This is a genomic window from Ruegeria sp. C11 (assembly GCF_056537725.1).
The window spans coordinates 222,919-450,551 of sequence record NZ_JBQFSB010000001.1 but is presented as its reverse complement, the minus strand read 5'-3'; the positions used below and the strand labels follow the sequence as shown (position 1 = coordinate 450,551).

At 57.1% G+C, this 227,633-nt stretch carries 222 protein-coding genes and 2 tRNA genes (2 of these 224 only partly in view); 130 read left to right on the top strand and 94 right to left on the bottom strand.

Going from position 1 to position 227,633, the window contains the following annotated elements:
* A protein-coding gene (locus ACR0NA_RS02270) for a GatB/YqeY domain-containing protein (RefSeq protein WP_480725756.1) crosses the window boundary here: on the top strand, window positions 1-133 show its 3' portion. 353 nt of this gene lie to the left of the window's left edge; the window shows 133 of its 486 coding nt (coding positions 354-486); the start codon falls outside the window, past its left edge; it ends in the stop codon at window positions 131-133.
* Between the two features lie 26 nt (window positions 134-159).
* Here ACR0NA_RS02270 and ACR0NA_RS02265 read toward each other — a convergent pair whose 3' ends face one another.
* The 3 genes from ACR0NA_RS02265 to ctaD form a co-directional block, all read right to left on the bottom strand.
* Complete coding sequence (locus tag ACR0NA_RS02265) at window positions 160-651, bottom strand: DUF2244 domain-containing protein (protein WP_480725755.1); 492 nt, start codon at window positions 649-651, stop codon at window positions 160-162.
* A gap of 49 nt (window positions 652-700) precedes the next feature.
* The gene (locus ACR0NA_RS02260) at window positions 701-1,300 is read right to left on the bottom strand and encodes a DsbA family protein (protein WP_480725754.1); all 600 of its coding nucleotides are present in this window, start codon (window positions 1,298-1,300) and stop codon (window positions 701-703) included.
* 161 nt (window positions 1,301-1,461) lie between these two features.
* Window positions 1,462-3,120 carry a cytochrome c oxidase subunit I gene (ctaD, locus tag ACR0NA_RS02255; protein ID WP_170651746.1) on the bottom strand — a complete coding sequence of 553 codons (1,659 nt, stop codon included), beginning with the start codon at window positions 3,118-3,120 and terminating at the stop codon, window positions 1,462-1,464.
* A gap of 334 nt (window positions 3,121-3,454) precedes the next feature.
* On the opposite strand from ctaD, the gene ACR0NA_RS02250 reads away from it, so the two are divergent.
* Window positions 3,455-3,874, top strand: coding sequence for an HIT family protein (locus ACR0NA_RS02250; protein ID WP_480725753.1), 420 nt, complete (start codon window positions 3,455-3,457; stop codon window positions 3,872-3,874).
* A 13-nt stretch (window positions 3,875-3,887) separates the two neighbouring features.
* Here ACR0NA_RS02250 and ACR0NA_RS02245 read toward each other — a convergent pair whose 3' ends face one another.
* Window positions 3,888-4,301 carry a MerR family transcriptional regulator gene (locus tag ACR0NA_RS02245; RefSeq protein WP_480725752.1) on the bottom strand — a complete coding sequence of 138 codons (414 nt, stop codon included), beginning with the start codon at window positions 4,299-4,301 and terminating at the stop codon, window positions 3,888-3,890.
* Between the two features lie 77 nt (window positions 4,302-4,378).
* Here ACR0NA_RS02245 and ACR0NA_RS02240 point away from each other — a divergent pair, with 77 nt between their 5' ends.
* On the top strand, window positions 4,379-5,320 hold the full coding sequence (locus ACR0NA_RS02240) for a cation diffusion facilitator family transporter (protein WP_480725751.1): 942 nt from the start codon (window positions 4,379-4,381) through the stop codon (window positions 5,318-5,320).
* Between the two features lie 307 nt (window positions 5,321-5,627).
* Here ACR0NA_RS02240 and lipB read toward each other — a convergent pair whose 3' ends face one another.
* Together lipB and ACR0NA_RS02230 are read right to left on the bottom strand one after the other, a co-directional pair.
* A complete protein-coding gene (lipB, locus tag ACR0NA_RS02235) occupies window positions 5,628-6,284 on the bottom strand; it encodes a lipoyl(octanoyl) transferase LipB (protein WP_480725750.1) in 657 nt (218 codons plus the stop codon).
* A gap of 39 nt (window positions 6,285-6,323) precedes the next feature.
* Window positions 6,324-6,983, bottom strand: coding sequence for a DsbA family oxidoreductase (locus tag ACR0NA_RS02230; RefSeq protein WP_480725749.1), 660 nt, complete (start codon window positions 6,981-6,983; stop codon window positions 6,324-6,326).
* A gap of 141 nt (window positions 6,984-7,124) precedes the next feature.
* Between ACR0NA_RS02230 and ACR0NA_RS02225 the strand changes: the two genes are divergently transcribed.
* From ACR0NA_RS02225 to ACR0NA_RS02205, 5 genes are all read left to right on the top strand, one after another.
* A tRNA-Leu gene (locus ACR0NA_RS02225) sits at window positions 7,125-7,211 on the top strand.
* A gap of 59 nt (window positions 7,212-7,270) precedes the next feature.
* Entirely contained in the window at window positions 7,271-8,539 is a 1,269-nt protein-coding gene (locus ACR0NA_RS02220; RefSeq protein ID WP_480725748.1) for a DUF6538 domain-containing protein, read from the top strand.
* Window positions 8,540-8,583: 44 nt separating this feature from the next.
* Window positions 8,584-8,835 (top strand): hypothetical protein, encoded by a 252-nt coding sequence (locus ACR0NA_RS02215; RefSeq protein WP_480725747.1) that lies wholly within the window; start codon window positions 8,584-8,586, stop codon window positions 8,833-8,835.
* A 480-nt stretch (window positions 8,836-9,315) separates the two neighbouring features.
* Window positions 9,316-10,014: a hypothetical protein gene (locus ACR0NA_RS02210; RefSeq protein WP_480725746.1), complete on the top strand. Its 699-nt coding sequence runs from the start codon at window positions 9,316-9,318 to the stop codon at window positions 10,012-10,014.
* Window positions 10,015-10,296: 282 nt separating this feature from the next.
* Complete coding sequence (locus tag ACR0NA_RS02205; RefSeq protein WP_480725745.1) at window positions 10,297-10,719, top strand: hypothetical protein; 423 nt, start codon at window positions 10,297-10,299, stop codon at window positions 10,717-10,719.
* A gap of 263 nt (window positions 10,720-10,982) precedes the next feature.
* Here the strand turns inward: ACR0NA_RS02205 and ACR0NA_RS02200 are convergent, their stop codons facing one another.
* Window positions 10,983-11,540, bottom strand: a complete 558-nt coding sequence (locus tag ACR0NA_RS02200) for a hypothetical protein (RefSeq protein WP_480725744.1) — start codon at window positions 11,538-11,540, stop codon at window positions 10,983-10,985.
* A 1,166-nt stretch (window positions 11,541-12,706) separates the two neighbouring features.
* On the bottom strand, window positions 12,707-15,886 hold the full coding sequence (locus ACR0NA_RS02195) for a metallophosphoesterase (protein WP_480725743.1): 3,180 nt from the start codon (window positions 15,884-15,886) through the stop codon (window positions 12,707-12,709).
* A gap of 924 nt (window positions 15,887-16,810) precedes the next feature.
* Here ACR0NA_RS02195 and ACR0NA_RS02190 point away from each other — a divergent pair.
* The 5 genes from ACR0NA_RS02190 (at window position 16,811) to ACR0NA_RS02170 (ending at window position 20,404) form a co-directional block, all read left to right on the top strand.
* Window positions 16,811-18,070, top strand: coding sequence for a hypothetical protein (locus ACR0NA_RS02190; protein WP_480725742.1), 1,260 nt, complete (start codon window positions 16,811-16,813; stop codon window positions 18,068-18,070).
* A 137-nt stretch (window positions 18,071-18,207) separates the two neighbouring features.
* A complete protein-coding gene (locus tag ACR0NA_RS02185) occupies window positions 18,208-18,495 on the top strand; it encodes a hypothetical protein (protein ID WP_480725741.1) in 288 nt (95 codons plus the stop codon).
* 178 nt (window positions 18,496-18,673) lie between these two features.
* Window positions 18,674-19,384, top strand: a complete 711-nt coding sequence (locus ACR0NA_RS02180) for a hypothetical protein (protein ID WP_480725740.1) — start codon at window positions 18,674-18,676, stop codon at window positions 19,382-19,384.
* Complete coding sequence (locus tag ACR0NA_RS02175) at window positions 19,381-20,157, top strand: hypothetical protein (RefSeq protein WP_480725739.1); 777 nt, start codon at window positions 19,381-19,383, stop codon at window positions 20,155-20,157. Before ACR0NA_RS02180 ends, ACR0NA_RS02175 begins: the two co-directional genes overlap by 4 nt.
* Window positions 20,150-20,404 (top strand): hypothetical protein, encoded by a 255-nt coding sequence (locus tag ACR0NA_RS02170; RefSeq protein ID WP_480725738.1) that lies wholly within the window; start codon window positions 20,150-20,152, stop codon window positions 20,402-20,404. Before ACR0NA_RS02175 ends, ACR0NA_RS02170 begins: the two co-directional genes overlap by 8 nt.
* Here the strand turns inward: ACR0NA_RS02170 and ACR0NA_RS02165 are convergent.
* Window positions 20,401-20,991 (bottom strand): thermonuclease family protein, encoded by a 591-nt coding sequence (locus ACR0NA_RS02165; RefSeq protein WP_480725737.1) that lies wholly within the window; start codon window positions 20,989-20,991, stop codon window positions 20,401-20,403. The two genes, ACR0NA_RS02170 and ACR0NA_RS02165, sit on opposite strands and share 4 nt — an antisense overlap.
* Here ACR0NA_RS02165 and ACR0NA_RS02160 point away from each other — a divergent pair.
* Window positions 20,978-21,535: a hypothetical protein gene (locus ACR0NA_RS02160; RefSeq protein WP_480725736.1), complete on the top strand. Its 558-nt coding sequence runs from the start codon at window positions 20,978-20,980 to the stop codon at window positions 21,533-21,535. The genes ACR0NA_RS02165 and ACR0NA_RS02160 overlap by 14 nt on opposite strands.
* 263 nt (window positions 21,536-21,798) lie before the next feature.
* Here the strand turns inward: ACR0NA_RS02160 and ACR0NA_RS02155 are convergent, their stop codons facing one another.
* Complete coding sequence (locus ACR0NA_RS02155) at window positions 21,799-22,608, bottom strand: hypothetical protein (RefSeq protein WP_480725735.1); 810 nt, start codon at window positions 22,606-22,608, stop codon at window positions 21,799-21,801.
* Between the two features lie 899 nt (window positions 22,609-23,507).
* Between ACR0NA_RS02155 and dusA the strand changes: the two genes are divergently transcribed.
* The 4 genes from dusA to ACR0NA_RS02135 are packed head-to-tail and all read left to right on the top strand — an operon-like array spanning window position 23,508 to window position 26,895.
* Entirely contained in the window at window positions 23,508-24,497 is a 990-nt protein-coding gene (gene dusA / locus ACR0NA_RS02150) for a tRNA dihydrouridine(20/20a) synthase DusA (protein WP_480725734.1), read from the top strand.
* Between the two features lie 28 nt (window positions 24,498-24,525).
* Window positions 24,526-25,350 carry a sulfite exporter TauE/SafE family protein gene (locus tag ACR0NA_RS02145; protein WP_480725733.1) on the top strand — a complete coding sequence of 275 codons (825 nt, stop codon included), beginning with the start codon at window positions 24,526-24,528 and terminating at the stop codon, window positions 25,348-25,350.
* Window positions 25,344-26,129, top strand: a complete 786-nt coding sequence (locus ACR0NA_RS02140) for a hypothetical protein (RefSeq protein WP_480725732.1) — start codon at window positions 25,344-25,346, stop codon at window positions 26,127-26,129. Before ACR0NA_RS02145 ends, ACR0NA_RS02140 begins: the two co-directional genes overlap by 7 nt.
* Before the next feature lie 37 nt (window positions 26,130-26,166).
* Window positions 26,167-26,895 carry a SpoIIAA family protein gene (locus ACR0NA_RS02135; protein ID WP_480725731.1) on the top strand — a complete coding sequence of 243 codons (729 nt, stop codon included), beginning with the start codon at window positions 26,167-26,169 and terminating at the stop codon, window positions 26,893-26,895.
* Between the two features lie 647 nt (window positions 26,896-27,542).
* Here ACR0NA_RS02135 and ACR0NA_RS02130 read toward each other — a convergent pair.
* From ACR0NA_RS02130 to ccmI, 3 genes are read right to left on the bottom strand one after another with little or no spacing between them, the layout of a single operon-like run.
* On the bottom strand, window positions 27,543-27,776 hold the full coding sequence (locus ACR0NA_RS02130; RefSeq protein WP_480725730.1) for a DUF1289 domain-containing protein: 234 nt from the start codon (window positions 27,774-27,776) through the stop codon (window positions 27,543-27,545).
* Between the two features lie 17 nt (window positions 27,777-27,793).
* The gene (gene ruvX / locus ACR0NA_RS02125; protein WP_480725729.1) at window positions 27,794-28,258 is read right to left on the bottom strand and encodes a Holliday junction resolvase RuvX; all 465 of its coding nucleotides are present in this window, start codon (window positions 28,256-28,258) and stop codon (window positions 27,794-27,796) included.
* Window positions 28,255-29,475, bottom strand: coding sequence for a c-type cytochrome biogenesis protein CcmI (gene ccmI, locus ACR0NA_RS02120; RefSeq protein ID WP_480725728.1), 1,221 nt, complete (start codon window positions 29,473-29,475; stop codon window positions 28,255-28,257). The genes ruvX and ccmI overlap by 4 nt, the downstream gene beginning before the upstream one ends.
* A 176-nt stretch (window positions 29,476-29,651) precedes the next feature.
* Between ccmI and ACR0NA_RS02115 the strand changes: the two genes are divergently transcribed.
* The 5 genes from ACR0NA_RS02115 to ACR0NA_RS02095 all read left to right on the top strand — a co-directional run bounded on the left by ACR0NA_RS02115 (window position 29,652) and on the right by ACR0NA_RS02095 (window position 35,537).
* The gene (locus ACR0NA_RS02115) at window positions 29,652-30,896 is read left to right on the top strand and encodes a sarcosine oxidase subunit beta family protein (RefSeq protein WP_480725727.1); all 1,245 of its coding nucleotides are present in this window, start codon (window positions 29,652-29,654) and stop codon (window positions 30,894-30,896) included.
* A gap of 86 nt (window positions 30,897-30,982) precedes the next feature.
* Window positions 30,983-31,312: a sarcosine oxidase subunit delta gene (locus tag ACR0NA_RS02110; RefSeq protein WP_480725726.1), complete on the top strand. Its 330-nt coding sequence runs from the start codon at window positions 30,983-30,985 to the stop codon at window positions 31,310-31,312.
* 68 nt (window positions 31,313-31,380) lie between these two features.
* Window positions 31,381-34,395: a sarcosine oxidase subunit alpha family protein gene (locus ACR0NA_RS02105; protein WP_480725725.1), complete on the top strand. Its 3,015-nt coding sequence runs from the start codon at window positions 31,381-31,383 to the stop codon at window positions 34,393-34,395.
* A complete protein-coding gene (locus tag ACR0NA_RS02100; RefSeq protein ID WP_480725724.1) occupies window positions 34,388-34,954 on the top strand; it encodes a sarcosine oxidase subunit gamma in 567 nt (188 codons plus the stop codon). Before ACR0NA_RS02105 ends, ACR0NA_RS02100 begins: the two co-directional genes overlap by 8 nt.
* A 136-nt stretch (window positions 34,955-35,090) precedes the next feature.
* The gene (locus ACR0NA_RS02095) at window positions 35,091-35,537 is read left to right on the top strand and encodes a hypothetical protein (RefSeq protein ID WP_480725723.1); all 447 of its coding nucleotides are present in this window, start codon (window positions 35,091-35,093) and stop codon (window positions 35,535-35,537) included.
* 274 nt (window positions 35,538-35,811) lie between these two features.
* Here ACR0NA_RS02095 and ACR0NA_RS02090 read toward each other — a convergent pair whose 3' ends face one another.
* Window positions 35,812-36,570: an FkbM family methyltransferase gene (locus ACR0NA_RS02090; protein ID WP_480725721.1), complete on the bottom strand. Its 759-nt coding sequence runs from the start codon at window positions 36,568-36,570 to the stop codon at window positions 35,812-35,814.
* A gap of 103 nt (window positions 36,571-36,673) precedes the next feature.
* Between ACR0NA_RS02090 and ACR0NA_RS02085 the strand changes: the two genes are divergently transcribed.
* The 4 genes from ACR0NA_RS02085 to ACR0NA_RS02070 all read left to right on the top strand — a co-directional run bounded on the left by ACR0NA_RS02085 (window position 36,674) and on the right by ACR0NA_RS02070 (window position 39,757).
* Window positions 36,674-37,273: a superoxide dismutase gene (locus ACR0NA_RS02085; protein WP_480725716.1), complete on the top strand. Its 600-nt coding sequence runs from the start codon at window positions 36,674-36,676 to the stop codon at window positions 37,271-37,273.
* 4 nt (window positions 37,274-37,277) lie between these two features.
* On the top strand, window positions 37,278-38,156 hold the full coding sequence (locus tag ACR0NA_RS02080; protein ID WP_480725713.1) for a metallophosphoesterase: 879 nt from the start codon (window positions 37,278-37,280) through the stop codon (window positions 38,154-38,156).
* 31 nt (window positions 38,157-38,187) lie between these two features.
* Entirely contained in the window at window positions 38,188-39,084 is an 897-nt protein-coding gene (rarD, locus tag ACR0NA_RS02075) for an EamA family transporter RarD (protein WP_480725710.1), read from the top strand.
* Between the two features lie 214 nt (window positions 39,085-39,298).
* Entirely contained in the window at window positions 39,299-39,757 is a 459-nt protein-coding gene (locus ACR0NA_RS02070; protein WP_480725708.1) for a host attachment family protein, read from the top strand.
* Between the two features lie 43 nt (window positions 39,758-39,800).
* Here the strand turns inward: ACR0NA_RS02070 and ACR0NA_RS02065 are convergent, their stop codons facing one another.
* The gene (locus tag ACR0NA_RS02065; protein WP_480725705.1) at window positions 39,801-40,352 is read right to left on the bottom strand and encodes an LOG family protein; all 552 of its coding nucleotides are present in this window, start codon (window positions 40,350-40,352) and stop codon (window positions 39,801-39,803) included.
* A 122-nt stretch (window positions 40,353-40,474) separates the two neighbouring features.
* Between ACR0NA_RS02065 and ACR0NA_RS02060 the strand changes: the two genes are divergently transcribed.
* The 3 genes from ACR0NA_RS02060 (at window position 40,475) to ACR0NA_RS02050 (ending at window position 44,219) form a co-directional block, all read left to right on the top strand.
* A complete protein-coding gene (locus ACR0NA_RS02060) occupies window positions 40,475-41,830 on the top strand; it encodes a LysM peptidoglycan-binding domain-containing protein (RefSeq protein WP_480725702.1) in 1,356 nt (451 codons plus the stop codon).
* A gap of 57 nt (window positions 41,831-41,887) precedes the next feature.
* A complete protein-coding gene (locus ACR0NA_RS02055; protein ID WP_480725699.1) occupies window positions 41,888-43,711 on the top strand; it encodes an ABCB family ABC transporter ATP-binding protein/permease in 1,824 nt (607 codons plus the stop codon).
* A gap of 100 nt (window positions 43,712-43,811) precedes the next feature.
* A complete protein-coding gene (locus ACR0NA_RS02050; RefSeq protein ID WP_480725697.1) occupies window positions 43,812-44,219 on the top strand; it encodes a DUF2147 domain-containing protein in 408 nt (135 codons plus the stop codon).
* A gap of 61 nt (window positions 44,220-44,280) precedes the next feature.
* Here ACR0NA_RS02050 and ACR0NA_RS02045 read toward each other — a convergent pair whose 3' ends face one another.
* Window positions 44,281-48,063: an efflux RND transporter permease subunit gene (locus ACR0NA_RS02045; protein WP_480725695.1), complete on the bottom strand. Its 3,783-nt coding sequence runs from the start codon at window positions 48,061-48,063 to the stop codon at window positions 44,281-44,283.
* Complete coding sequence (locus tag ACR0NA_RS02040) at window positions 48,060-49,298, bottom strand: efflux RND transporter periplasmic adaptor subunit (RefSeq protein WP_480725693.1); 1,239 nt, start codon at window positions 49,296-49,298, stop codon at window positions 48,060-48,062. Before ACR0NA_RS02040 ends, ACR0NA_RS02045 begins: the two co-directional genes overlap by 4 nt.
* A 224-nt stretch (window positions 49,299-49,522) precedes the next feature.
* Between ACR0NA_RS02040 and ACR0NA_RS02035 the strand changes: the two genes are divergently transcribed.
* The 5 genes from ACR0NA_RS02035 to ACR0NA_RS02015 all read left to right on the top strand — a co-directional run bounded on the left by ACR0NA_RS02035 (window position 49,523) and on the right by ACR0NA_RS02015 (window position 54,910).
* On the top strand, window positions 49,523-50,194 hold the full coding sequence (locus ACR0NA_RS02035; protein ID WP_480725690.1) for a hypothetical protein: 672 nt from the start codon (window positions 49,523-49,525) through the stop codon (window positions 50,192-50,194).
* Window positions 50,195-50,240: 46 nt separating this feature from the next.
* Window positions 50,241-51,563, top strand: a complete 1,323-nt coding sequence (locus ACR0NA_RS02030; RefSeq protein WP_480725688.1) for a PQQ-like beta-propeller repeat protein — start codon at window positions 50,241-50,243, stop codon at window positions 51,561-51,563.
* A 48-nt stretch (window positions 51,564-51,611) separates the two neighbouring features.
* Entirely contained in the window at window positions 51,612-53,060 is a 1,449-nt protein-coding gene (gene der, locus ACR0NA_RS02025) for a ribosome biogenesis GTPase Der (protein ID WP_480725686.1), read from the top strand.
* 163 nt (window positions 53,061-53,223) lie between these two features.
* A complete protein-coding gene (locus ACR0NA_RS02020; RefSeq protein WP_480725684.1) occupies window positions 53,224-54,210 on the top strand; it encodes a fatty acid desaturase in 987 nt (328 codons plus the stop codon).
* A gap of 94 nt (window positions 54,211-54,304) precedes the next feature.
* The gene (locus tag ACR0NA_RS02015; protein ID WP_480725682.1) at window positions 54,305-54,910 is read left to right on the top strand and encodes a helix-hairpin-helix domain-containing protein; all 606 of its coding nucleotides are present in this window, start codon (window positions 54,305-54,307) and stop codon (window positions 54,908-54,910) included.
* A gap of 65 nt (window positions 54,911-54,975) precedes the next feature.
* Here ACR0NA_RS02015 and serS read toward each other — a convergent pair whose 3' ends face one another.
* Both serS and ACR0NA_RS02005 read right to left on the bottom strand, forming a co-directional pair.
* Entirely contained in the window at window positions 54,976-56,268 is a 1,293-nt protein-coding gene (serS, locus tag ACR0NA_RS02010) for a serine--tRNA ligase (RefSeq protein WP_480449935.1), read from the bottom strand.
* A gap of 108 nt (window positions 56,269-56,376) precedes the next feature.
* Window positions 56,377-58,029, bottom strand: a complete 1,653-nt coding sequence (locus ACR0NA_RS02005; protein ID WP_480725680.1) for a mechanosensitive ion channel family protein — start codon at window positions 58,027-58,029, stop codon at window positions 56,377-56,379.
* A gap of 216 nt (window positions 58,030-58,245) precedes the next feature.
* On the opposite strand from ACR0NA_RS02005, the gene yajC reads away from it, so the two are divergent.
* The 10 genes from yajC to ACR0NA_RS01955 all read left to right on the top strand — a co-directional run bounded on the left by yajC (window position 58,246) and on the right by ACR0NA_RS01955 (window position 65,243).
* Window positions 58,246-58,533 (top strand): preprotein translocase subunit YajC, encoded by a 288-nt coding sequence (gene yajC / locus ACR0NA_RS02000; RefSeq protein ID WP_480725678.1) that lies wholly within the window; start codon window positions 58,246-58,248, stop codon window positions 58,531-58,533.
* 33 nt (window positions 58,534-58,566) lie between these two features.
* Window positions 58,567-60,228 carry a protein translocase subunit SecD gene (gene secD, locus ACR0NA_RS01995; protein WP_170651822.1) on the top strand — a complete coding sequence of 554 codons (1,662 nt, stop codon included), beginning with the start codon at window positions 58,567-58,569 and terminating at the stop codon, window positions 60,226-60,228.
* A 1-nt stretch (window position 60,229) separates the two neighbouring features.
* Window positions 60,230-61,198 (top strand): protein translocase subunit SecF, encoded by a 969-nt coding sequence (gene secF / locus ACR0NA_RS01990; RefSeq protein ID WP_480725675.1) that lies wholly within the window; start codon window positions 60,230-60,232, stop codon window positions 61,196-61,198.
* Window positions 61,191-61,943 carry a sulfite exporter TauE/SafE family protein gene (locus ACR0NA_RS01985; protein WP_170651827.1) on the top strand — a complete coding sequence of 251 codons (753 nt, stop codon included), beginning with the start codon at window positions 61,191-61,193 and terminating at the stop codon, window positions 61,941-61,943. The genes secF and ACR0NA_RS01985 overlap by 8 nt, the downstream gene beginning before the upstream one ends.
* A gap of 12 nt (window positions 61,944-61,955) precedes the next feature.
* Window positions 61,956-62,309 (top strand): Mth938-like domain-containing protein, encoded by a 354-nt coding sequence (locus tag ACR0NA_RS01980; RefSeq protein ID WP_480725672.1) that lies wholly within the window; start codon window positions 61,956-61,958, stop codon window positions 62,307-62,309.
* A gap of 138 nt (window positions 62,310-62,447) precedes the next feature.
* Window positions 62,448-63,062 carry a heme ABC exporter ATP-binding protein CcmA gene (gene ccmA, locus ACR0NA_RS01975; RefSeq protein WP_170651831.1) on the top strand — a complete coding sequence of 205 codons (615 nt, stop codon included), beginning with the start codon at window positions 62,448-62,450 and terminating at the stop codon, window positions 63,060-63,062.
* On the top strand, window positions 63,059-63,715 hold the full coding sequence (gene ccmB / locus ACR0NA_RS01970) for a heme exporter protein CcmB (protein WP_480725670.1): 657 nt from the start codon (window positions 63,059-63,061) through the stop codon (window positions 63,713-63,715). Before ccmA ends, ccmB begins: the two co-directional genes overlap by 4 nt.
* Window positions 63,716-63,776: 61 nt before the next feature.
* Window positions 63,777-64,550: a heme ABC transporter permease gene (locus ACR0NA_RS01965; protein ID WP_170651835.1), complete on the top strand. Its 774-nt coding sequence runs from the start codon at window positions 63,777-63,779 to the stop codon at window positions 64,548-64,550.
* Window positions 64,547-64,705 (top strand): heme exporter protein CcmD, encoded by a 159-nt coding sequence (gene ccmD, locus ACR0NA_RS01960; protein ID WP_480449929.1) that lies wholly within the window; start codon window positions 64,547-64,549, stop codon window positions 64,703-64,705. Before ACR0NA_RS01965 ends, ccmD begins: the two co-directional genes overlap by 4 nt.
* Window positions 64,698-65,243, top strand: coding sequence for a DsbE family thiol:disulfide interchange protein (locus tag ACR0NA_RS01955; RefSeq protein WP_480725667.1), 546 nt, complete (start codon window positions 64,698-64,700; stop codon window positions 65,241-65,243). The genes ccmD and ACR0NA_RS01955 overlap by 8 nt, the downstream gene beginning before the upstream one ends.
* A 72-nt stretch (window positions 65,244-65,315) precedes the next feature.
* Here ACR0NA_RS01955 and ACR0NA_RS01950 read toward each other — a convergent pair whose 3' ends face one another.
* The 3 genes from ACR0NA_RS01950 to acnA form a co-directional block, all read right to left on the bottom strand.
* A complete protein-coding gene (locus tag ACR0NA_RS01950) occupies window positions 65,316-66,818 on the bottom strand; it encodes a BCCT family transporter (RefSeq protein ID WP_480725664.1) in 1,503 nt (500 codons plus the stop codon).
* 108 nt (window positions 66,819-66,926) lie between these two features.
* Window positions 66,927-67,628, bottom strand: a complete 702-nt coding sequence (locus ACR0NA_RS01945; RefSeq protein ID WP_480725662.1) for an SDR family NAD(P)-dependent oxidoreductase — start codon at window positions 67,626-67,628, stop codon at window positions 66,927-66,929.
* A 143-nt stretch (window positions 67,629-67,771) separates the two neighbouring features.
* Entirely contained in the window at window positions 67,772-70,462 is a 2,691-nt protein-coding gene (gene acnA, locus ACR0NA_RS01940; RefSeq protein ID WP_480725659.1) for an aconitate hydratase AcnA, read from the bottom strand.
* A gap of 225 nt (window positions 70,463-70,687) precedes the next feature.
* Between acnA and ACR0NA_RS01935 the strand changes: the two genes are divergently transcribed.
* Entirely contained in the window at window positions 70,688-71,389 is a 702-nt protein-coding gene (locus tag ACR0NA_RS01935; RefSeq protein ID WP_480725657.1) for a DUF1223 domain-containing protein, read from the top strand.
* Here ACR0NA_RS01935 and ACR0NA_RS01930 read toward each other — a convergent pair whose 3' ends face one another.
* From ACR0NA_RS01930 to purB, 6 genes are all read right to left on the bottom strand, one after another.
* Window positions 71,390-72,313, bottom strand: coding sequence for a lysophospholipid acyltransferase family protein (locus tag ACR0NA_RS01930; RefSeq protein ID WP_480725654.1), 924 nt, complete (start codon window positions 72,311-72,313; stop codon window positions 71,390-71,392).
* A gap of 9 nt (window positions 72,314-72,322) precedes the next feature.
* Window positions 72,323-73,177, bottom strand: coding sequence for a DMT family transporter (locus ACR0NA_RS01925; protein ID WP_480725652.1), 855 nt, complete (start codon window positions 73,175-73,177; stop codon window positions 72,323-72,325).
* Window positions 73,178-73,316: 139 nt separating this feature from the next.
* Entirely contained in the window at window positions 73,317-74,363 is a 1,047-nt protein-coding gene (locus tag ACR0NA_RS01920) for a flagellar motor switch protein FliG (protein WP_480725989.1), read from the bottom strand.
* Window positions 74,364-74,486: 123 nt separating this feature from the next.
* Window positions 74,487-75,035, bottom strand: coding sequence for a tetratricopeptide repeat protein (locus ACR0NA_RS01915; RefSeq protein ID WP_480725649.1), 549 nt, complete (start codon window positions 75,033-75,035; stop codon window positions 74,487-74,489).
* A 105-nt stretch (window positions 75,036-75,140) separates the two neighbouring features.
* Window positions 75,141-75,296, bottom strand: a complete 156-nt coding sequence (locus tag ACR0NA_RS01910) for a chitin-binding domain-containing protein (RefSeq protein WP_480725648.1) — start codon at window positions 75,294-75,296, stop codon at window positions 75,141-75,143.
* A gap of 120 nt (window positions 75,297-75,416) precedes the next feature.
* Window positions 75,417-76,721, bottom strand: coding sequence for an adenylosuccinate lyase (purB, locus tag ACR0NA_RS01905; RefSeq protein ID WP_480725645.1), 1,305 nt, complete (start codon window positions 76,719-76,721; stop codon window positions 75,417-75,419).
* Window positions 76,722-76,809: 88 nt separating this feature from the next.
* On the opposite strand from purB, the gene ACR0NA_RS01900 reads away from it, so the two are divergent.
* From ACR0NA_RS01900 to ACR0NA_RS01885, 4 genes are all read left to right on the top strand, one after another.
* Window positions 76,810-77,142, top strand: coding sequence for a hypothetical protein (locus ACR0NA_RS01900; protein ID WP_480725642.1), 333 nt, complete (start codon window positions 76,810-76,812; stop codon window positions 77,140-77,142).
* A complete protein-coding gene (locus ACR0NA_RS01895) occupies window positions 77,139-77,567 on the top strand; it encodes a DUF6314 family protein (protein WP_480725640.1) in 429 nt (142 codons plus the stop codon). The genes ACR0NA_RS01900 and ACR0NA_RS01895 overlap by 4 nt, the downstream gene beginning before the upstream one ends.
* A 104-nt stretch (window positions 77,568-77,671) precedes the next feature.
* Window positions 77,672-78,232, top strand: coding sequence for a hypothetical protein (locus ACR0NA_RS01890; protein WP_480725638.1), 561 nt, complete (start codon window positions 77,672-77,674; stop codon window positions 78,230-78,232).
* A gap of 10 nt (window positions 78,233-78,242) precedes the next feature.
* Window positions 78,243-78,584, top strand: coding sequence for a hypothetical protein (locus tag ACR0NA_RS01885; protein ID WP_480725636.1), 342 nt, complete (start codon window positions 78,243-78,245; stop codon window positions 78,582-78,584).
* Window positions 78,585-78,606: 22 nt separating this feature from the next.
* Here the strand turns inward: ACR0NA_RS01885 and ACR0NA_RS01880 are convergent, their stop codons facing one another.
* Entirely contained in the window at window positions 78,607-79,821 is a 1,215-nt protein-coding gene (locus ACR0NA_RS01880; RefSeq protein WP_480725634.1) for a bifunctional alpha/beta hydrolase/OsmC family protein, read from the bottom strand.
* Window positions 79,822-80,023: 202 nt separating this feature from the next.
* Between ACR0NA_RS01880 and ACR0NA_RS01875 the strand changes: the two genes are divergently transcribed.
* Window positions 80,024-80,566 carry a hypothetical protein gene (locus ACR0NA_RS01875; protein ID WP_480725632.1) on the top strand — a complete coding sequence of 181 codons (543 nt, stop codon included), beginning with the start codon at window positions 80,024-80,026 and terminating at the stop codon, window positions 80,564-80,566.
* A 7-nt stretch (window positions 80,567-80,573) separates the two neighbouring features.
* On the top strand, window positions 80,574-81,641 hold the full coding sequence (locus ACR0NA_RS01870) for a FlgO family outer membrane protein (protein WP_480725631.1): 1,068 nt from the start codon (window positions 80,574-80,576) through the stop codon (window positions 81,639-81,641).
* Window positions 81,642-81,658: 17 nt separating this feature from the next.
* Here the strand turns inward: ACR0NA_RS01870 and dddP are convergent, their stop codons facing one another.
* Window positions 81,659-82,999 carry a dimethylsulfonioproprionate lyase DddP gene (dddP, locus tag ACR0NA_RS01865; protein ID WP_480725628.1) on the bottom strand — a complete coding sequence of 447 codons (1,341 nt, stop codon included), beginning with the start codon at window positions 82,997-82,999 and terminating at the stop codon, window positions 81,659-81,661.
* Between the two features lie 123 nt (window positions 83,000-83,122).
* Between dddP and ACR0NA_RS01860 the strand changes: the two genes are divergently transcribed.
* A complete protein-coding gene (locus tag ACR0NA_RS01860; protein WP_480725626.1) occupies window positions 83,123-83,866 on the top strand; it encodes a heme-dependent oxidative N-demethylase family protein in 744 nt (247 codons plus the stop codon).
* Window positions 83,867-83,900: 34 nt separating this feature from the next.
* Here ACR0NA_RS01860 and ACR0NA_RS01855 read toward each other — a convergent pair whose 3' ends face one another.
* The 6 genes from ACR0NA_RS01855 to ACR0NA_RS01830 all read right to left on the bottom strand — a co-directional run bounded on the left by ACR0NA_RS01855 (window position 83,901) and on the right by ACR0NA_RS01830 (window position 89,379).
* The gene (locus ACR0NA_RS01855) at window positions 83,901-84,797 is read right to left on the bottom strand and encodes a hypothetical protein (RefSeq protein ID WP_480725623.1); all 897 of its coding nucleotides are present in this window, start codon (window positions 84,795-84,797) and stop codon (window positions 83,901-83,903) included.
* 197 nt (window positions 84,798-84,994) lie between these two features.
* Window positions 84,995-85,792: a lytic murein transglycosylase gene (locus ACR0NA_RS01850; RefSeq protein ID WP_480725621.1), complete on the bottom strand. Its 798-nt coding sequence runs from the start codon at window positions 85,790-85,792 to the stop codon at window positions 84,995-84,997.
* Window positions 85,793-85,853: 61 nt separating this feature from the next.
* Window positions 85,854-86,690 carry an amino acid ABC transporter substrate-binding protein gene (locus ACR0NA_RS01845; protein ID WP_480725618.1) on the bottom strand — a complete coding sequence of 279 codons (837 nt, stop codon included), beginning with the start codon at window positions 86,688-86,690 and terminating at the stop codon, window positions 85,854-85,856.
* A 128-nt stretch (window positions 86,691-86,818) separates the two neighbouring features.
* Window positions 86,819-87,466 (bottom strand): MSMEG_1061 family FMN-dependent PPOX-type flavoprotein, encoded by a 648-nt coding sequence (locus ACR0NA_RS01840; RefSeq protein ID WP_480725616.1) that lies wholly within the window; start codon window positions 87,464-87,466, stop codon window positions 86,819-86,821.
* Between the two features lie 130 nt (window positions 87,467-87,596).
* Entirely contained in the window at window positions 87,597-89,003 is a 1,407-nt protein-coding gene (gene glnA, locus ACR0NA_RS01835) for a type I glutamate--ammonia ligase (RefSeq protein WP_170585206.1), read from the bottom strand.
* A 37-nt stretch (window positions 89,004-89,040) separates the two neighbouring features.
* Window positions 89,041-89,379: a P-II family nitrogen regulator gene (locus tag ACR0NA_RS01830; RefSeq protein ID WP_170472761.1), complete on the bottom strand. Its 339-nt coding sequence runs from the start codon at window positions 89,377-89,379 to the stop codon at window positions 89,041-89,043.
* Between the two features lie 168 nt (window positions 89,380-89,547).
* Here ACR0NA_RS01830 and ACR0NA_RS01825 point away from each other — a divergent pair, with 168 nt between their 5' ends.
* The 3 genes from ACR0NA_RS01825 (at window position 89,548) to tig (ending at window position 94,230) form a co-directional block, all read left to right on the top strand.
* Window positions 89,548-91,185: an NAD(P)H-hydrate dehydratase gene (locus ACR0NA_RS01825; protein ID WP_480725613.1), complete on the top strand. Its 1,638-nt coding sequence runs from the start codon at window positions 89,548-89,550 to the stop codon at window positions 91,183-91,185.
* A gap of 403 nt (window positions 91,186-91,588) precedes the next feature.
* Window positions 91,589-92,716, top strand: coding sequence for a porin (locus ACR0NA_RS01820; RefSeq protein WP_480725609.1), 1,128 nt, complete (start codon window positions 91,589-91,591; stop codon window positions 92,714-92,716).
* A gap of 182 nt (window positions 92,717-92,898) precedes the next feature.
* The gene (gene tig / locus ACR0NA_RS01815) at window positions 92,899-94,230 is read left to right on the top strand and encodes a trigger factor (protein ID WP_480725988.1); all 1,332 of its coding nucleotides are present in this window, start codon (window positions 92,899-92,901) and stop codon (window positions 94,228-94,230) included.
* Between the two features lie 99 nt (window positions 94,231-94,329).
* On the opposite strand, the gene ACR0NA_RS01810 is transcribed toward tig, so the two are convergent.
* The 6 genes from ACR0NA_RS01810 to rpsF all read right to left on the bottom strand — a co-directional run bounded on the left by ACR0NA_RS01810 (window position 94,330) and on the right by rpsF (window position 98,123).
* On the bottom strand, window positions 94,330-95,199 hold the full coding sequence (locus ACR0NA_RS01810) for an acyl-homoserine-lactone synthase (protein ID WP_170651884.1): 870 nt from the start codon (window positions 95,197-95,199) through the stop codon (window positions 94,330-94,332).
* 98 nt (window positions 95,200-95,297) lie between these two features.
* The gene (locus tag ACR0NA_RS01805; protein ID WP_170651885.1) at window positions 95,298-95,999 is read right to left on the bottom strand and encodes a LuxR family transcriptional regulator; all 702 of its coding nucleotides are present in this window, start codon (window positions 95,997-95,999) and stop codon (window positions 95,298-95,300) included.
* 237 nt (window positions 96,000-96,236) lie between these two features.
* Window positions 96,237-96,725, bottom strand: coding sequence for a transglycosylase SLT domain-containing protein (locus ACR0NA_RS01800; RefSeq protein ID WP_480725606.1), 489 nt, complete (start codon window positions 96,723-96,725; stop codon window positions 96,237-96,239).
* A 161-nt stretch (window positions 96,726-96,886) separates the two neighbouring features.
* Complete coding sequence (rplI, locus tag ACR0NA_RS01795) at window positions 96,887-97,501, bottom strand: 50S ribosomal protein L9 (protein ID WP_170651889.1); 615 nt, start codon at window positions 97,499-97,501, stop codon at window positions 96,887-96,889.
* Between the two features lie 12 nt (window positions 97,502-97,513).
* Window positions 97,514-97,741 (bottom strand): 30S ribosomal protein S18, encoded by a 228-nt coding sequence (rpsR, locus tag ACR0NA_RS01790; RefSeq protein ID WP_005982441.1) that lies wholly within the window; start codon window positions 97,739-97,741, stop codon window positions 97,514-97,516.
* Window positions 97,742-97,769: 28 nt separating this feature from the next.
* Window positions 97,770-98,123 carry a 30S ribosomal protein S6 gene (rpsF, locus tag ACR0NA_RS01785; protein WP_480725601.1) on the bottom strand — a complete coding sequence of 118 codons (354 nt, stop codon included), beginning with the start codon at window positions 98,121-98,123 and terminating at the stop codon, window positions 97,770-97,772.
* Window positions 98,124-98,396: 273 nt separating this feature from the next.
* On the opposite strand from rpsF, the gene ACR0NA_RS01780 reads away from it, so the two are divergent.
* Both ACR0NA_RS01780 and ACR0NA_RS01775 read left to right on the top strand, forming a co-directional pair.
* Window positions 98,397-98,915 carry a hypothetical protein gene (locus ACR0NA_RS01780; RefSeq protein ID WP_170651893.1) on the top strand — a complete coding sequence of 173 codons (519 nt, stop codon included), beginning with the start codon at window positions 98,397-98,399 and terminating at the stop codon, window positions 98,913-98,915.
* A 126-nt stretch (window positions 98,916-99,041) separates the two neighbouring features.
* A complete protein-coding gene (locus ACR0NA_RS01775) occupies window positions 99,042-99,614 on the top strand; it encodes a YceI family protein (RefSeq protein WP_170651895.1) in 573 nt (190 codons plus the stop codon).
* An 88-nt stretch (window positions 99,615-99,702) separates the two neighbouring features.
* Here ACR0NA_RS01775 and ACR0NA_RS01770 read toward each other — a convergent pair whose 3' ends face one another.
* On the bottom strand, window positions 99,703-100,932 hold the full coding sequence (locus tag ACR0NA_RS01770; RefSeq protein WP_480725598.1) for a cytochrome b/b6 domain-containing protein: 1,230 nt from the start codon (window positions 100,930-100,932) through the stop codon (window positions 99,703-99,705).
* Between the two features lie 160 nt (window positions 100,933-101,092).
* Between ACR0NA_RS01770 and fabD the strand changes: the two genes are divergently transcribed.
* The 26 genes from fabD to ACR0NA_RS01640 all read left to right on the top strand — a co-directional run bounded on the left by fabD (window position 101,093) and on the right by ACR0NA_RS01640 (window position 124,977).
* Window positions 101,093-102,031: an ACP S-malonyltransferase gene (fabD, locus tag ACR0NA_RS01765; RefSeq protein WP_480725596.1), complete on the top strand. Its 939-nt coding sequence runs from the start codon at window positions 101,093-101,095 to the stop codon at window positions 102,029-102,031.
* A 44-nt stretch (window positions 102,032-102,075) separates the two neighbouring features.
* Entirely contained in the window at window positions 102,076-102,813 is a 738-nt protein-coding gene (gene fabG, locus ACR0NA_RS01760) for a 3-oxoacyl-[acyl-carrier-protein] reductase (RefSeq protein WP_170651901.1), read from the top strand.
* Between the two features lie 207 nt (window positions 102,814-103,020).
* Complete coding sequence (locus ACR0NA_RS01755) at window positions 103,021-103,254, top strand: acyl carrier protein (protein WP_170651903.1); 234 nt, start codon at window positions 103,021-103,023, stop codon at window positions 103,252-103,254.
* Between the two features lie 136 nt (window positions 103,255-103,390).
* Window positions 103,391-103,930 (top strand): GNAT family N-acetyltransferase, encoded by a 540-nt coding sequence (locus ACR0NA_RS01750; protein WP_170651905.1) that lies wholly within the window; start codon window positions 103,391-103,393, stop codon window positions 103,928-103,930.
* Window positions 103,931-104,053: 123 nt separating this feature from the next.
* The gene (locus tag ACR0NA_RS01745) at window positions 104,054-104,797 is read left to right on the top strand and encodes a 1-(5-phosphoribosyl)-5-[(5-phosphoribosylamino)methylideneamino]imidazole-4-carboxamide isomerase (RefSeq protein ID WP_480725593.1); all 744 of its coding nucleotides are present in this window, start codon (window positions 104,054-104,056) and stop codon (window positions 104,795-104,797) included.
* Between the two features lie 207 nt (window positions 104,798-105,004).
* Complete coding sequence (gene fabF, locus ACR0NA_RS01740) at window positions 105,005-106,270, top strand: beta-ketoacyl-ACP synthase II (protein ID WP_480725591.1); 1,266 nt, start codon at window positions 105,005-105,007, stop codon at window positions 106,268-106,270.
* Entirely contained in the window at window positions 106,271-107,431 is a 1,161-nt protein-coding gene (mltG, locus tag ACR0NA_RS01735; RefSeq protein ID WP_480725589.1) for an endolytic transglycosylase MltG, read from the top strand.
* Window positions 107,432-107,652: 221 nt separating this feature from the next.
* Window positions 107,653-109,506, top strand: coding sequence for an adenylate/guanylate cyclase domain-containing protein (locus ACR0NA_RS01730; RefSeq protein WP_480725587.1), 1,854 nt, complete (start codon window positions 107,653-107,655; stop codon window positions 109,504-109,506).
* A 477-nt stretch (window positions 109,507-109,983) separates the two neighbouring features.
* A complete protein-coding gene (locus tag ACR0NA_RS01725) occupies window positions 109,984-111,354 on the top strand; it encodes a DNA-packaging protein (RefSeq protein WP_480725585.1) in 1,371 nt (456 codons plus the stop codon).
* A 186-nt stretch (window positions 111,355-111,540) separates the two neighbouring features.
* Window positions 111,541-112,167: a C39 family peptidase gene (locus ACR0NA_RS01720; protein WP_480725583.1), complete on the top strand. Its 627-nt coding sequence runs from the start codon at window positions 111,541-111,543 to the stop codon at window positions 112,165-112,167.
* 259 nt (window positions 112,168-112,426) lie between these two features.
* On the top strand, window positions 112,427-113,590 hold the full coding sequence (locus ACR0NA_RS01715; RefSeq protein ID WP_480725581.1) for a phage portal protein: 1,164 nt from the start codon (window positions 112,427-112,429) through the stop codon (window positions 113,588-113,590).
* Window positions 113,583-113,801, top strand: coding sequence for a GTA head formation protein, RCAP_rcc01685 family (locus ACR0NA_RS01710; RefSeq protein WP_170572321.1), 219 nt, complete (start codon window positions 113,583-113,585; stop codon window positions 113,799-113,801). The genes ACR0NA_RS01715 and ACR0NA_RS01710 overlap by 8 nt, the downstream gene beginning before the upstream one ends.
* Window positions 113,798-114,373: an HK97 family phage prohead protease gene (locus tag ACR0NA_RS01705; RefSeq protein WP_480725578.1), complete on the top strand. Its 576-nt coding sequence runs from the start codon at window positions 113,798-113,800 to the stop codon at window positions 114,371-114,373. Before ACR0NA_RS01710 ends, ACR0NA_RS01705 begins: the two co-directional genes overlap by 4 nt.
* A 34-nt stretch (window positions 114,374-114,407) precedes the next feature.
* Entirely contained in the window at window positions 114,408-115,586 is a 1,179-nt protein-coding gene (locus ACR0NA_RS01700) for a phage major capsid protein (protein ID WP_480725576.1), read from the top strand.
* Window positions 115,587-115,758: 172 nt separating this feature from the next.
* A complete protein-coding gene (locus ACR0NA_RS01695) occupies window positions 115,759-116,358 on the top strand; it encodes a head-tail connector protein (protein ID WP_480725574.1) in 600 nt (199 codons plus the stop codon).
* Window positions 116,355-116,693, top strand: a complete 339-nt coding sequence (locus ACR0NA_RS01690) for a phage head closure protein (RefSeq protein WP_480725572.1) — start codon at window positions 116,355-116,357, stop codon at window positions 116,691-116,693. The genes ACR0NA_RS01695 and ACR0NA_RS01690 overlap by 4 nt, the downstream gene beginning before the upstream one ends.
* Window positions 116,690-117,103: a DUF3168 domain-containing protein gene (locus ACR0NA_RS01685; protein ID WP_480725569.1), complete on the top strand. Its 414-nt coding sequence runs from the start codon at window positions 116,690-116,692 to the stop codon at window positions 117,101-117,103. The genes ACR0NA_RS01690 and ACR0NA_RS01685 overlap by 4 nt, the downstream gene beginning before the upstream one ends.
* 20 nt (window positions 117,104-117,123) lie before the next feature.
* A complete protein-coding gene (locus ACR0NA_RS01680; RefSeq protein ID WP_170651927.1) occupies window positions 117,124-117,537 on the top strand; it encodes a phage major tail protein, TP901-1 family in 414 nt (137 codons plus the stop codon).
* A complete protein-coding gene (locus tag ACR0NA_RS01675; protein ID WP_480725567.1) occupies window positions 117,537-117,857 on the top strand; it encodes a gene transfer agent family protein in 321 nt (106 codons plus the stop codon). The genes ACR0NA_RS01680 and ACR0NA_RS01675 overlap by 1 nt, the downstream gene beginning before the upstream one ends.
* Window positions 117,854-118,063 (top strand): rcc01693 family protein, encoded by a 210-nt coding sequence (locus ACR0NA_RS01670; RefSeq protein WP_480725564.1) that lies wholly within the window; start codon window positions 117,854-117,856, stop codon window positions 118,061-118,063. The genes ACR0NA_RS01675 and ACR0NA_RS01670 overlap by 4 nt, the downstream gene beginning before the upstream one ends.
* Window positions 118,050-118,712 carry a phage tail tape measure protein gene (locus tag ACR0NA_RS01665; RefSeq protein WP_480725562.1) on the top strand — a complete coding sequence of 221 codons (663 nt, stop codon included), beginning with the start codon at window positions 118,050-118,052 and terminating at the stop codon, window positions 118,710-118,712. The genes ACR0NA_RS01670 and ACR0NA_RS01665 overlap by 14 nt, the downstream gene beginning before the upstream one ends.
* Window positions 118,713-118,727: 15 nt before the next feature.
* Window positions 118,728-119,360 (top strand): phage distal tail protein, Rcc01695 family, encoded by a 633-nt coding sequence (locus tag ACR0NA_RS01660; protein ID WP_480725561.1) that lies wholly within the window; start codon window positions 118,728-118,730, stop codon window positions 119,358-119,360.
* Window positions 119,360-120,247, top strand: a complete 888-nt coding sequence (locus tag ACR0NA_RS01655) for a DUF2163 domain-containing protein (protein ID WP_480725560.1) — start codon at window positions 119,360-119,362, stop codon at window positions 120,245-120,247. Before ACR0NA_RS01660 ends, ACR0NA_RS01655 begins: the two co-directional genes overlap by 1 nt.
* The gene (locus tag ACR0NA_RS01650; RefSeq protein ID WP_170651939.1) at window positions 120,244-120,690 is read left to right on the top strand and encodes an NlpC/P60 family protein; all 447 of its coding nucleotides are present in this window, start codon (window positions 120,244-120,246) and stop codon (window positions 120,688-120,690) included. The genes ACR0NA_RS01655 and ACR0NA_RS01650 overlap by 4 nt, the downstream gene beginning before the upstream one ends.
* Window positions 120,690-124,673, top strand: coding sequence for a baseplate multidomain protein megatron (locus ACR0NA_RS01645; RefSeq protein WP_480725557.1), 3,984 nt, complete (start codon window positions 120,690-120,692; stop codon window positions 124,671-124,673). Before ACR0NA_RS01650 ends, ACR0NA_RS01645 begins: the two co-directional genes overlap by 1 nt.
* A 7-nt stretch (window positions 124,674-124,680) precedes the next feature.
* Window positions 124,681-124,977 carry a DUF7742 family protein gene (locus ACR0NA_RS01640; protein WP_480725555.1) on the top strand — a complete coding sequence of 99 codons (297 nt, stop codon included), beginning with the start codon at window positions 124,681-124,683 and terminating at the stop codon, window positions 124,975-124,977.
* Here the strand turns inward: ACR0NA_RS01640 and ACR0NA_RS01635 are convergent.
* Entirely contained in the window at window positions 124,958-125,296 is a 339-nt protein-coding gene (locus tag ACR0NA_RS01635) for a TraR/DksA family transcriptional regulator (RefSeq protein WP_480725553.1), read from the bottom strand. The two genes, ACR0NA_RS01640 and ACR0NA_RS01635, sit on opposite strands and share 20 nt — an antisense overlap.
* Window positions 125,297-125,381: 85 nt before the next feature.
* Here ACR0NA_RS01635 and cysE point away from each other — a divergent pair, with 85 nt between their 5' ends.
* Window positions 125,382-126,191 (top strand): serine O-acetyltransferase, encoded by an 810-nt coding sequence (gene cysE / locus ACR0NA_RS01630; protein ID WP_480725551.1) that lies wholly within the window; start codon window positions 125,382-125,384, stop codon window positions 126,189-126,191.
* Between the two features lie 65 nt (window positions 126,192-126,256).
* Here cysE and ACR0NA_RS01625 read toward each other — a convergent pair whose 3' ends face one another.
* The 5 genes from ACR0NA_RS01625 to ACR0NA_RS01605 all read right to left on the bottom strand — a co-directional run bounded on the left by ACR0NA_RS01625 (window position 126,257) and on the right by ACR0NA_RS01605 (window position 131,838).
* Window positions 126,257-127,564 (bottom strand): pyruvate dehydrogenase complex dihydrolipoamide acetyltransferase, encoded by a 1,308-nt coding sequence (locus tag ACR0NA_RS01625; protein WP_480725549.1) that lies wholly within the window; start codon window positions 127,562-127,564, stop codon window positions 126,257-126,259.
* Window positions 127,565-127,578: 14 nt separating this feature from the next.
* Entirely contained in the window at window positions 127,579-128,955 is a 1,377-nt protein-coding gene (locus ACR0NA_RS01620) for a pyruvate dehydrogenase complex E1 component subunit beta (protein ID WP_480725546.1), read from the bottom strand.
* Between the two features lie 15 nt (window positions 128,956-128,970).
* Window positions 128,971-129,960: a pyruvate dehydrogenase (acetyl-transferring) E1 component subunit alpha gene (gene pdhA, locus ACR0NA_RS01615; RefSeq protein ID WP_480725544.1), complete on the bottom strand. Its 990-nt coding sequence runs from the start codon at window positions 129,958-129,960 to the stop codon at window positions 128,971-128,973.
* A 217-nt stretch (window positions 129,961-130,177) separates the two neighbouring features.
* Window positions 130,178-130,477 carry a septum formation initiator family protein gene (locus ACR0NA_RS01610; RefSeq protein ID WP_170651955.1) on the bottom strand — a complete coding sequence of 100 codons (300 nt, stop codon included), beginning with the start codon at window positions 130,475-130,477 and terminating at the stop codon, window positions 130,178-130,180.
* A 170-nt stretch (window positions 130,478-130,647) separates the two neighbouring features.
* Complete coding sequence (locus ACR0NA_RS01605) at window positions 130,648-131,838, bottom strand: phosphoglycerate kinase (protein WP_480725541.1); 1,191 nt, start codon at window positions 131,836-131,838, stop codon at window positions 130,648-130,650.
* A 134-nt stretch (window positions 131,839-131,972) separates the two neighbouring features.
* On the opposite strand from ACR0NA_RS01605, the gene ACR0NA_RS01600 reads away from it, so the two are divergent.
* Together ACR0NA_RS01600 and ACR0NA_RS01595 are read left to right on the top strand one after the other, a co-directional pair.
* A complete protein-coding gene (locus tag ACR0NA_RS01600) occupies window positions 131,973-132,479 on the top strand; it encodes a peptidylprolyl isomerase (RefSeq protein ID WP_480725538.1) in 507 nt (168 codons plus the stop codon).
* The gene (locus ACR0NA_RS01595; protein WP_480725536.1) at window positions 132,472-133,017 is read left to right on the top strand and encodes a peptidylprolyl isomerase; all 546 of its coding nucleotides are present in this window, start codon (window positions 132,472-132,474) and stop codon (window positions 133,015-133,017) included. Before ACR0NA_RS01600 ends, ACR0NA_RS01595 begins: the two co-directional genes overlap by 8 nt.
* A gap of 45 nt (window positions 133,018-133,062) precedes the next feature.
* Here the strand turns inward: ACR0NA_RS01595 and ACR0NA_RS01590 are convergent, their stop codons facing one another.
* Entirely contained in the window at window positions 133,063-133,905 is an 843-nt protein-coding gene (locus tag ACR0NA_RS01590) for an alpha/beta fold hydrolase (protein ID WP_480725534.1), read from the bottom strand.
* 220 nt (window positions 133,906-134,125) lie between these two features.
* Here ACR0NA_RS01590 and ACR0NA_RS01585 point away from each other — a divergent pair, with 220 nt between their 5' ends.
* From ACR0NA_RS01585 to ACR0NA_RS01575, 3 genes are all read left to right on the top strand, one after another.
* Window positions 134,126-135,088, top strand: a complete 963-nt coding sequence (locus tag ACR0NA_RS01585; protein WP_480725532.1) for a DUF3179 domain-containing protein — start codon at window positions 134,126-134,128, stop codon at window positions 135,086-135,088.
* 79 nt (window positions 135,089-135,167) lie between these two features.
* Window positions 135,168-135,509 carry a hypothetical protein gene (locus ACR0NA_RS01580; protein WP_480725530.1) on the top strand — a complete coding sequence of 114 codons (342 nt, stop codon included), beginning with the start codon at window positions 135,168-135,170 and terminating at the stop codon, window positions 135,507-135,509.
* Window positions 135,502-136,731 (top strand): HlyD family secretion protein, encoded by a 1,230-nt coding sequence (locus ACR0NA_RS01575; RefSeq protein WP_480725528.1) that lies wholly within the window; start codon window positions 135,502-135,504, stop codon window positions 136,729-136,731. Before ACR0NA_RS01580 ends, ACR0NA_RS01575 begins: the two co-directional genes overlap by 8 nt.
* Before the next feature lie 81 nt (window positions 136,732-136,812).
* On the opposite strand, the gene aqpZ is transcribed toward ACR0NA_RS01575, so the two are convergent.
* From aqpZ to ACR0NA_RS01550, 5 genes are all read right to left on the bottom strand, one after another.
* A complete protein-coding gene (gene aqpZ, locus ACR0NA_RS01570) occupies window positions 136,813-137,502 on the bottom strand; it encodes an aquaporin Z (RefSeq protein WP_480725526.1) in 690 nt (229 codons plus the stop codon).
* Between the two features lie 170 nt (window positions 137,503-137,672).
* On the bottom strand, window positions 137,673-138,182 hold the full coding sequence (locus tag ACR0NA_RS01565; protein WP_170651974.1) for a polymer-forming cytoskeletal protein: 510 nt from the start codon (window positions 138,180-138,182) through the stop codon (window positions 137,673-137,675).
* Window positions 138,172-139,500, bottom strand: coding sequence for a DUF5930 domain-containing protein (locus ACR0NA_RS01560; RefSeq protein ID WP_480725524.1), 1,329 nt, complete (start codon window positions 139,498-139,500; stop codon window positions 138,172-138,174). Before ACR0NA_RS01560 ends, ACR0NA_RS01565 begins: the two co-directional genes overlap by 11 nt.
* Before the next feature lie 186 nt (window positions 139,501-139,686).
* On the bottom strand, window positions 139,687-140,505 hold the full coding sequence (locus ACR0NA_RS01555; protein WP_480725985.1) for a ferritin-like domain-containing protein: 819 nt from the start codon (window positions 140,503-140,505) through the stop codon (window positions 139,687-139,689).
* 92 nt (window positions 140,506-140,597) lie between these two features.
* Entirely contained in the window at window positions 140,598-141,059 is a 462-nt protein-coding gene (locus ACR0NA_RS01550) for a peroxiredoxin (RefSeq protein ID WP_480725522.1), read from the bottom strand.
* An 81-nt stretch (window positions 141,060-141,140) separates the two neighbouring features.
* On the opposite strand from ACR0NA_RS01550, the gene ACR0NA_RS01545 reads away from it, so the two are divergent.
* The 4 genes from ACR0NA_RS01545 to ACR0NA_RS01530 all read left to right on the top strand — a co-directional run bounded on the left by ACR0NA_RS01545 (window position 141,141) and on the right by ACR0NA_RS01530 (window position 147,672).
* Entirely contained in the window at window positions 141,141-144,515 is a 3,375-nt protein-coding gene (locus ACR0NA_RS01545) for a YhdP family protein (protein ID WP_480725520.1), read from the top strand.
* A gap of 44 nt (window positions 144,516-144,559) precedes the next feature.
* Window positions 144,560-145,606 (top strand): tRNA preQ1(34) S-adenosylmethionine ribosyltransferase-isomerase QueA, encoded by a 1,047-nt coding sequence (queA, locus tag ACR0NA_RS01540; protein WP_480725518.1) that lies wholly within the window; start codon window positions 144,560-144,562, stop codon window positions 145,604-145,606.
* A 107-nt stretch (window positions 145,607-145,713) separates the two neighbouring features.
* Window positions 145,714-146,985, top strand: coding sequence for an MFS transporter (locus ACR0NA_RS01535; protein WP_480725515.1), 1,272 nt, complete (start codon window positions 145,714-145,716; stop codon window positions 146,983-146,985).
* Between the two features lie 108 nt (window positions 146,986-147,093).
* A complete protein-coding gene (locus ACR0NA_RS01530; RefSeq protein WP_480725513.1) occupies window positions 147,094-147,672 on the top strand; it encodes a DUF924 family protein in 579 nt (192 codons plus the stop codon).
* Here the strand turns inward: ACR0NA_RS01530 and ACR0NA_RS01525 are convergent.
* Window positions 147,669-148,103, bottom strand: a complete 435-nt coding sequence (locus ACR0NA_RS01525; RefSeq protein ID WP_480725510.1) for a hypothetical protein — start codon at window positions 148,101-148,103, stop codon at window positions 147,669-147,671. The two genes, ACR0NA_RS01530 and ACR0NA_RS01525, sit on opposite strands and share 4 nt — an antisense overlap.
* A gap of 226 nt (window positions 148,104-148,329) precedes the next feature.
* Between ACR0NA_RS01525 and lpdA the strand changes: the two genes are divergently transcribed.
* Complete coding sequence (gene lpdA, locus ACR0NA_RS01520; RefSeq protein WP_480725508.1) at window positions 148,330-149,724, top strand: dihydrolipoyl dehydrogenase; 1,395 nt, start codon at window positions 148,330-148,332, stop codon at window positions 149,722-149,724.
* A gap of 78 nt (window positions 149,725-149,802) precedes the next feature.
* Here the strand turns inward: lpdA and ACR0NA_RS01515 are convergent, their stop codons facing one another.
* Window positions 149,803-151,188, bottom strand: a complete 1,386-nt coding sequence (locus ACR0NA_RS01515) for a M20/M25/M40 family metallo-hydrolase (protein ID WP_480725506.1) — start codon at window positions 151,186-151,188, stop codon at window positions 149,803-149,805.
* Between the two features lie 345 nt (window positions 151,189-151,533).
* On the opposite strand from ACR0NA_RS01515, the gene hemA reads away from it, so the two are divergent.
* The 6 genes from hemA (at window position 151,534) to ACR0NA_RS01485 (ending at window position 159,581) form a co-directional block, all read left to right on the top strand.
* Window positions 151,534-152,757 (top strand): 5-aminolevulinate synthase, encoded by a 1,224-nt coding sequence (gene hemA / locus ACR0NA_RS01510; protein ID WP_170651994.1) that lies wholly within the window; start codon window positions 151,534-151,536, stop codon window positions 152,755-152,757.
* Between the two features lie 130 nt (window positions 152,758-152,887).
* Entirely contained in the window at window positions 152,888-154,111 is a 1,224-nt protein-coding gene (locus ACR0NA_RS01505) for a helix-turn-helix domain-containing protein (protein WP_480725503.1), read from the top strand.
* 70 nt (window positions 154,112-154,181) lie between these two features.
* Complete coding sequence (gene ispG, locus ACR0NA_RS01500; protein WP_480725501.1) at window positions 154,182-155,303, top strand: flavodoxin-dependent (E)-4-hydroxy-3-methylbut-2-enyl-diphosphate synthase; 1,122 nt, start codon at window positions 154,182-154,184, stop codon at window positions 155,301-155,303.
* Window positions 155,304-155,307: 4 nt separating this feature from the next.
* Complete coding sequence (locus ACR0NA_RS01495; RefSeq protein ID WP_480725498.1) at window positions 155,308-155,778, top strand: GNAT family N-acetyltransferase; 471 nt, start codon at window positions 155,308-155,310, stop codon at window positions 155,776-155,778.
* Between the two features lie 111 nt (window positions 155,779-155,889).
* Window positions 155,890-157,179, top strand: coding sequence for a guanitoxin biosynthesis MBL fold metallo-hydrolase GntH (gntH, locus tag ACR0NA_RS01490; protein ID WP_480725496.1), 1,290 nt, complete (start codon window positions 155,890-155,892; stop codon window positions 157,177-157,179).
* Window positions 157,180-157,547: 368 nt separating this feature from the next.
* On the top strand, window positions 157,548-159,581 hold the full coding sequence (locus ACR0NA_RS01485) for an acyltransferase family protein (RefSeq protein ID WP_480725493.1): 2,034 nt from the start codon (window positions 157,548-157,550) through the stop codon (window positions 159,579-159,581).
* A gap of 90 nt (window positions 159,582-159,671) precedes the next feature.
* Here the strand turns inward: ACR0NA_RS01485 and ACR0NA_RS01480 are convergent, their stop codons facing one another.
* The gene (locus tag ACR0NA_RS01480) at window positions 159,672-160,430 is read right to left on the bottom strand and encodes a DsbA family protein (RefSeq protein ID WP_480725491.1); all 759 of its coding nucleotides are present in this window, start codon (window positions 160,428-160,430) and stop codon (window positions 159,672-159,674) included.
* A complete protein-coding gene (locus tag ACR0NA_RS01475) occupies window positions 160,427-161,806 on the bottom strand; it encodes a M48 family metalloprotease (RefSeq protein ID WP_480725489.1) in 1,380 nt (459 codons plus the stop codon). The genes ACR0NA_RS01480 and ACR0NA_RS01475 overlap by 4 nt, the downstream gene beginning before the upstream one ends.
* Here ACR0NA_RS01475 and ACR0NA_RS01470 point away from each other — a divergent pair.
* The 7 genes from ACR0NA_RS01470 (at window position 161,805) to ACR0NA_RS01440 (ending at window position 171,147) form a co-directional block, all read left to right on the top strand.
* Complete coding sequence (locus ACR0NA_RS01470) at window positions 161,805-162,977, top strand: pyridoxal phosphate-dependent aminotransferase (RefSeq protein WP_480725487.1); 1,173 nt, start codon at window positions 161,805-161,807, stop codon at window positions 162,975-162,977. The genes ACR0NA_RS01475 and ACR0NA_RS01470 overlap by 2 nt on opposite strands.
* 66 nt (window positions 162,978-163,043) lie before the next feature.
* Window positions 163,044-164,264: an N-acetylmuramoyl-L-alanine amidase gene (locus ACR0NA_RS01465; protein WP_480725484.1), complete on the top strand. Its 1,221-nt coding sequence runs from the start codon at window positions 163,044-163,046 to the stop codon at window positions 164,262-164,264.
* Window positions 164,265-164,359: 95 nt separating this feature from the next.
* The gene (locus ACR0NA_RS01460) at window positions 164,360-166,849 is read left to right on the top strand and encodes a penicillin-binding protein 1A (RefSeq protein WP_480725482.1); all 2,490 of its coding nucleotides are present in this window, start codon (window positions 164,360-164,362) and stop codon (window positions 166,847-166,849) included.
* Between the two features lie 157 nt (window positions 166,850-167,006).
* Window positions 167,007-168,134 carry a peptide chain release factor 2 gene (prfB, locus tag ACR0NA_RS01455; RefSeq protein ID WP_480725480.1) on the top strand — a complete coding sequence of 376 codons (1,128 nt, stop codon included), beginning with the start codon at window positions 167,007-167,009 and terminating at the stop codon, window positions 168,132-168,134.
* 24 nt (window positions 168,135-168,158) lie between these two features.
* Complete coding sequence (locus ACR0NA_RS01450) at window positions 168,159-168,842, top strand: M50 family metallopeptidase (protein WP_480725478.1); 684 nt, start codon at window positions 168,159-168,161, stop codon at window positions 168,840-168,842.
* A 110-nt stretch (window positions 168,843-168,952) separates the two neighbouring features.
* Window positions 168,953-170,350, top strand: coding sequence for an amidase (locus ACR0NA_RS01445; protein ID WP_480725476.1), 1,398 nt, complete (start codon window positions 168,953-168,955; stop codon window positions 170,348-170,350).
* Window positions 170,351-170,373: 23 nt separating this feature from the next.
* Window positions 170,374-171,147 carry a DUF2189 domain-containing protein gene (locus tag ACR0NA_RS01440; RefSeq protein ID WP_170652021.1) on the top strand — a complete coding sequence of 258 codons (774 nt, stop codon included), beginning with the start codon at window positions 170,374-170,376 and terminating at the stop codon, window positions 171,145-171,147.
* 44 nt (window positions 171,148-171,191) lie between these two features.
* Here ACR0NA_RS01440 and ACR0NA_RS01435 read toward each other — a convergent pair whose 3' ends face one another.
* From ACR0NA_RS01435 to ACR0NA_RS01420, 4 genes are all read right to left on the bottom strand, one after another.
* Window positions 171,192-171,410 (bottom strand): hypothetical protein, encoded by a 219-nt coding sequence (locus ACR0NA_RS01435; RefSeq protein ID WP_480725472.1) that lies wholly within the window; start codon window positions 171,408-171,410, stop codon window positions 171,192-171,194.
* The gene (locus ACR0NA_RS01430) at window positions 171,407-172,564 is read right to left on the bottom strand and encodes an aromatic ring-hydroxylating oxygenase subunit alpha (protein ID WP_480725469.1); all 1,158 of its coding nucleotides are present in this window, start codon (window positions 172,562-172,564) and stop codon (window positions 171,407-171,409) included. The genes ACR0NA_RS01435 and ACR0NA_RS01430 overlap by 4 nt, the downstream gene beginning before the upstream one ends.
* A 298-nt stretch (window positions 172,565-172,862) precedes the next feature.
* Entirely contained in the window at window positions 172,863-173,423 is a 561-nt protein-coding gene (gene ilvN / locus ACR0NA_RS01425; RefSeq protein ID WP_170652027.1) for an acetolactate synthase small subunit, read from the bottom strand.
* A gap of 68 nt (window positions 173,424-173,491) precedes the next feature.
* Entirely contained in the window at window positions 173,492-175,243 is a 1,752-nt protein-coding gene (locus tag ACR0NA_RS01420; protein WP_480725467.1) for an acetolactate synthase 3 large subunit, read from the bottom strand.
* A gap of 420 nt (window positions 175,244-175,663) precedes the next feature.
* Between ACR0NA_RS01420 and ACR0NA_RS01415 the strand changes: the two genes are divergently transcribed.
* Complete coding sequence (locus ACR0NA_RS01415; protein ID WP_480725464.1) at window positions 175,664-176,509, top strand: HalD/BesD family halogenase; 846 nt, start codon at window positions 175,664-175,666, stop codon at window positions 176,507-176,509.
* 79 nt (window positions 176,510-176,588) lie between these two features.
* Here ACR0NA_RS01415 and ACR0NA_RS01410 read toward each other — a convergent pair whose 3' ends face one another.
* Together ACR0NA_RS01410 and ACR0NA_RS01405 are read right to left on the bottom strand one after the other, a co-directional pair.
* Complete coding sequence (locus tag ACR0NA_RS01410) at window positions 176,589-177,233, bottom strand: response regulator transcription factor (protein WP_170652033.1); 645 nt, start codon at window positions 177,231-177,233, stop codon at window positions 176,589-176,591.
* Window positions 177,233-178,648: a cache domain-containing protein gene (locus ACR0NA_RS01405; protein WP_480725462.1), complete on the bottom strand. Its 1,416-nt coding sequence runs from the start codon at window positions 178,646-178,648 to the stop codon at window positions 177,233-177,235. The genes ACR0NA_RS01410 and ACR0NA_RS01405 overlap by 1 nt, the downstream gene beginning before the upstream one ends.
* 267 nt (window positions 178,649-178,915) lie before the next feature.
* Here ACR0NA_RS01405 and ACR0NA_RS01400 point away from each other — a divergent pair, with 267 nt between their 5' ends.
* The 3 genes from ACR0NA_RS01400 (at window position 178,916) to ACR0NA_RS01390 (ending at window position 183,416) form a co-directional block, all read left to right on the top strand.
* Entirely contained in the window at window positions 178,916-179,998 is a 1,083-nt protein-coding gene (locus ACR0NA_RS01400) for a TRAP transporter substrate-binding protein (protein ID WP_170652037.1), read from the top strand.
* Window positions 179,999-180,117: 119 nt separating this feature from the next.
* Window positions 180,118-181,044 (top strand): TRAP transporter small permease subunit, encoded by a 927-nt coding sequence (locus ACR0NA_RS01395; RefSeq protein ID WP_170652039.1) that lies wholly within the window; start codon window positions 180,118-180,120, stop codon window positions 181,042-181,044.
* Between the two features lie 17 nt (window positions 181,045-181,061).
* Complete coding sequence (locus ACR0NA_RS01390) at window positions 181,062-183,416, top strand: TRAP transporter large permease (RefSeq protein ID WP_480725457.1); 2,355 nt, start codon at window positions 181,062-181,064, stop codon at window positions 183,414-183,416.
* 139 nt (window positions 183,417-183,555) lie between these two features.
* Here ACR0NA_RS01390 and ACR0NA_RS01385 read toward each other — a convergent pair whose 3' ends face one another.
* The 5 genes from ACR0NA_RS01385 to ACR0NA_RS01365 all read right to left on the bottom strand — a co-directional run bounded on the left by ACR0NA_RS01385 (window position 183,556) and on the right by ACR0NA_RS01365 (window position 186,662).
* The gene (locus ACR0NA_RS01385) at window positions 183,556-183,945 is read right to left on the bottom strand and encodes a VOC family protein (protein WP_480725454.1); all 390 of its coding nucleotides are present in this window, start codon (window positions 183,943-183,945) and stop codon (window positions 183,556-183,558) included.
* Window positions 183,946-183,951: 6 nt separating this feature from the next.
* A complete protein-coding gene (locus ACR0NA_RS01380) occupies window positions 183,952-184,776 on the bottom strand; it encodes an arginyltransferase (RefSeq protein ID WP_480725452.1) in 825 nt (274 codons plus the stop codon).
* A 70-nt stretch (window positions 184,777-184,846) separates the two neighbouring features.
* The gene (locus tag ACR0NA_RS01375) at window positions 184,847-185,284 is read right to left on the bottom strand and encodes an RDD family protein (RefSeq protein WP_480449842.1); all 438 of its coding nucleotides are present in this window, start codon (window positions 185,282-185,284) and stop codon (window positions 184,847-184,849) included.
* A 66-nt stretch (window positions 185,285-185,350) separates the two neighbouring features.
* Window positions 185,351-185,776 carry a DUF2852 domain-containing protein gene (locus ACR0NA_RS01370; RefSeq protein WP_170652049.1) on the bottom strand — a complete coding sequence of 142 codons (426 nt, stop codon included), beginning with the start codon at window positions 185,774-185,776 and terminating at the stop codon, window positions 185,351-185,353.
* A 208-nt stretch (window positions 185,777-185,984) separates the two neighbouring features.
* Window positions 185,985-186,662: an SOS response-associated peptidase gene (locus ACR0NA_RS01365; protein WP_480725449.1), complete on the bottom strand. Its 678-nt coding sequence runs from the start codon at window positions 186,660-186,662 to the stop codon at window positions 185,985-185,987.
* Window positions 186,663-187,057: 395 nt separating this feature from the next.
* On the opposite strand from ACR0NA_RS01365, the gene ACR0NA_RS01360 reads away from it, so the two are divergent.
* Genes ACR0NA_RS01360 through ACR0NA_RS01340 form a run of 5 tightly spaced genes read left to right on the top strand, consistent with a single transcriptional unit; the run spans window position 187,058 to window position 192,356 of the window.
* Window positions 187,058-187,447: a DUF4440 domain-containing protein gene (locus ACR0NA_RS01360; protein ID WP_480725447.1), complete on the top strand. Its 390-nt coding sequence runs from the start codon at window positions 187,058-187,060 to the stop codon at window positions 187,445-187,447.
* A 49-nt stretch (window positions 187,448-187,496) separates the two neighbouring features.
* Window positions 187,497-190,292, top strand: coding sequence for a [protein-PII] uridylyltransferase family protein (locus ACR0NA_RS01355; protein ID WP_480725445.1), 2,796 nt, complete (start codon window positions 187,497-187,499; stop codon window positions 190,290-190,292).
* A complete protein-coding gene (locus ACR0NA_RS01350; RefSeq protein WP_480725441.1) occupies window positions 190,276-190,551 on the top strand; it encodes a hypothetical protein in 276 nt (91 codons plus the stop codon). The genes ACR0NA_RS01355 and ACR0NA_RS01350 overlap by 17 nt, the downstream gene beginning before the upstream one ends.
* A gap of 57 nt (window positions 190,552-190,608) precedes the next feature.
* Window positions 190,609-191,817, top strand: a complete 1,209-nt coding sequence (locus ACR0NA_RS01345; protein ID WP_480725439.1) for an RSP_2647 family RNA methyltransferase — start codon at window positions 190,609-190,611, stop codon at window positions 191,815-191,817.
* Window positions 191,814-192,356 (top strand): RSP_2648 family PIN domain-containing protein, encoded by a 543-nt coding sequence (locus ACR0NA_RS01340; RefSeq protein WP_480725438.1) that lies wholly within the window; start codon window positions 191,814-191,816, stop codon window positions 192,354-192,356. Before ACR0NA_RS01345 ends, ACR0NA_RS01340 begins: the two co-directional genes overlap by 4 nt.
* Before the next feature lie 65 nt (window positions 192,357-192,421).
* Here the strand turns inward: ACR0NA_RS01340 and ACR0NA_RS01335 are convergent, their stop codons facing one another.
* Together ACR0NA_RS01335 and ACR0NA_RS01330 are read right to left on the bottom strand one after the other, a co-directional pair.
* On the bottom strand, window positions 192,422-193,108 hold the full coding sequence (locus tag ACR0NA_RS01335) for a M48 family metallopeptidase (protein WP_480725983.1): 687 nt from the start codon (window positions 193,106-193,108) through the stop codon (window positions 192,422-192,424).
* A gap of 41 nt (window positions 193,109-193,149) precedes the next feature.
* Window positions 193,150-193,458, bottom strand: coding sequence for a hypothetical protein (locus ACR0NA_RS01330; RefSeq protein ID WP_480725435.1), 309 nt, complete (start codon window positions 193,456-193,458; stop codon window positions 193,150-193,152).
* 10 nt (window positions 193,459-193,468) lie between these two features.
* Between ACR0NA_RS01330 and ACR0NA_RS01325 the strand changes: the two genes are divergently transcribed.
* Window positions 193,469-195,061, top strand: a complete 1,593-nt coding sequence (locus ACR0NA_RS01325) for a hypothetical protein (protein WP_480725433.1) — start codon at window positions 193,469-193,471, stop codon at window positions 195,059-195,061.
* Window positions 195,062-195,081: 20 nt separating this feature from the next.
* Here ACR0NA_RS01325 and ACR0NA_RS01320 read toward each other — a convergent pair whose 3' ends face one another.
* The 6 genes from ACR0NA_RS01320 to ACR0NA_RS01295 form a co-directional block, all read right to left on the bottom strand.
* Window positions 195,082-197,001, bottom strand: coding sequence for a DUF3604 domain-containing protein (locus ACR0NA_RS01320; RefSeq protein ID WP_480725431.1), 1,920 nt, complete (start codon window positions 196,999-197,001; stop codon window positions 195,082-195,084).
* Window positions 197,002-197,078: 77 nt separating this feature from the next.
* The gene (locus tag ACR0NA_RS01315) at window positions 197,079-198,263 is read right to left on the bottom strand and encodes a vWA domain-containing protein (RefSeq protein WP_480725428.1); all 1,185 of its coding nucleotides are present in this window, start codon (window positions 198,261-198,263) and stop codon (window positions 197,079-197,081) included.
* A 4-nt stretch (window positions 198,264-198,267) separates the two neighbouring features.
* Window positions 198,268-198,435 carry an apolipoprotein acyltransferase gene (locus ACR0NA_RS01310; protein WP_170652067.1) on the bottom strand — a complete coding sequence of 56 codons (168 nt, stop codon included), beginning with the start codon at window positions 198,433-198,435 and terminating at the stop codon, window positions 198,268-198,270.
* A gap of 7 nt (window positions 198,436-198,442) precedes the next feature.
* Entirely contained in the window at window positions 198,443-199,810 is a 1,368-nt protein-coding gene (locus ACR0NA_RS01305; protein ID WP_480725425.1) for a DUF2927 domain-containing protein, read from the bottom strand.
* Window positions 199,807-200,256 (bottom strand): N-acetyltransferase family protein, encoded by a 450-nt coding sequence (locus ACR0NA_RS01300; RefSeq protein WP_480725423.1) that lies wholly within the window; start codon window positions 200,254-200,256, stop codon window positions 199,807-199,809. Before ACR0NA_RS01300 ends, ACR0NA_RS01305 begins: the two co-directional genes overlap by 4 nt.
* Window positions 200,257-200,386: 130 nt before the next feature.
* Entirely contained in the window at window positions 200,387-201,232 is an 846-nt protein-coding gene (locus ACR0NA_RS01295; RefSeq protein ID WP_480449831.1) for an AAA family ATPase, read from the bottom strand.
* Window positions 201,233-201,609: 377 nt separating this feature from the next.
* Between ACR0NA_RS01295 and dksA the strand changes: the two genes are divergently transcribed.
* Together dksA and ACR0NA_RS01285 are read left to right on the top strand one after the other, a co-directional pair.
* The gene (gene dksA / locus ACR0NA_RS01290) at window positions 201,610-202,032 is read left to right on the top strand and encodes an RNA polymerase-binding protein DksA (RefSeq protein ID WP_170652072.1); all 423 of its coding nucleotides are present in this window, start codon (window positions 201,610-201,612) and stop codon (window positions 202,030-202,032) included.
* A 71-nt stretch (window positions 202,033-202,103) separates the two neighbouring features.
* Complete coding sequence (locus ACR0NA_RS01285) at window positions 202,104-203,258, top strand: FAD-dependent monooxygenase (RefSeq protein WP_480725421.1); 1,155 nt, start codon at window positions 202,104-202,106, stop codon at window positions 203,256-203,258.
* On the opposite strand, the gene xth is transcribed toward ACR0NA_RS01285, so the two are convergent.
* Window positions 203,259-204,038, bottom strand: coding sequence for an exodeoxyribonuclease III (gene xth / locus ACR0NA_RS01280; protein ID WP_480725419.1), 780 nt, complete (start codon window positions 204,036-204,038; stop codon window positions 203,259-203,261).
* A gap of 217 nt (window positions 204,039-204,255) precedes the next feature.
* Window positions 204,256-204,579, bottom strand: coding sequence for a HesB/IscA family protein (locus tag ACR0NA_RS01275; RefSeq protein WP_170652078.1), 324 nt, complete (start codon window positions 204,577-204,579; stop codon window positions 204,256-204,258).
* Between the two features lie 76 nt (window positions 204,580-204,655).
* On the opposite strand from ACR0NA_RS01275, the gene ACR0NA_RS01270 reads away from it, so the two are divergent.
* Window positions 204,656-205,813: a deoxyguanosinetriphosphate triphosphohydrolase gene (locus tag ACR0NA_RS01270; RefSeq protein ID WP_480725415.1), complete on the top strand. Its 1,158-nt coding sequence runs from the start codon at window positions 204,656-204,658 to the stop codon at window positions 205,811-205,813.
* Here ACR0NA_RS01270 and ACR0NA_RS01265 read toward each other — a convergent pair whose 3' ends face one another.
* Window positions 205,814-206,365 (bottom strand): putative pterin-binding protein, encoded by a 552-nt coding sequence (locus tag ACR0NA_RS01265; RefSeq protein WP_480725413.1) that lies wholly within the window; start codon window positions 206,363-206,365, stop codon window positions 205,814-205,816.
* 131 nt (window positions 206,366-206,496) lie between these two features.
* Here ACR0NA_RS01265 and argS point away from each other — a divergent pair, with 131 nt between their 5' ends.
* The 6 genes from argS (at window position 206,497) to ACR0NA_RS01235 (ending at window position 212,106) form a co-directional block, all read left to right on the top strand.
* Window positions 206,497-208,242: an arginine--tRNA ligase gene (argS, locus tag ACR0NA_RS01260; protein ID WP_480725981.1), complete on the top strand. Its 1,746-nt coding sequence runs from the start codon at window positions 206,497-206,499 to the stop codon at window positions 208,240-208,242.
* A gap of 85 nt (window positions 208,243-208,327) precedes the next feature.
* Window positions 208,328-209,383, top strand: a complete 1,056-nt coding sequence (locus ACR0NA_RS01255) for an SPOR domain-containing protein (RefSeq protein ID WP_480725411.1) — start codon at window positions 208,328-208,330, stop codon at window positions 209,381-209,383.
* Window positions 209,380-210,387, top strand: coding sequence for a beta-N-acetylhexosaminidase (gene nagZ / locus ACR0NA_RS01250; RefSeq protein ID WP_480725409.1), 1,008 nt, complete (start codon window positions 209,380-209,382; stop codon window positions 210,385-210,387). Before ACR0NA_RS01255 ends, nagZ begins: the two co-directional genes overlap by 4 nt.
* A complete protein-coding gene (locus ACR0NA_RS01245) occupies window positions 210,377-211,171 on the top strand; it encodes a segregation and condensation protein A (RefSeq protein WP_480725406.1) in 795 nt (264 codons plus the stop codon). The genes nagZ and ACR0NA_RS01245 overlap by 11 nt, the downstream gene beginning before the upstream one ends.
* Window positions 211,164-211,823: an SMC-Scp complex subunit ScpB gene (scpB, locus tag ACR0NA_RS01240; RefSeq protein WP_480449822.1), complete on the top strand. Its 660-nt coding sequence runs from the start codon at window positions 211,164-211,166 to the stop codon at window positions 211,821-211,823. The genes ACR0NA_RS01245 and scpB overlap by 8 nt, the downstream gene beginning before the upstream one ends.
* Before the next feature lie 64 nt (window positions 211,824-211,887).
* A complete protein-coding gene (locus ACR0NA_RS01235) occupies window positions 211,888-212,106 on the top strand; it encodes a hypothetical protein (RefSeq protein ID WP_480725404.1) in 219 nt (72 codons plus the stop codon).
* Window positions 212,107-212,115: 9 nt separating this feature from the next.
* On the opposite strand, the gene ACR0NA_RS01230 is transcribed toward ACR0NA_RS01235, so the two are convergent.
* The 8 genes from ACR0NA_RS01230 to ACR0NA_RS01195 form a co-directional block, all read right to left on the bottom strand.
* The gene (locus ACR0NA_RS01230) at window positions 212,116-213,195 is read right to left on the bottom strand and encodes a 2'-deoxycytidine 5'-triphosphate deaminase (RefSeq protein ID WP_480725401.1); all 1,080 of its coding nucleotides are present in this window, start codon (window positions 213,193-213,195) and stop codon (window positions 212,116-212,118) included.
* Between the two features lie 58 nt (window positions 213,196-213,253).
* A tRNA-Pro gene (locus ACR0NA_RS01225) sits at window positions 213,254-213,330 on the bottom strand.
* 61 nt (window positions 213,331-213,391) lie between these two features.
* Window positions 213,392-214,000 (bottom strand): MerR family transcriptional regulator, encoded by a 609-nt coding sequence (locus tag ACR0NA_RS01220; RefSeq protein ID WP_480725399.1) that lies wholly within the window; start codon window positions 213,998-214,000, stop codon window positions 213,392-213,394.
* An 18-nt stretch (window positions 214,001-214,018) separates the two neighbouring features.
* Window positions 214,019-214,321 (bottom strand): integration host factor subunit alpha, encoded by a 303-nt coding sequence (ihfA, locus tag ACR0NA_RS01215; RefSeq protein WP_170564321.1) that lies wholly within the window; start codon window positions 214,319-214,321, stop codon window positions 214,019-214,021.
* A 96-nt stretch (window positions 214,322-214,417) separates the two neighbouring features.
* Entirely contained in the window at window positions 214,418-215,389 is a 972-nt protein-coding gene (locus ACR0NA_RS01210) for a beta-ketoacyl-ACP synthase III (protein WP_480725397.1), read from the bottom strand.
* 20 nt (window positions 215,390-215,409) lie between these two features.
* Window positions 215,410-216,498, bottom strand: a complete 1,089-nt coding sequence (gene plsX, locus ACR0NA_RS01205) for a phosphate acyltransferase PlsX (RefSeq protein ID WP_480725394.1) — start codon at window positions 216,496-216,498, stop codon at window positions 215,410-215,412.
* A gap of 24 nt (window positions 216,499-216,522) precedes the next feature.
* The gene (rpmF, locus tag ACR0NA_RS01200; protein WP_037316137.1) at window positions 216,523-216,729 is read right to left on the bottom strand and encodes a 50S ribosomal protein L32; all 207 of its coding nucleotides are present in this window, start codon (window positions 216,727-216,729) and stop codon (window positions 216,523-216,525) included.
* Window positions 216,730-216,936: 207 nt separating this feature from the next.
* On the bottom strand, window positions 216,937-217,473 hold the full coding sequence (locus ACR0NA_RS01195) for a YceD family protein (protein WP_480725391.1): 537 nt from the start codon (window positions 217,471-217,473) through the stop codon (window positions 216,937-216,939).
* 83 nt (window positions 217,474-217,556) lie between these two features.
* Here ACR0NA_RS01195 and ACR0NA_RS01190 point away from each other — a divergent pair, with 83 nt between their 5' ends.
* From ACR0NA_RS01190 to ACR0NA_RS01180, 3 genes are all read left to right on the top strand, one after another.
* Window positions 217,557-218,027 (top strand): outer membrane protein assembly factor BamE domain-containing protein, encoded by a 471-nt coding sequence (locus ACR0NA_RS01190; RefSeq protein WP_170652102.1) that lies wholly within the window; start codon window positions 217,557-217,559, stop codon window positions 218,025-218,027.
* Between the two features lie 74 nt (window positions 218,028-218,101).
* Complete coding sequence (locus ACR0NA_RS01185) at window positions 218,102-218,863, top strand: GNAT family N-acetyltransferase (protein ID WP_480725388.1); 762 nt, start codon at window positions 218,102-218,104, stop codon at window positions 218,861-218,863.
* 69 nt (window positions 218,864-218,932) lie between these two features.
* Window positions 218,933-220,747: an ABC-F family ATP-binding cassette domain-containing protein gene (locus tag ACR0NA_RS01180; RefSeq protein ID WP_480725386.1), complete on the top strand. Its 1,815-nt coding sequence runs from the start codon at window positions 218,933-218,935 to the stop codon at window positions 220,745-220,747.
* A 149-nt stretch (window positions 220,748-220,896) separates the two neighbouring features.
* Here ACR0NA_RS01180 and ACR0NA_RS01175 read toward each other — a convergent pair whose 3' ends face one another.
* The 5 genes from ACR0NA_RS01175 to ACR0NA_RS01155 form a co-directional block, all read right to left on the bottom strand.
* The gene (locus ACR0NA_RS01175) at window positions 220,897-221,652 is read right to left on the bottom strand and encodes an SDR family NAD(P)-dependent oxidoreductase (RefSeq protein ID WP_480449815.1); all 756 of its coding nucleotides are present in this window, start codon (window positions 221,650-221,652) and stop codon (window positions 220,897-220,899) included.
* 207 nt (window positions 221,653-221,859) lie between these two features.
* On the bottom strand, window positions 221,860-223,401 hold the full coding sequence (locus tag ACR0NA_RS01170; RefSeq protein ID WP_480725383.1) for a DUF1963 domain-containing protein: 1,542 nt from the start codon (window positions 223,399-223,401) through the stop codon (window positions 221,860-221,862).
* Between the two features lie 224 nt (window positions 223,402-223,625).
* Entirely contained in the window at window positions 223,626-225,344 is a 1,719-nt protein-coding gene (locus tag ACR0NA_RS01165) for a hypothetical protein (RefSeq protein WP_480725381.1), read from the bottom strand.
* Between the two features lie 455 nt (window positions 225,345-225,799).
* Window positions 225,800-227,047, bottom strand: coding sequence for a tyrosine--tRNA ligase (tyrS, locus tag ACR0NA_RS01160; protein ID WP_170652112.1), 1,248 nt, complete (start codon window positions 227,045-227,047; stop codon window positions 225,800-225,802).
* A 151-nt stretch (window positions 227,048-227,198) separates the two neighbouring features.
* Window positions 227,199-227,633 carry the 3' end of an MFS transporter gene (locus tag ACR0NA_RS01155; protein ID WP_480725378.1) on the bottom strand. It continues 852 nt past the right edge of the window, so 435 of the gene's 1,287 nt are visible here — the last part of the coding sequence; its start codon lies beyond the right edge, outside the window — the gene reads right to left on this strand; the stop codon is at window positions 227,199-227,201.

Here is a 227,633-nt window from a genome sequence, read left to right as displayed (position 1 = left end):
TGCGGGCTCGATCAGGGACATGGGCAAGGTCATGGGCGAGCTGAAGTCGCGATTCACCGGTCAGATGGATTTCGGCAAGGTCGGACCCATGGTCAAAGACCAGTTGTGTGCCGCGCCGAATGGCGATTGCTGATCAGTAAAGCACATAATTGAGCGAGTTTACTGGGCAGATTCACTGCGCAGCTTGGCGACAAGTTCGCCATAAAGTTCGACGCGTTCGTCCTCGGACAGAAATGAACCGATTTCCACTTCGCGGCCGTCCCCGACCAATGTGACATAATTGGGAACCGGCCCGCCGTGTTTGTGTATCTCGGGGCGTGCCCAATAGCGGTTGCAGTTCCATTCCTGCTTTCGCCCGTGCGGGTTATGACGCACCAGCCGGGCCTGGTTGTGGGATAGCGTCAGGACCTCGAATACGCTGCGCGCCCGATAGTTTGATTTGAACGCCAGCCACAGGCCCAGCACACTCAGCAGCAGAAACGGCAGTAACCCCCACAAGATGACCGATCCCAGAACCGCAAGCAGCGGGATCGAGCCGAATAGAAACACCAGAACTACGGTAACCATGGCACCTTGTGGCGGCAGCGAATTGTGCGGCCACAAGCGCAGTTCCTGCACCGAATCCGAGGTTTGACTCCACCTATAGGGCATAGGCGAAGAATAGCGCGGTGTTTTAAGATGTCGATTGTGGTTTGACCCGTCAGACCACGTGACCGACCTGGGCCCATGATAGCGCGTCGTCAAGCCTGTCGTCGCCCCAGAAAACCTCGCTCTGAACAACAAAGCTGGGGGCGCCGAATACGCCCAGTGAAACAGCGGTATTTGTTTCCTCGTCCAGTGCCGCCATGGTTTCGGGCTCGCGTGCACGGGCAAGCACAGGCGATGGATCCTGCTCGGAGCGGTGAAGGGCTTCGGTCAGCGCCGCTTCGCTGCCGGCTTCGATGCCTTCTTCGAACCAAATGCGGTAAAGAGCCTGCGTAAAACGTTCACCCCAACCATCCTTCATTCCCAAAAGTGCCACCTGATTTGCAAGCGCCAGATCGGAAATCGGGTAGGGGGCCGGAAGGCTTGCATGTACGCCATACTTGGCGGCGCGCCGTTCGATGTCGCGCCACATATATTCCGTTTTTGCCGGTTTGCCGGCAAAGGGGATGTTCTGCTGATCCAGCATAACGGTTCGCACGTTGAACGGGCGCCACCGGACTTTGGCATCATGTTCGGTGCACCAGTCATTCAGACGCATCACCGTCAGGAAGGAATATGTACTGCCAATGGAATACCAAAAATCAATCTCGGGCATCTGAAATCTCCGGATAACCTGTTCGCGGCCCCGTCAAGAATAGCGGATTTTTGGGATTCTGGCGATACTTGGCCACTTTGGGCAGGCGCCAGCACCGCAACGCAATGAAAAAACCCCGCCGGGATACGGCGGGGTTTTCTTTTAGTTTGCTGGTGCCGGGATCAGTGCGCGTGGCCCTTGTCCCAGTCTTCCTGCTTGGGCAGCTGCTCGAAGGTATGTTCGGGCGGCGGCGAAGGCAGGGTCCACTCCAGTGTATCCGCATATTCGTTCCAGTAGTTGTTCTGGGTCACACGTGCGCCACGGAACAGGGCGTAGAACACGATGCCGAAGAACAGCAGGAACGAGGCGAAGGACACGAAGGCACCAATTGACGATACATAGTTCCACTGGGCAAACGCCTCGGGGTAGTCGATGTAGCGGCGCGGCATGCCCTGACGGCCCAGGAAGTGCTGCGGGAAGAAGGTCAGGTTGGCGCCGATGAAGAACAGCCAGAAGTGAACCTTGCCCCAGAACTCGGAATACATGCGTCCGGTCATCTTGCCGAAGTAGAAGTACACACCGGCAAAGATGGCAAAGACGGCGCCAAGCGACATCACATAGTGGAAGTGCGCAACCACGTAGTAGGTGTCGTGATAGGCACGGTCCACGCCAGCCTGCGACAGAACCACACCGGTCACACCGCCAACGGTGAACAGGAACAGGAAACCGAAGGCGAACAGCATGGGCGTCTTGAACTCGATCGAGCCGCCCCACATGGTCGCGATCCACGAGAAAACCTTAACGCCGGTCGGAACCGCGATGACCATCGTGGCCAGCATGAAATACGCCTGCTGACGCAGCGACATGCCAACGGTGTACATGTGGTGCGCCCACACGACAAAGCCCAGAACACCGATCGCGATGATCGCCCAGACCATCGGCAGGTAGCCGAAGATAGGCTTGCGCGAGAAGGTCGCGATCACGTGGCTAATGATGCCGAAACCGGGCAGGATCACGATGTACACTTCCGGGTGGCCAAAGAACCACAGGATGTGCTGATACAGGATCGGGTCACCGCCACCGGCCGGATCAAAGAAGGTGAAACCAAAGTTGCGGTCCATCAACAGCATGGTGATCGCGCCCGCCAGAACCGGCAGCGACAGAAGAATCAGCCACGAGGTGACGAAGATCGACCAGCTGAACAGCGGTACCTTGAACAGGGTCATGCCCGGGGCACGCATGTTCAGGAAGGTGGTGATCATGTTGATCGCGCCGAGGATCGAGGAGGCGCCCGATACGTGTACGGCAAAGATCGCAAGGTCCATGGACATGCCGCCTTCGGTCGTCGACAGCGGCGGGTACAGAACCCAGCCCACGCCCGAACCGAGCTGGTCGTTACCACCGGGGCTCAGCAGCGATGCCACACCCAGCGATGTACCGGCGACGTACAGCCAGAAGGACAGGTTGTTCATCCGCGGGAACGCCATATCCGGCGCGCCGATCTGCAACGGCATGAAATAGTTGCCAAATCCGCCGAAGAGGGCCGGGATGACCACGAAGAACATCATAAGAACACCGTGATAGGTGATCATCACGTTCCACAGGTGTCCGTTTGGTGTACAAGGATCGGCCATGAACCCTTCCAGGCACATGTACTGAACACCGGGGTGCATCAGTTCAAGCCGCATGTAGACGGTCATCAGAACCGAGATCAGACCGGCGATCGCCGAGAAGATCAGGTAAAGAAGCCCGATGTCCTTGTGGTTGGTCGACATGAACCAGCGGGTAAAGAAACCGCGATTGTCTTCATGCTCGTGACCATGAATGGCTGCGTCTGCCATTTAGGTGCCTCCTGTTGCAACTAAACCGCGCAGCCGGACCTCTCCGGCGCGCGGGATTCCTGCTGGTTTTAGAAGGTGAGGGGGTGACCTTCAATGGTCGAGTTTGATCTGGATCAAGAATAATTGTCGCGGGGGGTACACGGCACCACCCGACGCAAGGACGCAGACAGGCGCAATATGGGGGGCGTCTGTCAGTTTTCAAGCGCAGCGTCTGGCACGGTCAGAATTTCAGCGGCTGAGGGATTTTGTACCGGGGCAGCGGCATTTTCTGTGCTTGACCGTCAGCGATGGTGCCCGCAAAAACAAGCGCAAGTACCCAGACCGGAGATCCGTTATGACCGACTACGATTCCGAAAATATCTTTGCGAAAATTCTTCGTGACGAAATCCCATCAACGCGCGTCTACGAAGATGACGATACATTGGCTTTCATGGATATCATGCCCCGGTCGGATGGCCATCTTCTGGTCATTCCAAAGACCCCGTGCCGCAACGTGTTGGATGCATCACCCGAGCAACTGGCATCGGTTATGGCGACCGTCCAAAAGATGGGGCAAGCGGTGATGAAGGCTTTTGACGCGGACGGGGTCACCGTTCAGCAATTCAACGAGGCTGCAGGGGGGCAGGAGGTGTTTCACCTGCACTTCCACGTTTTGCCACGCTATGAGGGCGTTTCAATCCGCCCACCCGGCACAATGGGAGATTTTGACCTGATCGCGGAACATGCGGAAAAAATCCGCGCTGCACTGGACTGAATCAGGCACGCAATCAGTGCGATCCCGAACAGGTATCGTGATCGCCAAACGCGTGAAGGACGGCGCACACGTGATCGTGGCGCCCATCACAGGCGGTCGCGATGCGGGCGAGTTCCGTCTCAAGACGGCGTAGCTGGGTTATGCGGTTGCGCAGATCCGCCAGTTGCCGTTCCGCAATTTCATGAGCGCGATCAAGGTCGTTCCCGCGCGCGCCTTCAAGTGAAAGCAGTGCCTCGATATCCGCCAGCGGCAATCCCAGATCACGGGAATGGCGGATGAATTTCAAACGGTCCAGCGCGACCTGATCATAGCGGCGCTGATTACCTGCCGTGCGTTCGGGGTGGGGCAACAACCCCCTTTCTTCGTAAAACCGGATCGTGGGAACTTTGACCCCGGTTCGTCGCGACAGATCTCCGATTGAAAACAATTTTCCAAAGCCTCTTGAACCTCTAGTGACTAGAGGAATTACATGTAGTGTCGGACCAGAACAAGGGACGCACAACAATGGCTCATGACCATTCACATGCGGGTCACGGACACGCTCATCATCATATTGACCCTCAATCCGGAGATGCGAGGGTTGCCTGGGCTATAGCCGTCAACATGATCCTGACCGTGGCGCAGGTGTTTGGCGGTATTCTGTCCGGCTCGCTCGCGTTGATTGCCGATGCTCTGCACAACTTTTCGGACGCAATCGCGCTGATTATCGCCTTTTTCGCCCGCAAGATCGCGCGACGACCCGCGGATGCCCGTATGAGCTTTGGTTACGGACGGGCCGAGGTTGTGGCAGCCTTGGTCAACTACACGACGCTTGTAGTTCTGTCTGTCTATCTTCTGTATGAAGGCATCATGCGCTTTTGGCAGCCCGAGCCGATTAACGGTTGGGTTGTGGTCTGGATCGCGGCACTTGCCCTGATCGTCGATCTGATCACCGCGGCGCTGACCTACACGATGGCCAAAGACAGCATGAACATCCGGGCTGCGTTCATCCACAATGTTGCTGATGCTCTGGGATCAGTTGCCGTTATTGTGGCGGGCAGTGCTGTGATCCTGTTTGAATGGACCTGGGTTGATCCGGCAGTAACGATCCTGATCTCGCTTTACATTCTTTGGCATGTAAAGGCCGAAATCGGCGACACCGTTCGGGTGCTGATGCTTGGCGCACCACCGGGTCTTGACCCCGAAGAGGTCGCGACCGCCATGGAGAGCGTCGAAGGTGTGGCCCAAGTTCATCACGTGCATCTTTGGAGTATGCAGGAACGACAGGCGGCTCTCACGGCGCATCTCGTAATTGCGCCCGATGCATGGATGAGCGGCGAAGAGATCAAAACGGCAGTAAAGTCCGCTCTGCACGACAGCTTTGAAATTTCGCATGCAACGCTGGAACTGGAATGTGAGGACAGCGCCTGTATCGGCTCGTCCAGGTTTGGGCATCTCGAAGAATAGCAGGTCCGGAAAAGGAATTGCCGTTCCGATATGGGGTCGGAACGGCAGACTCGTAACCAAGCACTTATCGGTCCACACGGATAGTCCGCGATTTCCGGTTTAACGCACCACTCACTCTGAGAATGGTAGATTCATATTACCCTCGACTGCTGCGTTTGTATTGGCCGGATTTGAAGATTCACCGAAAAATAAGGGAAAATTCCCGATACACAGGAAATCTTTCGCCTTGATCAGAAACAGAACCGGAGAATCTAGCCGATTGTCATTCGCCTCGAAGTCTCACAGTGATTCGCGGTGGTCGGAAAGTTCAGACTTGGGTGCTTTCGAAAACTTCATCAAACGTGCGACGCAGCGCGACGTCCACATCCGCCATGGTAACCGGCAGGCCCAAATCCACCAATGATGTCACACCATGTTCAGAGATGCCGCAGGGCACAATTCCCGAAAAGTGATCCAGTTCGGGTTCGACATTGATCGAGATGCCGTGAAAACTAATCCATTTCCGCAGCCGGATTCCGATGGCGGCAATCTTGTCTTCGGCAGGGGCGCCAGAAACGGTCAGCGGTTTGTCATTGCGCTGAACCCAAACACCAACGCGCCCATCCCGAATCTCGCCGCGCACGTTGAATTCAGCAAGAGCCGCGATCACCCAGGATTCGAGCTGTTTCACAAATTTCCGAACGTCGTGACCGCGCTTGCCGACATCCAGCATGACGTACACCACCCGCTGTCCCGGCCCGTGATAGGTGTACTGACCGCCGCGTTTGCTCTCGTAGACCGGAAAGCGATCCGGGTCAGTTAGGTCCTCACGGCGGGCCGACGTGCCCGCGGTGTAAAGTGGCGGATGTTCCAGCAGCCAGATACATTCATCGGCCTGACCCGCAGCAATAGCCGCCGCGCGCTCCTCCATAAAGGATACTGCGGCTGCATAGTCGGTCAGCCCGTCTGTGATCTTCCATTCCATGCCCGGTGCATACCTGTCCGCAACAACAAGCGAAAGAGGCTATGCAGCCTCATTCACGCACTGCTGCAAAGCCTGCATATAGGTGTCTGTACCCTGCGCACCTGTCAGCAGATATTTTCCGCCAAACACCATCGACGGGACGCCCGAAATACCCCGGCTTGTCCAGAAATGTTGCTTTTCGCGGACCGGGGCTGCGTGCGCGCCAGATTCTAGGGCCGCACGTGCGTTCGCCGGATCAAGACCCGCCGTCTTTGCCGCTTCAGCCAGTACCTCCCGGTCCGACACGTCTTTCTGCTGAGTGAAATACGCTTCGAACAGCGCCATCTTCAGCGGATGCTGCCGACCCTGATCTTCGGCCCAGTCGAGCAGTTGGTGCGCCTCGAACGTATTCACGATTCGGCTATCATCGTCGAGATTGAACGTGAAACCCAGATCAGCACCCAAGGCGGTCAGTTGGTTGCGCACCTGCTGACTTTGCTGGGCGGAACTGCCGTATTTCTCGGTTATGTGTTCACGCAGGTTCTGGCCGTCAGGTCCCATATTCGGGTTAAGCTCGAACGGATGCCATCTGAGGCGGGCCAATACCTGCAAGTTCCTGAGCGCCTGATCCAACTGTCGAAATCCCACGATGCACCAGGGGCAAACGACATCCGAGACAATATCGATTTGTACAACGGGTTGAGATTCTGACGACGTCATTGAGTGTTCCTGCCTATGCCTGGGGTACGTGATCCGACCTATCAGATATTGCCATTTCACACGAATTCAAACCACGGCGTTTTTGCCCCTTCACATCCCTTACACGACCGTCTATACGCCCCTCTACCAAGCCTAGGCAGTGCGGTCGTGGCGGAATTGGTAGACGCGCAGCGTTGAGGTCGCTGTGGGGTAACACCCGTGGAAGTTCGAGTCTTCTCGACCGCACCAAGTACTTGATTTTCAACAGGTTTCTTCACCGAATGTAACGGTAATTGGAGCCTTTAGAGATGGATGTACGGGTGCCAAAGGGCCTCTTTAAGAGAGGCAAGGGATACGCAATCAGAGTCGCTGTCCCCAACGAATATCAAGCTATCATCGGTAAAAAAGAGATCGTTCGAGGTCTCGGAACTCAAGATTTGGCTGAGGCTTTAGTCAGGCGAAAAGCAGTCTTGCCGGAAATTCTTGCGTCGATTGGACAGGGTGCGACGCCGGAACCTGTGGTGAAACAGGTGGCGCGACACAATCCACAGGAGGGGACTTCTGTCAGAGATACGGCACATCGGTGGCTGACAGAAGCGGATGGTATCAAGGAATCCACCAAGGCGAGATACCGACAGCACCTTGAGGGCTTCGAGGCGTTCGCAGGGAATATCGACGTCACAGAAATAAACAGGTCGCTTGCTCTCGCGTTCATGGAACATCTCAAGCGCACACCGTCAGAACGAACCGGTGAACCTCTTTCGGCTCGTTCTTTGCAATCCTATCAGTGTTGTCTTGCTTCCTACTGGCGCGTCTTGGATCACTGGGGTTTGGTCGATCCAGATGTTCGCAATCCCTTTTCGTCTCTCCTGCGACGTGTCGCGGGTCAGAAGAAGAAGGTGGACCCTAGGGAGAAAAAGCTGAGACCAGTAACGAGAGGGGAAGCTGAAAGCCTTCTGACCTACATCGCTGGTAACTCAGCCCTCAAATACCAATTCGAAATGTTCGTAACCGTTCGTCTACTCTGGGTCACCGGATGCAGATTGAATGAAATCTGTGGGCGCTACTTGTCGGACCTTGAGGACATGGGGAACCACATCCGTATTAATATCCCTGAGGCTAAGACTGAGGCAGGGAAGCGGATGGTCATGATTGTGGGTGATGATGACTGTGAGTTGCTAAGGGAGGCAATCAAAAGGGCCACTGTGGTCGAACCGTCTTGCCTTGAGAATGTTGGTCGGTTGTTCCCTAGGATCAACTTGGGTGGATACGACAAACAACCTAGCCATTACCTAGGGAAAGCCTTGGAGAAGGCTAGAAAGGCATTGGAGGGGGATCATACGAAGTGGGATATGCACTCATTTAGAAGGACTGCGGTCTCTTCTTTGGTCAACGCTGGCGTTGCCCGAGAGGCTAGGAACCTAGTGGTAGGTCACTCCAACAAAGACGACTTAGGAATTAGCGTCTATGCGAAAAGGGCTGAATTGGTGGGCCTGATCGAAACTACCTTTGAGGCTCTTTATGCTGAACTTGGGGGAAGCCTTGTGTCGCCCTCTGTTCAGCCTGTGGCAAACTGAAAGCAAACCCCAAGAAACCAAACGAGCAAAGAGGATTCGAGACTATGAAAAGCGTCGGAACACTTTCGGTAGCCCAAGCACTGCATGAGCGGGTCATGTTCCACTACTTGATGATGGTGGACAGAAAAAATGCTGAGTTGGCCTCTGAGTTGGAACTCGAAACAGGATGGGGTTTGAGCAATATGTATGACTCAGAAAGTCTTAAGAAGCGCCTTGTAGACGCCATGCATGCCTATGAGGAAGTAACTGGTGAAAGGCACCCTGTGGACGGGAAGTTAGAAACCTTGGCAGGTTAACCCTCAACCATAAATCAAAAGTTTCAAAGGGCTGGCAATTACGCTGGCCCTTATTTGGTTTTGCGATTTTCTATGACGGACTTGAAAGAATGCTTTCCAACTGATTTACGAATGCTTCGCCTCTCGGGGTTAACCGAAGTTCCCGCTTGCGCCGGTCATTGGGATTTTACGTCACTGTTATCAGTCCGTATCCGGAATTTGGCATGTCTGGCGCACCGTCTCCCCAGTAGTTACTATTTCGACTAGCCGCAGCAGGCTTGAGGCCGACCCAATTTTGGATATCAGCAGTTGTGACGCCCTCAGGTCGGTCTTGGTGTCTTTGCACCCTAGAGGATGGTACTGATATCCAGCGTCATATGCTAGGAGGTCGTTGGCGCACTCGATACTGATGGTTTGAGCCCAAAGCCGCCTTTGATTACGCTTCGGTCTATCGCGAGTGCAGCAAGTCGCGAACCGCAGGTTCCGGACGTCCATCGTCAGGTGGCAAAGACAGGTGAGCGGACAAAGCTGTTGTACGCAGTTAGGATAGAGTGCAATCTTGTGATGCTCTATTTGGTTTTATATTCCCGCTATTCGCCTGCTATACCCGAGGTTTCAGTGCGCCTATATCTTGCTTCAATTCTTTTGTGCGTGTGCACCTCGGCAAGCGCCTACACAGACATAGAAACGGCTAGACGCGCCTACGCAGCGATTCCATTTTCCGATATCTATGCCAACAAGGATCAGCGCACCGAAATGGCGATAGCGATTCAGGCTTATTGGCAGGACTTTGACAACCGACTTCCAAGGCTATCGCCGAACGAGCTTGAATGGCTTAAGAGCGAGCTAGATACCACTGACAACGCGAGATTGAACAGAGCGATTCAGACCCGCGAGTTTTCCCTCTGGGAGCTCGCAAATATTTCTGATCAATGCACAAATGCGGTGGCTTGGCTTGTGACCGCAATCAATACTCCGGCTCAAGAGGAAACAGAGATGTTCCACTGGACCAAAGTCGCCAATTGTTACCACCAAAGCAACGGGTCACTGTTCAGACATCTACGCGGGGCGCGGTTGGACACAAATGGTGACGCCAACGACGGCCACACGTTAGACAGTCTGATGCTTTCTCGCATCCTGTTAGTCGTCATCCCATCGTCGATGGCAGACACCATGGGATGGGAGCTAAACAGCGAATAGGTGTAGCGGTTTGAGATGGCAATTTGCAGCCGCTGCGGGCAACCAATCGAATTTAGGTACATTGGTGGGCAATGTATTCCGCTTCACCTACATGGTGGATGTAGCTCTTCAGGAGGCAGCTCAAGTGCGAACACTTTTTCTGGTTACCTGAGTAGTCGAGTAAGTACATGCTTCTCGACAAACTGCCCCGAATGCGGGGATGCCGTTTTCTTCATCCGGCACAATGGTGGAAGCGTTTGGATTGATCCTCCCTTGGGGCCACCTTGGTACAAACACAGCTGTATGGATTCAGGCAATTTCACCGCCGCCCGAAACTCGCTCTCGACCGAGTACAAATTGCCTTCCGCCGCGAGCGCCGAAACCGAGTTGGTGGCCGGGGTTGTCTCCGAGGCTGAAACTTCACTGTTCAATGAGACCACTCTTGTGAATGTCCAAACTGGTGAGAAGGACAATTTCCTCCTTCTGATCAAAAATAGCGCGGGCTTCCTCGTTGGCCGGATGGTGGTATTTGATAAGCGCTGCTCGTCCGTCCGATGGATTGAAAACGAGATGTATACATTCAGAATACTTGCGCCAATCAAGTATCCTAAAAGCTTTGAATTTGATGGAGACGAGATGGTTCAATGCCCGGAGTGCTTCGTCCAAACAAAAGCGAAGAATCTTGCCAAGCATTTCAGAAAGAAGCACGGCTTTATGATTCTTTAGTATCCACGCATCCGCTCCTGAAGTTTGAGCCCTGACCTGCCATTGGCCACACTTTGGTCATTTGCAAGCGCGGCACGTAGCGAACCGCACATTCCGGACGTTCAAAGTCCGGTGTCGGATGGTCGATAAGCGGGACCAAGCACCATTTCGCTGCGGTCGCACCTATGGCTGCCTTTAGGAACGAGAATTGTTAAAAAGGGTCGTTTTCGCTGGTGACAGAAACCTATAAGTATTGGCAAGTTATCCACGTTGCACAAAATTAGTCACTTTGCTTCGTCTTTAGGTGCATTCTTGATTGTCACTTCGATCTTCTGCGGATTGTCTTTGCCGTCTTCTGTACCGGAGACATCCCGCCAACTCTTGAACCCGAACCAAGCTAGAACGGCTGCAATTGCTCCACCGATTGCTAAGACGAAGGCCAGAATTGGGTCCACCTTAGCAATGAAGTCGATAATCCTGTTGAGTGACGAGACGGTGACCAGGATGACGTGTCGTTCCGCGAGTGCTTTCTCTTCACCGATGCTCTCACCTTCTCTCGAAGCGATGACATAAAGAGAGACTTCTAGCTGATGTTTACCGTCTCGCTTGGGTGTCACTTCCCAATCCCAACGAGTTGGGTTCAGCTCAGAAAGTTCTCTTCTTTGGCGGCCGCTTGGTGTGATGTCAAAGGCAGGGCCGACAATCTCTGCCTCCATTATAAGAGATATTGGTATTTCGCCTTCGACCTGAACACCTGGCAATGCCATTAGCTCAGCAGAAAAGTCGGTCTGCCCTGTTGTGTCAATCACGAGAGCAATCGTTTGTGGTTCGGATACCGCCATCTCTTGAGGTGCGTTGAAGGCGTATTCTGCCCTTTCGAGACTGGAGAAAAGCGCCCTATCCAGGCAAGGGCCAGATACACCGAGTGTTATGCAATTGTCTCCAGGTGAAGTGGGATCGCCTGGGCAACCAGGCCCCGGGCAATCTGAGCTACAAAGCCCAGGGTCTAGAATGCACAGATTTGGGCTCGGAATTAGCGGAAGAGGCATTTCCGGGCCACAGTGTTCACCTGGGCCGCAATCGAAGGGCTCACATTCAAGTACAATGGTCCTGTCACTGGAGATGGTTGGGCTACAAACTCCACTGGTTGGTTGGGTGTCTATTGTTGGCGGAGGTGAATAATCCAATCGCATAGTTGGCATCGCGAAAAAGGCCAGCACAGCAATGCAAGCTGAAATCGAGAGTGTCCAAAGAATGACCTTTTTGGGCTTCATATGCGCCCTCAAATAAATCTATGCTGAAAGCAATCTTACATGTTTTTTTTTACCTTATTGGGCTCCCATTTTCAAGAAGAGCGGCTCTTACGTACAGTCGCCTTGGCTCTGCATTGCCAGTTGGCCGGACAAAAGACCTTAGGACATAACGCGGCAACCAAAAACGATCGATTTTGTCACCGTTAGCGTGACGCCCGAAATCACTGAATATTCTTATGCCACAACCCTTGGCGAACTCCATTTAATTTTGGCAAGTTTCGGACGATTTCCTAGAAACCGAAAGTTCGAGCAGAGCGCATCATCAGGCAAAGTGGGCTCGTTGTAGACCTTTTTTGCTGCCTTCACGAACGTCCGATCTCTGCGCGTTGCTGCCATTGGTGATGATCGGTGCCGCAACCGCAGCGAAGGTCCGCTTGGTGGCCCTTTGTGAAGTTGAACGGTTAGGATACAACAAAGTTAACTCTGAGAAATACTTTGATATTTAGGGCGCGAACTGTGGGAACAAAGGCGGAGGCCATCGCAAGCATCGAGCAGGAATATGAGCAAGCCACAGAGACGTGGATGGACAACCATTCGAAAGTCTTTTCGGCACTCAAGGGGGGGCAGGCGTTCTTTGAGAGAATGCAGAGAAACCGTGAGAATGCCAGCTCTATAAGCGCACGCCTTACCGGAATAGAGTAGATTGCTTGGGGGGCTGTACTCAAAACCAACGAGTTCAGCCCCCTAGCCTTGTTCTAATCTATTTTTGCTTTGAGAGAATTCAGTAGCTTGGCTCGTCGCATGTTCGCCTTCTTCTTGCTGCGAATTTCTTGGATTTGCTTCGAAGTCGGTGCGTACAAACGTGCGAAGCTGTCAACAATCTCGTCTTGAAGTTCAGCCTCAACCCCCTTCGAAAACGCGCCAAGGCGATACAATTCGGTGGCCTTTGTCAGCATTACTTCTTGAAAAAAATGATTATCTTTGACTTGTTGCGAGAAACGACCGGGTATTTTCCACCACTGCTTAAACTTTAAGTCCATGTACAGCGAGTTTCGGAAAAAGCTAACCAATCTTGGTTCTTCACCTTCACCCAATGATCCCTGAGTTAACTGCACCTCTAACTTTTCAGTGCCAATCAGCATAAACAGGAGTCTAGCGATTTCCTTTGGCATGTTTATTGAAATTAGTTTTGCTACTCGTTCGTCGGAGTATTCCCTCGGATAGGAAACGGTGTAAGTTAATCCGTTCGCAGTCATTTTTCGGTGCTTTACCAAACTTGGAATCGCCAAAAACGAGCCCATCGTGGTAATGGCCCAACTTCTTAGTACTTTAGCTAGATGCTCTCTTTTATCAGAATCGGTTATTAGTTCGGTATTTTTAACCAATCCTGTATACATCATAAGTGACAACACATATCGCGCCTGGGGGGAACTTGTGTCTGGTCGAAAAACTTCCTGGCGTCCTTCTGCATCTGCGGGTATCTCGGTATCTAAAACCTCATCCCGCTCTGCCGCTGACATGGGCGTTTCTCCAATTTCATCAGCGAGGTCTTCGGAGTACCTTTTGTTGTCCTCAAAGGAATTCGGAATGAATTTGTCTCCATTCTCATCAAGAGTTTCAAGCAGTTTCTCGCCAAACACTTCCTTAAGGCATTTGTCATGTCTTTCTGCCACCATCTCTAGGAGGTCTAAGTCATTCCTTTCCAAGCCAGCGTAGTATTCAATTTCATTCAAATAGCTTAGATATCGTTGCTCATCGAAAACCCACTCTTTGAAACCCCTGTCTGCTTTCATTTGAGCGGCAACAAAGAAATTTAGAAAGGCCCTGAACCTGAATGATACTGAGTTATCAGTTTTCTTTTCCTGGAATATCCGAGATGTAATTGAGTTTTCAATTATTTCGCGAGCGCCGAATCCCAATCCCAATTTTTTAAGATAGATATCGGTTATCCTAAATAGGTCATCATAATCTAGGATGTAGTCGTTTTCTTTACACATATACTCGGCTACGTAGCCAAGGTAGTGAACTTGATTGCGAAAATCAAATTTTCGACGTTCGATGTCAGATAGGGACCTTTTCTTTAGAAGTGTTTCGATAAATCTCTCAATAAGGGCTGGTCGATTAAGTGGGGAAAAAGATTGGTCATTGGAAATGATATCTAGTAGCAGTGTGCTGTTAAGTGGCGTATATGGCACATTTATTGCTTTTAATTCCCGGACCACTCGATTCAGAAGTTCTTCCTCTTCGCCATTTTGGCAATCCCATTTCTGAACAAGTGAGCGAATGTCTTTGCGCCTTAGCGTTCCAAGAGTTACTTGCTCAAATTGTGCCGGTAGTCCTGTGTCTATCTGTACTCCGTCATATTTTCCAGCCACAAGAGTGGAGAGAACATATCTGTTTGATTTAAATGTGGACATGAACGATTTAAGTTTCGTCATGTTTTTGCTGTTCGAAAATATTACATCGTCAACACATATCAAAAACGCGCCATTTTGTAGTAGAGATTCGAGCGTACAGCTTGCAGGAAGGTCTGGAAGCATGTTTCTGATTGCCTTTTCAGCCCGTTTGGTACCCGGGTTAAAGTCGGAGAACTTTAGAAGGACAGGGATAAAGTGCCGATCATTTTTATTGGTTTCTGCGTTCTTGCATTTTTGAATGCAGAGTTGTTGTAGAAGTGTCGTCTTTCCATACTCAGGTCTCGCTTGCAGCAGAACGTTGTCGCTTATTGAACATAAATCATGAAAGGTGATCTCTATCTTCTCAAATGTGTCTAGTTCCTCAGCGTTTCCACTTGCAAACACTTGCCGATGTAGAGGAGGTGGTACAAAGAATTCGGTTGTAGGGCGGTCAAGTAAACCTTTTTCAAATTCGGTTTCAAATTGGGTTTTTACCGTCTTGGAGACCCATTTTATTACGTCTTGTTTTTTGTAATCATCAAACAAGCCGCCGAAGTATCGCTCAGCTTGTTGAGATGAATATAACCACCCCGAAGTGTCGTTTACATTCGTGGCTTCATCGAAACATCTACGTTTGTCGTAGTAAGAGCGCCAACACACTTCAACATGTTTGTTTTCAGGGGATATCCTAATGAATGAATACCCAAGGTAGCGGTCTTCTCTCCAAGTATACAGGGCGCCCGATTGATTTTGAAATGTGGTACCTCGGGCCTCTCGAAAGACGATTGGGCGAGGGTCGTGTACGTGTCCCACTAGTTGCAGGTCAATCTTGCCACCTAGGTAATCCTTAAAGTCGGATTCGCAGAACTCAGTGAGCCAATTCGACGGATGATGCTGAACGCCAACGACAAATCTTCCCTTTGGTACGTATTTGAAAGCTTCAATGAGCGCCGCTTCTGGTAACAGCAATTTACTTAAGTCTTTGACTTTATCTAGACCAGCGAAACCCATCCATGCCGTGTTGAGACACACGAGGCAAACGCCCTTTTCAGGAAGGTCATAGACTTGGACAATCTCGTTGGAGAACAACCGGCCTTCGGCATCAAAGAAGTTCTGGAAGTCAAAGAACTTGCTGCTCTTTCTTTGCGCAAATTCGAAGATACTGCCGCTCAAATACTGTTCATTTAGAATATCGCGTGTAGCGCAAAGTTCCGTCAACTTATTGTGCTGATCTTCAAGTTCTTTCACCGCTGTTCGGTGTAAGTCGTGGTTTCCCGGGACGAGGTACAGCCTAGAGTGATCACAGTTGGTGACATCCAAGAGCCTTTCGATAAACTCGTCATATAGTTTATCGTAGGCGTTTGTGTCGTCTGCGTTGTGTACCAGGTCACCCGAAAACACCACAAGATCAGGTTCTCCGACTCGGTCGGACTGCTTCTGGATGTCCTCTAGTAAAGCGTCTAGAACAATCCCTTGGTTGAATTTTCGTTCGAATTTGTAATGTAAATCCGTGATATGAAGTATGTTAGTCGTGCCCACTTTACGTACCGTTTTCTTGCCTGTTTTTTGTTTGATTTTGACACTTTATACGTGTCGTATGCGGTGTCGAGGGCTGTCGTGAGTTCGTGAGATTTTTCGTCTAAATGTTTTACGCGGCTAGTATTCTACAAAAAATCTGTGAGGGTAATATCGGTAGGTCCGCCCCGGTCTACCCCCCGTGACCCCTAGGGTTCGCTCACAGCCCAACCGACCGTCCACCCAAGGCAAACCGACAGTCCACCTTCGATCTGCTGTGAGGCAGGGTAGGGGAATTAAAGCGTCATATGGTACGACACACACGCTTGATCGTTGATGCTTCGGGTATTGTTGCTCGTACCTTACTACGTTGTTTCAATGGCTTACCTTGACTTGTGCGCATAAGGTGTACGGGTTAGAGCTTCTAAGAGGCGCGGCAACTGTCCAGATCATTATTGCGTTCAAGCCAACGTTTCCTGTGGTTGGATGGCTGCTAGTCTGGATTGGATGGAAGACTCAGAGAGCTGCTGAGAGAGGCCCTGAGTCTTGCTCTGGGATTTGCGTAGGTTGGGTCGAGTTAGTGCTTGTGGGGCTCTGAGGGGCCTTCTGTGGACTCTGGGGGCGTCGTAATAAAGTTGTCATATGGAGATCTCGTTTCATAGCTTTGTTCGTGCTCTTTCATTTTTCATGAACTCTACTACTAGCTTGCGAAACACTCATTGACTTAAGCAGCAGTCATTATGCGCTGTCTTGGTCGCAGAGGTGGACCTCAAGTCCACTCATGTTCCGACACAACGGTATCTCAACCGTCTCTATCTTGTCGCGTTGGCGGCATCGTGTCGGACTGCGGGGTAAAGCCCTGCTTTCCTATCATTATCAATTATATCAATGGATTATTCGAGTTTTGTATTTCCACCGAAACACACTCAAGGGCCGCGTCCTCCTGTCATGTTCTATGACCGCCCGATGGGTACTGGAAAGACCCAAGCCTTGTTGCAAGGGTTCGACCCGAACACGAAATACCTGGTGGTTCATGAATACCTAGAGCAATGCCAAGAGGTGATCGACAACCCGGCGGGGGTTCACTTTGAGCAACCTGTAGCCCACTCAGGTCGAACCAAAGGCGACCATCTACACACCCTTATTCGCCAAGGTATGAACGTGGTGACAACCCATGCACTTTACCCTTCAATCGTTGAACTCAGACAAGATGGTTGGTTGGCTGACTATGTGCTTGTGATTGACGAGACACTTGAGCCCCTCAAAGTTCCTCAAGGACCTAAGAAAGGTACGTGGGAGGCTCTTGTCCGAGATGGCTATGCCATTGTGGATCGAGACACCGGAAAGGTCACACCAACAGCCAAATGGGCTGAACGAAAAGGTGATGTATCCGATACCTTAACTTCCAGTCTACTAGACGCTGCTAAAGCAGGGCTGCTCTATGTCACCCAATCCCGACACATGTTTGTCATTCCGATACCTGTGGAACTGCTGACTGCTGGGAACTCGGTAACCATCATGACCTTTATGTCTGAAGGATCACCACTCGCGGCATACTTGGAGCGTCTTAATGTTCCTTATGTGATCAACCGGGATTTTGCCGAGGAAGCCAAGTTACGACGAGAGATTAGGCGTTGGGTTACGCTAAGAGATATCCCGGCAGTATCCGGTTTGAGCTTTTCGTATACTGGACAGACCAAACCAAAGGCGCGGCTGCGGTACTATCCACGAGTGCAGAATGCACTTAAGAACCTGCGTGGAAGGCTACTAAAGGGCATCGCTTTAGATTTAATTATGATCGGTTGCGCCAAAGAGAACTGGTTCAGTCGAACGGGATCGGCATTCGATGAGACCGCCCCAAGCGGGTTCTCCAAAGCATCTAAGATGTTCGGGGCATGTTGGGTCAATCCGGGCGTGAGGGGCTTGAACAAGTTTCGCAATTGCTCAGTGGTCATATGTCTGTACGATTACTTCGTCCATCCTGCCATCTTGGAATGGTTGGGAAAAGAGAGCGACAGAGCTTTCAAAGAACGCTTCGCGGTATCTGAACTACTCCAATTTCTGTATCGCTCTCGTATTCGCTGTCGATCTTCTATCTCTGACCCATCGGTTACCCTTTTTCTGCCGAGTGGGCGAATGAGAAGGCTGTTCTTGGAGTGGGTCAACGAAGATGCGCAGCCCGAAGAAAAACTCAAGATAACCCGATAGCAACTCTGGGTCACCAATAGTTGAGGCTCGGTTCGGGCCTCAGCATTCCAAATTTATTAATAATTACAACATCTTACAGAGGCCATCCTTAAAGGGGAGAACCGACCTAAGTGCATCAAATAATTAGGAAAACACCAATGGAATACGTTTCAAATTTTTCGTCAATTATCCCTGTATTAGTTGACTACTTTTCACTCGCCAAATCTGGCCCCTATCATCCTCTTCAAGTCCGTAACGATCTGGAACTCTCCAAGCCTTTCTGGCGTGTCGGGATGAAGTCCTTTGTTTACCCAGAGGGCAGCGAAGGGCGTAAAGCCTTGGAGACTGTCGGTGTCCACGTGGTTACCGAAAGTGCCAAAAGGTTGGAAAACGGGAAGCTGTTGATCCACTCTCTGTTCGTCAAGAGAGAAGCTGAGGATGGCTAAGCTACCCTTGTCTACCATCCCGGCGGGTAGGCGAAGCAAGGCGTCAAGAGAGGCGCTGAGGCAGAGAAGAAAAGCATACGAGGCTAATAACGAGGCCAAGCAATGTTCGGTCTCGGGTTGTGACAATCATCGGGTGAAGGTCTCTGGGTACTGTCGGGCTCACTATCAGCGCAACCGGATGTACGGCCACCCTACCAACCGACTGCCAACCCAAGGTGAACTCAGGGCCATCGAAGGTGCAATCAAGGCTTGGCTCGAAGAGGACTACCTCTCCACCGACTTTGCCAAGCGTTCCTTCAAGTCGTCTTGGGGTTCAGCCCAACGCACCATTACCCACAATCCAGCCTTTGCTCTGCCTTTCTTTCGGCTTGAGGGAAACATGGGATACACCCAAAAGGCCAAAGCCTGGGTGATCCTTTCCAACTACGTCCACAGAGAAAACAACTCCCTATCAGATGCGATGGTCAGATACATGGCTTGTCGTCTTTGGTCAGAGTTCCTCTGGCGGATGCCTGACGGTAAACGTGGGGCTGCTAAGGCTCGGAGTTTCTTTGTCGATACATGGGCGGGGAAGTTTGTACTGGCCAACTCAGGGTTCACCAAAACCGAAACCGAAGAGAAAGTCATCCGTTGGGAGCACCCTTGGTACATCTCGGATGATCCAATCAAGAACCTACCGGTTCCTATCAAAGAAAAGGTGGCGAAGAAGGTCACCATCAACCGTTTCAAGGCAGGACCCATAGTCCGCGCCATTGGGAAGGAACTTAGTGCCGCTGTCGATCATGCGATGGGCAGGGCTTGGGTTTCCGACCATCGCCTTCTTATGAAGGCTCACGAGGCCCTTGGCCTCTCACTCGAAATTTCTGAGAAAGAAGATAGTATATTATGACAACTGATAACATCAGCGCCGAGGATATTGCGGCAGTACCTAATAGCAACCTCCGCAACTCAAACGAGTTTATTGCGACTACCCGTGATGTAACCGCTGAGGCCCGTGCTAAGGGTCACTTCAAAGAAGGCTCAACACATATCCCAGATCATGAGTTTAACAACAATCTAGGCGTAGTGATGCGTGACGGGTTTCGTGTCCATTCCGGGGGCGAACTTCGACCCACCGACATTGTGAAAATCAACGGCGTAGAGATGGAGGTGGAGATGGCTCGATCCATCGGCGCTATTAGTGAGGGCCAATTTACTTCGCCTCAAGACGAATTCTCGCAAGACTTGGAGAACTCTCCGGAGCAGGAACCCGTGGACGACCGACCGCTAGAAACCCGAGTTCTCTTGGATCGATTCGAGCTGGCATTCGGTGAAAACGGAGAGGCGGCTTTGAACACTGTTGGTCGGGATATCGTCACCAATGGAGAATTGAGCCAACACGGACTGGCATTCCTCAATGATAAGATGGGTGTCTCCGAGGCGCGTTTCCAAGAGGCATACTCAGAGATGGAGGAAGTTGGCGGTCAGGTAATGCATCAATACCTTGAAACGGGCGATGGGCTAGGGATGGACCGTATCGAGTTTCTTGTCGATCTAGCTGACAACGGCACACGGGACCAACAGGCGATCGTTCGGAATGTTTGGTTTAAGGCCGCAACAGGTCAATTGACCCGAGAACAAGCAGTTGAAGCCTTCGATCAACTTTGGGAACCTTATGCCTGATCTCGTGGACACCGAAAGCATCAAGAACGCCACCCAAGGTGAACTCGAAGAACTCAACGGGCTACTCGTTCGGGAACTGATCGTAAAAATTAAGGAAGGTACCGCCACCGGTACCGACCTTTCAACGGCGGCTAAACTGGTGAAGGAACACAAGGTTCAACCGATTGATCCTAGAGTACCGGCGACTTCCTATCATAGTCAGATACCATCGGAGCAATTGGACTATCCCGTGGACGTGGACACTTAGCCGCTATTGGCCTTTTTGGCCGCTTGCTTAGCCTCGAACTGCTTCAATACGTGTATTCGTCCCTTTTGTCTCGCATCGGCCAGCCATAGCTTTTTTCGAGCATCCGGGTGTTCAAGAGGGCGATACACTCCACCGGAGAACTTCGGCCAATCAATAGCCAACCCGAGTTTGACCATTTCGGCTGAGAGATCACTACCGTCTGGAAGAGTACACTTCGCGACGGTTCGACCATGTGTGTCTTTTTCGGTTGTCTCAGCCCTAATGGTTTGCCCTTTACACAACGACACAAGCGCCCACTTCGCCTTTTTGCCATACGGATGGTCAATCTCTGGGGCGTCGATACCGAACAGACGTATCTGAGTTTTGCGTATCACGATGGTATCGCCATCCACCACTCGGGCGTTCCCTTGTAGGACAGTCTTTTCTGGCTGCGCACTTGCTGCGTCAAATCGCTTTGGTTCCCTTCTGGTATTGGTCTCGAAGGAGATCGGTCGCGAGGGTGGCTCGATTTTCCTCCGTGAGTCTTTGCTGGGGAGCACGAAGAAAAGAACCGCGCCGATCAAGACGATGACAATGACAAATTCCAAAGATGAAAATTCCCACAGGTTGAAAATGAAGTACCAAAATGAAACCATAGATGATCTTGAATGTCACCAGATGAATGAAGGTGAGACACAGGGCCCCTCAGCGGATTCAGGGCCGCCTCAACCCACATCAGAGTCTCCACCTGCGACCAAACCCAAAGACCGTCTCAGCGAGTCTCTCAGGGCCTCTCTAGCCGCTCTACCAAACGAAGCTTTGTCCATCCTCGGCCCTGAACTCTTTGATCAGGCAAATAATGAACTGAACCGGTCACCCCAAACGAGGGCAGACAACAACCGAAGCGGTATGACCGTTAACGCCATTGATGGGTTTATGCGTATCTACTACCGCGACGAAAAGGGTAGGGCGCTGCACATGTACGAGAACATTGTTGGATTGGTTTACCCGAGCAACAAGACGGACGCAGAGAAGCGTCGTTTGAGGCAAGTGTTTGAAGAAGGTTGGGATAGCGGGGAACTTAGGTTCTTGGCGAGGGTGCCTAGGGAGGACTTGGGGTTATATAGGGAAGCCTTGGGTAACCCTGAGTGAATCCGAGTAGTTTGAGTTCGGCTTTGCGGACTTAGGGGACACTCCCATCCGGCTCTTGAGAAACTTGGTGAAATCCCTTGGGTGAGGATAGTTCTTGTGCCATCAATCAAATTGGACCAGTCAGGTTAGGCTGCTCACTCACTCCTTCGCGGCACTTTAACCTACCCTTTATCCAAACTTGAAAGCAAACCACCCAATGAGCGGGTGGTTTACAGAAACTGTCGTATTATCTAGGCTTGGCAACAGTGAGAGATGCAACAAAATCAGTAGTAGTTGGTAACATACTTACCATTTTGCCACTCAATATATCCAATAGAAAGTACTTCTCCGCTACCGCTCGTTTCCCCTATCGAAAGAAAAGTGAGTGGGCAGGCAAACTTCCCATGTTTACCAATAACTTTTCCCTCATAAATCTTCCCCACAAAGACTGGCTCGCAAATTGCTTGAGCGAGAAGTCGACCCGAGGCACTAAGGTCATATATTAGCTCGGCCCGCTCAAGACTATCTAAAAAAATTCTTACGATCTGGTAGCTCGATTGATGTAGTAGTAGGTTGTCAGATTTGGTGGCATTCGAGAAATCTTCATTCCCACAACATATCGAATTACTATTGAAAGCCCCAAAAGTTAACGGTTCTGGGTATTGAACATCAATGTGGCCTTTTTCTCCAGTATCAGTGTACTTATAACTTAGAGCGCCTGGGAGTAAAAAATTGAAGCTGTTTCCAGCGCGATCATAGTCTCCATGTACTTTTATGGTAGCCCACGGCAAACCGAGGTAAATCTTGGACTCCTCGTTAAGATCAACCAACTCCTTAACTTTGCTCAACATCTCATCTTCAACTCTTCGGAGCCTTATTGGGTTGCGATCTTTGATAGGCAAAATTTCCCGAATGCTCTCCAAATTGCCAGTCGATTTCGCGCGAAAAGAAAGGAACAACTCCGGAGGAACCTGAAAGCTATTGAAAATCATGTAAGGTCGGCCATCGGAAGAAGGCTTTAACTGCGCCTCTGCGTTTGCCGATGTTGATGCTGCCATTAACAACGCCACAACTAAGTAAGGCAAAAATCTCATTAAACCGTTTCCAAATTCTAAAAAACTCTTCGTTGACCATATCTAAGACGTTTTCAAGAGTCATTGAAGAATTTAGTACGGCAAGCCCTTGGTAAAACTGGTTCGGACTTTGGCGCTTCCATGGCACCAGGTTGCAAACCGACATTCGTAAAAAAAGGGCAGCTTTCGGTATGTTGGGCTCAGAGCGTTCGTTCGGCGCACCTTGCGGGAATGACCGCTGCGCGCTCACAGCAGGCATTCGAAGATTGATGAAGCGGAGGACCCTACCACAAGTCCTCCCTCAACCTCAAAGTGGCCAAGGGTAACACAATGCCACAGCGCGGTGTGTTGTCTCGTTACCCCCTGCATTCTCGAAGCTCAACTTTGCGTTCCGTATCTGAGTCAACTTGACTCACCCTTACATGTACGGGTTGACTGCCCGGATTCTGTTACAGTAACAGTCGTACTCGCAGTACCTAACTGCGCGAAGAAACCAAGAAGGTCATACGGTAAAAGACACCAAGTATTCAGTGCGTTATACGGAATGTTGGCACGCGGTTTACTTGAGGTCGCTGTGGGGTAACACCCGTGGAAGTTCGAGTCTTCTCGACCGCACCAGAATACAGTGCCCCAATAGCAAGTTCACGCGCGAGATTCCTGAATGGAGCGTTTTCTGGTCGGCGGCTGTTCCTGTGCATGCGCCGTTTGGTAGACGAGCTCTCCCTTTTACATTATGTGAAGCACCGCCCAGAACTAGGATGATTGATTGTTCGCATCTAGCTCGATCGTGGAGCCTGCAAATTGGGTTTGTTGCCCTTGGAAATCGGCGCTAGCCCCGAATAGCCGATGCCAGTTCTAAAAGACGCAGAAGAGAAAGGTGGCTAACAGTGACATGCGCCGACAAAAATGCGGTGATCAGAATGGCCTCCCGCTTGTCCGTCGCTCCTATGATGGACTGGACCGACAGGCACTGCCGTTTTCTGCATCGGCTGCTGAGCTCACAAACCCTGCTTTATACGGAAATGGTCACTGCCCCGGCATTGGTCCGGGGGGGCGCTTTGCATCTTCTCGAGTTCAGCCCGCAAGAACATCCCGTGGCCCTTCAGTTGGGTGGGTCGGACCCAGACGAATTGGCAGCAGCTGCAACATTCGGGGCGAAGGCGGGTTATGACGAGATCAACCTGAATTGCGGCTGCCCCTCTGACAGGGTTCAGTCCGGAACGTTCGGAGCGGTCCTGATGAAGGATCCGTCGCGAGTGGCTGAGTGCGTTGCCGCCATGCGTGAGGCCGTTGACATTGATGTCACGGTCAAATGCCGCATCGGAGTGGATGAGCAGGAGCCAGAGCAGGTATTGCCGGAGTTCCTGGAAAAAATCAGCGCCGCTGGTTGTGATCGCTTTACGATCCATGCGCGTAAGGCGTGGCTGCAGGGGTTAAGCCCGAAGGAAAACCGGGATATTCCGCCTTTGGATTACCCTCTGGTTCATCAGATGAAGGCGGCCTTTCCCGATCTCCATATATCGATCAACGGAGGCATTACTTCTCTGAATGAGGCCCGCGAACATCTGGATGCCGGGTTGGATGGTGTGATGATCGGGCGATCGGCCTATCATCAGCCCTCGGATATACTATGTAACGCTGATCGCGATATCTTTGGCACAGGACAGGCTGCTGATCCGATTGAAGTTGTTCACAAAATGGTGCCCTATATCGAGCAACACCTTGCCAACGGCGGCCGTCTGCATCAGATCACCCGCCATATGCTGGGCTTGTTCGCAGGCCGTCCAGGCGCGCGAGGATGGCGGCGGATGCTGTCTGAAGGCGCGGTCAAGGACGGGGCCGGGGCTGATCTGGTGTTGGCTGCGCTGGATTGTGTGACGCCACTGCCCGAGGTCGAGCAGGCAGGTTGATACGGCAGTTTGCCGGTTTGGGGGGAGAATGCCCGAGACGATGATGCTGGCCCAGATGCTGGGCCTTTTGCTTGTAATCGGCGCGTTGGCCGGGGTTCTGGCCGGATTGCTTGGCGTGGGTGGGGGGATCGTACTGGTTCCCGCGTTTTTCTATGCATTCCAGACGCTTGGATATGGCGGGCCGCAGTTGATGCAGATGTGCCTAGCCACATCGCTGGCGACCATTATCGTGACGTCCATCAGGTCTGTTCTGAGCCATAACAAAAAAGGTGCGGTGGATTGGGATATCCTTCGCGGTTGGGGACCGGGGATTGCTGTTGGCGCGGTTTTTGGTGTTCTGGCGGCCTCGGCGTTGCGGACCGAAGCTTTGCAGGCCCTTTTCGGGCTGCTGGGCATGGTCATCGGTGCCTATCTTGGGCTGGGACGGTCGGAATGGCGGTTGGGTGACCAAATGCCAAAAGACGTGCGGCGCGCCGCATTGTCGCCTTCGGTCGGGTTTCTATCCGTTCTGATGGGGATTGGCGGTGGCAGCTTTGGCGTGCCTTTGATGAGCCTTTACAATACTCCGATCCACCGGGCCGTCGCGACCGCTGCCGGGTTCGGCGTGATCATCGCCGTGCCTTCGGTTATCGGGTTTCTGTTTTTGGATATCGCAGCGGAACATCGGCCCCCGCTGACCATTGGGGCAGTTAATCTGATTGCGTTTGGGATCGTTGTCGCGATGACTCTGATCACGGCCCCCTGGGGTGTAAAACTGGCGCATTCGATGGACCCGAAACCGCTCAAGCGGGTTTTTGCGGTCTTTCTTACACTGGTGGCGCTGAACATGCTGCGCAAGGCGCTGGGATGGTAGAGGCGTTTTTTCGTAAAGGCTGGGCCAAATTCCCCTATGATCCGGTTTTGGCCGAGTGGGTTTCGCACGTTCTGCCTGCGGCTCGAGCCTCGGTAAGCGATCCTGCTCATGCACAGTGGCATGATTGCGAAGGAACGTGGTTCATTGGCGTTGACGCTTTGGAGAACGATGCCAAGGGCAGGGTGGGGCGTTCAAAGCCACTGGCCGGTCAGGCGATGGAATTCATATCCGAACATCTGGGCACGCAACCCCTGCATAAGGGGCAGGTTTCGGTGATCTATCCGGGATACCCGCGTCCGCGAAAGGGCGAGAACGAAGCCGCTGCGCGCTATCGCGCCCGACGGGACGGCGCGCATGTAGACGGATTGAAACCGAACGGCCCGGATCGGCGGCGCCGGGTGGACGAGCCGCATACCTGGATTCTGGGAATACCGCTGACGCAGGCCAGCGCGGATGCCGCGCCTCTGGTGCTTTGGGAGGGCAGCCATAAAATCCTCGGCGCGGCATTTGCCCGTGCTTTTGCCGGCCTCCGGTCTGAGGATTTGCATACGGTCGACATAACCGAGATTTATCAGGCGGCCCGCCGTCAGGTGTTCGAAGCCTGCCCGCGCATCGAATTGCCCGCGCGACCGGGTGAGGCTTATGTCCTGCACCGCCATTGCCTGCACGGGGTTGCGCCTTGGGGTGGCACCGCGTCTGCCGGACCAGATGGACGAATGATTGCCTATTTTCGGCCCGAGTGCCCCGGGGGAGTAGCCGAATGGATCGAATCCCCCTAACGTCCTGTCATTCTTTGACTTTGGAGGTTCTGGGAAGATGATTACCATCACAACCCATTTAGATGGTGCGCTGATCGAGGCCGAGTTATCGGGTGAAATTACCAGCGATGATTATGCCGAGACTTTGGTTCCGGCGGTTGAGTCCGCGTTAGCCGATCACGACTCGATCAGATTGATCGTCATAATGGGGCAGGAATTTCGCGGCTATGACCTGGGTGCGGCTTGGGCTGATACCAAGCTAGGTCTGGGGAACTGGCGCGGGTTTGACAGAATTGCCGTCGTTGCCGACCAAAAGTGGGTCCAAACCGGGGTGCGCCTTGCTGCGCCGATCATGCCATGCCCCGTACAGGTATTTGATCTGGCCGAGGTCGAAACCGCGCGCCGCTGGATACGCGAGTCGCTAGGCGCGATCCACGTTCTGGATCTTGGTGAGCCCTGCGTCCAGATCAAGCTGATGGGCAAGCTTGACCCGGCTGAATACAAGCAGGCCGAACGGGATCTGGACGCGTTGATCCACGGACGAACGGGGTTCAGATTGCTGATCGATCTGACCGAATTCGAAGGCTGGCAGGGCCTGTCCGCCATGGGCGCGCATTTCCGCCTTGCCCGCAATCACGTCGGGCTGCTGGACCGCGCGGCCATCGTGGGGGACAAGACTTGGCAGAAGATGGCTGAGCGGGTTGGTAGCCATGTTCTTGGCACACGCACGCAGTACTTTCCGTCTGAAGACCTTGAAAATGCCAAGGCGTGGCTGGCGGCTGGTTAAGGCGTCCAAAACAGCGTGCATCTACCCGAGTGGGTGAGAGCGCCGACACAGGTCCGCACTGGCCCGACTTTTCTTTTTCGGTATTTCAGATCAGAGCCTGCTGGTTTTCCGGCAGGCTCTGTTAGTTTCGTAAAGACCCGCCTGAAATTTGACGCTACGTCCCCCAATAAAACGACCCCCGTAACTTTGCGCTGCAAGTGACCGAAATTTTTTGAAATTTTTGACTTTCGGTCATTTCGCGGTGAAATTTGTGGCTTTTTCCCCCTTTTTTGAGGGAATGCGCCACATAAATGCGCCGTGTCGCTGCGGATTGCCACTCACGTAACCGGCTGTCCTTGAGCCACCAACCGGGTTCGGACAGAGATCCGCAGCGACAATCGACCGAAGCTGCAGGATAGCTGACATGTTGTATAAATTTATTTTTGAACGTCTTTTTCGCGGTAAATCCGCACAAGAACCAACAAATGGAAACCCGTCGCACGCGGGGCCCTTACGGGAAGATTCGAAAAACGTTCTTCGGCAATCCGAATTGACGAAACTGTTTCAGAGAGAACTGAGCGACAAACAGTCAGAGTATCCCAAAAGGCAACTTAAGACCCGAGATCACTCTGTCTCGCCTGTATCTTCAGAAGATCGTTGATCCGGGCTTAACTGCGGTCCACCCGCGCCGCCCGTCCGCCCCGACGTTTGGCCAGACGCGGTTTGCGCGAAGGCAATTCATCCATGATCCCGGCGCGTTCGCTGCTGTCCATTTTGGACCAACGGCTGATCTCATCGATTGTTCTATAGCATCCGGTGCAGATGCGCTCAGTCGGGTGGACAACGCAGATCTGGATGCAAGGGCTTTCGACCTCGTTCCTCTTCCAAACCATGTTGGTCATCATCGGTCTCCGACCTGTTACAGAAAGCGCAGACGATCCAGCGCTCCCTGCAGAATATAACCTGCGGCCACGTGATCGATAACCTGTCCGCGACGTTTTCGTGTCGTATCCGCCTCAAGCAGCGCCTTTTCAGCGGCAACAGTGCTGAGGCGTTCGTCCCAGAACCCAATCGGCAAATCGGTCAGACGCGACAGATTTCGGGCAAAAGCGCGTGTGGATTGACAGCGGGGTCCTTCGGTTCCGTCCATGTTCTTGGGCAGGCCAAGCAGAATGCCCCCAATCTCGCGATCTGCCGCGATCTCCAGCAGGCGGGCCGAATCCAGCGTAAATTTCTTGCGCCGCACGGTCTCCAGCGGACTGGCGACCCCACGCATCCGGTCCGAGACGGCAACGCCAATGGTCTTTTCCCCAAGGTCCAACCCCATCAGGGCGGTCGTCGGGGGCAGGGCCGCGGCAAATTCCTCGAACACATCACAGATCATTGTGCAACGCCTGCCTGACGGGCCGCCGCGGCAATCATCTGCAGCGCATCGTCATTTCCGGCAAAGACGGTGGTGGCCTCATCACGGATCGCGCTGGCGCGTTCGGTTTCGCCCAAAACGCCCAGTGCGGCAATCAGACGGGCCCACTCTTCCACAGCACCGCCTTCGGTCGCCAGCCGGTCAGACAACTGATCCACCATTCCGCGGATCATTTCCTGCCGCTCTTCCGCGGTCAATTCGCTGGCCGCTGCGATGTCTTCCTGGCTCGGCCCGGACGGGGCTGGTGCGGGCGGTGCGTTGAAGACACCGGCACGATACGCAAGTTCTTCGATTTGCCCACGAATGGCCTCGGCCCATGGAGCGCCGGCGGGAGCGTCGCGCAAAGTGGCCTGCCAAACCTCGAAAGCGGCGTCCGGTCGTCCGGTCTGGGCCAACATCTGACCCCAGTAATATCGTGCGGGACCATGGGCCGGATCACGTTCCAACGCCTGGCTCAAAGCTTCTTCGGCTTCGGGCGAGACATATCCTTCGGCTGCCAGAATCATCATTTCGGCGAGATCGGTATAGTTGTCGGCACTTGCAGTCGTGCCGGACAATTCGATGACACGTTGCTGGGCAGAATAAGCAGCCTTGAAGTTCCCGGCATTTGCCTCGTGCTGTGCCAACAGCATATGGCCCTGCAGATCATCCGGTCGCCCTGCGACGGTCTCCCGCAACTGTTTCAGCAGATTGGCATAGCTTTCGTCCAACTGTACGCCCGGTGTCGATTGCGACAGGTTTTCCGCCTGAGCCTGACGCGGGCGTTCTGCCCGAATCTCTTCGGCCATCTCCAATCTCAGCGAAAGAGGCAGGTCGCCGTATCCGGGCGCACCAAGGCGTTGGTACAATGCGGCGGCACCGCCGACCAAAATCAGCCCCAGAATACAGACCGCGATAAAAGACGTCGTCTTGGCCGGCCCGCCAGAGCCACCTTCACCTCGCATCTGTGCATCGGCCGCCAGAATGCGGCGTGAGATTTCGTTTCGAACGCGTTCGGCGTCGGCCTCACCAATCACGCCACGCGCCAGATCGCGGTCAACGCTGGTCAGTTGTTCACGATAAACGCGCAGGTCGTATGCGGCTGCCGGTTCGCCGCCGCGGCGCCCGCGCAGCATAGTATATCCCAGTACTGCCGCGATCAGCAGCGCCATAAGGATGATCAGGACCCAGAATGTCATGTGCTCTCCGAGAGTGTTGCCCTCACTTAGACCTGTCAGCCCGATGAAAAAAGGGACAAATGGCCGCGAATGGAACACATGTCGCAATAGCGCTATATTGCGGCGTTGTGCGGCAGGGGTATTTTGCCCTCGCATTGCATATCTGCGACCAATCACCGAACCGGATGGATTCGCTCATGAAACACTATTCAGCCTTTGCTGTGGCGCGCGAAGCGCTGCGCTATCACACCGGATGGGAGCGCGCGTGGCGCTCGCCTGAACCAAAAAAGCGTTACGACGTGATTATCGTCGGCGCAGGTGGGCACGGTCTGGCGACCGCGTATTATCTGGGAAAGAACTACGGCATTCAGAATGTCGCCGTAATCGAAAAAGGCTGGTTGGGCGGTGGCAACACCGGCCGGAACACGACTATCATCCGTTCCAACTACCTGCAGGACCCGTCTGCGGCGATCTATGAAAAGGCCCGTGGCCTCTACGAAGATCTGAGCCAGGATCTGAACTACAACATCATGTTCAGTCCCCGTGGCGTGATGATGCTGGCCCAGACCCAGCATGAAATCCGCGGTTATCAGCGTACGGCCCACGCTAATGCGCTGCAGGGGGTCAAGACCGAGTGGATCGGGCCCGAGCGTGTCAAGGAGCTGGTGCCGATCATCAACATCCATGGTCCGCGCTACCCCGTACTGGGGGCGCTTTGGCAGGAACGCGGCGGCACCGCGCGCCACGATGCCGTGGCCTGGGGGTATGCTCGTGCCTGCTCGAACATGGGTATGGACATTATCCAGCAATGCGAAGTTACCGGTGTACGTCAGGAAAACGGTCGTGTGACAGGTGTCGAAACGACCAAAGGCGCAATCGAATGCGATAAGCTGGGTATGGTCGTTGCCGGTCACGCAGGTCAGCTTGCCGAGATGGCGGGTTTCCGTCTTCCGGTCGAGTCGCTGGCGCTGCAGGCGCTGGTATCCGAGCCGATCAAGCCCTGCATGGATGTGGTGGTCATGGCCAACACCGTCCATGGCTACATGTCGCAATCCGACAAGGGTGAGATGGTGATCGGTGGCGGCACCGACGGATTCAATAACTACACCCAGCGCGGATCGTTCCATCACATCGAGGAAACGGTGCGCGCACTTGTCGAAACCTTCCCGATGATCTCGCGCCTCAAGATGCTGCGCCAGTGGGGCGGAATTGTGGACATGACCGGCGACCGCTCGCCCATCCTGTCGAAATCACCTCTGGGTGGCTGCTTTGTCAACTGTGGCTGGGGCACCGGCGGCTTCAAATCGATCCCGGGATCGGGCTGGGGCATGGCGCAACTGATGGCCACTGGCCACTCGCCGTTGACCGAAGCCTTCTCGCTGGACCGGTTCAACGAAGGTCGCTTCATCGACGAAAGCGTTGCCGCCGGGGTGGCACACTAAATTCCGGTCATTCCGGACCTGACAAGTGCCACAGATTAGAATTCAGGTTGGCCGCATCGCCAACCTACCGCCGAAAGGATGAACATATGCTGATCCTCAATTGCCCCTATTGCGGCGTGGACGCAGAAGAATCGGAACTGGCCGCTGGCGGCGAAGCACATCTCAAGCGCTTTGGCCCCGGCTCGTCGGATGAAGAATTCCACGACTACCTGTTCATGCGTGAGAACCCGAAAGGCGTTCATTTCGAACGCTGGCGCCATGCCAATGGCTGCGGCAAGTGGTTCCACGCCGCGCGCTGCACTGCCACCCTTGAGGTTTTTGGCACTTATCCTGCGCAGACTACCGAGCCGCCCAAGGATATCTGCGACACGATCTCAGCCAAACGCCCCGGCTGGAAATGGAGAGAGTTCGCATGAAGCTTCCTCTTGCCAGAAATATCTCCGCCGGAGACTCCCACATCTCCGCTTGCGAAAGGTCCAGATAAATGAGCACCCGTCTCGCAAACCAAGGCCGGCTTATTGACCGGTCGAAACAGGTCACCTTTACCTTTAACGGCACCTCGATGCAGGGCTATGCGGGCGACACGCTTGCCTCGGCTCTGCTGGCCAACGATCAGATGATGATGGGCCGGTCGTTCAAGTATCACCGTCCGCGTGGCGTCGTTGCCAGCGGCGCGGAAGAACCGAACGCACTGGTCGGTCTGGGGCAAGGCAGCCGGTTCGAACCGAACCAGCGCGCCACCACGACCGAGCTGTTCAACGGCTTGACCGCGATTTCGCAGAACCACTGGCCAAACCTGGAATTCGACATCGGCGCCGTTAACACCGCGCTGGCGCGGTTCCTGCCCGCCGGTTTCTACTACAAGACGTTCATCCATCCCAAGCCGTTCTGGAAACACGTCTACGAACCCTTCATCCGCCGGTCAGCCGGTCTGGGCAAGGCGCCAGACAAGGAAACCCGTGACGCGGACACCTACGAGCACTTTTATGCCTTCGCCGATATTCTGGTGATCGGTGGTGGTGTGGCTGGCCTGCAGGCCGCCAAGGCCGCAGCCCTGTCGGGTGCCAAGGTCATGCTGATCGAGCAGACCGCGCATTGGGGCGGTCGCGCTCCGGTTGACGGTGGAACCATTGATGGCGAGCCTGTGGATAAGTTCGTGGAACAAACTGTTTCCGAATTGGAGGCAATGGACAACGTCACGCTGCGCCTGCGTTGCATGGGGGCTGGGGTCTATGATCACGGCTACGTGCTGGGATACGAGCGTCTGACGGATCACAATCCGGGGACCCAAGGGCCCCGTCATCGCCTGTGGCGCGTCCGGGCCAAGCAGGTTGTAACTGCAACCGGTGCAATCGAAAGACCGCTGTCCTTTGCGGGTAATGATGTGCCGGGCGTCATGCTGGCTTCGGCCATGCGGGACTATGTCGTGAACTGGGGCGTAACCCCGGGCGAGCGCGTAATCGTAGCCACCAACAACGACGATGCCTATCGCACCGCGATCACCTTGAAACAAGCCGGTGTGGATGTTTTGCGTATCGTCGATGCACGTGCGACTGCCGGGCAACTGGCCGAAGAGGCTCGTCAGCTTGGCATCCGTGTCGACCCCGGCAAGGCGATTGCCAAGGTCAAGGGTGGCAAGCGCGTCAAGAAAGTTGCCATCTGCAACCAGGAAGGTATCGGCGGCGCTCGTGAAGAGGTTGAGGCCGACGCGGTCGCGATGTCGGGCGGCTGGTCTCCGGTTGTTCACATGTGGTCTCACTGTGGCGGCAAGCTGATCTGGGATGAAGCCAACGCACATTTTCGCCCTGATCCGGACCGTCCGCCGCTGGGCGCAAATGGTGAAGGGTTTGTGGTGGCAGCCGGGTCTGCCAACGGCCCGCAGTCGCTGGGCGGCGTGATGTCGGATGCGCATGCTGCCGGCAAGGCGGCGGCCAAGGCGGCAGGTTTCAAGCCGAAGAACACCAAGGCCCCCGAGGGTGCAAGCACCGATGAGGCGCAGATGGAGGCTGTCTGGCTAATGCCGGCCAATGCCGAAATTCAGCTGCGCATGAAATCCTGGCTGGACTTTCAGAACGACGTCAAAGTCTCGGACGTGCAGCTGGCAGCCCGCGAAGGCTATGAAAGTGTCGAACACACCAAGCGTTACACTACGCTGGGTATGGCGACCGATCAGGGGAAACTCAGCAACATCAACGGTCTGGCGATCCTTGCTGACTCGTTGAATTCCGAGATCCCGCAGGTTGGCACCACCACGTTCCGCCCGCCTTACACCCCGATTTCGATGGGTGCGATTGGTGGCGAGGCGCGTGGGGATGTGTTCCAGCCGATCCGCCGCACTCCGATGCATGACTGGCACGACCGCAACGGCGCGGACTGGGAACCGGTCGGCCAATGGCGCCGGACCTATGCCTATGTCCGCCCCGGTGAAAGTGTGCATGACGCCGTGAATCGCGAGGTCAAGAACACTCGCGAAAACCTCGGCCTGCTGGACGCATCGACGCTGGGCAAACTGATCGTCAAAGGCCCCGATGCCGGTAAGTTCTTGGACATGATGTACACCAACATGATGTCCACGCTGAAGGTCGGCAAATGCCGCTATGGCCTGATGTGTTCGGAAAACGGGTTCCTGATCGACGACGGCGTTGTCGCCCGGATCGACGAGGACACCTGGCTGTGCCACACAACCACCGGCGGAGCGGAACGCATACACGGCCATATGGAAGAGTGGCTGCAGACCGAATGGTGGGACTGGAAAGTCTACGTTGCCAACGTGACCGAGCAATACGCTCAGGTCGCCGTTGTTGGCCCCAATGCCCGCAAGGTTCTTGAAAAGCTGGGCGGCATGGATGTCAGCAAAGAGGCGCTGCCGTTCATGGAATGGCGTGATGGCAAGATCGGCGAGTTCGATTGCCGCGCCTATCGCATCTCGTTCTCGGGTGAGTTGTCCTATGAGATCGCGGTTCCTGCCAGCCAGGGTCAGGCGTTCTGGGACGCTCTGATGGAGGCAGGCAAAGAGTTCGGCGTCATGCCTTATGGCACCGAATGCCTGCACATCCTGAGGGCCGAGAAGGGCTTTATCATGATCGGGGACGAGACCGACGGTACCGTGATCCCGCAAGATCTGGGGCTGCACTGGGCGCTTTCGAAAAAGAAAGAGGATTTCCTGGGTAAACGGGCGCATTCGCGCAGCCATATGGCTGATCCGGAACGCTGGAAACTGGTTGGCCTCGAGACTGTGGATGGATCGGTTATTCCCGACGGTGCTTATGCGGTGGGCGAGGGCGTCAACGCCAATGGTCAGCGTAACATGATCGGGCGCGTGACCTCGACCTACTACTCGGCCAATCTGGGTAAAGGCATCGCCATGGGGCTGGTCAAGCACGGCCCGGATCGCATGGGCGAAGTAATCGAATTCCCGGGCACCGACGGAAAATCCTACAAGGCAAAGATCGTGGACCCGGTATTCTACGACAAGGACGGGGAGAAGCAGAATGTCTGAACCCATCAGCGCACTGAACCACGCCAGCTATGACGGCATCGCAAAGGTCGTGGAAACCGGTTTGCAGGGCATGATCACCCTGCGCGGCGATCTGAGCGACAAAGTTGTCATCAAGGCTGTAACGGAAGCTACGGGGCAGAAGATGCCCGGTCAGCGTCAGGCAAATGTGGATGGCGAAAGCGGCCTGTGCTGGATGTCACCCGACGAATTGCTGGTGCTGGTGCCCTATGCCGAAGTCAGCGACAAGCTCGCCGCGATCAGCAACGCGCTGGGTGGTGTTCACGCATTGGCCGTCAACGTCTCGGACGCGCGCGCGGTATTCCGTATCTCGGGCAGCAATGCGCGTGAGGTCATCGCAAAACTGTCCCCGGTCGATCTGTCGCCCGAAGCCTTCCAGCCCGGTCAGATCCGCCGCTCACGCCTGGCGCAGGTGGCAGGAGCCTTTTGGATGGACGATGCGGAAACCTTCCGCGTGGTTTGCTTCCGGTCGGCGGCTGACTATGCGTTCAAATTGCTCAAGGTTGCGGCCCAACCCGGCAGTGAGGTGGGGGTATACTGACCGCTCAATTTTGAGTTGTGGTTCCAAAAGCTGCAATTTAAGGTGCCCTCAGATATTATCTGGGGGCATTTTTTTGTCTCTTTGGCTTGTTAGAAGTGATGGCTGATTGAGCCGGATCACCTGAAGAAAGGCAATTATGCAGTCGAATTTATTCAAAGGTGCTATCGTATTGGTTGCGCTTGCAATGACAGGCGTTCCTGCAACTGCACAGGATGCTGAGTTCGGTGGAGAGGCCTATATCTGTGAGTTGAAGAGCTTTTCACAGATTGGATGGATACCACCAAAGCTGGCGCTTTTTTTGGATCAGGAAAATTCTACAGGTTACGTATACGACGGGTACGTGAAGCAAACCGTAGGTGAGCCACTCGAGGCGCAAGTGACAAAGCGTGGCAACGGCAAATGGAACTTTAGCTGGGAAATCAAGGACTTTGCCTTCACCGGTGGTCGCCGTGGGTCCAGCGATGTTGAGTACAGTGCAAATTTCGACGTTTCGAAAAAAAAGGTCACGATGTCTGCCGTCCTCAGCGGCATGGATGGCAATGCGCCCCGCGGTCGCGGCACATGCGAGTTGCACAAATCGTGAGCAGTCGAATGGCTGAGACGCATGAGAAACTCACCCACAATCAGAACACCGAAAAAACCTGTGTGTTCGCTCGAGTGGCGGAACCAAAGAGCAGGGTGCTGGCAAATACCGGCGCGTTTATACCCTGCTCAAGAAAGAGAAATTTCAATAATTTAAGTGGCTGATCTGAATCCCAGAACACTGAAAGCATATCTTCAAGCCAACGTTAGTCATGCTACCGCCAAGACATCTAAACCGGGCAAGTGCAAACGCGACGAGAAAACGAAGGCGAGTGTCATCCTTCCAAAAGAAACGTCGGGAATTGCCCCATAGCTCTGCTCGACGTCAGGTTTTCAAGGCCTGAGGCCCCTTTGTCGTCCCGACAATTGTTATAAAACGATAGCTGCTCGGCCAACACCTCAAACTGTTTTTTCTGGTTTCCAGAATCCAGATAGGGACCATGGGTGGACAACAGCAGTGCAGGGCGTTGTTTTTTTAGCCAATCGAGCAATGCGGGCAGCACTGCAAATTCGGCCCCTTCGATATCCATCTTGACCAGCGAGACGCGTGACAGATCGGCCGTCCCGGCGAACTGGTCCCACGAGATGGTTAGCGCATCAGTTCCATTTTCCGCGTCGTTCAAAAGAGAAGTCGTCGAATCCCCGGGTTCTCCGTGCGCGGAAGCCATGCGTGCGACACCAAACCCATCGGACAGCGCCACGCCAAAGGCCGAAACATTTCGGATATCGTTCAACTCCAGATTCCAGGCCAGATGACGATAGGCGACGGGATCAGGTTCAAAGCACCAGACCCGTCGAGCCTTACGCGCGCCGTACAATACCGTCGGGCCGATCCACGAGCCGATATCCAGATAGTCGCTGTCTTTTGACAGATGTTTGTCGAGTACGGCGAATGTTTCCGGCTCCCAACGCCCCTCGGACGCGCGTCGCCAGAACTTTGAATGGTAAGGGTCCAGCCGGAACGGTTCGCCGTTCAAGTTGCCCGCATAGTATCCGCGGGCGCGGTAGAACATCTTGCGCGCCTTTGTCAGCATTCGCCCCTGCCTCCGGGTTTTCTTGTCTCGCCTCTTGACCTATGCGCTTGGCCAAAGCATGTAACCTTGGGAACCGCAACATTCATTTCAACAGGGGGCCAAGATGGCTTTTGAACTTCCTGATCTTCCTTATGCACATGACGCGCTGGCAGCCAAGGGTATGTCCGCGGAAACGCTGGAATATCACCATGATCTGCACCACAAGGCCTATGTCGACAACGGCAACAAGCTGATCGCAGGGACCGAGTGGGACGGCAAATCGCTGGAAGAGATCATCACCGGCACCTACGTCGCCAACGCAGTGGCGCAGAATGGCATCTTCAACAACATCAGCCAGCTGTGGAACCACAACCAGTTCTGGGAGATGATGGGCCCCGGTGACAACGCCATGCCGGGCGAGCTGGAGAAGGCTCTGAACGAAAGCTTTGGTTCGGTTGATGAGTTCAAGTCGCAGTTCAGCGCTGCTGGTGCGGGTCAGTTTGGTTCGGGCTGGGCATGGCTTGTCAAAAACGCCGACGGCTCGCTGGCCGTGACCAAGACCGAAAACGGCGTGAACCCGCTGTGCTTCGGTCAGACCGCGCTGCTGGGCTGCGATGTGTGGGAGCACTCGTACTACATTGATTTCCGCAACAAGCGCCCGGCTTACCTGTCGAACTTCCTCGACAATCTGGTGAACTGGGAAAACGTCGCGTCGCGGATGTGATCGATTGACCCGAAGAGGGTTCATAAAAGGGCTGCTGGCTGCGATGTTCGCAGCCCTTTTTGTGTCGGCTTACGGTTTTTTCCTCGAACCCGCGCTTCGCTTGCGGGTGAAGAAGTGGACACTGCGCCGGGACGACTGGCCAAAAGATCGCCCTATCAGGATTGCGGTGCTGACTGATATCCACGCTGCCGAACCGTTCACCTCGCTGAACCGGTTGCGAAAGGTCGTCGCGCGCACAAATGCTGTGGGGGCGGACCTGATTGTAATTCTGGGTGATCTGAGTTCGGATCATGAACTTACGGGGCGCGCTATCCCGGTGTCGGAAACGACAAAGGCGCTGGCTGAATTGAAGGCGCCGCAGGGAGTTTATGCCGTTCTCGGCAACCACGACTGGTGGATGGACCTTGCAGCGCAAAGGCGTCGTGCAGGACCGGTCGAGACGGGCGTGGAACTAGAAAAAAACGGCATCCGTGTGTTGGAGAATGATACGCTTGAGCTGCCTAATGGCCTTTGGCTGGCCGGGTTGGGTGATCAATTGGCGTTTCGCGGCCCTCGTGGATTTTCGGGCGTGGACGATCTGCCCGGTACACTACAGCAGATTCCAGAAGGCGCGCCGGTGATTTTGCTGGCGCATGAGCCGGATATCTTCCCGCAAGTGCCCTCGAATGTGGCCCTGACGCTTTGTGGCCATACGCATGGCGGGCAGGTTCGGATGTTCGGATACTCTCCGATGGTGCCATCAAAGTATGGCAACAGATACGCCTATGGGGCTGTGGAAGAAGACGGTAAGCATCTGGTGGTGTCGGGTGGCATCGGGTGTTCGATGATTCCTGTTCGGTTTGGGGTCGTGCCGGAAATAACAGTTGTCGAACTGAGTGCCTGACTGCCAATAGGTTCAGGATCGGAGGAATGGCATGACAGACGTGACCAAGGGCGTTCTGGCCATGATTTGCGCCTGTACGATCTGGGGTCTGTCGCCGCTTTTCTACAAGCTGTTGTCCGATGTTCCACCGCTTGAGGTGCTGTCTCATCGGACTTTATGGTCGGTTGTGTTGTTCGGAACCGTTCTGGCCGTTCAGGGGCGGCTATCCGAGCTTGGGACAGCATTTGTCAGCCGCCGTCGCGTCGTGTTGATTGCGATTGCAGGCCTGATGATTTCGGCAAACTGGTTCGTTTTCATAACTTCGATTCAAATCGGCAAGGCCACCGAAGCCTCGCTGGGATATTACCTGTTTCCGATTGTCACCGTACTTATCGGTTTCCTGTGGTTTTCCGAAAAGCTGAGCGTTGCTCAATGGGGGGCCATTATACTGGCCACTCTTGCTGTTGCGGTACTGACGGTGGGATCTGGTGTTCCGCCTTGGATCGCCCTGATTTTGGCGGTCACCTTTGCAATCTACGGTGCATTGAAAAAGAGCCTTCCAATCGGGCCGGTGGTTTCGGTTACCTGTGAAATCCTGATTTTCATGCCGGTTTGGCTGGCTGTTCTGGCCTGGTTCCACGGAACCGGGCTGGGGGTATTCGGAACCGACTGGCAGGTCAGCATCCTGCTGGTTCTGTCCGGGCCGATGACCGCGATGCCCCTGATCCTGTTTAGCTATGCCGCGCGCAGGGTTCGATTGTCTACCGTAGGTGTTCTGCAATACCTCAACCCGACGCTGCAGTTTTTGTGTGCCGTCCTGGCGTTTGGCGAACCATTCACGGTGTGGCACCAGATTGCGTTTTCTCTGATCTGGGTGGCGGTGATCGTGTTTTCGGTTTCAGCGATCCTGCGTGACAGGGCCGGGCGAAACGCTGCCCTTCGGCCGTAATCTTCCGGCAGGCGACAAATTGCCCGTGCGTCAACTTTCGGGCGGTCGGGGGATTGTACTGATCCGCGCAGTACCTAGCTTAAGTGCACGGGAGGAGAGAACCGTCAAATAGTTGAAAACAATAAGCTCTCGCGCGGATTACCTGATCTTGCGCGCCCGTTGAACTGTGTCTGGAAACCGGGGGGCAACCGGAAAAACATGTCAGGAGGTCTTTATGGTCGAACTAAAGCAGGGAACATGGGTTGTCATCGCGGACGGCGAAAAAGCGTTGTTCATGGAGAACATTACAGACGCGGAAGACCCGAATTTGGTTGTGGTTTCAGTTGAAGAGCAAGACACGCAAAGCGCATCTTCCAAGCCTTCGGACCGGGCGGGGCGCCGTCTGGATACAGGGCCCAATCAGAAATCAGCGCTTGGCGAAGCCGCCTGGAAAACGCACGCCAAATCCCTGTTTGTGCAGGATCTGGCCAATCTTCTGAACCGGCGGGGGTTAAAGGGCGCCTACAGGCAACTGGTCCTTGTCGCCAGCCCGCAGGTGCTTGGGCTGCTCAGGCGCAGGCTGCACAGCAAGGTCCTGTCCAAGGTGATTGCTGAAGTGGACAAAACACTGACCAATCACCCCTTGCACAAGGTCGAGCAGGTGCTGACGCAACGCCTGAGTGCAGCGACCTGAAACCGAAGGGCGGTTTGGAAACAGACCGCCCAATGCCTTGGAATCACAACAGTTTTGATCGTAACAGTGTCATCGCCTCAGCAGGCTCATCGACCCACGAGATGAAATCGCCCAAGGATGCATCGGCAAACCCCTGATCAATGACCTGATCCAGCAGGGTGTGCAGTTTATCCCAATATCCGTTTACATTCATAACCAGAATGGGTTTGTCGTGAAGGCCCAGTTGCCGCCATGTCAAGGCCTCGAACAGTTCGTCCAGCGACCCCGGTCCGCCAGGCAAGACAACCACAGCATCCGCGTTCATGATCATGACCTTCTTGCGTTCATGCATGGTTTCGGTGATCACGAAATGCGTCAGGTCGGTCTTGCCGACCTCGCGGCGCACCAGATGCGTTGGAATTACCCCGAAAGTCTCGCCCCCGGCGGTCTGCGCGGCGCGCGCAACTTCTCCCATCAATCCGACATCTCCGGCACCATAGACCAGCCGCCAGCCTTCCTCGGCCAAAAGCTCTCCGAACCGTTTTGCGGCCGCTGAATACTCGGTATTGGCGCCATTTCGTGACCCGCAATACACACAGATGGACTTCCGAGACATAAAGGCGCTTCTCCGGGCTTGTGTCAGACGTTTTGACCCGTGATAGCGGTATTGATAGATTGGCTCAACCGCGCGGAATGTCTGCAAGACAGGCATTTGTGCCGCGGAGTGAAAGGAAAAGAATGGCTGCCAAGTCGGGAAGCGAAAGATCCGGTGCATTCGTGTGGGGGATGGTCGCCGGTGCGGGTGCATTGATCGTTGCAGGGGGGCTTTATTTTTCCGGAATTCTGGGCGGCGAACAGCCGGAAAAGGCAGCGCAGGACGAAACTGCAGCCGTTGCGCCTGCTCCGGAAACGTCCGAAACCGCCGAAGCGATGAAAACGCCTGATGCCCCGAAAGCTGAAATCGAGGCTGCCCAGGATTCAGAGAGTGTTCCTGTACAAGAAGATGCTGCCGAAACATCCGATACGCCAACTGAAACCAGCTCCGCTGAAGTCGAACAGGAAAGCACCCCTGTTGTGCAACCACCGGTTGCTCCAGTTCTGGACCAGATTTTTGTGGAAAAGGAGGGCAGTGCCCTGTTGTCCGGCAGTGCCAGCGCAGGCAGCAAGGTGAATGTTCTGCTGGATGAGGTCGTAATCCACTCATTCACAGTGGATGCAAGCGGGCAGTTTGCCGAGTTTATCGTGCTTCCATTCAGTGATGCGGCCCGCGGGCTGGTTCTGGAAACCGAAAGCGATGGGCAGATCGCGCGCTCGGACGATTATTTGATTGCGGCGCTTCCTGAGCCCGCTGAATGGGCTGAGATTGTTGCGAGTGCCGAGGCTGCGCAGGCAGAGGAAGAGCAAGCGCAAGTGCAAGCCGAACAACCAGCCATTGAGGCCGAGCAAGACGAACCCGTTCAGACTGAAACTGCTCCAGAAACAACCGGTGAAGAGGTGGCGGATGAAGCCACTCCCGAAGATAATAATGATCCCGGTCAGCAGGTTGCGATCCTGCGTTCAGGTGAAGAAGGCGTTGAGTTGGTTCAACGCCCCGCGGCTCAGGACGAGGCACCGAAACAAGTCGCACTGGATACTATCGGGTATTCGGATGAGGGTGATGTTCAGCTTACAGGTCGCGCGCAGGACGGATCGGTTGTCCGGCTTTACCTGAACAACCGACTTATCACGGACCTGACGCCCGATGCCGAAGGTCAGTGGCGCGGCGAAATCGAAGGGATTGATCCGGGTGTTTACACCCTACGGCTGGACGAGGTTGGCGAGGACGGGAACGTGGTCAGCAGGATCGAGACCCCATTCAAACGTGAGCCGGTCGAGGTTCTGCAAGCGGCTGAACCTGCTGATGATCCGGAAGCTGACCCCGAAACTCCGCCCATACGGGCGGTTACCGTGCAACAAGGCGATACGCTTTGGGCCATATCCCGGGAACGCTACGGAGATGGTGTGCTTTACGTAAAAGTTTTCGAGGCGAACCGGGGTGCAATCCGCAATCCGGATCTTATCTACCCGGGGCAGATCTTTACGATCCCGGAATAACAAACACCTCTGGCCGACACAGGCCAGAGCGTTCTCTGACCGCAGTTAAGGTACGTGATGAGAAGACCATCTCAGACGCATTCGGGCGAAATTACAGAATCGGACGAACGCCGTTCGGGCTGGCTCACGATCCGCAAGGTCGCACCATATCTTTGGCCCAAGGATGAACCTTGGGTAAAACGCCGCGTTGTAATGGCCATGTTGATGCTGGTGCTTGCCAAGCTCATCGCCGTCTATACGCCCATACTTTACAAGGGTGCTGTCGACGGCCTTGCGGGCGAGGGTGTGCCGCCGCTGGCGCTGGGCGCTGTGGGACTGACTGTCGCTTATGGTGTTGCGCGCATGATGACCGTGGGCTTCCAGCAATTGCGGGATGCCCTGTTTGCACCCGTTGGACAGCGCGCCTTGCGTGCCCTTGCGCTTGAGACGTTTCAACACATCCACCAACTTTCCATGCGCTATCACGTGACCCGCCGCACCGGCGGGTTGAGCAGGATCATCGAGCGTGGCGTAAAAGGCGTTGAGTTCCTTTTGCGGTTTCTGCTTTTTTCCATCGCTCCGCTTATCCTCGAACTGCTGATGGTGGCCATTATCCTGATGTGGCTTTTCGACGTCTGGTATCTGGTCGTCGTGGCCGTGACCATCGCGCTGTATATCTGGTTTACCTTTGCCGTGACCGAATGGCGCGTGAAGCTCCGGCGTGAAATGAATGATCAGGATACCGAGGCGAACCAGCGCGCGATCGACAGCCTGCTGAATTTTGAAACTGTCAAGTATTTCAATGCGGAAAAGCGTGAAGCTAATCGCTATGACAGCTCAATGAAAGCTTACGCACAGGCGGCTCTTAAAACGGCCTATTCGCTGGCGTTTCTGAATTTCGGACAGTCCTTTCTAATCACCTGCGGCCTGATTGGTGTTATGGTTCTGGCGGCAATTGGTGTTCAGAATGGAGCGTTGACCGTGGGGGATTTTGTCATGGTCAACGCCTACATGATCCAGATCACCGTACCGCTGAATTTTCTTGGCACCGTTTACCGCGAGATCAGGCAATCTCTGGTCGACATGGGGCAGATGTTCTCTCTGCTGGAGCAACCAGCGGAAGTGACTGATAAACCCGCAGCACCCGCACTGCAGGTCAATGGCGGTGAGGTCGCACTGGAAAATGTCCACTTCGGATATGAGGCGGATCGCGAGATCCTTAAAGGTATTTCGCTGACTGTGCCGGCGGGCCAGACCGTCGCCATCGTTGGGGCCACCGGATCGGGTAAGTCGACCATCGGCAGGTTGCTGTTCCGGTTCTACGATGTGACCGGCGGCGCGTTGAAAATAGACGGTCAGGATGTTCGGGACGTTTCCCAAACCAGTCTGCATGCGGCCATTGGTGTGGTGCCTCAGGACACGGTTCTGTTCAATGACACGATCCTGTACAACATCGCATATGGGCGGGAAGGGGCCAGCCGGGAAGAAATCGAAGCTGCCGCTCGTGCAGCCCAGATTCACGATTTCATCGTCTCATTGCCCGAAGGCTACGATACAGCCGTGGGTGAGCGTGGACTGAAGCTGTCGGGGGGTGAAAAGCAGCGTGTGGGTATCGCACGAACGCTGCTCAAAAACCCTCCGATCCTGCTGCTGGACGAGGCGACGTCAGCCCTGGACACCGACACCGAACAGGAAATCAAAGGGGCGCTGGCCCGCGCGGGCGAGGGGCGTACGGTAATCACCATCGCCCACCGTTTGAGTACCATTGCTGAGGCAGACCAGATTGTCGTTCTTGAAAACGGCGAGGTGATCGAACAGGGCAGCCATGATGAACTTTTGTTGCGCGAGGGGCGTTACGCGCAACTCTGGAGCCGTCAGCAATCGGATGCCGAGGCCGCCTGACGCGCTCTTTAGGAGTGATCCTATAGCAATCATTGCCCTGCGGAAGCTACCAGCCATACTGTCCGCACGGAGATTTGAGTCGATCATTTGGAGTTGCATTATGCTTGGCAAAAATAAGTGTCTGGCAGTAGTGGTCGCGCTCGGCGCGGTTGCCGCGGCCGGGCAGGCGGTCGCCGACCCAATTGTCGGGGTCTGGAAAACAGAGCCGGATCGAAAGGACCTGATTTCACACATTCAGATCAGCGCCTGCGGCGACAAGTTCTGCGGTAAGATTCTGTCGGCCTATGACAAGACCGGAAAAGAGGTGCAGACCCCCAACATCGGCAAACAGTTGTTCTGGGACGTCGCCAGCGAGGGCGGCGGGAAATATGGCGGCGGCGATTTCTGGGTGCCGCTGATTGATGTGGACGTTGCCCCTCAGATATCCGTTTCGGGCAACACGCTGAAGATCAAAGGGTGCGAGCATCTGGTTTGCGGACACCAAACCTGGACACGTTTGTCACAATAGAATTTTCGAAATCAGCAATTGAAAAAGGGCGGCGAACCGTTTGGTTCGCCGCCCTTTATTCTTACTCGGCTGCCTTGAGCGGTGGGTGTTCTGGTGGAACGTCCTCGACCAGCGGCGTGGGTGGTTGGCCTTCGTCCCAGACAATCTCGGTTGCCTGCATCTGACGTGCAGCGCGGCCAAGCGCCATGTCGCGCGCGATCTGGCTGGACCGGCCTGCCGTAAGGCGCGCCAGACCTTTGCCCAGCCATACCATGTAGGTCGAGAACCAGACCCGCAACGCCAGGAACGAAGGCGTCACGATCAACGTCAGCACCGTTGCGATACCCAGGCCAAACACGACGGCCGTTGCCAGTTGCTTCCACCACAGCGCGGTGGGGCTGTCGATGGAATAGCCGCCGCCGATAAAGTCCAGTGACAGGCCGAACATCATCGGTGTCAGACCCGCCATGGTGGTTAGGGTGGTCAGCAGAACCGGGCGAATCCGGGCCTCGGCGGTGCGAACGATCGCCTCGATCCGGGGCATGTAGCGGCTGTATTCCTGATAGGTGTCGATCAGAACAATGTTGTTGTTCACGACGATACCAGCCAGCGCCACGATGCCGGTGCCCGTCATGATGATCGAGAACGGCTGTTGCATCACCATCATCCCGATCAGCACACCGGTTGTCGACAGAACGACCGCCAGCAACACCAGAACCGAGTTATAGAACGAGTTGAACTGCGCCAGCAGAATGACGAACATCAACCCCAACGCGGCGAGAAACGCACTGGACAGGAAGGCCTGACTTTCTGCCTGTTCTTCCTGATCACCGGTCCAGACCCAGCTAACAGTATTGGGGAAAGGCTCGGTCTCCAACCATTCGGTGAGAAGGATGATCCTTTCGTTCGGGTTAACAGGGGTGAAGCTGGCGTCGCCGGCATCGATCACAGCCTGCACGGCGGCGATGTCTCCAGCGCCAGTCAACTGGAATACCTCGTACGAGGTGCCATCCGGCTTGTTGACAACCGGCCCGCCGGATTGGGTGCCTTCCGGCACTTCACGCACCAACGCCAAACGGTCAATGGCCCCTTCCGCCCCTTCGGTCGCGATCTGCATCAGGCCGGGCTCAACATCGGCCTTCACGTCATAGTATCGCTCCTGATCCACGCGGTTGATCTGCGCCAGTTTGTCCACCGGCTTACGGGTCACGAAGTTCGACAGGGGCACCAGCCCGTCAGGCGTACGCACCTTGAGTGTATCCAACGTCGAAAGCACGCGGTCCTGTTCAGGCAAGCGGACGCGGATATCAATCTCTTCGTCATTGCTTTCGGGGCGCATTTCGCCCAGCAGGATACCGCGCGTCACCAGTTGCACCATCGCACCGACGGTCGCTACGTCTGCGCCGAAACGTCCGGCCTTGGCGACATCGACATCAATCTGCCAGTCGATGCCGGGCAGGGGCAGGGTGTCTTCGATCTTGATCAGACCCGGAGTTTCTTCGAATTCAGCGCGTGCAATTGCCGTCGCTGAACGCAGGTCTTCCCATCCGTCACCCTTAATACGCAGGTGAATTGGCTTGCCCTGTCCAGGCCCTTGTTCCAGAGGCTGGATTTCGGCGAAGATACCAGGCAGTTTTGCCAATTCCGCATTCAGTTCGTCGATCACATAGTCGCCGTCATATTCGGTGGCAGTGACCTGACGGCTCAGCTTTCCAAAGAACCAGCTTTCGGATTGGGTTGGCCGATCTTCCCACGGAATGATCTCGAACTGAACCTGCCCGACGGTGTCGGCAGGGGATTGCCCGCCACCCGGTCCGCCGGTGTTCAGACCGCCTTCGCCAGCGAAGGAGAATACGTTGACCACCGCGGGGTGTTCAAGAATGATCTCTTCGACCTCACGCACCATCTCGTTCTTTTCCGCCAGCGAGAGGTTCCCACGTGCACGGACATAGGTTGTGGCCTGTTCGGGCTCGGTCGCGACAAAGAACTCGACACCGCGAGAGTTTGCCGGAAAGAGAACGACCGCGACATAGTAGACGACAGAGAACACAACCGCGATCGATACGACCGGCATCACCGGATTGCCGGCGATGAACTGGATGACGTGGCCAAACGCTGTGTGCTCCTTGGCTGTGTGCACTTTTTCTTCCGCACGTTCGATGCGTGCGGCACTTAGTGTGACGGACCCGGCGAATGCGCCGAACAGGAACAGGACGGCGCCGAACAGGGTTCCGCCTGCAGCGCCCTCTGGCATCAGATAGCTGGGGTTCAGCAACTGCATCGCGCCGAGGAAGATCATGTACAGCGCAGGCGGGACCATCGCGGCACGTGCCCACCACGGCGTTCTCATCCGCAACCAGTCCGAAACGTGGCTGAAAATACGGCTGAGGCGCCCGGAGACACCGCCCATGACCGGCAGGTAAATCAGTGCAACCACCAGCGAAGCCGACAGAACAAAGATCAGCGTAACCGGCAGCATTCCCATGAATTCACCCGGCACGCCCGGCCAGAACAGCATCGGCAGAAAGGCACAAAGCGTGGTCGCGGTGGATGACACGATGGGCCAGAACATCCGCTGAGCAGCTTCCACATAGGCGTGCATCGGGCCGACGCCTTCCTTGATGCGCTTGTCGGCGTATTCGACGACAACAATGGCCCCGTCGACCAACATACCCACAGCCAGGATCAGGCCGAACATCACGATGTTCGAGATGCTGATGCCGACGGCTGCAAGGAACGCAAAACACAGCAGGAACGAGGTCGGAATGGCGAAACCAACAAGCAACGCCGCGCGCGAGCCGAGCGAAGCCAGCACAACGATCATAACTAGTGCAATCGCCGTCAGAACCGAGCCTTCCAACTGACTGACCATGGACCCAACGACGCGACTTTGATCGTTCGAGGTGCCGATCTGAACCGCAGCCTTCAGTTCCTCGGGCCATTTCTCCTGCGAGGTTGCCAGCGTCTGTTTGACGGCATTGACAGTGTCGATCAGGTTAAAGCCTTTGCGTTTGACCACCTGCAACGCGACCGTGTTTTCACCGTTGAAGCGGGCCGTGCCCTCGCGGTCTTCGAAGGTATAGTTGATCTCGGCCAGCTCACCCAAAGTCACCACACGGTCGCCATTCACCTTGACCGGCAGACCATAGACGTCCTGAGGCGTTTTGAAGGAGGATGGGATCTTGACCGAGAAAGTCCCTTGTTCGGTCTCAACTTCACCCGCAGCGATCAACTGGTTGTTGTTTTGAACGACGTTGATCAATTCGGCGGCGGTGACGTTATACGCCTCCAGCCGCAGCGGATCGATGATGACCTCAAGCATTTCGTCCCGATTGCCGGCGATGCCAGCCTCAAGGACCGCATCCATGGCCTCAAGGTCGTCCTGCAGGTCTTTGGCAATGCGCGCCATTGTCCGTTCGGGGACCGCACCGGTCAGGTTGACGATGACGATCGGAAACTCTGAGAAGTTTAGCTCGGTCAACGTGTATTGTTCAGCGCCTTCCGGGAACTTGGCCTGCGCGCTGTTCATTGCATCACGAACGTCTGCGGTGATCGCGGTCTTGTCCCAACCGAAATCAAATTCCAGCGCGATACCGGCATAGCCTTCAGCGGCGGTCGCTGTCATTTCCTTGAGCCCGTCCAGATCGGCAAGCTCGGTTTCCATCGGTTTGATCAGAAGATTCTCGCTGTCCTCGGCAGAAATTCCAGGGAACTGAACCGAGACGAACAGAGCCGGAATTTCAATATCCGGCTCCCCTTCTTTCGGCAGATTCACATAGGCAAACCCACCAATGATCAAAGAAATCGCGATGAATGCCAGAACCATTCGGGCGCGCGAGGCAGCCCAATCGACGATGCCTGTCATTTCGAGGCCTCCCGATAGGTCGGCTTGACGGCAACGCCTTTGGTCACGAATTCCTGACCGACGACAATCACGTCCACGGTCTCCGGCAGGCCGCCAATCCAGACGCCATCAGCCGAGTCGCGCAGCAGCCGCACGGGCATGAAATCAACGATGTTTCCTGTCGTGATAGTGCGAACACCCAATTGGCCATCGTTGTTCAGCGTCAGTGCGGATTGCGGCAACAGATGTGCCTTTGCCCCTTCGGCAGCGATCTGGATGGTCGCCGTCTGTCCGTCGCGGATCAGAAGTTCCGGGTTGGGAACGGTGATTTCCACTTCGAACGTGCGGGTTGTTTCATCCGCTGAACGGCTGAGGAACGTCACGCGGCCTTCGACCTGCAGGCCGGTTGCCAGTTGCGCGCCTGCCGGGGCACCGACGATGACGCGGTTGACCTCGGTCTCTGGTACGAACCCGACCAGCTTGATCGGGTCAAGCTGGATGACGGTCGCGCAGAGTGAGCCCGGCTGCATCAGGCTTCCAAGTTCTGCCGTGTCGCTTTCCAGAAGACCCCGGAACGGGGCTTCGATGGTCAGACGATCAATCTCGCGCTCGGATGCGGCAACTGCAGCTGCGGCGGCTTCGATCCCAGCCTGAGTTGCTTCCAGACCGGCTTCTGCGGATTTTACACCAGCCTCGGCGGTGCTCATGGCAGCTTCGCTGGAGATTCGACGGGTTTCCGAGCCAAAGCCGGTTTCCGACAGCTTTCTGGCGGCTTTCAGATTGATATCGGCTTCGGCCACACGCGCGTGGGCTTCTTCCAGACGGGCCTCGGCCTCGGGGATGCGGCTTTCGGCTTCAAGCTTTCGCGCCATGGTTTCTGCAAGGCTGGCGTGGCGTGTGCCCGGATCAAGCTCGCAAAGCAGGTCGCCCGCTTCGACAAACGCACCTTTGCGTTTTGGCTCCGACAGGACCGTCGACGTCGTTTCTGCCAGCACTTCGACCTGACGGTTGGCCTTTGTCTGGCCACGCAGAACAACCGCGCTGTCGATCTCGGCGGCTACCGAACGCACGGCGACCACGCCAATTGCATTCTCGGCCACTTTGGCCGCGACTTCGGATTCGCCGTTGGTTTCACCAGTTTCTTCGGCCTCAGCTTCGCCTTTTCCGGCGAATGCAAACAGGGCATCACGCTCAAAAACCAAAAAATACAATGCAACAATCACCAACAGGGCGTTGATAAAGGAGATCAATCGCATTCCGTGCCTTTCTAAGATTTGCTCGCCGTGTCCACTCGGCGTACACGCTTTCACATGGGGATTGGCGTGTGACTTGTCTACACTGAACTGACTAGTTCAGTTTATTTTTTTCCGCAACCCTATGCAAGTCGCGCGAAAAAGTGCGGAATCGGACCCTTGGCTTGCCGCTAAGGGCGGGGTATGACATGGCGCAATATAGGAAAACACAGCCCCGGAGTGCAGGGATGAGCGACACAGACAGTTTTATTGATGAGGTGACCGAAGAGGTTCGCCGTGATCGTCTGTTCATTCTGTTGCGCCGCTGGGGATGGGTTGGTGCGCTGGCCGTTGTCGCAATTGTCGGGGGCGCGGCCTTCAACGAATACCGCAAGGCGCAAAACGCTGCAGCCGCTCAGAGCCTTGGAGATGCCATTCTTGCGGCACTGGATGAAAACCAATCCGCCGAGCGGGTTGCCAAACTGCAAGGTGTGCCCGCAGACTCTGCGGGGGGCGACGCGATCCTGAACATGCTGATTTCTGCGTCTCAGATGGAATCCGGTTCACAGGCCGAGGCCGTGGACAGCCTCAACAAGATCGCCATTCAGGGGGAGCTTCCGGAAATCTATCGCTCGATGGCGGCGTTCAAGGCGCTGCTTTTGCAAAGTGACAGCCTGCCAGTCGCCGATCGTCGCCAGCAGTTCGAGGCACTGGCAACCCCGGGCGCGCCCCTTCGTTTGCTGGCGGAAGAACAACTGGCGTTGATCGATGTTGCCGAAGGTGATGCTGATGCCGCCCTGGAACGGCTGCAGGCGCTGCGTCAGGATGCCGAGGCCAGTGTAGACTTGCAACAACGTGCCGCTCAGTTGATTGTGGCGCTTGGCGGCAGACCTGATGCTCTTGCAGGGCAACAGGGCTGATCCCGGCCGAAAGAACGACAAACACGACAGGCGAGTTCAGAATATCATGGTAGCAAATATCTTTTCCCGCATGGGATTGCCGGTTGCGGCATTGGCACTAACCGTTCTGACCGCATGTGAAGAATCCGAAGTCATTCTGCCTGGAACCCGTGAGGATATTCGCCCGTCGACCCAAACTGGAACGGTACAGACACAGGGGTCCAAGCCGATCAGCATTCCGTCGCAAAAGGCGAATGCAAGTTGGGAGCAAAGTCCAGGAACGGCGACCTTCCGAACCGCCAACGCTGCGCTTCGCAGCGCACCACAGCGCATCTGGTCGGTATCGATCGGCAGTGGCGATGCGCGTAAACAGCGGATCACGGCAGATCCGGTGGTCGCAGGCGGCCTGATCTATACGCTGGACTCAGCCGCAACCGTTTCCGCTGTGTCGCCACAGGGCGGCATCGTGTGGCAGACCGACCTGATCCCGTCGCGCGACAGCGAGGCTGAAGCAACAGGCGGGGGAATGGCCTATTCGGGCGGTATTCTTTATGTCTCGTCGGGTTTTGGCCGGTTGACCGCGCTGGATGCCAGAACCGGTGCTGTTCGCTGGCAGAAAAAGCTGGCCGCAACCGGCAGTGGATCGCCGCTGGTAAAGGACGGCCTTTTGTATCTCGTGGCGGGTGATGACACCGGTTGGGCGGTCAACACCAAGGATGGCCGGATCGCATGGCAGATCGAGGGGACGCCAAGTGTTGGAAATGTTCTGGGCGCTCCGGCCCCGGTTCTGGCCTCAGATCTGGCAATATTCGCCTTTGGGTCTGGGGATGTGGCCGCCACTTTCCGCAAAGGCGGAATTCGTCGCTGGAACGCGTCGGTCGCAGGTGGGCGGCAGGGCCGCGCCGCTGCACAGATCGTTGATGTGACCGGTGGCCCGATGGTTTCGGGAAACACCGTCTATATCGGCAACCACTCGGGTCGCACCGTCGCCTTTGCCGCCGACTCGGGAGAACGGATCTGGACGGCGGATGAAGGGGCGGTCGATCCCGTCTGGCCCGTTGGTAACAGCGTCTTTCTGATCAGTGACCGCAGCCAGCTGGTTCGTCTGAACTCGGCAGACGGTACGATCGTTTGGGCAAAGGACCTGCCCGGCTTCATCAAGGACAAGCCCCGGAAACGGGGGGCTATCTATGCCAACTATGGCCCCATTATGGCGGGCAGCCGGGTCATCGTTGCAACAAATGATGGATACCTGCGGTTTTATAACCCGACAGATGGCACTCTGATAAATCAGGTCGAAGTCCCTGACGGAGCAACCACAGCGCCGGTTGTAGCCGGTCAAACCCTGTATGTGGTTTCGACCAAGGGCGAACTGCACGCTTTCCGTTGACGGCAAGATGCGCTAAAGGGCGCGTCTGAGTCTTGAAAGTATAGTGACATGTCCCTGACCCTCGCCATCGTGGGGCGCCCGAATGTGGGCAAATCCACACTGTTCAATCGCCTTGTGGGCAAACGTCTGGCTCTGGTCGACGACCAACCCGGCGTAACGCGCGACCTGCGCGAGGGCGAAGCGCGGTTGGGTGATCTGCGATTTACCGTGATTGACACGGCGGGCCTTGAGGATGCAACCGACGACAGCTTGCAGGGACGGATGCGCCGTCTGACCGAGCGCGCCGTTGATATGGCTGACGTGTGCCTGTTCATGATCGATGCTCGCACCGGGTTGACGCCAACGGATGAGATGTTCGCCGATATCCTGCGCAAGCGTTCGAAACACGTGATCCTTGCCGCCAACAAGGCCGAGGGTACTGCAGCCGATGCCGGTGTGCTTGAGGCGTACAACCTTGGCCTCGGTGAACCTATCCGCATGTCCGGTGAACATGGCGAGGGGATGACCGACCTTTATTTCGTGTTGATGCCGATTGCCGATGCGATGGCTGAAAGGGCTGCTGAGGACGCACCCGAAACAGATATCGAACTGGAAGAGGATGACGAAGGTGAAGTGCCGGCCATCACTGCGGCCAAGCCGCTACAGGTGGCAGTGGTCGGACGACCCAATGCAGGTAAATCCACGCTGATCAACAAGATCATGGGAGAGGATCGTTTGCTGACTGGTCCCGAGGCCGGGATTACGCGCGACGCGATCAGCCTGCGGATCGAGTGGGGCGGTACTCCGATGCGCATCTTCGACACTGCCGGTATGCGCAAAAAAGCAAAGGTGCAGGAGAAGCTTGAGAAGCTCTCGGTCTCGGACGGTTTGCGTGCTGTCAAATTCGCCGAAGTTGTGGTGGTCCTGCTGGATGCGGCGATCCCGTTTGAACAGCAGGACCTGCGTATTGCCGATCTGGCTGAACGCGAAGGCCGCGCTGTGGTGGTTGCCGTCAACAAGTGGGATGTCGAGGATAGCAAGCAGGAAAAACTACGCGACCTGAAACAGTCCTTCGAACGCCTGTTGCCGCAATTGCGCGGCGCGCCGCTGATTACGGTTTCGGCCAAAACGGGCAGGGGGCTGGATCGGCTGCATGCGGCGATCCTGCGTGCGCATGACGTCTGGAACCGCCGCGTGCCAACCGCCGCCCTGAACCGCTGGCTGACTGGCATGCTGGAACAGCATCCGCCCCCGGCGCCGCAGGGTAAGCGGATCAAGCTGCGTTACATGACCCAGGCCAAGACGCGTCCACCGGGATTTGTGGTGATGTGTTCACACCCTGACAAGATGCCCGACAGCTATTCCCGCTATCTGGTTAACGGCCTGCGCGAGGATTTTGATATGCCCGGCACGCCGATCCGTCTGACCCTGCGCGGTCAGGGGGACAAGAACCCCTACAAGGGACGGCGCAAGAAAAATGCCGGTGCTCTGGCCAAGCATCTGAAGGGCAGGGCATAACTGCGCCAATTTTCAGCGTTTTTGTGCATGGGGCGTGACACGCCCCGCGCATGGCGTTAGCATTCACGTGCGTGCATTTGTTTTCGCACGCTGCTTGCGTGCGCGTGATACGTAACTAGTTTTGAAACGAATTTGAACCGGGCCATCGTGGGGAACAGGCTGGATGGATCTGAGGGATTACACAAGAAAATACGCGGTACAGGACAACAGGCTTGCCGCACTCAGTTACTTTGGGACTTTCGCGGTATATTTCGCGTCACTTGCGTTTGCGATCGCCTATGTCGATACGTGGTATATCATGATCCCGGCCGGTGTTGTTTTTGCCTTCGCCGCCGTGCGCCTCTACGTCCTGCAACACGACTGCGGCCATCATTCACTGTTCGAGACGCGGCAGCAGAATGAATGGGCTGGGCACGGCCTGTCGCCTTTTACCTTTGCGCCGTTCGAAGTGATGAAGCAGAACCACAATCTTCATCACGCTGGCATTGGCAACCTTGAGCACCGTGAAACCGGTGAAATCCACACCATGACCCTGCGCGAATGGAACGAGGCGGGCTGGAGGACGCGTCTGTTCTATCGCCTGTATCGCAACCCATTCATTCTGGTGCCGGTTGGCGCGATCTTTACCTACTTCATTCGATACCGCTGGCCGAAAAACACCATGCGGTTCGGGATGAAAGGCGTGCTGCTGCACAACCTGTCCATTGTCGTGTTTCTGGGGCTGCTCTGGCTGATCGCCGGAACCACGGGCATTCTGGTCTGGCTGGTGTTTTCGTTGCTGGGCGGAATGCTGGGCGTCTTTCTTGTGTATCTCCAGCACAACTTCGAGGACACCTATTGGGATCGTCGACCTGAACTTGATCCCAAGGTGGCGGCACTGCAGGGCTCGTCAGCGCTTGATTTCGGCTGGTGGTTCGACACGGCGGTTGCTTGCATCACCCTACACGACATTCACCACTTCAATGCGCGGATACCATCCTATCGGTTGCGCGCCTGTCACTATAATCTGCCGCCGGAATACACGCCACGCCGGATCAAATTCCCCGAGGCGGTGGCGGCGCTTAATCTGAAACTGTGGGACGAGGATGCCAAACGTCTGGTGCCTTTCCCGAAGGCCGGTCAGAACGCAAGGCTGGCGCCAAGTGGCTGAAACCACGCAATTGAACGCCGGGCGAGTGCCGCTTGCAAGTTTGTATATGCCGTGTATATACGAATGTGCAGGGGAGTAATGGAAAGGACCTGAAATGACACCAGTTACCAACGTGCGGGGCGTGGGAGAGACACTTGGCAACGCTCTGGCAGCCAACGGCATCAAATCCGCAGAGGACATGGCAAAGGCCTCGGTCGAACAACTGGTGAAAGTTCCCCGTATTGGTGCTGCCCGCGCGGCGCGTCTGATTGCCGCTGCCAAAGAAGCTGTCGCAGCAAAACCTGCAACAGCACCCGCGCGTCGGGCACCTGCGCGCAAAACAACGACCCGCAAGCCTGCTGCGCGCAAACCTGCAACGCGCAGGACCACGGCCAAGACCACCGCTGCGAAAAAGGCCGAAGCTGAGCGCAAGGCAGCAGAAGAACGTGCGGCCGCCGAAGCACGTGCTGCCGCCGAAGCACGTGCTGCTGCCGAACTGGCAGAGGCCAAGGCCAAGAAAAAAGCCAAGGCCAAAGCCAAAGCGGAAAAAGCTGCCCGAAAAAAGCTTGAGATGGAAGCCGCGTTCAAAAAAGCCAAGGAAAAGGTCAAGGAAAAGTCCAAAAAGGACAAGAAATCCAAAAAGTCCAAGAAGGACGCAAAGAAAAAAGACGACAAGAAAAAAGACGACAAAAAAAAGAGCAAGAAAAAAGCGAAGAAGTAATCCTTCTCCGCTTATTCAATCGCAAAAAGCCGGCGCTGCCTCAGGCACGCCGGCACTTTTTTGTGTCAGGCCAGTGTGCCGTCCAGTTGCAGCACCCGCTTGCCGCCCAGATAGGGCACCAGAACTTCGGGCAGGGTAACGGTGCCGTCCGCATTTTGGCCGTTTTCCAAAACCGCGATCAGGCAGCGCCCGACTGCCAGACCCGAACCGTTCAGCGTGTGCACATGTTCCGGCTTGCCGCCGCCTTCGGGGCGGAAACGGGCGTTCATGCGGCGGGCTTGAAACCCTCCGCAAGTCGAAACCGAGCTAATCTCGCGATAGGTGTTCTGGCCAGGCAACCATGCCTCGATGTCATAGGTCCGACGCGCGCCGAAGCCCATGTCACCCGTACACAGGATCACGGTGCGATAGGGGATGCCCAGCTTTTCCAGAATCCCCTCGGCACAGCGCAGCATCCGCTTCTGTTCGTCGTCTGAATTGTCCGGATGGGTGACCGACACCATTTCTACCTTTTCAAACTGGTGCTGGCGCAGCATGCCCCGCGTATCCTTGCCAGCCGACCCGGCCTCGGACCGGAAGCAAAGCGAATGAGATGTGTAGCGGCGCGGCAGGTCGCTTTCGTCCATGAGCGTATCATTGGCGATATTGGTCAGCGAGACTTCGGATGTCGGAATCAGCCACCACCCTTCGCGGGTTTGATAGCTGTCTTCGCCGAATTTTGGCAGTTGCCCAGTGCCCTGCATCATTTCGGACAGAACCAGAACGGGGCCATTCATCTCGGTCAGCCCATTCTCGTTGATGTGTGTGTCCAGCATGAACTGGGCGAGAGCCCGGTGAATGCGTGCCACTCCACCGGACATCAGCACAAAGCGCGACCCGGACAACTTGGCCGCCGTTTCGAAATCCATGCCGCTTTGAACGCTTTCGATCTCAAAATGCTCTTTGGCGGCAAAATCGAATTCAGGCGGAGTGCCCCAGCGGCTGATTTCGACATTGTCGTTCTCATCCGCACCTTCCGGCACATCATCTGCGGGCAGGTTGGCAATGCGGGACAGCTGATCGCTCAGCAATGCGTCCAGATCCTTGGCTTCGGTCTGCATCCGCGCCACTTCGGCCTTCTTTTCGGCCACCAGCGCGCGCAGACGCTCGAATTCGGCTTCGTCGCCACGGCCCTTGGCTGCGCCAACTTCTTTGCTGGCCTTGTTCTGTTCAGCCTGCGCAGTTTCCGCCGCCAGGATCTTTGCCCGGCGGCTTTCATCCAACCTCAGCAGGTCTGACGACACCGGCGCGTCCCCGCGGCGCGCAAGGGCGGCGTCGAAGGCGGCAGGGTTTTCGCGAATGGCGCGGATGTCGTGCATGGGTCAAATCCTTGAACGGTGAATCACTACAGCCGCTTATGCACCATCTGACAGGCAGGGTGTAGCACTGCCTTTGCGGTTGTGAGACGCCAGCGTGATATTTTTCAACTAGGTGCTGGCGTCCTTTGAGGTGTCGTGCGCCAAATGGCCATCCCATTCTTCTTCGGGGATTTTCGGCTCGGGGGGATCGGCCATGTACGAGGGTGTCATAATCTGCACCTTGTTCTCGTTGAAAACGGCCACGATGTTGCGATGTAGGTCGGATTTGATGCGCGGGATGAACGCGCCACGGGTGGTATAGGCGTTGATCTGATAATTGATCGCGTAGTCGGCCAGAGCAGTCCACAGGACAAAAGGTTCGGGTTTGGCCTTCAGACCTTTGGTCCGGCGCGCGGCTTCGATAAGCATCGCATCAACCTTGGCGGGTGGTTCTTCGTAGCCAATGCCGACAGTTGTGTGCAGCAACAGCCCGCTGCCGTCCGTCTTTTTCGAATAGTTCACGACGTCCGAATTCATCAATTGCGCATTGGGAATAGAGATCAATTCATTCTTGATGGATTTCAGATGCGTCTCCATCAGCTTGATCTGAACCACATCGCCGATATGTTCACCGATCTGAATTCGATCTCCGATCGAGGTGGACCGGCGATAGATGACGAAAAGCCCGGCAAGCATGTTGCTGACAACGGAATTCGCACCCAGTGACAGCATCGCGCCCACAAGGATTGTTAGCCCCTGAAAGGCCGCTGAATCCGAGCCGGGAATATACGGAACAGCGAAGACCAGCGCGATCAAAATCACCACGACACGGGCGATGTTAAATGTCGGGTTGACCCAGTGCCGTTCAAAGTCGCCCAGTTCAAAGGTTCCCGCCTCGACCGCGTCGAAAAAGACCCGCAATCCCCGGATCACGTACTGAGTGACCAGCGCGATCAGGGCCAGCATGATCAGGTTCGGGATGTAACTGATGATGCCCCTGAAAATCAGCAGAACCGGTTCGGTCACATAGGTCAGCAGAAGCTGTGCAAAATACCGGGTTTCAGCAAAGGCCAGCAGCACGAAGGACAGGTAGTAGTAGAAGCCTATGAAAAACAGAACCAGCAGAACGAAGTTCAGACCGTATCGGATCAGGGCGGAAATGGCTTCGGCCTGAACCTGTTTGTTGGTCGCGGTTTCAACATCTTTCAGATGGCGTTTGACGAATGCAATCGTGCGGCGGCGTATCCTGCGGTGGAGCCACAGAATAACAAAGATCAGAACCGCGAAACCCAGCGTCCACAACCCCGCTTCGATTGCACCGGATACACGCGCCTGTTCGGTTCTGTTGGCGCGGTAGGAAATGATCGCCTCGCGGATCGCCTGTCCCTGCAGGGTGGAAAGAACGGGAACGTCCATCTGATCCAGTTCGCCATCCGCCTCGGTCACGATCGTGATCAACTCACCATCGGCGAATATCTGGATGCCAAGATCGGTTTCCTCGAAGGTGATTTCGACGTTGGAAGCCTCTGATGACTCTGCGACCTCGATGATCTTGTTCTGGACGCGTTCGACCCGCTCTGATGCGGGCAGAGCGCTGGAGCCGCGGATGTCGAACAATTCTTCGCCGTCGACGATCACCGGCGCGTGAAAGACCTCTTCTTCCGATTCCTCGGTCAGTTCGATAGGTCGTTCGACTTCCTGAGCGGGTACAGCAGTTGCCAAAACAATCAGGCAAACCGCCATGGCCAGCGAGGCCATCAGAAACTGTATTGATTTTGCCATCTTTTCCCCTCTGACCAGACTATATCGGGGCGAGGCGAACTGCATAGGACATATCTGCAACGATCATTTATTGATTCAACACGCAGGCGGGGCGCCACAACCTGCTTTTTGGCTGGCCCGGCCACGCCATTGCTTGCAAACCCCCATTTCAGGGCATAGGTTCCCGCCAAATTTGCGGGGAAGACTTCCCCAAAGCACAGAATAAAGGAATATCCCATGGATGGTGGCGCAATCGCCCAGTTTCTCCCGCTGATCCTGATCTTTGCGATCATGTACTTCCTGTTGATCCGCCCTCAGCAGAAGAAAATGAAAGAGCATCAGGCCATGGTCGAGGCCGTTCGTCGTGGTGATCAGGTCGTGACCCAGGGCGGTCTGATCGGCAAGGTTTCGAAGGTCAAGGAAGGCGACAGCGAGGTCGAGGTCGAGATTGCCGACGGCGTCAAGGTGCGCGTGGTAAAAGCGACAATCGCACAGGTTCTGAACAAGACCGAACCGGCGAAATAACTTCGTTCCGCAATCCCTTGAAAAGGCAGGGTAATGCTGCAAATTGATACCTGGAAGCGGGTTCTGATCTGGCTGGTCTGTGTGGTCGGCCTGCTCATGGCCCTGCCGAATGCGTTCTATACGCGCGTTGAACAGTCAAACGACGCCAAAGCCGCCATCGAACTTGGCGTTGACACACCCGAGATGCAGGCCGTGGCGGCTCAATGGCCGAACTGGATGCCGTCGTCTCTGGTCAATCTTGGCCTCGATCTGCGCGGTGGTGCGCACTTGCTGGCCGAGGTTCAGGTGGGCGACGTCTACGAATCCCGGATGGAGGCGATGTGGCCTGAAATTCGGGACGCTCTGCGTGATGAACGCGCGACCATCGGCACAATTCGCAAGCAGCCTTCAGCCCCGGACGAGATTCGCATTCGGATCAGTCAGCCCGAAGGCATGAGCCGCGCGCTGGAAGTGGTGCGTGGTCTGGCGCGGCCGATTCAGTCGCTCTCCGGCGTTGGTGCGTCGGACATCGACGTAAGTGCCGAGGGCGATACCATCGTTGTCCGGCTGTCCGAAGCGGAAAAGCTGGCGTCAGACGACCGTACCGTGCGGCAGGCGCTTGAAATCATCCGTCGCCGGATTGACGAGGTTGGCACGCGCGAACCAACGATTCAGCGTCAGGGCGCGGATCGTATTCTCATTCAGGTGCCGGGTATCGGTAGTGCGTCGGAACTTAAGGATATCATCGGTACGACGGCGCAGCTGACGTTCAATCCGGTAGCCGGGCGAGGCACGAACGCAGACGCTACTCCGGGCATCGGTGAAAAAATCATTCCTTCGTTGGACGAAGACGGTGTCTATTACACAGTTGAAGCGGCCCCGGTAGTAACCGGTGAAGAATTGGTGGATGCGCAACCTTCATTCGATCAGAACGGCCGTCCGGCCGTCAGTTTCCGCTTCAACACCTCTGGTGCGCGTAAGTTCGGTGACTATACCCGTGACAACATCGGCGCGCCTTTTGCCATCGTTCTGGACGATGAGGTCATCTCGGCCCCCGTTATTCAATCCCACATCCCGGGTGGTTCCGGCATAATCACTGGTCGTTTCACCGTAGAGGAAAGTACCAATCTGGCGGTTCTGCTGCGCGCCGGTGCGCTGCCTGCGGGTCTGGAATTCCTCGAAGAACGGACCATCGGCCCGGAACTGGGGCAGGACAGCATCGACGCAGGCAAAGTGGCGACCATCGTGGCCTTTGTCGCAGTGCTGACTTTCATGGCGCTCAGCTATGGCCTGTTCGGCATCTTTGCCAATGTCGCGCTGATCATCAATGTCGGCCTGATCTTTGGCCTGCTTTCACTGATCGGAGCAACGCTGACTCTGCCGGGCATTGCCGGGATCGTGCTGACGGTCGGTATGGCGGTGGACGCGAATGTACTTGTCTTTGAACGAATTCGCGAAGAACTCAAAACCGCCAAAGGCCCATCGCGGGCTATCGATTTGGGTTATGAAAAAGCGCTGTCGGCCATTCTGGATGCCAACATCACGACCTTCATTACTGCCGTGATCCTGTTTGCAATGGGTAGTGGCCCTGTCCGCGGCTTTGCTATCACTCTGGGACTGGGCATCCTGACATCCGTGTTCACCGCCATCTTCGTGACGCGTTTGATGATTGTGATGTGGTTCGAACGCCGCCGTCCCAAAATGATCGAGGTTTGATATGAGACTGAGACTTGTTCCCAAGGATACCTCGTTCGATTTCTTCAGCCGCTGGAAAGTCTGGCTGGGCATATCGGCCTTGCTGATGGTGGTGGGCTTTGCCTCGTTCCTGATTCAGGGTCTGAATTTCGGTATCGACTTCCGCGGTGGCACCACGATCCGCACACAAAGCGCGCAGGAAATCGATGTGGGCGCCTATCGCGATGCAATAGCACCACTGGAATTGGGCGATGTGACCATCACCGAGATTTTCGACCCGACTTTCGGGCCGGACGAAAACGTGGCGATGATCCGCATTCAGGCCCAGGCGGATGCCGAATCCGTCTCGGCCCAGACCGTTACGGCCGTGGAACAGGCGCTGACAGCGGCAGCACCGGATATTCAGTTCGTGTCGGTTGAATCCGTAGGTCCGAAAGTCTCGGGTGAACTGATCCAGACTGCCGTCATCGCGGTGGCTCTCGCGATTGGTGCGGTTCTGGTCTATATCTGGCTGCGCTTTGAATGGCAGTTTGCGCTGGGCGCGGTGGCCGCGCTGGTACATGACGTGGTCCTGACCATCGGCATCTTTTCGGAACTGCAGATTCGCTTTGATCTGGCGATCATCGCAGCGCTGCTGACCATCGTCGGCTATTCGCTGAACGATACCGTGGTTGTTTTCGACCGGGTGCGAGAGAACCTGCGGAAATACAAGAAGAAGGACCTGAAAGAGGTTCTGAACATCTCGATCAACGAAACCCTAAGCCGGACGGTGATGACCTCGGTCACGACCCTGCTGGCCCTCATCTCGCTTTATGTGTTGGGTGGGGACGTGATCCGGGGTTTCGTCTTTGCGATGATCTGGGGTGTGATTGTGGGGACCTATTCCTCGGTCTTCGTTGCCTCGACCATCCTGCTGTGGCTGGGGGTCAAACGCGACTGGTCCAAGCCGTCCAACACGGCAGGCAACCAGTATGCCAATATCGATGCCTGACGGCCTGATCCTTGCCCTGGCCACGCCCGGGCTAGGCTGGATGCTGTTCACGATCGGAGCCGCGGGCCTTGTCCGCGGCTTCACTGGTTTTGGAACGGCGATGATCTTTGTGCCGGTCGGCACACAATTCCTGCCCGCCGCCGAGGTTGTTTTTCTCATGGCGTCAACGGGTATTATTTCAACGCTGGCCCTCGCTCCACAGGCTTGGCGGGAATGCGACAAAAGCGAAGTCAGTACACTGGCGCTTGCCGCTGCGATCACCGTGCCGCTGGGGCTGTGGATCATGGTGCAGCTCGACGCGCTGGTTGTCCGCTGGATCGCCAGCGCAGTAATCGGGGCTACTCTGCTGGCTGTTGTAACGGGTTGGCGCTGGCATGGACGGCCGGGCTTGCCCGGTCGCCTTGCCATCGGGGGCGGCGCCGGAACTATTGGCGGGATGACTGGCCTGACAGGGCCGGTTGTGATCGTCTTTTACCTCGCCAATGCGCGGGATGTGCGCAAGGTCCGGGCTAATACGATCATCTTCCTTGCCATGCTGGACATCGTGATCGTCGCCAACATTCTCATCGGCGGCCTTGCCAGCCCGGCCATGTTGTGGACTGCAGCACTGCTGACCATTCCGTACCTCGTTACGACGTTGATCGGGAAAGCGTTGTTTGATCCCTCGCTGGAAAAGGTATATCGCATGGCATCATACACTGTCATTCTGCTGGCCGTGATCTCGGGCCTGCCTCTCCTTGACTGAGGAAGAACCACGATGCGCCTCAACGAAGTTACATATTCGGACGCCAAACCAATTGACGGCTACGGACCCGGCTTTTTTCGCATCGGTGGTCAGGTACATCAAGGCGCGGTTATCACCGGTCCGACCGGAACAACGGCATGGGGCGGCTACGCCGATGACAGACAACTGCTGGATCTTGCGGGGCAGGTGGATGTGTTGTTTGTGGGCACCGGCGCTGAGATGGCACACATTCCCGCCACCCTCCGGACAGCTCTCGAGGACGCAGGGCTGGGCGTCGAAATCATGAATTCCCCCGCTGCCTGCCGTACCTATAACGTGCTTCTGGCCGAAGGCCGCCGCGTCGCGCTAGCCCTGATACCTGTTTAGGTCATCCCTTTCATCTGGCCGGAAATACTCCGGGGAGCGCGAGGGGCTGGCCCCTCGCACGCTTCCAAATGCACGACACCAGGGCCATGCGGCAATTCCCGCCTTTTGCCCCTGACGGCAATGGGATAAGCGGGACCCATGACACTGACCGTAACCAACCTGTCGATCACCCGCGGTGGCATTCCGGTGCTTGAAGGGCTGCATTTTACGCTTTTGGCGGGAAAGGCACTGATTCTTAGGGGGCCGAATGGCATAGGTAAAACAACGTTGCTGCGCACGCTGGCCGGTCTGCAACCCCCGCTTTCCGGTCAAATCGAAGGCGCGGAGGACCGCATCGCCTACGCCGCCCATTCGGACGGGCTGAAACCGACGCTGACTGTTACCGAGAACCTCGCGTTCTGGGCCTCGGTCTTCGGTGCGGGCGATATTCAGCCTGCTTTGGATGCCTTTGAACTGAACGATCTTGCGGACAGGCACGCGGGCAACCTCTCGGCCGGGCAAAAGCGGCGTCTGGGGTTGGCGCGGATGCTGGTCACTGGCCGCCCCATCTGGATGCTGGATGAACCCACCGTGTCGCTGGATCGCAACGCGGTTGCCATGTTTGCGAATGCCGTGCGCCGGCATCTGGAGCAGGGCGGTTCAGCCCTGATTGCGACCCACATCGATCTGGGACTGGATGGTGAGGTGTTGGACGTAGGGCCCAACAAGGCCAAACCCAAACCCATCGACGATTTCGACGGAGGTTTCCTGTGATCGCCCTGTTGTTGCGCGACCTGAAACTGTCCTTCCGTGCAGGCGGTGGCTTTGGACTTGGTCTGGCCTTTTTTCTGATCGTGACCGTTCTGGTGCCATTTTCTGTCGGTCCGCAATCGTCGCTTCTTTCCACTATCGCGCCGGGTGTGTTGTGGCTGGGCGCGCTTCTGGCCTGCCTTTTGTCCCTCGACCGCCTGCTGGCGCTGGATTGGGAGGATGGATCGCTTGATCTGCTGGCCACCGCGCCGCTGCCGTTGGAATCGGTTGTGACGATCAAGGCGTTTGCGCACTGGATCACAACCGGTCTGCCTCTGGTTCTGGCTGCGCCGGTGCTGGGCGTTCTGCTAAATCTGCCTACACCGGGTTTCTTTTGGCTTGTCGTTTCACTGGTGGTCGGCACCCCCGCGCTCAGTGTCATTGGCACTTTCGGGGCGGCGCTGACAGTTGGTCTGAAACGCGGCGGTCTGCTGCTGTCGTTGCTGGTGCTACCCCTGTATGTTCCAACGCTGATCTTTGGTGCCGAAGTCGCCCGGCGTGGCGCCACGGGGATGGAGACCGGTACACCGCTGCTGATGCTGGCCGGCATTACCGCCGCGACCATCGCCTTGCTTCCCTTCGCCAGCGCAGCCGTTCTGCGCATCAATCTTCGGTGACGTTTGCCAACGTTGACCGATGTCAATTGAGAACACAGCCGACTCGGACTAGATAAGGCCCATGTCAATCGCAACCAAAGCCAATGCCCTCTGGGAATATGCCAATCCCAAAAAATTCCTCGCCACGACCGAGCGGGTGCTGCCGTTTTTCTGGATCAGCGCCGCTGTCTGTCTGGTGGTCGGACTTGTCTGGGGCTTTTTCTTCACACCGGACGATTACAAACAGGGATCGACCGTAAAGATCATCTATCTGCATGTGCCCGCGGCGCTGATGGCGATCAATTGCTGGCTGATGATGCTGGCCACATCGCTGGTCTGGCTGGTGCGCCGTCATCACGTCAGCGCACTGGCGGCTCGGGCAGCAGCGCCGATAGGGGTGGTCATGACCCTGATAGCACTTGTGACCGGGGCGATCTGGGGTCAGCCGATGTGGGGAACCTGGTGGGAATGGGATCCGCGCCTGACGTCGTTCCTGATCCTGTTCCTGTTCTATCTTGGTTATATGGCCCTGTGGGAAGCGATTGAAGATCCTGATACCGCCGCCGATCTGACATCGGTCCTGTGCCTTGTTGGTTCGGTTTTTGCCATTCTCAGCCGCTATGCAGTGAACTTCTGGAATCAGGGGTTACATCAGGGGGCGTCGGTGATGCGGGCGGGTGCGATTACCGGAACGGATACCGAAGAAAAGGTCAGCAATATCTACTTTTACCCGCTGTTGCTGTGCATCATTGGTTTTGTATTGCTGTTCATTGCACTGGTCTTCTACCGCACCGGAACCGAAATCCGCGCACGGCGGATAAAGGCGCTGTTGGCACGTGAAAGGGTGAACGCATGATCCCCGATCTTGGAAAATATGCCGATACGGTCCTTTCGGCCTATGGGGCGTCAGTCGTGCTGCTTGTCGCACTTGTTGCGTTCAGCATCCTGCGCGGCCGCAAAGTTCGCGCCGAAATGGAAAAGATCGAACAAAGGATGACCCGGCATGGCTAAAGTTTCTCCATTGATGCTTGCTCCGCCATTGCTATTCGGCGCATTCGCCCTTTTGGCGGCGGTCGGCATGTTCCGTGAGGATCCGAACGCCTTGCCATCTGCGCGCGAAGGTCAGCCCGCACCGCCGGTCGCTATGGCTGAATTTCCCGGAAAGCAGCACTTTGACGACGCTACGCTACGCGATGGTCAGGTGAAGCTGGTGAATTTCTGGGCAAGCTGGTGTGCGCCGTGCCGCGCCGAGCACCCCAACCTTGAGGCCCTATCGAAAGAGGGCATTCCGATCTATGGCATCAATTACAAAGACAAGCTTGGCAATGCCGACGCGTTTCTGGTGGAGCTGGGCGATCCCTATCGCGCGATCGGGCGGGACGAGAGTGGGCGTACCGGCCTTGACTGGGGCGTCTACGGTGTCCCCGAGACCTATGTGATCGATGGCGAAGGCACGATCATTCTGCGCTTTGCCGGGCCTGTCACCCAACGCGTCATCGAAAACACGATCCGCCCTGCGCTGGAAAAGGCTGCGGGCAATTCCGGTTAACGGCGCAGCCAGATCCAGACCATTGCGCCGATAAAGGCAAATGTCGTCAGGTTCATCAGGGTATCCGTCAGGTCACCGATCAGCATGGAACGCTCCTTCCTCGCGCAGGCCGCGAAACAGGCAAACCATCAGAAGAACCGAGATGAACACAAAGGGTAGGGCGCCCAGCGAGATCAGGATTTTTACCGAATCCACCGAACCCGACAGGATCATTGCGACGCTCAGCAGCCCCAGCAAAGCCCCCCAGATCAGTCGGACCTTAGGCGGCGGGTTCGGATCACCGGCCGTTGAAAATGTACCCAGAACAAAAGCCGCGCTCACGACGCTGGTAACAATGAACAGAAATGCGGCCAGAACTGTGGCCAGTGTAGTGACAAAGGGCAGGGGCAGTCGCTCCAGCAGGCCAAAAGTGACGCGCTCGATATTGGTTTGAGACATCGCCAGTAACTCACCCGCACCGTTCAAAGCCTCGAAAAGACCAATCCCGCCGAAGGCGCCAAACCACAGAACCGAGAACAACGTGGGCGCAAACAATACGCCGATCACAAACTCGCGGATCGTGCGCCCGCGCGAGATGCGGGCGACGAAGACACCCACAAACGGCCCCCATGCGATCCACCAGACCATATAGGTCAGCGTCCAGTCGCTGAACCACTTGGCAACTGTATCACCGAAAAAAGTGTAGGTCTGGAACCCGCGCGGAATGACGTTTGTTACATAGTCGCCAAAGCCTTGCACGACGGTGTTCAACAGATACTCCGTCGGGCCAAGAACAATGGTATAGGCCACTAGGGCGATGGCAATCAGCATGGCCGCATTCGACAGCCGTGACATACCCTGTCCCAGATCGATCATCAGCGCGGGCAGGTAGGCTGCAACCATTGCCACAAAAACTGCCCCGATCAAAAGGGCGCCGGCCACTTCGACATTCATCATGACGGCTATACCATCGGCCACCTGAAACACGCCCATGGCCATCGATCCGCCCACACCGATTGCAATTGCGATGATCGCCATGAAATCGGACCACCATCCCACAATGTCGGCCCATCGCTCGCCGGGAAACAAGCTTTTGATCGGTGCGCTGACCAGCATCCCGGTGCCCCGGCGAAAGCTGAAATAGGCAATGGTCAGCGCGGTTGAGCCGTAAATCGCCCAGGCATGCAGGCCCCAGTGAAAATTGGTTGCCAGCATTGCCTGTTGGGCTGCGATAAAGTCCGGTGCCATTTCCGAAATGAACCGATAATGCGTCAGCGGTTCAGCCACTGCCCAAAACAGCAGACCCACGCCCATTCCCGCCGAAAACAACATGGCGATCCATGAAGGGGTCGAGAATTCGGGTTCTTCATCATCCCGTCCCAATCGGATGTTTCCGTAAGGGGAGAACGCCAGAACAAGACATCCAATCAACATCCCCGAGGCCGCCAGCATCACAAACCAGCCCCGGCTGTGAAATGTCTGCTGAACGATGCCGCTGGCCCATGCCACCAGCCCTTGGATGTCAATGATGCCCCAAATCCCGACGACGGCAATGACGGCAAGAGAGCAGATCAGCAGTGCGTTCGGCCTGGCCATCCGGATATCCATCCCTGGTTGATATATCGGAAGATTGCAATGTTTTCAGGACCGTTACCAGAGCTAACGACAGGCGCTTACCCCCTGAGCAGGGTCCCACAAATACAACTACAGCCGATACCCGCCCGAAACCGTAAGGACTTCGCCTGTTACAAAAGACGCGGCGTCTGAGATCAGAAACCGGACAGCACCGGCGACATCTTGCGGCGCTCCGATCCGGCCGAGGGCGGTCTCATTGACAAACAGCGCAGTCAGATCGTCCGGGCGCGGCGCTTCGGGGATGTTAATCGCACCTGGTGCGACAGCGTTGACGCGAACGCCGCTCGGGCCAAGTTCTTTCGCCATTCCGCGGGTCCACAGGTTCAGTGCGGCCTTGCTGGCACCATAAGTCACTGCGTCACGCGGAGGCAGGACGGCGTTGACGGACGAGATACTGACAATAGCGGCTCCTGGTTCCAGATGCGGCAGAGCCGCCGCCAGCAATGCGGCCGGAACCAATAGGTGGAGGTCGAGAATCGCGCGGTGATTATCCGCGTCAAAGACATCTTTGGGCGTGGACGCGACCAGACCTGCATTGTTCACAATCACATCAAGCCTGCCAAAGTGGCGAATGACCTGCGAAACGACTTTTTCGGGCTGATCGGGTTGTGTCAAATCCGCTTGCAGTGGCAACAATTCGGTTCCGGTCGCCATATCTGCTGGTTCAGTGGATCGCCATGTAAACGCAACACGGTGATCCTGCGCCAGATCCTCGACAATCGCCCGCCCGATCCCGCGCGCGCCACCTGTTACCAATGCCACTTTGTCCATCCGCTCCTCCTTGGCACAGCAGAGCCGGGAACGCTCAAAAAGGCAACTTCTTCTGTTCAAGACGCCTTGGACCGAGCGAAAAACCCTCACAAAAGAAAAGGGCGCCCACAGGGGACGCCCTTTCGATATTCTAGAACCGTGGCTTAGCTTGCTTTTGCCAGGTTCCGCAGAACGTATTGCAGCACGCCGCCGTTCTCGATGTATTCGATCTCGGGCGCGGTATCGATGCGGCACTTCAGGGTTATGGTCTTTTCGGAACCGTTGCCGAATGTGATGGTGCAAGGCACCTCCTGCAGCGGTTGGATGGTATCCAGGCCGTGGATCGAGACGGTCTCATCCCCTTTCAGCCCCAGCGACTTGCGGTTATCGCCGTCGGTGAACTCGAACGGGATGACGCCCATGCCAACCAGGTTCGAGCGGTGGATACGCTCAAAGCTTTCGGCGATCACGGCCTTGACCCCCAACAGGGCAGTACCCTTGGCCGCCCAGTCACGCGAGGACCCTGCGCCGTACTGCTCGCCACCAAACACAACCAGCGGCGTGCCTTCGGCCTGATAGGCCATCGACGCGTCATAGATCGAGGTCTGTTCGCCATCGGGGCCTTTGGTGTACCCGCCCTCAACGCCATCCAGCATCTCGTTCTTGATGCGGATGTTGGCAAAGGTGCCGCGCATCATGACCTCGTGGTTGCCACGGCGCGAGCCGTACGAGTTGAACTCGCGCGGTTGCACCTGACGGTCCAGCAGGTACTTGCCTGCAGGGGTCGTGGTGGCAAAAGAACCGGCGGGCGAGATATGGTCGGTGGTCACCATGTCGCCCAGAACCGCCAGAACCTTGGCGCCTTCGATGTTCGAAATGGTGCCGGGCTCATGCCCCATACCCTGGAAATAGGGCGGGTTCTGGATGTAAGTCGATGTCGGCGGCCAATCATAGGTTTCGGCATCGGTGGTCTCAACCGCCTGCCATTTCTCGTCGCCTTTGAACACGTCGGCATATTTCGACTGGAAAGCTTCACGCGTCACGGTCTGCTCTACCAGTTCGGCCACTTCCTGTTGGGTCGGCCAGATGTCTTTCATGAAGACATCATTGCCGTCCTTGTCCTGACCGATTGGCTCGGACGTCAGGTCGATATCCATGGTGCCTGCCAGCGCATAGACAACAACCAGCGGCGGTGACGCCAGATAGTTGGCGCGCACGTCAGGCGAGATACGGCCTTCGAAGTTCCGGTTGCCGGACAGGACCGAAGTGGCGACCAGATCGCCCTCGGCAATCGCCTCGGACAGTTCTTTCTGGATCGGACCCGAGTTGCCGATACAGGTGGTGCAGCCGTAACCGACGAGGTTGAAGCCGATCTTGTCCAAATCTTCCTGCAGGCCAGCAGCCTCAAGATAGGCGGACACAACCTGCGATCCCGGTGCCAGCGAGGTTTTGACCCAGGGCTGACGGTTCAGGCCCAGAGCAGCGGCCTTGCGTGCCACCAGACCCGCGCCGATCATTACGTAAGGGTTCGAGGTGTTGGTGCACGAGGTGATCGAGGCGATCACGACCTTGCCCGATTCCATGGTGTAGTCCTCGCCTTGGACGGCGATTTCCTTGCCCATCGGACGCTTGAACGTCTCGGCCATTTCCTTGGTGAAGGCGGCCTTGGCGTTGGTCAGTGCGACATAGTCTTGCGGACGTTTCGGACCCGAGATCGCGGGAACGATGGTGCCCATGTCCAGCGACAGTGTGTCGGTGTAGATCGGTGCGTAATCCGCGTCACGCCAGAAGCCGTTTTCCTTGGCATAAGCTTCGACCAGCGCGATACGGTCTTCGTCACGGCCAGTGTTGCGCAGATAGCGCAGCGTCTCGCCGTCGATCGGGAAGAAGCCACAGGTTGCGCCATATTCCGGAGCCATGTTGGCGATGGTTGCGCGGTCGGCCAGCGGCAGACGATCCAGACCTTCGCCGTAGAATTCGACGAATTTACCCACCACGCCTTTTTCGCGCAGCATTTCCACGACCTTCAGAACAAGGTCGGTGCCGGTGGTGCCTTCGACCAGATCACCGGTCAATTCAAAGCCCACAACCTCGGGGATCAGCATCGAGATCGGCTGACCCAGCATCGCGGCCTCGGCCTCGATCCCGCCAACACCCCAGCCCAGAACGGCCATGCCGTTAACCATGGTGGTATGGCTGTCGGTGCCGACCAGCGTATCGGGATAGGCGACCTCATCCCCGTTCTGGTCGGTGTCGGTCCAGACGGTCTGTGCCAGATATTCCAAGTTTACCTGGTGGCAGATACCGGTGCCGGGGGGCACAACGCGGAAGTTGTTGAACGCACCCTGACCCCATTTCAGAAACTGGTAACGCTCCATATTGCGTTCGTATTCGCGGTCGACGTTCATCTGGAACGCGCGCGGGTTACCGAACTCGTCGATCATGACCGAGTGGTCGATGACCAAGTCAACCGGGTTCAGCGGGTTGATCTTTTGTGCGTCGCCACCCAGCGCCTTGATGCCGTCGCGCATTGCAGCCAGATCGACCACTGCCGGAACGCCGGTAAAGTCCTGCATCAGCACGCGGGCCGGGCGATAGGCGATCTCGCGCGGGTTCTTACCACCTTTGTCGCCCCATTCGGCGAAGGCCTTGATGTCGTCGACCGAGACCGAGAATCCGTCATCCTCGAACCGCAGCATGTTTTCCAGCACCACTTTCAGCGCGGCGGGAAGCTTGGAAAAATCGCCCAGACCGGCTTCTTGCGCGGCGGGGATCGAGTAATAGGAAATGGATTTGCCATTCACGCTCAGGGTGCGGCGTGTCTTGGCGGTATCCTGTCCGACTTTGATGGGCATCTGTGGCCTCCCTCTCAAATGACGTGGAATATGGGATTCGCTGAGGGGTATCTGCATCACCCAAGCGCGCGGTTCAAGGTCCAAGAGGCGGGGTGCGGCAATTTTTGTATACCATTGCACACATTTCTGCCGATTTATGCTGCAAAGGTTTCAAGAAACCTTGATTGGCTGTTGAACCGCAGAGTGTTTAAACCAGAGTGGCACAGCATCAATTCGAGACTCAATATGTTCAAGTCAAGCGCTACGGCCCTGTTTCTTTCTGCCTTTTTCGTGTCGTCCGCAAATGCGGGTGACAACCCGGTCGTGGTGGAGTTGTTTACGTCTCAGGGATGCTCCTCCTGTCCGCCTGCGGATGCTTTGATGCATGACCTCGCCAAACGGGAGGATGTGATCGGCCTCGCGCTGCACGTGGATTACTGGGACTACATCGGTTGGAAAGACGAGTATGCGGATCCGTCCCATGCAACGCGCCAACGGGCCTATGCGCGCGAAGGTGGACGCACCATGATCTACACGCCGCAGATGATCATCAACGGTCAGGAAGATGTGGTTGGGGCCAAAGCGGCGCAACTGTCGGGCCTGATTGCCAAGCATCTGGCGGATAGCCCCGCCGCACAGATCGATGTGGCCCGCGCGGGCAATGACCTTGTAATAGAGGTGAAACCGGCATTGGCAGCTTTGAATGGGGCGTATGACATTCAGGTCGTGCAATACTCACCGATGCGCCATGCCTCGATTAAACGGGGTGAGCTGGCTGGTCATGACCTGAACTATGCCAATGTCGTGGAATCCTGGCAGTCTGTCGGAAAATGGAATGGTGCCGAGCCTTTGACATTGTCGGCTACGCTGGCCTCGGAACTGCCTGCGGCGGTTCTGGTTCAGAAGGCAGGGTATGGCCCGATTGTTGCCGCTGCCCGGGCCGAATGATCAGGGCATATCCTCGGGCCGGACACCCAGTCCGCCCCACGCTTTCCAGCGGCGGTGAATCCAGAACCATTGGCCCATGTTCTTGCGCACCATGGCCTCAAGATCATCATTGGTGAACTGGGTCATCGTGCTGGCGTCGGTATGCGGCACCGGCTCGTGCAGGACGATTTCAAAGTCGATGCCGTTTGGCTGACGCACGGCATAACACGGGATCATCACCGCCTTGTATTTGATGGCCAGTTCCGCGTTCAGCACTGAAGTCACGGCCGGTTTGCCGAAAAATGTCAGTTCCTCGCCGCCATGGGCATGCAGGTCCGAAACAATGGCGATGATCCCACCCTTTTTGAGTGACCGAACCATCTCCATCATGCCACGTCGGCCTTGTTCGAACATCGGTTCGCCGGTCTTGTAAAAGGCATCGACATACATGTCGTTGAAATAGGGGTTAGCCATCCTGCGATAAAGACAGCCGATCGGCTTGCTACTACGGGCCTGCAGCGCAACCCGTGCAGCCAGATAGTGCCCGAAATGCGCTGTGATCATCATGATGGGTTTTCCGGCTTCACAGGCCTCGTCGAAGGCCTTGATTCCGGGGCCCGAGATCTTGGCGTTGCTCTGTCGCTCGGTGAAGCCCTCGGGCGAGAAGTGCTCCATGATGGCGCGGCCAGCATTATCCGGCACCGCCCGGCAGATGCGGTCAACCTCAGCCTCGGGCAGGTCCGGGCAGGTGAGTTTCAGATTGCGACGCACCCGTTTGTTAAAGCCCACAATAGGCGCGAGTGTTCGCATGATCGCACCCATAGCGGCAATACGCCGGCTGTATGGCAATAGGCGCATCCCGCCAATCACGCCCTTCAGGCACAGATTTGCGACATAGTATTTGCCAAGCTCAAAGCGGCTCAGTTCCGATTTTTCGACGGGCATTGGGGATACTCACCGGGTTTGCGTTTCGCGGTGCCAGACATACAGACCCGCTCCGACGATCACAAGCGTGCCGCATATCGTCCAGATATCCGGATACTCGTGAAAGAACACCGCGCTCCAGATCGCGGCAAATGCAAGTCCGGAATAGGCATATGGGGCCAGCATCGCAGCCTCGCCCAGACTAAAAGCTCGGATGAGCATCATCTGGCCAATGGTTCCAAATCCGGCCACACAAACCATCAGTACCCACCCTGATGCAGTCGGGTGCTGCCATTGCGTGGGTGCGATCATGCTTAGCAGCACGGTCCCAACCAGCCCGGTATAGAAAAGCGACGTCCATGGATCTTCGTCAGGTCCAACGCGGCGGGTCAGCAGGGCATAGGCCGAGTAACAAATTGCGGCCCCTACGGGATACAATGCAGCAGGTTGAAAAACACCAGCACCGGGTCGCAGGATGATGGCCGCACCGATGACAGCAAAAACGATCCCTGCAATGCGGCGCGGACCCAGATGCTCACCCAGAAACAGGGCTGCACCCAGTGTGATCAGTACCGGATTTATCGACATAAGCGCTGAAGCATCGGTCAGCGGAATTAAGCTGAGCCCCAGAAAAAAGAAACCTGTTGCGCCCATCAACAGTAGTGATCGTAGAAATTGCAGCATTGGATAATTCGTTCGCACCACATGGTGCAATCGCGGCAAAACCAAAACAATGACAACGGCCATCTGACCCGTGTATCGAACCCACAGGGCGGACAGGACACCGGTCTGCGGTACCAGCGCTTTGACTGACGCATCCATCAGGGTAAAGCACAGGATGGCCAGAACCATGTATACAATGGATCGGTTGGCTGCTGCACTCATGAAAAGCGATCAGTGCAGGCTGTGAGAGCAAATGCAAATATCATGACGTCAGTTATTCTGACTAACCCCAGACTGTCCATCGGTAACACCGATGAAATCCGCAATCATCCGGGATTGAGAAAATTCCGGCAGAAACGTACTAACCGGCCCCTTCCTCTTCTTCTTCGGCGAGGGCAATTGCGCCTTCGTCGACCAGCCCGCGAATGACGCCAACGATGCTGGCCATGGCTTGTTCGGCATCGGTCTGCTTGATCTTGCCGCGTTCCCCGATCTCTTCCCGCAGGTTGTCGGCCATGCGCGTCGACATGTTGGCCAGAATGAATTCGGCGGCTCTTGCGTCGCCTTCCGCAATCGCTCCGGCCAGAGCTGTCACCAAAGCCATCTGATCGACCGCGCGCAGAATGGCGGGGATGTCACGGGGTACGATGCGGGACGGAATGTGTGCGAAGGTAAAGATGGATCGCCTTACGGAATCGGCGAAATCTGCATCTTCTTCGTCAAGTGCGTTCAACAGACCATCGCGTGTTGCCGACGGCGACTTATTCAGTATCGCACCGACGCGGGCACCGGGTGCTTCCTTGAAGGCGGGTATCGGCCTTTGATCCAGTTGCGAGGCCAGCGACCAGCCGATTCTGTCGACGGCATCCGGTGTGACATTGCCGGTCTTGGAAACTGCAAACGTAATGCGCCGGGCAACCGGGCCGGGAAGCTGCTGCAAAAGCTGTGCCGCCTTGGCGGTGTCCAGTTTTGACAGAATGACGGCGGAAACTTCGGTGCTTTCTGCCTGAACTATCCCGCCAAGCTCATCCGGTTCTAACTCGCGAATGCGCTGCCATGGATCGCCGATTTGCCGAACACCAGCTTCTTTGCGAAGGCGCGCCGCCGTAGAGGGCGCAATCTTACCGGTCATCGTGTCCAACGCCCCGGCAAGGCCATGCGGAAAGGACAGGCCGACACTGTCCAGCGCCTCGGCGAATTCCTGTGCGACGGAGCTGAGCGTTGCCCTGTCGACCAAACCCATACGGCCCATCTGTTGGGTCAGCCGTTCCTGCAATGCGTCGGGCAATTCTTCCAGCGGGATATCAGCGCCCTCATTCAGCAAAAGCCGCACAACCACGGCTGCCTTTTCTCGGCCCGAAAGTTGTCGGGGAATCAGCGCCGCGGGCTCGTTGTTCCGGTCAGCCATAGGCGTCGGATCACCCGGAGAAATCTGAACAAGTGCATTGTTTTTTGCCATCTGCCTGCGCTGCCAATATTCCGAACGTTGCGCAGGCAGAGTATGCGGCGGCTGGTAAAGAAACCCTGAAGTTCAATAGCTGTAAGTCAGCCCTGTCCTGATCGCCTCGCGGAGCGAGGTTTCGGCCCAAGTCCCTTCGCCGCCACGGGCCTTGATTTCGCGCCACTGGGCAATGGCCAAATCGGTTTTCCCTTCGGTGACAAAGCCTTGCGCCATGTAGCTGCGGGCCAGAATGTTGTCGGGGTTTGCGGCGATGGCTTTTTCATAGAACACATTCGCCAGCTCCAGTTCGCCCATTTTGCGGTACGTAAAGCCCCAGTATGTCAGCACGCGATCATCATTCTGATTGCTCATGACGCGCAGAACATCCTGTGCATGATCATACTGCCCATCATAGGCCAGTTCCCGCACCGCGTCATACAGCTCGTCATCGGTAAAGTTTGTCTTGTTCGGTTTGACGCATTTCCCGGCACCCGCATCCCAAACCCGCCCGAACAGGCATTTGCGCGTTGTTTTGGTTGGCTTCGGTGGGTTGTTGTCGGCACTACCGGCGGCGTGAACCGCAAGAGGGGTAAAGGCAAAGGACTGAAGGGCAATTGCAGTCGCAAGCAAAAGGCGCATCTGAGCACTCCGTTAAAAAATCTCATCCTGAGAAAGCATAGCGTGGTCAGCGAAAAAGCGAGCCACAATTGACCCGCTTCTTTTCAAAGTTCGGTGAGGTCCGGTTCAGCTGTTGGCCTCTTTTACGCAGCTTTGGCTTTCGCTGTCCCAGATCGTGCCGGGAATACAGGACTGGGCCTGTTTCTGATGTGAGCTGCAAGCCAATGCCGCCGAGGCGGTCAGCCCCAGTATCAACGAGCAGAGAAGCGTCCTGATGGTCATCGCGGTTCTCCTGTCTGAATGCTGCATCCAGTATAGAGATTTTCCGCGAGTCGGGCAAAAGCAAAGACCGGGCCCTCAATCGCGGCCCGGTCGATGTCATTTTACCTGAGAAGATCTGGCTTAGTTGCCAAAAACACGAGAGAAAATCGTATCCACGTGTTTGGTGTGATAGCCGAGGTCGAATTTTTCTTCGATTTCTTCGACGCTCAGAGCTGCGGTTACTTCGGCATCGCCCAGCAGTTCGGTTTTAAAGTCCTTACCTTCTTCCCAGACCTTCATGGCATTGCGCTGAACCAGGCGATAGGCGTCTTCGCGGCTGACGCCGGCCTGTGTCAGGGCCAGCAGAACCCGCTGCGACATGACCAGACCGCGGAACTTGTTCATGTTGGCGATCATGTTGTCGGGATAGACGACCAGCTTGTCGATCACGCTGGTCAGGCGCGCCAGTGCAAAGTCCAGCGTGATGGTGGCGTCGGGGCCGATATTGCGCTCGACCGAACTGTGGCTGATGTCACGCTCGTGCCAGAGTGCCACGTTTTCCATCGCCGGAACTACTGCCATGCGCACCAGCCGGGCGAGGCCGGTCAGGTTTTCGGTCAGAACAGGGTTACGTTTGTGCGGCATGGCCGACGAACCCTTTTGACCTTTCGAGAAGAACTCTTCAGCTTCCAATACCTCGGTCCGCTGCATGTGGCGGATTTCGATGGCGACGTTTTCGATCGAAGAGGCAACAACGCCGAGGGCGGCAAAGAATGCTGCATGGCGGTCGCGCGGGATAACCTGCGTGCTGATCGGCTCCGGCTCCAGCCCCAGTTTTTCGCAGACATGTTCTTCGACGCGGGGGTCGATATTGGCAAAGGTGCCAACCGCGCCGCTGATCGCGCCGGTTGCAATCTCCATCCGTGCCTTTTTCAGACGGTTCAGGTTGCGGTCCATTTCGGCATAGAAGCGGGCAAATGTCAGACCCATCGTGGTTGGCTCGGCATGGATACCGTGGCTGCGACCGATGCGGATGGTATCCTTGTGTTCGTATGCGCGGCGCTTCAGGGCGGTCAGCAGACCTTCCATGTCGGCGATCAGAATGTCGGCAGCGCGGGTCAGCTGAACATTGAAGCAAGTGTCCAGAACGTCCGAGCTGGTCATGCCCTGATGCACAAAACGTGCCTCGTCACTGCCGACATGTTCGGCCAGATGGGTCAGGAACGCGATGACGTCGTGCTTGGTAACGGCCTCGATCTCATCAATGCGGGCCACGTCGAACTCGACATCTTTGGCCTTCCAGACGGCCTCGGCATTCTCGCGCGGGATGACACCCAGATCGGCCATGGCGTCGCAAGCGTGCGCCTCGATTTCATACCAGATGCGGAATTTGGTTTCTGGCGACCAAATGGCGACCATCTCGGGGCGGGAATAGCGGGGGATCATTGGCAGCAGCACCTTTTTGTGATTGGCATGAGGCGTTGGCGCGGGTCATAGACTCGTGTGACCCAACGGACAAGGCAGGAGAGTAGGGATGAGACTGTTTGCCCTGATTTTTGCGGTTTTGCCGGGCGTTCTGGCGGCGGAAGAGTTCGAAACCCTGACTGGCGCCGAGATATTTGATGCGCTTTCAGGGCAGAGGCTGGAATACAACAACGGTGCATCCCAGACTTTTGATGCATCGATGTATACCCAGTATTTTTCGGGTGGGCCCAGCTCTGGCCAATGGGCGGTGCGGGATGATCAGTATTGCTCGATCTGGCCGCCGTCGGATTTGTGGGCCTGCTATACGGTGGAACGGCAGGGGGATGTGATCCGGTTTGTCGGATCAGGCGGTGACATTACCGAAGGTGTTTATTCTAAGTGATTAGACCAGCCAGCCTGTTTGATTTTCAAGGCCAGTGGCGGCTGAGTCGAGTTATCCAGGATGCAAAGACCGCACAGACGCTGCATGCTGAGGGCACTGCCGAGTGGGCGCCGGATGAAGAGGGGCTTTGCTACCGCGAAGCGGTTACGCTGCATATACCCGGACAACCCGCGATCAGGGGAACGCGCAAATATTTGTGGCGCACCGATCAGGACCGGATTGCCGTTCATTTCGAGGATGGACGATATTTTCACCGGCTGGCGCTTGGGCAAATGCGTATCAACGACCACCACGACTGCCCGCCCGACAAATACCACGCAAGTTACGACTTTTCCCAGTGGCCTCAATGGTCGGTTCGCTGGATGGTATCCGGACCAGACAAATCCTACACAATGCACACCCGTTATTCGTTTTGCATGCGCTGACTGGGTTCCCGCACCTGAAAAACTTGTCGATTGGCCAGTAGTACTGGACAAGCCTTGTTCGTTTTGTCCAATCTGGGCCGGATCAATCATTAGGCTATTTAGATATGCGCTTGTTATCAAAGTCTTCTCTGGCCGCGATTGCGGCCCTTGTTCTGGGCACGTCATTTCCCGCATTTGCAGACACTCCGGTGACCTATTCTGATGCAGGCCGGGCCCTGTTCCGGTTCGACGTTCCTGATTTCTGGCTGCTGCGTACCGGTGGTATTCGCGAGATCGAAGACACCGAACTGGAGGATCCGCGAGCGGTCAGTCGGGTGATGGGGATACGCCCGGTTTCCGACGACAGCGTCTGGATGGGCTTTGTCTCACCGGCAGGTGTGGCAACGATCGATGGTGGATTTGGCTACCTCGCTGATATCGACAAGTTTCTTGTAAAGGACCCTCAGATTTCCAGTGACTCCAACGTGAGGATCGGTGGTCTGCCAGCCCGGGTTGTCCGGGGCACTGGGCGGCGTGATGGGCGCGGGGTGAATTTCACCGCTACGGTCATCGATCTGCCGCGAAACCGCGTAGCGGTGGCGGTGACGGTAATGCGCGATGATGCCAACCCGGAATTCGTGAATGACCTGAACGCCGTGTTCGCGTCATTCCGGGCCGCGAACTGAGGAGGGTGAAATGGCGCGTAAACTACTGAAACGGGCAACCCTTGTTCTCGGGCTCGGCGGCGGGGCCATGATCCTGACCGGCTGCGACGGTGTAAGCGTAGGGGTAGGGGTGGGGACCGGGTATTATGATCCGTTCTATGACTCAATGCTTTGGAACGACTATTACCATCGCGATGTGGATATTGACGTTGATCGTCCGGACCGCCCGAACCGCCCCGATCGCCCCAACCGGCCTAATCCACCGCATACCAAACCGCCGATTTCCAAGCCTCCGGCACGGCCAAGGCCACCGGTCGCGCGGCCACCTGCGGCGCGTCCTCCTATCCACCGGCCCGCACCCAGACGGGGGTAACCGGCGGATAGCGGCGGCATATTTAGCTGAGTAGCTCAGTTGTTACATGTGCGGTTGCTTCAAGTGTCCGGTGAACCGGGCACTTGTCGGCGATTTCAAGCAACTTGGCTTTTTGCGTATCGTCCAAAGGACCAGTCAGCCTGATTTTGCGACGGAAATGGTCAATCTTGTTTTCTCCAACCAGACCCGCATCCTGTGCATGCACCTTGTTGTGACAGACATCGACGCTGACACCATGCAGGGGCCAGCCTTTGCGCCGCGCGTACATGCGGATTGTCATCGAGGTGCAGGCCCCCAGTCCGGCCGATACAAAACCATATGGTGACATGCCCTGATTGGTTCCACCGTACGAAATAGGCTCATCCGCAACGACGTGGTGTTTCGGCCCCGATTGTACGTCTTGAAGGAATCCGTTGGGGTCGGCCTCGGTCACACGCACGACACCTTCCGGTGCACCAGGGGGCGGGGCAGGTGGCGACAGCTTTACATATCGCGATACCCAGGCGGCGATTACTTCGGCAGCGTAATCTGCGTCGGCGCTGCGCGTGATCAGATGATCGGCGTCATCAAGCGTGACAAAGCTTTTTGGGTGTTTCGCTGCTAGAAAGATCGTGCTGGCATTGTCAATGCTGACGGTCTCGTCGCGCGGGGCGTGCAGTACCAGCAGGGCCGCCTTCAACTCTGCAATGGCAGGCGTTAGCGCGGTTTCTGAAATGTCGTTTACAAATGCCTTGCCAACGCGGAACGGTCGACCGCCAAGCATGACCTCGGCAGAGCCCTCGGTCTCGATCTGCGGGATCGCCTTTTCGAAGTGATGCGTAACATGGCCGGGGTCGGCAGGGGCGCCAAGGGTAACAACTGCCTTGACCGAGGGGATACCGGCCCGTGCCCGCAAAACCGCTGCCCCGCCAAGCGAATGGCCAACCAGCAAGGCAGGAGCCAGATTTCTGCCAGCAAGGTACTGTGCTGCTGCAATCAGATCCTCAACATTCGATGTGAACGTCGTGTTGGCGAATTCGCCTTCTGAATGGCCCAATCCCGTGAAATCAAACCGCAAAACGGCAATTCCCATTGCCGCGAGTCGCGCAGAGATACGGCGGGCGGCGGGAATGTCCTTGGAACAGGTAAAGCAATGCGCAAACAGCGCGGTTGCCAGAACCGGGCCGTCCGGCATGTCAAACCGGGCCGCCAGTTGGCCGCCATCGTGTCCAGCAAATGAAATTCGTTCTGTGGGCATGTCTCTGTCCTTGGTGGATAAACGTACAGTGGGGCAGGTATCGGCACGGCTCAACCTTTGTGTCAGGACGATCACGCGGAGGTTACAGATAGCGTTCATTTCCAAGGTGGTTTTGGGCGCAACAGTTGCCGGGTGGCTTTTCGTGTGACAAGCTATGCTGAGAAATTTAGTTACTTCGAGTGTTTGCGGGCGATTTGTTTTTATGACCGGCGATGATCAGAAAAAGCCTGAGGATCGGAAATTCAGTCACGGTGTCATTGTGACAAGCGCCATCCTGGGGTCGATTGTCTCGGCAGGAACGATTTTAAACTGGCTTGATATTCCTTTGTTTCCGCAAAAGCCTGTGATCGACGAAGCCGGAATTGGCATTGGTGTAAAGGGCGATAGCAACGGACAACCAGTCGTCGCGCCAGTCCCGGTCGATCCGTTGACCGAACTTGCCGCCGATCTGAGTGAGCGTGTGGCCGAGGTTTTGGCCGGTCAAAGATGCCGGGGCGTGGTAATCAAAGATCTGGTTGCCGAAGAAACACACACACCGGCTGAACAAAGCACATCCACCTTCGACACAGTTGTGTTGACAGGCGAGGTTGCGCTGAACGCTGGGGACAGCGTTCACAGAATCCGGCTGGCGGGTTCCGGAAAAGGCCCAGACGCCGAGACGCGCGCCCGATCCATGGCAATCGAAGGTTTCACAAAGCAATTAGCTCAAAACGAAGAGCTTGCCAGATTTTGTAAAGGGGTATGAGGGTTTCATGAGGATCAGAACATTTACCTTGGCCGCAACCGCTGCCATGATTTGGGGCACTGTTGGTGGGGCGGCATCATCGGTGGACGGCAGCTTGGAAGATATTGCAGCGCAGATCGTGGAACGAACGCAAACGGATGGCGCTCCGACTATTGGCATCTCGACCTTCACCCACAGCGACGGCACCTGTTCGGATCTGTCAAACTATGTGTCCGAGTTCATCGTTGACAGCCTTTTCAATGCTGGAAATGGAAAGATCGACATTATTGAGCGGTCTCAGCTGAGTGCGATTTTCCGGGAAATGGAATTGGTTTTTGATGGCACGATCGCGCCGGACGCCGCCAAACGTTTGGGTGAGATTGAGGGCGTCGATGCGGTGGTGACAGGCTCGTTGATCCAGTTCGGTGAGCAGGTGAAAATTCAGGCGCGCCTCATCAGCACCGAAAATGGACGTTTGTTTGCGACTGCGCGTTCAGATTTTCCCAGCGTGGGCAGCGTGGCCCAGATGATGACGACCCGCAGCCGCGCGCAGTGCGGGTTTGCCGCTGATGAAGGTGCCAGTGCGGCAGGAGGCGCGACAACCGTGACGGTCGTGGCTGGCGGGGCGGCACAGCAGCAGCCGCTGGCACAACCTTCGCGACGGTTTGCATCCGACGTCTTTGATGCCGAGGTCAGCGGCCTGATCTACTCCAAAGGCAGCGGAGACACCAGTTTTGCCGTTCGTTTCAGGAATACATCCGACAATACCATTGCGCTGTCCTATGTTCCAAAGTCGCTGTCTGTTTCAGACGGAAGCGGCGGCTTCATGAGTTACAAGGATAATTGGGCCGGAATTCGGTCCTGTCCTAATGCCGGAAGCCTGCAATATTGCAACTCCAGCGACCCGCGATACGCGACCAATGTTCCGCCGGGCAAAGTCGCCCAGCTGAACTTTCGGATGTTGGCAGGCAAGGATATCAAAGAGCCCAAAGTCTCACTTGCTCTAGAATTTGTTGTGACGCCAAATATTGACGACAAGGAAACCTATGCGGTGCAGTCCGTCGGGTTCTACGACATGGAGCCGGACGCGAAGTGAATTGAGGCCATGCGGCCTCACTCACCCATTAGTGCTTTGTCGAACGGGTAGGTTGTCAAGTTTTCATACCCGTCTTCGGTTATCAGAACCTGATCTTCCAGCTTGATCGAGAAATCGCCGCCCACTTCGCCGACGCAAGCCTCGACACACAGAACCATTCCCGGTTCCAGCGCGTAATCGTAGGCCCCGGCCACGGCGTTATCCGGATAGGCAACCAGCGGCCATTCATCACACAGGCCAACACCGTGCATCAGGCAGCCGTATTTCTGGTCCTGAAATTTGTCGTCCAGTTTGTGGGTGTTGGCAGTCAACTCAGGGATCGTCACGCCAGGTTTGAGCATTTCCATGTTGGTCATGACATGTTCATGCGCATGGCGCATGGCATAGATCATGTCCGCGCGCGGTTTTTCGTCACCGATCCACCAGGTTCGCGAAATGTCGATGCAGATGCCGTAAGAGCCGATCAGATCGGTGTCAAATGCGATGATCTCGTTCTTCCGGGTGATCCGGGGGCCGCATTCCTGAAACCACGGGTTTGTGCGCTGGCCTGACGCCAGTAGGCGGGTTTCAATCCATTCACCACCGCGCCTGATATTCTCGGCATGCAGAACGGCCCAGATGTCATCTTCTGACGTCTTGCCATCACCCACATTGGCGCGGGCAAATTTCTCCATCTCGGCCACGGCAGTTTCACAGGCGTGGTGGGCGCAGCGCATTGCCAGAATCTCATCCGCCCCCTTTATCGCACGGGTCTTTTCCGTGACCTCTTCGCCCTCCATGATCTCGAAGCCCTGCGCTTCAAGCGCGCGCAGACCGTGCAGCATGACCTTGTCGACCGCCAGACGCATGTTGCCCGGTGCATGTTCCTGCATCAGCACACGCACTTCGTTCGAAAAGACGTCTGCCTGAACATCAACCTTGTCGCCCCGATCAAAATAGAACAGGTCCGCGCCGGATCGCTGCTCGCGTACAAGCGGGTTGAACTTGGACAGGAAGGGTGAGTTCTTGTAGTCCCAGATCACCATGTATCCATCGGCACACAGCAATACAGCCCGGAATGGGTTGTGAGTGTTCCAAAGCTGCATATTGGTGCTGTCAGTGGCATAGCGGATGTTTAGCGGATCAAACATCAGCAAGCCGCCATATCCACGGTCGACGATGGCTTTTGTCAGTCGTTTCCAGCGATGTTCGCGCATCCGCTCCAGGTTGGGCAGTTCCAGCCCAGCCTCCGCCCATTCTGAAAAGGCAAGCTGAGTCGGGCCGATCTCGATACGGTCATTTTCGTTCGGTGTCCCGTCGCCAAGTGTCTGGCCGCGGGTTGGATCAATCTTTCGGCTGTCACGATAATGATGGTTCACGGCTTGCCTCCCTGCTTGCACGGCAAGGGTGCTTGCAGCAAGGCGTCACGTCTCTGAGGTTTGCGACCCCGGCGAGGTCGCTTTTTGACCGACACGGACGTGCGATGATGATAATCGGGATTCATGACGGCCATTTTGCAGAATTCGATTCCCTATAACCCGTTGGTTTCACGCCCATTGCCGGGAATTCAGCCCGCCTCGATGGAAACGTGGCTGCATCAGGACGATGCTTTTGCCCAGCAAATGCAAAAACGAGAATCTCTGTTGGCGCAAAGGCGCGCCGACGTACTGGCATTAGATGATGGCGCTGTACCAGCTGCCCGGGAATTGCTGGATCTGGTTCTGGGCCTGAACTACCCACAGGCACACGATCAGGCGTTGCGCCCTGACGGCGTTGTCGTCGAGGTTGATCATGCAAAGCCGCTGGATACCCTGTGCAGGCTGGTGCAGGAAGATTTTTGCATCTTGCAAAAGCAGGGTGACGAGCATGTTCTTACCGGCGCTATTCTGTGTTTTCCCGCCAGTTGGCGACTGTCGGAAAAGTTCATGCGCCCGCTGATCGGCATTCACGACACGGTGAATGACTATGACGAAAACATCGCAAGACGCGTTCAACGGCTGTTCGATGGCATTCGGGTCGGTCAGCCGCTTTGGCGGTTCAATGCCCTTTGGTACGAGGATGCGGAACTGCATCAGCCCCGCAGCTTTGCCGATCCACGCCTTGTCCGCGACCGCGAAAGGGCAGGTTATCTGCGCAGTGAGCGCCAATGTCTGCTGAGGCTACCTCAAACCCAGGCCGTGGTTTTTTCGATCCATACCTACGTCTTAACCGAAGACGCCTTGCCTAAAATGGAAAACCCCGCCTGATGGCGGGGCCTCCAAGGAGGGGTCGTCTAAATTCTTACATGCCTAAAGCTGCACTGACATCGGCCAATGCGCCGCTTGTTTGCAGCATCACGATTGCCGCGGTGTAGGCCAGCACCTGAGTATTGAGTCGGAAATCCTCACCACGGATCAGATTCACCGCTGCCATCGATAGGGCCACGGGCGCCGAGAGAGAGGCGACCACACCAGTCATTCCCCAACTGGTCAAACGTTGAATATCGCGCTGCAACTTGCCGTCATCAGGTTCTTCCTGATGTTCTTCGGCATCTTTTCTGAATGCGATGCTCAGCAACTGCTCGTCTGTCAGCTTGATCGGGCGGACGGTGTCCCTGATTACGGCCGGGGTATCGGTTTCCGGCTCTGGTTGGCTTGGAACTTCCGCTCCGGCAAAAGGGCCGTTCACAGTTTCAAAAATCTGTTTGCGGTTCCGTTGGCGACTTGGGGTGAGCGAGTCGAACGCGCTCATGAATTGTTCGATAGTCAGAACAGTGTTGGGGGACAGCCATTCCACACGCTGCGACGAACAAATGTCGACCATCCGGTACAACATGACGACGAGCATCAGTTCGGAGACTTCGGTGTCATCCAGCAATTTCGAAACGGGGGCCATGGAAATGACCAGCCGATTCCTGTTCCGTCCCTGCGGTGCGTGAGTTTCGGTTTTCAGGCCCGCCGCCCGGTCCAGGCATTCATGCCGATCCTTGGGTTCGAACATGTTGGTGTCCAGACACAGGCGCACCAGATACTGACTTGATACGATACTTGCCTCGGTTTTGCTCAGAATGTTTTTGCGCTCAACCAGGTGGCCATAGTCTTCCAGAGTTGCGGCAACAATTTCCGACAGGCGTGTCAACGCGCCTTCATCCTCGCCGCTGAATTGAAGACCACCGTGGTATCTGTTCTTAGGAGTCACAGCGCATACCTCTGATGCATGAATTCTGAGCTAATACGCTAAGCCACGAAAAGGGAGAAAATTTGACGAAAATGAAATATTCTTAGAAATTTCGCCTATTGATTACGTATTGGAAACTAAGAAACAATTGGCTCAAATGGGTTTCTGTGGCGAGTTTGTGGCGGAAATTGGGCTGGCGTTGGACGAACTGCGGCGCTCTATCCATCAATCCGACTCGCCATTATGGCAATTGATTTCTGATAGACAGACGCGGCGTTCCATTGCTGTATAACGGCGAAGTTCGGTTGCCCCGGCTGATAGCCGCGACCGGGCTTCCAACCCTTTTTGCGCAGGAAATTTGCGGTCGAAGCCAGGGCGTCGGTCATGTTGTAGAAATCGACCCGACCATCCCCAGTTGCGTCTACTCCATACGTTATTGCGTTTCCCGGTAGGAACTGGGTGTGCCCCAGTTCGCCATGCTTTGCCCCCTTTGTCGCCATTGAAATGCTACCCTGATCGACAAGTTTCAGGGCACCTATGGCATGCGGAACAAAGAAATCGGAACGGCGACAATCATAGGCCAGTGTTGTGATTGCGGAAACGACCTGACTGTCGCCCATAAAGTTTCCAAACCCGGTCTCCATGCCGTGAATGGCGATCAGAACGCCCGCCGGCACACCGTACTGCTGCTCTAGCGCTGTATAGAATTGCGGGTTTCGGGCTTTGCGTTTGCGACCTTGAGCAACGATCACATCCGCGCCCCGCACCTTCATGAACTTGTCCAGTGAATACTTGAAGCTTTTCTGATTGCGATCCGCCGCGATCGTGCCGGTCGCGTAGTGCGTCTGTGCCAGTGCCTGCAGCCCTTTTTTTCGGACACCTGACTTTTTTGCCTGTTTCGCAAAATCCTTTTTCCAGGCTTCGAACCCGGCACTGGTGTTTCCGCACGTGGCCGCCGATAATGCCGTTGTCGAAGCGAAGACCAGACTTGTGAACAGGATTGCCAGACGCGGCATCAGGTGGACCTCCAATTTTTGGCAGCCCCGGGGTGGCGGGGCTGCGGGTTGGTGCCGGACGTCAGGGCAGGGTGGGCGCGATTATGTAAAGCGCCTTGAGCGCGGCCCCGGGTTCGGCCCCCGGTAGGATTGTACGAAAAATCTCTTCCATGGTTCCATTGGCGTACATTTCAGACAAAACGGTGTCGATTAGCAGCCTGAAGTCCGCGTCGTTCTTTGCCAATGCAATCCCGTGTTTCTCGATGGTCATGATCTCGGGCGAGATCTTGAAATCCTGCGTCAGGCCTGCGGCGGCATAGTTGAACATCAAAATGGATTGATCGCCGAAATAGGCCGCGATCTCACCTGACGCCAGTGCGTTGATGCCGTCCGGATGAGACGCAAAGCGAAGCAACTCAGTCTCGACCCCGGCTGCGCCGAACGAGTTTACAACGGCTTCTTCCGTTGTCGTACCACTGCGTACACCGATCTTTTTTCCGGCCAACTTGTTGAAATCCGAACTGGCATCCTTGGGGAGAAGGACCGCGGTTCCGTCAACGTATATAGGGATTGAAAAGTCCACTTTTTCGCGTCGGGACAGGGTTATCGTCGCAGCCCCGCACAACAAGTCGATGTCACCCGATGCCACTTTGTCGAAACGGTCGGTCGGTTCAACCACCAAGAACGTGGCCTTGAGATCGTCCATTTGCAGTTTGTCCGCAATTGCCTGTGCAAGCCGGTCACAAACCAAAGGGGTATAACCCGACGGGCGCCCTGTATCATCGACGAACGACATTGGAGCCGCATCGCTGCGGAATCCGATCTTAAGCTCTCCGCTGGATTTGATCCTGTCGAGTGTCTGGGCAGACGCCGCCGACGCAAACAAAAGGGCCGAAGCGGCAAGGGAAACAAGGCGCATGAAACTTATCCATCAGGTTGAAATCAAATCGAAGCGTACTCGCACAAAGGCGAGGGATAAAGATAATTTCCCAATTCCTTAAACGGCGCCGTTGCGTAATAGGCTACGCGGCCAAAGAAGAGTGCGGTCTAGTACAAATCAAGCTCACCTTTTTGCTTGAGTTCCTCAAACCACTCCTCCGCAGTCAAAGGTATCTTCGCGTGTTTAATCATCGTTTCGTTCATGTCGGCCAGATTAGATGCATCCGGCCAGTTGTCAGGCTGCCAGAGGTTGGAGCGCATGATGCATTTCGGACAATGGGCAAAGACAGTTTCCACGTGGATTAGCAAAGCCAGTTTCGGGCTGCGCTTGTTCACGGCCATCGTTTCAAGCAGCTTGGGATCTTTGCACAAGCGTGCCTTGCCCCGGATTCTCAGGGTTTCGCGCTTACCGGGAATAAGAAACAGGATCCCAACACGGGGATCACTCAACAAGTTATGAAACGAGTCCATACGCTTGTTTCCCGGCCGGTCCGGAATGGCGAGAAGGGTGTCTGACAGGACCTGAACAAACCCCGGCGGATCGCCTCGTGGCGAAACGTCAATATGTCCGTCTGTGTTGGCGGTCGCGATGGCACAGAACGGGGACTGCGATATGAATTCACGGCAAATCCCGTCGAGCGCGGTAAGTTCCTTGGCAATGATCTGTGGAAGTGGCGGGCCTGAGAGGGCCTCGAGTTCTTTTCTGGACGTTACAAAATCCGTGAAGCCAGCATAGGGATTTTCATCTGACGCCATGGTTCCGCCCCGCAATTGTTTCCCGTGGGAAAGTCTGTGCGGGCGGGAAAGTTATGTCAAATCCGAGGTGGACCCGCATAAAAAAAGGGCGCCGGTTTCGGCGCCCTTTCAGAATGAGAGCTACTGTCCGTCAGCAGCTGTAGTACATGCCGTACTCAACCGGGTGCGGCGTGTGTTCGTAGGTCTCGACCTCTTCCATCTTCAGCGCGATGTAGCCGTCGATCTGGTCTTTGGTGAACACGTCGCCCTGCAGCAGGAAGTCGTGATCCGAAGCCAGTGCCTCCAGCGCCTCGCGCAGCGAGCCGCAGACGGTTGGGATGTCGGCCAGTTCCTCGGCGGGCAGATCGTACAGGTTCTTGTCCATGGCTTCGCCCGGATCGATCTTGTTCTTGATGCCGTCCAGACCGGCCATCAACAGAGCGGCAAAGCACAGATAGGGGTTTGCTGCCGGATCGGGGAAGCGGGCCTCGACGCGCTTGGCTTTCGGGCTTTCGGTCCACGGAATACGGACACAACCCGAACGGTTACGGGCCGAATAGGCGCGCAGAACGGGGGCTTCAAAGCCCGGGATCAGACGCTTGTAGCTGTTGGTCGCCGGGTTGGTGAAGGCGTTCAGCGTCTTGGCGTGCTTCAGAACACCGCCAATGAAGTACAGCGCCTCGTCCGACAGGTCGGCATATTTGTCGCCTGCGAACAGCGGCTTGCCGTCTTTCCAGATCGACATGTTCACGTGCATGCCGGTGCCGTTGTCACCTGCGATCGGCTTCGGCATGAAAGTGGCCGATTTGCCGTAGGCGTGTGCAACGTTGTGGATGACGTACTTGTACTTCTGCAGTTCGTCCGCCTGCTTGGTCAGGCTGTCGAAGATCAGACCCAGCTCGTGCTGGCACGAAGCAACCTCGTGGTGGTGCTTGTCGACCTTCATGCCCAGACGCTTCATGGTCGACAGCATTTCCGAACGTAGGTCCTGCGCTTCGTCGATCGGGTTGACCGGGAAGTAGCCGCCCTTGACACCCGGACGATGGCCCATGTTGCCCATCTCGTATTCGGTGTCGGTGTTCCACGACGCATCGGTCGCATCAACTTCGTAGGAAACTTTGTTGATCGAGTTCGAGAAACGAACGTCGTCGAACAGGAAAAACTCGGCTTCGGGGCCCATGTAGGCAACGTCGCCGATACCCGAGGATTTCAGGTAAGCTTCGGCTTTCTGGGCGGTGCCGCGCGGGTCACGCTCGTAGGCTTCGCCGGTGTCGGGTTCGACAACCGAGCAGTGTACGCAGATGGTTTTTTCCGCGTAGAACGGATCGACATAGGCGCTTTCGGTGTCGACCATCAGCTTCATGTCCGATGCTTCGATCGACTTCCAGCCTGCGATGGATGAACCGTCGAACATGAAGCCTTCTTCCAGAAAGTCCTCATCGACCTGATCGGCCATCAGGGTCACGTGCTGCAGCTTGCCGCGCGGGTCGGTGAAACGAACGTCGACGTATTCGGCGCCTTCGTCCTTGATCAGCTGAAGAACTGCGTCCTTGCTCATTCTCTTGATTCCTCTGTTTGAGAATTCGGTAATTGGGTTACAGCGCGTCCGAGCCGGTTTCGCCGGTACGGATACGGATGGCTTGCTCAACGGGCGAGACAAAAATCTTGCCGTCGCCGATCTTGTCGGTCTTGGCCGCTGAAACGATGGCGTCGATGGCAGCATCGACCTGATCGTCGTCCAGAACGACCTCGACCTTCACCTTGGGCAGGAAGTCGACGACATATTCTGCACCACGATACAGTTCGGTGTGTCCCTTCTGGCGACCGAAGCCTTTGACTTCGATCACGCTGAGGCCCTGGACGCCAACGTCCTGCAGTGCCTCTTTTACTTCGTCCAGCTTGAACGGCTTGATGATCGCTTCGATCTTTTTCATTCCGGCTCACCTCGCATGGTTGTCAGAGTGGCTATGATCACGTCTAAGATCAGGCGGCAATGCGTTTGCGGTTCTGACAGTATTGCGTCGCACTGAATTTGGGTCGTTGGTTAAGTTTTGGGCGAGTTGCACAAAAAATAATCACAATTGAATCGTGGTGGATTGAAAATGGCAGAATTGCTGACAGCTGCGCAGATGCGAGAGATCGAAAGAGCGGCGATTGAGTCTGGTACAGTGTCCGGTCTGGAGTTGATGGAACGGGCCGGTCAGGGCGTTGTCGATGTGGTATTCGAGGAGTGGCCGGAGTTGGACCGGCGCGTGGATCACCCATCGCCGATGGTCGCAAGAACCGACGGCGGAAATGATGGCGGTCGCTCCCCTGAAAGCTCGGTGTCAGATGAAGAGGGTCCGTTACGTGCCGTTGTCCTGTGTGGACCGGGAAATAACGGCGGCGACGGGTTTGTTGTAGCGCGCTTGCTGAAAGAGCGCGGGTGGGATGTCGAAGTGTATCTGTTTGGCGCGCCAGAGAAACTGCCGCCAGATGCGCGAGTGAATTATGATCGGTTGGCCGGTCACGTGGATATTGCGGAATGGTCTGCCGAGGCGATCCTGAACGGTCCTGCCGCATCGCTGTACGTCGATGCAATTTTCGGGGCCGGCCTTACCAGAGCGCCCTCGGCTGAGATATTGGGGCCACTGACTGAAATCTATGTCTCGGGCAGAACATTCGGGCGGATGGTCTGCGTGGATGCACCGACCGGTCTGTGCATGGATAGTGGCCGGGCTCTAAGCGATGAGTATGGTGCCGTGTACGGTTTTCTTACAGTTACATTCCATCGCATGAGGCTGGGGCATGTTTTGGACGATGGGCCCGGTTACTGCGGGGAAGTGCGGGTCGTCGACATTGGATTGGGCGGAGCATGTGAGGATTCCGTCAGGCTAGTGGATGATGGTTCTGCATTCGCAATAACGAAGGCCAGTGACGAACATAAATATGATCATGGTCACGCGCTGATACTTTCGGGCGGCCCCGGCAAAACGGGTGCTGCGCGCTTGGCAGGCAGAGGTGCGCTGCGGATCGGAGCCGGGTTGGTGACGCTTGGTGCGCCTCCTGCGGCCCAGATGGAAGTGGCCAGTCAGATCACCGCGATCATGTTGAAACGTGTGGAAGATGCTGACGCTTTATCTGGAATCCTGCAAGACAGACGGTTGAACGCGTTTTGCCTCGGTCCGGGGCTTGGACCCGAGCGCGCGCGCGAGTTGGTTCCCGTAGCTTTGAGTAGGGCAGGTGAGACGCGCCCGACCGTTTTGGATGCAGATGCATTATCGGCATATGCAGAGAACCCTGAAACGCTTTTTGAGTCCTTGCATGAAGACTGCGTTGTGACCCCTCATGCGGGCGAGTTTTCGCGCCTCTTTCCTGACCTGGCCGAAAAATTTAAGCAGGCCCCAACGAAAGGCCCGGCTTATTCCAAAGTGGACGCCACACGGGAAGCGGCGCGTCGGGCAGGTTGCGTGATTCTGTTCAAGGGACCGGATACGGTAATTGCCGCGCCTGACGGTCGGTGTTCAATCCATGCGGCATGTTATGAGCGCGCCGCACCGTGGTTGGCGACCGCCGGGTCGGGCGATGTACTGGCTGGTTTCATAACCGGGCTTTTGGCGCGCGGGTTCACTGCAATGGACGCCGCTGAAACCGCAGCCTGGTTACACGTAGAAGCCGCGCGAGAATTCGGACCCGGATTGATTGCGGAAGATCTGCCCGAACAACTCCCCACAATCATGCGGAGGATGGATATCCGTTAGGTCATTGGCTTCGCTATGGGGGTAAAATTGCTCACCCTGGTTGGCGAATTGGGTTTTCAATACTTCTGAAGGCGATGATCAGAATTGTGATCCAGTGATTTGAGCGGGTAATGGCCGAGCGGACGGTAACTCGGCAAGAAATTGCTGAGACCTGCACCGGGAATGCATAGCGAGTATTTGCTTATTGCAGGGCTCAGCGGGCAGAATTCACTTGGAATGATTTTCTTGAATAGAGCGAGTGCAAATAACGCCCTGAAAGGAAACAATATTATTTCCTGAAGGGGGTGTGCCCTGTTGCTTTATTGCAATGCTTGCATTGGTCTGGCAGCGATCCTCTGGGAAACAATGCGCTCTGTTCACATTTGAGCAGTACCTGAAACCGGAACTTTTCATGGTGAGTGAAATGACCTCGAAAACTAAAATTACATCGGTGGCCGCCGTTCTGGCTGCAACCACCGCTATTCCCGCTGCTGCGGAGATGAAATACGACAACAACAGCGGCGGTTATGTTCTGCTGTATGGACAATTGCACCCGGCTCTGATCTCGGTCGATGACGGGCAGGACACCGAGACCCGCGTTCTGGACAACGATCTGTCCAACAGCCGCGTTGGCCTGCGCGTGTTCCAACCGTTTGGGGCGAATGAATTCACCTTCCGGTTCGAAACCGGTCTGGGCCTTCCCAACTCAAGCGAATGGAACCAGTTGGGCACCAGCTTCAGCGGGTGGACACGCGAGGATATCCGCCACGTTGATTTCGCCCTGAAAGGCGACTGGGGTACAGCATCGGCCGGTCAGGGAAGCATGGTTTCAGATGGTGCAGCCGAGGTTGACCTGTCCTATGTCGGAACTGCGCTTTATTCGTTCACCAATGATGAAAACGGCAGCTTCTTCTACCGTGACACTGCCGGAATGCTGAGTGGCATCACCGTCGGCGATTCCAGCAGCAACTTTGACGGTACGCGTCGTGGTCGTATCCGGTATGACACCCCGGAATTCAACGGTTTCTCGGCTGGTTTCGCATATGGTCAGAACATCCTGTCTTCCAGCGATGACGATGACTATTACGACGTTGGTGTATTCTACAACAACACCTTCGCCGGTGGTGTCGAATTCGCCGCTGGCCTGGCCTATGCCGTGCGCGAGCGTGACGACAATTCCGGCGACCGCAAGGACACGATCGGTTCGGCCTCGGTGCTGTTGCCAAGCGGCCTGAGCTTTACGCTGGCTGGCGGTACCCGCAGCGACGACCAAGCTGGCGCGACGGACCCGAACTACTGGTACGGCAAGATCGCGTATGAGGGCGACTGGGTATCCTGGGGTAAAACCGGCGTTGGTATCGACTACTACGACGGGTCGGATTTCGACACGAATGGCTCCAGCACCAAGGCGTGGGGTATTGCGGTTGTCCAGCGGATCGACAGCATCAACACCGATGCCTATCTGAAATACCGCAATCACGATTTCGACGACACCGCGTCGACCTTTGACAAGAACGACGCCTGGGTACTTGGTGCCCGCTGGAGGTTCTGATCCAAAGATCACATTCTTAGAAGCGCCCCGGCATTGTCCGGGGCGTTTTTTGTTCAAATCGACGGCAAAACAAGGCTGATCCGGCCTTTGCCTCTTGCGCGCAGCCGGTAGGGCAAATAGAAGGCGTCAAATTTGCCCGGCGCGCCTTTTTGCGCGCCCCGAATCCTATGGGGACTACCATAATGCAGGTTACCGAGACGCTGAACGAAGGTCTGAAACGCGGCTACAACATCGTTGTCACCGCTGCCGAACTGGACGACAAGGTCAATGAGAAGTTGACCGAAGCGCAGCCGGAAATCGAGATGAAAGGCTTCCGCAAGGGTAAGGTGCCGATGGCCCTGTTGAAAAAACAGTTTGGCCCGCGTCTGCTTGGCGAAGCGATGCAGGAAACCATCGACGGTGCAATGAACCAGCACTTCGAAGACAGCGGTGATCGTCCGGCACTGCAGCCCGAGGTCAAAATGACCAACGAGGACTGGAAAGAAGGCGACGATGTTCAGGTCGCGATGTCCTATGAGGCGCTGCCAGAAATTCCCGAGGTTGATCTGAAGTCGATCGAGCTGGAAAAGCTGGTTGTAAAAGCAGACGATGCGGCCGTTGAGGAAGCCCTGAAAAATCTGGCAGAAACTGCGCAGGACTTCAAAGCCCGCCGCAAAGGTTCGAAAGCCAAGGACGGCGATCAGATCGTGTTCGATTTTGTCGGAAAAGTTGACGGCGAAGAATTCGAAGGCGGTTCCGCCGAAGACTATCCGCTGGTTCTGGGATCGAACAGCTTCATCCCCGGTTTCGAAGAGCAATTGGTCGGCGTGAAGGCGGAAGAAGTAAAAGACGTCAATGTCACCTTCCCCGAAGAGTACGGTGCCGAGCATCTGGCAGGTAAAGACGCCGTTTTCACCTGCACCGTCAAAGAGGTGAAGGAACCGGTTGCAGCCGAGATCAATGACGAACTGGCAACAAAGTTCGGCGCAGAGGATCTGGCAGGGCTGAAGACTCAGATCACCGAGCGTCTGGAAGCGGAATACTCCGGTGCGGCCCGTGCGGTCATGAAGCGTGGTCTTCTCGACGCTCTGGACACCAAAGTTTCGTTTGACCTGCCGCCATCGCTGGTCGAAGCCGAGGCCAAGCAGATCGCCCATCAGCTGTGGCACGAAGAAAACCCTGAAGTCGAAGGCCACGACCACGCTGAGATCGAGCCGACCGACGAGCACAACAAACTGGCCGCACGCCGGGTGCGTCTGGGCCTGTTGTTGGCTGAGCTGGGTCAGAAAGCCGAAGTGGAAGTGACCGACGCCGAGATGACCCAGGCCATCATGAATCAGGCGCGTCAGTATCCGGGTCAGGAACGTCAGTTCTTTGAGTTCATCCAGCAGAACGCCCAGATGCAGCAACAGCTGCGTGCACCGATCTTTGAAGACAAGGTCGTGGACTACGTGTTCGAGCTGGCACAGGTTTCGGACAAGGAAATCAGCAAGGACGAGCTGCAAAAAGCTGTCGAGGCTCTGGAAGAGGAGTAATCCTCTTTCTACCCCTTTTTATGTGGGGGCAAAAAGTACGGAGCCGTCAGTAATTTGACGGCTCCGCGTGGGTGGCTTTGTACCTATGAGGTGAGGGGGTCAAGCCTCATGAGCAAAAGCACGGGGGGTTTGTAGCAGAGCGGTCTTTTGCTCTGGCGTAAACTTGTCTGAAAGCGCTTCGATCAGATCCAGAACCGCTTGTCTTTCCTTGTGCGTTCTTGCCGAAGTCATCTGTTCGACAAAGTACTTCTCAAGCGTATTCAGTGGTTTGTGGTCACGATTTGCCGGTGGTTGCAAAGTACTGATCTTGGCCGGAGTGCGGCTTTTCTCGAATAGCTCAAGCGCGGCATCTTCGCTCAGAAAAACATCGTGTTCGATACTTGCGTATTCCCGGATGGATTTGATGCGCTCGTCTGAGCAGTCCATCAATGCAGCCATCGCTGTGACCTTTCCCATCGGCTTGGCGCTGCCAAGATAGTCGCAAGGCGCGTTGCCTGATCGTTTCAGGACGCGGTTGATCACCGGATCTATTACGGCGACTGCATCCAATACACCCGCTTTCTGAGCGTATTCAAAAGAGCCAAGCATCACTTCGCTTGTGACGTACGAGACGGTATTTTTTCCACGACCGCCGCCTAACTTGTTTGTATCAACGCAGAATCGTGTCGCTTCCCAGACCTGAGAACTGCGCAAGGGCGGCTCTCCGTCAAGAATGTCGCTGAACACGTCCGCAAGCATGTGCGGCCCTGTGGTCTGCAAAAGGCGCATGCACCCAACGACTTCCCCCTCGTCGTTGATGCTGACGACATGTGTCGGGTGTAAATTGTCGAATTCATCCCGCTCACGCCCCTCTACGACTTTAACGTCCCAGCCTAGCCGGTCGCTAAATACGCGAGCGCGCAATTTAAACATTTCGTCCAGAACTTCACTGAACTTGTCCGCGTTCAGCCCGTCAATGACAATGATCATGTCATCCCCCTCGAGTCTTACTTGTCCGTAACGCTAACGTTACAAGACTTACGCGTCGGGGCTATTGGGGGTTTCCCGTATTTTTGTGATTTTTTGCCTTAACCGGGGTAGATCAGGCCAAGGCTAATGGCTCGTCCCACTGCTTGGGGCGTCGTCAGGGCCCCCAGCTTTTCCCGGCCGGAACGCATGTGGACTTCGACGGTTCTGTGAGAAATGCACAGTATATCGCCAATGTCCTGCTGCGATTTACCTTCTGCCACCCATTGCAGGATTTCCTTTTCCCGCGAAGACAAGGGTGGAAGGTAAAGCGCTTTGGCCAAAAGGCCGGATCGCATGACGGTGTCGTGGATATGTACCGCCGCGACCTGCAGATCTGCAATGAATTCTTTCTTTTGCGCTTCCCATTCGTTGTCTGAACAATCGCGTGTGACGTTCAGCAACCCGCATTCGCCATAAGGCCCACGTATGGGGACCGTAAGCCCACGGCTTGTTATCCCGAAATCGCTGGCGTCGCGGAACACGGCCTTGAACTTTTTATCCTGTTCAAAGCGGCTCCAGTCCACCGGGGCTATGCTGAGTGCGGATTTATACAGCGTTGGGTCGAGGTGATGGAATCCCTGCTGGCCGTAGTGCAGTTTCCATTCGTCGGGATAGTTGGCATAGCCCTGGACGTCCCCTTGGACTGCGTTCATCGTGGCGTATGACGCGTAGTCAAACCCCAGCGACTCGCAAACTGAGTCCAATATGGCACTGGCGGTCGTTTCTTCTTGGTCGACCGCAGCCAAGTCTATCAGTTTCACCATACACCTCTTGCATGGACACCGGCCCCATCCACGGCGGCGCCTTACTCACCATATTCGCGTCATAACCTAGCGTCAAATATTCGGTTAAGTACAGATGTTATTCATTATGTGCGCTGTTATACTGCGATTACTTGGCAACACCCGTCTTTCCGACCCAGACTTGCATACAGGTTGTGGACACTCCGATTTGTACCGCAGCTTACGGCGGTTTTGTTCGTAATCCGGACCCTTTTCCTAGTTGGACTGGACCAGACCTGTTTCCACTAACATGCCGCGTTTTTTGGCCTCGGGATAGTAACCCTTTGCGTACAGGAATATTGCACGCTGCTGATCGCCGTCAGACAACAGCCAGGCGCCGCGCAGGTACTTCCCCGCAAATTCGAGGTTGGTGTCAGCATCCAGCAATCCTTGGGGCTTTCCGCGATATCCCATCGATCGGGCGGTTGCCGGCAGGATCTGCAACAAGCCGTAGTAAGGCCGATTTACAGCCCAGGGACGATGGGTGCTTTCACGGATCGCCAGTTTGTGGACCAGTTCCCGGGGAAGCTCATAGTGGTCCGCCCATTTATTGATCGACGCGCGCAATTCCGGCGTTTCGTTTGGATATAGCGGTGGGTCGAAAGGTTCGTTTCGGCTGCTCAGGCGGTCGTTCGACAAGCCGCAAGCCGCCAGCGGGCCGGCGACCAGTAGTGCCATGAAATTGCGTCGGGGCAAAGTCGTCATGCGTATTCTCCGTATTCGCGCCGGAATGATAAGGGGACAGGGCGCCGTCGCAAGCGGGACGTCGGGTCTTGGCCGGAAATTGCTCAGCGTCAATTTGGGGCAGCAATAGAAAAAGCCGCGCAGAAAATGCGCGGCTTCTCAAGCTCTTTACCAACCTGTTATCAGGCTTTGGCTTCGTCTTCTGCCGGCGCTTCCGCGGCCAGTTCCTCGTCATCAGACGCGGCAGTTCCGATATCGTCGAACAGTTCGGCGATTTCGAATTCAGCAGCGGCTTCTTCTTCAGCAGCCAGTTCCTGAATCGATTTGCCCGATGCCTGCAGTTCGGCTTCTTCTTCCGAGCGGGCGACGTTCATCTTGATTTCGACGTCGACTTCGGGGTGCAGTTTAACTGCAACCGAGTGCAGACCCAGTTCCTTGATCGGTGCGATCAGGATGACCTGTTTCTTGTCGACGGTGAAACCGGCCTCGGTGGCGGCATCTGCTGCGTCGCGCGGTGTGACCGAGCCATACAGAGCGCCGGCGTCCGATGCCGAGCGAATCACGATGAACTGCTGACCGTCCAGCTTTTCAGCCAGTGCTTCAGCTTCTTTCTTGGTTTCCAGGTTGCGAGCTTCCAGCTGCGCTTTCTGGGCCTCGAAAGAAGCGATGTTGGCGTCCGATGCGCTCAGGGCTTTGCCCTGCGGCAGCAGAAAGTTGCGGGCGTAGCCGGGCTTGACGTCGACGACGTCGCCCATCTGACCCAGTTTCGCAACGCGTTCCAGAAGGATAACTTGCATGTCAGTCTCTCCTTACTTCACGGCGTAGGGCAGCAGGGCGAGGAAGCGGGCGCGCTTGATAGCACGGGCCAGTTCACGCTGCTTTTTCGCCGAAACGGCGGTGATGCGCGAAGGAACGATCTTGCCGCGCTCAGAGATGTAGCGCTGCAGCAGACGGGTGTCTTTGTAGTCGATCTTCGGCGCGTTGTCGCCCGAGAACGGGCAGACCTTGCGGCGGCGGAAAAATGGTTTTGCGGCCATGGCTTTGTGTCCTTTCCTCAGGCGTTGATCAACGGCGCTCGCGGCGGTCGCCGCGGTCGTCGCGCTTCTGCATCTGGACCGAGGGGCCCTCGGCATGCTCGTCGACCTTGATGGTCAGAACGCGCATGACGTCATCGTGCAGGCGCATCAGGCGTTCCATTTCCTGAACGGCGCCAGCGGGGGCGTCGGTCTTGAGGAAGGCATAGTGGCCCTTGCGGTTTTTGTTGATCTTGTAGGCCATCGTCTTGACGCCCCAGTACTCGCTGTCGACGACGTTGCCGCCGTTGTCAGCCAGAACGGTGCCGAAATGTTCGACAAGGCTTTCTGCCTGCGCGTTGGACAGGTCCTGACGCGCGATCATTACATGCTCATACAGTGGCATGTGCACTCCTGTTTCTATCAAGGCGCATTTCATAGGCGGGGTCCTGATCCCTTCGCGACCCTGCCACGAGAGGCTGCGCGGTTCATACGTGCTTGCGAAGGATGGCCCCATATACACGTTTGTACGGCAAGGACAAGCCCCGCCAAAATGCCTTGGTCGCGCCGCCCTAATACCTTTGCTGCGCCCAATTGCTGACTCTTTTCGGCTCAAAGTTGAATTCAACCCGGAAACAACCCGGATAGTAGGGTAACCAGCGACAGGGGCGCGAGAAAGATGACCGCCATCAATACAAATACAGTACAACAACCGGCTTCGGCGTCGGCCTTTGACAACTCCGTACCTGTGATGATCACATTTGCAGCCAACTGGAGAGCACGGATGGTTCTGTGCCGCGTCGTGGGGGCATTCCTGATCATCAGCGCGTTTTCGATGTGGCTTATGCCCGGCTCCGTCATGGGGGCCGAGGTCTGGCCGATCAAACTGGCGGCTTCGCTCTTGTTCCTTGTCGGGGGTGTCAGCCTGTTGACGCTGGAAGTGCTGGATAATCGCCCGGATGCATATTTCGATCCCATCCGCCGCGAGGTGCGCGTGCTGCAGAAAAACGAAAACGGGCGTCCTCAGACCGTCTTGCGCCGCAGCTACGACACGCTGGGTGGAGCACATTTTGCCGACGACCGGGTGGAGCTGTTCGACATGGATGGCAGCTTGCTGATGAAACTGCCTCTTGAATCGGCGGAAGTCAGCCGGGCGTTGAAAGGGCAACTCAGCGGAACGGTGCCAATTTCGGTCTGAAAATCGTTCTGTTCAAAAAGGAACAGAATTTGTTAGCGAATGAAGGTTGTGTGCCGCCCTTGGGCGGCACATCTTCTTTTTGGTGCAACCCAAACGGTTTGCGTTCACTTTTTTGCGGAGATTGCTATGAAAACCACCCTCCTTGCCGCTGCTCTGGCCGTTTCGGCGTCCGCGGCTTTTGCAAGCGCCGAAAAATACGTCCTGGATTCCAGCCACAGCCAGGTTGTTTTCACTTACAACCACCTTGGATTCTCGACCACTACCGGCATGTTCTCGGGGTTCGAGGGCGAGATCATGTTTGATCAGGAAAACCCGGCTGACTCGAGCGTGTCGGTTTCGATGCCGGTCGTCGAGATGATCACCGGCTGGGCGCCCCGCGAAGAACACTTCATGTCCGAAGATTTCTTTGCCGCAACCGAAGGGGATCTGGTGACCTTCAACTCGACCGCGATTGAAGTCACCGGCGAAAACACCGCGAACATCACCGGTGATCTGACTATTAACGGCGTGACCAAGCCGGTTGTTCTGGACGCCAAGTTGAATCAGGTTGGCGAACATCCGATGGCGGGGAAACCGTGGGCGGGCTTTGACGCGACGACGACCTTGCTGCGTAGCGACTACAATCTGGGCAAGTTTGCTCCGTTTGTAGGCGACGAAATTGATATCCGGATCTCGGTTGAGGCGCAAAAGGCCGAATAAGTCTCAGACATACTGGGAATAGCAGGCCGCCGGTTCCATGGAACCGTTGGCTTTTTTTGTGCAATTAATGCACCGCAAATTTCGGATGTTAGTTTTCCTGTCTGCTTGCGGTCAGTTCAACCGCCACCTCCACTGCAAAAGCCAATGAATCCTCTTTGGGCATGCTTTTCCCGATGTCGAAATCCAGTCGGTTCAATTCAACCGATCCGGCCATGTTTGCCTGACCATCCTGAATATCCAGTGTGAAGGGCAGCACGATGTCCAACGTCTGGTCCCGGATTGTCAGGGGGCCGCGTGCCTCAAATCCATCGTCGGTTCTGAACAGGTCGGCTTTGAAATTAGCCGTTGGAAATTGTGTACTGTCAAAGAAGTCGGCACCCATTGCCTGATCCGTCACGGTACCTAGGGTGAGCGACCCGATGGAAACGGTGACATCAACGGAGCCCGCTGGCCCGGTTTCGGCAGGATCGTCAAAGGTGATGGCGGCCGTCCATTCACCGAACTGTCCTGTAACCGGGCTGCCAAGTTGTGTGATCGTGAGTGACAAGGTGCCATTCTGCACCTGCCAGTCGGACTGAACCTCGGCCAGTTCCGCAGCATCTTTCCCGCCACCCGAATGGTCAGAGTAAGCGCCTATGTACCAACCACCAGTCAGAGCAGCGACCCACAGCAGCAGAGCAGCAAGGGCGGGTGTTGACGAGTGGTGTTGCTCGGTCGGTTCCGGGGCAACCGACCGACCCGGTAGCATTCGGCGCAGCGTGCTGTCCTTGTCGATCACGTGATGTTTGATGGCGCCAAGAACGTGCAGCGATACCGCGCCTACCAGAACCCACATGAACACCCAGTGCAGGCCAGCTGTCGCTTCGGCCAGCGGAGCGGATTTCGGGATAAAGGGCAGGTTTTGCCCAAAAGGCCACAGGATCGGCGCGAAACCTTCGGTGGCGGCGTGATGTATCCAGCCGGTCAGGGGAACAAGAACCAGTGATCCGTAAAGCAGCCAGTGGACTGTTTCGGCTGCAAACGCCTCTGGTTTGTTGTCGGCATTCAAAAGGCCGGGTTTGGTTTGCGTCAATGCCCAGACGATTCGGGCCAGAGCGACAAAGAAGATCGTAACGCCAATCGTCTTGTGCAGCGAAAACAACCGGGCGGCGCGAGCAATGTCTTCCTCGGTCGTCGGGATCGCCGGGTCGTAGATTGCATGGGCAATATCATTCGCGACCCACCCAAGCGGGAGTACCGTAAAGATCAGCAGGGCAGTCAGCCAATGGAAAGTTTTGGCAATGCCTCCGTAGGTGCTGTGGGTGTTGGTAAGAGGCATTGTGTGTGGCTCCGGATTTCTGCTTTCCGCCAACCTAATTATATGATGCGGGGACACAATACCGCGAAATGCACATGAGGCGTGTCGAGATGCAGAGCTTGTGCCGCCCGCGCAGTCGGTTTACACCCCGCCGCAACCTAACGTCATCGAAGAGGTTTCAATGACAATCGCGTTCGTTTTTCCCGGGCAGGGCGCCCAGACCATCGGAATGGGCAAGGCGCTGGCAGACGCATACCCCACAGCCAAGGCAGTTTTCGACGAGGTCGATGATGCGCTGGGTGAAAAGCTCAGCACGCTGATCTGGGAAGGTGAAATCGAAGAACTGACCCTGACGCAAAACGCGCAGCCCGCCCTGATGGCGACGTCGATTGCTGCGATGCGGGCGCTTGAGGCCGAAGGTGTGTCGATCTCGAAAGCATCTTATGTGGCAGGGCATTCGCTGGGAGAGTACTCGGCGCTGGCCGCCGCTGGGGCATTGTCAATTTCGGATACGGCCCGGCTGCTACGGACGCGCGGTCAAGCAATGCAGAGTGCCGTTCCTGTGGGACAGGGCGCAATGGCTGCAATTCTCGGGCTTGATCTGGACGCGGTGCGAGCTGTAGCGGAAGAGGCTGCTCAGGGTGAGGTCTGTCAGGCCGCAAATGACAATGATCCCACACAGGTTGTTGTTTCCGGTGCCAAGGCTGCGGTTGAGCGCGCGGCTGAGATTGCAAAGGAAAAGGGCGCAAAGCGTGCCATAATGTTGCCTGTCAGCGCGCCGTTTCATTGCGCGCTGATGCAGCCCGCTGCAGATGTAATGGCCGAAGCCCTTGCATCGGTTGAGATCAAGGCACCCGCCGTACCCCTGATCGCCAACGTCCGCGCCGAGGCCGTGACCGATCCCGATCTCATCCGGCAACTGCTGGTCGAGCAGGTGACCGGATCGGTGCGCTGGCGCGAGAGTGTTCAATACATGGCGTCACAGGGTGTGACTGAAGCTTGGGAAATCGGTGCCGGCAAGGCGTTGTCCGGCATGATCCGCAAGATCGATCGCGCAATCGGGTCCAAGGCTGTTGGTTCGCCCGAGGATATACAGAAGGTCACTCAGGCCGACGCATAACGAACGGGGCGCGCTATTTTACAGGCGCTGGGAAAGGAAATAGGATGTTTGATCTATCGGGAAAAAATGCACTGATCACCGGGGCGTCCGGAGGTATTGGCGGCGATATCGCCCGCGCGCTGCATGGCGCCGGTGCAACTGTCGGTTTGTCGGGTACGCGGGTTGAGCCGCTTCAGGCGCTGGCCGATGAACTGGGGGACCGCGCGCACGTTCTGCCCTGCAATCTGAGCGATCTCACCGCTGTCGAGGCGTTGCCCAAACAGGCAGCCGAAGACATGGGCTCGGTCGACATTCTGGTCAACAACGCTGGTATCACGCGCGACAACCTTTTCATGCGCATGTCGGATGATGAATGGCAAAGTGTGATCGACGTGAACCTGACCGCCACAGCAAAGCTGTGCAAGGGTGTGCTGCGCGGGATGATGAAGGCGCGCTGGGGTCGCATTATCAACATTTCTTCGGTCGTTGGCGCAACGGGGAACCCGGGGCAGGTCAACTATGCCGCCTCCAAGGCAGGCATGGTGGGTGTGACGAAATCCCTTGCCTACGAAGTTGCGACGCGGGGGATCACCGTGAACGCTGTGGCGCCGGGTTTCATCACGACGGCAATGACCGACAAGCTGAACGATGAACAGAAATCAGGCATTCTGCAGCAGGTTCCGGCAGGTCGCATGGGTGAACCGTCCGAAATCGCGGCGGCCGTTCTGTATCTTGCAAGCCCCGAAGCGGGTTATGTAACCGGCAGCACCTTGCATGTGAACGGCGGTATGGCCATGTTGTAACCGCGATTGAGGTCGGCGCGAAAGCGTTTGCCTCTTGCGTCGTCTGTGCTATAGGCGGCGCATGCATGCGGAGGCCGGTCAATTTGGGCGGCCTTCAACTTTCCCGGGCATCCGGGAGATAAACCGCCCGGTACGGGCAAATCAAAGCCACCCCGAGCGGGCAAGGGCAGAACCGGGCAGAGCGCCCTGAAGGAATGAGGAATTGACATGAGCGACGTCGCAGATCGCGTGAAAAAGATCGTTGTTGAGCACCTGGGTGTCGAAGAGGACAAAGTAAGCGAAAACGCTTCGTTCATCGACGATCTGGGCGCAGACAGCCTGGACACCGTTGAGCTGGTTATGGCCTTTGAAGAAGAGTTCGGCATCGAGATTCCCGACGATGCGGCCGAAACCATCCAGACTTTCGGCGACGCCGTCAAATTCATCACCGAAGCTTCCTGAGTTTCGATGTGAGATCAAAAGCGGCGCTTCCGGGCAACGGAGGCGCCGTTTTTCTATGGTCAGCTTGAATTCCGCCTTGCGTAAGTGATTTTGATTTGCACTCTGGTGCAAGAGGCAACATCGACGCGGGCAGGGCATGATACGATCCACCCCGATGATAAACACGGCGCGACTGACGCTTTGCGCAATGCGCCCCGAGGATTTCAAGCGGTTCGCCGAGATATGGCGCACCCCCGAAGTTGTGCGCCATATCGGCGGTAAGCCCCGAACCCGGGGCGAGGCGTGGGACGCGTTTCTTCGCAACGCCGGACATTGGCAGATGGCGGGTTTCGGACAATGGGCTGTGGTCTTGCAGTCCAATCGCCTGATGATCGGGCAAGCCGGATTTTTTTACGGTGATCGGGGGATGGGCGAGGATTTTGATACGTTCCCCGAGGCTGGCTGGGTGCTCTCTCCCGAATCTCAGGGACAGGGTTTCGGGTATGAGGCCGCGCAGGCCGCGCATGACTGGTTCGACCGGGTGATTCCGGGCCCCTTGGTGGCAATGGTCGATTCGGCCAATGAGGTGTCTAGAAAATTGGCAGAGAAATTGGGCTATGACCTCATGCGCGAGGCGTGTTTCAAGGACACCCCGGTTCATTTGTTCCGACGAAATGGCCCTCGGGACAGGTTTTAGACTACGTTTCGATCTGACACGCCGCAAATGAAGCGTCTGATGCCGAAACCGTGTAATGAGCGCGGTTTTCGTCAGGCTATGCTACACTGAATTTGCATAGCGATTGAGCGGAGGCTGAGGCTCATGAGGATATACCCAACAATGGAACTTCAAGGTGGCCGGTGCGTGACCTTGGACAAGGGACGCCTGGACGAAGCCATGATTTGGCATGTCGATCCGGTTGAGACCGCGCGCAGCTGGGCAGCGGCGGGTGCTGAATGGATGCATCTGACGGATTTTGATGCGATTGAAGGTCAGGATACCAACACCGAGCTGGTTGAAGAAATCATTCGCTCGGCCGAGATTCCGGTGCAGCTTGCCGGTGGTATGCGCAGCCGCGAAGCGGTTGAGCACTGGATCGACAAAGGCGCGGGCCGGATCGTGATCGGAACAATGGCGGCGCGCGATCCGATTCTGGTCAAGGAACTGGCCAAGCTCTATCCGGATCAGATCGTGCTGGCCGTGGATGTCTGGCAGGGTCAGGTGATGACCGAAGGTTGGCGCAGCCAAAGCGCGTTTACGCCCGAGGCCTTTATCGAAGCTTTCGCCGACACTCCGTTTGCCGCCATCCTGGTGACAGATATCGACAGCGATATGGAAGATGTCGAAGCTCAGCTGGGGCTGATCTCGGGTCTTGCGGCGAATTCGCGAACACCTGTAGTCGCCAGCGGCGTGGTGCGCACGGTCGACGATATTTCGCGACTGGCCTATGTGCACAACATTTCGGGCGCTCTGGTGGGGCGGGCGCTGTTCCGCAAGACAGTTGACCTGAGCGAGGCGCTTGACGTCGCAAAATCGGCTCATGAGCCAGTGGCTGAGTTTCAGTAAAAGTACCGAAACATCAAAATACGGCGATCTGCCCCTTCTGTTGAATTCGGGAGGGGCATTTTTTGTGCAATGCCGTAATCTTATGAAAAAGATTGCGGCACCGCCGGGCAGGATCTCGCCAGTTCAATATTTACCCTCGCTCTTGCCCCCGGACCCTTGGCCGGGGTATGAGCGGTTCTCAAACAGGAAGCAGGCAAGAGGCACTTCATGCGCAGAGTCGTTGTAACCGGTCTGGGATTGGTCACTCCTTTGGCCAGCGGGGTCGAGGAAACCTGGTCGCGACTGCTGGACGGAGAGTCCGGCGCAGGCCCGATCACCAAATTCGATGCCGAGGCAAGTGGGGTCACCACGACCTATGCCTGCGAAGTGCCGCGCGGTGACGGAACGGACGGAACCTTTAACCCCGACGACTGGATGCCGCCGAAGGAACAGCGCAAGATCGAGGACTTTATCCTGTACTCCATCGCGGCTGCGGAAATGGCCTGTAAAGATGCCGACTGGCTGCCAGAGGACGAAGAGTCACGTCTGCGCACAGGCGTTCTGATCGGGTCAGGTATTGGTGGACTTGGTTCCATCGCCGACACCGCGAACCTTATCCGAGACAAAGGTCCGCGCCGTGTATCGCCTTTCTTTATCCCGGGCGCGCTGATCAATCTGGCATCGGGTCAGGTATCGATCCGACGTGGTTTCAAAGGGCCAAACCATTCGGTTGTGACGGCCTGCTCGACAGGTGCACACGCCATTGGTGACGCCAGCCGTATTATCCGCGCCGGTGATGCGGATGTGATGGTCGCTGGCGGTGGCGAGGGCTGCATTTGTGAAATCGGTATCGCCGGGTTCAACGCATGCAAGGCGTTGTCCACGAAATATGGCGATAATCCCAAGGCGGCCAGCCGTCCATACGATCAGGATCGTGACGGCTTTGTCATGGGTGAGGGCGCGGGGATCGTCGTGCTTGAAGAATACGAGCACGCCAAGGCCCGTGGCGCCAAGATATATGCCGAGGTGCTGGGGTACGGCATGTCCGGCGACGCCTATCACATCACTGCACCGTCCGAAGACGGTGATGGTGCGGAACGGTCGATGAGGGCCGCGCTGAGAAGCGCAGGGTTGGAGCCGAAGGACGTGGATTACATCAACGCGCACGGTACCTCGACCATGGCCGACACGATCGAACTGGGCGCTGTAGAGCGTCTGTTGGGCGAGCATGCGGCCAATGCGACCATGACCTCGACCAAATCGGCCACCGGTCATTTGCTGGGGGCTGCGGGTGCGATCGAAGCAATCTTTTCGATCCTGGCAATCCGGGATCAGGTTGCGCCTCCGACGATTAATCTGGACAATCCTGCAGTCGAAACCGCGCTGGATCTGGCGCCGAATGAGAAACGTGAGCGCGAAATCAACGTGGCTTTGTCGAACTCTTTCGGGTTTGGTGGCACCAATGCGAGTGTGATTTTCGGAAAGGCCGACTAAATGTGGCGCGCGCTTGCATCGAACATGCTGACCGTTCTGGCGGTCGGCCTGTTCCTCTTGGCTGGCTTGGTCCTCTGGGGGCAGGCGCAATATTCCGCAGAAGGTCCGTTGGAAAGCGCGATCTGCCTGCGGGTGGAACGCGGGTCCAACATGTCCCGTGTGAGCCGTGATCTGCAGGAAAAGGGTGCGGTAACCAGCGCCACGATTTTCCGGTTGGGTGCGGACTATGCGGACAAGTCTCAGCAGTTGAAGGCAGGCAGCTTTCTGGTGCGTGAAGGTGCGTCGATGGAACAGATCGTCGACGACATCACCAAGGGCGGGGCGAGTACGTGCGGGACCGAGATCGTTTACCGTATTGGCGTGACGAGAAATGAGACGCAGGTGCGAGAGCTTGATCCGGCGACGCTGGAATTTGTCGAAGTCGCGTCGTTCAATCCCGCTGACGGTGAAGCGCCTGAATCTTATGTCGAAAAAAGCTCTGAGGCCGATACCCGCTTTCGTGTAGCTCTGGCCGAAGGGGTTACATCCTGGCAGGTTGTAGAGGCCCTGAAAGCAGTGGACGTGCTGAGCGGCGAGGTGTCCGAACTGCCACCCGAAGGAATGCTGGCACCGGACAGTTATGAGGTGAGGCCGGGAACCGAGCGCAGCGAAGTTCTTGCGGAAATGCAGGAAAAACAGCAGCTTAGGGTGAATGCAGTTTGGGAGAACCGTCAGGATGGTTTGCCGCTGAGCAGCCCGGAAGAAATGCTGATACTTGCCTCGATCATCGAAAAGGAAACCGGTGTACCGCAAGAGCGCGGGCAGGTTGCCAGTGTTTTTGTGAACCGCCTTGAGCGGGGCATGAAACTGCAGACAGACCCGACCGTGATTTACGGTGTCACCAAGGGTCAAGGTGTGCTGGGCCGTGGCTTGCGCCGTAGTGAGCTTCGTCGCTCAACCCCTTGGAATACTTATCTGATTGATGGGTTGCCGCCGACACCAATTGCCAGCCCGGGCCTTGCAAGCCTTGAGGCGGCGGTTGCGCCGGATGAGACGAATTATGTGTTCTTCGTCGCTGACGGCACGGGTGGCCATGCCTTTGCCGAAACATTGCAGGAGCACAATCGCAACGTTGCCAAGTGGCGCGAGATCGAGGCGGAGCGGAAAGCTCAGGACAACTGATAAAGCTTCCAGTTTGTACCAGTTTCCGGTGGCGTTCTGTCCGTTTTGTACAACAAAAATGCGGGCCGAAGTTAAGGTATCTTTTACGGAGATCTCAGTCTTTGGTCCGCTTGAATTCCGCGATTGAGCGCAGACAAGCCCGGATGCCTAAGCGTTGACGTTGTGCGCGCGAATGGAAAATTTCGCCAAATTGGTGTAATATTTTGGCCGAGGGGTATGCGATGCATCGACGCCTGTCAGCCATCTTGTCTTCTGATGTTGTCGGTTACAGCCGGGCGATGGAGATCGACGAATCCGCAACCCTGTCAAAGCTGAAATCCAACCGTCAAAATGTGATTGATCCTGCGGCCGAAAAATTCGGGGGCCGGACGATCAAGTTGATGGGTGATGGCGCATTGATGGAATTCGCCAGTGCAGTCGACGCGGTCGCTTTTGCTGTTACGGTGCAGACTGAAATCAGAAACAACAATGCGAAGTCACCTGATGATCTGTGTTTGCAATACCGCGTTGGCATCAATGTTGGTGACATCGTGGTCGAGGATGACGACATTTTTGGGGATGGCGTCAACATATCGGCGAGGCTGCAGTCATTGGCCGAGCCCGGCGGCATCTGTATTTCCCGTTCGGTGCATACTCAGGTCCGCAGCAAACTTGATCTGACGTTCGAGAGTTTGGGTGAACAAAAGGTCAAGAATATCGAAGAACCGGTTCCTGCCTTCAAAGTGGTTCTGGATGAACGCGCCGACAGCCTGTCGATGCCGGAAACAACCCAGTCAACCAGCCGAGAGCACGCTTCCCGGAGATTGGTCGCAATATTGGCTGTTGTTCTGCTCATGGTCGCAGGGGGCTTGTGGTGGGCTGCAAGCGTCAGGAATGCCACCAATGCGGACATTAGGTCGGGGCTGCCACGCCTTGCGGTCATGGCCTTTGATGATCTGAGTACAGGTGATGAAAGGTCGTATCTGAGTGACGCCATAGCCGAAGGTCTGATCACGGAATTGTCGCGTGTGCCGGAAGTTTCGGTTCTGGCCCGAAATACAAGCTTTTCCTACCGTGATGCTCCGGTGAATGTGGTTGAGGTCGGGCGAGAGCTGAACCTGTCTTACCTTGTCGAAGGCAGCCAGCAAAAGAACGGGGATCAGTTGCGTGTCACGGTGCAGCTAATTGATGCAACGTCCGGTGAACATGTTTGGGCGGACACATATGACCGTGAGATCGGTGACCTTTTTGTCGTGCAGGATGAGATTGTGCGCGCCATTGCCGCCGCGGTTGGCGCGCGAGTTGGATTTCGCGATCCGCCGGTGACGGGTGCGGCGTCAGTGAATGCGCTGCACTATCACCTGAAAGCAAGGCAGGAGCAGCGGAAGTTCACGAAAGAAGGCGCCTTGGCCAGTCTGGAACTGAACAAAATGGCTGTGCAGGCTGATCCGGATTCTCATTTCGGATACATCGGCCTGGCTTTTTCCTACATGGCAGGATATCGGCGCGGCTGGTCTGATGTTGATCGGGACGAGGCATTGCGGCTGGCCGAAGAAGCAGCTGAAAAAGCCCTGTCACTGGATCCAAACGCCCCGGGTGCGCAATATGCCCGCGGTTGGGTGCATTACGGAAAAGGGGAACTGGAAGAGGCTGTCGTCCATTTCAAAAAAGCCATCGAACTGTATCCCAGTTCGTCGCGATACATGAACACATTGTCATTGCCTTTGATGAGCCTTGGACGGTTGGAAGAAGCTGCCGCGGTTTTGCAGGAAGCCATGGAACTGGACCCGCATCATCCGGATCACTTCAAGGCCAACCTCGCCTGGGTGCAGTATATACTCGGAGATTGTGAAACCGCACTGGACACCTATAACGGACAGCGGAACCCTCCAAGCCTGCGCCTGCGGACATTAGCGACGATATACATTTGCCTTGGCCGCGAGGATGACGCGCAGGAGGTGATTGCCGAATTTCTTGCAGACAATCCTGATTACAGCATCACCGAAATGCGGTCCTATCTGGACAGGGAATATCAAGCGAAAGAATATCTTGAGCAGTGGTATTCGGACCTGCGTATTGCGGGAATGCCGGAATAGGTGAATACCACAGGGCGGTCAGGATGCCCGGTGGACAAGAATTTTTTAATTATTTCTGCACGTTGGGTGTTGCGCACCTGTTGCGGGAAACCTTGACTTGCCGAACTGACTCTCGTATAAGTTGTGTCATGCTAGAAGAAGTGGGCGACGGCCCCGGGGCGACCCGGTGGCCGTTTTTCATTTCTCTCGTGCGGAAAAACTCACGCATGAGGTCACAGGCAAACATGACTTTGATTACCCCGGAAGAGCGGATGTCCCAAACGGCGGAACTGTTGCAGTCGCTGGAGGCATCCATTCGCGGTCTGCGGCAAGCGGCGGAAGACCTGCGCAAGCAGATCGGGACCGGGGAGGATGCAGATCTTGCTGGTTCAGCCAGGCAACTCGGGCAGCTGGAGGGCCTGATCCGAAGTTGTCAGAAAGTGGAGACAAGCCTTGTCGAACAACATCACAGACAGATCGGAATCGCCCAGGGGGGCTATGCACTCGATCTTGAACGCGCCCGGTCTGAGATCGGGTGCAGACTGGCTCGCCTCCGCCGATGCTGCGGTGCGGGACCGATTTCTGAGTGAGATCGGGGAGGGGGGGCTTTGTGCCCTCCCTTTCCTGTTCGAGTTCTGGGCGCTGCCGCACCAGTTGCCGCCCGAGGGGGATTGGCGATCTTGGGTGATCATGGGCGGGCGCGGCGCGGGCAAGACGCGGGCCGGGGCCGAATGGGTGCGATCGATGGTCGAGGGGGCAATGCCGCTGGACCGGGGGGAGGCCAGCCGGGTGGCATTGGTCGGTGAGACCTTTGATCAGGTGCGCGACGTGATGATTTTTGGTGATAGCGGGATTTTGCGGTGTTCTCCGCCGGATCGGCGTCCGGTTTGGAAAGCATCCGAGCGAAAACTTGTCTGGCCCAACGGGGCCGAGGCGCAGGCGTTTTCGGCGCATGATCCCGAGGGGTTGCGGGGGCCGCAGTTCGATGCGGCCTGGGTGGATGAACTGGCCAAGTGGAAAAAGGCCGGAGAGACATGGGACATGCTGCAGTTTGCCCTTCGGTTGGGAGATCGACCGCGGGTCTGCGTGACGACCACGCCGCGCAATGTGAAGGTTTTGAAGGCGTTGCTGGCGTCCCCGTCCACGGTCCAGACCCATGCGCCGACCGAAGCGAACCGGGCCAATTTGGCGGAGTCCTTCTTGGAAGAGGTGCGCGCGCGATACGCCGGAACGCGGTTGGGGCGGCAGGAATTGGACGGGGTGCTGCTGTCGGACGCCGAGGGGGCGCTGTGGACGGGCTCGATGCTGGAGTCGGCGCGGGTTGACCGGGTGCCTGAACTGGACCGTATCGTGGTAGCGCTGGACCCGGCGGTGACGGCGGGATCGGACGCGGATGCCTGCGGGATCGTGGTGGTCGGTGCGCAACTGCAGGGGCCGCCTGAGGATTGGCGGGCGTTCGTGCTGGCCGACCGGACGGTGCAGGGCGTTGGCCCGGCAGGCTGGGCGCAGGCGGCGATTGACGCGATGGATGAGTTCGGGGCCGAGCGGCTGGTGGCCGAGGTTAATCAGGGCGGACAACTGGTTGAGGAGGTCGTGCGGCAGGTGGACCCTCTGGTCCCGTTCCGAGCAGTGCGTGCGTCACGTGGCAAGGTCGCGCGGGCAGAACCAGTGGCGGCCCTGTACGAACAAGAGCGGGTGGCGCATGTGGCGGGGTTGGACGCGCTGGAGGAACAGATGTGCCAGATGACGGCGCGCGGGTTCGAGGGGCAGGGCTCACCCGACCGGGTCGATGCGCTGGTCTGGGCGCTGCATGAGTTGGTTGTGGGGCCTGCGGGGGTGTATCGGCGGCCGAGGGTGCGGGTGTTGTGAGGATTGTGTTCTCTTAAGTCGCAAAAACCAATCAACTGCTTTGAGCCCTATTCAACAACGCCCAAATGACATTCGGCATTTTGCTTCGCTACTTTTGCCTGGAAAAGGACTTCAAAAGCAGAATTCGTCGGCACAATTTGACTGCTACAGAAAGGTTAGAATACGCTTCTGGAAAAGGAGGACGAAGTGTATTTTACGATTGTTCTGTCATTTGTGTTTCTTATTTTCATTTCGCCGTTAGCAAACGCTGAAGTCGGTTGGCGCGAGGGAGCTGTGTCACACCGGAAGTTGCCACCACCGGGCATTACAGAGTCTTACGTCAGATTGGATGTTCCCCATATTAGGCAAGGCGAAAATCTGTGCGTGCCAACTTCGGCGGCAATGGTTGTTCAGTATTTTGGGGGTAGAATTGATCCCGTCGAACTAAAAACCATCGCTGAAGGTCACAAGCCCAAAAACCAAAGAAATTCAAAGTTTACATATTGGAGAGATGCCAACTACGCTCTTCGCAAGTATGGGTATCGGTGGAAAATTCGCGATTACCCAAAATCATCCTCCGGCTTTAAATCTGGTCTTCGCGATATAAAGGCAAGTTTGAGAAAAGGCCGCCCAGTACTTATCGATGTCCACCAAGATGAAGGTCACACGTTTGTCGTCATGGGCTTTAATGATGAAGCACAGGTTGTCTACATTCGCGATCCAAACTTGCCAGGAAAACAGTCTCGTATTTTGAGTTATGCGGTACTGAAGGAAAATTGGCACAATCATAGGTTCGCGAACAACCGCAGTGCTTTTTTCGCGTACCCGAAATAGTCTGAGTTAAACTGCTGGCTTCGTACTGCTCATCCGGAACAGAGTTTTGAACCCGTAAAACTCAGAGTTCGTTTGAAGAAAGCGAACAGTAGCTTTTTCTGTGAAGCGGCAGTTTGAAACTATGGCTGTTATGGATCGTGGCAAAGGGCCGAGATTGCCGTTGCCCAACCCCCGTACTCCCTGTTCTCAAGCCCTAAACTTCTTTCCCTCATAACTCCTTTCAACAAGCCGGGCAGAGCGGCGGCAGAAAGGAGCACAGATGGTATTCGATTTCTTGCGTCGTGGATCGGCTGGGGAAGCACCCGAGGCAAAGGCCAGCGCGGCGGGGCCGGTGGTCGCGTGGCAGACGGGTGGGCGCGTGGCGTGGAGCCCTCGGGATGCGGTGTCGCTGACACGGACGGGGTTTTCGGGGAACCCGGTGGGGTTTCGCTCGGTCAAGCTGATTGCCGAGGCGGCGGCGGCGTTGCCGTTGGTGTTGCAGGATCAGGCGCAGCGTTATGAGACGCATCCGATTCTGAGCCTCATGCGGCGTCCGAATGCGGCGCAGGGGCGGGCGGAACTGATGGAGGCCTTGTTCGGGCAGTTGCTGTTGTCAGGCAACGCTTACGTCGAGGCGGTACAAGCCGAGGAGGGGTTGCCGGTTGAGCTGCATGTTCTGCGCTCGGATCGGATGAGCGTAGTGCCGGGGGCGGATGGCTGGCCCAGAGCGTATGATTATACGGCGGGGGGCAAGACGCACCGGTTCGCGACGGAAAATATCTGTCATATCAAATCCTTCCACCCGCAGGACGACCATTACGGGTTCTCGCCGATGCAGGCGGCGGCGATGGCGATTGATGTGCATAACAGCGCGTCCAGATGGTCGAAATCGCTGTTGGACAATGCGGCGCGGCCTTCGGGGGCGCTGGTTTGGAAGGGCGGTGATGGCCATGGGGTTATGGCCGAGGATCAGTTCCGCCGCCTGTCCGATGAGATCGAGCAGAACTATCGCGGCGCGCGCAATGCCGGGCGACCGATGGTTCTGGAAGGTGGCCTGGACTGGAAGCCGATGGGCTTCTCTCCGTCCGACATGGAGTTTCAAAAGACCAAGGAAGCCGCCGCCCGCGAGATCGCGCTGGCCTTTGGGGTCCCGCCGATGTTGCTGGGAATTCAGGGCGACGTGACCTATTCGAACTATCAGGAGGCCAACCGGGCGTTTTACCGCCTGACCGTTCTGCCCCTGGTGACGCGGGTGGCGGCGGCGGTGTCGGAGTGGTTGTCAGCCTTTACCGGCGAGGAGTTGGTGCTGAAACCCGATCTGGATCAGGTGCCAGCGCTGTCGGCAGAACGCGATGCGCAATGGGCGCGGGTCAGCGGGGCCGAGTTCCTGACGGATGCGGAAAAGAGGGCGCTGCTGGGGCTGCCGGAGCGCGCCGATGGCTGAGGGGTATCCGCCGTTCGACTGCGCGCCGGGCCTGCGTCTGGCCGCGCATGAGCGGGTGGCCGAGATCCAGCACGCGCATCTTTGTCGGCGGCTGGATCAGATCGAGGACATGATGGAGCGGCTTGAGCGGCGGTTGTGGCTGACGGTCTACGGTGTGGCGGCGGTAATTCTGGCGCAAGCGTTTCAGTCGTTCCTGGTGGTAACGCCATGAGTTCAGCGGGTTACATGGAGAAGTTGATGGATTTGGAACACAAGTTCGCGCGGTTTGGAGACGGGTTGTCTGTGAGCGAAGACGCTGTGATCGAGGGATATGCCAGCCTGTTCGGTCAGGTGGATCAGGGCAGCGACGTGGTACAGAACGGGGCCTATCGTGCGTCGCTAGCGGGGCTGGAGAAGGCAGGCCAGCGAGTCAAGATGCTGTGGCAGCACGACCCGGCGCAGCCGATCGGCGTGTGGGACGAGGTGCGTGAGGACGACAAGGGCCTGTGGGTCAAGGGACGCCTGCTGGAGGCGACGCAAAAGGGTCGTGAGGCAGCAGAGCTGATCCGGGCCGGGGCCATCGACGGGTTGTCGATTGGCTATCGCACCAAACGGGCCGTGAAGAATGACAAGGGCCAACGGGTCCTGACCGAACTGGAGCTGTGGGAGGTGTCGCTGGTGACATTCCCGATGCTTCCCAGTGCGCGGGTGGCGGCCAAGGGGACGGACCCCGAGGCCGAGAACACCTGGCGCAGTATTGCCGAGGTGTTTGATCACGCCCGGCAGGAGCTGGCGCGAACCTAGCGCGCCTCAATCCCACCCAAACAAGGAAGTGCTGATGAGCAAGACCGAGATTCCGGCCTTGACCGGAGAGGGTGCGCCCCTGGTTCAGGAGGTGAAGCAGGCGATGGCTAGCTTCGTGAATGAATTCAAGGGCTTGAAGGCTGAAGTTAAAACAAAACTGCAACAGACAGAAGAGCGACTGACCATGCTGGATCGTAAATCAACCATCGCGGCACGCCCGCATCTTGCGGCCTCGGGCACCGAAGGCGCACCGCACCAAAAGGCCTTTGATGCCTATGTGCGGTCGGGTGATGATGACGGGCTGCGCGGCCTTGAGATGGAGGCAAAATCGCTGTCCAGTGCTGTTAACAGCGATGGCGGCTATCTGGTCGATCCGCAGACTGCCGAGATCATTAAGTCGGTGCTGAAATCCACGGCCTCGATCCGTTCGATTGCGTCGGTGGTGAATGTCGAAGCGAATTCGTTTGATGTGCTGATCGACCATACAGATGTGGGCGCTGGCTGGGCGGATGAGACCTCGGTCGCGACCGAGACGGCGACGCCGTCGATTGACCGGATTTCCATCGCGCTGCACGAGCTGAGCGCGCTGCCCAAGGCTTCGCAGCGGCTGCTGGATGACAGTGCCTTTGACGTCGAGGGCTGGCTGGCCGGCCGCATCGCGGACAAGTTCGCACGCGCCGAGGCTGCAGCGTTCATCTCGGGTGATGGTGCTGACAAGCCCAAGGGTATTCTGGATCACGCCAAGGTCGACAATGACGTCTGGGCGTGGGGTAATCTTGGCTATGTGCCAACAGGGATCGACGGCGGTGTCGATGCGGATGCGATTGTCGATGTGGTCTATGCGCTGGGCGCGCAGTACCGCGTCAATGGCACCTTCGTGATGAACTCGAAAACCGCCGGTGTGATCCGCAAGCTTAAGGACGGCGATGGCCGCTTCCTGTGGTCGGATGGTCTGGCCGCGGGTGAGCCTGCGCGTCTGATGGGTTATCCGGTGCTGATCGCCGAGGATATGCCGGACGCGGGCAGCGACAGCTTCTCGATTGCGTTCGGTGACTTCCAGGCCGGTTATACCATCGCCGAGCGTCCCGATCTTCGCGTGCTGCGTGATCCGTTCAGCGCCAAGCCGCATGTCCTGTTCTACGCGACCAAGCGCGTGGGCGGCGACGTCAGCGACTTTGCCGCAATCAAGCTGGTGAAATTCGGCACCGCCTAAGCGGTGACGGATCCGGGGGGCTTTGCGCCCCCCGGGCGGCGGGCGCGGGCCGGGGTGAGATCCCCTGCGTTGTCTAGCTGCTCCCCTCCGTCCGAGCAACGTGGGGCGGCGCGTGCCCGTCATTTTCCAAGGATGCGGCCCCCGGAGGGGTCCGAGATTGCGGAGAGAATGGATGATGTTGATCGAAGAAACCGCCATCGCGGATGCGGCGCTGCCGGTGGATCAGTTCAAGGCGCATCTGCGGCTGGGCACGGGGTTTGCCGAAGGCGATGTGCAGGACGAAGTGCTAAAGGGATTCCTGCGCGCGGCGATTGCAGCGATTGAGGCGCGCACCGGCAAAGTACTGATCGAGCGCGACTTTTCGTGGAGCCTGAACAGCTGGCGCGATCACGCAGGCGAGGTGTTGCCGGTGGCTCCGGTAACTGCGGTTGACGCGGTAATGGTTACGGATGCTGCGGGTGCCGAGACTGCAGTGGCCGCGGATGCTTACAGGTTGGAGCGTGATTTGCAGCGGCCCCGGCTGCGTCCGGCAAGTTCTGGATTGCCGATGATCGCTACGGGCGGGTCGGTGAAGATCACATTTACGGCCGGGATGGCACCTGATTGGGGTGGGCTGCCTGCCGATCTGGGGCAAGCGGTGCTGTTGCTGGCGGCGCATTATTACGAATACCGCGACGAAACGGCGTTGGGTGATGGGTGCATGCCATTTGGCGTGACCAGCCTGATCCAACGCTATCGGATGGTGCGGTTCGGTGCCGGGGTGGCGCAATGAAGACGCCCAGGTTGAACAGGAAACTGGTGCTGGAGGCACCGGTGCGCGCAGCCGACGGGTCCGGTGGGTACACCGAGAGCTGGCAGGCATTGGGCACCCATTGGGCCGAGGTCACCGCGCGCAGCGGGGCCGAGCGGCAGGTTGCCGGGGTACCGGTGTCGCGGGTCAGCTATCGCATTGTTGTGCGGGGCGCGCCCGAGGGGTCGGCCATGCGGCCTGCGCCGGATCAGCGGTTTCGCGAAGGCGACCGCCACTTTGTTATCCGCGCGGTCGCTGAACGCGATGGGCGCGGCCAGTACCTGACCTGTTTCGCGGATGAGGAGGTGGCGGCATGAGCTATGGCGTATCGGCTGCTTTGCAGACGGCGGTGTTTCAGCAGCTTTTGGGGGATGCGCAGGTCAGCACTCTGTCAGGTGGCGCGATCTATGACGCGGTGCCCGCCGGATCGCTGCCGCAGACTTATGTGACGCTTGGGCCGGAGGAGGTACGAGAGGCCTCGGACCGGTCGGGCGGTGGCGCAGTGCACCGGTTCACGGTGTCGGTGGTGTCAGGGGCTGCCGGTTTCGGCGCGGCCAAGACGCTGGCCGGGGCGGTGTGTGATGCGTTGGAGGGTGCATCACTGACGCTCGACCGGGGTCGCCTGGTGGGGCTGTGGTTTGAACGTGCCTCGGCCCGGCGCACGGGAACCGGCGGCGCGATCCGCCAGATCGATCTGAGATTCCGCGCCCGCGTGGAAGACAACTAAGCAATCATTGGAGAGAGCATATGGGTGCCCAGAACGGTAAGGACCTGCTGGTCAAAGTGGACATGAACGGCACGGGTCTGTTCGAGACCATCGCGGGGCTGCGCGCCACGCGGATCAGTTTCAACGCGGAAAGCGTGGATGTGACCAGCCTGGAAAGTCAGGGCGGCTGGCGTGAGTTGTTGTCGGGGGCGGGGGTCAAGTCGGCCTCGATCTCGGGTTCGGGTGTGTTCCGGGATGAGGGAACCGATGAACGCGCGCGGCAGTTGTTTTTTGACAGCGAAACCCCGGCATTTCAGGTGATCATCCCCGATTTCGGTATCGTCGAGGGGCCGTTTCAGGTGACCGGCATCGAATATGCGGGCTCGCACAATGGCGAGGCGACCTATGAGATGAGCATGGCGAGCGCCGGCGCGCTGAGCTTTACGGCGCTCTGATGGCCAATCCGTGGACGGGCGAGGTGGCGCTGACCATCGACGGAGAGCGGCGGGTGCTCAAGCTGACACTGGGTGCTTTGGCGGAACTGGAACAGGAACTGGGCTCAGGCTCGCTGGTGGAACTGGTGCAGCGGTTCGAGGGCGGCGGCTATTCCAGCGGTGATGTGCTGGCGCTGATCGTGGCCGGGTTGCGGGGTGGCGGGGCGGATGTCACCCGCGCCGATCTGCTGAGCGCCGGGATCGAGGGTGGCCCCATGGCGGGTGCGCGGGCGGCGGCTGAACTGCTGGCGCGGGCCTTCATGGTGCCGGAACAGGCATGAGCGGGTTCGACTGGCCAGCCCTGATGCGGGCCGGGTTGATCGGGCTGCGTCTAGCACCGGATCAGTTCTGGCGTCTGACCCCGGCCGAGCTGCGGCTGATGCTGGGGCAGGGCGCGGGGATACCGGCGATGAACCGGGCCGGGCTGGATGCGCTGTTGGCGGCTTATCCGGACAAAGAACAAGGAGAGCGTGATGACGGATCGTGACGGGTTTGACGACCTGCAGGAACGTGGCGAGGCGCTGGGATATGCGCTGGGCGATGCGGCGACGATGGCGGCGGCCTTTGACACCCAGATGAAGCGGGTTCGGTCTGCCTTTGCCGAGACGGGCAAGGATGCGGCCACATTGGAGCGCGGCATGTCCAGCGGTCTGCGCAAGGCCTTTGACGGCGTGGTGCTGGATGGCATGGGCCTGTCGGACGCGCTGGATGTGCTGAAGAACTCGATGATTCAGACCGCCTATGCGGCCGCGATCAAGCCGGTGACGGATCATTTCGGCGGGATGCTGGCCAATACGGTTGGCGGTCTGGTTCAGGGCATTCTGCCTTTTGCGGATGGCGGTAGTTTTGCACGGGGCCGGGTGATGCCGTTTGCCAATGGCGGCGTGGTCAGTGGCCCCACCACCTTTCCGATGCGCGGCGGTGTCGGCCTGATGGGCGAAGCGGGGCCAGAGGCAATCATGCCGCTGGCGCGCGGACCGGATGGCAAGCTGGGCGTGCGGAATTCGGGGGCCGGGCGCGCCGTCAACGTGGTGATGAATATCACAACCCCCGACGTTCAGGGGTTTCGCCGCAGTCAGGGACAGATCGCAGCACAGATGAGCCGGGCGCTGGGGCGCGGCAATCGCAACAGGTAATTCGGGGAGCAAGGCATGAACTTTCACGAGGTAAGGTTTCCGGCCAATCTGAGCTTTGGCTCGGTTGGGGGACCGGAGCGGCGGACGGATATCGTAACGCTGGCCAATGGTTTCGAAGAACGCAACACCCCCTGGGCGCATTCGCGGCGGCGTTATGACGCCGGGGTCGGGATGCGTTCGCTTGACGATGTCGAGGCGCTGATTTCGTTCTTTGAGGCCCGGCAGGGACAGATGTTCGGATTTCGTTGGAAAGACTGGTCGGATTTCAAATCGGGCACGGCCACGGCAGATGTATCGATGCAGGATCAGGTGATCGGTAGAGGGGACGGCACGCAGACCTCCTTTCAGCTGCGCAAATCCTATGCCTCGGGCGGGTTCAGCTATGAGCGACCCATCGTCAAACCGGTTCTGGGCACCGTGCGGGTCGGACTTGAGCAGGATGAGCAGAAAGAGGGTGTGGATTTTGAGGTCGATCTGACGACCGGCGTGATCACCTTGTTCAACCCTCCTGCCGAGGATGTGCAGATCACAGCCGGGTTCGAGTTCGACGTGCCGGTGCGCTTTGATACCGACAAGATCCAGACCAGCGTCGCCAGCTTTCAGGCAGGCGATGTGCCGAATGTCCCGGTGGTGGAGGTGCGGGTCTGATGGAGTTGAAGAAAAACGCCCTTTACGCACATGTCAAAACCGGCCTGACCACGCTGTGCCGGTGCTGGTCCATCACCCGGAAGGATGGGGTGGTGCACGGTTTTACCGATCACGATCTGGAGCTGAGCTTTGCCGGAGTCACGTTCAAGGCCAATACCGGGCTAACGGCCTCGGCCGTTGAGCAGGCGACCGGGTTGTCGATTGACAATGCCGAGGCGATGGGCGCGATCTCGGACGCTGCAGTGCGTGAAGAGGATATCGAAGCCGGCAGGTTCGACGCGGCCGAAGTGCGCGCGTGGCTGGTGAATTGGGCCGATACCAATCAGCGTATTCTGCAGTTCAGGGGATCGATCGGTGAATTGCGGCGCGGCGGTGGTGCCTTTCATGCCGAGCTTCGCGGGCTGACCGATTTGCTGAACCGTCCGTTGGGGCGCGTGTATCAAAAGCCTTGTACAGCTGTGCTGGGGGACGAGAACTGCCAGATCAACGTCTCGGACCCGAAGTTTTCGGGCAAGGCCGAAATCCTTCAGGTGGCAGAAGGTGGCATTTTCCGGTTTGGGGGCATGGGCCGCTTTCAGAGCGGCTGGTTCAAACGGGGACGGCTGGAGATCATTTCGGGCAGCGCCAAGGGGCTGTGGGGGACGATCAAGCATGACAGGCTGCGCAAGGGCGCCCGGACCGTGGAACTGTGGCAGTCGATCGGCGGCGGCGTCGCTGTCGGTGATCAGGCACGGTTAATTGCCGGGTGCGACAAGCGGATGCCGACCTGTCGAACAAAATTCGAAAACATTTTGAATTTTCAGGGTTTTCCGGATTTGCCGAGCGAGGATTGGGTGATGGCGGTGCCCAAGAAGGGCCAGCCCAACAACGGGGGAAGCAGGCGGTGACAATTACACGGCAGAATATAGTAGATGAGGCGCGGACCTGGCTTGGAACCCCCTATGTGCATCAGGCGTCGGTCAAGGGTGCCGGAACGGATTGTCTGGGCCTGCTGCGCGGCGTCTGGCGGGAGCTGGTCGGGCACGAGCCCGAGGCGGTTCCGATTTACAGCACGGATTGGTCCGAGCCGCAGGGCGAAGAGCGGTTGTGGGATGCAGCCCGTCGTCATCTGGTCGAAAAACCCGGCCCTGATCTGGAGGCTGGCGATGTGCTGCTGTTCCGGATGCGCGATGTGGCCGTGGCCAAACATCTGGGGATCGTCAGCGCAACGGGTGAAGCTCCGCGCTTTATTCATGCCTATTCCGGGCATGGCGTCGTTGAAAACTCGCTGAGTGAGCCGTGGCGCCGCCGGGTGGTGGCGCGTTTCGAATTTCCCGAGGGGGTAAGCTGATGGCGACAATCATTCTATCGGCGGCGGGTGCCGCACTCGGTGGGTCAATCGGTGGAACGGTGGCCGGGTTGTCCACCGCAGTCATTGGCCGAGCGGTCGGAGCAACCGTTGGCCGCCTGATCGACCAGCGGATGATGAGCCAGAAAGTGATGGGCGGCGGCAGCGAGGTTGTCGAAACCGGCCGTCTGGACCGGTTCCGTCTGACCGAAACGGGCGAAGGCGCGCCAATGGCCACGGTCTTCGGGCGGATGCGGGTCGGCGGACAAGTGATCTGGGCATCAGAATTTCTGGAAACGCGGAGCACGACGACTGCTTCTCAGACTACCGGCGGTGGCGGGGGCAAGGGAACGCCAAAACAGCCCGAAGTCACGACGACAACCACCACGCACAATTACAGTTATTCGGTCTCGCTGGCGATTGCGGTGGGAACGGGCGAGATCGCGGATATCCCCAGAATCTGGGCGGATGGCGAGGAACTGGCCCATGACGATCTGAACATGCGGATATATCACGGGACGAAGGGCCAGTTGCCCGACCCGCTGATCGAAGCGACCGAGGGTGTCGGCAAAGTGCCTGCCTATCGCGGGACGGCGTATGTGGTGATCGAAGATCTGGCGCTGGGCCGTTTCGGCAATCGCGTTCCCCAGTTCTCGTTCGAAGTGGTCCGGCAGGAGCAAAAGGGCATGCCCGGCTACGGGGACAGGTTGGCCAGTATTATCAAGGGTGTGGCCTTGATGCCCGGCACGGGTGAATACACGCTGGCGCGTGATCAGATGAACTATACCAAAGGCAAGGGGCGGTCCTGGGCGGCCAATATGAACTCTCCGTCGGGCCTGTCGGATCTGGTTGCATCAACACGCGCCCTGCGACGCGAATTGCCGGGATGCGAGGCGGCCTCGCTGATCGTGTCATGGTTCGGCAGCGACTTGCGGTGCAACGCGTGCCAGATACGGCCCAAGGTCGTGCGGGGCGATGTCGAGGGGGATACGATGCCGTGGCAGGTCGCCGGTCAGACCCGGTCTGCTGCGCAAAAGGTCAAACTGGTCGATGAGCGTCCGGTTTATGGTGGCACGCCCGCCGATGGCTCGGTTGTTCAGGCTATTCAGCACCTCAGGAGCCAGGGCAAGCGTGTCATGTTCTATCCGTTTATCCTGATGGATCAGCTTGCGGACAACGGTTTGGCCGACCCGTGGTCGGATGCCGAACACCAGCCGCACCTGCCGTGGCGCGGGCGCATCACGCTGAGCAAGGCACCGGGCCGCGAAGGATCGCCCGACAAGACGGCTGCGGCGGATACGCAGGTGGCCAAGTTCTTTGGAACGGCGAAAGCGTCGGATTTTGTGATCGGCGATGGTGCGGTGACATATCATGGGCCACAGGAATGGGGGCTGCGTCGGTTCATTCTGCACTATGCAGCGCTGTGCGCGGCGGCTGGGGGTGTCAATTCGTTCTGCATCGGGTCCGAGATGCGGGCCCTGACCCAAATTCGGGGCGCATCGGGATTTCCTACGGTTGCGCAACTTAGATCTTTGGCAGCTGAAGTGCGGACCTTGCTGGGGCCGAACACCAAGATCGGGTATGCGGCGGACTGGTCCGAGTATTTCGGGTATCAGCCTGACGATGGCAGCGGCGACAGGTATTTCCATCTAGATCCGCTATGGGCGGACGAGAACATAGATTTTGTCGGGATCGACAATTACATGCCGCTGTCGGATTGGCGGGATGGCGACGATCATCTGGATGCCGCCGCCGGGGCCCGGTCGATCTATGATCTGAAATATCTGCAAAGCAATATCGAGGGTGGCGAAGGATACGACTGGTATTATCGGGGGTCGGATCAGTCCGATACGCAAATTCGCACGCCCATCGAGGATGCCGAACATGGGGAACCATGGGTCTGGCGCTACAAGGATCTGCGCAACTGGTGGTCGAAACCGCATCACGAGCGGATCAACGGCGTCCGGCGGCCCAACCGGACAGCATGGAAGCCGAAATCGAAACCGATCTGGTTCACCGAACTGGGATGTGCTGCCATCGACAAAGGGACGAACCAGCCGAACAAGTTCATTGATCCCAAATCATCGGAATCGAAGTATCCAAAGTACTCCAATGGTTTGCGAGACGATCTTATGCAGGTTCAATACCTGAGGGCCGTTTTGGGATATTGGAATGCGCCCGGAAAAAACCCGATGTCCGACGTCTATGGCAGGCGCATGATCGACCTGACCAACGCCTATGTCTGGGCATGGGATGCGCGGCCCTATCCGACATTTCCCAATCTGCGCGGGTTGTGGAGTGACGGTGCCAATTATGCCCGTGGTCATTGGCTGAACGGGCGGTCCGGGTCGCGGACCTTGGCATCGGTCGTGGCGGAAATCTGTTACGCGTCAGGTGTCACGCAGATTGATGTGTCCGGGTTGTGGGGCATCGTCCGGGGCTATGTAATCGAGGACGTGACCGACGCCCGCTCGGCCTTGCAGCCCCTGATGCTGCGCTACGGGTTCGATGCGATCGAGCGGGATGGCGCGCTGAGATTCCGGATGCGCGACGGAAGAAACGCCGTCGACATCGCGCCGGATGAGTTTGCGATCAGTTCGGAAATCGACGGCGATGTCGAGCATGTGCGTGAGGCCGAGGCGCAGATGACCGGACGCGTAAGGCTGCGCTTTGTCCATTCGGATGCGGATCATGACGTTATCGCCGAAGAGGTGGTTCTGCCGGATACCGAAACCCACGCTGTCGCAGTCAACGAAATGCCGTTGTCCATGACGCGCAGCGAAGGCCGGCAAACCGTGGAAAGGTGGCTCAGCGAGGCGCGCGTCTCGCGCGAGACGGCGCGGTTTGCCTTGCCGCCGTCAAAGATGGATCTGGGTGCGGGTGACGTTGTTCGCCTTCCGGGAACCAGAGAGGGAGAGCAGGGCGGGCTGTATCGGATCGACCGGATTGAGCAGGCGGAAATGCAGCTGGCTGAAGCGGTCAGAATTCAGCCCGGTGTCTATCTGACCTCGGACCTGCCCGAAGATGAGGTCGCGGCCAAGGCCTTTGTGGCGCCAACGCCGGTCTTGCCGGTATTTCTGGATCTGCCGCTGATCACGGGTAACGAGGTGCCCTATGCCCCATATCTGGCGGTGGCAGCCAATCCGTGGCCGGGTAACGTCGCCGTCTATGCATCGTCAAACGACGAGGATTATGCGCTGCGCGAGGTCATCGCCAGCCAGGCCGTGATCGGGTTTACGGAAACGCCCCTGATCCGGGCAACACCCGGGCTTTGGGATGAAGGTGCCGCGCTGCGGGTCAATCTGATTGAAGGGGTGTTGGAATCCCGCCCGCGTCCGGCCCTGCTGAACGGTGCCAATCTGGCGGCCATCGGTGACGGCAGCACCGGAAACTGGGAGGTTTTTCAGTTCAGCAACGCGATGTTGCAAGGGAAGGGCATTTACGAGCTGTCAGGCCGGTTGCGCGGGCAGTTGGGCACGGATGCGATGATGTCGAATGTCTGGCCTGTCGGGTCGATGTTCGTGTTGCTGGATGACAGGGTGTATCAGACGGGGCTGTTGCGTTCGGAACGCCGTGTGGCCAAGAACTATCGTATTGGACCGGCAAGGCGCGGATACAATAACCGGTCGTATACCCATCTGGTCGAGGCGTTCGAGGGCAATGGCCTGAGGCCCTATTCTCCGGCACATCTGTCCGCGCGGCTTACGGGCGGTGGTACCCGGTTGTCGTGGATACGGCGTACACGTGTTGACGGGGACGACTGGGCCGGGTTGGACGTGCCATTGGGTGAAGAAAGCGAATCCTATATTCTGCGTATCCGCAAGAACGGTGAAGTTCTGCGAGATATCGTCATCGGAGACCGCAACTGGTTGTACAGCTTGTCCAAACAGGCAGAAGATGGGATTTCCGGCGACTATGTGGTTGAGGTTGCACAGGTCTCGGCCACTTACGGGCCGGGAGCGTTCGCAAAACTTACGGTGAAGTAACCGGAGCATGCGACCCGTTCTTCATGGGGATATCAGCGCGGCGGCGCGGGCATTATTGTCCGTGCCGCCCGCAGAGCGCGAGGGCCTGTGTTTCCACCTGTTGCGGCAGGCCGAGATCGCAGACCGATTTGTGATGCGATACGGTAAGCTGCATCCGCGGTTCGGAAACGGGTCACTGATGGCTGTAGCGAGGTTGCGGAACCTGCCGGACGAGCCGAATTTCGACGATCTGCAATACTGCCGTTGCTTTGAAACCGTCCTGAGGTGTCTGATCCGGCATCGGGTCAGCCAGAGGCGCAGCTGACGCATTTGCTGGCCGCAAGATCCAGTTTCAGACGCCCATGCGGAATCTCTTCGCCGCAGTCTTCACAATAGCCGAATTCGCCCTCTTCAATGCGCTGAAGCGCGGCGTGCAAGCGGCTGGCCTCAACGTCGCGGCGGGCCTGTTGTGCCTTGGCCATGGCTTGATTCTGTAGGGCGTCCATCCGGCTGAGACGGCCGACGGCCTGCTGATCAAGCTGAACGACGGCCTGTGCGTCCAGCCCGGCGTCGGAATTTTGTTCCAATTCAGCCAGCTGTCTGTGGATCAGGGTTTCGAATTCTCTCAGATCTGTCTCATTCATTTCTGTTGTGACGCATATCAAGGGTTTGCGTTTGGCCTTTTTGCCCCTAGATGGCTATTCTAGGCGCAGCAAAGGACCAAAAGCCATGATTGAAACGCGCAGAAATCTGACACCTGTCGATCCGGTTTGGGATCGCATCACGACAGAAGCACATGCGGCTGTTGAGCAGGAACCGCTGATGGGCGGGCTGGTTCACGCCTGTATCCTGCATCACAAAAGCCTTGAGCGAGCGCTGTCGTATCGGATTGCGGCCAAGCTGTGTTCGAACGAGATGTCGATGATGGTGCTGCGCGAAATCGTGGACGAAGCCTATGCGGACGATCATCGCGTCGTTGATGCGGCGCGGGCCGATCTGATGGCAGTGTACGAGCGCGACCCGGCCTGCCACCGGTTGCTGCAACCGATTCTGTACTTCAAGGGATATCAGGCGATGCAAGCCTATCGCGTTGCCAATTGGCTGTGGCGCAAAGGGCGGCACGATCTGGCCTATTTCTTTCAGATGCGGTCATCGGAGATTTTCGGCATCGACATTCATCCGGCTGCGAAGATTGGCCAGGGGATCATGATCGATCATGCCCATTCCATCGTTATCGGTGAGACCGCAGTTGTGGGCAACAATGTCTCGATGCTGCATTCGGTGACGCTGGGCGGAACCGGTAAGGAAGAAGAAGACCGCCATCCCAAGATTGGTGACGGTGTTCTGATCGGTGCAGGCGCAAAGGTGCTGGGTAACATTCAGGTCGGGAATTGCAGCCGGATCGCCGCGGGTTCCGTGGTGTTGCAGGAGGTTCCGCCTTGCAAGACGGTGGCCGGAATTCCGGCCAAGATCGTGGGCGAGGCCGGATGCGATCAGCCCGCAATCTCAATGGATCACATGCTGGGCAAGGATCAGTAACTTTTTTGAAACAGAAAAAGCCGCCTCGGTGAAAGAGGCGGCTTTTTTGTTGTTTACGTGCAGGCTCAGGCCAGCATGACCATGGGATTTTCCAGATTTTCCACAATGGCCTGAAGCAGCTGGGCCCCTAGCGCCCCATCAATGACCCGGTGATCGACCGACATGGTAACCGACATTACGGTTGCGACAGTCAGTTCACCATCGTCCCTGACAACCGGTTTCTTCGCACCCGTACCGACGGCTAGAATTCCGGCGTGAGGCGGGTTCACGATGGCATCGAAATTGTCGATGCCGAACATGCCGAGGTTGGAAACCGCAAAGGTGCCACCCTGATATTCATGCGGAGCAAGCTTGCGCTCACGTGCGCGGGCGGCAAGGTCCTTCATCTCGGTCGAGAGGGCTGACAGTGATTTGGTGTCAGCATCCTGCAGGACCGGGGTGAACAGACCACCTTCGATGGCGACCGCAACGGCGACGTCCGAAGGTTTCAGTTGCAGAACCCGGTCGCCAGCCCAGACGGCGTTGCATTCGGGAACCTGTTGCAGCGCGTTGGCGACGGCCTTGATGATAAAGTCGTTGACGCTGAGCTTTACGCCGCGACCTTCCAGCTGTTTGTTCAGCTGGCCACGGAATTTCAGCAGGGCGTCCAGTTTGATCTCGCGGCGCAGATAGAAATGCGGGATCGTCTGCTTGGCTTCGCTCAGACGTGCGGCAATGGTCTTGCGCATACCGTCGAGCTTGATCTCTTCGTACTCGCGGCCTTCGTACATGCGGGCGACCATATCCACCGAAGGACCGGCCGGAGCGGCTGCAGGTGCGGGCGCCGCCGCAGCAGCTGCTGGTGCAGCGGCCGGGGCCGGAGCAGTGGCTGTTGCACCTTCGACGTCGGCCTTGACGATGCGACCGTGAGGGCCGGAACCCTTGATCTGAGCCAGATCGAGACCTTTCTGGGCCGCGATGCGCCGGGCAAGCGGCGAGGCGAAGACACGGCCACCGGCTGCAGTGGTTGGAGCTGCCGGGGCAGGGGCGGGCGCCTCGGACGCCACTGGCGCGGCGGCCTCGTTACCCGCAGCGGCTGGGGCCGCCTCGGGGGCTTTGGCCGGTGCCGCCGCAATATCATCGGCGCTTTCGCCATCTTCCAGCAGAACTGCGATGGCGGTGTTGACCTTGACCCCTTCGGTGCCTTCGGGGATCAGGATTTTGCCGATTGTGCCTTCGTCAACGGCCTCGAACTCCATCGTGGCCTTGTCGGTTTCGATCTCGGCCAGCAGGTCACCGGAGGAGACGGTGTCGCCCTCTTTGACCAGCCATTTGGCAAGGGTGCCTTCCTCCATCGTTGGGGAAAGGGCGGGCATCAGAATTTCGGTGGGCATCTGTCTGTCGCTCCTTACCGGTAGGTCACTTGTTTGACGGCTGCGATCACCTCATCGGTGGTGATCAGGGCCAGCTTTTCCAGGTTCGCGGCGTAAGGCATCGGAACATCTTTACCGGTGCAGTTGATAACCGGCGCGTCGAGGTAATCGAACGCCTCCTGCATGACCACGGAACTGATGTAGCTGCCGACGGAACCTTGCGGCCAGCCTTCTTCGACGGTCACTAGACGGTTGGTTTTCATCACCGAGTTGATGATCGCGCCGGTGTCCATCGGGCGGATGGTGCGCAGGTCGATCACCTCGGCGCTGATACCTTCCTCGGCCAGTTTGTCGGCGGCTTCCAACGCGAACTGCATGCCGATGCCAAAGCTGACGATGGTCACGTCCGAGCCTTCGCGCCAGATGCGGGCCTTGCCCAGTGGGACGGTAAGGTCGTCCACCTGCGGCACGTCAAAGGAGCGACCGTAGAGGATTTCGTTTTCAAGGAAAACCACCGGGTTGGGGTCGCGGATCGCCGATTTCAGCAGGCCTTTGGCGTCAGCCGCCGAATAGGGCATGACAACCTTGAGACCCGGGACCTGCATGTACCACGCAGCGTAGTCCTGGCTGTGCTGGGCAGCCACGCGCGCGGCGGCACCGTTGGGGCCGCGGAACACGATGGGACAGCCCATCTGACCGCCGGACATATAGAGCGTCTTGGCTGCAGAGTTGATGATCTGGTCAATCGCCTGCATGGCGAAGTTGAAGGTCATGAACTCGACAATCGGTTTCAGACCGCCAAAGGCAGAACCAACCGCGATTCCGGCGAAGCCATGTTCGGTGATCGGGGTGTCGATCACGCGTTTGCTTCCGAATTCGTCCAGCAATCCTTGCGAGATCTTGTAGGCGCCCTGATATTCGGCGACTTCCTCGCCCATCAGATAGACGTCTTCGTCACCGCGCATTTCCTCGGCCATGGCATCGCGCAGGGATTCACGGACCGTTTGCGATTTCATCTCGGCGTCTGCGGGCCAGTCGGGTGAATGGTCAACGACTGGTGCAGCAGGTGCTGCGGCAGGAGCAGGAGCAGGCGCCGGGGCCGCCGCAGGGGCGGCGTCTGCCACCGCTTCGGCTGCGGGCGCAGCCGAGGGCAGAGCGGATGCATCTTCGCCTTCTTCGACGAGGATCGCGATGGGGGTGTTCACTTTGACCCCTTCGGTGCCTTCAGCGATCAGGATCTTGCCGACGATGCCTTCGTCGACGGCTTCGAACTCCATCGTGGCCTTGTCGGTTTCGATCTCGGCCATGATGTCGCCGGACGACACAGTGTCGCCTTCCTTGACCAGCCATTTGGCCAATGTGCCTTCTTCCATCGTGGGCGAAAGGGCGGGCATGAGAATTTCGGTTGCCATGTCTTAGTCGTCCTCTCAGGCGTAGATATCGGTCCAGAGCTCATCCAGCGACGGCTCGGGGCTTTCTTTCGAGAATTCGGCGGCCTGATTGACGATCTCTTTGATTTCCTTGTCGATCGCCTTCAGATCATCCTCGGTCGCGTGTTTGCCGGACAGCAGCAACTCGCGCACATGTTCGATCGGGTCGCTTTGTTCGCGCACCTTCTGAACCTCTTCGCGGGTGCGGTACTTGGCCGGGTCGGACATCGAGTGGCCGCGATAGCGATATGTCTTGACCTCAAGGATGTACGGCCCCTTGCCGGCGCGGCAGTGGGCGACGGCCTTTTCGCTGGCCTCTTTCACGGCCAGAACATCCATGCCGTTGACGATTTCACCGGGGATGCCGAACGCCTCGCCCCGGACATAGATATCCTTGGTCGAGGTCGAGCGCGCCTGAGCGGTGCCCATGGCGTATTGGTTGTTCTCGATCACGAAGATAACCGGCAGGTCCCACAGTGCGGCCATATTGAAGGTCTCATAGACCTGACCCTGGTTTGCGGCGCCATCACCGAAATAGGTAAAGGTTACGCGGCCGTTGCCCTTGTACTTGTCCGCAAAGGCGAGACCGGCGCCTAGGGGAACCTGTGCACCAACGATGCCGTGGCCACCGTAGAAATGCTTCTCTTTCGAGAACATGTGCATTGAGCCGCCCTTGCCTTTGGACAGCCCGCCCTCGCGTCCGGTCAGTTCGGCCATCACGCCGCCCGGGTCCATACCGCAGGCCAGCATATGGCCGTGATCGCGGTACGAGGTGATGCGCTTGTCGCCTTCTTCGGCCGCAGCCTCGAGGCCGACCACAACGGCCTCCTGTCCGATGTAGAGGTGGCAGAAACCGCCGATCAGGCCCATGCCATATAGCTGGCCAGCCTTTTCCTCGAATCGGCGGATCAGCAGCATTTCGCGGTAGTAGTGTTTCAGCTCATCCGCTGAAACGTTTGGTTTCTTTGTGGTTTTTCGCGCGGCCATCGTGGCGATCTCCCCCTTACGGCAAGATAGTTTAGCGTTAAACTATCTCATAAAGCATTTCGCAGCGTCTGGCGAGGGGAAATGTGACGCAGCGTCGTCCGGGGCGGCGGGTTGCTTGCTGCGGTTAACGAAAGACCTAAAAAATCGACACCCAGATGAACTTTGCGCCTAAGACACATTGGTGATCTGGTGAGGGTCAGCTAGTTCGTGAAACGCTTTAGCGAATGACGATTTCGTCTGCGCGGATCAGGCCCAGAACCGAGCGCGCCTGCTGGTCCAGCAGGTCGAGGTCAAGGTAGGTGTCTGACAGGCGGCGGGTGAGGTTTTCTGTCCTTGCGATTTCTGCATCCAGCCGCGCAAGGTCGCGTGACAGGGCGTCCCGTTCCGCAGCGATCTCGACCCGACGGAACAGGCCATAGTCGCCCTGCACGGCAGCGAAGGTGAAATAAACACCCAGCATGAATGCCACTGCAAAGAACAACGCTGCGCCCAAACCGGGCCGATGGGAACGGGACACTCTGTTTACCGCCGTATGAAGTCTGCCTCAATAACGTGCCCTTTTCGGGCATCTGTCAGCACTATGTCACAGGTGATTCGGGTTGTGAATCCCCGAAATCGCAAAAAGATGTCAAATGATTCGAAATAGATAATTCAGGCGCCCCGGGCAGGGCGCCTGTTGGTTCGGAGTTATTGTTCCAGCGCGGCGACGCCGGGCAATGTCTTGCCTTCCATCCACTCCAGAAACGCGCCGCCAGCGGTGGAGATGTAGGAAAAATCGCCTGCCGCACCCGACGCGTTGAGGGCCGCAACTGTATCGCCACCACCGGCAACCGATATCAGCTTGCCCGCACGGGTCAGTGCCGCGGCCTTGAGTGCCGCGGCGTTTGTTGCTGCATCGAACGGCTCAAGCTCAAATGCGCCCAGCGGACCATTCCAGATCAGGGTCTGGCTTTGCTCGAAAATCTCGACGATTGCGTCGATGCTGTCCGGGCCTGCGTCCAGGATCAGCCCTTCTTCGGGGCACTGATCGGCGGGCAGAACCTGATGCGGCGCGTGGGATTCGAACTTTTCGGCCACCACGATGTCGCTGGGCAGGATGATCTTGCATCCCGATGCCTCGGCCTTGGCCAGAATTTCGGCGGCGGTATCTTTCATGATGCGTTCGGCCAAAGACTTGCCCACGTTCAGCCCCTTGGCGACGAGGAAGGTGTTGGCCATGCCGCCACCGATCACAAGGTAATCCACCTTTTCGATCAGGTTGCCCAGCAATTCCAGCTTGGTGGAAACCTTGGCGCCGCCAACAACCGCGGTGACGGGGCGGTTGGGAGCGCCGAGCGCGCTTTCCAACGCTTCCAGTTCGGCCTGCATCAAACGGCCCGCACAGGCGGGCAGAAGCCGGGCGATGGCTTCGGTCGAGCTGTGGGCCCGATGCGCGGCGGAAAAGGCGTCGTTGCAGTAAACATCGCCAAGCCGGGCCATACCAGCGGCCAGGTCGGGATCGTTCTTGGTTTCTGCTGCGTGGAAGCGGGTGTTTTCCAGCAGCAATACTTCGCCTGGCTGCAATTCCCCGGCTGCCAGTTCCGCTGCTGTTCCGACGCAATCGGCGGCAAACAGAACCTTGGTTTCGAACGCGCGTTCCAGCGTCGGGATCAGCTGGTTCAGCGACAGGTTTTCACGGCGCTCGCCGCCGGGACGGCCGAAATGCGCCAGCAGGATCGGTTTGCCACCCGCTGCGATGATGTCGCGCACAGTGGGGATGATGCGGCGGATACGGGTCGAGTCGGTCACCACGCCGTCCACGATCGGCACGTTGATATCCACGCGCACAAGCACGCGCTTGCCGTTCAGGTCCATGTCGTCCAGTGTTTTCCAGCCCATCGCGTTCACTCCGCCGCTTGCATCAGATTTGGGCGGTTCTTTTCCTGCATTTTGCCCTCAGGTCAATGCGTCACTTGGCATTCGCGCGCCCGGCGCATAGGTATTTGCGCAATACCAAACGACAGGAGGGCCAGATGGCCGAGATCAAGGATCCCGAAAACACAATCATCATCGAACTGAAGGACGGCAATGTCGTCATCGAATTGCTGCCCGATGTTGCCCCTCAGCACAGCGAGCGCATGAAGGAACTGGCGCGCGCGGGTGAATATGACAACGTGGCCTTTCACCGAGTGATCGACGGCTTTATGGCCCAGACCGGCGATGTGCAGCACGGTGATATGGAAGACGGGTTCAACCTGCGCATGGCGGGAACCGGCGGGTCGTCGCTGCCGAACGTTCCGGCCGAATTCTCGAAACTGCCGCATGACCGGGGCACGCTGGGCGCTGCGCGTTCGCAGAACCCGAACTCGGCCAATTCGCAGTTCTTCATCAATTTCAAGGACAACCACTTCCTGAACGGACAATACACCGTTTATGGCCGTGTGATTGACGGCATGGAGCACGTGGATGCCATCGTACGTGGTGAGCCGCCTGCAAGCCCCGACCGCATGATCAGCGTCAAGGTGGCTGCAGATGCATAAGCTGGCCGCCGTATTTGCCCTGATGGCCAGCCCTGCGCTGGCGACAGGGTTGCAGATCGAGGTTGAGGGTGAGGCGAATGGTACAATCACCATCGACCTGTTCGACGATGTAGCGCCCAAGCACGTGGAGCAGATCACTGCGCTGGCCAGCGAAGGCCTGTATGACGGTGTCGTGTTTCATCGCGTGATCGACGGTTTCATGGCTCAGACCGGCGATGTGGAACATGGCAAGCTGGGCAGTGACATGGGCCGCGCGGGAACCGGCGGTTCAGACCGCCCGGACCTGCCTGCCGAGTTCTCGGATATCACCTATGATCGTGGTGTCGTCGGCATGGCGCGTTCGCAGAACCCTAACAGTGCCAATTCGCAGTTCTTTATCATGTTTGCTCCTGGCCCGTTCCTTGATGGCCAATATACGGTCGTTGGTAAGGTCACGGACGGCATGGACGTGGTTGACGCAATCAAGCGCGGCACCGGTCAGAACGGGGCCGTGGTCGGCCAGCCTGACGTGATGAAAAAGGTCACTGTGACCGAATGAATCCTGATCCCGGCGCTTGCACAAGCGCCGGGTCACATCGCAGCGTTATTGGTCGATGAAGTCGCGGATCGCCTGATTGTAAGCTTCGGGCGCCTGAAACGAGGCAAAGTGACTGACATCCTTTAAGATCAGCAGATTTGCTTCTGGTATCGCTTCGGCAATCGCCTTTGAATGTGCTTCCAGAATAGCCTCGTCATGTTCGCTTTGCACAACAAGTGTTGGGATGGTCACGGATTGAAGTGAGTCCAACCCGCCGGGTTTCTCGGTACCCCACATGGTTGCGACACCGCCCATAAAATCTTCGAAACCATCAGGGGTAGGGGACATCTCTGCGTAGTCCTGCGCCATCATGCCGACATAAACCCCAAAGACTTCGTTTGTCTCGACCGACGGGTCGATGCCGTCCAGACTGACATTCCCTGCATGTGCAAAATGGCTTGCCAGTCGACCAGGAGAGGTTGTCGAGATCACGTAGCCGATATTTGCCCCGTCAGACCATCCAACCAGATGCACTTTGTCCACGCTCAGGTGATCCAAAAGCGCCAGATAGTCCTGCGCCAGAAGGTCGTAGGTATAGGCGCTGCCGTCATTGGTCGAACGCCCGTGACCACGTGTATCTGCCACGATGACCCTGTGGTCCTGCGACAGGTCCGCGACCTGTGCGGCCCAGATGTCCCCATGCGCCAAACCGCCATGGATCAGCAGAACGGGATCGCCATCGCCCTCTCCATAGGAGGCATAGTACATGTTTATACCGTTGACCTCGGCGGTGCCGCTTTCGACTGCTTCGGGCATCGCCGGTGGCTCCGGGATCGAAAGCCATTGGTCCTCGGCCAAAACCGAGGTTGCGGCCAGCCCGGCAGCAATGGTTGCAATCAGCTTGAACATCTTCATCTCCCTTTCACTGGCGCCAGATGCCCCCGGTTCATATTTCTCCCGGAATTTGTCTTTTGGGGCGTGATACGCGGGCCGAATGATAACCGAGTATCAACAAATCAAAGCGAAGAATTTTTGCCTGACCCGTTGCACAACTTGTCACGTCTGCGTGTTACGGTCTGGCTGTGGTTCGATTACTGGTTCACGATAGCCCGCGAAGTCGGAGCAAACTATGCGCATCATCTTTGCAGTCGCGCTGATCCTGTTGGCTGTGTCCGCGCAGGCCAATCCCGGGGCCTGGCGGGGTGAGTGGCCGGATACGGACTTTGGAAAGACCACCATTCATAGCTGGGCAGAGATCCAATCAGGCGGCCCGCCAAAAGATGGCATTCCTGCATTAAGCGATCCAAAGTTCGTTCGTGCCTCTGGCAAATCCGGCCTTGCAAAAGCAGAAGCGGTCATAACGGTGGAGCTGAGCGGTCAGACGCCCCGCGCTTATCCGATCCGTTATCTCATGTGGCACGAGATCGTGAACGACCGGATCGGCAACAAGCCGGTTGCCGTGACCTATTGCCCGCTGTGCAACTCGGCCATCGTATTTGACCGCCGCACGCCGCGCGGCGTTCTGACCTTTGGCGTTTCCGGCAAGCTGCGCAACTCGGACATGGTGATGTATGACCGGGAAACCCAAAGCTGGTGGCAGCAGGCAACGGGTGAGGCGATTGTGGGTCGTCTGACGGGTACGCAGTTAAAGGCATTACCGGTCTGGATGGAAAGCTGGGCCGAGTTTCGTGGCCGCAATCCCAGTGGTCTGGTGATGGCCGAGCCTGCGCACAACCGCGACTATGGCCGCAACCCGTATCGCGGTTACGATACCTCACGCCGTCCGTTCCTGTATTCGGGAGAGATGCCCCCGCACGGTGTTCATCCCCTGGAGCGTGTCGTTCGCGTGGGTGAGAGGGCGTGGCCCATGTCCCGGCTCAGCGACGTGGGAGTCGTGACAGAGGCCGGTGTGACGATCAGCTGGCTGCCGGGGCAGGCATCGGCGCTTGATGCAGGTCGCGTTGGCAAAGGGCGCGATGTGGGTTCCATCCGGGTCCGCAACGCCAAGGGCCAGAATGTCACCCACGACGTGATGTTTGCATTTGCCTTTCATGCTTTCTGGCCAGACGGGCAGTGGATGATGGGTAACTGACCCTGTCAGACCGACTTTATTGATTTTTCAGAGAAAACCGGCTCTAATTCAAAATTGCGCATATGGAGCCGAGGAAGCCATGTCGGGCCAACTCTCGCCGGAAGCCATGGAAAGATTACCGTTCTGGGTCACCGCACCGGGTGAAACAGATGGGTTCATGCTGGTTATCGGGCTGGTGCTGGCGCTTATCCTGCTGGGCTTTGGCGCGCTTTATTTCACGGTTCAGGCGATACCGGATCGGATGGCCGCAGGGGCACATAAGATCCAGATGCAGGTTGTCGGCATATTGGGGCTGATTTCATTGTTTTCGCTGAACAACGCCTTCTGGGTCGCCGCAATCCTGATCGCCGCCGTTCCGCTGCATGAGGTGTTTCCCGGGCTGAAACCTGAAATGGATACTGGGGATACCGGGGATGATTGAGCTTATCTTCTCGGCCCTAATAACCATTCTGCCTGACTATCTGTATCGCCGCTACAAGCAGGGAAAGCGGATCGGGCACGAGATCACCTTGTTCAATGTCTGGTATGAATTGCGCTGGGGTTTGACCGGGTGCGCTATTCTGGCCATTGCTCTGATCACCGTGATCTTTCTGTTCCACCCGACAACCAAGAACGTCTCGGCTGCGTTTCGCACGGTCACGGTTCTGTCCGACAGGGCCGGGCGAGTGGCCGAGGTCTATGTCGGCAACAATGATGCAGTCCGGGCAGGTGACGCGATTTTCCGGTTGGATACCTCGCGGCAGGAGGGGGCCGCCGAAACCGCACGCCGCCGCATCGCGGAAATAGATGCGGCAATTGAGCTGGGCGATGCCGAGATCGCGGGGGCAGAGGCGCAACTGGCCTCAATCGACGCCGAGTTGTCACAGGCGGTTGATGATCTGGAGCGGCGGCAGGAGATAGCTGAACGGAATTCCGCAGTCGTCAGCCAGCAGGAGCTTGAGAGATTGCGCACGGCTGTCGCCCGGGCCGAGGCGCAGCGTGAGGCGGCGCTTGCCGGGCTGGAGACGGTCAAAGCGCGGCTTTCGCGGGTGTTGCCCGCACAGCGGAGTACGGCAATGGCGGTGCTGTCCGAGGCGGAAAACGAGATCGCGAAATCCACCGTGTTCGCCAGCGTTGATGGCACGGTCAAACAGTTCCTTCTGAAACCGGGGGATATCGTCAATCCCATTCTGCGGCCCGCCGGTGTTCTTGTGCCCGAGACCACGGGCGAGGGGCGTTTTGTAGCGGCGTTTGGTCAGATCTCGGCAAACATATTGCAGACGGGCATGTTGGTAGAGATTACATGTGCATCCAAACCCCTGTCCGTGATCCCGATGGTTGTGGAAGAGTTGCAGGGCGCGATAGCTGCCGGACAATTTCGTCCGGGCGACGCATTGCTGGACCTGCAGGACAGGGTGCGCCCGGGCACCGTCACCGCATTTCTGGCTCCGATCTATCCCGAGCAGGTGGCGGATATTCCTTTAGGCAGTGCTTGCGTCGGTGTGGCCTACAGCAATCGGGCGGCGCAGCGGGAAAGCGGTGAAATCTCGGGCTTCCGGGCGTTCGTCACGCAAATCGTCGACGGAATGGGGATCGCCAATGCCATCGTCATTCGTGGCCAGGCGATTATTCTGCCGGTGAAAGTTCTGGTTTTTTCAGGCTGACCACTTGTGTGTTTCACCTGATCAGGTGTCACCGCCAGAGTCAGGCGGTGACGGTTTTCAAGGACGTTTGTCCGGGATGTTCTAGTCGTCAGGTGACAGTATTTTCCAGATCACGCCGCCAATGGCGCCCCCGATCAACGGTGCTACCCAGAAAAGCCAGAGTTGCGCTAAAGCAGGACCTTCAGCGAACAGGGCCACTCCGGTCGAGCGGGCGGGATTGACCGACGTGTTTGTCACCGGAATGGAAATCAGGTGGATCAGTGTCAGTCCCAGACCGATGGCGATCGGGGCAAAGCCAGCCGGGGCGCTGTCAGACGTTGCGCCCAGAATGATCAGGATGAAAAAGGCGGTCAGAACTATTTCAATCACCAAGGCCGATGTTAGGGAATATCCCTCGGGTGAGGCCTCGCCATATCCGTTGGTTGCAAAACTGCCCACGCTTTCAAAACTCGGTGCGCCTGACACGATCAGGTAGAGTACAGCCGCTGCGGCAATCGCCCCGATGACCTGGGCAACCCAGTAGGGTAACAGGTCCTTGGCATCGAAACGGCCGCCTATCATCAGGCCCAGACTCACCGCAGGGTTGAAATGGCCGCCCGAGATGTGGCCAACGGCGTAAGCCATTGTCAGAACGGTCAGGCCAAAGGCAAACGCCACACCCAGCCAGCCAATGCCGACATCCGCGACGCCCGCCGCCAAAACGGCGCTGCCGCAGCCGCCCAAAACCAGCCAAAAGGTGCCAAGAAACTCGGCCATTAGTCGTGATGGCATGAATAGTCCTCCCTTAAATGTGGCTTAAGTGTAAATCACAAAACATGTTTTTTGAAAGTATCGTTAACGCGGAAGGGATGGAGGCGTTGCAAATTCAACGCCGCGCCGCACAAGAAAAAAGCGCCGCAGGATCAACCTGCGGCGCCCTATCTGCCTGAGTGGTACCTGTCTTACTGGCTGACCTCGGCGGTCTGAGCGGCCGGGTTGGCCCCCGATTTACCGCTGCGCCCGGGGTTCAGCGGGTCGTCCTGACGTTGAACCGACCCCTCGAAATGCGCACCGCTTTCAATTGCGATGGTCTTGTGGATGATGTCGCCTTCGACACGTGCGGTAGAGGTCAGGCGTACCTTGAGACCACGGACACGGCCAACGACACGGCCATTTACAACCACGTCATCAGCAGTGACTTCGCCTTTGATGGTCGCGGTTTCACCGATCGTCAGCAGATGCGCGCGAATATCGCCTTCGACCGTGCCTTCAACCTGAATATCGCCGGTGGTCTTGATGTTGCCGGTGATGTGCAGATCAGACGACAGAACCGACGCCGGAGGCTTGGGCTTTGGCGGTGTGCTGGCTTTGGTTTCGGTGGGTGCAGGTGCCGCAGGTGTTGCCGGGGCGGCGGGTTTGGCCGCTTCGGGTGTCTTGGACGCGGGCTCGTTGATTTTGCTCTTAGAAAACATTTCTCGCAGCCTTAATGTATGTCATTGGATTCACTGGTTTTCCGTTCACGCGTACTTCGTAGTGCAGGTGCGTGCCGGTCGACCGTCCGGTGCTACCCATATCAGCTATATGGTCGCCGCGCGAGACCCTTTGGCCGACCTTGACCCGGATCTTGGTGTTATGAGCATAAAGTGTCTCAATCCCGAAGGCGTGCCGGATCTTGACCAGCCTGCCAAAACCCGATTGCCAGCCCGCATGAGAGACAACCCCGTCGGCGGTTGCGAAGATATCCGTTCCGTGTGCGCCTGCGAAATCCGACCCGTTATGCATACGCCGACCACCCGTTTTCGGGTCGCGCCGATAGCCGTATCCGCTGGTGTAGCGAACGGCGGAATGAACCGGGCTGGCAAACGGGGCCTTTTCCGCCGCAATGCGGTAAAGGTTCAGTTGATCCATCTGATGCAGCAGGTTGTTTGCGCGAATTTCATCCGGTGTGGGCTCATCACCGCGTGTGCTGAACGATAAAGGGGTCAGCGGACCGCCCATACCGCTATATCCGCGCCGAACCTCTTCGATGATGCGATCCGTCGGCATGCCAGCCTGACGGAACATTTTATCCAGTGGCTCGACCGAAATTGCCATGGCTTCTTCCAGCTGGCGGAAAATCTGGTCGCTGCGCTCGCGCATCAACTGGATTTCCAGCTCAAGCTCAGCGCGCTGGTCCAGAGCGTCCTGAGCGTTGGATTCGATCTGGTCCCGCTCTTTTGCGGTTCGCGCCAAGGCGTCGGTCATAAAGGCCATCTGAACCGGCGCGGTTGCTGCGGCAACCTGAATGGATGCGTCTTCCCCGGTTTCCTGCTGCAGTTGGGCCAGCGCGTCACGCGATTCTTCGCGCTGTTTCATCGTAGCGCGCAGCGTGGTCTGGATGACTTCGATCCCGGTCTCAAGCTCACGACGGCGGTTTTCCGATTTCAGCAATTCGGACTGCATCGCCGAGATTTGCTCCAAAGCGGCGTTGAATCGATCATGCGCAGCCAGAGCTTCTTCTGCACGAGCGTCCCGCTCGGCAGACAGCACGTTCAGGCGTTCCTGATAGGTGGCTTGATCGCGTTTGGCCTGTTCCCGGAAGTTTCCTGATCCGATGCTGTCCATCAGGATGATGGCGGTTGCGACAATGGTCCAGACAACCGTCAGCGCGACGCCCGCGACCGCAACAACCTGCGTTTCCGACCGTAGCCGGATGAACCGGGTGTCGGTATCAGATTTCAGGAAAACTCTACGTTCCGGAAAGTGCCGCTCGAGCAGTGAGTGTAGTTTTATTGCCAGACGTGTTCGCACGCGCCCTTCCTCTATATCCCCTGATCCGAACCGTACGAGAGTGGTGCGTCGGCTCTTGGAGCGTTTGCATAACGACGGTGCGGATTCGGGGCAAGTTTGTTGACCGAAACGCGCGCACATCGGGAAATTTCATGCGCCAGATGAGCGGGAACTTGCCGATTTCACGGGTGTGCGGCTGATAAACGGTCAATCCGCAACAGAACCGGGCGGGGGCATCTCGTCGGCCAGAGGCCAGTAGAAATCGGGCGGCAAACCCGCCTCGGCCCGCTTCTCTTCGTTGAAGGGTGGCTTGAGCGCGCCGTGAAAGTAACGCCGCACCAATTGATGAAAGGCGTCCTTGGGGTCCGTATTCTCGCGACCGCACAGAAAATGGAACCATTTTGAGCCGTAGGCGACATGCCCGACCTCTTCGGCATAGATCACTTCCAGCGCATCGACAGCCTGTTGTGCTTTGGCTTTTCGGAAGATGTCGATCATGCCGGGGGTGACGTCCAGGCCGCGTGCTTCCAGCACCATTGGCACTACTGCCAGACGGCCCATCAGGTCCTCTGACGTGTCTTCGGCCGCGCGCCACATGCCCGCATGTGCGGGCAGGGCGCCATAGTGGCTGCCCATCGCCTCCAGACAATCGCAGACCATTTCAAAATGCCGGGATTCCTCTTCGGCGCATTTGACCCAGTCGTCGTAGAATCCGATGGGCATGGGGATGTGCCCGAACCGGGCAATGATGTCCCAATGCAGGTCCACCGCATTCAGTTCGATATGCGCGACCGCGTGCAACAGGGCGATGCGCCCGGCTTCGGACCCCGGGCGACGCCTTGGAACGTCGCGGGGCGACAACAGCTCGGGACGCTCAGGGCGGGCCGGGTAAGGCGGTGGGTTCCCTGTACCGATCTCAACAGGCGGTCTGTCGCCATTGCGGGATGCAAACCAGTCGGCCGCGTGCTGCCGGGACAGGGTTGTTTTCGCACGCCCATCCCCGGTGTTCAGAACTTCGGTCGCCATTTCGGTCAGGGTTTTCGGCACAGCGCACTCCGATCCTTTTGGGTCAAACCGGGCAGATAAACTGAATCATATCGGGGGTCGAGGGTGCGTGATCAAAGCGCGCGGACGGCTTCGAGGACCTCGTCCACATGACCGGGAACCTTTACCTTGCGCCAGATCCGGGAGATGTCGCCATTGCCGTCGATCAGGAAGGTCGCGCGCTCGATCCCCATAGACTTTTTGCCATAGAGGTTCTTTTCCACCCAGACCCCATAGTCTTCGCAAACCGAGGATTCTGCGTCGGACAAGAGAGGTGTGGTAAGGCTGTGTTTGGCGACAAACTTGTCATGTTTGGCGACGGTGTCGCGTGAAATCCCGAAAACTTGAGCGCCCGCCGCTGCAAAAGCCTGAAGTTGTTCCGAGAAACCAATGGATTCCTTTGTGCAGCCCGGGGTATCATCGCGGGGATAAAAGAACAAAACGACTATGCTGCCACGCAGATCGGTAAGGGTGACTTCGCCACCACCATCGCGGGGCAGGGTAAAATTAGGGGCGGGTTCGGAAATTTCGGGCATGAGGCCTCTCCGGCGGAATGTGAGAACTGATGCCCGGCATAATATTGCGGTGCGGGCAAGTTGAAAGGCGCAAGAGGCAAATTGGCCCAACAGATCAAGGAAGATGTTGAAAAGGCAGGGGAAAAACCCCGCCCTAAGCGTTCGCGTCGCCGCAGAGCCGGGTTATGGGCCATGCGGGGGCTGTTCCTGTTGGTTCTTTTGGCTGGTTTTACCGCCCTTATGGTCGTCGGCCAGACCATGCACGCGCCGGTCTGGCTGAAGGATCGCGTTGAGGCGCGGCTTGAACGGGCGCTGGGCGGGTTGCAGATCCGGTTTGGCGACGTGAGTTTCATCATCCACGAGGGGTGGCGGCCGCGTTTGCGCCTGACGGATGTGACCGTCAGCGATGCAGACGGCCGCCAGATTGCCGAAGTGGCGGACATGCGCGCCAGCCTTGCGATGCGTCCACTGTTGCGCGGCCATGTCAGGCCCAAGCGCATCATGCTGAGGGGGGCATTGGTCAGTCTGGTGCGGGATGAGACCGGATCGCTGTCTCTGACCGTCGGATCCGAGAGTGCTCCGGTCCGGCAGGCGCCCAACCTTGCCCAGTTGATCGAACAGTCAGATCAGGTTTTTCTGTCTCCGGCACTTTCGGCCATGACCTCAGTCGAGATTAGCGGCATCACCCTAGATTATCGCGATCTTCGACAAGGGCGAAGCTGGACCTTTGACGGGGGGCATATCCAGGCAACACGCAGTGAGTATGAGGTTCGGCTGGCCACCGGCTTTTCCGTTCTGGGGGGGCGGGATTATGTCAGTTCGATCGAGGCGAACTACACCAGCACGCTTGGTTCACCTGCGGCGAAATTTGGCGTTACGGTTACCGACCTGCCAGCCGAGGATATCGCGGGACAGAGTCCGGCAATGGCATGGCTGCAGGTTCTAAGAACTCCGATTTCGGGCGCATTGCGGGGCAGCATCGACGCGCAGGGCACGTTGGGTGCGGTGTTTGCGACGCTCAATCTGGGCGCCGGTGCAGTTCAGCCCAATCCGGAAACGCGGCCAATACCGTTCGAATCCGCGCGCACCTATTTCACCTACGAACCCCGACAGCAGGCGCTGGATTTCAATGAGGTTTCGATCGTCTCGGAATGGGGAACCGTCCGTGCCGAAGGCAAAGCGTTTTTGCAGGGCGTCGAAAATGGCGCGCTTGAAAACCTGTCGGCCCAGTTCGTTCTGTCCGGCATAAAAGTGAACCCCGAGGATCTGTTCCCGCAGCCACTGGAATTATCGCGGGCAACGGTGGATTTCCAGATGAAGCTGGCTCCGTTCCGTTTGCAACTGGGCCAGATGACGGTCGAACATGGGGACACGCGATTGATGGTGTCAGGCGACATGACGGGTTCGTCCGAAGGTTGGGACGTTGCAGTGGATGCATCGATTGACAGGATGACGCCCGGGCAGTTGTTGGGTTACTGGCCTGAAGCGGTGGCTGACAAGCCGCGCGAATGGGTTACAGAGAACCTGACCGAGGGCACACTGTCCGATCTTGATCTGGCCTTCAGGGTTCAACCCGGAGAAAAGCCGGACATCTATGCTGATTTCGATTTTGACAAGGCAAAGATCAAATTTGCCAAGACATTGCCGCCGATTGAAAACGCGCAAGGACAGGCAAGCCTTGTTGGTCAGAGGTTCTCGGTGACAGCGCGGCGCGGTGTGGTCAATCCTGATGAGGGTGGGCCGGTTGACGCTTCGGGCACGTCCTTCATCATTCCAGATATTAGCATCAAGAAATCGGCGCCGGGTATCGCCCGTATCCGGGCGAACGGAAGCGCAACCGCCGCGCTGTCTTTGCTGGACAGACCCCCGTTGGAGATCATGACCAAGGCCGGGCTGCCCGTGGACCTTGCTAAGGGTAATGTGAGTTTACAGGGCACTTTGGCACTGCCGCTGAAAGACAAGGTGATGCTGGACGATATGGAGTTTCACTTTGTCGGTGATCTGAGTGATGTGAACAGCGACAAACTGGTTCCGGGCGTGAATGTCAGCGCCCAGAGGCTGAATGTCAGCGGCGACCACACGCAGGTGACGATAACAGGGGATGGTTTCTTCGGTGCCGTTCCGGTGCGGGCAACTTGGCGTCAGCCCATCGGGGGGAAAGAACCGGAACGCAGCGAGCTGACCGGGAAGATCGAGTTGTCCCGGCAGCTGATGAAGGAAATTCGCGCCGGACTGCCGGATGATGCGATATCGGGACAGGGCGAAGCGGATTTCACAGTGACATTGGGCGCAGGCGCACCACCAAAGTTGACGGCAAAATCCGATCTGGTTGGCGTGCGCCTAGCAATACCCGAGTTGGGCTGGGGAAAAAGTGCCGGGACCAGCGGCAGCCTGACGGCCGAAGCGACACTTGGCAAACAGATGCGTGTGGACGTGCTAAAGATAGACGCTGCCGGTTTGCGGGCCAATGCGACGATCTCGTTCAAGGCCAACCAGCAACTGGATCGCGTCAGTTTCAGCTCGTTTGAGCTGGGCAACTGGCTGGCGGTACCGGCGCAGTTGATTGAAAGCGGTAAGGCCATTCCGGACATACGCATCCTCGGCGGTGTATTGAACCTGCAGAAGTCGACCTTTGGCAGCGGTGGCGGCGGAGGCAGCGCGGGCGCTGGGCCTGCCCTGAATGTGGTTCTGGACAGGTTGCAGATAACGGAAACAATCGCCCTGACAGGATTGCGGGGCAATTTTACGACCACCGGCGGGCTGGCGGGGAATTTCACGGCATTCGTCAATGGTGGCGCTGCCGTTTCAGGGCAGGTTGTTTCGCGCGGCCCACGCAGCGGGGTGACCCTGCGCTCGGACAATGCCGGCGCGGTTTTGAAATCAGCAGGCCTGATTACGCAGGTGCGTGGCGGCACATTGCAGTTCCAGCTGGAGCCGGTGGGCTCTCCGGGGAACTACGATGCGGGTTTGAAAATTACCAATACACATGTTCGGGACGCCCCGGCGATGGCTGCCTTGCTGGACGCCATCAGTCTGGTCGGGTTGTTGGACGAGTTGTCGGGGCAGGGTATTTTCTTCAGCTCCATCGAAAGCCAGATGCGTATCTCACCAACGCAGGTAACGGTTCTGAGCGGCAGCGCCGCCGGTCCTTCGATGGGGCTGTCCTTTGACGGGCGGGTCGATACAGAACGCGGATTGCTGGATCTGCAGGGCGCGATTTCTCCGCTGTATCTGGTCAACGCTATCGGCAGTGTGTTTACCCGCAAGGGAGAGGGGATATTCGCCTTTAACTATACATTGAAGGGTCCACTCAGATCGCCCAAGGTGTCCGTGAACCCGATTTCAGGACTTGCGCCGCTGTTTCTGAGAGATCTGATGCGTTCGCCCGCGCCAAAGGTGCAGGGCGGGCAAAACATTGTGCTGCCCGAAACACCGCAGTCGCAACGGTCGTTTGAATCCGAGTCAGGCGACAGGTAATTCTGTTTATGGCCAATTCTGATCGCAGGGTGTAAGGCGCGCGCATGAAACTCAGCGATTTCGATTTTAACCTGCCGGAAGACCTGATTGCCACGCGACCGGCAAACCCGCGTTCATCCGCGCGGTTGTTGGTGGCGCAGGGCGATGCGATTTCCGATGCCCGTGTTCTTGATCTGCCGGATTGGCTGCGTCCGGGGGACAGGCTGGTTCTGAACGATACCCGCGTGATCCCTGCGCGGCTGAGTGGTCGCCGCCATAGGCAATCCGCGCAAGGGGCGGTTTCCGCCGCGATCGAGGCCACGTTGTTGGACCCGCAGGCCGATGGAACCTGGGCCGCGCTGATCAAACCGCTTAAAAAGGTAAAGCCGGGCGAGGACATTGTTTTCTCGGATCGTCTGACTGCGACGCTGGATCGGGTCGACGATGGTCAGGCATTTCTACGTTTCAATCTGACAGGTGACGATTTTGATGCGGCACTTGAGGACGCGGGGGCGATGCCGCTGCCGCCTTACATCGCTGCGAAAAGACCCGCCGACGAGCAGGATAAAACCGATTACCAGACGATTTGGGCGCGCCACTCGGGCGCCGTTGCCGCCCCCACCGCGTCGCTGCATTTTGATGATGCGCTGATGGGTGCCCTTGCCTGCAAGGGGGTGGAGTTCAGCCACGTCACGCTGCATGTCGGGGCAGGGACGTTTCTGCCGGTCAAGGTCGAAGACGTGACAACCCACAGGATGCATGCCGAATGGGGCAGGGTTAGCGATCAGGCAGTTGCTGAAATCCAAGCAACCAAAGCGGCAGGCGGGCGTGTCATTCCGGTGGGGACAACCGCCTTGCGCCTGATCGAAAGTGCGGCACGCGGGGGCGAAATTGCCCCTTGGGAGGGGGAGACTGATATTTTCATCTACCCCGGGTTCGAATTTCAGGTCGCCGACGCGCTAATGACGAATTTCCATCTACCCAAATCGACGCTTCTGATGCTGGTTTCGGCACTGATGGGACAGACGCGAGTGCGCGATATCTATGCCCACGCAGTCGCTGAAAGGTATCGTTTCTTTTCATATGGTGACGCGTCGCTTTTGATCCCCTGAGTGGCGCGTTTTCCTGACCGAATCCTTTCAATGTCGTAGACAAGCGCGATCAGGACATTATTTGATCGCAGAAATACACACACCTCGACGGCTTACGGAGGCCCCCGATGCTTCAGGTTCTATCCAGCGCATGGGCGCTTCTGCTCGGTATGGGTTTGCTGATGGTCGGCAACGGTCTTCAGGGCACACTGTTGGGCGTCCGGGGTGAGATCGAGGGTTTTTCGACCTTTCAGATGTCTTTTGTGATGTCGGCCTATTTTGTCGGCTTCCTCGGCGGGTCCCGTCTGGCGCCCGAGATGATCCGGCGGGTCGGCCATGTGCGGGTCTTTGCTGCGCTGGCCTCGTTCATTTCCGCCGTGATGATCATGTATCCGATGCTGACCGATCCGATTGCCTGGTCCCTCGGGCGTGTGATCATCGGGTTCTGCTTTTCCGGCGTTTATGTGACGGCCGAAAGTTGGCTGAACAACGCGGCCAGCAATGAAAATCGTGGTCAGGCGCTTTCGCTCTATATGATCGTGCAGATGACCGGGATTGTCAGCGCGCAGGCATTGCTGCTGGTCGGAGATCCAGCTGGCTATGAGACCTTCGTGATCGCTTCGATCCTTGTTTCCGTATCTTTTGCGCCAATTCTTCTATCGATTTCTCCGACGCCTGCATTCGATACGACAAAGCCAATGACATTGCGCAAGCTGATGGAAACGTCGCCGTTGGGATGTGTTGGCATGTTTTTGTTGGGGGGCGTCTTCTCTGCCCAGTTCGGCATGGCGGCGGTTTACGGCGCCCGGACAGGATTGTCGCTGGCGGAGATCTCGATGTTTGTTGCGTCCTTCTATGTCGGCGCGGTCATACTGCAATACCCTCTGGGCTGGTTTTCCGACCGGATGGATCGGCGTTTTCTGATCATGTTTGTTGCCGTGGTGGGCGGGCTTGGTGCCTTCGCGGGAATGGCATTTGGCGTCACATTTCCGGTTCTGCTGATGTCTGCCTTTGCCATTGGAGGCATGTCGAACCCTTTGTATTCACTGCTGATTGCCTATACTAACGACTATTTGGATCACGAGGACATGGCCGCCGCGTCCGGAGGGCTGGTGTTCATCAACGGGTTGGGCGCGATCGCCGGCCCGGTGATTACCGGTTGGCTGATGGGCGATGCAGTGTTCGGCCCGCAGGGTTTCTTTCTGTTTATTGCGGCGCTTTTGTTCCTGATGGCCGTCTATGCGCTATACCGGATGACACAGCGTGCGTCGGTGCCTGTGGATGAGACCGGTACCATGGCACCTGTCTATCCAACCGCCTCACCGGTTGCCCTTGAAGTGGCCCAGGAAGTAGCCATCGAGGCCGATCAGGAAGAGAAGGATGCGCAAGAAGTCGCGTAATACTTGGATTTGTGTCGCAAATGTTGCAATATGTTACTGTAACAATTCTGTAAAACAGATTTAAATGACCTTACGTCCCTGGGGAGGGCAAATTACGGAGCAAGGGCAATGGTTGGTCCTGAAGAAGTACTTAGTTTTTGGTTAGATGAAGTTGGTCCCGAGGGGTGGTATCTGGAAGATGAAGCGCTTGATGCGCAGATCCGGGATCGTTTCCTCACAACATGGCAAGCCGCTTGCGAGGGCAGATTTTCGCTCTGGCTGACGTATCCCAGCGGCGCTCTGGCATATATCATTCTTATGGATCAGTTGCCCCGCAACATGTTCCGGGGTAGCAGCCAAGCGTTTGCGTCGGATCGTGCAGCACTGGCAGCAGCAAAATGTGCTGTCGACAAGGGTTGGGATCTGAGGATCGATGAACCGGCGCGGCAGTTCTTTTATCTGCCGATGATGCATTCAGAAAGCCTGTGTGATCAGGAACGCTGTGTGCGGCTGATGTGCCAGCGGATGCCGGAGTTTGGTGCAAGCAACCTTTTGCACGCCCGTGCGCATCGTGAGATCATTCGTCAGTTCGGGCGGTTCCCATACCGGAACGAGGCGCTGCATCGTGAGAACACGGCGCAGGAAGCGGCGTATGTCAGCAGCGGCGGCTATGGCCAGACCATGCGCGAGTTGCAGGCGGTTCTTTAGGTTTCGGGCACACAACCCCGGATGGCAGTGATGCGGTCAGTAACCGTGTCTGCAGTCTTGTCGATGGCGTGGTTGATCAGTGTTTCCGGCGAGTCTGCAAGTTCGCCCAATCTGGTCTGAGTTGTCGCAAGCCTCTGTTCGATGCCATCAAGCTTGTCGATCAATGCGTTTATTCGCTGTATCTCGGCGGTATCGAGTGTGCCGTCACCACTGCTCAGCGTGGTTAAAGAACTTCTCAAGGCCGTCAGTTCCCCGCGAATGCCCTGGGCTTCTTCGCGAAGCGGGGCAACCAGTTGCAGGTTGTCCGCGAATTTAGTCGTGATTCCTTCGACTGTCGTAGCAAGTTTCCACCCCAGAAACAGACAAACTGCCAACAGGATCAGCGTCGCATTCAGCAGGGCGAGTATCAGGTCCTTAAGAGTCTTGGCCATGACAAGCCTTTCAAATCACTTCCAGATAAATGTATTTCCGCACATAGGGCGCGGCCACCACATACGTTCTAGCCAATGACCCGGGCCGCGTATAGGCTGAAACATGCGCAATATATCCCACTTGACCCAGCGTCGCTTTTGTCGCGGGCCAAGTGTATTGATGCGTTTTAGAAAGTAGTTTAATGGTAAACTAGTTTTTTCAACCGATCTGCGCCGCGAGGTATACATGGCTGCACAATCCTTTGATCTGATCGTAATCGGCGCAGGGCCGGGCGGCTATGTGGCGGCCATTCGCGGTGCGCAGCTGGGCCTTAAGACGGCCGTGGTCGAGCGTGAGCATCTGGGCGGCATCTGTCTGAACTGGGGCTGCATCCCGACCAAAGCGCTTTTGCGCTCGTCCGAGGTTTTTCATCTGATGGAACGCGCCAAGGATTTTGGCCTGAAGGCGGACAAGGTCGGTTATGATCTGGACGCGGTGGTAAAGCGTTCTCGCGGGGTCGCGGCCCAGCTGTCCGGCGGTATCGGTCACCTTCTGAAAAAGAACAAGGTTACCGTCTTTATGGGGGAGGCAACGATCCCCGCCAAAGGCAAGGTCAGCGTCAAGACAGACAAGGGCGCCGAAGAGTTGACGGCAAAGAACATCATCGTCGCCACAGGGGCCCGCGCCCGTGAACTTCCGGGGCTTGAGGCTGACGGCGATCTGGTCTGGACCTACAAGCATGCGCTGCAACCGCCTCGTATGCCCAAGAAACTGCTGGTTATCGGTTCGGGCGCGATCGGCATCGAATTCGCCAGCTTTTACAATACTCTGGGTGCGGATACGACCGTGGTCGAAGTGATGGACCGCGTTCTGCCGGTCGAAGACGCCGAGATCAGTGCCTTCGCCAAAAAAGCGTTCACCAAACAGGGTATGACCATCATGGAAAAGGCGATGGTCAAGCAACTGGATCGCGGTAAGGGCAAGGTAACCGCCCATATTGAGGTCAAGGGCAAAGTGGAAAAGCACGACTTTGACACGGTGATTTCCGCGGTTGGTATTGTGGGCAATGTCGAAAACCTTGGGCTCGAGGCGCTCGGTGTCAAAATCGACCGGACCCATGTTGTGACTGATGAGTTCTGCCGCACCGGTGTCGAAGGCGTCTATGCCATCGGCGATATCGCCGGAGCGCCGTGGCTGGCGCACAAGGCGTCACATGAAGGTGTGATGGTGGCCGACCTGATCGCCGGCAAACATGCGCATCCCGTAAAACCGGAAAGCATTGCGGGATGTACATACTGCCAGCCTCAGGTGGCGTCGGTGGGCTATTCCGAGGCCAAAGCCAAGGAGCTGGGCTATGACGTCAAGGTGGGTCGTTTCCCCTTTATCGGGAATGGCAAGGCGATTGCGCTGGGTGAGCCCGAAGGGCTGGTCAAAACTGTCTTCGACGCCAAGACCGGAGAGTTGTTGGGCGCGCATATGATCGGCGCCGAAGTTACTGAGTTGATTCAGGGCTATGTGGTTGGGCGTCAGCTGGAAACCACCGAGGAAGATCTGATGAACACGGTCTTCCCGCACCCGACACTGTCCGAAATGATGCATGAAAGCGTTCTGGATGCCTATGGGCGTGTAATCCACATGTGATTTTCAGGCTCGAACAACAGCGAGGGGGGCGCTGCCCCCGTCGCCTTCGGCGCCTCCTCGCAAAATCCAGTCAAATCCTCAGGAGTTAAGCGCGTTTAGAATGCGCGCCCAGGAACGAATTCCCTTGTGGAAGCTTTTGACGTCGTATTTTTCGTTCGGCGAATGGATTGCATCATCGTCGTTGGCATAGCCGACCAACATCGAATCCAGGCCCAGAATCGAGTCGAAATATCCGACCACCGGGATTGATCCTCCCATGCCGGTAAACACCGCCTCGCGATCCCACTCGTCTGACAGCGCGTTGCGTGCTGCTTCGAATTCGGGGCGGTTGATGTTCATGACAGAAGCGGGCGAGCCCTCAAGGTCATTGTCCCAGACGACACTGGCGTCAGGGGAGAGGCGATCCTGAACGTGTTTGCGGATCTTGTCGCGCAACGCGTCAGGATCCATGTCGCCCACCAGTCGGCAGGTGATCTTGCAGTGGGCTTCGGATGGGATCACGGTTTTCGATCCGGCACCGTTGTAGCCACCCCAAAGTCCGTTTACCTCCAGCGTTGGGCGCGCCCATTGCTGTTCCAGAGTGGAATATTCTTTTTCGCCATGTGCCTGGGTGTAGCCGACTGAATTCAGGTACTCTGCTTCGTCAAAGCCACAGTTTTCCCATTGCCGCAACTGCTCGGCTGGAACCTCATGAACGCCTTCATAGAAACCTTCGACGGCCACACGGCCGGTTTCCTCGTCGTAGAAAGAGTCAACGATACGAGAGATTTCGCGCAGGGGATTCAGGCCCGGTCCGCCATAGTGGCCCGAATGCAGATCAATCCGGGGACCCACGATGGTGAACTCATCCTTGAGCATTCCCCGCAATTGTGCCGCAATCGACGGAACACCACGCGAGACCATCGATGTATCGCAAACAAGCGCTAAATCAGCCTTCAGCTCTGCCGCGTTTTCTTCAAGGAACGGCACCAGTGATGGCGAGCCGGACTCCTCTTCGCCCTCGAAAAAGAACGTGATGCGGCAGGGTAATTTACCGTGGACGGCCTTCCAAGCGCGGCAGGCCTCGACAAAGGTCATCAACTGGCCTTTGTCGTCAGAGGACCCGCGTCCACGGATGACCTGACCGTTTGCGGTGTCTTCCAGGGCAGGATCGAAAGGGTCGCGGTTCCATAGTTCAAGCGGGTCGACCGGCTGGACGTCATAGTGGCCATAGAACAGGACATGCGGTCCGTCGCCATCCTCACCCACATGCCCAACGACCATCGGGTGACCGGGCGTGTCGCGCTTTTCCGCTGCGATTCCGATGGATTTCAGATCCGCCACAAGCCAGTCCGCAGCCTTGTCGCAATGTTCTTTGAAGGCGGGGTCGGTTGAAATGGATGGGATTCGCAGTAACTCCATAAGGCGATCCATGGAGGATGACAGATCCGAGTCGATTTGGGTCAATACAGCGTCAAGCGACATGATGTACTCCTGAAAGGTTCATATCCTGGCGCGGACCCTAGCAGGGCATTCGGTGCCGTCTAGCCCGGGCAGGCCGGAATGGTGTATATTATCGGAAACCAGAGGCTGTTGCCTGTGGACACCTGCGTCGTTTCCTCGCGTCCTTTGGCCGTAACTTTACTTGAGAGTGCAGGTTCAAAGAGATATTTGATGCAAATCAATGCCTCGACGTCGTACCCGGATGTAGTCAGGCGACCTGAAGGTGAATGATAGACTTATGTACAGTCGCGCAAGCCGATTGCGATGCTGAACATGGTTTGGCCGCCAAAGTGAAATATTGTCGGTCGAACGACCAAGGAGGAATCGGTGAACTACACAGCTCAGCTCGATAGTGCGATCGCCAAGCTACATGAAGAAGGCCGGTACCGGACTTTCATCGATATCGAACGCCGCAACGGCAATTTCCCTCATGCGGTCTGGACGCGTCCGGATGGGTCCGAACAGGACATCACCGTGTGGTGCGGAAATGACTATCTGGGCATGGGCCAGCACCCGGTGGTGCTTGAGGCGATGCACGATGCAATCGATGCCACCGGCGCAGGGTCGGGCGGAACCCGGAACATTTCGGGCACCACTGTGTATCACAAGCGGCTCGAGGCCGAGTTGGCGGATCTGCACGGCAAAGAAGCCGCGCTGTTGTTCACCAGCGCCTACATCGCCAATGACGCCACGCTGTCAACTTTGCCCAAGCTGTTTCCCGGCCTGATCATTTATTCTGATGCGCTGAACCATGCCTCGATGATCGAAGGTGTGCGTCGTAACGGCGGGGCCAAGCGCATCTTCCGTCACAACGATGTCGCCCATCTGCGCGAGTTGCTTGAGGCGGACGATCCGTCCGCGCCTAAGCTGATCGCCTTTGAATCGATTTATTCGATGGACGGCGATTTTGGCCCAATCGAAGAGATTTGCGATCTGGCCGATGAATTCGGTGCTTTGACGTATATCGACGAAGTTCATGCGGTTGGCATGTACGGACCGCGCGGTGGCGGCGTTACCGAGCGTGACCGGCTGGCCCATCGCATCGACATCATCAACGGTACACTGGCCAAGGCATATGGCGTGATGGGTGGCTATATTGCGGCAAGCGCCAAGATGTGCGATGCGGTGCGTTCCTATGCGCCCGGCTTTATCTTTACCACGTCGCTGACGCCTTCGGTTGCGGCAGGTGCAGCGGCTTCGGTTGCCTTTCTCAAGCGCGCGCCCGAGCTGCGCGAGCGGCACCAGACGCAGGCCAAGATTCTGAAACTACGTCTGAAGGGGCTGGGATTGCCGTTGATCGATCACGGCAGCCACATTGTTCCGGTCATGGTTGGCAACCCAGTTCACACCAAAAAGTTGAGTGACATGCTGTTGGAGAGCTTTGGAATCTACGTGCAGCCTATCAACTTTCCTACCGTTCCACGCGGAACCGAACGGTTGCGATTCACGCCGTCCCCGGTGCATGGCCCGGACGAAATGAACCGATTGGTGAATGCTTTGGACGAACTTTGGTCACATTGTGCGCTAAATCGCGCCGAACTTGCCGGTTAACCTCACGCTATAGTGTGCAACTCGCTTGCAGCGTGTTACTCTTGAAGTAACAAAAGAGTTGGTCGAATCGTTTTGGGGACGAATCGCCATCCGGCGTGAAACACGCGACAGGCAAAATGGGGCAGCAAGAATGATAGGGCGCAGGACACAGCGCGAATCCGACGACACCGAAAACGTCAAGCCAAAGGGCTTTGATGATTTTGAGTTGCGGCTTGGCGATGTCATGCGAGGCGAGCGTGCAACGATGGGAAAATCGTTGCTTGATGTTCAGCGAGAATTGCGGATCAAGGCCAACTACATCGCTGCCATAGAAAACTCCGACCCCGACGCATTTGATACACCCGGCTTTATCGCCGGGTATGTGCGTTCTTACGCCCGTTATCTGGGAATGAACCCGGACGAAACGTTCGCGACATTTTGCAAGGAAAGCGGATTTGAAGTGGCGCATGGCATGTCCGCCGAAGCGTCTGTTGTCAGAAAATCCAGCGACAGCCTGCCGTCGCGCGGCCCAATGGGGCGCGACCCGTTCATTTCTCCGAACACTCCGTTCGTGCCCGGCAAGGAATCCTTTTTTAACCAGATCGAACCAAGGGCCGTGGGGTCCTCACTGGTGCTTTTGGCCCTGATCGCGGGCATGGGATATGGCGGATGGGCCGTGTTGAAAGAAGTTCAGCAGGTTCAGGTCGCGCCTGTTGAGCAGGCGCCTGTCGTGTTGTCGGATCTTGATCCGCTGGATGAGGCGCGCAACCGGTCCGATGAAATTCAGACGGCGGGCCCGATAGCCCCGGCAAGCGACGCACTGGATCGGCTTTATCGCCCGCAGGCGCTGGATGTCCCGGTTCTGGTAGCCCGTGACGCACCGATTTCGACGCTTGATCCGCGCACCGTTGGCACGTTCCGCTCGCCGGAACTGCCTCAGGTACAACAGGTACAGACAGCAGCGATCGAAATTGTTGAAGAAAACGTCCTTCCGCAGGTTGTGGAGGAACTCGAGCCGTCGTTGAAGATTGTTGCCGTTAACCCTGCCTGGATGCGGGTGAGCAGCGCAGATGGCAGCATCTTGTTTGAGGGCACATTGGGCACCGTCGAGCAAGGCAATGTCTTTGAGGTGCCGTTGACCGAAGAGGCGCCGCAACTGCGCGCCGGGGCCGCCGGCTCGGTGTATTTCGCTGTGAACGGTCAACACTATGGCCCGGTCGGTGCGCCGGGGACAGTTGCCAAAGGCGTTGTCCTGACACCTGACTCTGTAACCGAGGTATTCGCTGAGGCAGATATGAGCTCGGACGATAACAGCGCCCTCAGGCAACTGGTTGCCGAGTTGCAGACCAAAGCGACCGAAGCGCCCACCGAGTAATCTTGTCATTGCGGTGACCCGGTCGCCGAACTATCTAAAGTGCAACCGGAGCAGACGCGGACCCGTTCCCATGTCCATCAATCACGTGCGCCCTTGGCGCGATATCTATCGTCGCAAATCCCGCCAAATCATGGTCGGAAATGTGGCCGTTGGCGGCGATGCACCCATTGCGGTGCAGACGATGACCAACACTCTGACCACGGATGTTGCGGCAACGGTCGCTCAGGTTCAGGCCGCTGCCGAGGCGGGCGCCGATATTGTGCGGATCTCCGTCCCGGACGAAGCGTCGTCGAAAGCGCTGAAAGAGATCGTGCGCGAAAGCCCGGTGCCCATCGTGGCGGACATTCACTTCCATTACCGCCGAGGGATCGAAGCGGCTGAAGCTGGCGCTGCCTGCCTGCGGATCAATCCGGGCAACATCGGTGACGAAAAGCGTGTGAAAGAGGTCATCAAGGCCGCGCGCGACCACAATTGCTCGATCCGGATTGGCGTAAACGCGGGCAGTCTGGAAAAGCATCTGCTTGAGAAATATGGCGAACCGTGCCCCGAAGCGATGGTTGAAAGCGGATTGGAGCATATCCGTATTTTGCAGGACAACGATTTTCACGAATTCAAGATCAGCGTGAAAGCCAGTGACGTATTCCTGTCCGCCGCTGCCTATCAGGGTATTGCCGAAGCCACAGACGCCCCGATCCATCTGGGTATCACCGAGGCCGGGGGGCTGGTGTCCGGCACCATCAAATCCGCAATCGGTCTGGGCAACCTCCTGTGGATGGGCATCGGTGACACGATCCGCGTCAGCCTGTCCGCTGATCCGGTCGAAGAGGTCAAGGTTGGCTTTGAGATTCTGAAATCCCTTGGCCTGCGTCATCGCGGCGTCAACATCATCTCGTGTCCGTCCTGTGCGCGGCAGGGTTTTAACGTCATCAAGACCGTGGAAACACTGGAAAAACGGCTGGAACACATCAAAACACCGATGAGCCTGTCGATCATCGGCTGCGTAGTGAACGGTCCGGGTGAGGCGCTGATGACCGATGTAGGCTTTACCGGTGGCGGGGCAGGGTCGGGCATGGTCTATCTGGCCGGAAAGGCCAGCCACAAGATGTCGAACGATAAGATGATTGATCACATCGTCGAAGAAGTTGAAAAGAAGGCGGCAGAGATCGACGCAACGCGGGAAGCTGCCGAATAGAGAAATGGAAGGTCTGACCATATCGCATGCGACGCCCGAGGATTTACCCGTGGTGCAAAAGATCGCGCGCGAAACTTTGCGTCAGACCGCCTCGGTCTTTCTGGGGGAAGAAACCGTTATCGGGTTCATCGATAGTGGACAGTCGGACGCCGAAATCGCCGCTCATCTACCCAACCTGTACATCGCGCGTGTATACAGCCGGACTGCGGGATTTGTGATCTACTGGGAAGGTTTCATTCACCTGATGATGGTGGATGTCAGGCTGCATCGAACAGGCGTCGGAACGGCGATCCTTGCGTGGTGCGAGGCACAGATGCGTGCCGCAGGGCATGATCGCGCGCAATTGGAAACCTTTGTCGGCAACGCTCAGGCGATTGGGTTTTATCTGCGAAACGGGTGGGCCGAGACAGGTCGCGACGGCCCGGAGGCCGGTGATTTTGCTAAAGCAACGTTCGAGAAGTTTCTGAAATCATAGACATTTCAAAGCTGGTCTGATGCGGGTGGACCGGACGCCGGGCAATTAACTATCGATTTCCAAAAATTTATAATATTATTGGAATTTGTTTATGTCTGTGGGGGAAATCTTATGAAACTACCCGAATGGAGCAATTATTCCGCTTTTATCGCAAGCTTGCTTTTGATCGCCGGTACGATCCCGACCGAGCCCTTGCACGCTCAGGAAGCTGAGGCTGAGGTATCTCCGATAAATGTCAGAGATCGACCGAGGGACACGTATTACCCCAATACAGAAGATCTGATGTCCGACGAAATGCGAGTTATCGCCTGCGGTACCGGGATGCCCACAACGCGGGCGGCACAGGCGGCAGCCTGCTTTCTTGTCGAACTGGGAAATGGCGACAAGTTCTTGTTCGACATCGGTTCGGGCTCGGCAGAGCGCATCTCGTCGTTACAGATACCTTATAACTATCTAGACAAAGTGTTCATCGGGCACCTCCACACCGATCACTTCGGTGCGCTGCATGATCTGTTTGTTGGTGGTGCCTTAATGGGGCGCAACGTGCCTCTTCGTGTTTGGGGACCAAGTGGTGCAGTGCCGGAACTCGGGACCGCGTACGCCCTGGACGGTATGCAGCGAATGTTGACCTGGGATCTGGCCGGGCGGGCGGGCGCCACCGATCCACGAGGGTATTTTCTGGAGGTCAACGAATTTGACTATACCGGTGAAAACCAGATCGTTTTTGAAGAAAACGGGGTTGTTATTCGTTCCTTCCCGGCGATCCACTCCATAGACGGCTCAGTCAGTTATGCCTTGGAGTGGAACGATCTGAAATTCGTATTCAGCTCTGACACTTACCCGAACAAGTGGTTTATCGAATATGCCAAAGACGCCGATATCGTCATTCATGAGTGTTTTGTGGCGGTTCCGGATATCGTGAACAAGATGCGGTTTACACCAGAGTCCGCGCTGATCGTTGGCACGCAAATTCACACGGCCCCGGAAGCGTTCGGAAAAGTCATGTCAGAGATTCAGCCCCGTATGGCCGTCGCCTATCACTTTTTCAATGATTGGGACACAACGACCGCCGTTTATGAGCGTGTGCGTTCCACGTATGACGGGCCACTAAGCCTGGCGAACGATTTCATGGTCTGGAATGTGACCAAGGATGACATCAGGGTTCGCATGGCCCACACCGAAGAACAGACCTGGTCGCCGCCTCTTGCTGCGTCGGCCCAACCGCCGCAACCTGAAGATCGTGAAACCTTTGCTACAAACCGGGGTTTGCCGGTCGAGGCCGTCGGTTACACGGACTTCATTGCCGAAGGTGTCTGGGACGTCGATGATGTTCTGCGCCCGATATTCGAGGAAGCGTCAGAGGCATTGGGCCGCGACTTTCCTTATCCCGGCGACGAATAGCATACAGGCAGACCACTTCAGACGCTGTTGAGGGACAATCGGTAACGTACCCGTGGCAGGCCGGTCTGAACCAATGTGTGAAAAATACAGCTAAGCCACGGTGTGTTTCGGGGAAAACCCGATACACCAAGGCCCTGTCAGGCTTTGCAGTCTCAGAACACTAGTGATCGGGTATGTCTGCGCTATTTCCCATTACGCATTGAACACGGGAAGGGCAGTAAATGCGGCCAGAACACACGCAATTTTTCGGAATCCTTGCCGCATCGTCTTTCGCATAGGAAAACACCGGAAATCTGGGTATCTCCACGAAACGTAGGTATTCGTTACCGGCGATGGATGAATTCTGACAAACAAGGAAAAAGACATTCATGGGGCAGTTCCGGCAGGAAATCCACGGGTTGCGGGCGCTGGCAGTCATGCTGGTTGTCGTTTTTCATGTCTGGCCCGAGGTCTTGCCCGGCGGGTTTGTCGGTGTGGACGTTTTCTTTGTGATCTCAGGGTTTCTAATAACCGGCCAGCTGCTGCGCGAACATTCTGACACAGGTTCTGTTGATCTGGCACGGTTCTGGCAGCGGCGGATCAGGCGTCTTTTGCCCGCCGCGTCCCTTGTGCTTTGTGCATGTGTACTGCTGACTGTCAGCTTTTTGCCGAAAGCACTTTGGAAACAGACGGTTTCGGAAATTATTGCCAGCGCGTTTTATGTGCAGAACTGGTGGCTCGGATTTGAACAGGTCAGCTATTTCGCGGCGGAAAACCAGCCAACAATGGTTCAGCACTATTGGTCGCTTTCGATTGAAGAACAGTTTTACCTGCTGTGGCCGATCATTCTGATCGCTTCCTTTCGTATTTTTCGAAACGCCAATGGTGCAGCAGCGCAGACCCGGGTGTTTTTCTGGACGGCACTGGCAGTACTTGTCCTGTCGCTGGCCTATTCCGTTTCGGCCACGGCGAATTCGCCCGGGCTGGCATATTTCTCGACCGGGACCAGAGCGTGGGAGTTCGCATTGGGTGCATTGCTTCACGCGCTTCCCCGCGCCTCGAGCGCTGAAGGCAGGTACCGATCGGTCCCGTTTGTCACCACGTGGTTCGGAATTGGCTTGATCGTTGTCAGCGCCATATCTTTTTCGGGTTCAACTCCATTTCCTGGGGTGATCGCCCTGATCCCAGTTGCAGGTACTGTGCTGGTCATCTGGTCGGGCAGTCAGCCGGGTGCCTGGTCCTGGTCCTCCATCAGCAGTTTGGGTTTGATCCGCTTTCTGGGAAATACTTCGTATTCGGGGTATCTGTGGCATTGGCCGATCATCGTGGTATTCCCCTTTGTTTTTCATAGAAATTACGAACCGCTGGAGGGGGTGGCCATCGTTGCAACGACGTTCTTGCTGGCGTGGCTGACACTGATCTTCGTAGAAAACCCGCTGCGCCGGAAAAAGGCGGCACCGGGCAGGATGGTACTCGTGTTTGGATTAGCCGCGGTTGCGATGCTCGTCCCGACAGTTGGCGGCATTCTGGCCCAACAGTACGTTCGTCGTCAGTTGGAAGCCGTCCCGTTTCTGGACAGGCCGTACTCTGTCGTAAGCGACATTCAGCACGATCTTGGCGTTACACTTGAGAAACGGGCGTGGCCTCTGACGGATCAGCCCGCAGGCAAGGATGCATTGCCTTCGGAATGGGTCGTTGACGGGTGCCTGAATGTTCTATCCAAGGCAAAGCGTGAGACCTGCCAATATGGAAACGCGTCGTCTGACAGGAAACTGGCGCTGATCGGAGATTCCTGGGCCATACATCTGCTGCCCGCGATCCGCGAAGCCTATGGCGAAGACTGGAAAATACTTGTGCTCACTCTGGGCCAATGCCCGTTGGCGGATGTAAGCGTTCACACCTGGAGCGAGACAGCAGAATTCGAGAGGTGCGAAGAACACCGCGGGCGGGTTCTGGACATGCTCAGGACTGCCGAGCCTGAGCTTGTGATAGCGGCCGATTCCTCGATCAGCGCCTATCAACGGCTCATGTCCAAGAACGTGGATGAAGAAGGGCTTGCGGAAATGCGCGAGGGCACCGTGTCATTTTATTCAGAGCTCGTGAAAGTGGATTTTCCGCTGGTTGTTGTTGAATCGCCGCCACGGGCAAATTGCATGATTCAAAATCATGCGGTTCCCAACAAATGCGAACCGACGAAGGACACGCAGTTCGAAAGAAAGCTGGCGCTGATGAAAGTAGATGCGGCGGAAAATGCAGGTTTGCCGTTCCTAGATCTGACGTTCTGGGTTTGCTCAACCGAATTGGTTTGCCCGCAACAGATCGGAAACCACTTGGTAAAAGCGGATGGTGGTCATTTTTCGGAAAGCTTCTCGCGCAGACTGGGTCCCGTTCTTCAGCAGGCGATCGAAGTAAAATTGCAGTAATCAACGCGCCCCGGCTGAACACTGTGTGTTCTTCGGCGCCCATGAAACAGCCCGGTTGAGTGGTCAGGTCAACCGGGCGTTCCGATAACGTCAGCTTTTGTCAGCGCGGACGCCGTTGGCGATGTTTTGCATCTGATCCGCCGTCAGATACCCGCGCAGCATTTCCGTCTCGAGCACGAAAGTCGGCGTTCCCGAGATTTGCAGCCGTTGCGCCAAAGCACGGGTTTTCGAGATTTCTTCTGTCACCTTGTCGCTGTTCATGGCGGTCATGATCGCATCGGTGTCCAGCCCAAGACCGTCCGAGATGCGGCGCAGGGTGACCTCGCTGATATCGCCACCAAATTCCAGCAATGCGTCATGAACCTGCTTGTAGGCGTCATCACCTGCGACGTGTTTTGTCGCCACCGCAAAGCGCGAGGATGTGACTGACGCCTCTCCGAGGATCGGGAATTCTTTGATGACCAACCGGATGTTGCCGTCTTCTTTCAGCAGGTTGGCGACCTCGGGCACGGCGCGGCGGCAGTAGCCGCAGCGATAGTCCATGAATTCGACCAGAGTTATATCACCTTCGGGATTGCCGCCGACCCAGCTGAACCCGTCGTTGAACAATTCATCCGCGTTGCTGGCAACCAGTTCCTTGTCCGCCAATGCCTCAGAGGCGGCCTGACGCTCTTCGAGGATATTGATCGCCTCGATGATGACTTCGGGGTTTTCAAGCAGATACTCGCGCACCTGCGCGCCGAATTCGGCCTTTTCGGCATCGCTCATCGAATTCAGGTCCAGAGACAGCGCGGGGCCTGACAGCATGGAAAGGCCCAGAAGGGCGGGGGCGGCAAGTCTGATCATCATTTTCGTTTCTTCCTTTTCTGCGCGCGTTCCGATGCAATCAACACATCCTGAGCTCGTTGCCAACCCGGTGATCCTTCGGGCAACTGTCCTATGGCGCGCCTTGCGTGAATTCCGGCATCTATCAGGCGGCCTTGCAAGGCGAATCTTTCTGCCGTCACCGTCGATGCCATGCCGTTGTTTCCCAATTGTGAATAAGTAACCGCCAGATCCTGCATCAAGCGGCCGTTTCGATAGTCTCTTGCGCGAGCCTTTTCAAGTACTTGTATGGCGTCCTTGAACTGCCCGGTGCCCAACAGAGCCCGACCATACCCGGCCAGAATCAGCGCATTGTTCGGTGCCAGTTCCTGAGCTTTCCGATAGGCGGCGATGGCCTCGTTAACCCGGCGGTTTTCCAGCAGGATTTGCCCTTTCAACTCGTAATAATAAGGATCGTCAGGCCGGATGGCCAAGGCACCGTCGATTGCCGCCAGTGATTTTGACAGATTTCGGTTCTGATGATGCGCCGATGCCTCGCGCATCAGACGGATATCGTCTTCTGTCTCTTCTTGGGCGCGGCGCAGCGTCCATGACGGAGAGCGCGTGAATGCCGAAAGCTTGCCTTTGACCCGTGCAAACCAATAGTCGGCGTTCGGATTTGCGGGGGCTTTGTCGCCGAATTCGTCCAGAAAGGCCTCGGCTGCGCGCAATCGGTCCCGGCTCATGGGGTGTGATCTGAAATAGGGGTCCTGATTGGCGGAGGTCAGCAATTCCTGACCTGCAAACTTACGCTGAAGCTCGACCATACCTTTGGGTGAGATGTCAGCCCAACGCAGATAACTGGCCGCAGAACGGTCAGCGGCGGATTCTTCGGCGCGTGTGTGGCTTAGGAAACCCCGCAGCGCAGAGCTTGCGGTTCCTGCCGCGATACCACCTGCGGCTTCACCACCCCCAGCTGCAGCGGCGACCAGAGCAAGTGCCGTGCCCAAGGTTGCATAACGCTGCGCGGCCTGCAGGTTGGCAGAGCGTCGGGCCAGATGGCCATTGGCGATGTGCGCTGCTTCGTGGGCGATCACGGCCTGCAGCATATCGGCCCTTTCAACGCTTAGGATAAGGCCGGTATTCACGAAGATCGTGTTGTGATCGATCACGAACGCATTGAAACGCAGGTCGTTCACGACCAGAACGCGGACCCGGTTTGTATTCAGGCCAGCCGCGCGCAGAACCGGGAATGCCAGTTCTTGCAGACCGTGTTCGATATCCGGATCGCGAATAAGACCCTGCGCGCTTACCTGAATTGCACTCAAAAGCCATGCGGCGAGTGCCATAGCAAGGGCCGGGATTGACGCCAGCCGGGATAAGCGTTCAAAAGCCATGGCTGCAACATGGGAGAAGGGCATGAGAAACTCAAGCCGGTCCAGGGTCGATCCCTTTATCGTGATGGATGTGATGGAGGCCGCAAGAAAGGCCGAAGAAGCCGGCCGCCACATTATCCACATGGAAGTTGGCCAACCCGGAACCGGCGCGCCCAAAGGGGCGGTGCAGGCATTGGCGAAGGCCATGGAGGATTCTCCTTTGGGATACACCGTTTCGCTGGGCATTCCCGAGCTGCGGCAACGGATCGCAAAGCTTTACGGACAGTGGTACGATGTGGATCTTAACCCTGAACGCGTGATCGCCACGCCCGGGTCATCCGGTGGATTTCTGCTGGCGTTTACCGCGCTTTTTGACAGTGGCGACCGAGTGGGCATCGGCGCGCCCGGCTACCCGTCGTACCGCCAGATATTAAGCGCGTTGGGCTTGGTTCCGGTGGATATTCCGACGGCGCCGGAAAACCGGCTGCAACCTGTTCCGGCGGATTTGGCGGGGCTTGATCTTGCAGGTCTCATGGTGGCGTCGCCCGCAAATCCCACCGGCACGATGCTGGATCACGCGGCGATGGCGGCGCTGATCGAAGCGGCGCAGGGGCAGGGTGCTTCATTCATCAGTGACGAGATTTATCATGGGCTGGAATACGAGGCCAAGGCTGTTACCGCGCTGGAACTGACGGACGAATGTTATGTCATAAATTCGTTCTCCAAGTATTTCTCGATGACAGGTTGGCGCGTCGGATGGATGGTCGTACCCGAGGATCAGGTTCGCGTTGTCGAACGCATTGCGCAAAACATGTTCATCTGCGCCCCTCATGCCAGTCAGGTGGCGGCTCTGGCTGCAATGGAATGCGAGGACGAGTTGCAGGCCAATCTGGATGTCTATCGACAGAACCGTAAACTGATGTTGGAGGGGCTGCCGAAAGCCGGGTTTACCAACATCGCACCGCCGGATGGTGCTTTCTACGTTTACGCGGATGTCTCGGATCTGACTGATGACAGCCGCGCCTTTGCGGCGGAAATACTGGAAAAGGCGGGTGTCGCCGTGACACCGGGGCTGGATTTTGATCCTGTGCGGGGCAATACAACGTTGCGCTTTTCCTACGCCCGGTCCACCGTGGATATCGAAGAGGGGCTTGAGCGGTTGCGAACCTTCATGACGGCGCGCGGTGTGATCTCAGCAGAGTCGGTCGAAGTCTAAGGCGTTCACAAGGGCAGCTGTGTGCTGTAGGATCTACGACAAACGATCTCGGACCAAGCTGAGGCCATGAGCAGAATTCTTATTATCTTTGCGCTCTGGTGGGCGCTTGTTGGCGTGGCGTACGCGCAGAATTTTAGCGCGCTGGCCCGCGTCGAACCTGCTGATAGCCGGATTGCCGAGGCCGGTTCTTCGGGCGTGCTGATGCAACTGGGCCTCAGCCAGGGCGTGCCATACCGTGTGTTCACACTGGACGAGCCATACAGACTGGTTCTGGATTTTCAGGAAGTCGACTGGTCCGGTCTGAATCCAGAGGAATTTCTGCAGACGAACCGTATCGAAGGGGTGCGCTTCGGCACCTACGTGCCGGGCTGGTCGCGCATGGTGCTGGATCTGGGGAAACCGCTTGCAGTCGGGCAGGTCGAGTTGCGCGTCGATACCGTGACTGGCTCGGCGGCCCTGACGCTGGAGTTGCAAAAGACAGACGCCAACGAATTTGCGGCTGGCTCCGGTGCGCCCAACGATCCCAGATGGGACTTGCCGGAACCCGCTCAGGTCGGGGGGATTATCGGAGACCCTGCTGACCGCCCCCTGCGTGTGATGCTCGATCCGGGGCACGGCGGCATTGATCCGGGGGCCGAAGCGGGTGAAACCGATGAAAAGACGCTGATGCTGACATTTGCCCGCGAGTTGCGGGAAATACTGCTGCGCGCTGATGGGTTCGAGGTCGTGATGACCCGCGCGGATGATCAGTTTGTATCACTGGAACGCCGGATCGCGCTGGCGCACCGCGCCGGGGCGGACGTATTCATATCGCTTCATGCAGACGCCCTGTCCGAGGGGCTGGCGCATGGCGCGACGGTTTATACGCTGGACGAAGCTGCATCGGATATTGCCAGTTCCAAACTGGCCGAAAGGCATGACCGGGGCGATCTGATTTCAGGGGTCGATCTGAGTGGTGCGGACGATCAGGTTGCCGATATATTGCTGGACCTGGCGCGGCTGGAAACGCTGCCGCGGACCCGGTCTCTTGCACAGGCTTTGGCGGATGGGATGGGGCAGCAGGGCGGTCCGATGAACCGGCGGCCAATCCGAAAGGCGTCTTTCTCGGTGCTCAAGGCGGCGGACATCCCGTCGGTTCTTGTCGAGCTTGGGTTTCTATCCAGCCCCAGAGACGTGAAGAACATTAAGAATCCGGAATGGCGCGCGTCGATGGCTAAAGGAATACATCTGGGGCTGGAAAAATGGCGTCAGGAGGATCTGGCCAAGAGATCATTGATTGGCCAGTGACCCTGCGGCGCAAAATGGCTAAAAAGCGCCTTCGTGTTTTGACCCTTGGGCGGGGCGGCACTATATAGGCGGCACCGCGGAAAAAAGGCAGCAACGTGATCCGGTTCATTCTTTCGTTCTTCGGGGCAATTTTCAGCCTCGTGACATTGGGTATTTTTATGGCCGCCCTGACCATCGGGGCGGTGTTCTGGATGTATGGGCGCGACCTTCCCAGCCATGAATCGCTGGCGCAGTACAAGCCGCCGACGATCAGCCGAATTTATTCGGGCGAAGGCAATCTGATTGACGAATTTGCGCAGGAACGCCGCCTTTTCACCCCGTCCGAGGAAATTCCGGATCTGGTGAAGCAGGCCTTTATTTCAGCCGAGGACAAGAATTTCTATTCCCATCAAGGCTATGACATTCGCGGGATTGTCGCAGCCGGTGTCGAAGCTGTGAAAACCAAGGGCGAAACCGTTCGCGGCGCGTCGACCATCACACAGCAGGTCATGAAGAACTTTCTGCTGTCCGGCGACCGTCGGGCCGAGCGCAAAATCAAGGAAATCATCCTTGCGACCCGGCTTGAGGACACGCTGGACAAGGAGCAGATCCTCGAACTCTACATGAACGAGATTTTTCTGGGTCAGAACTCCTATGGGGTGACGGCCGCGGCGCAGACCTATTTCAACAAGACACTACAGGAACTGGCGCCGCATGAGGCCGCCATGTTGGCCGCGATGCCCAAGGCGCCGTCGGATTACCATCCGGTAAGACAGAAAGAGCGGCTGCTGGCCCGTCGAAACTATGTCCTGCGCGAGATGCGCGAAAATGGCTATATCGATCAAGTGACCTATGAGGTCGAGGTTGATATGCCGCTGCGGTCCGTTCAGAACGGCGACTTCGAAAGCTTCCGCACCGCTTTGCCACCGCGTGACTATTTCACTGATGAAATCCGGCGGCAGTTGAGTGAGGATTTTGGTGAAGGTGAATTCTTTACCGGCGGATTTAGCGTACGCGCCTCGATTGATGAGGAAATGCAGGTGGAAGCCGCGCGTGCATTGCGGGAAGCATTGCAGAAATACGACCGCTCTCGCGGCAGATGGCGCGGTACGGGCGAGGTGATCCCCGAAGAGAAACTGGCCGATGAAACGCAGTGGCGCGAGGCGCTGGCGATCATGGAAATCCCGCGTGATGTGGTGCTGCCGACGCGCTGGTATCCCGCAGTAGTACTGAACGTTGCCGAACAATCCCTGACCGTAGGGATCGAAGATGGCCCTGCTGATGGTGTCATCCCGCGTTCGGACATCAAATGGATGCAGGGTGATTTCGGTGCCAACTTCAAACGTGGCGACGTTATTTTGGTGGTTGCCGGGGAAGAGGGCCAATGGTCGGCCCGTCAGGTACCAGAGGTGCAGGGCGGCTTTGTGGCGATGGACGTGAACTCGGGCCGCGTTTTGTCGATGCAGGGCGGGTTCTCGTATCAGGACACGGTCTTTAACCGCGCGACGCAGGCACAACGGCAGCCGGGCTCCAGTTTCAAACCGTTTGTCTATGCGGCGGCTTTGGACAGCGGGTATAGCCCGGCAACCATCGTGGTGGATGCACCGATCGAGGTGAACACCCCACAGGGACTGTGGCGGCCCAAGAACGCATCGAACAAGTTCTACGGCCCAACGCCTCTGCGTACCGGGATCGAACGCTCGCGGAACTTGATGACGGTTCGACTGGCGCAGGAGGTCACGATGCCTGTGGTTGCAGGTTACGCCGAAAAGTTCGGCGTCTATGACCATATGGGCGCCTATCTGGCCAACGCGCTTGGGGCCGAGGAAACCACGCTTTACAAGATGGTTGCCGCCTATGCGATGTTCGCCAACGGCGGTGAGCGGGTCGAACCGACGCTGGTAGACCGTATTCAGGACCGGTTCGGCAAGACGATCTATCGCCATGACGACCGCGAATGTGTGGACTGTAACTCGGACCAGATCAGGCCCAATGCCTCGCCGCGTATTGTGGATGACCGCGAGCAGGTGATGGACGCGATCACCGCCTATCAGCTGACGTCTATGATGAAAGGCGTGGTGGATCGGGGCACGGCGGCAAGTGTTGTGAACCTGCCTGTTCCGACGGCTGGCAAGACCGGTACGACCAACGACGCCAAGGACGTCTGGTTCATCGGGTTTACGTCCAATATCGTTGCCGGTTGTTATATCGGATATGACCGTCCCCGTCCGATGGGGCGTGGAGCCTATGGCGGTTCGATGTGCGGACCCGTATTCCAGAGCTTCATGGAAAAGGCAGTCGAGAAATATGGCGGTGGACCGTTCGAGGTGCCGGCGGGTGGTCATTTCATCAAGATCGACCGCATCACCGGCGCCCGGCTGCCGGAAGACGCCAGCGGTGAATATGTTGTGGCCGAATATTTCCGCGATGGCGTGGATGCCATTTTCGACCGTGTTTACGATGGCGGTTTTGCCATCGGGTCGGAACTGCCGCTGTTCGAAGAGGCGCAGCGCGCCGGACGGCAGGTCAAGACCTCGACAGGCAAGGTCATCATTATCGGACCGAAGGCAAATCAGGGTGATTTGACCACGGGCGGCGTTTATTGACGAGCTGCCGCGCGTGTCATGTACAAAAGGCTGATCGCGGAACTGCGTGCGTCTAATGACGAAAGACTGAAAGCGCGTATTCGCTTGCCACTCATCTTGTGGCGGGTCGCGCCTCTTGCTATCACGCAGGCCTGATTGAGCAAGTTGGGACGAAACCATGCGCGCCGAAACCCAGAACATCGTGGCGGAAATACAAAAGTCTCTGGAGCTGCTGGCGCAGCGCATGGACTATGAGACCGCGCCGCACCGGTTGGAGGAATTCAACGCGCGTGTCGAAGACCCGAACCTGTGGGACAATCCCGAGAACGCACAGAAACTTATGCGCGATCGCCAGTTGCTGGTCGATGCCATCGAGACCTATGAGTCCATCAAGACCGATCTCAACGATAATATCGAGTTGATCGAACTGGGCGAGATGGAAGAGGACGAAGAAGTCGTTCAGGACGCCGAGGAGTCGATCAAAAAGCTGCAGGGAAAAGCCGCCAAGAAAGAGCTTGAGGCGCTGCTGGATGGCGAGGCCGACGGAAACGACACCTTCCTTGAAATCAACTCGGGCGCGGGCGGCACTGAAAGCTGCGATTGGGCCTCAATGCTGGCGCGGATGTATGTCCGCTGGGCCGAGAAAAAGGGCTATACGGTCGAATTGCAATCCGAAACGGCCGGTGAAGAGGCAGGCATCAAATCCGCCGCCTACAAGATTTCCGGGCATAACGCCTATGGCTGGCTGAAATCCGAAAGCGGCGTGCATCGTCTGGTGCGGATTTCACCGTTTGATGCGGCGGCCAAACGGCATACTTCGTTCAGTTCGGTCTGGGTGTATCCCGTCGTTGACGACAACATCGAGATCGAGGTGAATCCGTCGGAAATCCGTGTCGATACGTATCGGTCCTCGGGGGCGGGCGGTCAGCACGTGAACACCACCGACTCGGCGGTACGGATTACCCACATCCCGACCGGGATCGTTGTGACAAGCTCGGAAAAGTCGCAGCACCAGAACCGCGATATCGCCATGAAAGCGCTGAAATCGCGCCTGTATCAACAAGAGCTGGACCGCCGCAACGCCGAGATCAACGCGGCGCACGAGGCCAAGGGTGATGCGGGGTGGGGGAACCAAATCCGGTCCTATGTTCTGCAGCCGTATCAGATGGTCAAGGACCTGCGCACCAACTTTGAAACTTCGGATACCAAAGGTGTGCTGGACGGCGATCTGGACGGATTCATGGCTGCCACGCTGGCCTTGGATGTCGCGGGCAAAAGCCGCTCCGAGGCCCAGTCCGAGGGCTAAGGCCGGGTTGGCGGCGCTTTTGAAATGCAAGTTCTCAGGGGCCACTGGCAGCTCATTCTGATCACGGTGCTTGTGTTTGCCTTTTGGGACACGCCCGTCGTGTTGCCGCTGAAGATCCTGGTCGTCTTTATGCACGAGCTGTCACACGGGCTTGCCGCCATCCTGACGGGTGGTGCGGTCGAGGATATTTCGCTGTCGGTCCAGCAGGGTGGCCACGCGATCACACGCGGTGGCAACGCGTTTTTCATTCTGACTGCCGGGTATCTCGGGTCGTTGCTTTTGGGAATGGGACTGTTGATCGTCGCGCTGCGAACGCGTGCTGACCGCGCCGTGCTCGGCCTGTTCGGAGGTGTCATGCTGCTGGTGACGCTTCTGTATATTCGTGATCCGTTCCCGATGCTCTTTTGCGCGGCTATGGGCGTATCGATGCTGGCCATGGCGCGTTATCTGGACAGGCGGGTCTGCGACATGGTTCTGCGGGTGATCGGCCTGACCAGCATAATCTACGTTCCATATGATATTTTCGACGATACCATCCGTCGCCCGGGCATCCGGTCGGACGCAAGTATGCTGGCGGACCAGTTCGGTGGAACCACGATGCTGTGGGGTGGTTTGTGGCTGGTGCTGAGTTTCATTGTGATTTTGTTTTGCATGAAACGCTGGCTGGGGCGGGATAGCAATCTGCGCTTCAGCGTCAAGGTAAGATGAGCTGGGCGCTTTGCCTTTGGCAAGCTGGAAAACATACATCAAAACAGTGGGTTTAAATGGCTTGGATGCACCGCTAGGCTGACCGCACGCAGCCCCGGGAACCTATGCCTATGGATTTGAACACAACTTCCGCCGCTGACCTTCTGGCCGACCTGTCAAACCAGCGTCTGTCAGCGACAAGCCTTATGCGCCAGACGCTTGATCGCATCGCGGCGGTCAATGGCGGGGTCAATGCCATCGTCGCGCTGCGGGACGAGGGGGAATTGATGGATGAAGCAGCAGCGCTGGATTCGGGTCCGAACAGAGGCGCGCTGCATGGATTGCCGATTGCGGTGAAGGAACTGGTCAACGTTGCGGGGATTGCAACAACGCAAGGGTCTCCGATCTTTCGCGACCACGTTCCGAAATCGGACGATCTGATCACCGGAAGACTTCGTGCTGCCGGTGCAATTCTGATCGGCAAGACGAATGTTCCCGAATTTGGTCTTGGGTCTCACACCTTCAATCCGGTTTATGGCACAACGGTCAATCCATACGACTCCACCCGGTCATGCGGGGGATCATCGGGCGGGGCGGCGGTTGCGCTGGCAACGGGTATGGTGGCGCTTGCGGACGGTTCCGACGCGATGGGCAGCCTGCGCAATCCGGCGGCGTGGAACAACGTCTACGGCTTTCGACCGACCTGGGGACGTGTCCCCTCCGAACCCGTCGGCGATACGTTCCTGCACCAGCTTTTGACTCTGGGTCCGATGGCGCGCAGCCCTGCCGATCTGGGCATTCTTCTGGATGTCATGTCCGGCCCGGACCCGCGGCAACCGCATACGTTCTGCAGCACGCCAGTGTCGCCCTTGGCCACCCGCGACGTCAAAGGGTTGCGACTGGGCTGGTTGGGTGACTGGGACGGAGCCTTTCCGATGGAAGACGGCGTTCTGGAGACCTGCGAAGCCGCCCTGAAAGTGTTCGAAGACCTGGGTTGCACGGTCGAGGCTGCGGCGCCACCATTCGAGGCCGAACAGATATGGGATAGCTGGATCACCCTGCGTTCATGGAGCGTTGCGAGTGGTCTGGAGGCTTTGGCCGAGAGGCGCGCCCATCTGAAAGACAGTGCGCAGTGGGAACTGGATCGCGGGCTGGAAATGAGCGCCATGGATGTCCAGCGCGCCAGTGTCATACGTTCCGCCTGGTTCAGGCGGGCCGCGTCCTTGTTCGAGGAATACGATGCACTGATCCTGCCGGCCGCGCAGGTCTGGCCCTTTGATGCAAAGCTGCCTTATCCGACCGAGATCGCAGGCAAAGCGATGGATACCTATCACAGGTGGATGCAGGTGGTGACACCAGTCAGCCTTTTAGGGCTGCCCTGTGTTGCGGCACCAGCGGGGTTTGGCGATGCGGGCCTGCCAATGGGTGTGCAGATTTTCGGCAAAAGGGGAGCGGACGCTGATCTGTTGTCGTTGGCGGCAGCATATCATGCCGCAACAGAATGGCCGCAGCAAAGACCGGCGATCTGAGAACGGGGGAGGAAAGAGTGACGATGGAAAAACCATTTGGCGTTCCCAAGCTGAAGCCGGTCGATTTCGACATGCTGCGCGAGGCGTTGGGCAAGGGGTGGCGTGATTTCAAGCGGGCGCCCTTGTTCGGGTTGCTGTTTGCCGGGTTCTACGTTTTGGCGGGTTGGGCAATGGCCTGGATCACCATCCGCACCGGAACAACCTATTGGCTGGTCCTTGCTGCCATCGGATTTCCATTGATCGGACCATTCGCCGCCGTAGGCCTGTACGAAGTGTCACACAGGCTTGAGCAGGGCGAGCCGCTTGATTTCGGAGCCGTTTTTGGCGTCGTTGTTCAGCAAAGCCGCAGACAGTTGCCATCTATCTGCGCCATAATCGTGGTGATGTTCTTGTTCTGGTTCTTTCTGGGACACATGATATTTGCCCTGTTCATGGGGCTGTCCACCATGACAAACGTGTCCTCGTCGCTAGAGGTTTTTCAAACCCTCAATGGCCTTACTATGCTGGCTGTCGGATCGGTGGTGGGGGCGGTTTTTGCCACGCTGCTTTACATGCTTACCGTTCTGTCGATCCCGATGCTGCTGGACCGGGAACTTGATTTCGTAACCGCCATGATCTCAAGCTACGCCTATGTAAGCACCAATGCCAAAGTCATGCTTGTCTGGGGCGTGTTCATCGCCATTTTGACGTTTCTGGCCATGGCGCCATGGTTTCTGGGGTTGTTCCTTGTTCTGCCCTTGCTGGGCCATGCCAGCTGGCATCTGTACCGCCAGATTACCGATGTGGACGACGATTAAGACCAACAACAATCAGGGCACACCGTATGCGCTCGTTGTTGTGCTTACGAAGGAACCTCACGGCCCATTGCAATCAGGCGCTGGTGAAGGTGTTCAACCTCGGGCGCGCCAGATTCGAGCGCGTAGATATAGGCGTGTGTCAGGTAAAAACCCCGCGCAGCATCATCGGAAGCCGCGTTTGCGGCTTCCTCGTAAAGCCTGACCAAGGCTGCCTTATCGGCGGCCTCATGCGCACGTAGCAACCGCGCGTCCAGATCGCTCATTCAGCCGCCTGTGGCGTTCGATGGCTCTGCAGTTTCCCGGCAATCCAATCATGAAACAGGTGTGTCGGTCCGTCCATCACCGGCGAGAACCGGCCGCCATCAAAGCCTGGAGCGGCGCGCCCTCGCTGCATGCCCTCGACCACAAAAACGTCTTCTTCAAAGACCAGCTTCCACTGTGCCGCGTTCTGCTGGCGCAGTTCCTCGTCGGTGTCGGCGGTCGCGTAGAACAGGTGAATATGTTCGGATGTTCGATCCTGTGCCTCGGGAACAAGTATGATCGCAAACGCATGATCGCGATGGACGCCCAGCAAGACATTTGGGAACACCGAGATATATTCGGCAGCAGTGTCCCAATGGTCGCTCAGATTTTCGAAGTCGGGGAACACATTGCCATCTTCTGATTTCAATTGTCGGTAGACCAGCGTTCCCTGACCAGAATACAGGCCCCGCTCTTCAATGTGGTAATGATCTTCCAGCCGGGAATAGCTGTTCAGACCAGGATGGACCCAGGGCAGGTGATAGCTTTCGCAGTAGTTCTCCACCGCCAGTTTCCAGTTGCAGTTCACGTCTAACCGAAAGGCGCTTTCAGGACCACCGTGATACAGTGGCTTGTCAAACTCGGCCCAACGCTTGATCAGATGCTCGTTCTCCTGCTCAAATTCCGGTGCAGTGCCCGAGATGTTGACCCATACGACCTCGCGCCAGATATGGCTGCGCACCTCGATCAGTCCAAGTTCCGAGCGCTTGATTCCCTCATGTGAGTTCTGCCCCGGTCCGCCCACATGCGGTGTCGCGACCAGTTTGCCTTCGGTTGAATAACACCAGCTGTGATATGGACAACGGATTGCACCTTCGATCTTGCGCGGTTCCTCGACCAGTATCATGCCTCGGTGGCGACAGATGTTCTGGAATACCCGCACCTGACCCTGACGATCTCGAAGCAACAACAGGGGAATGCCAAGAAATTCAATGGGTTTAGCATCGCCCGGTTCGGGCACATCCGCTGTCACCGCCAATCCGGCCCAGCCATCTTTCAGCAATACCTGACATTCCTCGGAATGAACGGCTGCGTCGGTATAGTGTTCATTCGGTAGCCCATGAGCGTTCTCGATTGGCTGCCGGACATCTGACAAACTGGTGGTGCTATCGGACAATGCTCTCTCCTCCATTCGAAGGATGCTAGCCACATCTGACAACCCGGCGCTTGGATTTCCGCGACTTCGACATTTCTCACAGCGACAAAATTGTTTGGGGCGTTCGGTTTGTCTGGTGATGGCTGGCCACCCCGGTCATGGGTGGATACGCACGCCAATTGCCGAGTATTTTCCGAAACCAAAATAGATGGCGCCACAAATTAGGGTTCACCGGCTAAGCACTATCAGTGCCGCTGAGGCGCCGGGAAACCGCGGTGGCCCGGCGCCGCAAAGCGGCAGCCAGGCGTGTAATGTCTGGCTATTCGCCGCGCAACAGTGCCGCCACGCCAGTGCGTGCGATTTCCACCAATCCAAGGGGGCGCATCAAGTCGGCGAATGCATCAATCTTGTCCGGTGCACCGGTGATTTCAAAGATGAAGGAGTTCAACGTGCTGTCCACAACGTTAGCACGGAAGATATCGGCCAGACGCAGCGCCTCGACCCGTTTGTCTCCTGCGCCGACAACCTTGATAATGGCCAGTTCGCGTTCGACCGAAGGGCCTTCGACGGTCAGGTCATGCACGTCATGGACGGTTACAATTCGACCCAACTGGGCCTTGATCTGTTCGATAACCTGCGGTGTGCCTTTGGTAACAATAGTGATGCGGCTGAGGTGGCCGGTATGGTCAACCTCGGCCACGGTCAGGCTTTCGATGTTGTAACCGCGGCCGGAAAACAGGCCAATTACACGCGCCAGAACACCCGGTTCGTTTTCTACCAGAACGGCAATCGTATGTTGTTCCTGCACATCGGAAAACGTTGGACGTAGGTTATAGGCGGAATGGCGGGTGGAGCCTTTTTTGATATGTAGGGCAGACATTTATGTCCCTTTCATCATCCTGAGAGTGTCGGGCGCACCGGGCGCCCGACAAAATTCGTCGAATTTTGTTAAACCAGAACCGCGCCGCCGGACTGAATCACGCCCTGCGTTTCGGCTTCGCCCAGCAGCATCTCGTTGTGGGCTTTGCCTGACGGGATCATCGGGAAGCAGTTTTCATGCTTTTCAACCAGACAGTCGAAAATGACCGGACCGTCATAGTTGATCATTTCCATGATGGCGTCGTCTAGATCGGCCGGATCGCTGATGCAGATACCCTTGGCGCCAAACGCTTCGGCGAGTTTAACGAAATCCGGCAAGGCTTCGGACCATGAATGCGAATAGCGCTCGCCATGCAGCAGTTCCTGCCACTGGCGCACCATGCCAAGGCGTTCGTTGTTCAGAATGAATTGCTTCACGGGCAGGCGGTACTGAACGGCGGTGCCCATTTCCTGCATGTTCATCAACCACGAAGCTTCACCAGCGACGTTGATCACCAGCGCATCCGGATGTGCCATCTGCACACCAATCGAGGCCGGAAAGCCGTAGCCCATGGTGCCCAATCCGCCCGATGTCATCCAGCGGTTCGGATCCTCGAAACCCAGAAACTGCGCCGCCCACATCTGATGCTGCCCAACCTCGGTCGTGACATAGCGGTCATGACCTTTGGTCAGCTCTTCCAGCCGCTGCAACGCATATTGCGGTTTGATGGACTTTTCGCTGTTGGTGTAGGCAAGGCAGTTCACCTTGCGCCAGTCCGCGATTTGCGCCTGCCATTCCTTGACGCTGGCCGCGTCGGTCTTGCGTCCGCGCGATTTCCAGACCTTCAGAATGTCCTCAAGCACATGTGCAACGTCGCCGACAATCGGGATATCCACACGGATCACCTTGTTGAGCGAGGACGGATCGATGTCGATATGCGCCTTCTTCGAGTTGGGTGAAAAGGCGTCGATCCGGCCGGTGATCCGGTCGTCGAAGCGGGCGCCGACGTTGATCAGCAAATCGCAGTCGTGCATCGCCATATTGGCCTCATACAGGCCATGCATTCCCAGCATACCAAGCCAGTTTTCGCCCGATGCCGGATATGCCCCAAGCCCCATCAGGGTTGATGTGACCGGAAAACCGGTTGAGTCTACCAGCTCACGCAGAAGCTGGCTGGCGGCCTTACCGGAATTGATCACGCCACCACCAGTGTAGAAAACGGGCTTCTTTGCCGTTTCCATGGCCGCGACAAGTTCGGTGATCTCTTCCAGGTCACCTTTGACGACTGGCTGGTAGTGCGAAACCGACGGCTTCGGAGAGGAGTATTCGCCGGTCGCGAATTGTACATCCTTGGGAATGTCGATCAGAACCGGGCCGGGTCGACCCGCGGTCGCCACGTGGAAGGCCTCGTGCAGCGTCTCGGCCAGAGAGTCGGTGTCCTTAACCAGCCAGTTGTGCTTGGTGCAGGGGCGGGTAATGCCAACGGTGTCCGCCTCCTGAAAGGCGTCGGACCCGATCATGAATGTCGGAACCTGACCGGTCAGAACCACGATCGGGATCGAATCCATCAACGCGTCGGTCAATCCGGTCACCGCATTCGTCGCGCCGGGGCCGGATGTCACAAGCGCCACACCGGGTTTGCCTGTTGAGCGGGCATAACCCTCGGCCGCGTGTACCGCACCCTGTTCGTGGCGTACCAGAATGTGACGGATGTCGTTTTGCAGAAAGATTTCATCATAGATCGGCAGCACGGCGCCACCGGGGTACCCGAATACCGTGTCCACGCCCTGATCCTTGAGGGCCTGAACCACCATCTTTGCGCCGGTCATCTCACGTGTCATCTGCTTTGCTCCGTTCGCGACATGTGTCTTGCATTCAGCATAAAAAAAGCCCCCGATTTTTCGGAGGCGCATGGGTTCGATTATGGTTCACCGTCACCGGCCCATGCGCGAGGTTCCTACGATTACGACTAGCGTGTTCATCGCCAGAGGCTCCTTTTTGCTGGAGGGGACATTATGAGCGGGGGCAGGGGGCGTCAACCGTCAATCGTGTAAATTTCCTGTCCGGAGTGATGGATTTTGCGACATTTTATTGCGCAGATTGCCGCATGCTGGGAATATCCGGGAAGTGACCCCTCGTAAATTTGATCCGGGATAGCCGCGATGGTTCAAAACCGTCAGCGCAATGTCCGAAATTGGCCTGAAGTTACCGCTCACACAGTCCACGCTGATCCGAGATTGGTTGAATATGGAGTGCGGATTATGATGCAGGACCTTATTGATTTGGGGCGTTATCCAATCGACAGGCCAGGTTCGCCGGCCTATGACAGGCTGATCGCTGACCTGAGACGCGAACTAGAAGATGATGGTTGTGCCGTATTGCCCGGTTTCGTGCATGAAACAGGTGTCGCGCAGCTGGTCAAAGAAGCCGACGCTGTCGCGTCCAAGGCGCACCGCTCCTTCAACCGGACCAACGCATATTTCAGCAAAGATAATCCGACACTTGCGCCATCCCATCCGGTGCGCCAGTTCTTTGACCGTTCAAATGCCTTTGTTCCCGCAGACAATTTCCCGAAGTCCAGTCCGTTGCGGCGAATCTATGAATACGAAGGCTTCATGCCATTCATCCGCACCGCGCTGGATGAACCCGAAGACCGGTTCTTTCGATATGATGACCCGTTGGCGGATGTCATTATCAATGTCGTGGAAGAGGGGCAGGGGTTTCCCTGGCATTTTGATACCAACAACTTCACCGTGACACTGGCTATCCAAAACGGAGAGGAGGGGGGAGAGTTCGAATATGCCTCAAACCTGCGCAGTTCCGAGGACGAGAATTTTCCTGGGGTGACCTCGATCCTGCAGGGAAGCATGGCAAAGGTGCGCCAGTTGACCCTGAATCCCGGCGATCTGCAGATTTTCAAGGGCCGCTACGCACTGCACCGGGTCAAGCCGGTTTCCGGTGCCCAAAAGCGCTATGTTGGTATTTTCTCGTTTGTTGAGACCGAAGGCATGTGTGGCGGGGTCGAGAGAACCAAGCAGCTTTATGGTCGCGTGCTGCCACGTCATTATGAGCGTGAAGGGTTGCGGGGTGATCAACTGTTGGATTGAGCCGCATCAGCCCGTCACTGACCGTTGCTGTGAAGTGCCGGCGAAGGTCTCGCTGTTGAACGCTAAACGAATGGGCGGATCAGAACCCAACGCCGGTTCCCTGAAGCATTCCGTGTTCCATCGCATAGCGGGTCAGACCGGCCGTCGAAGAGATGCCTAGCTTCCGCTTGATGTTCTTGCGGTGGGTTTCGACGGTACGCACCGAGATATCGAGCGCATTCGCCACTTCCTTGTTTGATTTGCCCTGTGCCAGTTGCAGCAGGATCGTCTGTTCGCGGCCCGTCAATGCCTCGCGTGTGCTGTCGCCTTTGGGTTCAAGTGATCCGCTGGCCCCCGTGCACAGGTACCGCTCGCCCTGCATCACCGCATCGATGGCCTGTTTGATTTCCTCGGTTGGAACGTCCTTGAGCACATAACCTTTGGCGCCATGGCTGAGCGCGGTCGAGATATATTCGGGACTGTCGTGCATTGACAAAATCAGGATGCGCGTGTCGGGCAGACGTTCAAGGATGATCTCTGTCGCGCTAAGGCCGCCAAGGCCGGGCATGTTCAGATCCATCAGAATGACGTCCGGGCGCAGCGCCTCGACCTGATCCACCGCTTCCTGACCGGTGCCAAGGGTTCCGACGACCCGGATGTCATCATAGCTTTCCAGTATCGACTGAATACCCTCGGCCACCATCGGGTGGTCATCAACGATAAGGACACGAACCGTATCGGACATCATGAACCGGCCTTTCCTTTGGGTGTGGCATCTTCCTGCGGCGGCAGAAGGCGGCTTAGCGGCAGGCTGGCCTCGATTACCGTACCACTTTGCGCGCCGCGTGATGACAGAATGCGCAGCGATCCGTCAAGCTGTTCGATCCTTTCCTGCATGTTGCGCAGACCGATCCCCGGAGTGATTTCTCCCAGCCTTCGGCGTAACCCGCGGCCGTTATCGGTGATCCGCATGGTTGCACCCCTTTTGTGGCCGCGAAGATCGATCGTGACACGGGTGGCGCCAGAGTGGCGCTCGATATTCGTCAGCGCCTCTTGTGCGATGCGGTAGAGTGCGATCTTGGCGTCTTGATCCAGCCGGTTGCGGAATACGACGGTAGTGAATTCGGTTTCGATCCCGGTGCGTTCGCGAAAATCGTCGGTCAGCGCCTTCAACGCAGGACCCAGTCCCAGATCGTCCAGAACGCCGGGGCGCAGATCGCGGCTGATGCGGCGCACCTCGGTGATGGCCGAGCCCAGATTGTCGATCCCCTTGTCCAGAGGGTCACGCGCACCACCATCATCCCCGCGCTGCAGCCTGCGGCGGGCATTGTCCAGCGCATAGCGTACGCCAACCAGAATCTGGCTGATGCCGTCATGCAGTTCACGGGCAACGCGGCCCCGCTCTTCTTCCTGCGCATCAAATACGCGCTGGGTCAGTTCCTTGAGTTTGGCGTCGGCCAGCCGGCGCTCGCGGAAATTCAATAGCATTCCCGAAACGAACACGATTAGCAGCGCGGCCAGAACGATGCCGCCGATATAAAGGAACGTACGCCGCACCCGCGCCTCGACCTCGGCGCGGGCATTGGCCACGGTGGCCACGATGTCGTCGATGAAAACGCCCGTCCCGACCGCCCATCGCCAATCCTGCAAACCCACCACATAGGCAATCATCATCGCCTCATCCCCGGTCGAGGGCTTTTGCCACATGAAGCTATGCCAGCCTGCGCCTTGCCGTGCCAGACGAAGAAACTCATCCACGACCGGGGTGCCGTTGCTGTCGGTCAATCCTTCCCAGTTGCGGTTGATGAATTCGGTCTGGCGGGGGCTGACAAGGTTGGTGCCGTCATAGTCGTAGACAAAAAAGAACCCATCCTTGCCATAGATCATCGCCGAAAGGATTTGCGTGACAAGGTTCTTGGCGATCTCATCATCTGGCGCGGCGCGCCCATAAATATAGGCAAATCCGTTGCGGGCCTGGGTTACGTAGTTTCGTAACTCTTCTTTCTTGGCTTCGATCAGTCTGCGCTCCAGCGCCTTGATTTCGCGGTCAGCAGTGGCGCGGGCTTCGTAGGTCACCATTACAGCGATGGCAGCCACAGCGGCCACCAGCGGAATAGCAGCCACAAGCGACAGCTTCTGGGCGTATGTGAGTGAAATCATATCGCGGAGTGGACGCATGTCCGAATCGTTACGCAAGCCGGGACGAAATTGCAAAAGGAATAGATCACGGCGACCATTCCACGTGAGTGTCGCATCGTAAGTCCGGGAAAAATGGACGTGGTTCATTCGTTTCTGTCAAAAAACCGATCCGTCTACGCAGTACTTGGTATTCACATTCACGACTCCGTCATTAGGCTGGCGCGCACTGGAAACGACTGACCCGGAGCACATCCGGGCAATAGAATTGTGTAGGGGAGGATCACTCACATGGATCGTCGTTCATTTTTGAAAACATCCGCAATCGGCGGCTCGGCTGCTGCGGCGACCTCGCTGGCCGCTCCGGCGTATGCGCAGGGTAAGCGCACGCTGACCATGGTTACGTCCTGGGGTCGTGGTCTGGCCGGGGTGTTCGACAGCGCACAGCGTTGCGCCGACAGCATCACCACCATGTCGGACGGCAACCTGACCGTTGATATCAAGGCCGCAGGCGAACTGGTTGGCGCGTTCGAAGTGTTTGACGCGGTGTCGTCGGGCCAGGCGGATATGTATCACGCGGCCGACTACTACTTTGTTGGTCAGCACCCGGGCTATGCCTTCTTCACTGCTGTTCCGTTCGGCATGACCGCGCAGGAAATGGTCAACTGGTACTATCATGCCGGCGGTGCCGAACTGCATGACGAACTGGGTCAGATCTTTGGCCTGAAGTCGTTCCTGGCCGGTAACACCGGTGCGCAGGCTGGCGGCTGGTACTCGAAAGAGATCAATGGACCCGAAGACTTCAACGGTCTGAAGTTCCGTATGCCGGGTCTGGGCGGCAAGGCGCTGGGCAAACTGGGCGCGTCGGTTCAGAACATTCCGGGTTCGGAAGTGTATCAGGCGCTGTCGTCCGGCGCGATCGACGGAACAGAGTGGATCGGTCCGTGGGCCGACGAAAAGGCTGGCTTCCAGGAAATCACCAAGACCTACTACACCGCTGGCTTCCACGAGCCGGGTGCGGGTCTGTCGCTGGCGACCAACCGAGAAGTATTCGAAAGCCTGACACCTGCTCAGCAGAAGATCATCGAGATCGCGGCTGGCGAATGCCACCAGTGGAACCTGGCACAGTTCCTTGCCAACAACGGTGCAGCCCTGCAGCGTCTGCAGGCGGGCGGCGTCAAGGTTCTGGAATTCCCGGACAGCGTCTGGGATGCGTTCGGCAAGGCCAGCCAGGAAGTTCTGGACGAGAACATGGGCGACGAGCTGTTCAAGAAGATCAACGACAGCGCCATGGAATCGATGGCCGCGTCGTCTGCTTGGCTGAACATGTCGTCGGGTGTTTACACCGGACAGCGCGACCGCGTTCGCGGCTGATCGCCGATCTTGTAGCACTTTGGTTCCCCCGCAACCGCGGGGGAGCTTTTCCTGTTGCACATGCACGGATTGGAAAAGTCCGCTAACATAAGCATAGCAACTGACGAACCGGGGACAAAATGCAGGACGATAACGGTATCTCCTTCTTCGGCGCCCTATGGAACGGACTGATCTGGTTCGTTCAGAACATCGCCGAGGCCTTCTATAATTTCGGATACGCCATCACGCATCCGCAGCTCTGGCTGAACTGGTCGGACAAAGAGGCGATCATGCGCTTTGTCTACTATGGCGGATCGGTCGAGTTCTTCTTTGTGGTCTTCACCCTGTTTCTGGTTCTGACGGCCATCGGCCTTTACTATCGGAATTTCATGTGGGGCATGGTCCGCGGGCTGGAAGGATTTGCCAACACCACCGGCCGCTTTTTCGCATGGGCGGGCCTGTTGATGGTGATCCAGCAAATCGTCATCGTTTTCATGCAGCGCGTTTTTGCGCGGCCCGATATGGCATTTGGTCTGGGTATTCCGTTCCAAATGGACATCAGCTGGTATGCCGAAGAACTGAAGCTGTACAATGCCATGGTCGTTTGCCTGTGCGTCACCTACACCTTTGTTCAGGGCGGCCATGTTCGCGTCGACCTGATCTATGCGGGGCTCAGCCACCGGGGCAAACGGGTGGTCGACATGCTGGGGTCGGTGTTCTTCATGATGCCCATGGCTGTGCTGACATGGATGTATGGTTGGTACTTCATGTGGCGGCACCTGATTGTGCCGAAACCATCCGCAAGCGATACCCTGGACCGGCTGGTTATGAAGTCCCGCGCATTGCGCTGGAACGTCGAAACCATCGGGTTCAGCCCCAACGGCTTTAACGGCTACTTCCTATTCAAGATCCTGCTGGTGGCCTTCGCCGGTATGGTGTTCCTGCACGCGATTGCGTTCCTGTACCGGTCGTATCTGGAATATGTGGAAGGGCCCGAAAGTGCCGGTAAATACCTCGACAAGGACAGCCTTGGCGAGGGCGAAGAAGCCTATGAAGGCGCACATTAAGGACGGAGACCAAGACAATGCTATTCGGACTTGATGGCGTCGAAATCGGCCTCATTATCGTATTTTTCTGCCTTTTCGGCGGTATCCTATCCGGGTTCCCGGTGGCTTTCGCCATCGGCGGTGCCGGGATCATCTCGTTCGGGATTATCGCTGCACTGGATAGCGCCGGGCTGCTTATACATCAGGCGATTGACACGAGTTCTCAGGCCTATCGGGACGTTGTGAATTCGGGCGTCAAACCAGATGTCATATCCGTGTTCCGATACCCGGATTTGCCCAGGATAGCGGAACCGGTATTCGTGTCGGGATGGGAAACCGCGCTGGACCGCAACGTATCGTTCATCGTGAACCGTATGAACGAACGGGTGCTGGCGGGGCAATCCATCGAGACGCTTTTGGCGGTTCTGATGTTTGTTCTGATGGGCATCACGTTGGAACGGTCCAAGATCGCCAATGATCTGCTGACGACAATGGCGCGGGTATTTGGCCCGCTGCCGGGTGGTCTGGCTGTTTCAATCGTGGTCGTGGGAGCGTTCCTCGCGGCATCGACTGGGATCGTGGGTGCGACGGTTGTCACGATGGGTCTGTTGGCCTTGCCGACGATGTTGCGCAACAACTACTCACCGGAACTGGCGACCGGAGTCATTGCTGCGTCAGGTACGCTGGGGCAGATCATTCCTCCGTCCATCGTTATCGTTCTGCTGGGAACGCTTGCGGGCGATCTGTATTCGACGGCGCAGGAAACCCGCGCGGTCGAGGCCGGGTGTTCGGATGCGCTGACCTATCTGGGTGAGCCTGCGGTTGTGTCCGTGGGTACACTGTTTCAGGCAGCGCTGTTGCCGGGGATCATGCTGGCGCTGCTTTATGCGCTTTACGCATTTGGCTATGCGATGCTGAACCCGGATAAGGCCCCGGCTGTTGCCATGTCCGGCGGCAGTGGTGAGCCAATCACCCGCGCCGAGGGACTGACATGGTTGCTGGCTGCGCCCGTGGGTCTGATCGTTGGCGCAGTTCTGATGGGCAGTGTCGGTCTGATCGGCAGTCAGGACGTCTCGGTTTCGGGGTTCTCGGACATTTCCGAAGGGGCATCCCTGCGCACGAATGTATCCGCTGAATGTCAGGCGTCCATGATCGAACTGCACGGTCAGACGGCCTGGGATCAGGCGGTAGCCGAGCAGGAACAGATCGACGCGGCGGGTGGAGTTTCGCAATCGCAAAGACTTAGCGAGGAAGAAATCACGGCAGCCCGTGAGGCAAAGATTGCCGGAGCCGCACCGATTGGCACAGGCGTTGCAGTCTTTGTCGTGCTGCTGGGTCTGACGCTGGTTCTTGGCCGTGGCATCGCCCCCTCGCGTTCGCCGCAACCGCTTATCTTGGGCGGTATTGGATTGTTGCTGATCCTGCTGGCCGACATTCTGCTGTTGACACCGCTGACATCCTCGGGTGCTACGTTCGTTATCCTGGCATTGCCGGCCCTGCTGGCGCTTTATGGCTGCAGGGAAGCCGCAGCCCGTTGTGCAACGAATGATCTGATCCGTGTCGTCTTTCCGCCACTGGTACTGATCATTGCCGTTCTGGGGTCGATCCTGGGCGGTATCACCAATCCGACGCCTGCAGCGGCGCTTGGGGCAGGTGGGGCCATCATGCTGGCAGCGTATCGCAAGCTTCAGGATCAGGGGCGCTCGGGCAAGGTCATCATCTGGTCTACGTTCGCTATCATCATCTGCTTGCTGATCGGGGTGAACTTTGACCTGCGGATCAATCAGGGCGGCGTCACGGTCGAAACGTGGATCGCGTTCGTACTGGCCTATGCCACATATCTGTACGCTTTGTTCGGGCTGATCTTCGGGTGCTGGGTGCTGTTTGCAAGCGGTGTTCTGACACCGGTCGTACGTGAAACCGCCAAGGTCACGTCGATGGTCTTTACCATTCTGATCGGGTCGCAGCTATTGAACCTGGTGGTGATCTCGTTCGGAGGCGAGCATTACATCCAGCAATTCCTGAAAAGCTTTGACAACGAGTTCACGGTCTTCCTGATCGTGATGCTGGTGCTTTTTGTCCTTGGCTTCGTGCTGGATTTCCTCGAGATCATCTACATCGTGATCCCCATCGTGGGCCCGGTGATCTATGGCGGGTCGTTCGATCCGAAATGGGTGACGATCATGGTTGCGGTGAACCTGCAGACCTCGTTCCTGACACCACCGTTCGGGTTTGCGCTGTTCTATCTGCGCGGTGTGGCACCCAAAGAGGTCACGACCGGGCATATCTATCGCGGGATCATTCCTTTCGTGATCATTCAGGTGGTCGGGATCGCGATCCTGTGGTTGTTCCCGACAATCGTGACGATCGTTCCCGAGTTGATTCCGAACTGATTTGGGATCGCTAATATCAAATTGAAAAGGGGGCCGGATGGCCCCCTTTGCTTATTCCGTTTGGGCGTGAAAGGGCGCTGCCTCTTATTGACCTGATGGCCAATTCATCCCTGGGATATTTTGAGTCCGAGGAAGGGTTTCAGGTAAACTGGATCAAATCCCAGCGGTTACCGAAAGGGTCGCGCCAGACTGCGACTGTGCCATAGGGCTCGTGGCGCGGTTCTTCTTCGAACTGAACACCCTTGGCCAGCATCGCAGAATGATCGCGGGCGAAATCGTCGGTGGACAGGAAAAACCCTACGCGCCCTCCGGTTTGATTGCCGATGGCTGCCTGCTGATCCGAGCCGTCAGCCAGTGCCAGGATCAACGAGCCATTGCTTGACCCCGGCGGTGTCACGCGGACCCAGCGTTTACCGCCGCCAAGGTCCAGATCCTGATCCAGTGAGAAATTCAGTGTCCCGACATAGAACGAGATCGCGTCGTCATAGTCCGGCACCACCAGAGTGACGGCGTGAAGGCTTTGCTGCATATGGGGTCAGCCTTTGGTTGGGTGTCTGTCTGGGAGTTGTATGTTGGCGACCTGCTCGGCAATTGGTGCCGTCGAGAGCGGGTGGCTGGAGGTGCGGGAAAACCTTTCGGGATTCGGGACGCTTTGCCAGCTGTTGTTCATGTAGACTTCGAGCCCGGCGAACTTTGCCTTGTAACCCATTTTTGGGCTGCCGGGCACCCAGTAACCCAGATAGACGTATGGCAGTCCGGCCTCGCGCGCGATGTCGATGTGGTCTAGGATCATGTAGGTGCCGAGTGAATTCTGCGGCTGTAGCGGGTCGTAGAAGGAATAAACCATGCTCAAGCCGTCCTCGAGCACATCGGTCAGACTGACGGCGATCAGGTCGCCGGTGCGGGTGTCGGAATACTCCACGACGCGACTGCGGATTGGTGTTTCTTCGATCATTGCAGCGAACTCGAACACGTCCATATCCGCCATTCCTCCGTCAGCGTGGCGGACATCCAGATAGCGACGGAACAATTCGAACTGATCATCGGTGGCCCAAGGCGATGTTGCGCGCCGTTCCAGATATGCGTTGCGTCTGGCTGCGCGTTTCTGGCTTTTGGTGGGGCGGAATTTGGACACGTCAATCCGGGCGGACAGGCACGCCGCGCAATCTGCGCAGGACGGGCGGTAGAGAACATTCTGAGATCGGCGAAACCCTTGTTGCGACAAAGAGTTGTTCAGTCGTTCCGCGCCTTCGCCCTGTAGTGCCGTGAACAGCTTTCTTTCCATCCGGCCCTCAAGATAGGGGCAGGGCTGTGGGGCCGTCACATAGAATTGTGGCGCTATTGGCAGCGTGTGTCGCATGCAGATCCCGTGTTTCCTGTCAGGATGATAACAACGGTTTCGGGACCCGCCAAGTGATTCAAATGCCGATTCAGGCTATAGCGCGTTGATTTAACATGACGGTACCAAGGAAGGCGTCTGTCAGCCCCTGGCATCGCGCGCTGGTCATCATCATGATCACCGAGACCACCTGAATGACGGGAAACGCCATGCTGATAAAATACCCGGCAGTGTGAGCGATGGCCTTGCCAGTGTCCATGCGAGCACCAAAGGCGTCGCGGAGTTCGATCCCCATGAACCGCATGCCAAGCGTTGCCGAGCCATTGGCAATGGTAACTACGCGATAGGTGAAACTGACCACCATATAGATGAGGGCTACGAAAAACAGGCCCAGTCCTACGGTCATGATGACGGCCACCACACAGAGCAATGAGATGAACGCGACATCGAAAATCCAGGCGAAGAAGCGTTTGAACGCGACAGACTGGTAGAATTCGGGCTGGCGATCGGGGTCGGGCAAATGCCTCATGTCAGATAGTCCGGTTCTGTATTTGGGAGATGCCCTGCACCGGAGACGGGGCAGGGCGACTGTTTATCAGGCGTCGTCTTTGCGCTCACCTTCATCTTCGTGGTTCGCACGCGCACGCTCTTCCATGAATTCGTCGAATTCGGCCTTGTCCTTGGCTTCACGCAGACGGCGCAGGAACGCTTCGAACTCCTGTTGTTCGCGCTCTAGCCGGGCCAGAGTATCCGACTTGTAGGCGTCAAATGCGCTGTTGCCGGATGGCTTCATAGCGCTCATGTGGCTTTGCCAGGATTTGCGGCGGCTGCAGGACTTGCTGAACATACGTTTGCTCCAGATCATATAGGCAAGAAGGGCCAGACCAACGGGCCAGAAGAATACAAAGCCGAGGACCATCGCGGCGATCCATGCGCCTTTGCCCTTGCTGTCAAGCCAGGCTTCGGAACGATAAAGCCATCCCGGATTTGCAGGAGTGGCAGGTTCGGACAGTGCGGTCATTGGGTTTCTCCAGGTTGATGTAAATGCCTTTCACATTGATCTAGATGGGGCGCGTGGTTTCAGGTTGCAAGGGGTAATGTGAAAAAGATTTACATTGTGGAGTGGCGCAGCTTTGACCAGAGCTGGCGGGGATCTGGTGCATTTTTCCCGAAAGTAGCGCGCTGGGGATTCTTTTTGAATCTGATGCCGATGTTTGCAGCCAGCCAGTTCAGAATTCGAATTTAGTCTGAACAGGTGGTGTATATTGTTCCAGCAATTCCTGACCTTCGGCACCCGATTTGATCGGCTTTACAGTATGATACTCGAACCGGCCTTCGTATTTCGTTCCAAGTGTTTCCTGCGCTTCCGTTGGGGTTGTGACGCCTTTTAGCCAATTTTCTATCTCTTCCGGCGTCAAAATGACCGGCATCCGGCTGTGGATGTGAGAGATCTGCGAACTGGGCTTGCGGGTCATAATGCTGCAACTGTGGCTGCCGTCCTTCGTCCGATAGAATCCCGCAAAGAACATCGTAGGGGAATTGCGCTTTACTGTTACGAACACAGGGCAATCGTGGCCCTGATTCTTTGGCCATTCATAATAACCAATTGCAGGGATGAGGCAGCGACCGTTGTCCCAGTAGTCACGCCAAAATTCAACGTTCTCGATTTTGGAGTTGATCAGGGGCTTCTTGCTACGAGGGTCTCTGATTTGCCAGCGGGCGGATGTAAGCTCGGCGCTATTGCCATCCCAGCGGACCATACTGACCTGATTGGTGGGCGAAACATTGTATCCTCCTGAAGGAGGGGGATTGGGCAGATGAGGAGAGATTTTCCCGTCCAGAAAATACTCCAAAATCGCCAGCATCTCGCGCTGTGTCAGGTGTCCGGCTGCATACTTTCCACACATGAACAAAGCCTATGCAGATTGGGGTGGTTGAACAAGAAGCAGGCAGAACATTAACAGACAAATGGAACGCACTTTGGCGATTTGCCATGTTGCTGGAAAGGACGCCCTGCCCATCGCATATAGCGTTGTAGCCAAAAGACGGCGCGAGGTCTTCAAGCAAACTCTGCTGTAGTTTCCTCAATGATCTGATTGTTCCGGGATTTGTATTGTTCGGACCCATAGATATTCCGATATTCCCGATAACGCCGGTTTAAAGGCCATTTGAAACGCAATAGGTTGAATGAGGCTCGAATCGCAGGAGTTTCCGTTGAAGCCTTATCGTAAACACCCGACTGCGTGCTTCCTACATCATCCGGCCTGTTCAGGGTTACTGTAACAATAGGTGTCAAACGACAATGGACGTCAGTGACTACAAAACCGCCCCGTCAAACGACGAAATCCTCAAGCTTGAAAAGCGGGTGTGGAGGGCGCTGGTCGAAGGGGATGCGACCACCGATCGTGCCTTGCTTAGCCCTGATTTTCTGGGTGTCTACCCCAGCGGGTTCGCCAACAGGGACGAACATGTAGGGCAGTTTGCCGACGCGCCTACAATGGCCGAATTCCGGTTAAGCGAGACAAAACTAAGGGTTCTGTCCGCGGATGTCGTACTATTGTCTTACCGGGCGGACTATCTGCGCCCGGGTGCGAGTGAGTGGGAAACCATGCTCATTTCCTCGCTTTGGGAACGACGCGGAGAGCATTGGCTAAATACCTTCAGTCAGGATACACCTGTTACCGAAGGATGACAGGTTTGCCCCATTGACGTTGCAGTCTGGCAATGCACAACCTGCGGGCATGACCGGATCTCTTGCCATTTCCCGACTGCCGCGCCCCTTTGATGTCTCGCTGGGTGAAGATGCGCGCAAATTGGTCCCGAATCTGACACCCGAGCAGGGTGAGCTGATAGCTGGTGCAGCTGGATCAAGCCCATACCTCAAAGGTCTGATCGAGCACGAGGCGGCGTGGCTGCCCGAAGCTTTGGCGCAGTCGGACCTGGCCATGGCGGCCGTTATGGAAGCGGCCCGGGTGTTGCCGCCGGATCAATTGAAACCGGGGCTGCGTCAGGCCAAACGTCGGATCGCATTGCTGACGGCATTGGCGGATCTGGCGGGTGCATGGCCGCTGGAGAAAGTGACAGCGATCCTGACGGATTTCGGTGCCTTAGCGGCGGATGTGGCAGCCAAATCCGAGATTGCGAACCTGATCCGGCGCCGCAAGTTGCCCGGTTTGACCGAAGAAGATGTCGATACTGCGGGCGGCATGGTGATCCTTGCCATGGGCAAGATGGGCGCGCATGAGTTGAACTACAGCTCGGACATCGATTTGATCGTGCTGTTCGACGAGACCCGGTTCGACCCCGATGACTTTTACGAAGCGCGGCAGGGCATGGTGCGGGCGACGCGCAATTTCTGCGCAACGCTAAGCGACAAAACGGCTGATGGTTATGTATTCCGCACTGATCTGCGGCTGCGCCCCGATCCGGCTGTAACACCGGTCTGCCTGGCGACAGAAGCGGCGGAACGTTACTATGAAAGTCTTGGGCGAACATGGGAACGTGCCGCCTATATCAAGGCACGCCCCTGCGCGGGTGACCTTGCGGCCGGGGCGCGTTTTCTTGAGGCGCTGCGCCCGTTCGTATGGCGTCGGCATCTGGACTTCGCGGCCATTCAGGATGCTCATGACATGCGTCTGCGCATTCGCGAGAACAAGGGAACCGGCGGGGCGTTGTCGATACCGGGCCACGACATGAAGCTGGGGCAGGGCGGGATACGTGAGATCGAGTTCTTTACCCAGACCCGCCAGTTGATCGCAGGAGGCCGCGACCCTGATCTGCGCGTCCGGGGGACCGTGGAAGGGCTGGCAGCGCTGGCCGGAAAGGGGTGGGTGCCGGAAGACGTTGCATCAAAGCTGACCGATCATTACCGCGCTCATCGCGAGGTCGAACACCGTATTCAGATGGTGCACGACGCGCAGACGCACAAGGTTCCACAGTCCGAAGACGGGATCGAACGGATCGCGTGTTTGATGGGCACCGACCGGGAAAAGCTGATAACCGATCTCAAGCATCGTTTGACCGAAGTTCATGAGCTGACAGAAGGCTTTTTTGCCCCCGGTCCGGGGCCGACACCCGTTCCAGCGCAAGAGGTAACCTTTGATGCAAGCGTTCTTGCGCGTTGGCCAACATATCCGGCCCTGCGTTCGCAGCGTGGCGCGCGGATATTCGAGCGTCTGAAACCAGAGTTGCTGTCCAGGCTGGCAAAAACCGCAAAGCCAGACGAGGCATTGCTGGCCCTTGATGGCTTCCTTGCGGGGTTGCCTGCGGGGGTGCAGCTGTTTTCACTGTTCGAGGCCAACACGCAACTTATCGACCTGCTGGTCGACATCGTGGGAACCTCGCACGCATTGGCGGCACATTTGTCACGCAACTCGTCCGTCTTTGATGCAGTGATCGGCGGTGGATTTTTTGCCGATTGGCCGGGGCAGGTGACCTTGCAGTCCGAGTTGTCCGAGGCACTTGCCGCGGAACAGGACTACGAAACCCAGCTGGATATGGCCCGGCGCTGGTGCAAGGAATGGCACTTTCGCATCGGTGTGCACCACTTGCGCGGGCTTATCGACGGGGCCGAGGCCGGCAGACAATATGCCGAGCTTGCACAGGCCGTTATTGCTGCTGTTCTGCCCTGTGTGGTTGCCCAATTTGCTCGCAAACACGGGCCAATGCCTGGTCGCGGGGCCGCGGTTCTGGGAATGGGATCGCTCGGGGCCGGGCGGATCAACTCGCAGTCCGATCTGGACATGATCGTGATTTATGATCCGCTGGATCAGGATATGTCGGACGGTCCACGCCCGCTTGCAACACGAACCTACTATGCACGATTCACCCAAGCCCTGATCACAGCGCTTTCGGCGCCTATGTCTCAGGGGCGGCTGTACGAAGTCGATATGCGGCTTCGCCCGTCCGGTAATCAGGGGCCAGTTGCAACCAGCTGGGCCAGCTTTACCCATTACCAGCAGGAAGAAGCCTGGGTTTGGGAACATCTGGCCCTGACGCGGGCGCATGTGGTCGCCGGGGATGAGGGGCTTGCATCGGATATCGAAGAGTTCCGAGTCAGCTTCCTTTCGCGCACGCGGGACAAGCATAAGGTTCTGCGCGAAGTGGCCGAGATGCGCGACCGTCTGGCCGCCGCAAAATCACCGGCAGGGGTTTGGGATGCCAAAACCGGCTCTGGCCGCTTGCTGGACATCGAATTGATCGCCGAAACCGGAGCCCTGTTGGCTGGCCGACCCGAACGTGACGTCCATTCCGGTCTGGATGGTGCAGTCGCAGCCGGGCTGTTTGACGTCGCACAGGCTCAAACCCTCAAAGACTGCTATGATCTATGTTGGTCTGTGCAAAGCGCGGCACGGCTTTTGTCCGGCAAGGTGATCGAGGCGGACAAGATCGGCGATGGGGGGGCGGCCTTTTTGTGCAGGGCCACCGGTTTCGAACGTATCGAAGAGCTTCAAGTTGCGCTGCAGGACAATTATACCACGGCGGCCTCACTGATTGAGGCAGCGGTTGAGGAGGGCAGAAATGGCGCGCAGCAATGATCCCAACGATCCCAAAGGGTTGATCCGCGAGGCCTATCGCATCGAAGGTATCGGCCCACCCGAGTGCCGCAGCATTTTTCTGGACTGGGCGCTCAGCCTGCCGGATGACCGGGATCAGTCCTCTGCCCTGAAGGATCTGCATCTGGCCTATTCCGCAGAGGCGCCGGACCATCCGATGACGCAGGTTCTGAGTGATGGAATGCAATCGGCCAAGGCCCCAAAACGTCGGGGTGGATGGCGGTCGCGCCCGCGTAGTTAGTAGCGTGACCCAAGCAGGGGGTTTCGCATCGGCTGCATCAGGACTATGAGAGCGGCCATGACCGAAGCACCTTCCATCGAACGACCCCGAGTCCGCCTGAAACCCAAGGCCAACGCGCGCGGTGTGCGCCATGGCTTTCCGTGGGTTTATGCAAACGACATTGTGACGGATCGTCGAACGCGCAAAATTCCGGCGGGTGCGTTGGCTGTGCTCGAGGACGACAATCGCAATCCCGTTGCGCTCGTTGCCGTGAATCCGACATCCAAAATCATGTGCCGCGTTCTGGACCGTGATCCGGCCGCAATCCTTGATGCCGACTGGTTCGAAGCCAGGCTGGCGCGGGCTCTGGAAATGCGTGAGCGCTTGTTCGACGCGCCATACTATCGCTTGGTACATGCCGAGGCAGATGGCTTTCCGGGCGTCATCATCGACCGCTTTGGGCACGCTTGCGTAATACAGCCCAATGCCGCATGGGCCGAAACACATCTTGAACAGATCGTAAACGCACTGGTGAAGGTCACCGGGGTGACCGTCGTCCTGAAAAACGCATCGGGGCGAACTCGCAGCTTGGAAGGGCTCGATGATCTGAGTTTGACCCTGCATGGGCAGGCACCACAAGAGCCGCTGCCAGTCCCAATGAACAGAGCGACATATTTGGCCGATCTGACAGGCGGCCAAAAGACAGGTTTGTTCTACGACCAGCGTCCCAACCACGCCTTTGCCGCAAGGTTGGTGCAGCCGGGTGCGCGGGTGCTGGATGTTTTCAGCCATGTTGGCGGGTTTGCCTTGGCCATGCTGGCAGGCGGCGCAGGGCAGGCGATCTCGGTAGATGGATCTGCCGCCGCACTGGAACTGGCAAACAAAGGTGCCCAGGAATCTGGTTTTGCCGATCGTTTCTCCACCCGGCAGGGCGACGCGTTTGATGTGCTTGCGGCATTGGCAGACGAGGGCGAGACATTCGATGTCGTAATTTGCGACCCGCCTGCTTTTGCGCCATCTAGACAAGCACTGGACGCTGGCCTGCGCGCGTACGAACGGATCGCGCGACTCGCCACGCCACTGGTCAAGCCCGGTGGATATCTGGGGTTGTGTTCCTGCTCGCACGCCGCGGATCTGGGGCGCTTTCGCGATGCTTCGTCCCGGGGCATCGGCCGGGCCGGGCGCCAGGCGCAACTCCTCCATACCGGGTTTGCCGGACCTGACCACCCGCAACTGCCGCAGCTGGCGGAAAGCGGTTACCTCAAAGCGGTGTTCTTCCGCCTGTGAAAGCTGTTCTGGATACCTGTGTCATCTATCCGACTGTCATGCGGGAAATGCTGCTGGGTGCGGCGCGACAGGGCTGTTTCACCCCCATCTGGTCTGCGCGCATCCTTGAGGAGTGGGCGCGCGCAGCTATCAAACTTGGGCCCCAGGGCGAGGCGCAGGCACGGGCCGAAATTGCTCTGATCCGCGCAAACTGGCCTGGGTCCGAAGCTAAACCCAACCAGGGTGCCGAGGCGCGCCTTTGGTTGCCCGATCCCGCCGATATCCACGTTCTGGCAACAGCCGTTGCAACTTCGGCAGATACGATCGTCACAGTGAACGCCAAGGATTTTCCACGCCAGATCTTAGCCGAAGAAGGGCTGACGCGGATCGACCCGGATACGTTGCTTCACGGCTTTTGGCTGCAAGAGCCCACAAAAATTGCAGACCTGGCCGATCAGGTCCTGTCCGAAGCCAACCGTTTTTCCGGCGATCAATGGACCATGCGCGCCTTACTCAAAAAGGCCCGCCTGCCGCGACTGGCCAAGGCACTATCTGCCTGACCCATTTTTCCTCTTGCTGAAATTATGCCGGGGAGTGCGAGGGGCTGGCCGCTCGCCACGCGCTTTCAGACCTTGCTCCAACGCTGCTCAAGCTTTTCCAACGCGGCGATCCGCTCATCCGTTTTCGGGTGGCTCATCAGCCAGGCGGGGACGACGCCCGCGCGCTGTTGAGTCAGGTCTTCGAGCTTGTGAAACAACGACTTCTGCGGGCCGACGCCAATTCCGGCTTTGGTCAGCAAGGCGGCGGCATATTCGTCGGCCTCATACTCATCCGCCCGCGACAGGCGCGAGGCAAGCAGCGCTGTCAAACCATTGGCAATCCAGACGCCGATCAGCGGTATGAACCGGTTCAACAGGATAATAAGCGCTGTTCGCAAGGCATTCTGACCGGAAAAATCAATCATCCGACGGCGCGCGTGACCCAGTGCAACATGCCCAAGCTCATGCGCGATGACCGATGCCATTTCCTCGGCCGACACCTCACCACTTCTGAATTTGCGATAGAAACCACGGGTGATGAAAATCCGGCCATCCGGGGCCGCCAATCCGTTCACCGGATCAATCTCATAGATGAATACGGGTATCCGGGCGACATCCAAGGCCGCCGCAAGACGGTCAGTCATGCGTTTCAAGGCGGGATCGGCAAGCTCGGTCGACTTGGCGTCCAGTTCCCTGTGGGTGCGCCAGACGGAAATCCGGTACATCACCACAGCATAAAGAACCGCCAGAAGTATCGGAGTAATGCGCAACATAAGACAGATATGGGGCGCATCAGATGGAAGGGCAACCCATGTCACGCGCCACGTGTCTTTGAACCAAGATATGGCGTCATTTTCTTGACAAATCGTTGGGCCACTTCAAAAATTGAAGCAGAGGTTTTTCGGGGTTTTGGAATGAATTTTGTTTTCAGGGGTACAGCTTCGGTTTTTGTACTTACCAGTACCGCTTTCAGCACTTCTGCACAGGAGCGCATTGAAATTTCCGAAGGAGGGATGACGATTTCGGCGCCGTCCTCTGTGTCCTGCGAAAACCCACCCGAATTCACGCTAGAAGGCGCCGGAGGAGCGCTGTTCTCCAGCGAACGTTCGGCCGTGAACTCCATCGTTTCTCGAATGGCAAAGGGGTTGGCACAAAGCTGCCCTGACGTTGATACGCTTATGGTTTCCGGCGAAGAACAGGGCATTCGCTTTTCTTTTGAAATTCTGCGCGACAACGAGTGGATGCTGGATGCACCATCGGAACCGCCAAAAGAGCCCGCGAAGACAGAAGAAGTTTCTCAGGATCAGGTAGCCGCGAAAAACCCGGCGCCAACGCCGCCTCCGCCGGAACCGCCAAAGCCCGAAATTAAACCCGGCATACCGATTGAACAGTTCATGCAGATTTTCGGGCCGGTTGCCACCGTGCGCGGGTACCTTCCATTGGACAATCGCGAACTCTGGCCACGGGTACTTGCGGCGCGCGCATTTGCCGAACGTCCGGAACTGCTGCAGGACGATGCCATCGCGCTTGAGCTTGTCGAACAGTTGCTGACGCCGGTGGAAATGCAGCAACTCAAGGGACCACTGGCCGGTAAACACATGAATCAGTGGTCGGTGTTCGAACGCAGGGACCTTGCCAACCGAATTCGCACACAGCTTGCGCCCGGACTAGAGGGGCGCCGCCAGACCGGGCCCATCAACGTGTATCATTCCGTTCCGATCCAGCTTGGTGAATATGACTTCAGCACAAGTTCCTTTCCGCTGGATTCGGAAAGAGTGCGCCAACATCCGTCGCCGCGATGGAAAAACGTTCAGATCACAAATGCATTTGACTCGATCGTGCTTCCTACGAGTCTTGCGGCCAGTGTCGAACAGGCCAGACAACTGGATAATTATCTGAGGCAGCGAAACGACAACAGATTGTATCTTGCCGTTTTTGCTGAGATTGATCCGGGTGTTCCGCCATCGATCACGCATCATTCCAATCAGGGAAAGATGAACGGACGTCCCAAGGTGAAGCAGATCGCGCTTTTTGCTGATCAGGGGTTAACGCAGATACTGTTCGACTACACCCCGGTTCTGGCCGATCTTCAGGCCGAGGCTGATCTGGCGTTCGACTACTTGCAGAGCCCGATTTCCGGAGGCGAGGATTTCGTGCGCGCAATCGGTACTCTGAATGACAGCGACGCAGCCGCGGTTGCGATGGCATTGGCTTACGAGCGTAGTGGGCATCATCCTCCAAAACCGGCGGCTCAGGTGCTGGCTGAATTTGGTGAAGTTAAAGGGCCGACACGGCTGAAGTTTGGGGGTAACGCCAGTTTCGGAACCTATGATCCTGTCCGAAAGGTCCTGCCGATACAGAACTATTACCCTCAACACGGGCAGTTTCAGACCATGGATATGGGGTTTAGCGCCGAGGCCGGATTTTTCCCGCAAGTGACGGAAATACCTATGTCTCAGGAACAGGCCAATGCGATTCAGCAGGCGGCGGCGCAGTATCACCAGTTGGAGCTTCGGCTGGAGGCGGACATGACCTCGGGCAGTCACATGCCTCAGTCTGTCGACTACCTGCAGCTCAATACGACGTTCCGCCCGCATCGCATCGTTGTTTTCTCGGGTCGCCGTGGAGAGCCATCGGCCAAAAGACTGGTATTGGCCGACATCGTTCTGCCCGAGACCAGTGGGGCGGTTCCATCACTGATCGAGAGTCTGAGAATCGACCAGTGATGGAATAAAGGCCTGAGGGCTTAGCCTTCAGGCGCGTACCATATCGGTGAAGTATAGGCGCGCTCCTGTCCGGTCAGGGTAGCACCTTCGGGGATTTCGGCACCCAGACGCAGTTTGTCATAGAGAACCCAGCGCGGTGTTGGGATCTCCAGAATCCGTGCGTAATAAAAGGCCTGCTGGTTGGCATCAAAGGCAGGGTCGCTCCAGACAGCGGCCAACTCGGATGCGCCGATTGTGTTCGTATAGTTGGCAGCGTCCAGGTCTACCGTGTTGCCAACCGCAGGTATCTTGCCGTCAGCATCCGGTTCGCGTGCGTCTGACCACGCAACGTCGAAAACCTTTTCCTGCAGGTTGCCATCGCCATCGACCCAGCCTTTGACGATCTGGATGCGGTCCAGATTGGCGCCAATTGGATCGCGCAGAGCATAGACCATGAACGTGGGTGCGTCTGACGCAGCGCCACCAAGATCGCCACCCATCGGCACACCCTTTTCATAACCCACGAATGCAGGCTGGCGGGATCTCAGATCGTTTTCGTCAAACTCCCAGCCGCCAAAAAACCGCACGGCAATGCGCGGGCCGGTTGTGGCGTAAACCTCGCGCCGCACCATGGCGTCCCACAGTGCCTCGCGCGTGTTTTCCTTGGCCCACACGCCTGTGTATCCTGATGCAACCAACGCCCATCCGGGAAATTCGCCCTGATCGGTTTTTGTAAAGGGATGGGTTGCACGGGTTTGAGAAGGCTCTGCATTCGAGGCTTTGCCAAAATAGTTGTCGCTGTCAGCGGTGGCCAGCGACGTGTGACTGTCCGTGGCACCGGAAAATCCGAATTTATACGGGTTTACGCCAAACTTCTGTTCCAGCAGCATACCTTGCTTCAACGCCTCGCGGGCGTATTCGCCCTTGAGCATGTCGTCCGTTTTGGCGGCTGTCAGATCAAGGTTCCCGGCGTCCCAGTTTTCGTAATCGGCAAATTCGTCATCTGGGGAAAGCAGGGGATGTGCCTCGCCATCGCCCTTGATCTGGGTGATTTCGTACAGCGGTTCCCACTTCGCCCGCGCCATCACATAGTCTTCGTCGACGGGGTCGCCGGTAAAGCGGGTCTGGGTGGGAAACATGACCCCGTTGGAAAGATTACCGTTATGGGCCAGTGCAAACACCTGACCGCCGGTGGTGTCCTCGTAGTTCTGCATCCATTCGTACAGCTTCATCGGATCGTTGCTGCCGACAGGCGGCTGCGTGACCATCGGCTGAACCTGCAAGGCGCGATCGGCATTGTCACGGAAAACCACGTTGCGGTGCAGGTTGTTGCCTTTCTCCAGCGAGGTCCATTCGTAACCGATAAATGCAGTAAAGCGCCCCGGCTCGTTGAAAGTCTCGGCAGCATCGACCAGATCCTCCCAAACCGAACCGTAAATCGGTGAACCTGGCGAATAATCCTTGATCAGGTCGGGGTCCATCGTGCCTTGCGAGAAATTGGTGATCAGGTCCAATGCCGCCTCAGCCGACGCGTCGCCCCCTTGATTGATCGCCTCACTCCAACGCTTGCCCTGTTCGGATTTCAGGATGTTGGGTGCACCATCTTTAAGGTCGAAAATCATGCCCATACCATCGGAATGCTCGGTCAGGACAAGCCAGTCCAGTGGGCGGGCCAGTTTGACAGGTTGGCCCGTGGCCGATGTCACTTCTTCGCCGCGTGCGAATTTATACGCGATATCCGGGCCTGTCGTATTACCGAACAGCCCTGCGTCCATGGAGTATCCGGTGTGCAAATGAGTATCGCCCCAGAATACCTGACTGGGAAACGCGCGTTGAGCGTAGGGCGAATACGCCTTGCCGGGGTACAGCCCGCTAAGGGATTCACTGGACGGGACAAACTGTGCAAGTGCAGGAGAGGCAAGGGAAGCAGTAAGCGCAACAAAGGATACCGTGCGTAGCATGAGGGTGACTCCGAAATTTATTGCAAAAATTCGAATTCACTATTGCATCATGAAACGGTTCACCAAAGTGAATTTTTTCAGCGCGTAAGCTCTCGCATGCCCTGTTCCAAACCCGCCAACGTCATGGGAACCATGCGGTTCTCGAATATTTCGCGGATCATGCCGACCGAGTGCGTGTAATCCCAGTATTTTTCCGGCACCGGATTGATCCACAAGTTCGACGACCATTGCTCACGCGCGCGCTGCAGCCAGACCTGACCGGCCTCCTGGTTCCAGTGCTCGTTTGCTCCGCCGGGATAGGCGATCTCATAAGGGCTCATCGACGCATCGCCCACGAAGATACATTTGTAGTCGGGGCCATAGGTACGCAGCACTTCGTGTGTTGGCGTTTGCTGGTCCCACCGTCGCAGGTTGTCGCGCCAGACGCCTTCGTACAGGCAGTTGTGGAAGTAATAGTATTCCAGATGTTTGAATTCGGCGCGTGCTGCGGAAAACAGCTCCTCGACAACCTTGATATGCGGGTCCATTGACCCGCCGACGTCCAGAAACAACAATACTTTCACGGCGTTATGACGTTCGGGCCGTGTCTTGACGTCCAGATAGCCATGTTCGGCAGTTGCGCGGATCGTGCCGTCCAGATCCAGTTCTTCTGCCGCACCTTCGCGCGCCCAACGGCGCAGACGCTTCAGCGCCACCTTGATGTTTCGGGTGCCCAGTTCGACCGTGTCATCCAGATTCTTGAATTCGCGCTTGTCCCAGACTTTGGTAGCGCGCTGGTGGCGGCTTTCCTTTTGCCCGATCCGTACACCCTCGGGATTATATCCGTATGCGCCGAAGGGCGAGGTTCCGGCGGTTCCGATCCACTTGTTTCCACCCTGATGGCGGCCTTGCTGCTCTTGCAGGCGTTCGCGCAATGTCTCCATCAGCTTTTCAAAGCCGCCAAGCGCCTCAATCTCGGCTTTTTCCTCATCCGACAGGTGTTTTTCCGCCATTTTCGCCAACCAGTCGGCAGGGATATCCACGGCTTCGAGAACCTGTTCAAAACTGATCTCTTCCAGTCCTTTGAAACTGGCGGCAAAGGCGCGATCAAACTTGTCGATGTTGCGTTCGTCCTTCACCATCGAAACGCGGGCGAGGTAATAGAACGCTTCGACGTCATAGGTGGCCAACCCCTTCTTCATCCCTTCCAGAAAGGTCAGGTATTCGCGCAGCGAAACCGGAATGCCTGATTTTCTGAGGTTTTCGAAGAAGGGTAGAAACATGACGTCACACCATCGTTCTGTGCAGCAACAACGTCGCGATCATGCCAAGCAACCCGAAAGCGATTGCATATACCACCGCGTACTGAGCGATATCAGCGCCCGAGCCCTTTCTTTTACGCGCAGTCAATCCGCCCAAAATTGCGCCCAACAGAGCCATCGCCACAACTATCATTCCTACGTCATCCGCCTGTTCTGTTGCGGGGGTTCAGTAAGGCAATGTCCTGCATTACCGATCGAACCGCCCAGTCCGATCCGAACCCGTAGCGCGCCCATCCGATACTGTCCAGCCTGACCGAACGTGCCTGTTCGGGGCGTCCGGTCAGCTCCAGCGCCTCGGCCTTGAGCAGCATCAAAGTGGACAGCATGGCCGCATTTTCTGCGCGCGTCATCGCGTCGATGGCGGGATTGATCTGTCTGAGCGCCGAGGCCCCGTCACCACGCGCTACAGCGTAGGCTGCGGTTTGCGTGGTGACATAGGCGCGATGCAGCTCGGTTCCGGGTGTGCGGGACAGATAGTGCAGGGCAGTACCGAAATGCTTCTGAGCTTCTTCCGGGTCCTCAAACTGCGTCATGCGGCCGATAAGATAGTGGGGGAAGGCACGGCGCTGGTCCGTCCATCCATGGCTTTCCCCGATGCGGGCGGCCTTTTGGACAGCCCGCTGGCGCTGAGCCACGTCCGCGCTTGGCCCCAGAGATCTCTGGATGGCATCAATCCAGTTGCGAGGAGTCTCGGATACAGGCTGCGCTGCGATCGCATTGCCCCGCGGATTGTATCGGCTGAGAATACCGGGAATCACGGCAGCCACCTGTGGCCGCGTCATGCCGTTTCGAAGCTCTGGCGAGTAGGTTGCACGCAAGATCAGCATGTCGAACCCGGTCAGAACGGTGTGCACATTATCATCGTTGAACACCGAATCCGGCAGACGATACAGATCGTTGAGAGGCCCCAGCGCCTGCGCCAGTTCCTCGTGCAGACAATCCCGGATTTCCTGTGGGCTTACGTCATAGGGAATGAAAATTCCCAACCGTTCACGGCTGCGCAAAAGCGACCAGTTGCTTTTGCTTTTGCGTCTGTCACGACGGTACTCGGCCAGACTCGAGGCATTGGGGACCACAAAACAAGCGGCCTGTGGCAGAGTGCGGCGAATTTGATCGCGGCTGACTGCTTCGATGGTAATGTTTGCGTTGTCGGTCGAGACCTGCTGAATGTCGATACCAGCCTCGCGCCGCAACCTTGACAGCAACCGGCTCAGGTCCGCCTGCATCGTGGGCGGCGGTGTGCCGGTCAGCCGTACGGTGATCGGCATTTCGAACCGGGTGAACACCTGCAACTCGCGGCCGCTTTCCAGTTCGAAATGCAGCGACAGGAAATCCGCAGCGATATTGGCATTCGACCGAACCGGCGGCGAGGGCCGGGCAGTGGTGAAGGTTTTCATCGGTGGCAGCGCAGTTTCGGAAAACTGCGCGCGCGTTGGCACTTCGACCGTTTCAACGGTTGTGCAGCCAGCCAATGCAAATGCGAGTATCAGCGCGCCTATTCTGATCATGGCCTGTTGTACCTGATGAATGGCGTCAACTTTCCGATGCGATCATAAAGCTTACGCGCCGTATGATTGAAATCCTGCGTCAGCCAATAAACACCCGGTGCGCCCATGCGATCAGCCTCGGCATAGACCGCCTCGATTAGTGCGCGACCAACGCCTGTTCCGCGCGCTTCGGGGCGGGCAAACAGGTCCTGCAGATAACAGACGTTTTCAACTTTCCATGCGTGACGATGAAACAAGTAGTGCGTCAGCCCGATCAGTTTGCCTTCCAGTTCGGCCACGAAGCACGAAAAATTCTGCGGATCGTCGCCCAACAGGCGGTCAAAGAGGGTGTCATAAACCTCATCCGTGACGGAGGTTTCATAAAACGCCAGATAGTCCCGCCACATCTCGGCCCATTCGGGCCTGTCCTCTGGGCGCAAACCCCGGATGACAACCTTGTCACTCAACTGACTATCTCCTGTTGCGGCAATCGTACATGCGGGTTGGCGAGCAATCGAACATTGCCCGCATGGTTACACTCAGACCTGATCAAAGCAAGCCGCGAGCCGTCCGTAACTGAAGACCGTTTGTGTCACCTCAGCGTTTGCCGCGTGCCATGAAGGCAAGTCTTTCGAACAGATGCACGTCCTGTTCGTTCTTCAACAGTGCCCCATGCAGTTTCGGCAATGCGGATGAACCATCACGCTTGAGGTCCTCGGCCGTCAAGTCTTCTGCAAGAAGAAGCTTGAGCCAATCCAGGACTTCGGATGTGGACGGTTTCTTTTTCAGCCCCGAAGTTTCGCGGATTTCATAGAACTGGGTCAGGGCGGTTGTCAGCAGTGCTTCCTTGATGCCCGGATGGTGGACGTCAACGATTCTGCGCATCGTCGCCTCATCCGGGAAGCGGATGTAGTGAAAAAAACAGCGGCGCAGGAATGCGTCCGGCAGTTCCTTTTCGTTGTTCGAGGTGATGATAACGATGGGGCGGTGTTTGGCACGGATCGTTTCGCCGGTTTCGTAGACGTGGAACTCCATCTTATCAAGCTCCTGCAGCAGATCGTTGGGAAACTCGATATCAGCCTTGTCGATCTCGTCAATCAGCAGAACGACCTTTTCGTCCGCTTCAAACGCCTGCCACAGCTTGCCCTTCCGGATGTAGTTCGACACGTCGTGCACGCGTTCGTCACCCAGTTGGCTGTCGCGCAGACGGCTGACGGCATCATATTCGTACAGACCCTGCTGTGCGCGGGTCGTGGATTTGATGTTCCACTCGATCATGGTCAGGCCCAGCGCACCGGCTACCTGTTTGGCAAGCTCGGTTTTACCTGTGCCGGGTTCACCCTTGACCAGCAGAGGCCGTTCCAGCGTCACCGCCGCATTCACTGCAATGGTCAGGTCGTCTGTTGCGACATATTCGGCGGTACCTTGAAAACGTGCGGTCATATGAGTCTCGGGCCATGGTGTTGTCGTTGAAGCTGTGCAGACGGGTTACATATGGGGCAAATAAATGGCAAGTAAGCCGCTGCGTCGTCCGATTTTGAAATTATTCAATGACAACAACCGGCTTGGCATGATTCGCGTCTGTGGCACTCTTCTATTGGTTGCGCACTGCCTTAAAATGGCCCGGTGAATTTCACAGAAAAACAAGGTTTTGCTGAATAAAGTCTCTTATTTAGACTAGTTAGAGCTTTGATCTGTCGGGGCTACGTTTGTGTAGTGACATTCCCGGTCCCGTCGGATAAACGCTCCGCAGAAGGGGGTGCCGAATGTCAGGTGAAACAAGTGCGACCGACGTTTCAGGCCATACCGAGGGAGCAAATATGAAGCAGGAAGTTTTTCTGCCGGAGGATTACCGCCCGGCCGAAGATGAACCTTTCATGAATGAACGACAGCTTGAGTATTTCCGCCGCAAGCTGATTGATTGGAAAAATGAACTTTTGGCGGGAAGCCGCGATACGATCGAAGGGCTTCAGGACAATACCCGCAACATTCCCGATGTCGCCGACCGCGCGAGCGAGGAAACCGACCGGGCGCTTGAATTGCGTACGCGGGATCGTCAACGCAAACTGGTCGCCAAGATCGACTCGGCGCTGCGTCGGATCGATGAGGGCGAGTACGGGTATTGCGAAATGACGGGTGATCCTATTTCGCTGAGACGTCTGGACGCCCGCCCGATCGCGACCATGACGCTTGAGGCGCAGGAACGTCACGAACGCCGCGAAAAGGTTCACCGCGACGATTGATCGCTGGATCAAATGAAGAAATTGGAAACGCCGGGCCTGTTGTCCCGGCGTTTTTACGTTAAGCCGTTCTCATGAATATCGATGGTCTGAAGTTCTGCGTAATTGGCGCGGGTATCGGTGGTTTGGCGGCGGCATTGGCGCTGCGCCTGAAGGGGGCGCAGGTCACACTGCTGGAACAGGCGCCGGAAATCACCGAGGTTGGCGCCGGATTGCAAATCAGCGCCAACGGGATATCCGTATTAAGTGCGCTTGGTGTGATCGGTGATGTGCCCGAAGCGGGGCAAAGGTCATACGGCACCGTTTTGCGAGACTACAGAAACGGACGGTTCATCAGCCGTATTTCCGAGCCCGCCGCGGGGCCGACCTACTATTATCACAGGGCTGATCTGATCGACCTGCTGCACAAGGCTGCCATTCGGCAAGCCGTCGACATTCGTCTGGGCGCGCAGGTACAATCAGTAGCGGATAAAGCCGATTGCGCGGTTGTTGATCTGAGCAATGGCGAAACCTTGATTGCAGATTGTGTTGTCGCGGCAGATGGCGGGCGCAGCAACACGCGTCCACAGTTGAACGGGGAAGAACTGCTTGGCTTCACCCATCAGGTCGCCTGGCGGGCAACAATTCCCTGGACCCGCAAATCCGACGAGCCGAAGGCGCATTTGACAATGGGGCCGGGGCGGCATGTCGTGACCTATCCGCTGCGCGACCAAAGCCTTCTGAACATCGTCGCAATCGAAGAACGCTCGGACTGGCAGCAAGAGGGGTGGCGTCTGAAGGGCGATCCCAACGATCTGCGCGCGCGGTTCGCGGATTTTGGCGGTAAGACTGCGGAGGTTCTGCAGGATGTGACTGAAACACATCTCTGGGCCCTGTTCTTGCGCCCGGTGGCGCGCAAATGGCAAAACGGCCGGATTGCGTTGTTGGGGGACGCGGCGCACCCGACCTTACCTTATATGGCGCAAGGGGCCTGTCTGGCGCTTGAGGATGCATGGATTTTGGCGCGATCCTTTGCGGAACCGGATGTTCACAGCGCGCTGAGTGCGTACGAAGCGGACCGGCTCCCTCGTGCAGGTCGTGTCGTCGCCGCCGCTTCTGCCAATGCACGCAATTTCCATTTACGCGGACCGATGCGGATTGCCGCTCAGATGGCGCTTACGGCAATCGGGCCGAGGCTGGGCCGCAGATACGAATGGATTTACAGCTATGATGCAACTGCCGAAGACTGATTAAACGTCCAGCTCAACCCAGACCGGGACGTGATCTGAGGGCTTTTCAAGGCCGCGCACGTCGGCATCAATCCGGCAATCCCGCATCAGATCGGCGGCCTGCGGCGACAGCAGGAAATGGTCGATGCGAATGCCGTCATTCCTGTTCCATGCACCAGCTTGATAATCCCAGAACGAATAATGTCCTGCCCCCTGGGTTTGCGCCCAAAAGGCTTCGGTAAAACCCAGGTTGAGGATTTTCCGGAATGCCGCACGGCTTTCCGGGCGAAACAGCGCATCTTCCCGCCATGCATCTGGCCTTTTGGCATCTTCAGCCTGCGGAATGATATTATAGTCTCCGGCCATGAGTGCGGGCTCTTCCGTCGCCAGCAACGCCCGCGCGCGATCGTACAGACGCTCCATCCAGGCCAGCTTATAGTCGTATTTCGGACCGGGAACCGGGTTTCCGTTGGGCAGATAGAGGCCACAGACGCGCAAGGCCTTTTTGCCGACGACAGTCGCCTCGATCCAGCGCGCCTGTTCATCACTGTCGTCCCCGGGAAGGCCACGTGTCACGTCTTCAAGCGGCAGCTTCGACAGGATGGCAACGCCGTTAAAGCTCTTTTGTCCATGGGTTTCGACATTGTATCCACGTTCCTCGAAAATCTCGCGCGGGAACAGTTCGTCCACAGATTTGATTTCCTGCAGCATCACCAAATCGGGTTGTGCATCATCCAGCCAGCGGGGCAGGGCTTCGGCTCGCGCCTTGATGCCATTGATGTTGAACGTGGCGATTTTCATGCGCGGCCCTCCGAACTTCTTGTGAGAACCTATCGCCTAGATTCCAACGTGCAGCAAGAGGAGCAGTTCAGGATATGCGAGGCTTTACCTCGCGCTCCGGAGTATTAGCGGCCAGATGAACAAGGAATCCTTTATTCATCTGGCAAAAAACTCTGGGGGAAGGCACGGCTTGCTGCACCAGGGACAAAGCCCTAAAAATGTAAGGCGCCGTTGGGGGTTACATCGAAAATGAGGTACCGCAGCCGCAGGACGACGTCGCATTCGGATTTTCAATCACGAAACGCGCACCGATCAGTTCTTCGGTGAAGTCTATCGTCGCATTCTCCAGAAAGGGCAGTGAAATTGAATCCACAACGACTTTCTGGCCTTTTCCTTCAAGAACAAGGTCATCGTCTTTCGGGGCGTCCAGCGCGATTTCGTATTGAAATCCGGAACATCCACCACCCTCAACAGCGACACGCAGGGCCTGACCCTGATCCGATGCACCTATTTCGGCAAGGCGGTCAAAAGCGCGGTCGGTGACTTTTGGAGGCAGGTTCATGCCGTACTCCGATGGTTTCTTTCCAAAGCATTATACCATATAGAAAAGACAAGGACAGGCGACAAGGACAAGACCTTTGGAAAGAGCGGGTTTTGCCTCGGACCCAGGCCGCGCAAGGGGGCGGCTTGTGCCAGAGGAGGAAAGCAGTTTCCGGTCATGCTTTCAGCGCGACCGTGACCGGATCATCCATGCCAGTGCGTTCCGGCGTCTCAAGCACAAAACGCAGGTGTTTGTCGAACATGAAGGTGACAGTTACCGCACACGCCTGACACATTCGATCGAGGTGGCTCAGGTGGCGCGAACGATCGCGGGTGCGCTTGGCTTGAACGGCGAACTGACCGAGGCGGTGGCGTTGGCCCACGATCTGGGTCACACGCCATTTGGTCATACCGGAGAAGATGCGCTGCATGAGCTTATGCACCCCTATGGCGGCTTTGATCATAACGCGCAGGCGATTCGCATCGTGACCAAGCTGGAGCGGCACTATGCCGAATTCGATGGTTGCAACCTGACGTGGGAAACACTGGAAGGGATCGCCAAGCATAACGGTCCGGTGGTGGGAGAGCTGCCCTGGGCGTTGTCCGAATGCAATGAAGCGTTCGATCTTGAGCTTCACACACATGCGAGCGCCGAGGCCCAGGTGGCCGCTTTGTCGGACGATATCGCGTATAACAACCACGATTTGCACGACGGATTGCGGGCCGGGTTGTTCACGGATGACGAGATCGCGCAACTTCCCATTGTTGGTGATTGCTATGCAGAGGTAGACCGCACCTATCCGGATATTGATCCCTACCGTCGCAGGCACGAGGCGTTGCGGCGGGTTTTCGGTGTCATGGTGTCTGATGTGATCGAGACTTCGCGCACTTTGTTGCGTCAATCGGGTGCGCAGTCGGTCGAAGATGTGCGTGCAATCGGCTACCCAGTCATTCAATTTTCAACAGATCTTTGGGCCAGCCTGAAGGAAATCCGCGCTTTCCTGTTTACGCGAATGTACCGCGCACCATCGGTGATGGCAGTCCGAGAGCAAGTTGCAAAGGTGGTGGAGGAGTTGTTTCCGATCTACCTGAGCGATCCCAAACAAATGCCTGCGCATTGGCATGCCGATATCGAGGCTGCGCCGGACGAAACTGCGCTGGCGCGGATCGTTTCGGATTATGTTTCGGGCATGACCGACCGGTTTGCGTTGCAGGATCACGCCCGATTGACAGGTGTTGGCCAAAAAAGGGCCTGACTATTCAATCCCGATGTAGGCCAGCGCCCAGACCTGCTGGCTGGACTGAGTCTGTCGCAGTTCATCGTCATCAGTTGGCGGGAACACGATCATGGTCGGACCATACGCGCCTATCCCCATCGGTTGACCATCCGCATGGGTTGCCAGAATGGGATTGTGGTCCGAGATTTCCTGCCACGAAATCTCGGCCTGATAACCGTCCATGGCCATTGGTCTGGCGGTTTTACCCACTGCGCCCGCCATCTCCATAACGGCGGCCAGATGAGGGCCGGAGAACGTAGTCGTCTGCTCCTTTCCCTCAGGGCCGTATGGAATAGTGATTTCCACCTGTGGCAAAGCATCCAGCATGGCGGCATCGAAACCGGCTGCGGCTGGGTGGTCAACTTCGAGGAAGCTGAAAAGTCCGCCGTCATCAAGACTCCTGGCGGGCAAGTTCGCTTCGGTTACCGCGCCGCCGAGTGTGATGAGCACATGACCCTTTGGCGAGGCGATTTCTGCAGATACGGGCAAAGGAGCGAGTAGGGCAAGGCAAAGGGGTAGGGCGAGGCGCATCAATATCTCCGGGTACCAGTGGTTCGCCCAACCCTACACAGGACAAGCGACCAGCCAACCCCTAACTGACGGGCTGCATTGACCTTACCGTCTTGCGTGATAAACCGCCGGGCAAGCAAAAGGACGCCAAGATGAACCTGTTTTCCGAGATCCGCAGCCTTGTTCTGGATGCACTGGGGCAAATGCAAGCCGAAGGGGCCCTGCCTGAAGGGCTGAGCTTTGATAACGTTGCGGTTGAGCCGCCGCGTGACCCCGCCCATGGTGACATGGCGACCAATGCGGCGATGGTTCTTGCGAAACCGGCCAAAATGAAGCCACGCGATATTGCCGAAGTGCTGGCTGAGAAGCTGGCGACCGATGCCAGGGTGACCAGTGCCGAGGTGGCGGGGCCGGGATTTCTGAACCTAAGGCTTGCGAATTCGGTCTGGCAGGGCGTTCTGGCGACCGTTCTGGAAAACGGCACGGAGTTCGGTCGCTCGGCGATGGGGCAGGGGCGGAAGGTCAATGTTGAGTACGTCTCGGCCAATCCCACCGGTCCGTTACATGTCGGACATACACGGGGCGCGGTTTTTGGCGACGCACTGGCAAGCCTGCTGGCCTATGCCGGATATGATGTGACCCGTGAATATTACATCAACGACGGTGGCGCGCAGGTCGATGTACTGGCCCGGTCCGCTTATGAGCGGTACCGCGAAGCAAACGGGCTGAGCCCCGAGATTGCCGAAGGGCTTTATCCCGGTGACTACCTGATCCCGATCGGTGAGGCGCTGAAGGAAAAGTATGGCGATAGCTTGATCGACCAGCCGGAAAGTGTGTGGCTGGAAGATCTGCGGAACATTGCGACCGACGCGATGATGGATTTGATCCGCGCCGACCTGAAAGAGCTGGGCGTCGAGATGGACGTTTTCTTTTCCGAGAAATCGCTCTACGGAACCGGACGGATCGAGGCTGCGTTACAGTCGCTGACCGACAAAGGTCTGATCTACGAAGGCGTTCTGGAACCACCCAAGGGCAAGAAGCCCGAGGATTGGGAACCGCGCCAGCAGACGTTGTTCAAATCGACCGAGCATGGCGATGACGTGGACCGCCCGGTCAAGAAGTCAGACGGCAGCTGGACCTACTTCGCGCCTGATATTGCCTATCATTATGACAAGGTGACCCGTGGGTTTGACGAGCTGATCGATGTGTTTGGCGCAGATCATGGCGGTTACGTCAAACGGATGAAGGCGGCGGTCTCGGCGCTTTCTGACGGCAAGGTGCCGCTGGATATCAAGCTGACGCAGTTGGTGAAGCTCTGGAAAAACGGCGAGCCGTTCAAAATGTCCAAACGGGCGGGGAACTTTGTCACCCTGCGCGACGTGGTCGATCAGGTTGGTCCGGATGTGACCCGTTTTGTCATGCTGACTCGCAAGAACGACGCATCGTTGGACTTCGACTTCGACAAGGTGCTTGAGCAAAGCCGCGAGAACCCTGTGTTCTATGTGCAATACGCCCATGCGCGTGTCATGAGCGTTTTGCGGAAGGCCGCGGAAGCGGGAATTGCGGCTGACGACGAGACCCTTGGCAAAGTGGATTTGAGCAATATCAGCCACGAAACTGAGATGGTCGTTGCCAAGAAATTGGCCGAGTGGCCCCGTCTGGTCGAGATTGCGGCCCGCACCAACGAACCGCATCGTGTGGCCTTCTACCTCTATGAATTGGCAGGAGATTTCCACGCGCTTTGGAACAAAGGCAACGATGAAACATCGCTGCGTTTCCTTCAGGATGGCGATGCTGCCACAAGCCAGTCGAAAATCGCATTGGCCCGGTCCGTTTCTGTTGTGATTTCCGCGGGCTTGGGTATTCTTGGCGTCACTCCGGCGCAGGAGCTGCGTTAACAAGACAGCCAAATCGCCGGTCCGAGGCAGACAAGAAATGACCCGCGCGTCAATTGTTTAGGCGCAAACGGGCAGTGAGGCGGATATGGCGAGTTATAATTACTCGGGGCACACAGGCCCCGGGGATGCGCATTACCAGAATCAGATGCATCCACAGGATGCCTATGAGTTTCAGAACGATCCTGAAGGATATGACGACCTGCCGCCACGCAGTGCGGGCGGGTTCGGTCGAATAGTCAATGTTCTGGGTGCGGCGGCTTCGCTTGCACTGGTCGCCGGTGTCGGCGTCTGGGGTTTTAAACTGGTGATGCGTGATGTCAGCGGAGTGCCGGTGGTGCGGGCCGTAGAAGGGCCGATGCGTATTCAGCCGGAAAGCCCCGGTGGAACGCCAGCCGACCATCAGGGACTGGCCGTAAACGCCGTCGCCGCCAAAGGCACAGCTGCACCGCCAGCCGATCGCCTGATTCTGGCGCCAAAACCCGTGTCACTGACCGACGAAGACACGCCGATGTCCGCGCTGAAGCCCACAAAGGCCGTGCACGTGGTCGAAGAAGAAATCTCGAACCAGGAAGCAGCGGATTTACGGCAAAATGCGGTTGATGCGCTGGTTGCAGAGTTGGCGGGTGAGAGCATCACGGACAGGGGCGAACAGGCTGAAGGCGTGCAACTGGCCTCGCTTACCACGCCCGAGGAAGAACCGGCGATTGATCCCGCCGACCTGATGGCGCAATTGCCTGACCCGGCCTTGCTTGAGGCACCCGGTGTCCGCCGTTCGCTGCGCCCAATTGATCGGCCCGCTCGTGCAACGCCGGCCAAGGTTTCCGAAGATGCAATCAATGCGGCCGTGAAAGCTGCCGCCGGACTTGATGTCGACCCAGATACACTGCCTGTTGGAACAAGGCTGGCGCAGCTTGGCGCCTTTGAAAGTGCCGAAGTTGCTCAGGCTGAATGGGGTCGGATCAATGGTCAGTTTGGTGAATATCTGGATGGAAAGCAACGGGTTATCCAAAAAACCTCAAGCGGCGGGCGAACCTTTTACCGCCTTCGTGCCCTTGGGTTCGAAGACCTGAGCGACTCGCGCCAGTTTTGTGCCGCTCTGGTGGCGCGTGGGGCTGATTGTATCCCGGTAACTGTCCGGTGAAGTTCGGCGCAGTCATTACTGACGCCGCAGGATTGCGGCTGACATCCGAAGAAAAAGCGCTGTTTCGCGATATGAACCCGTTCGGGTTCATTCTTTTTGCGCGAAATGTTGAATCCGCGGATCAGGTGAGCGCTTTGTGTGATGACTTCCGCGAGGCCGTCGGGCGCGATTGTCCTATCACCATCGATCAGGAAGGCGGGCGCGTGCAGCGTCTGCGTGCGCCACTTGCTAGGAACTGGCTGCCTCCGCTGGATCATGTGGAGCGGGCGGGGGAGAACGCCGAACGATCCATGTACCTGCGTTATCGGCTGATTGCGCATGAGTTGCATGCATTGGGGATCGACAGCAATTGCGCGCCAATGGTTGATGTCGCGCAAGAGGGAACGCATCCGTTCCTCCTCAACCGTTGTTATGGCCGCGATACCGAGACGGTTGGACGGATTGGCCGGTCCGTGGCGCAGGGGCTTCTGGATGGCGGCGTGTTGCCGGTTATTAAGCATATGCCGGGACATGGACGTTCAACGCTCGATACACATTTTGATCTGCCGCATGTTGATTTGCCTCTGTCCGAGCTAGAGCAAAGCGATTTTGCAACTTTCCGAGCGCTGAACGACCTGCCGATGGGGATGAGCGCGCATTTGGTCTTTGACCAGATTGACAGTTTGCCCGCGACAATTTCGGCCCTGGTGATGACAGTGATCCGGGAAAACATCGGCTTTGATGGTTTGATCATGACCGATGACATTTCAATGAAGGCGTTGAGCGGCACAGCGAGCGAACTTTCACGGAAAGCACTGGATGCCGGTTGTGACGTGGCTCTGCATTGCAACGGCTCATTTGCTGATCGCAAAGAGGTCTTGGAGGTTGCCGGTGAGATGACGGACGTTGCACAACAACGTGCCGAGCGTGCACTTGCCATGCGGAAAGCGCCGCAGGAACTTGACATCCCCGCCGCCGAAGCGGAACTATCTCGCCTGATGGGCGGGCAGGTGTATGACGGATAACCTTTTCAGCGAAGATCCCATTTCGGTCGCTGATCGCCTTGCGGCTGAGGCGCTGATTGTCGATGTGGACGGCTTTGAAGGTCCACTTGATGTTCTGTTGACTTTGTCCCGGACCCAAAAGGTCGATCTACGCAAAATCTCGGTTCTGGCTTTGGCCCAGCAATATCTGGCTTTTGTTGAAAAGGCGCGGGCGTTGCGGATCGAACTGGCCGCCGACTATCTGGTGATGGCGGCCTGGCTGGCATTCCTGAAATCCCGTTTATTGCTACCGCCTGATCCCGATGAAGAAGGGCCAACAGGTGAAGAACTAGCCGCGCACCTGGCGTTTCAGCTTGAGCGTCTGCAGGCGATGCGCGATGCCGCTGCACGGTTGATGGCGCGTGACCAGTTGGGGCGCGATTTCTTCAAACGGGGGCAGGCCGAGGATGTCACCCGCATCAGAACCGTTACCTATTCGGCCACGCTACTGGATCTTATGCAAGGCTACGCGCGCATCCGCACACGGGACGAATTCCGCCCCTTTGTGATGGACCGCGACGCAGTATTCACGATGGAGCAGGCACTGGACCGGATGCGGCCCCTGATCGGGTTTGCCGGGACGTGGACCGACATGGAAAGCTATCTTCCGGATGGCTGGCATGCCGACCCCATGCGGCGGCGCTCGGCCACGGCTGCAACTTTTGCCGCCTCGCTGGAACTGGTAAAAGAGGGACACATGGAGATCAGGCAGAGCGATACCTTTGCGCCGATCCATTTGCGCAAGAGGACCGAAAAACGTGACTGACGCCACCCAAGACGACGGCACCGGCACTCTGTTCGAGGCGCCACCTCTGGCCGAACAGGAACGAATGGTCGAGGCAGTCCTGTTTGCCAGTGCAGAGCCCGTGAGTGTTGCCGACCTCGAAGCGCGTATGCCGCATGGTAGCGATGCCGGGCAAGCGCTTGAATTGCTTAGGAAACGGTATGAGGGACGCGGTGTTCGCGTTGTTCAGGTTGGTGAGGCATGGGCCATTCGGACGGCCCCTGATCTGGGGTTTCTGATGCAGAAGGAAACCGTCGAAACCCGCAAGTTGAGCCGGGCGGCCATCGAAACATTGGCCATTGTGTCCTACCATCAGCCCTGCACGCGGGCCGAGATCGAGGAAATCCGCGGTGTCTCCGTTTCGCGCGGCACAATCGACCAGTTGTTGGAAATGGAGTGGATACGCCTTGGCCGCCGCCGCATGACGCCGGGCCGTCCAGTGACCTTTGTCGTGACACCACAGTTTCTGGATCATTTCGGTCTGGAAAGCGCGCGCGACTTGCCGGGGCTCAAGGAACTGCGCGCGGCCGGTCTGTTGGAAAACCGCCCACCGCCGGGCGCGATGCCATTGGCCGAGGGGCGTGACGAAGGCGAAGACAGTGATGATCAATCGGAACTTTTTGAAGAAGAGTGATCGGTGATGCCTTATTATTTCCCTTTCCATCGTCCATATGACTGTGAGCAACCTGGAGGCTGAAATGAACGCAAACCGGATCATCGACATAATCGTACGTCAGGTCATGCGCCGACTTGTGACTCGAGGTGTCGACAAAGGATTTGAAGTCGCAGGCCGCATGTCACAAAAAGACGATGGTAGCCCAAGCAACAAAAAGCCTGTGGCTACTTCTGGCCAACAGAAAAACACCCGGCAAGCGCAGCGGGTGGCTCGCCAAATGCGCCGATTTATTCGATTTTAATTCAGCGGGTTACGAGGGTACTCTGAAGTGTTTGGACAGTTTCAAACCCTGTCCCTGATAGTTCGAGGCAATGCCCGCACCATATAGCTGTGTCGGCATTTCTGCCATTCTTTCATAGACCAGCCGGCCTACGACCTGCCCGTGTTCAAGGACAAACGGCGCTTCGTGGCACCGCACTTCCAGAACGCCACGGGATCCGGCACCACCAGCTGCGGCGTGGCCGAAACCGGGATCAAAAAAGCCTGCGTAGTGAACACGAAACTCACCTACCATGGCCAGATAAGGGGCCATTTCGGCTGCATACATGGGCGGAATGTGCACGGCCTCTCGGCTGACAAGAATGTAAAACGCACCGGGGTCCAGAATGATGCGCCCGTCGCGGGTTCGCACTTCCTCCCAGTATTCCTGTGGGTCGTAGGCACCAATGCGATCCAGATCAATCACCCCGGTATGCGGCTTGGCGCGATATCCGACCAGATCGGTATTGGGAAGGCGCAGATCGACGGAAAAGCCCAGCCCGTCCTGAATGACCGCCGGCCCGTCAACCAGTGGCATTTCCTGATGCAGGGCAGTCAGTTCAGAATCGCTCAGCACAGCTTGTCCCTGACGAAAGCGAATCTGATTCAGACGCATTCCGGGGCGCACCAGAACTGAAAAGGACCTTGGACAGATCTCGGCATATAGCGGGCCGGAATATCCTGCGGGAATGCGATCGAACTCGGCCCCGCCATCGGTGATCGTCCTTGTCAACAGGTCCAGCCTGCCGGTCGAACTTTTTGCGTTTGCCACTGCGCTTGTGTTCTGCGGCAGGGCCAGCGATTCCATCAACGGAACCAGATAGACGCAGCCTTTTTCCAGTACAGCGCCATCGCTGATGTCGATCCGATGCATCTCGAACTCGGAAAGCCGGTCGGATACAGAACGCCCTTCACCCGCCAAAAATGAGGCGCGCACACGGTAAGCTACTGTTCCAAGGCGTAAATCCAAGCTGGCAGGTTGTACCTGCGCGTCAAGTATATCGGGGCTCGCAGTGATCTCACCACGCCCAATCATCGCTTCGATCTGCTGGTTCGGACACACGCCTGTCATTCTGATCCCCCTCCGCGCCAGAGGATCTGGCCTGTCTTCCGGATACGTCGGTGTGATTTGGTCGGGCTAGCAGGACTCGAACCTGCGACCTTCCGTCCCCCAGACGGACGCGCTACCAGGCTGCGCCATAGCCCGACGTTGGGCTGTTCATAAAGGTTTTCCCGGCAGGGGCAAGAGGAAAACATTGCCTTTTTTCTTATCCCGCCGGTCGATTTTCGACCCGGTTCAACCAAGCCCGCAAGTCCTTGGCGATCGGCTCGATTTTTCGCAGAACCTCGTCGTCGAAATCCGTTGTTTGCCATGCTTGTGAAGCGATTCCGCCAAATAATGGCGCGGTGCTAATCTCTTTCAGCTCGGGCGTTTCCTCGGCCGGATGATCATTCGATTCACTTGCGGCGCCTGCGCCGTTCGCTTTCTGTGCGGGCGGTACATGCAGATCCATGTCGAACTGCCCGCTGTCAGCAGATACAGGTTTGGGCGAGAAGGGTACTACCGTCTCGTCCACCACCGGCTGGACGGCAGAGGTTTCATCAAGGCTCTGGGACAGGGACGACACGTGGCCGACACCCTGTTCTCGCAGAATACGCTGCACGCCTTTTATGGTTATGCCGTCGTCGTGCAGCAGCTTTTTAATGCCACCCAGCAGACGCATATCATTCGGGCGGTAATAACGGCGCCCGCCCGCGCGTTTGACTGGTTTTACCTGATTGAATCGGCTTTCCCAGAAGCGCAGGACATGGGCCTGAACACCGAGCCAATCCGCAACTTCACTGATTGTGCGAAACGCGTCGGGGGACTTGCTCATATCCGCGCGACCTCAGACTTACTTGCGATTCCCGGCGGCAACACGATCCTTCATCAGATGCGAAGGACGGAAGGTCAGCACGCGACGCGGCTGAATGGGAACCTCTTCTCCGGTTTTGGGGTTGCGGCCGATACGGGCTGTTTTGTCCCGAACGCTGAACGTACCGAAAGAAGATATCTTTACCTGCTCGCCACGCACCAAGGCGTCGGACATGTGGTTCAGAACGCTTTCGACCAGTTGCGCGCTTTCGTTGCGTGACAGACCAACCTCACGAAAGACGGCCTCGCTCAGATCCATTCGGGTCAGTGTTTTTTCGCCCATACCATTTCCCCTGTTGATATCAGAGCATAGGGTGAGGGGAAATTCACTGTCAATATCAATGAATTGCAGTCGCCTTTGTAAGCTGGAATGCGCCAGTTACCAGCGTAGGACAACCGCGCCCCAGGCCAGGCCACCACCAATTGCCTCGGTTACGATCAAATCGCCGTCCTTGATCTGACCACGCTGCTTGCCCACCGACAGGGCGAGTGGAATCGATGCCGCCGAGGTATTGCCGTGATCCTGAACCGTCACGACAACCTGTTCCATCGGCAGGCCCATTTTCTTTGCTGTGCCCTGAATAATGCGGATATTGGCCTGATGCGGTACGATCCAATCCACGTCCGATGCGCCCAGCCCGGCCTTATCCAGCGCGGTTTCGGCCGTTTTGGTCAGTTTTTCTACGGCGTGACGGAATACCTGATTGCCTTGCATACGCAGATGTCCCGTTGACTGAGTCGAGACACCGCCGTCAACGTACAACAAATCCTTGTATCGCCCATCTGAGTTGAGATCAGTGGACAGGATACCGCGATCTTCCGAGGTACCATTGCCTTCCTGCGCTTCGAGAATCAGCGCACCTGCGCCATCGCCGAACAGAACGCAGGTTGAACGGTCGCTCCAATCCATGATCCGGGAAAAGGTTTCAGCCCCAATCACCAGTACTCGATTAGCCTGACCAGACAGAATCAGCGCGTTTGCATTGCTCAGCGCATAGACGAATCCTGCACACACGGCCTGAACGTCAAAAGCAAAGCCCTTGGTCATGCCCAGTTGCGCCTGAACCATCGTCGCTGCCGAAGGAAAGGTCAGATCGGCAGTCGATGTCGCCAGCACGATTGCGTCGATGTCATCGGCTGTCAGGCCGGCATCTTCAAGTGCCGCCTCGGCGGCTTTGGTGGCCAGATCCGATGTTGTTTCATCATCGGCCGCAAAATGGCGGCGTTCGATTCCCGAACGCGAGCGTATCCATTCATCGGATGTTTCGAGTGTTGCCTCGAATTCGGCATTCGGGACTATGCGCTTTGGCAAATAGTGTCCAACACCTACAACGACTGAGCGGCCTGCCATTTTTGGTACTGCCTTTATTGTTATTTTTCGGTCTGCGACGCAGCTTGCGCGGCATCTTGGGCAAGCTCGGTCGTGGATGCAACCCGTGCGGCCAATTTTTCGGCAAAGCCGGACTGCGCCAGCGTGAACGCAAGCTTGACCGCAGCACTGACGCCCGTCTCGTCGGCGCCGCCGTGGGATTTGACCACTGTTCCGTTGAGGCCAAGGAAAACACCGCCGTTCACACGGCGGGGGTCAATACGTTTTCTGAGCCGCTGCAACGACGTAATCGCCAGCACGGACGCCAGGCGGGAAAGCGGAGAGTATTTGAACGCCTCACGCAGCAGATCGCCAATCAGACTGGCAGTCCCTTCTCCGGTTTTGATTGCCACGTTTCCGGTAAAACCGTCGGTTACAATCACGTCAGCCTTGTCGCCGGGGATGTCACTGCCTTCCACAAAGCCGACAAACTCGAAATTTGCTGTGCTTGCAAATTCCGCGATCATGCCATGTGCTTCCTTAAGCTCGGCGCGGCCCTTGTGTTCTTCTGTGCCGACATTCAGCAGGCCGATCCGAGGCCTTGCAAGCGCCAGACCATTGCGCGCGTAGGATGCCCCCATCAGCGCGAATTGCAGAAGATCCTTGGCATCGGCGCGGACGTCGGCGCCCACATCGAGCATGACGTTGAAGCCATGCGGGTTACGGGACGGCCAGAGGATGGCAATAGCTGGCCGGTTCACGCCCGGCAGTTTGCGCAGGCGCATCATCGACAATGCCATCAGCGCGCCGGTATTGCCGCAGGATACAGCACCATGGGCCTCACCCGCGCGCACTGATTCCAGTGCCGACCACATAGAGGTCTCTTTACCGTTGCGAACCACCTGGCTGGGCTTGTCCTCCATCGTGACGACGTCAGGAGAATCGCGAAAAACGACGCGTCCGTCCAGGACACGCCGTTTTGCTACAAGCTTGCGAAGCACATCTTCCTTGCCGTGAAGAATGAACCCGATTTCCGGGTTCTTCTTCGCGGATTGCGCAATGCCAGCCACAACGACCGAGGGACCCGCGTCCCCGCCCATGGCGTCAACCGAGATGACAATCTGTCCGGTCTGATCGGGCTGTGCCGTCATGCCGTGGCCTGCGCTCGAATGGGCTTAGGCCGCGTCTTCGTCCAGGTCGATTTCGTCGGCCTGTGCGACGACTTCGCGATCATCATAGTGGCCGCAGGACGCGCATACGTGATGCGGGCGCTTCAGCTCACCGCAGTTCGCACACTCGTTCGGGTTTGCAGCAACCAGAGCGTCGTGCGCGCGGCGGTTGTTGCGGCGCGACTTGGAAACTTTGTTCTGTTGGACAGCCATTGTCTCAACCTTTGTCTGACTGGGGCCTGCGGATTCGCCGCCGGGCCGGGTTACATTCTTCGTTTTTCTCGTGGCGTGACGCGCGTTTAGGGCACCGCCCACGCTATGTCCAACCTAAAATCCGATGAGCGCGCGAAAATACTGCGATTCTCGACAGGTTCAAGAGATTTTTCTGAAGGCGTGCTATGACAGGAAATCAGGTCTCTGTCACTCGTCTTTTTTCAGGGTATCGCGCAATCCCGCCAACCCGGCGAAGGGTTTGGTTTCCTCATCCGTCATCGGCTGTTTTCCGGGTTCGGTATAGATCGCCTGACCCAGATCCGCGCCGTCCTTGCGCGGGTACTGTGGCAGAGCCAGTGACAGAGCTTCGGCCATAACTGCACCGGGGTCGATTTCCGGGCCCAGGGCTTCGGTTTCCTCATCGTCCGGCATTTCCACCTCGGCCTCGTCCGGCTCGGTCCATTTTTTGAGGTAGACCCTGCGAACCTGTGTGTCGATGCGGGTAGTGACCGGTTCCAGCGTGACGACACAGGGCTGAATCACTGTCGCGCCCAACCTGCCGGTCAAAACCCAGTCCTGTTTACCCTGTCCGGTGACCTCGCCCACAAAGCTGACCTTTCGTAAGCCCAGCAGATCGAGTTCTTGCCTGAGCGTGTTCAATTGATCAGTATTTGGGCGCAAATCAAAGGTGGTCGGCGTGTTTTGGGGCAGATCGGCCACCCGGAACGCGGAACTGAGTGTCATGCGGGGTCTTTCGTGTGTTGAACCAAAGCGGCGGTTTCTATAATCGGATAGAAGCCGATTGGCGGCAACGCAAGAGGATGTAGATGTTGAAGATCGAAGACAAGTTGAAACCGGCGGTCAGAATCATTGCGTTCGGCACATGTCTTGCGGCTGCGGCGGCCTGCACTCCGATCTACAGAAACCATGGATATGTTCCGACATCGGAAGAACTGGCCGAAGTGAAGGTTGGTGTGGATACCCGCGACAGCGTGATCGAAACGATTGGAGCGCCGAGTTCTTCGGGTGTCCTGAAGGATTCGGGATACTATTATGTCGCATCCCGGATGCGCCACTATGGCCCGAAAGAGCCTCAGGTTGTCTCGCGTGAGCTTGTGGCAATCAGCTTTGACCAGCGCGGGGTGGTTCGCAACGTCGAGCGCTATGGGCTGGAAGACGGAATCGTCGTGCCGCTTGAGCGTCGTGTGACCAGCTCCAGCGTTCAGGACAAGACGTTCCTGCGTCAGCTTCTGGGCAACATCGGTACGTTTAACCCGGCGACGGTCACCGGCAACTGATACCGCATTCTCCTACGGCTCGTCACACGCTGGTCACATCTTGTATGCTAGGCGTGCGGTCACAAGGGTACCGGATGCAATCTGCGGAGGATCAGACCTTGGCAGGAACAGTGTTGCTGAAAAAGGGTCGGTATCGCGCCCGAGTGGCGCATACTGCAAAGGATGTAGAGGCGGCTCAGGCGCTGCGTACATTGGCCTTCGGAACACCTGATACTGATCGGGACAGGTTCGATGATCTGTGCGCACATGTGCTTGTCGAAGACCTGCAGCAGGGGCGGCCGGTGTGCTGTTTCCGGATGCTGACCCTGACGGATGGCGGCGACATTCAGCGCAGTTATTCCGCGCAGTATTATGACCTGTCGGCAATGGCGGATTACCAAGGTCCCATGGTCGAGATGGGGCGTTTCTGCATTCATCCGGAATGGAAGGACCCTGACATCCTGCGTGTCGCTTGGGGGGCAATGACGGCTTATGTGGATCGCAACGGGATCAGGATGCTGTTTGGCTGCTCTTCCTTTGCCGGGACCGAGACCGGTGAATACCTGGATGCCTTTGCCGTGCTCAAAGACCGGCATTTGGGGCCAAAGCAGTGGTTGCCGCGGGTGAAGGCGCCGGATGTTTTCCGTTTTGCGGCGCGTCTGCGCCGCCGGCCGGATATGAAAAAGGCGATGTTGCGGATGCCACCATTGCTGCGGACCTATCTGTTGATGGGGGGCTGGGTCAGCGACCATGCGGTTGTGGACCGGCACTTGAACACGCTTCACGTGTTCACCGGGCTTGAAATCGGGGCAATCCCCCCGGCACGCAAGCGTTTGCTGCGTTCAGTGGCCGGGTAGAGCCTGTATTTGGAACGAGAAGAAGATCAGGGCGTTGACGCTTCGTCCCAGCCGGTTTAGCTGGCGGGCATGGCTCGAATTCCTTTGCTACAGATGTCCGGCATTTCCCTGACTTTCGGGGGTGATCCGGTGTTTTCCGAACTTGAACTGGTGGTCCAGCCCGGTGACCGGGTGGCGCTGGTTGGTCGAAACGGATCGGGAAAATCCACCCTGATGAAGGTTATGGCCGGATTGGTCGAACCTGATAAGGGCGATATTGTCATTCCACCTGGAAAGTCAGTGGGATACATGGAGCAGGACCCCGGAATGGAGGGGTTTGCGACGCTGGGCGACTACGCCTCCAGCGGTCTGGAGCCGGGCGAGCTTTACAAGGTTGAACGCGCTGGAGAGGGGCTGAAGTTTGACCCTTCGCGCGCGGTCGGGACAGCCTCGGGTGGAGAGCGGCGTCGCGCGGCATTGGCCAAGCTGATGGCCGAAGCACCCGATCTGATGCTGCTGGACGAACCCACCAACCACCTTGATATCGAAGCGATTTCTTGGCTGGAAAGGGAATTGGGCGCCACCCGGGCGGCCTTTGTTCTGATCTCACACGACCGTGCCTTTCTGCGGGCGCTAACCCGTGCGACCTTGTGGATCGACCGTGGTGTGGTGCGGCGGCAGGAGAAGGGCTTTGAGGCCTTTGAAGCGTGGCGTGACAAGGTTTGGGAAGACGAGGATATGCAGCGGCACAAGCTGGATCGTCTGATCAAATCCGAGGGACGATGGGCGGTTGAAGGCATCAGTGCGCGGCGCAAGCGAAATCAGGGGCGGGTTCGGGCGTTGCAAGCGCTTCGGGCCGAGAGGGCCTCGCAGATAAAACGGCAGGGTTCTGCCGCCATGTCATTGGAATCCGGTCCGAAATCCGGCCGAAAGGTGATCGAGGCGAAAGGTCTGGCCAAGAGTTTCGATGGCAAACAGATTGTTCGGAATTTCGATCTGCTGGTGCAGCGTGGTGACCGTGTGGCGTTTGTCGGGCCCAACGGAGTGGGTAAGACGACGCTGTTGAAAATGCTTCTGGGTGAGGTGGCGCCGGATGAGGGTTCAGTGGCGCTGGGAACGAACCTCGAGACGGTGGTGTTCGATCAGGCGCGCGCTCAGTTGGACCCCGAGATGAGCCTTTGGGACAGCCTGACCGGTGATCCCACAATGCGGGTGTCAGGCAAGGCCGATCAGGTTATGGTGCGCGGCCAACCCAAGCATGTCGTTGGTTATCTTAAAGAATTTCTGTTTGATGAGCGGCAGGCGCGGGCGCCGGTGCGGTCTCTTTCAGGGGGTGAAAAGGCGCGTTTGCTGTTGGCAAAGCTGATGGCGCGCAGTTCGAACCTGCTGGTTCTGGATGAACCTACGAACGATCTGGATGTCGAGACGCTGGACCTGTTGCAGGAATTGCTGGACGACTATGACGGTAGTGTTCTGCTGGTCAGCCACGACCGGGATTTTCTGGACCGCGTGGCAACGACCACCATCGCCATGGAAGGCAACGGGCGTGCTACGGTCTATGCGGGTGGATGGTCCGACTACATCGCGCAGCGCGGCGACGTGACCGATAAAAAAGACGAAAAAACAAAGCAATCAAAGCCGAAGGTAAAGCAGGAAGCGAAGCCGAAAACTGGTTTGTCCTTTTCGGAAAAGCACCGGCTGGAAAAGCTGCCTGCCGAGATTGCACGACTGGAGGCCGAGATCGGTAAACTCGAAGAGCTCATGTCCGATCCTGAATTGTTCACCCGCGAGCCGGTCAAGTTTCAGAAGGCAACCGACGCGTTGGTAGAACGGCAGGAAAAACTGGCCGCCGCCGAAGAGGAGTGGCTGACGCTGGAAGAGAAGGCTGAGGCCGAAAAGTTATGATTTGTACATCCCGAATGGGGGTGTTTGTCTGGATTGTACAAAACCCAGGACCCTTCGGGCGCGACGTGTAACTGTCCAAAGCGCGGATATGAACCCGCCCGACCGGCTGCCATCTGTGGTCACGATGCCAGCCGGAATCGGTGATGGAATTACCGCATCCGCAATGCGCCGTCGATGCGGATGACCTCGCCGTTCAGGTATCCCATTTCGACGATGAATCCGGCCAGACGGCCGTACTCGCGCGGATCACCAAGGCGGGCGGGGTTCGGTACGTCGGCTGCAAGTTGTTGCTGAACCTCTTCGGGCAGACCGGCCAGCATCGGCGTCATGAAGATACCGGGCGCAATGGTCATCACCCGAATACCGCTTGAGGCCAGATCGCGGGACATCGGAAGGGTCATGCCGACGACACCGCCTTTTGAGGCAGCATAGGCTGCTTGTCCTTTTTGACCGTCGAAGGCGGCGATCGAGGCGGTGTTGATGATGACCCCGCGTGCGCCGTCCGCTTCGGGTTCGTTCTTTGCCATTTCGACAGACGCAAGGCGCGAGACGTTGAAGGTGCCGACAAGGTTGATGTCGATTGTGCGCTGAAAGGCGTCCAGAGGATGGGGGCCGTCCTTGCCGACAGTCTTGATGCCATAGGCGATCCCGGCGCAGTTCACGGTTGCGGTGATCTTGCCCATCTTTTCGCTGGCCAGCGCGACTGCGGCAGCAACCGAGGCTTCATCCGTCACGTCGGTTTGCGCGAAATGTCCGCCGATTTCCTTGGCAACCGCGGGGCCGCGTTCGGCATCACGGTCAAGGATTGTGACCTGTGCGCCGTTTTCGGCAAAGTAGCGGGCGGTGGCCTCACCCAGCCCCGAAGCGCCGCCGGTGATGATCGCGGCTGTAGTGGACAATTGCATGGCGGGTTCCTCTCCCATAATATGAACATGTGTTCAAATAATATATTGCCGGTGCGTATGTCCAGCCGTGTGAAGAGAGGGCCATCCTCTGAGTGTTTGCTTTCCGCCAATAGTGACGGATGGTCTCGCCGCGAAAATGCGACTTACCCTCCTCGCAAGGCTGCATCATTGCCCCTGTCAGGGGTGCTGAATCCTACACACGCTGAACTAGCCGTGCCGGATGTCCCCCCATGCCTTGTCCCAACGGCCATTGGCCAAGTCTGCAGGTGAAATGAACACGCCGAGACTTGAGACGTCACCCCACATCCAGCCCACAAGATCACTGCTGGGAACTTCCAACAGAAACACCGGGTCCGTAAGGCTTGAGGAAGAGAATCCGCCATCCAGATTGCCCCCCATCGTGAGATATTCGCTCGTCTGATCTGAACGCCACACCGCCTCATAGAGGTCGCGAGTGGCTTCAGGAACACTGCCCGGGTCATTGACCATTGCGTCTTTGGCCAGCATCTCGAACGCCACCATAGCCTCGGAAGCGAACCAATAATCGTCAAACACCGGACGCGGCGCGCCCAGCTTTTTTTGTCCGTCGCCTTCACCGGTGAATTCGCTGTCCTGGAACCTTATGTTGTCGAGCTCGGCCAAAAGGTCGTCCACTTCGGACGGACCAAAAATCATGTCCGGCTCAGACGCCAGCCGCGCCGCGATTGGTTCAAGCAGGCTTATGGCAGCCAGGCGCGAGTCCTTCACTTTCTGGGCAAGCGCCATGCGCGCAGGGGCTGCCGCTAAGGCCCCGCTGGTTTCGGGAGCCTTCAGCACGCGTTCGCAGTTCGAGATTGTACTTTCCTGAGATTCTATCCCACGCGCCTGCGCTGCAATAAGAGCAGACACAAGAGCCCGTGCGCCAGACCGATTGAAGGGACGGAATTCTGGCGATCTGGGATCATAGTCGTTATAGATCGTCGCCCGCGGGCGCTCAGCGGGCACACTGGGTTTCTGAGACTCGCCCGACTTGTCATGGGGCTGAACTTTCAGAGAAAATCGGGGTGGATGCGGTGCCACAGAAAGGCCAGCCCGGGTCAGTACCTTTCTTGCCCCGTCACCAGTGGTACCAAAGTAGAATGTGCGATCAACTTCTGGCCAGGGGCGCGTGGCGACAGGGCCGCTGAAATGAAAGACCTGAAAATTATTGTCGATCCCCCCTTCGGTCGGAACGAAGAAAGCCAGCCAGCCTTCGCGCGGCCCGAGGCCACCCCAAATGCCTGCCGGTAGTTCCTCCAACGCAATCTGGGCGATGAACCAACTTGGTGATCCATTGACCTGAGGCCAGCCCATGACCGAAGGCAGCATGGGGGCCCCTCCAATCCAGCTGCGTCCGCTGCCGGATTGCCCGGGCAGGAGCGGCACCAACTTAACCTGATCAGCATGGTAGTCTACGGATCCCGCGCCGTCGAATTCGGGCGTTTGGTCCTGTGGCGCAGGTTCACCGTACGAGGAGATAGGTGTGGACAGCGGATCGTTGCGGTTTGTTCCGGAGCGTGAGGTTGAGCGGCGGCGGTCCATCCCCATCAGCTTTGCCATGGGGTGATCCTTACGCGGTTTGAAGATGAACGACAGGATCACAAGCGGAATACTCTGCTGAATCAGTGTCCAGTTCACCGGATCCGATTTTGCTCCGATGACGATCATGATGAGGCCTGCAATTCCGACAACGGGTGCAAGGTATTGGGCAATGTTAAATAATTGGCGCATTAACTCTGGCTGCTCTTCCAGTTAGGCAAAATGTGATGCGAATGTATTGGCCGCTAGACCGTTGTTTCTGCACCAAAACAGACCTTTCAGCGAGGTGCAACGAAAGTTCGCAAAGTCCGCTGGGCAGACGATTGCTTTAGCAAAAAAAATGTTGAATTAGCAGCGATCAAAGGGAGGGAGATCACCTGTCCAGTCTTGGGCGTGCATGTGGTGCGTAGAGCGTTTCAGGATTTAGCGGCCAGTGTGTTTTCCGGGGTGGGCGTGTATTCCTCGCCACGCAGCAGGTTGCCGGTTTCTCCCTTAATATACCGTATCCAATCCCCGGAACTGACCCATCGGTTCCATTCAGGGGTATGGTCACGGGGTGTTTGTTCGCGCAGGGCTTCCACGTCAGCTGCCGGACCGCAATACGCGACCAGTGTTTTGTGCTGGTTTCTCCAGACGGCGCAATCCCTGTCGGGCCCGCGTGCATTTTGCAGGAAAACCTCGAGCCCTTGGATGTGGGCAACGTCGAAATACCACATCGAAAACACCAGCCACAATTTGTCGTGCTGTGCTATAGCCGCGGATGCTGATCGGTAATATTGGGGCAGCATACCCGTGTCGTCCTCGACCCGCGCGGGGAGGACCCAGCGCCGGTTGCTGCTTTCATGCGGCAAAAGCCCGTGAATAGGGACTTCGTCACGGTCCATCCAGCCCGGGCGAAGTGTGCGAAGGATCGGTTGCGCCCCGTAATAAGCCCAGACCGGGTCGCCGGATTCTTCGATTTTGTCAGCCAGTCGTGCAACGGCGCTGTCCCCGCGCAGAGAGCCAAAGAGCGATAAAAGGACTGCCGTAACCACAAGCCCGGATATTAGGGCATTTGCAGCATTTGGAACCGATAGTTTGCTGGCGATCCACTGAACGCTGCTTGTAAATCCGATGACAACCACGGGCACGACAAGGGGCGCTGCAAACAAGTGCTGGCGCACACCCGAAAACGGGAAGACCTGAGCGAGATTGAGTGCCAGCGTTAACAGCGGCGCGGCGATGGCGGCGGTGACCCAGAACGGCGATCTTTGCCATAGGCTGCCAATGCCGATGACATAGAAAATCATGACAGGGATGGTGAAGGGCAAATAGTCTCTGAGCCATGGAGACTCGAACTCTATTACATTTATCTCGACGAGTTTGAACAGGTAGGTTGAATACTCCAACGCGTTTCGAACCGATTGCGGGGAGAGCAAGTTGTTTATCTCAATGTATTTTTTTGCATCCCGCTCCGAATAGGCCGCTAGATCATTCACTGTGACGATACTGGTGTAGCCAAAGTAAAATACGGCGGAAATCAGGATCAGGACCGCGCCTACGGCCAGCGTGCCTGCCACGTGCCTCCATACCTGCTGCGGGGAAGTCCGGTGAGTATTGAACTGAATGGTTTGGGCAGTCAGGGTGGCAATTCCAACCGACGCAATGATGATCGGCGTAACAAAGGCGAACAAGGCCGCGAACGTGCCGGCGGCAATCACGCCCATCCCGCTTTGCAATCCCGGTCGTCGGAGATAGTGAAACGCAGCCGCAATCATCATGATGGTTGCGGCGAACTCGAACGCGTAGTGCTTGGAGTTTACCGCAAAGGTCAGAGCGGTGGGCGAACTGCCGATGACGGCAACAGACAGCAAAGCCTCAAGCGTGGTCACAAATCGACGAAGCAGAAAATAGAGCCAGAACAGCGAGGCCGAGAAGACAAGGATGGTCAGCAGCCGGATCGCATGGACGCGTGCCATGTCTTCGGGACCGAACATCTTTGCCAGCGCATCCATGAGCACGCCGTGGCCAAGTGTTGTGGTCTGTTCGAAATAGGGAAGCGGTCTGAACACGTCAGTCGGATGTTCAAGAGGGAAATTGGACAAAAGCATCGACTGGTCGTAGGCCGGATCAAAGCCCGTTGCGAGCAGGGTCAATCGCGCTGCTACCATGGCGAGAGTAATGCACAAAAGGAATACGAGTTCCTTCCTTCTGGAAATTACCTGCCCCATCGTACTTGCTGAACCACCTGGTGATTATGGTTTGTAACTAAAATTCAATCGTCCTGATCCGTCAGGATTAAACATCAGGATGGGCAAGTTACCCCGATTTCGGCAAAGGTTTGCAGGAGTGAACGGCTAAACGCGCATAGGTTGTGTCTAATTTGTAACTATGTATCGCATTGTTGAGAGTTCGGAAACAAACGTGAGTAAGGGTGGCTTTGGCTGTTTGCCCACTATGGGTTGCATTGCAGCGCAATAGCCAACCATGAAACAACGGATGCCCCATGATTCAATCAGTCTGACAGCGCCTGCGCCCACCTGTTTGCAAAGTCAGGCGGATGCAGGCACGTGGCCGGTGGCCGACTGATCGAATATCCGGGTACGCTCCGTTAGCCCAGTTGTACCAGCGCGTGGCGCTTTTTGCCCGCGCTCAGCTTGATCGGCGAGGACAGCGCGCCCGCGTCCAGCATCAGGCCCGCGTCGGTTAGCGGGGCGTCGTCCAGTCTGGCGCCGTTTTCTGCGATCAGGCGTTTTGCCTCTTTGCCCGATTTGGCGAGGCCGGATTTGACCAGAACCTGAACGATAGAAATCGGCAGATCATCCGCACTGAGTGTCAGGGTGGGCAGGTCGCCACCGATACCGCCTTTTTCGAACACTTCGCGGGCTGTGGCCTCGGCATTTGCCGCAGCTTCGGCCCCGTGCAGCAGGGTGGTGACTTCGTTGGCGAGGCGGATTTTGGCCTCGTTGATCTCGGACCCTTGCAGCGCGCCGAGGCGGTCGCATTCGTCCACCGGCAGTTCGGTGTAGAGTTTCAGGAACCGACCGACATCGGCGTCCGTGGTGTTGCGCCAGAACTGCCAGAATTCATAGGGCGAGCGCATGTCGGCGTTCAGCCAGACCGCGCCGTCCTGCGATTTGCCCATCTTCTTGCCGTCCGATGTGGTCAGCAGGGGGGATGTCAGGCCATAGATTTCGTGATCCAGCACACGGCGGGTCAGGTCGATACCGTTGACGATATTGCCCCACTGGTCGCTGCCGCCCATCTGCAGGATGCAGCCATAGCGGCGATTCAGTTCGAGAAAGTCATAGGCCTGCAGGATCATGTAGTTGAATTCGAGGAATGACAGCGACTGTTCGCGGTCCAGCCGCGATTTCACCGATTCAAAGGCAAGCATCCGGTTGACCGAAAAATGCCGCCCGATATCGCGCAGGAAATCGAGGTAGTTCAGGCCGTCCAGCCATTCGGCATTGTTAAGCATCAGCGCCGCGTTTTCGGCACCGCTGTCATAGTCGATATAGGCGGCGAAGACCTTTTTGATGCCCGCGATGTTGGCGTCGATCTGTTCCGGCCCCAGCAGGGGGCGTTCGTCGGCGCGAAAGGACGGGTCGCCCACTTTGGTGGTGCCGCCGCCCATCAGGGTGATCGGCTTGTGACCGGTCTTTTGCAGCCAGCGCAGCATCATGATCTGAATAAGGCTGCCGACGTGTAGCGATTTGGCGGTTGCGTCAAAGCCGATATAACCCGGCTGGCACCCTTTGATCAGCGCCTCGTCGAGGCCCTGATAATCGGTGCAGTCGGCGAGAAAGCCGCGCTCCATCATCACTGCGATGAAATCCGATTTGGGATGGTAAGCCATGGTTGATGCTGTCCGTCTGTCAGGTGCCCTTGCCGGAAGGGGAATTGATGTTTTGGGCGTTTCGGGATCTGCAGTTGCGACCCGGCGCACGGACAGAGGGACTGTCGCAAAACGGGCGGAAAGTCCAGAGGTTCCTTTGACTACAGGAGCTTTAGCCGGTGGCAGGGGTGGAATTGCCGGATCGGGGCAGCCTGAGGCCAGCCAGAACCGCAAACCCGTTCAGCGCAACCAGAACGAACAGGGGCGTGACCGGGTCGTGCAGGTGGGCAAGCAGGCTGAGCACTGCGGCAAAGGCCATGCCGACCATCCCGGCGGTGACATCGCCCATAGCGACAAGATAGGGGCGTTCGGACTTGTTCGTCATCTCGATCAGATAAAGGTAGCGGCCATAGATGACACCGTTGCTGCCAAAGGACAGCAGCAGGATGACCAGCGCATAGGACCAGACCTCTTGCGCCATTCCGGTGAACGTGAAGGCTAGTGCCAGAACCGCTGAAGCAGCTGAAACGATGCAGCCCAGAACCATTGACAGGTTCACCGAGTAGCGGCCGCTGATCCAGTTCCAGACGAGCGATCCAATCACGAT

Coding starts and splice junctions, on each gene's coding strand:
- ACR0NA_RS02265 (WP_480725755.1), bottom strand. CDS start 651: ATGCCCTATAGGTGGAGTCAAACCTCGGATTCGGTGCAGGAACTGCGC.
- ACR0NA_RS02260 (WP_480725754.1), bottom strand. CDS start 1,300: ATGCCCGAGATTGATTTTTGGTATTCCATTGGCAGTACATATTCCTTC.
- ctaD (WP_170651746.1), bottom strand. CDS start 3,120: ATGGCAGACGCAGCCATTCATGGTCACGAGCATGAAGACAATCGCGGT.
- ACR0NA_RS02250 (WP_480725753.1), top strand. CDS start 3,455: ATGACCGACTACGATTCCGAAAATATCTTTGCGAAAATTCTTCGTGAC.
- ACR0NA_RS02240 (WP_480725751.1), top strand. CDS start 4,379: ATGGCTCATGACCATTCACATGCGGGTCACGGACACGCTCATCATCAT.
- lipB (WP_480725750.1), bottom strand. CDS start 6,284: ATGGAATGGAAGATCACAGACGGGCTGACCGACTATGCAGCCGCAGTA.
- ACR0NA_RS02230 (WP_480725749.1), bottom strand. CDS start 6,983: ATGACGTCGTCAGAATCTCAACCCGTTGTACAAATCGATATTGTCTCG.
- ACR0NA_RS02220 (WP_480725748.1), top strand. CDS start 7,271: ATGGATGTACGGGTGCCAAAGGGCCTCTTTAAGAGAGGCAAGGGATAC.
- ACR0NA_RS02215 (WP_480725747.1), top strand. CDS start 8,584: ATGAAAAGCGTCGGAACACTTTCGGTAGCCCAAGCACTGCATGAGCGG.
- ACR0NA_RS02205 (WP_480725745.1), top strand. CDS start 10,297: ATGGATTCAGGCAATTTCACCGCCGCCCGAAACTCGCTCTCGACCGAG.
- ACR0NA_RS02200 (WP_480725744.1), bottom strand. CDS start 11,540: ATGGCGGTATCCGAACCACAAACGATTGCTCTCGTGATTGACACAACA.
- ACR0NA_RS02190 (WP_480725742.1), top strand. CDS start 16,811: ATGTTCTATGACCGCCCGATGGGTACTGGAAAGACCCAAGCCTTGTTG.
- ACR0NA_RS02185 (WP_480725741.1), top strand. CDS start 18,208: ATGGAATACGTTTCAAATTTTTCGTCAATTATCCCTGTATTAGTTGAC.
- ACR0NA_RS02180 (WP_480725740.1), top strand. CDS start 18,674: ATGTACGGCCACCCTACCAACCGACTGCCAACCCAAGGTGAACTCAGG.
- ACR0NA_RS02175 (WP_480725739.1), top strand. CDS start 19,381: ATGACAACTGATAACATCAGCGCCGAGGATATTGCGGCAGTACCTAAT.
- ACR0NA_RS02170 (WP_480725738.1), top strand. CDS start 20,150: ATGCCTGATCTCGTGGACACCGAAAGCATCAAGAACGCCACCCAAGGT.
- ACR0NA_RS02160 (WP_480725736.1), top strand. CDS start 20,978: ATGACAAATTCCAAAGATGAAAATTCCCACAGGTTGAAAATGAAGTAC.
- ACR0NA_RS02155 (WP_480725735.1), bottom strand. CDS start 22,608: ATGAGATTTTTGCCTTACTTAGTTGTGGCGTTGTTAATGGCAGCATCA.
- dusA (WP_480725734.1), top strand. CDS start 23,508: ATGGCCTCCCGCTTGTCCGTCGCTCCTATGATGGACTGGACCGACAGG.
- ACR0NA_RS02145 (WP_480725733.1), top strand. CDS start 24,526: ATGCCCGAGACGATGATGCTGGCCCAGATGCTGGGCCTTTTGCTTGTA.
- ACR0NA_RS02140 (WP_480725732.1), top strand. CDS start 25,344: ATGGTAGAGGCGTTTTTTCGTAAAGGCTGGGCCAAATTCCCCTATGAT.
- ACR0NA_RS02135 (WP_480725731.1), top strand. CDS start 26,167: ATGATTACCATCACAACCCATTTAGATGGTGCGCTGATCGAGGCCGAG.
- ACR0NA_RS02130 (WP_480725730.1), bottom strand. CDS start 27,776: ATGACCAACATGGTTTGGAAGAGGAACGAGGTCGAAAGCCCTTGCATC.
- ruvX (WP_480725729.1), bottom strand. CDS start 28,258: ATGATCTGTGATGTGTTCGAGGAATTTGCCGCGGCCCTGCCCCCGACG.
- ccmI (WP_480725728.1), bottom strand. CDS start 29,475: ATGACATTCTGGGTCCTGATCATCCTTATGGCGCTGCTGATCGCGGCA.
- ACR0NA_RS02115 (WP_480725727.1), top strand. CDS start 29,652: ATGAAACACTATTCAGCCTTTGCTGTGGCGCGCGAAGCGCTGCGCTAT.
- ACR0NA_RS02110 (WP_480725726.1), top strand. CDS start 30,983: ATGCTGATCCTCAATTGCCCCTATTGCGGCGTGGACGCAGAAGAATCG.
- ACR0NA_RS02105 (WP_480725725.1), top strand. CDS start 31,381: ATGAGCACCCGTCTCGCAAACCAAGGCCGGCTTATTGACCGGTCGAAA.
- ACR0NA_RS02100 (WP_480725724.1), top strand. CDS start 34,388: ATGTCTGAACCCATCAGCGCACTGAACCACGCCAGCTATGACGGCATC.
- ACR0NA_RS02095 (WP_480725723.1), top strand. CDS start 35,091: ATGCAGTCGAATTTATTCAAAGGTGCTATCGTATTGGTTGCGCTTGCA.
- ACR0NA_RS02090 (WP_480725721.1), bottom strand. CDS start 36,570: ATGCTGACAAAGGCGCGCAAGATGTTCTACCGCGCCCGCGGATACTAT.
- ACR0NA_RS02085 (WP_480725716.1), top strand. CDS start 36,674: ATGGCTTTTGAACTTCCTGATCTTCCTTATGCACATGACGCGCTGGCA.
- rarD (WP_480725710.1), top strand. CDS start 38,188: ATGACAGACGTGACCAAGGGCGTTCTGGCCATGATTTGCGCCTGTACG.
- ACR0NA_RS02070 (WP_480725708.1), top strand. CDS start 39,299: ATGGTCGAACTAAAGCAGGGAACATGGGTTGTCATCGCGGACGGCGAA.
- ACR0NA_RS02065 (WP_480725705.1), bottom strand. CDS start 40,352: ATGTCTCGGAAGTCCATCTGTGTGTATTGCGGGTCACGAAATGGCGCC.
- ACR0NA_RS02060 (WP_480725702.1), top strand. CDS start 40,475: ATGGCTGCCAAGTCGGGAAGCGAAAGATCCGGTGCATTCGTGTGGGGG.
- ACR0NA_RS02055 (WP_480725699.1), top strand. CDS start 41,888: ATGAGAAGACCATCTCAGACGCATTCGGGCGAAATTACAGAATCGGAC.
- ACR0NA_RS02050 (WP_480725697.1), top strand. CDS start 43,812: ATGCTTGGCAAAAATAAGTGTCTGGCAGTAGTGGTCGCGCTCGGCGCG.
- ACR0NA_RS02045 (WP_480725695.1), bottom strand. CDS start 48,063: ATGACAGGCATCGTCGATTGGGCTGCCTCGCGCGCCCGAATGGTTCTG.
- ACR0NA_RS02040 (WP_480725693.1), bottom strand. CDS start 49,298: ATGCGATTGATCTCCTTTATCAACGCCCTGTTGGTGATTGTTGCATTG.
- ACR0NA_RS02035 (WP_480725690.1), top strand. CDS start 49,523: ATGAGCGACACAGACAGTTTTATTGATGAGGTGACCGAAGAGGTTCGC.
- ACR0NA_RS02030 (WP_480725688.1), top strand. CDS start 50,241: ATGGTAGCAAATATCTTTTCCCGCATGGGATTGCCGGTTGCGGCATTG.
- der (WP_480725686.1), top strand. CDS start 51,612: ATGTCCCTGACCCTCGCCATCGTGGGGCGCCCGAATGTGGGCAAATCC.
- ACR0NA_RS02020 (WP_480725684.1), top strand. CDS start 53,224: ATGGATCTGAGGGATTACACAAGAAAATACGCGGTACAGGACAACAGG.
- ACR0NA_RS02015 (WP_480725682.1), top strand. CDS start 54,305: ATGACACCAGTTACCAACGTGCGGGGCGTGGGAGAGACACTTGGCAAC.
- serS (WP_480449935.1), bottom strand. CDS start 56,268: ATGCACGACATCCGCGCCATTCGCGAAAACCCTGCCGCCTTCGACGCC.
- ACR0NA_RS02005 (WP_480725680.1), bottom strand. CDS start 58,029: ATGGCAAAATCAATACAGTTTCTGATGGCCTCGCTGGCCATGGCGGTT.
- yajC (WP_480725678.1), top strand. CDS start 58,246: ATGGATGGTGGCGCAATCGCCCAGTTTCTCCCGCTGATCCTGATCTTT.
- secD (WP_170651822.1), top strand. CDS start 58,567: ATGCTGCAAATTGATACCTGGAAGCGGGTTCTGATCTGGCTGGTCTGT.
- secF (WP_480725675.1), top strand. CDS start 60,230: ATGAGACTGAGACTTGTTCCCAAGGATACCTCGTTCGATTTCTTCAGC.
- ACR0NA_RS01985 (WP_170651827.1), top strand. CDS start 61,191: ATGCCTGACGGCCTGATCCTTGCCCTGGCCACGCCCGGGCTAGGCTGG.
- ACR0NA_RS01980 (WP_480725672.1), top strand. CDS start 61,956: ATGCGCCTCAACGAAGTTACATATTCGGACGCCAAACCAATTGACGGC.
- ccmA (WP_170651831.1), top strand. CDS start 62,448: ATGACACTGACCGTAACCAACCTGTCGATCACCCGCGGTGGCATTCCG.
- ACR0NA_RS01965 (WP_170651835.1), top strand. CDS start 63,777: ATGTCAATCGCAACCAAAGCCAATGCCCTCTGGGAATATGCCAATCCC.
- ccmD (WP_480449929.1), top strand. CDS start 64,547: ATGATCCCCGATCTTGGAAAATATGCCGATACGGTCCTTTCGGCCTAT.
- ACR0NA_RS01955 (WP_480725667.1), top strand. CDS start 64,698: ATGGCTAAAGTTTCTCCATTGATGCTTGCTCCGCCATTGCTATTCGGC.
- ACR0NA_RS01950 (WP_480725664.1), bottom strand. CDS start 66,818: ATGGCCAGGCCGAACGCACTGCTGATCTGCTCTCTTGCCGTCATTGCC.
- ACR0NA_RS01945 (WP_480725662.1), bottom strand. CDS start 67,628: ATGGACAAAGTGGCATTGGTAACAGGTGGCGCGCGCGGGATCGGGCGG.
- acnA (WP_480725659.1), bottom strand. CDS start 70,462: ATGCCCATCAAAGTCGGACAGGATACCGCCAAGACACGCCGCACCCTG.
- ACR0NA_RS01935 (WP_480725657.1), top strand. CDS start 70,688: ATGTTCAAGTCAAGCGCTACGGCCCTGTTTCTTTCTGCCTTTTTCGTG.
- ACR0NA_RS01930 (WP_480725654.1), bottom strand. CDS start 72,313: ATGCCCGTCGAAAAATCGGAACTGAGCCGCTTTGAGCTTGGCAAATAC.
- ACR0NA_RS01925 (WP_480725652.1), bottom strand. CDS start 73,177: ATGAGTGCAGCAGCCAACCGATCCATTGTATACATGGTTCTGGCCATC.
- ACR0NA_RS01920 (WP_480725989.1), bottom strand. CDS start 74,363: ATGGCTGACCGGAACAACGAGCCCGCGGCGCTGATTCCCCGACAACTT.
- ACR0NA_RS01915 (WP_480725649.1), bottom strand. CDS start 75,035: ATGCGCCTTTTGCTTGCGACTGCAATTGCCCTTCAGTCCTTTGCCTTT.
- ACR0NA_RS01910 (WP_480725648.1), bottom strand. CDS start 75,296: ATGACCATCAGGACGCTTCTCTGCTCGTTGATACTGGGGCTGACCGCC.
- purB (WP_480725645.1), bottom strand. CDS start 76,721: ATGATCCCCCGCTATTCCCGCCCCGAGATGGTCGCCATTTGGTCGCCA.
- ACR0NA_RS01900 (WP_480725642.1), top strand. CDS start 76,810: ATGAGACTGTTTGCCCTGATTTTTGCGGTTTTGCCGGGCGTTCTGGCG.
- ACR0NA_RS01890 (WP_480725638.1), top strand. CDS start 77,672: ATGCGCTTGTTATCAAAGTCTTCTCTGGCCGCGATTGCGGCCCTTGTT.
- ACR0NA_RS01885 (WP_480725636.1), top strand. CDS start 78,243: ATGGCGCGTAAACTACTGAAACGGGCAACCCTTGTTCTCGGGCTCGGC.
- ACR0NA_RS01880 (WP_480725634.1), bottom strand. CDS start 79,821: ATGCCCACAGAACGAATTTCATTTGCTGGACACGATGGCGGCCAACTG.
- ACR0NA_RS01875 (WP_480725632.1), top strand. CDS start 80,024: ATGACCGGCGATGATCAGAAAAAGCCTGAGGATCGGAAATTCAGTCAC.
- ACR0NA_RS01870 (WP_480725631.1), top strand. CDS start 80,574: ATGAGGATCAGAACATTTACCTTGGCCGCAACCGCTGCCATGATTTGG.
- ACR0NA_RS01860 (WP_480725626.1), top strand. CDS start 83,123: ATGACGGCCATTTTGCAGAATTCGATTCCCTATAACCCGTTGGTTTCA.
- ACR0NA_RS01850 (WP_480725621.1), bottom strand. CDS start 85,792: ATGCCGCGTCTGGCAATCCTGTTCACAAGTCTGGTCTTCGCTTCGACA.
- ACR0NA_RS01845 (WP_480725618.1), bottom strand. CDS start 86,690: ATGCGCCTTGTTTCCCTTGCCGCTTCGGCCCTTTTGTTTGCGTCGGCG.
- ACR0NA_RS01840 (WP_480725616.1), bottom strand. CDS start 87,466: ATGGCGTCAGATGAAAATCCCTATGCTGGCTTCACGGATTTTGTAACG.
- glnA (WP_170585206.1), bottom strand. CDS start 89,003: ATGAGCAAGGACGCAGTTCTTCAGCTGATCAAGGACGAAGGCGCCGAA.
- ACR0NA_RS01830 (WP_170472761.1), bottom strand. CDS start 89,379: ATGAAAAAGATCGAAGCGATCATCAAGCCGTTCAAGCTGGACGAAGTA.
- ACR0NA_RS01825 (WP_480725613.1), top strand. CDS start 89,548: ATGGCAGAATTGCTGACAGCTGCGCAGATGCGAGAGATCGAAAGAGCG.
- ACR0NA_RS01820 (WP_480725609.1), top strand. CDS start 91,589: ATGACCTCGAAAACTAAAATTACATCGGTGGCCGCCGTTCTGGCTGCA.
- tig (WP_480725988.1), top strand. CDS start 92,899: ATGCAGGTTACCGAGACGCTGAACGAAGGTCTGAAACGCGGCTACAAC.
- ACR0NA_RS01810 (WP_170651884.1), bottom strand. CDS start 95,199: ATGATCATTGTCATTGACGGGCTGAACGCGGACAAGTTCAGTGAAGTT.
- ACR0NA_RS01800 (WP_480725606.1), bottom strand. CDS start 96,725: ATGACGACTTTGCCCCGACGCAATTTCATGGCACTACTGGTCGCCGGC.
- rplI (WP_170651889.1), bottom strand. CDS start 97,501: ATGCAAGTTATCCTTCTGGAACGCGTTGCGAAACTGGGTCAGATGGGC.
- rpsR (WP_005982441.1), bottom strand. CDS start 97,741: ATGGCCGCAAAACCATTTTTCCGCCGCCGCAAGGTCTGCCCGTTCTCG.
- rpsF (WP_480725601.1), bottom strand. CDS start 98,123: ATGCCACTGTATGAGCATGTAATGATCGCGCGTCAGGACCTGTCCAAC.
- ACR0NA_RS01780 (WP_170651893.1), top strand. CDS start 98,397: ATGACCGCCATCAATACAAATACAGTACAACAACCGGCTTCGGCGTCG.
- ACR0NA_RS01775 (WP_170651895.1), top strand. CDS start 99,042: ATGAAAACCACCCTCCTTGCCGCTGCTCTGGCCGTTTCGGCGTCCGCG.
- ACR0NA_RS01770 (WP_480725598.1), bottom strand. CDS start 100,932: ATGCCTCTTACCAACACCCACAGCACCTACGGAGGCATTGCCAAAACT.
- fabD (WP_480725596.1), top strand. CDS start 101,093: ATGACAATCGCGTTCGTTTTTCCCGGGCAGGGCGCCCAGACCATCGGA.
- fabG (WP_170651901.1), top strand. CDS start 102,076: ATGTTTGATCTATCGGGAAAAAATGCACTGATCACCGGGGCGTCCGGA.
- ACR0NA_RS01755 (WP_170651903.1), top strand. CDS start 103,021: ATGAGCGACGTCGCAGATCGCGTGAAAAAGATCGTTGTTGAGCACCTG.
- ACR0NA_RS01750 (WP_170651905.1), top strand. CDS start 103,391: ATGATACGATCCACCCCGATGATAAACACGGCGCGACTGACGCTTTGC.
- ACR0NA_RS01745 (WP_480725593.1), top strand. CDS start 104,054: ATGAGGATATACCCAACAATGGAACTTCAAGGTGGCCGGTGCGTGACC.
- fabF (WP_480725591.1), top strand. CDS start 105,005: ATGCGCAGAGTCGTTGTAACCGGTCTGGGATTGGTCACTCCTTTGGCC.
- mltG (WP_480725589.1), top strand. CDS start 106,271: ATGTGGCGCGCGCTTGCATCGAACATGCTGACCGTTCTGGCGGTCGGC.
- ACR0NA_RS01730 (WP_480725587.1), top strand. CDS start 107,653: ATGCATCGACGCCTGTCAGCCATCTTGTCTTCTGATGTTGTCGGTTAC.
- ACR0NA_RS01725 (WP_480725585.1), top strand. CDS start 109,984: ATGCACTCGATCTTGAACGCGCCCGGTCTGAGATCGGGTGCAGACTGG.
- ACR0NA_RS01715 (WP_480725581.1), top strand. CDS start 112,427: ATGGTATTCGATTTCTTGCGTCGTGGATCGGCTGGGGAAGCACCCGAG.
- ACR0NA_RS01710 (WP_170572321.1), top strand. CDS start 113,583: ATGGCTGAGGGGTATCCGCCGTTCGACTGCGCGCCGGGCCTGCGTCTG.
- ACR0NA_RS01705 (WP_480725578.1), top strand. CDS start 113,798: ATGAGTTCAGCGGGTTACATGGAGAAGTTGATGGATTTGGAACACAAG.
- ACR0NA_RS01700 (WP_480725576.1), top strand. CDS start 114,408: ATGAGCAAGACCGAGATTCCGGCCTTGACCGGAGAGGGTGCGCCCCTG.
- ACR0NA_RS01695 (WP_480725574.1), top strand. CDS start 115,759: ATGATGTTGATCGAAGAAACCGCCATCGCGGATGCGGCGCTGCCGGTG.
- ACR0NA_RS01690 (WP_480725572.1), top strand. CDS start 116,355: ATGAAGACGCCCAGGTTGAACAGGAAACTGGTGCTGGAGGCACCGGTG.
- ACR0NA_RS01685 (WP_480725569.1), top strand. CDS start 116,690: ATGAGCTATGGCGTATCGGCTGCTTTGCAGACGGCGGTGTTTCAGCAG.
- ACR0NA_RS01680 (WP_170651927.1), top strand. CDS start 117,124: ATGGGTGCCCAGAACGGTAAGGACCTGCTGGTCAAAGTGGACATGAAC.
- ACR0NA_RS01675 (WP_480725567.1), top strand. CDS start 117,537: ATGGCCAATCCGTGGACGGGCGAGGTGGCGCTGACCATCGACGGAGAG.
- ACR0NA_RS01670 (WP_480725564.1), top strand. CDS start 117,854: ATGAGCGGGTTCGACTGGCCAGCCCTGATGCGGGCCGGGTTGATCGGG.
- ACR0NA_RS01665 (WP_480725562.1), top strand. CDS start 118,050: ATGACGGATCGTGACGGGTTTGACGACCTGCAGGAACGTGGCGAGGCG.
- ACR0NA_RS01660 (WP_480725561.1), top strand. CDS start 118,728: ATGAACTTTCACGAGGTAAGGTTTCCGGCCAATCTGAGCTTTGGCTCG.
- ACR0NA_RS01655 (WP_480725560.1), top strand. CDS start 119,360: ATGGAGTTGAAGAAAAACGCCCTTTACGCACATGTCAAAACCGGCCTG.
- ACR0NA_RS01645 (WP_480725557.1), top strand. CDS start 120,690: ATGGCGACAATCATTCTATCGGCGGCGGGTGCCGCACTCGGTGGGTCA.
- ACR0NA_RS01640 (WP_480725555.1), top strand. CDS start 124,681: ATGCGACCCGTTCTTCATGGGGATATCAGCGCGGCGGCGCGGGCATTA.
- ACR0NA_RS01635 (WP_480725553.1), bottom strand. CDS start 125,296: ATGAATGAGACAGATCTGAGAGAATTCGAAACCCTGATCCACAGACAG.
- cysE (WP_480725551.1), top strand. CDS start 125,382: ATGATTGAAACGCGCAGAAATCTGACACCTGTCGATCCGGTTTGGGAT.
- ACR0NA_RS01625 (WP_480725549.1), bottom strand. CDS start 127,564: ATGCCCACCGAAATTCTGATGCCCGCCCTTTCCCCAACGATGGAGGAA.
- ACR0NA_RS01620 (WP_480725546.1), bottom strand. CDS start 128,955: ATGGCAACCGAAATTCTCATGCCCGCCCTTTCGCCCACGATGGAAGAA.
- pdhA (WP_480725544.1), bottom strand. CDS start 129,960: ATGGCCGCGCGAAAAACCACAAAGAAACCAAACGTTTCAGCGGATGAG.
- ACR0NA_RS01605 (WP_480725541.1), bottom strand. CDS start 131,838: ATGGGCTGGAAAACACTGGACGACATGGACCTGAACGGCAAGCGCGTG.
- ACR0NA_RS01600 (WP_480725538.1), top strand. CDS start 131,973: ATGGCCGAGATCAAGGATCCCGAAAACACAATCATCATCGAACTGAAG.
- ACR0NA_RS01595 (WP_480725536.1), top strand. CDS start 132,472: ATGCATAAGCTGGCCGCCGTATTTGCCCTGATGGCCAGCCCTGCGCTG.
- ACR0NA_RS01590 (WP_480725534.1), bottom strand. CDS start 133,905: ATGTTCAAGCTGATTGCAACCATTGCTGCCGGGCTGGCCGCAACCTCG.
- ACR0NA_RS01585 (WP_480725532.1), top strand. CDS start 134,126: ATGCGCATCATCTTTGCAGTCGCGCTGATCCTGTTGGCTGTGTCCGCG.
- ACR0NA_RS01580 (WP_480725530.1), top strand. CDS start 135,168: ATGTCGGGCCAACTCTCGCCGGAAGCCATGGAAAGATTACCGTTCTGG.
- ACR0NA_RS01575 (WP_480725528.1), top strand. CDS start 135,502: ATGATTGAGCTTATCTTCTCGGCCCTAATAACCATTCTGCCTGACTAT.
- aqpZ (WP_480725526.1), bottom strand. CDS start 137,502: ATGCCATCACGACTAATGGCCGAGTTTCTTGGCACCTTTTGGCTGGTT.
- ACR0NA_RS01565 (WP_170651974.1), bottom strand. CDS start 138,182: ATGTTTTCTAAGAGCAAAATCAACGAGCCCGCGTCCAAGACACCCGAA.
- ACR0NA_RS01555 (WP_480725985.1), bottom strand. CDS start 140,505: ATGGCGACCGAAGTTCTGAACACCGGGGATGGGCGTGCGAAAACAACC.
- ACR0NA_RS01550 (WP_480725522.1), bottom strand. CDS start 141,059: ATGCCCGAAATTTCCGAACCCGCCCCTAATTTTACCCTGCCCCGCGAT.
- queA (WP_480725518.1), top strand. CDS start 144,560: ATGAAACTCAGCGATTTCGATTTTAACCTGCCGGAAGACCTGATTGCC.
- ACR0NA_RS01535 (WP_480725515.1), top strand. CDS start 145,714: ATGCTTCAGGTTCTATCCAGCGCATGGGCGCTTCTGCTCGGTATGGGT.
- ACR0NA_RS01530 (WP_480725513.1), top strand. CDS start 147,094: ATGGTTGGTCCTGAAGAAGTACTTAGTTTTTGGTTAGATGAAGTTGGT.
- ACR0NA_RS01525 (WP_480725510.1), bottom strand. CDS start 148,103: ATGGCCAAGACTCTTAAGGACCTGATACTCGCCCTGCTGAATGCGACG.
- lpdA (WP_480725508.1), top strand. CDS start 148,330: ATGGCTGCACAATCCTTTGATCTGATCGTAATCGGCGCAGGGCCGGGC.
- ACR0NA_RS01515 (WP_480725506.1), bottom strand. CDS start 151,188: ATGTCGCTTGACGCTGTATTGACCCAAATCGACTCGGATCTGTCATCC.
- ACR0NA_RS01505 (WP_480725503.1), top strand. CDS start 152,888: ATGATAGGGCGCAGGACACAGCGCGAATCCGACGACACCGAAAACGTC.
- ispG (WP_480725501.1), top strand. CDS start 154,182: ATGTCCATCAATCACGTGCGCCCTTGGCGCGATATCTATCGTCGCAAA.
- ACR0NA_RS01495 (WP_480725498.1), top strand. CDS start 155,308: ATGGAAGGTCTGACCATATCGCATGCGACGCCCGAGGATTTACCCGTG.
- gntH (WP_480725496.1), top strand. CDS start 155,890: ATGAAACTACCCGAATGGAGCAATTATTCCGCTTTTATCGCAAGCTTG.
- ACR0NA_RS01485 (WP_480725493.1), top strand. CDS start 157,548: ATGGGGCAGTTCCGGCAGGAAATCCACGGGTTGCGGGCGCTGGCAGTC.
- ACR0NA_RS01480 (WP_480725491.1), bottom strand. CDS start 160,430: ATGATGATCAGACTTGCCGCCCCCGCCCTTCTGGGCCTTTCCATGCTG.
- ACR0NA_RS01470 (WP_480725487.1), top strand. CDS start 161,805: ATGAGAAACTCAAGCCGGTCCAGGGTCGATCCCTTTATCGTGATGGAT.
- ACR0NA_RS01475 (WP_480725489.1), bottom strand. CDS start 161,806: ATGCCCTTCTCCCATGTTGCAGCCATGGCTTTTGAACGCTTATCCCGG.
- ACR0NA_RS01465 (WP_480725484.1), top strand. CDS start 163,044: ATGAGCAGAATTCTTATTATCTTTGCGCTCTGGTGGGCGCTTGTTGGC.
- prfB (WP_480725480.1), top strand. CDS start 167,007: ATGCGCGCCGAAACCCAGAACATCGTGGCGGAAATACAAAAGTCTCTG.
- ACR0NA_RS01450 (WP_480725478.1), top strand. CDS start 168,159: ATGCAAGTTCTCAGGGGCCACTGGCAGCTCATTCTGATCACGGTGCTT.
- ACR0NA_RS01445 (WP_480725476.1), top strand. CDS start 168,953: ATGGATTTGAACACAACTTCCGCCGCTGACCTTCTGGCCGACCTGTCA.
- ACR0NA_RS01440 (WP_170652021.1), top strand. CDS start 170,374: ATGGAAAAACCATTTGGCGTTCCCAAGCTGAAGCCGGTCGATTTCGAC.
- ACR0NA_RS01435 (WP_480725472.1), bottom strand. CDS start 171,410: ATGAGCGATCTGGACGCGCGGTTGCTACGTGCGCATGAGGCCGCCGAT.
- ilvN (WP_170652027.1), bottom strand. CDS start 173,423: ATGTCTGCCCTACATATCAAAAAAGGCTCCACCCGCCATTCCGCCTAT.
- ACR0NA_RS01420 (WP_480725467.1), bottom strand. CDS start 175,243: ATGACACGTGAGATGACCGGCGCAAAGATGGTGGTTCAGGCCCTCAAG.
- ACR0NA_RS01415 (WP_480725464.1), top strand. CDS start 175,664: ATGATGCAGGACCTTATTGATTTGGGGCGTTATCCAATCGACAGGCCA.
- ACR0NA_RS01410 (WP_170652033.1), bottom strand. CDS start 177,233: ATGTCCGATACGGTTCGTGTCCTTATCGTTGATGACCACCCGATGGTG.
- ACR0NA_RS01405 (WP_480725462.1), bottom strand. CDS start 178,648: ATGATTTCACTCACATACGCCCAGAAGCTGTCGCTTGTGGCTGCTATT.
- ACR0NA_RS01400 (WP_170652037.1), top strand. CDS start 178,916: ATGGATCGTCGTTCATTTTTGAAAACATCCGCAATCGGCGGCTCGGCT.
- ACR0NA_RS01395 (WP_170652039.1), top strand. CDS start 180,118: ATGCAGGACGATAACGGTATCTCCTTCTTCGGCGCCCTATGGAACGGA.
- ACR0NA_RS01390 (WP_480725457.1), top strand. CDS start 181,062: ATGCTATTCGGACTTGATGGCGTCGAAATCGGCCTCATTATCGTATTT.
- ACR0NA_RS01385 (WP_480725454.1), bottom strand. CDS start 183,945: ATGCAGCAAAGCCTTCACGCCGTCACTCTGGTGGTGCCGGACTATGAC.
- ACR0NA_RS01380 (WP_480725452.1), bottom strand. CDS start 184,776: ATGCGACACACGCTGCCAATAGCGCCACAATTCTATGTGACGGCCCCA.
- ACR0NA_RS01375 (WP_480449842.1), bottom strand. CDS start 185,284: ATGAGGCATTTGCCCGACCCCGATCGCCAGCCCGAATTCTACCAGTCT.
- ACR0NA_RS01370 (WP_170652049.1), bottom strand. CDS start 185,776: ATGACCGCACTGTCCGAACCTGCCACTCCTGCAAATCCGGGATGGCTT.
- ACR0NA_RS01365 (WP_480725449.1), bottom strand. CDS start 186,662: ATGTGTGGAAAGTATGCAGCCGGACACCTGACACAGCGCGAGATGCTG.
- ACR0NA_RS01360 (WP_480725447.1), top strand. CDS start 187,058: ATGGACGTCAGTGACTACAAAACCGCCCCGTCAAACGACGAAATCCTC.
- ACR0NA_RS01355 (WP_480725445.1), top strand. CDS start 187,497: ATGACCGGATCTCTTGCCATTTCCCGACTGCCGCGCCCCTTTGATGTC.
- ACR0NA_RS01350 (WP_480725441.1), top strand. CDS start 190,276: ATGGCGCGCAGCAATGATCCCAACGATCCCAAAGGGTTGATCCGCGAG.
- ACR0NA_RS01345 (WP_480725439.1), top strand. CDS start 190,609: ATGACCGAAGCACCTTCCATCGAACGACCCCGAGTCCGCCTGAAACCC.
- ACR0NA_RS01335 (WP_480725983.1), bottom strand. CDS start 193,108: ATGTTGCGCATTACTCCGATACTTCTGGCGGTTCTTTATGCTGTGGTG.
- ACR0NA_RS01330 (WP_480725435.1), bottom strand. CDS start 193,458: ATGGAGTTCACGGCCGAACGTTCGCTGGAGAACAGCGCTCCTCCGGCG.
- ACR0NA_RS01325 (WP_480725433.1), top strand. CDS start 193,469: ATGGCAAAGGGGTTGGCACAAAGCTGCCCTGACGTTGATACGCTTATG.
- ACR0NA_RS01320 (WP_480725431.1), bottom strand. CDS start 197,001: ATGCTACGCACGGTATCCTTTGTTGCGCTTACTGCTTCCCTTGCCTCT.
- ACR0NA_RS01315 (WP_480725428.1), bottom strand. CDS start 198,263: ATGTTTCTACCCTTCTTCGAAAACCTCAGAAAATCAGGCATTCCGGTT.
- ACR0NA_RS01310 (WP_170652067.1), bottom strand. CDS start 198,435: ATGATAGTTGTGGCGATGGCTCTGTTGGGCGCAATTTTGGGCGGATTG.
- ACR0NA_RS01305 (WP_480725425.1), bottom strand. CDS start 199,810: ATGATCAGAATAGGCGCGCTGATACTCGCATTTGCATTGGCTGGCTGC.
- ACR0NA_RS01295 (WP_480449831.1), bottom strand. CDS start 201,232: ATGACCGCACGTTTTCAAGGTACCGCCGAATATGTCGCAACAGACGAC.
- dksA (WP_170652072.1), top strand. CDS start 201,610: ATGAAGCAGGAAGTTTTTCTGCCGGAGGATTACCGCCCGGCCGAAGAT.
- ACR0NA_RS01285 (WP_480725421.1), top strand. CDS start 202,104: ATGAATATCGATGGTCTGAAGTTCTGCGTAATTGGCGCGGGTATCGGT.
- xth (WP_480725419.1), bottom strand. CDS start 204,038: ATGAAAATCGCCACGTTCAACATCAATGGCATCAAGGCGCGAGCCGAA.
- ACR0NA_RS01275 (WP_170652078.1), bottom strand. CDS start 204,579: ATGAACCTGCCTCCAAAAGTCACCGACCGCGCTTTTGACCGCCTTGCC.
- ACR0NA_RS01265 (WP_480725413.1), bottom strand. CDS start 206,365: ATGCGCCTCGCCCTACCCCTTTGCCTTGCCCTACTCGCTCCTTTGCCC.
- argS (WP_480725981.1), top strand. CDS start 206,497: ATGAACCTGTTTTCCGAGATCCGCAGCCTTGTTCTGGATGCACTGGGG.
- ACR0NA_RS01255 (WP_480725411.1), top strand. CDS start 208,328: ATGGCGAGTTATAATTACTCGGGGCACACAGGCCCCGGGGATGCGCAT.
- ACR0NA_RS01245 (WP_480725406.1), top strand. CDS start 210,377: ATGACGGATAACCTTTTCAGCGAAGATCCCATTTCGGTCGCTGATCGC.
- ACR0NA_RS01235 (WP_480725404.1), top strand. CDS start 211,888: ATGAACGCAAACCGGATCATCGACATAATCGTACGTCAGGTCATGCGC.
- ACR0NA_RS01230 (WP_480725401.1), bottom strand. CDS start 213,195: ATGACAGGCGTGTGTCCGAACCAGCAGATCGAAGCGATGATTGGGCGT.
- ACR0NA_RS01220 (WP_480725399.1), bottom strand. CDS start 214,000: ATGAGCAAGTCCCCCGACGCGTTTCGCACAATCAGTGAAGTTGCGGAT.
- ihfA (WP_170564321.1), bottom strand. CDS start 214,321: ATGGGCGAAAAAACACTGACCCGAATGGATCTGAGCGAGGCCGTCTTT.
- ACR0NA_RS01210 (WP_480725397.1), bottom strand. CDS start 215,389: ATGGCAGGCCGCTCAGTCGTTGTAGGTGTTGGACACTATTTGCCAAAG.
- plsX (WP_480725394.1), bottom strand. CDS start 216,498: ATGACGGCACAGCCCGATCAGACCGGACAGATTGTCATCTCGGTTGAC.
- rpmF (WP_037316137.1), bottom strand. CDS start 216,729: ATGGCTGTCCAACAGAACAAAGTTTCCAAGTCGCGCCGCAACAACCGC.
- ACR0NA_RS01195 (WP_480725391.1), bottom strand. CDS start 217,473: ATGACACTCAGTTCCGCGTTCCGGGTGGCCGATCTGCCCCAAAACACG.
- ACR0NA_RS01190 (WP_170652102.1), top strand. CDS start 217,557: ATGTTGAAGATCGAAGACAAGTTGAAACCGGCGGTCAGAATCATTGCG.
- ACR0NA_RS01185 (WP_480725388.1), top strand. CDS start 218,102: ATGCAATCTGCGGAGGATCAGACCTTGGCAGGAACAGTGTTGCTGAAA.
- ACR0NA_RS01180 (WP_480725386.1), top strand. CDS start 218,933: ATGGCTCGAATTCCTTTGCTACAGATGTCCGGCATTTCCCTGACTTTC.
- ACR0NA_RS01175 (WP_480449815.1), bottom strand. CDS start 221,652: ATGCAATTGTCCACTACAGCCGCGATCATCACCGGCGGCGCTTCGGGG.
- ACR0NA_RS01170 (WP_480725383.1), bottom strand. CDS start 223,401: ATGCGCCAATTATTTAACATTGCCCAATACCTTGCACCCGTTGTCGGA.
- tyrS (WP_170652112.1), bottom strand. CDS start 227,047: ATGGCTTACCATCCCAAATCGGATTTCATCGCAGTGATGATGGAGCGC.